This window comes from Bacillus sp. ABA4_010, assembly GCF_056159105.1.
In genome coordinates this window covers 1-230,686 of record NZ_JBSWUN010000004.1, presented here as the reverse complement: position 1 = coordinate 230,686, position 230,686 = coordinate 1, and the positions used below count along the sequence as shown (strand labels likewise).

Here is a 230,686-nt window from a genome sequence, read left to right as displayed (position 1 = left end):
GAGGTTATTATTTCAAAAGAAGGAAATATTTCTCTCTGTCTCCATTTTACCATTTAACTTCATGAAGGACAATTTGTTTTTTCTGTTTTCTTCTAAATAATTCACCGACTTGGCAATTTTCGATTTTGCTCGATACTTGTCGAAACAATCGCATACACGATCATAATTAAAAATACCAAATCTAGTAAACCAGTATGAATCGAAATCATGAAAATCGTCATAACGAAGCCATAAGCAATCGTTTGATATGATTTCGTACCCGTTGCCATCATACGGTTATAAAGCATCGTCAACACAGCTCCGTAAAAAGCTAAGCCGAGAATGACCGTAATATAGCCGCCTTCAATAAATAACTGCCCTAAAATAGTTGGTGTTGTTGTCCGCCCTGGACGTGTAATGTAGTTCCCGTCTTGAATCGCATACGAGTTCACCGCATCCGTAATCATCATCCGTGGTGAAATTTGTTCACCCGGCAACACCGTTGAGAAAATGCCTTTATGAAGTTCACCTTTTAAATAACCGTAATCTTCTGTGTACTCCATAATTTTACTCACAACGATACGCCCTGTTACCATCGTTTCCGTTAAGGCACGAATCGCTTTTGGCGTTTTGTTCACTTCGCGTCGAAGCTGAAGCATTCGATCTTCTTTTTCTTCTGTCAGCTCTACTTGCGGGCCTTCTCGATCATTGAATGGCTTAGATGTATCCTCTGTTAACACACGGAACAAACCAAACAACGAGAAGGAGACAAAAAGAACCGTCATAAACATAATGAGCCATGATGTGCTAATGCGGCGCACCATGTAGTGGAAAATGAGCATCGATGTAAAGAACATGATGGCAATCGCCGTACGATAGCCCATCAGCATGAACGCTCCAAAAATTAATAACAATAAAACAACATACGTTTTCTTAAATTCCCCTTCTTTAATGATACGGTAACTAATAATGAAAATAACCGAAAACCATAAAAAGGTGCTTAAGAAATTAAGTTTTGGATCTAAGTTGCGTCGAATCGACTCATCGGCAATTCCGATTTGGCCTGTAAACAACATAATTAAATAGCTGACAAGACCAATAAGTCCGAGCAAATATAAAAACCAAATTGTTTTTCCCTTTAAAAATCCTAATCCAAATGTCGGAAATGTCCAGCCAAGCTTCGTTACAATAAAGACGGCCGCATAATAAGCCGCTAAGCCGACGAGAATGACTGGGATGATGTTTTTCTTCGCATCAAACAGCTCAACACGGCCGAAATCAAATAAGCTGAAGAAAAAGTAAATCATCATAATGGATGGAAAGAAAATGTAGGGAGAAAATACATCATATTTATTAATCGCTTGAATGAGACGATTGTTTTTGAACATACAGGTGTTGTTACTAAAGTCGTTAGTAACACTTACCCCCCTTCACTTGCTTTACGTTTAAATTGTTTAATGTTGATGAGCTCTCTCATCGATTGAGAACGGAGTAGAAGCAGCGATACAAAGTAAACCGTTCCTCCTATGACTGCCATTGCAGCCACATATACATAAAGATTCCACGCATCAATGAAGTGCTGAACCACTAATAAAACAGCGATCATAACAGCAGTCGCCGTAAACACTTTCGCATATTCCTTTGCGACATAGCGTACATTAAAACCTTCTGCCATTTTATACAACGTACTGAACGTAATGACTGAATATACAAACCCGACGATCGAGAATGATAATGCCAGTCCTGGCGCTCCCATCGTTTGAACAAAAATCGCATTGAAAATAACGTTACATACAATGGAAATCAGCCCGATTCGAAGCATATAATGCCCTTTTTCAAGGGTATAAAACCCTTTGGCGATTACTGCTTGAATGCTGTAAAAGACGACAGAACCGACGTAATAGACTGCATATTCACTCGTCAGTGCCGTAGATGTTGCGTCAAACGCTCCACGCTGATAAAAAATTTGGACAAGCTCCTCCATCAGCAATACCATGCCTGTAACCGTCGGCGCGACGAACAGGAACATGAATGACAGGCCTTTTTCAATTCCTTGCTTGAATAAGCCCATCTTCTGCTCGTTTTTTGCCTGTGCGAGAAGTGGAAAGATAATGGTCGCAATCGTGACACCAAAAATCGCCTGCGGAATGTTCACTAGACGGAAGGCATAGTTCAAGTTCGCCACAACCCCCTCCTCTAATCGCGAGGAAAAGATCGTGTTAATTAACAAGTTCACTTGTCCTACCGCAATCGTCAATCCGACAGGAAGAAAAATCATATAAAAGGCTGATACTTCACGCTTGTCCATCGGCTGCTTCCAATCCATAAAGCGGTTCGGCTTCAAATAGATTAGTTTAATAAGCAGCGAAATGAGCGTACCAATAAAGTATCCAAGTGCAGCCGAGTAAATACCGAACCGGTCATGGAATACAATAATGGCTCCAATGGTTGCCAGCACAACACTTGTTTGAGAAAACGTCGAAAAAGAAAACTTTTTCTGCGCATCAAAATACCCTTCGTACACTGCATTAATCCCCACAGCGAATACGGAGGCAAAGTAAATGACCGCCGTCCAAATGGCGACATCCATCGCTTCCGGCTTCGGATACACCGCTGGGATGATAACAGGCGAAAGGGCCATCCCTGCCGCTGCCGCTGCAAGGGAAATCCAAAAGGTTCCTTTGACGATATTCGTCAAATGGGAAAATCCTCGCCCAAGTGCATCGTATTTATAATAGCTCGGCAAAAAAGCTTCCTTCATGCCTGTAAGCATAAATAAAATGAGTGTATTCGGGATAATCATAGCCGCCAAATACGCATCTGCCTCATGAGAGGAGCCAAAATAATTGGCAATAACCAGATCGCGCAGCATGCTTGAAAATTTCAGCACAAAGGTAGAGATGATTAACAAAATACTGGCTAGTCGCAGCTTTGACATACGAAATCCTTCTATCCTTTAATGACTTTAATCAAGAATTTAGGCAAAATTAATTGTCTTTTCCAACGCCACGGTTCCTTCAGTAAGCGGTAAAACCACTCTAATCCAAACTTTTGGAAGAAAGCAGGGGCACGGTTAAGACGGCCCGATACGACATCAAACGATCCGCCCACTCCTTGATACACATACGGAGCTAGCTTTTCTTTATGCTCAATAATCCAATTTTCCTGTGCTGGACTTCCAAGCGCCACAAAAATGATTTCCGCCCCGGAACGATTAATCGTATCTGCAATGACAGCTTCGTCTTTTTCGTAGCCATGAAGCGTACCCGTAATTTGAATACCTGGAAACATTTCCTCAAGCTTTACTTTCGCTTCATCTGCAATGCCTGGCTTCGCACCATAAAGGAAAATCTTTTTATGATGAATGGTCGCTTCTTTGCAAAGCTGCAGCATCATATCAATTCCTGTTACACGCTGACGGATGTTTCCGCCTTTTAGGATGGACGCAATAATGACTCCGATCCCATCTGGAATTTGATAGGTGGCGGAGTTCAACAACTGACGCAAGCTCTCATCTTGTTGGGCTTTCATAATTTTTTCAGGATTAATGGCAACGATAAAAGCGTTTCTTTTCTCCTCAATGTCGGCTAACAAACGAGAGGTTAGCTGTTCATACGTTTCACCGCAAACATCTATCCCTAAGATGTTTTCTTTCATTTAATCACCTATTCAAAAAAGTTATCACACCATTCACCTTTTCAAGTGAATGGTGTCCAAAAACGACGTTCTATCAAAGTCTTATTAAAAGGCAGAATACTTGGAATCACCTAATAAGAACACATCAAATCCGCCTTGCTCCCAATTGTTGCGGTCCACACAGTTTTTCGTATCCACGATAACCTTTGTGCGCATTGGCTCAGCAACAGCTCCTGGCTGAAGCGACTTGAACTCATTATGGTCAGTTAAAATTAAAATAGCATCCGCGTGCGCGACCGCTTCCTCAAGGTGCTGTGTTTGGCGCGCCAGCTTGTTCTCTTTAATATGCGGATCATAGGCTGTATAATCCAAGCCAAGCTGTTCTAAATGATGGATGACTTCTGTTGACGGACTTTCGCGCATATCGTCAATGTTTCCTTTAAACGCTAGTCCAAGTACAGCCACTCGTCCGTGCTGAATGCCTTTTTGCTCCAAAATGTTTTTCACTTTCAAAGCCGTATATTCCGGCATAGCATCATTCGTTTGACGAGATAGGGAAATAATTTTCGCCAACTCCGGCTGTAATTCGACGAGGAACCAAGGATCAACTGCGATACAGTGACCGCCAACTCCAGGTCCTGGTAAATGGATATTAACACGTGGGTGATAGTTCGCCAATTTAATGGCTTCCCATGCGTTAACTCCAATTTTTTCACAAATTTTCGCGAGTTCATTCGCAAACGCAATGTTCACATCACGATACGTATTTTCAATGACCTTCACCATTTCGGCTGTCGTCGCATCTGTCACGTGAATGTTGCCTTCAACAAATGTTTTATAAAGCTCGACCGTCAAACGGCTTGATTCTTCATTGATACCGCCGACGATGCGGTCATTTTGAACAAGCTCTTCAAACACACGTCCTGGAATGACACGCTCCGGTGAGTGAGAGATGAACAGTTCTGTTCCAAATTCTAAACCTGTTTCCTGTAAGACCGGCATCATCACATCTTCTACCGTACGCGGCGGAACTGTCGATTCTAAAATAATCAAGTTCCCTTTCTTCACATATGGCACGATTGATTTTGTCGCTTCACGTACATAGTTTAAATTTGCTGTTTTGTCTTCATTAATAGGGGACGGAACCGCAATGATGAACACATCTGCTTCTTCCGGTGTTGTCGCAACCGTAAAGTTCCCGCTGTCTACCGCCGAAGTTAGTCGTTCTTGTAAACCGTTTTCTTCTATATGAAGCTGTTTATTTCGGATCAGCTCTATCGCTTTTTCGTTAACGTCCACTCCATGGACGCGTAAGCCATGGTTTGCGAACATGACTGCTGTTGGTAACCCTATATATCCTAAGCCAACTACGCATAATTTCTTTGTCATTTCAAAAAATCTCCTTTGTATGACATCCCTAAGAATTTAAAACCTAAATGATATTATATCGAAAAATACAGAATCATGATAGCATTTATCTTAAATGATGAAAAGAAATTCCGCAAAGTCTCCCTTTATAGAACGGTGACTCTACACGTATTGTTCCTCTTTATAAGACAAAAGTTACATGTCCTTTCTTCCCATTACATAAACAAAAAGCGGCATGCACCGCTTTTCGTCCCGCTCTGTTCGTATCAAAATTATGAACAACTAAAGATGGTCGTTATGTTAGCTGATGAACTTCTTCCCGTCCAATTGATACATAAGTGAGCGGATAATTCTTCGCCTCATTTGGCTCATAGCAATTCCGCCCATCTAAAATGATCGGCGTTTTCATCTGTTCGACATAAACGGATAGTGGCAACGATTTAATTTCCGCCCATTCTGTTACGATAAAGGCAACCTCTGTATCTGTTAACGCTTCTTCTGGGGACGTCGCATACTGAAGACGCTCTCCATATAAACTTTTTACATGCTCTGCCGCAATCGGATCATACGCTTGAACAACTGCTCCCGCTTCCAACAATTTATCAATGAGCAACAAAGAAGCCGCTTCACGAATGTCGTCTGTATTTGGTTTAAAAGCAAGGCCGAGAACGGCCACTTTTTTGCCGTTTAGCGCACCTACTAAACGCTCCGCCTTCTCAAACAACACTGTTCGTTGCTGATTGTTTACTTCAATGACGGATTCAAGTAGGTTAAAACGATAATCAATTTGATCAGCAAGCTGCGCGAGTGCTTTCGTATCCTTTGGAAAACAGGAACCGCCATAACCGATGCCCGCATGCAAAAATTCTCGTCCAATCCGCTTGTCCATGCCGATGCCGTTGGCGACATCAGAAATATCTGCGCCAACACGTTCGCAAATATTGGCAATTTCGTTAATGAAACTAATCTTTGTTGCCAAAAAGGCATTGGCAGCATATTTAATCATTTCCGCACTTCGAATATTCGTCACGACAATCGGCAATCCAAACGGTTCATAAAGCTTTCTCATTTTCTCTCCTGCTTGCTCATCGTCTGTTCCGATGACAATCCGATCTCCGTTAAAAGTATCATGGATGGCCGAGCCTTCACGTAAAAACTCTGGATTGGAAACGACATCAATTTTAAGACTAGGCTTCTTGTTTTGCTCCATAATCTGTTGAATGTAATCATTCGTTCCTACAGGTACCGTACTTTTCGTAACAACAATAGCATCGCGGTTCACATGTTGAGCGATGGCTTCCGCTACCGCTTCGACATATTGAAGGTTCGCCGACCCATCTTTATTTTCCGGCGTCCCAACTGCTATATAAATAATGTCTTTATTTTGATACGCTTCTTCAGCTGAAGCCGTAAAAGTTAAGCGACCCGCTTCAATGTTTTTTTTCATCAGCTCATCAAGACCTGGTTCATAGATGGGGGATACCCCCGCTTTCATCCGCTGCACCTTTTGCTCATCGATGTCAAAGCATGTCACACGATACCCTATATCGGCTAGACATACTCCGGTCACAAGACCTACATAACCCGTTCCTGCGATTGAAATCTCCAAATCGTTCCCTCCAAACTGCCTTATTTCATATCTTTCCGTCGTACATGCTCTATTTTTAAAGGGCTAACTGGCAAGCCACGGTTTTCTTGCTTTTCTCGTAAAACTACTTGCACGTTTGCCCTTTCCGTTTCCTATTCATCTTAAAATTAACGGTGTGAGTTCATCATTTGGAAATATTGAAGCAAATCTTCTCGAAGGTCATCCCGTCTCAGTGCGAAGTCAATAGTCGCTTTAATAAACCCGAGCTTATCCCCGACATCATAGCGAACGCCCTCAAAATAATAAGCCATCACTGATTGAAATTGACTCAGTTGCATAATCGCATCCGTTAATTGGATTTCTCCGCCCGCTCCCGGTGGAAGTCCTTCCAGCACTTGAAAGATTTCCGGCGTCAATACATACCGCCCCATAATCGCATAGTTAGAGGGAGCGTCATGAAGAGCCGGCTTTTCAACAAGAGATTGAATTTCAAATACCCCTCGGTCTAACGGCTCGCCTTTTGGTGCGACAATCCCGTATTTCGATACATCCTCATCTGATACTTGCTGAACCCCGATCACCGAACAGCGCTGCTTTTCATATACATCCATGAGCTGACGCAAACATGGGGTTTCTGACTGGACAATGTCATCGCCAAGCATAACCGCAAACGGCTCGTCACCGATGAATGTTCGGGCACAATGAATGGCATCCCCTAAGCCTTTCGGTTCTTTTTGGCGAATATAATGGATATTCGCTAGATTTGAGATGGCTTGAATTTCCTCAAGTCGCTCCCATTTCTCTTTTTGGGCCAACGTTTCTTCAAGCTCATATGATTTATCAAAATGGTCTTCAATGGCGCGTTTGCCGCGGCCGCTAATAATCATAATATCTTCAATGCCCGAAGCAACCGCTTCTTCGACAATATATTGAATGGTCGGTTTATCTACAATCGGAAGCATTTCTTTTGGCTGGGCTTTTGTGGCCGGCAAAAAACGAGTCCCCAAGCCGGCTGCCGGAATAATCGCTTTGCGAATTGTCATCTCCTGACTCCCCCTATTTCCGCTTTCCTTCTATTTATCCCTATTATATTAAAGAAATTCCCCCCTCTATGCGAAGGGAATGTAAAGAACTTGTTAAATTCATCGTTCACACACGAACTTATCATACCAAAACCTTTTGTTGAATGCTATTTGAATCCTTTATAATGGAAAATACAATATAAACAAGCGGAGGCGTCCAACATGCAAGAACCTATTCTTCAAGCAGGAGAACAGTTAATCCGCCTTTTGGATTACCAAGATGAAGCGAATCGGCAGCGAATCAAAAAGGGCTTAGCTTTATACCGACAAGGCTATGTTTATAATTTAAAAGAACTCGAACATTACACCGGTGTGGTCGTTTATGACGAACAGGAGCAGATGGTACTACTGAACTTAAATGATTTATCACAAAGTGAATGTGGGTGCAACGCCCCTTTTTTCTGCATTCACCGCCTAGCAGGATTTTTTTATGCATACGCTACAAAAGGGCTTGTCGGCAATTTGCTTGATCAATGGAAACAGCAATCCGCCGCCACTCCTTCGTTAGCGGCTTTTCGTACACAGAAGGGATTCGCAAAGAAAGAAGCTTCTCTTGAGGATTGGCAGTCCCTCTTTGAGGAACACTATGAGCAATTTTCCAGAACGAGGCTTGCCCAAAGCATGTCAATTTATCAAGGATTTTATGAAACCTTCTTTAAAGGATTAAAAAAAGAAGCCCCTTCCCGCTCTCCGTATCGAGAGTTATTTATCATTCATGCAGGGATGGCCGCATGCATGAAAATATGTGATGAATTGAGCAAAAATACATTATCGAAACAGTCTTTTAACACCTTTGTCCGGACACCGCTTTCGCAAATTTTATATGATGTAGAGCAATGCATCCAGTTGATGAATCAAACAGCCATGCCTTTCTCTGCTGACCAATTGTTGGATGAAATAAAAGTTCAAGCCCGCCGCCTGCTCTTTTACTCCTCACTCATCCAATATGAACGAATTGATTTGTACCGGACGATTTGGTCCGAGCTGCTGAAGCGGCCGAAGTGGCTAAAAGAGGAGACAGAGAGGCTTGAAAACGAGGAGAAACTTTCTCTCGAACGAGATGTCGCCTGGGCTCATTTACTCGTTTTACAAGAACAAGACGAACAAGCGGTTGTTGTTGTAAAACAGGCAGATGAAGGGATTTTCCCTTACACTTTTAAATGGGCAAAAGAGCATATTTATCATAAAGATGAACAAAAAGCACAGCATTGGGTTACTTACATCCACGAAAAAATGAAGGCCTATGTTCAAACGATGCCGTCTTATCAGGCGAGCCGTACGATCGTTTCCATGTTGTTGTCTTTATTTGAAGATTACAGTGAACTGCGCCGTGAGCAAACGATTTACGAGCAAGCTTTGCGCCAGCTTTTGCCATATAGCTTCGTTGAATATAGCCACCATTTATACGAGCAAGGGCAGCTACAAACATGGTTGGAGCTTCAAGCCGCCTTCCGTTATGACATCTTAGAATATGACCGGAGCATCTTAAAAGACATTGAACGAGAAAACCCGCGCTGGCTGTTGCCGGTTTATCACCAATCGGTTCACCAGCTTATTGAGAAGAAAACCCGTGCGAGCTACGAAGAAGCCGTGCAGCACTTGAAGGAATTAAAACGCCTCTATCAAAAACTTGGAAACGAGGATGAGTTCACGCGGTATATGACCAAGCTCGTCCAATCGACGAAACGGTTGCGCGCTCTTCAAGAAGCATTACAGAAAGGAAAGCTGATTCATGATTGATTTATTTTCTATTACTCTACATGCTAAACAAACGGATGATGATTCCTTTTTTATTTACTTTACCGACTCCAAAAAGGAAAAAGTTCATCCAGACATGTGGAAACAAGCAGTCTTTTTTTGGCATGAGGCCTCCTTTTACGGCACTTTTCTCAAAACGATTAAACAAGATGGATATGACGGAATTCTATTATCTCCTTCATTTGCCCTTTCTTTTTTTGACGGCTTAACAACCGACCATGTCCTCGATTACAGCTTAAGCGAGGAGGCACGCCTTTATCTACAAAGTGCTGCCACCATTTCTGACTGCATTCAACAAGAATCATTCGAACCCGATTTTTCTGCTTGGAAGGACGGGAAAATGGCTTGGTCAGCTAATCATCTCAATTCGTTCGAACGCTCGTGGTTGTCCGCAGCCATTAATGAAACGATTGAAACAGACGAACTAACAGGAAAGGTGTGGAAGCAGTTGCTGGAAGCATACCCGCCTTTAAGCAAACCGCAACCTGTTTTCGATGAACAAGACTGGCTCGAAAAAATTGGACGCACAGGTCAAACCATTCCCTTTTCGTTTCAGCTTCGTCTTCAAGAGCCGCCAAATGGAGAAGAAGCTTGGCCATTAGACGTACTGCTTCGAGATGAAGAAACGAAGGAACTTTTCTCCTTTCCTGACGAGTTTCCTTCCTATTGGAAACCATATGAGTCCTTTATCGACCGGCAATTTCAAATGATTCAAGCGATGGTTCCCCCGTTAGCTGACAAAAGAACGGGACTGAAAGCAAGTTTGGCCGAAGAAGAAGTATGGGCCTTTCTAACTGAATGGAGCTTAACCTTATTGGAAACAGGGTTTCATATTCAACTTCCTTCATGGTGGCAAGCAGTTAAAGAGGCGCGCCTTTCTCTGAAAGCTTCCTTAAAAGACGCCGCTTCTCATGAACGCTCTGGCTTATTAGGCTGGCAGCCGTTGCTTGATTTCAATTGGAAAATCTCTACCGGTCATGTCGAGTTATCCGAAGAGCAGTTCCGGCAGCTTGTTGAAGAGAAGCGAAAACTTGTTCACATTGACGGGCAATGGATTCAATTAGATCCGCTCTTAGTCAAACATGTGCAGCGTCTTATGACAAAGGCGGAAAAAGAAGGACTCCGATTTTTTGATGTGCTCGAGCAAGAGCTGGCGACAGAAGAAAAGAATGAGCTTCTGCCGAATGAATTAGATGGCAAAAAACCGTTCTCCGCCATTGAAATTGAACTAAACGACACATTTACTTCTGTAGTAAAGCGCCTAACTCATTACACATCTATTCCTGAAAAAAAGGTGCCTGATTCGTTTTTAGGACAGTTGCGCCCTTATCAACAGCAAGGGGTCGATTGGCTGCTTTTTTACGAGAGATTGGGCTTGGGGGCTGTCTTGCCGATGATATGGGACTTGGAAAAACTGTACAGATTCTCGCCTATATGTCGTATGTACAGCAACACGAAAACACGGGGGCATTGTTAATTGTATGCCCGACGTCTGTTCTTGGAAATTGGCAAAAAGAAATAGAACGGTTCGCCCCTCACTTGAAGAGCTACACTCACTACGGACCGAAGAGAAAGCGAGAGGCAGATTTCCGTCAGGCTGCTCAACAGGCCGACATCGTCCTCACGTCTTATACCCTTTTGGCGATGGATTTAGAAGACCTTTCTAGCATTAAATGGGGAGCCGCCATCTTAGATGAAGCACAAAACATTAAAAATGCGCAAACGAAGCAGGCGAGAGCCGCACGTAAGCTGAAGGCAGACCATCATGTCGCCTTAACCGGAACCCCGCTGGAGAATCGATTAACTGAACTATGGTCACTGTTTGACTTTATGAACCCGGGATATTTAGGCAGCCTGAACCGTTTTAAAACACAGTTCGTCGTACCAATTGAAAAACAAGAGCAACCAGAAAAGATTGACCAACTACAAAGACTCGTCCGTCCATTCATGCTTAGACGAACCAAACAAGATAAGGAAGTCGCACTCAACCTTCCTCCGAAGCAAGAGCAAAAGGAATATGTCAGCTTAACACTTGAACAAGCTTCGTTATATGAACAGCTCGTAAAAGACACATTCGCTGATTTGCAAAAGCTGTCCGGGTTTGAACGGAAGGGGCGAATTTTGAAGCTGTTGACAAAGCTAAAGCAGCTATGTGACCATCCCGCTCTTTATTTAAAAGAAAAGCGCCCGAAACAACTGTTGCAACGCTCAGTCAAAATGGAAAAACTACTCGAACTTGTAGAGCATGTCCGACTGCAAAATGAAAGTTGCTTAATTTTTACTCAATATATTGAGATGGGTGAAATGATGAAAGAACTTCTAGAAAAAGCGATGGGAGAGGATGTGCTTTTCTTACATGGAGGGGTAACGAAAGACGGACGCGATCGGATGATCTCCGCTTTCCAAGAACGAAAGAACCACCTCTTTATCCTTTCTCTTCACGCAGGAGGAACGGGGCTAAATTTAACAGCCGCCAACCATGTCATCCATTTTGACCGATGGTGGAACCCAGCCGTGGAAAACCAAGCAACAGACCGTGCATACCGATATGGCCAAACACGCTTTGTCCATGTGCATAAACTCATTACGTTAGGAACCATTGAAGAAAAAATCGATCAAATCATCGAACGAAAATCGGCGTTAAACAATCAAATTATCCAAAGTGAAAACTGGGTCACCGAACTGTCAAACGAAGAACTAGAAGAACTATTTGCCTATCAATAACAGGGCTATAAAAGAAAGATACACCTTTAAGTAAGAGGACCTCCATCACACGTTCTTTACACCTGTCGAATGTGCCCTCACAAATCTAGAAGATTAACCATGTCCGTTCTTTGGTCATGGTCAATCTTCCAAGATCGATATAATAAAAAAAGGAGAATGAGATGAGTAACGAGAATAAAAAGAGAGAGAAAGAAACAAAAAAATCCATAAAAAAAGATGAAAAATGGCAAGAACTTTACCGATTATTAAAAGAGAGGCTAACAAAATGAAGGACCTGTCCTAATAAAAAGCTCGACACATGTCGACTTTTAGAGCTTTTCTAGTCAATGAGATTAATGTCTAACACTATATAATCTAGTCCACTTTTCTTAAGTCGAAGGGTTTCCAGCCTCTCATTTAACTCTTTACATTTAGGGGAATCCCTATCATAGTATATATACACATATATTACCATTCTTGGTTAAAAAAGAGTTTTATACTGTTAAGCGTATTCAACATTCGTTATTCGTACTAATTAGATGTAGAACATTGAGTATCTTCCACTCAAAAAATCGACACCATCGTTTAGTCGAAGAAAGTTCAAAATCAATTATTTAGACCCGTTAATATAATACTAGATTCATATACATTAAACTCGTTACAGGAGGATTTATCATGAAAAGGAAAGTTCTCTCCGCATCAACCTTTGCAGCCATAGGCGGCGTTGCGTTATTTCAAACTCCCGCCCACGCAGACTCAATTGAAGTCAAACCTGGCGATTCTCTTTGGTCGCTCTCAAAAGCCTACAATACAACAGTAGACGCACTGAAAGCATCGAACAATTTAACTTCTAACACCATTTACGTCGGACAAAAGCTAAAAATTGAGGATTTCGATCGTGTTGCTTCTTCTGTACAAGCTAAAGCGAAAACATCCGTTCCAGATGTGACAGAAGACACAAGTACATATACGGTGCAGCCAGGAGATTCTTTATCAAAAATTGCTCAACAGTTCCAAATGACTGTTACAGAGCTTAAAAACTTAAATTTACTTCGATCAGATACCATTTATGCTGGACAAACACTCAAGCTTATCAACGAAGAGTCCGAACAAAAGACTGTACAGACACCGACTTCTGTTTCAACAAGCACTAGTTCTGAAAAAGCAGAAACAACGGCTGATACGTATACAGTGAAATCTGGAGACACACTTTGGAAGATTGCACAGCGATTTGGAATGACGACTTCCGAATTAAAATCTTTAAACTTATTGCGCTCCGATACTGTGTATGTGAATCAAACGCTCAAGTTAAAAGCAGGGGCTGCTCCTTCTGACACAAAAGACGTCAAACCAGTGCAAACGACAGAACCAGCGTCCTCATCCGTGACGTTAAATATTACAAAGCTGATTACAGATGCAAAATCCGTTATTGGCACTCCATATCAATGGGGAGGAACGTCAACATCTGGATTTGATTGCAGTGGATTCATTCACTATGTACTTAATAAACAAACACCAAGCAAACGCTTGAACACAGCAGATTACTGGGGACTATCGACTACCGTTAAAGAACCAGCAATTGGGGATTTTGTATTCTTTAGCACTTACACATCTGGTCCATCCCATATGGGGATTTATGTCGGAAATCGCCAATTTATCCACGCAGGTAGTTCAACGGGTGTTACCATTTCAAGTATGGACAGCAGTTATTGGAAAGAGCGCTACTTAGGGGCAAAGCGATTCGGTCAGTAAACGCGAATCACCTTCACGTCCTTAGTCAGGGCCAACAAACCTAGTCATACTTTCACAACATACAAAGATGCGGAGCCGCTAATCGGCCCGCATCTTTGTTGTTTCTCTATAAGACAAAAAAAGCTCGATTAGCCACAAGCCAATCGAGCAATCATATGAGGCCACATACGAGGAGTAATTTTCTCTCTAAAGGAATGATGGATTGATTAAGAAAAGGCGGGGCTCCTTTTCTTCTTTCGAAAGGAACTTCTACATAAGTAGAAGTCAATAGGAGAGGAAAAAGAAAGCTGCTAAAGTAAAAAACCTCACCTCCCTTCAGGCACATATCCAGATTACGGCGTCTTTATTGATAGAAGGAATACGGTTACAACGCAGCGGAAACACTATACTTGAACAGGTACCGTTTGACTCAAAAATTTAATTCGTTCCGCCACTACTTCTGTTACATATATTTTTTGATTCGGTTCCTTCTCATAATTTCTCGTTTGAATTCTCCCTTTAATAGCGACCATAGTACCTTTTTGACAGCGCTGAGCGGTGCTTTCTGCACTTTTGCGCCATAACGTGACCGTGATAAAATCAGACTGCACTTCACCGTCTTGAGAACGAAAATCTCTAGGTACGGCAACTGTAATAAAACAGTAAGGAACACCATCCGCTGTGTAACGCAAATCCGGATCTTTCGTTAATCTTCCAACTAAAATGGCTTGATTCAACATAAATCTCCATCTCCTTACAAGAATAAACGTGTCATTTTTAGATCTCATTTCAAACATTTACCATCACTGTGTTATAATAGATGAGGAAGTCAAAATAACAGGGGGGATTAGATGAAAACCTTCAAGCTTGTTGCTTTGGAAGTCAAGCTGTCAGACGCTGCTCATGAGGTTTATCAACCTGTGGAACTGATAGATGGGTTAATTATTAATAAAGAAACAGAGGAAAATTGTTGGATTATTGAAGCATTGCTTCCGAATAAATTTCTTGCATATTTTGAAGAGCCGCTTCACCGAAATGAATCGTTCAAACTTCAAGCAACCATCTCGAATCCAAGCAACGACCCAGCAAACTTTACTGTCCACATTATCGGAATTACAAAGATGGAACACCAATTCAGCTTACTTTTAGAAGGAATGCTTACAGGAAAGCGGATGCTATCCCCTGAAATGATTTTGCAAAACCTTATCCAAAAGGGATTAAGTGGGGATATGCTACTGCAAGAATTCACTTACCAATTACACGAAAAACGCCAAACGCGTTCAGCATTTAAATAACCTCCTACTGTCTTTCCTCCCCTTTAAACACTTACACTTGTATGTCATCGGACGGGAAAGGCTCCTTCCTCAAGGCCTTTCTATTTTTTTATGGAATGCTTGATACTGCTGAAGCGGATCAAATACGCTTATTTGAATTTGCTTCCCAAGAATGAGATGGTCATAATTATAGCGTTTCTCCCTCTCTTCCACATCACGGAGAATAGGTCTTTTTAAGTAATATTTCACTGCTTATTCCTCCTTTTTTCATGATTTCTCTTTTATGATAATATATTTTCCTGAAATTTCAATATTATTTTTTGTAAAAAAAATCCTTTTCCTAAAATACCTTTTAATTCTCTATTTTACTCGTGTTATTTAAAGAAATAGAACATTGATTATCAATTATTTATAGCACTACTAAAACAATCCATTCTTTCTTTGAAAAAAACTCTTTCTACCACTATTTCTTATATTTAAGCATAATATCCACCTTCTATTTATTTACAATTAATTTACAAATATTTTACATTTAATATTTCAACCATAACTTCCTTCCAGTTGTTCTTTATTAGATATAACTATTTCTATATAAAGAACAAAGCGAGCGAGCGCTAGCCATCCTTCTTTTCTTCACCATTTATTTCCCTTCATCCTCCACTTAAATAAGGAACAAAGCTAACAACGCAACGTTCTGGTACCGAAAATGAACGCCTTACTACTGGAATAAAAAAAGACCAAATAAAAAAACGCAGATGTCCCGCGTTTTTTATTTAGCCGTTAATTTGTCAATCCAGTACTTTGCCTCTGCCTTACATGAATACGTAATATGTTTTTTTCCTTTTTCTTCTAAAAGGGTGTTCAATTGATTAATTTGCTCGCTTGTTGGTTCTTCATTTACAATCTTTTCAATCGTTCCGTTAATTTTATCTGCCAGCTCTTGGTGAAATAAAGGATTGGCCTTTTCTTCTTCACCTAACCGTTCAAACCATGAAGCATGTTCTTCTATATACTCTCTCCATGAGCGGATAAAATCTTCAGCGCTGTATCGATCCTCGTTCCATTCAATTTGGCTCATATATTGTTCAAATGACGTTTGAATGGAGCGTGTAATACTAATTTTTACACCTTGTGGCAAGTTTTTTAACATCGATGAAAAGTACCTCCAAACTATTATCTGACTAATTTATAATTTTAGCAGACTTTAAAGTCACTGTCATCATTGATCAATGGTTTCTGAAAAGAACGGCATTCGAACAGATAACCTAAAAAGCCGGTCCCGTGTTGATGGAACCGACCTTTTGCTTTTATTACTCGTCTTTGTTATCCGCATCATTCATATCTTCTACATCTTCTACTGCATCTTCTGGGTCCGGCTGCATATCATTTTCATCATCGTTATTCATCATGCCGTCCTCATCTACCCCTGGTGCCATGTCATTTTCAGGTGTGACATCACCATTCATATCTTCATCTAGGGGGGCTTGCTCCATGTTCGGTTCTTCCTCAGGAGGCGGCTCTTGATCGCCGTTACAACCTGCAAGCATCATAGCGGATAAAACTGTACCTGTTAATGTGAGAAACCATTTTTTATTCATGGTCATTCTCCTTTCAAAATTTGTGCATGACCTCTATCTTACGGTTCGGTCTTTGCTTATCTTGTCCGATATGAATCAGGTTATACCTTTTTATAAAAGAAAAAAGCTGCTTAAAAAGCAGCTCCCTTCTTTTAACATCTCTTTATTTCGCTTGTTTCTCTCCAAGCGCGAACATAATTTCCGCCTCGCATACAACTTCGCCGTCGACAGTAGCAATCGCCTTTCCTTTTCCAATCGAGCCACGTACACGTACCATTTCTACTTCTAATCGTAGCTGATCCCCTGGTTTGACCTGCTTTTTAAAACGACAGTTATCAATCCCTGTAAAGAACGCTAAACGCCCACGGTTTTCTTCTTTTTTCAGCATCGCTACGGCACCTACTTGAGCTAGTGCCTCAACGATTAACACGCCAGGCATAACAGGATAATCTGGGAAGTGCCCGTTAAAAAATTCTTCATTAACCGATACATTTTTAATTCCAACGGCTGATTTACCTTCTTCTACTTCTAAAATGCGATCAACAAGTAAAAAAGGATAGCGATGTGGAATAATCTCTTGGATTTCTTGGATATTCAACATATTGAATCAATTCCCTTCCTAAGTTATGAACGGAGGCCGTTTACAAGTCCCATCATTTGATCAGCAATCGAGATGGACTTCGAATTAAATTGATAAGCTCTTTGAGTAATCATTAATTCTGTCATCTCGGAAGCCATATTCACATTGGATTCCTCCAACGCGCCTTGAAGAACGTTTAAGTTAGCTCGTCCTTCACCTTCTACTTCCTCTAAGACATCTGGAATCGTTAAATTTAAAGCATTTAAATTAGGGAGCCCAAATAGGTTATTCCCCTTCCCCTGAAGCAAATGAGGTCTTTTCACTTCCACAACGCCTAACTCAAACGTTTGCTCCTCATTTTCTGAGATAGCCGTAAAATTCCCTTTTGAATCAATACGAACTTCTGTCACCGGTCCTTGCACAATAATAGGAGCTCCGTTCGGGTCCGCTACGGCATTTCCTTTTGAGTCGGCCAGCATCCATTGACCTTCATTAGTAGTCTGCGTTAGTTGAAATGACCCGTCTCTTGTATAACGTACAGTCGGCTGACCATTTTCATTCACTAACACCTTAAAAAATTGATTTTCCTGTGTTAAAGCTACATCCAGCAATCTTCCCGTTTGCTTAACTGCACCGGCATCCAGTTGAATACTCGTATGAGCGATTTTTGCTCCTGACCCTTGACGGATCCCCATTGGCGTACTTCTGCCCACTTCTACCGTTTCATTCGGCTGATTGTTGAACTGCTGATACAGCATCTCACTGAAGTTGGCTTCTTGACGTTTATATCCAGTTGTATTGACATTGGACATATTATGGCTGATTAAGTCTAGTTGCTGTTGCAGTTGAGTCATCGTATTTGAAGCAGTAATCATTGAGCGGTTCAATGTAAGTTCCCCCTGTTTTAGCTTTTCAACATTTCTTAACGAAGACGGCCGATTTCATTTGCCGCTTTCTCCATACTTCGGTCATAAGCTTGGATAATTTTCTGATTGGCTTCAAAGGCCCGGTAAGAGCTTAACAGTTCCGTCATCGTCTGTGTCGCATCCACATTCGAACCTTCTAGCATCCCTTGCTGCAAGTTAAAGCTCACGTCCGGATTCCCAAGAGCGGTTGGAAGGGCCGTGTTATCTTCCGTTCGATATAAGCCGCTTCCTTCCTTCATCATCACGTTTGCGTTAACAGCCTGCGCAATATTCAGTTGCCCTACAACTTGCCCATTTTCTGTTACAAGCCCTTGTGGACCAACCTGAAAATCGGTTCCTTGCAGTTGAATCGGCTCATTATTCTCATCCATGACATACAAACCTTCATTCGTCGTCAAAAAGCCTGCGGGATCCACCGTAAAATTTCCGTTTCTCGTATAGCGCAGTTCATTGTTTGCATCGCTGACTGTAAAGAAAAATGTCCCTTTATTACCGTCTTCATCAACAGGCACCACACCATCAATAATCGCTATATCCGTGTTCCGTCCCGTGTCTTTCAAGGAACCTTGTACAAAGGAAGGTGTTATGTCCTGCATATAAACGCCCGTATTTAGCGTCCCGATGCTCTCCCTCACTGTTCGTTCGGAGCGCTCACTCCCTGGAACCCCTGTACTTTCCATCTGTTGCAGAAGCATTTCTGGAAAAGCTCTTAAAGAGGACTGATCCGCCTTAAATCCTGGTGTATTCACATTAGCAAGATTATTTGTCAACATATCCGTTTTTCGTTGCTGAGACAGCATGCCTGTTGTCGCCGTATAAAAACCTTTAAACATTTTTCTTCACCCTTTGCAGAAAATAAACTTTTATCCATATGAACCGGAAGCAGAACCTAAAACAAGGAGCTACTCTCCGTCAACATCCGATTTATTAACAAGACATCTACCGATGACTAGAAAATTATTCTTATCTAATTAGTTTATCGTCACTTTAGGAGAAATTTAAATAAGTTGGCGACGTGGTAATTTATCCATATTATCCAACATGATCCCCGTCCCAATGGCTACACAATCCATCGGGTTTTCCGCAATAAGAACTGGGACTTTCAATTCTTCAGCCAATAGCTGATCGATGCCGTGAAGCAACGCTCCGCCCCCAGTTAAGATAACACCTCGGTCAATAATGTCTGCTGAAAGCTCTGGAGGAGTGCGTTCCAGTACGCTTTTAGACGCTTGGACAATGGAAGCCACCGATTCACGAAGAGCACCTTCTACTTCATGAGAACGAACCGTAATCGTGCGAGGAAGGCCGCTCACCATGTCTCTTCCGCGAATGTCAATTTCTTCGTCTCTAGAGCCTGGGAATACCGTTCCAATTTTCACTTTCACATCTTCCGCTGTACGTTCACCAATTAACAGCTTATATTCACGTTTGACGTAATTAAGAATTTCGTGGTCGAATTTATCTCCAGCTGTTTTAATTGACGAGGACGTAACGATGTCCCCCATAGACAGAACCGCGACATCGGTCGTACCACCGCCAATGTCCACTACCATATTACCGCTCGGCTGGAAAATGTCCATTCCTGCCCCAATTGCCGCAACTTTTGGTTCTTCTTCTAAATACACTTTCTTACCACCGCTTTTTTCCGCTGCTTCGCGAATTGCTTTTTGTTCAACCGATGTAATATTGGTTGGGCAGCAAATTAAAATACGCGGCTTTGATAAAAAGCCTTTTACATTCAATTTATTAATAAAATGCTTAAGCATTGCTTCTGTAATATCAAAGTCAGCAATGACACCATCCTTCAAAGGACGAATGGCAACAATATTGCCTGGTGTACGCCCAACCATCCGTCTGGCCTCTTCGCCCACCGCTAATACCTTCCCAGTGTTTTTATCAATTGCTACCACTGAAGGTTCATTTAATACAATTCCTTTTCCTTTAACATGAATTAATACGTTAGCTGTACCAAGGTCAATTCCAATATCTTTTGCTAACATTTTATATCCTCCTTCCATCCAACGAGTGCTTGTCCCGTCTAAAGAGCAGTTCATCCTCCACTCTTGAAGGAGGATAGCCGCCATCATTTTTACCTAATTAAATATTTTATCATAAATTAACCCTGAATGTTGAATTATTTCTGTCTATAACGTGTTCAACTGTTCAAAACCTTTTTTTACGATTTGTATGTACTTATCAAGCAGGGAAAATCCTGAAAGTTACAGGCATTCATTGAACAGGTCGTACATATAGTTTATATGTATGTTTGAACGAAAACGGACAAAGAATTCGAGGCATTTCCCCTAGAATCCTTTGTCCGCTCAAGCAGCAAAAAACTGGCTGCTTCCCTCGTTTTCGTTTCAACCGGTTTATTTGACCGTTTCCTCTTCCAACTCCTCCTTTTTGTATTTCAACTTTGTCGCTTCTCCCCCTCGAAGATGCCTGATGGATTTATGATAATCAAGAATTTCTTTCACTTCATTTGCTAGTTCGGGATTAATTTCTGGGAGTCTTTCTGTCAAATCTTTGTGAACCGTACTTTTAGAGACGCCAAATTCTTTTGCAATCACGCGTACTGTTTTCTTCGTCTCTACGATATACTTTCCAATCTTGATAGTTCTCTCTTTGATGTAATCGTGCACACCACTCGCCCTCCCTAGTTTGGATGTGAGAAGCTTGAAATGAGAATCCCCTGGCCAAACCTGAACACCCCATATATCAACATAATGAACTTTCTTCAATTCGTTCTCACCTCAACCATTCTCTTTGTTAGGTTTGTAACATTTTATTAGCTTGGGTAAAGATATATGCTAGAAAACTCAATAAGGACAAGGTTTTTATCAGACTTTTTTGAAAAAATGTTATTTGATTCATTTTTCGCCTCGACCGTCTTCTCATTTGCACACGGCGATTTCAAACAGATATTCACTATTCCTCGGGAAATCTGTCTTGTTGTTCCTCATCTTGTCGAATAAAAAAAGAAGGCATAGAAAAGGAAATTCCGTCTTTATAGCCTTTCCTTCATCCCCATTTTCCCTCTCCGCTCACTCAAAGCTTTAAGCTTGATAAATAAAAAGAACCTGTCATGAAGATTCAATGACAGGCTCTCTTTAAAACAATATGTTCACAGTCTGTTTAAAACTTATCAGCATGCTGTTTAATGAGCGTTTCTTTATGCGTTTTTATCCGCATCGGAAGAACTGGATTCTTCCTGTTTCTTGTTTTGTTCTGCATCTCGGCTGTTCTCTTCTGACGGTTGTTCTTCACGGTCGTCAGATGTTTTCTCGCCTTGTTCAGGTGTATCAGCCGCTTGCTCTTCTTTCTCAGAAGCAGCTTCAGTCGACTCATTTGCTGTTTGATCTTTTATCGTTGCAAGCGGTTTACCGACCACTGCTTGTGGATTAACAGGAACACCGTCTTGTCGAACTTCAAAATGAACGTGCATCTTTGCTTCTTGATTAAATAAGCTTTGTCCTGCTGTTGCAAGGACCTCTCCTTGTTTCACGAGATCCCCTGACTCCACTTCTACATTTGCCAAGGATTGATAATGGGTTACCAGTCCATCTTGGTGGTCCACTTCTACGACATATCCAAGGATGGGATCTTTTTCTGCCTTAATGACGGTACCACTTGCCGCAGCTACTACATCAAAAGATTGTCCATCTTCCATAGTAAGATCAATTCCTGTATTAGGATGGTACGTGTTATTGTAGAACACTAATGCGGCTTCTTGTTCTTCCTGCGTCGCCTGATCATCGTAATAGTTCGTTTGTACGACGATTGACTCTGGGTCTATGACCGGCATCTCTAAAATTTCAAGTTGCTTGCTCACTTCTACAGCCGGTTCTTCTCCACTGTAAGCTGTTCCTTCGGAGAATTCATCCGTTCCCTCTTCGACATTGGAATTGCCGGTTGATTGGAACCAGAGAACCGCTGTTAAAATAAGTGCTGCACAAACTAAATAGATAGCAGGAAATACCCAACGCTTTCGGAAAATTTTTTGGATTGCTGTTGACTGAGAAATACGTTTCTTTTCTTCCTCTCTCATGTTTATCACCTCAGCAACCATTTTGAACAGAACCGCCTTAATATATACACATAGAAAAAAATTTTTTAGATTATTTTTCGACAAAGTCCTTAAAACTATACTTAAAAGTTCTAAAAAATAGGTTTGTTCGACTTTCACAAAAAACGGACCGTTGACTAAAAACCCACGTATTTCTAGGCTTTCGCACGATCCATTTTATATAGACTTTCTCTTATTATTGTTTAGCGGTCAATTTTGTCAAAAAGGAATCGTAAGAAGAAACATTTGCACCTTGATAATAATACGTCACAATTTCTTCGTAATCTTTCCCTTCTGATGCCATCCCGTTGGCTCCGTACTGACTCATTCCAATCCCATGTCCATAGCCTTTTGTCGTAATGACAATTTGATTCCCTTTTCTTGTCCAGTTAAAATCCGTTGAACGTAATTCAAGCTTTTCCCTTATTTCTTTTCCGGTTAGCTTCTTCCCATTGATAGAAATGAGCTTAATTCGCTGTCCTGGTGTGCGCTCAATGATTTTGCCAAGTGTTCCGTCTGAGGATAGCTGAACACCCAGTTTCTTTTCGAATTCTGCCACCTCTACAACCATTTGATCGATAAATTTAGGCGATTCTTTATCCCACGGACTTTCTACACTTTTCAAATAAGGCATAGAATTAGACCAGTATTCTTCAGAATTTTCAGTATAACCATTACTTGTCGAAAAAAAGGCGGCCGTAATGGGAGAATCCTCGTACGTTAAAATTTTTCCGGATGTGGCAGCAACGGCTTGTTCCACCTTCTCCACTTTCCACTCATAATCCATGCCCCATAATTTTTGTAGCTCCTGGCGGTTATAATACACTTGATGAAGGACGGTGTCGGTTACATTCGCTCCATTCGGGACAGACGGATCTGTTGTACTGAGCATTTGTTTGACAATATACGTACGTGCTGCCAAACTTTGAGCCTTTAATGCTTCTAGTTCGAACTCTGCCGGCATCTCTGCCGCTACAACCCCCACCACATATTCTTCAAGTGGAACGTTTTCGATTTGTTCGGCCTTACTTCGGTACACCGCCACTTCAACAGAAGCGCTAGGTTGGTCTGGCACTTTCACTTGCTGTTTTTGAAGGTCCTCGGTTAATTGTCCGCTCGCTTTTTCTGAAAACGGCATGACCAATACTGTTGGAATTAATAAAATGATGATAAATAATACAGATACTAGTACAACAATCGGCTTTACATGTTTCATCCACCATTGATCCTCCATCTGCCTAATTTGAGGAACATCCCCATAATTCATACATATGGAGATGGACAACCATTTATGCCATCAGGTTTGCCAAAGGAGCATCCTGATGACATAACCTTTTAGGTCTATAAAATGCAATAAGCAGCATCGATGACTGAAAAAGGACAAACAAAAAAGGAGCCTGTCGGCTCCTTTTAATTATGCGTTCATATCAGATACTTGCTGAATGGTTTCCGTTTGTCCTGCTTCATCGTTGACACGCTCAATATCAGCGCCTAATGCGGCTAGTTTTTGGTGGAAATCAACATATCCGCGGTCTAAATGTTTTAATTCAGTGACACGAGTATAACCATCTGCTACAAGCCCCGCTAATGTCAAGGCAGCTGCAGCACGTAAATCTGTCGCGGCTACTTCCGCACCTTGAAGTTCGCTTGGACCATTAATAATAACAGAACGTCCTTCGATTTTAATATCCGCGTTCATTCGACGGAATTCTTCTACATGCATGAAACGATTCTCAAATACTGTTTCGGTAATCATACTTGTGCCTTTGGCTGCTAATAATAACGCCATCATTTGAGATTGCATATCCGTTGGGAAGCCAGGATGCGGCATTGTTTTAATGTCGACTGCTTTCAACTCTTCTGGACCGATAATACGTAGCCCATCTTGTTCCTCAATGATGGTAACACCCATTTCTTCCATTTTCGCTACAAGAGAGCTCAAATGTTCTGCTACGGCACCTTTTACTAAGACGTTTCCGCCTGTGATAGCAGCTGCGACCATAAATGTTCCTGCTTCAATACGATCAGGAATAATATGATGTGTCGCACCGTATAATTTAGAGACACCCTCAATACGAATTGTACCTGTTCCAGCACCTCGTACTTTCGCACCCATTGCGTTTAAGAAGTTGGCTAAGTCAACAATTTCTGGTTCCTTTGCCACGTTTTCAATAATGGTTGTGCCTTCTGCAAGTGTCGCCGCCATCATGATGTTTTCAGTTGCTCCCACGCTTGGGAAGTCCAAATAAATCTTCGCGCCGCGTAATTTTCCGTCTACTTCCGCATCAATGAATCCATTTCCTACCTTTACCTTGACACCCATTGCTTCAAAGCCTTTTAAATGCTGATCAATTGGTCGTGATCCAATTGCACAACCTCCAGGCAATGCTACACGAGCTTTACCTGTGCGGGCTAACAGTGAACCCATAACGAGTACAGATGCGCGCATTTTTCGAACATATTCAAAAGGTGCATCTGTCTTCAACTCCCGAGATGCATCTACAATAACACGATTTTGTTCAAAATCGACCTCCGCGTTAAGGTAACGTAGTACCTCGCCAATCGTAAATACATCGGAGAGAGCAGGTACATCATTTAGAACCACTTTTCCTTCACTAGCTAATAAGGTTGCAGCGATAATAGGCAAAACAGCATTTTTGGCACCTTCAACTTTTACAGTACCGCTCAGCCTTTTTCCGCCGCGGACGATGATTTTTTCCAAGGTATTCCCCTCCGCGTCCATTTTCTCTATATTAATATTCAGACGTGATAATAGGTGTGCCAACGATAAAGGTCGTCTCACCGCCCATTCCCATCTTTCTCATTCCTATTTGCAGATTCATTCTATGCTGTCCTATTGAAAGAGCTTCTTCCCACATTTCAGTATATGCGGACATAGAGACAAATGACTCCTCCACCAGAGCCTCTGTCGGTTCAGCCTGAAACTCTTTTAAGAGTTGTCTGACTTTTAATGACAAAACACTTTCAATCTTATCATTGAACTGTCCCTTCACACAAGAGAAAATTACGGGATTGGATGTGAAAAGTTTCTGATAACGACTATCGTATAAATTAAGGTACTTTTCACTCTCTTTCCAGTCCTTTCCCTTAGCACTATATAAAAGGTACGTATAAGTTCTTTCTTTTTTAGGGGTCCAAATCAATTGAATGGTTTCTTCTATCCCTATGTCTTCATGTTGAAAGGTTCCGATCGCTCTCCATGCTTCTCTTTCCCTTTCTTGACTCCAAGTGAAACCTTGAAATGTTTGTTTTAACTCCAATATTGTTCGGTCGAAATCGTTCTCTGTCATCACAGACGAAACAGGCTCCCGAGCGTACAACGACCACTCTTCCAGTTCGACCGGCTGCTCTTTTAGCACATTCATGATGGCCCCAAGTGCCGGCTCTTTCTGTTTTCCTGTACTTGCATAACTCTCATGATAAATGAACAATCCTATAAAAAAAATAGATAAAAAGACACTAATTTGTTTGTTCATACCGCCACTCCCTCTCCTTATTCATCATTTTCTCCCGAATAAAGAAAGGCATACATAAAAAAACTCGCCAGCATATGACATACATAGTAATGAGGAATGGTGCCATATTAAGTTTATAATGAAAAAAAGAAGAGGGTTCTGAAAACAAGAATGATTTCCTCTTTTCAAGAACCCTCAGCCTTCATTAACCATCTATGAAATTTTAGCAAATAAGACGTTTTGAACAACGACCTTTGCTGTATAAAAAGAACGTTACATATTTTTGGGACTTATTGGACAGCCCCTATGTACTTCACCCAATGTACCTCTTCAAAAACGAGGGATTAGTAAAAAAGAGCTGGAATTCTTTGAGACCAAAATAAATAGTCCAAAAAGAAGTTACTAACAGCTGACCCTACTGCAATCGTTAATAGTACCATTAAAAGTCGTGCTTGAATGACTTTATTTTTTTTTATCAATTTTTCCAATTGAAATCCTTGCAGCGCCCACCACGTAACAGTAATAAAAAATAAATGAGAGCACAGCGTCATAATAGCTTGCTGGCCTACTCCAACTAACATAGTCTACACTTCCTTTTATGCATCCAAACTACTTATGAAATCTGTAACCTGACATCACAAAGGTTACGTTACCAGTTTAACATAAGGAGATACGAAGGTGACACCCTTTTACATGAGCAGAAAAAGGCGTGGCCTCGCCCTTATGAAAAGAAATCCACCAGTGTTCCTAAATGCTCAAAGAAAAAGGAATAGGCAAGATTCGGGAAAATCCCGAGCAAAATGGTGCCACCTGCACAAAGCGTAAGGGGGATGATTAAAACACGCGGAAACCCGACACGCCCCTTCTCGCTCGCAGGTCGAAAGAACATTTGAACAAAAAGTCCGAAATAGTAATAGTACGATACAACAGTTGCGACGGCCATAATACCCGCTAGCACATAATGGGCTGGCTCTTTCACAAGGGCGCCCATAAAGATGTTCATTTTGCCAATAAATCCTGCCGTTCCAGGAATGCCCGCCAACGATAATAAAAAGATGGCCATCGTAATCGCCAGTACTGGAGACTGCCGATATAAACCGCTAAAGCTGCCGATATCCTCCGATTGCTTCTGAAGCGTTACAGATTGAATGACGGTAAAAGCACCAATATTCATAAAGACGTAAGCCATTAAATAAAACCACATCGCGTCTAACATAAAAGGAGATAGCGTAGCAAATGCGACAAGAATGTAGCCAGCTTGGGCGATGCTTGAGTAAGCAAACAGGCGCTTTACATTTTGCTGTTTCAACGCCACCGCGTTTCCAATGACCATCGTCAGCACCGCTAATATCACGATATAATCCTGCAAAGCTACTAACAGCGAGGTCTCTCCATTTTGTACCGGAACATTTGTAAATACGGTGAGAAACATTCGAAATAACATTACGAAACCAGCTGTTTTTGACACGACGCTTAAAAAAGCGGCGACTGGTATAGAAGCCCCTTCGTACACGTCTGGTGCCCACATATGAAACGGCGCAGATGCTAATTTAAATGATAACCCGACAAAAATCATGAGAAAGGCAATCGCTAATAGAAATTCATATTGAACAGGCATCGACTGGTTTAGGCGAACGGCAATCTCTAACAGACGTGTTGACCCCGTTAAACCGTATACATAGCTCATCCCAAACAAAATAAATGCCGTCGAAATTCCCCCGTTAATCATATACTTCATAGAAGATTCATTGGATTTTTGATTGTTTTTTTGGATCCCCGCTAAAATATAGGAAGAAAGAGACAAAAGTTCCAGTCCAATAAATAACGTAATTAAGTCCCCGCTCGACGCCATCATCATCGCACCTAGCAGCGCGGTGAGAAATAAATAGTAAAATTCTCCCCGATATAACATCGATTGCTTCTCTGCATAGGCCATGGCCAAAAATAGAACAAGTCCGGCACCCGTCAGCAAGACGAGCTTGAACAACTTAGCAAAAGCGTCTAGTCGAAATGTATCCTCTAATATTTGTCCAGATGGATCATCCAACAACAGAATTAATGCCCCTATCGCCGCTAACACACCAGCTGCTCCTATATACCCAAGGACCTTATGGTGAACTTTTTTCCCTCCGAAAAGATCGATTAGAGATAATAAGATAGACGTTCCTAAAATAATAAATTCCGGTGTCATTAACGTCCATTCGTAACTCATCAATGTTTCCATATCCACGCCGTTCACCCCCCGTTTCCTAAATTAATGGATTGAATGGATGGCTGAATTAATTCAGTCAAAATAGCCGGATAGATTCCAATTAATACGATAAATCCCAGCAAGACAGCAGCCGGTATGAGTTCGATTTTCTTTAAGTCTGTCACCTCTTCATAAGATGAGCGGCTATGACCAAATGTCATATTCAACACCGCTTTTAACACATACACAGCCGTCATAATAATCCCTAACGTCCCGACTGCTCCAAGGACCGGCATCGCTTTAAACAGCCCAAGAAAGGCCATAAACTCACTAATAAAACCAGACATACCCGGCAACCCAATTGAAGCAAGAGCACCAGCCAGCAAAAAGCCGGAGGCCGTTGGCATTACTTTCGCAAGACCTCCCAGTCGCGGAATCGCCGACGTGTGAACGCGCTCATAAAACACACCGACAAGGAAAAACAGCAAAGCAGATATAAAGCCATGTGACATTACTTGAAAGACAGCCCCCTGTACCCCAGCTTCATTTAAAGAACCTAATCCAATCAGCACGATCCCCATATGCGACACGCTCGAGTAAGCTAACACTTGCTTGAAATCCGTTTGAATGAAGGCAAGGAAAGCCCCGTACAGCAAATTCACAATGCCCAATATGATGACCATCCCCGCAATCGCTTGAAACTCTTGAGGAAACAGTCCTAATCCAAAGCGGATTAATCCGAACGCTCCAATTTTTAGAAGGACACCGGAATGAAGCATCACAATGGATGGAGGCGCTTGAACGTGTACATGGAGCATCCACGTATGAAGCGGAACAATCGGAAGCTTAATTCCAAATGCCACGAACAGGGCAAGCAACAAACCAAATCGCACAGACGATGATAAAGGTAGCAACGTTTGTCCCTCTGCCCCTGGCGCTAAAAGAACTGTCAGCATCGCAATGTTGGACGTCCCTGTTCTCGCAAGTAACGTCACAATCACCATTAATAAAAGAGCCGAACCGAGGCCGTTGTATAACAAAAAAGTATAGGCAGCCTTTTCCCGTTCAAAATAACCCCATTTTCCAATCAGAAAGAACATCGGAATGAGCGTTAGCTCAAAAAAGATAAAAAACAAAATCAAATTTTCAGCAGCAAAAACTCCTAGCATCCCTGTTTCTAATAAAAGAAACAGCATAAAGTAACCTTTCCACTCATGCTTAATGTACATAGAAGCAATGGCAGCCAGACTACATAATACGGCTGTTAACAAAATCATCGCCAAAGACAAGCCACTTATCCCTAGTTCATAGCGAACGGTAAAAGCTCCTTCTAGCATCGGAAAATTTCCAAATTGAAACCAGTTGTACACTTGGGTAAACTCGTCGTAAGTTGCCCCCGATTGAAGCCGACTATAAAGCCAAGACGCTAATATGAGTGGAATAAGTGTGGCAAGAACCCCAACCCGTTTAATGAGTACTTCCTTTGCCCTTGGGATAAAAAATAAAACCACTATACCGAGAAACGGGGAGAACACAAGCCATGATAAGAAATAAGATTCATTCAAATGAAATACCCCCCTGACAGTGCAAGTATAAGGACGAGTATAGCAAGACCGAGAAATGCAACCGTTCCGTAACGCTGAATCTGACCATTTTGAAGATGTGAACCACTCTTTCTCATTCCTTCTACAGTAGCTACAGCGAAGGCAATCAGCCCCTTCACTAAAAATTCCTCGATGAAGCGACAGAAAAGACTAATGAAGTGGACGAAACGAACAATGGTTGCCTCATATAGTTCATCCACATAATATTTGCTAGTTAACATCGCATACGTCATTGGAAGCGCCCCGCTCAGCCAATCTCTTGACCAATCCTTTCGACCGTACATTTTGTACGCAAGGAACATCCCGAGAAAAGATACCCCAGTTGTCAGCCACATGATCCACCCAGGTCCTTCTGTATGGCCGCTCCCTAGCTCTGGACGATGTTGTGTGAGCCAATCCCCAAGGAACGTGCCCGTCCAAGGTGTTTGAACGTATCCTGCACAAACAGCCAGAACGGCGAGCACCATCATCGGCCAAATCATCACAGTTGGTGATTCTTGAATGGTGTTCCCTTTCTGCGGATTCTCTCCCCAAAATACGAGAAAGAACAGACGGAACATGTAAAAGGAGGTCAGCAATGCAGCCAGAACGGCAAGAAGGAACAGAACATCATTCCCGTGGACCCAAGTTGCGATCAATATTTCTTCTTTGCTGAAAAAGCCTGAAAAGAAAGGTACGCCACTAATGGCTAATGTACCAGCAAGAAACAGAAGGCCCGTGAGGCGAGTGTGATGCCAAAGTCCGCCCATTTCTTCTATGTTCTGTGTATGTACAGCATGAATGACACTCCCTGCTGCGAGAAATAATAACGCCTTAAAAAACGCATGCGTCATCAAATGGAACACACCTGCTGTATAGCCTGCCGACCCGAGCGCCAGCATCATATACCCGAGCTGACTGACGGTTGAATAAGCTAAGATTCGTTTAATATCTGTTTGAACAAGACCAATGGATGCAGCAAACAGAGCCGTCACCGCTCCAACCGTTGCCACAACGGTCATCGCCGTTTCACTCGCAGAAAATAACGGAAACATCGTTGCCACTAAATACACACCCGCCGCCACCATCGTTGCCGCATGAATTAATGCTGATACAGGCGTCGGCCCTTCCATCGCATCCGGCAGCCATGTATGAAGCGGAAGCTGACCCGATTTCCCGACGGCGCCGACAAAGATTAATAGACTCGTCAACGTCAGCATTTCAGGAGAAATTTGACCTGTTTGAACCGCTTCAAAAATCACCACATATTCAAAGCTCCCAGTTTGCCAGAATAATAGAATCATACCGATAAAAAGACCTACATCCCCGATGCGCGTCATGACAAAAGCTTTTTTAGCTGCTGCTTTTGCTGCTTCTTTATGAAAATAAAACCCAATTAGAAGGAAAGAACCAACCCCGACAAGTTCCCAAAACATGTACAATTGAAGCAAGTTCGGAGATAAAACAAGTCCAAGCATGGCAAACGTAAATAAACTAAGATAGGCGTAAAATATATGAAAACGCCCGTCGCCATGCATGTATCCTTTGGAATATACTTGAACTAAAAAACTAACTAGAGAAACGATGACCACCATTAAGGTATTTAACGGATTGACTTCGAATCCCATCGTAATGGCAGTATCACCGATTTGGAACCATGTACCTTCTGCCTTATAAGTCGGCCCCTGCAATTGATTGATTAATACCAAAACAGAGAAGACAAAGGAAAGGAGTGTAAAAGCCATTCCGATGTAAGCACTATTTTCCTTCAGACGCTGACCAATGAGAAGAAGGAACAAAAACGAGATAAGCGGAAAAACCGGTATCAGCCAAGCATTCTCCATCATCGTATTCCCCATCCCCTTTTCTTTGTATAAAGCAACGGTTTGTACTACAAAATGATTATTTCTTCACCGCTGACATACTCTTTTTTTAATGTTTCATCGAATCCATTTCATCAATATGGATGGTCTTTTTATGACGATAAAGAGAGATTAATATCGCCAATCCTACTGCTGCCTCTGCGGCTGCAATCGTAATAGTAAACAGTGAAAAAATTTGACCGGTAATCCCCGGATTCGCTCCATGTCTACTAAACGCAACTAAATTTAAGTTCACGGCATTGAGCATTAATTCGATGGAGATTAACACAATGACTGTATTGCGCTTCGTCAGCGCGCCGTAAAGACCGATGCAAAATAAAATGACCGCTAAAACAAGATAGGCCGAAAGAGGAATAGTACTCATATTCACTCAGCCTCCTCTTCTTTTTTCGCTAAAATAATAGCACCAATTAAGGCCACGAGCAGAACCACAGATGTGAGTTCAAACGGGATAATGTATTTAGAATAAAGGGCGAGGCCAATTTGTTTTGTATTTTCTTCATGAAGGGTTGTCGCCTGTTCGCCAAACGATAAGCCTTGAACCCCTAAAAATAAGATAAGACCAAAGCTCAAAACCCCGATCAACACAGACGCCTTTCTTCTCCGACTGACATGGTTTTCTTCTTCATCTTCATGCTTTGTCAACATGATTCCAAAGAGCATGATAATGGTAATGGCCCCTGAGTAAATTAAAATTTGGACGACAGCAACGAATTCAGCGGACAGTAGCACGAATATGCCGGCGATACTAACAAATGTAAAGACAAGGGCGACCATCATATGAACCACTCTTGTCAGTTGAATCATAAGCATCGCCCCGATAATGGCCGTCAATGCTAGACCTACAAAAGCTAAAAACTCTCCGGACCACATCATACCTTGTTCTCCTTTCTTACATTTTGATCATTTTCATCCAGCCATTCCAAATTTTTAAATAACGCATCCCGGCTATATTCAGCGAGTTCAAAGTTATTCGTCATGACAATGGCTTCAGTCGGGCAAACTTCCGTACATAAATCACATAAAATACAAATCTCAAAATTGATGTCGTATGTGTCTATGACTTTTCCTTTTTTCGTTGGATCTGGGTGCTTTTTCCCCGTCAATTGAATGCAGTCAGTTGGACAAATATTGGCACACTGATTGCATACGATGCATTTTTCTGGATAAAATTTTTGAATGCCGCGAAAACGGTCCGGCAATGGCAGCGGCTCGTTCGGATAATCATACGTCACTTTCTTCTTCGTTAAGTTTTTTAACGTGTAAGCTAATCCCTTTGCTAATCCAAACATGTTCTCACCTCACTTAAAAAACAGTTCTTTGACAACAGCTGTGATAAAAATGTTTGCTAAGGCAACGGGCAATAACACCTTCCAACCAAACTCCATCAACTGATCTGCCCGTAAACGCGGAAACGTAATCCGAAACCAAATAAGCAAAAACACTACTGAACTGAACTTCAACGCAAACCAAACAGCGGACGGAATAAAATCTAAAAACCATACTGGGTGCCATCCCCCTAAAAACAGTACAGTCGTCAGTGCTGCCATCGCAAAGAAATATACGTATTCCGACAGCATAAAGAAAGCCCAGCGAAACCCTGAATACTCAACATGAAAGCCTGCCACCAGTTCTGATTCCGCTTCCGGCAAATCAAACGGGGTACGATTCAACTCTGCCACAGCGGCAATTAAAAAGACGAGAAAGGCAACCGGCTGTAAGAAAATAAACCAAACTTGTTCTTGCGCCGCCACAATATCATGTAAATTTAAGCTTCCTGTTAATAAAACAACGCCTAGCACTGACATAACGAGCGGTATTTCGTAGGAAATCATTTGGGCCGCCGCTCTCATCCCTCCAAGAAGCGCATATTTATTATTGGAAGCCCATGCCCCTGTTACCACCCCAACAGTTGATAATCCGGATATTGCAATGTAATAAAGCAATCCAACGCCAATGTCTGCAAATTGGACATGCTCTGTAAACGGGATAACCGCAAGCACCATAAAGGCCGGAGCGAAGGCAATTACTGGAGCTAAAATAAACAGCGGACGGTCAGCTAATTTCGGAATCGTGTCCTCTTTCAGTAAAAGCTTTAAGACGTCTGCCACCGTTTGGAGCAATCCCCATCTTCCTCCAACGTGATTCGGGCCGATACGCCCTTGCATGAACCCCATTACTTTTCGTTCAGCTAAAATGCCATATGTCACAAAGCCTAATACAGCCATTAATAGCGAAGCGCCTAATCCAAAAAAAATGAGGAAATTATTCCACCCAGGCGTTGACTGAAGAAGCTGTTCAACCATTAGCCATCAACCTCCCCAAGCACAATGTCAATGGCGCCTAGAATGGTAATTAGATTGGCCATGTTTTCTCCTTTCAGCAACTTCGGTAAAATCTGAAGGTTATAAAAAGAAGGGCGCCTAAACTTTAAACGATACGGTTCTTTTTTTCCTTCACTGGCAATATAACAACCTATCTCCCCCCGCGGTGATTCAATCCGAACAAATGTCTCGCCTTTTGGTGGTTTAATAATTTTAGGGACCTTGGCGATCACTGCTCCGCTCTCAGGAAACTGCTCAACTGCCTGCTCTACAATTTTTAATGATTCTTCTATCTCTTCCATCCGACATTCATATCTGGCAAAAGCATCTCCTTTTTCCCGTACAGGAACGTTAAACTCAAAACGATCGTAAATGGAATACGGTTCATCCTTCCGAAGGTCCCACTGGACCCCTGTACATCGTAAATTAGCCCCGCTTAACGAGTAATTGAGTGCTTCCTCTTTCGTATAAATACCTACCCCTTTCACACGATGAAGAAAGATTTCATTCCCCGTTACAAGATGGTGATAGCCCTGTAATTGTTCTCTCATGTAAGGAACAAATTCCCGAACCTTCTCAATCCATCCCTCCGGCGCATCCCATTTCACCCCGCCAACTCTCATATAGTTAAAGGTCAAACGCGCTCCGGATAGCTCGGTTAGAAGATTAATAATCATCTCTCGTTCCCGAAAAGCGTATAAAAACGGACTGACCGCCCCAATATCTAATAAATACGTTCCCCACCATACAAGGTGACTGGCAATGCGACCAAGTTCCATAGCAAGCACGCGCAAATACTCTGCCCGCTCCGGCACTTCAATGTCCATCATTGTTTCCACCGCATGACAGATGACATAATTATTAGTCATAGCCGATAAATAATCCATTCGGTCTGTATATGGGATGATTTGAGTATATTGAAGGTCTTCTGCTAACTTTTCTGTCCCGCGATGAAGGTACCCAATTACCGGTGTCGCTTCTTTAATAATCTCACCGTCAATTTTAAGGACAAGACGAAATACACCGTGTGTGCTCGGGTGCTGCGGACCAACATTTAACAGCATTTCTTCTGTTCGGATCATTTGTCATACCTCCACATCATACGGCTCATAATCTTTTCGTAAAGGATAACCTACCCAGTCATCAGGAAGCATAATCCGTTTCAAATTGGGGTGCCCTTCAAAGACCATACCTAACAAGTCGTACGTTTCCCGTTCCGGCCAATCTGCCCCCGCCCATAAGGGAGCGATAGACGCAACCGTTCCTTCTTGCCGATCTACCTTCGTTTTCAGCGCAACAGACTGCCTGCTCTTATAAGAATAAAGGTGAACATAAAGTTCAAAATGAGTTTGAAAATCGGTTCCATGAAGGTCAGACAAATAGTCAAAGTCTAGCTGTTCATGAGCTTTAAGGAGCTCTGCTACTTGAAAATATGCGTCCGCTTTCGCCACAAGAGTCGGAACATCTTTAGAAAGACGATTAATATAATAGTCTTCTAAAACTTCTGTTCCGAGATGATCTTGGATGACTTTTACATACTGATTTAGAAGTGGTTGGTGAGGGGATGGCTGTTGTTCTTGTTGAGGTTCTTCTGGAGCAGCCAAGCTGGCCGCTTTTGCTTTGGCAGCTGCGGCAGCTTTCGCCTTCGCTGCAGCAACAGCTTTTGCTTTTTCTCTTGCCAGTTCTTCTTCGCTTTTGTCAGTGGATTGAGCAGCTTTCTGTTTAGCTAAAGCTTGCGCCTTCGCTTTTGCCGCCGCTGCTGCTTTTTTCTTCGCTAGTTCAACAGCGTCTTCGCTTTCTTCTTTTGACTCTTCCTTTTCTTTTTGTTTCAACAACGCTTGCGCCTTTGCCTTTGCCGCCGCTGCTGCTTTTTTCTTCGCTAGTTCAACAGCGTCTTCGCTTTCTTCTTTTGACTCTTCTTTTTCTTTTTGCTTCAACAACGCTTGCGCCTTTGCCTTTGCCGCCGCTGCTGCTTTTTTCTTCGCTAGTTCAACAGCGTCTTCGCTTTCTTCTTTTGACTCTTCTTTTTCTTTTTGCTTCAACAACGCTTGCGCCTTTGCCTTTGCCGCCGCTGCTGCTTTTTTCTTCGCTAGTTCAACAGCGTCTTCGCTTTCTTCTTTTGACTCTTCTTTTTCTTTTTGTTTCAACAACGCTTGCGCCTTTGCCTTTGCCGCCGCTGCTGCTTCTTTTTGCTGCTCCAGCGATTTATGTTCACTCATTGATTACATCACCCGCTTTCCTGTTTTGGCTTCATAGCGTATTTTTTCTTTTAATTTATTAATACCGTATATTAAAGCAGCTGGATTAGGGGGACACCCTGGGATATAGACATCCACTGGTACAATTTGATCCACTCCTTTTACCACCGCATAAGACTTCACGTACGGACCCCCCGCAGTAGCACAGGACCCCATCGCAATAACCCACTTCGGTTCAGGCATTTGATCATACAGTCGCTTAACAATCGGAGCCATTTTCTTGGTAACGGTTCCAGAAACAATCATCACGTCAGATTGCCTTGGTGACGTTCTAAAAAAAGAACCGAAACGATCTAAATCATAATGGGAGGAACCAACCCCCATCATTTCAATGGCACAGCATGCCAGTCCAAACGTGAGCGGCCATAAAGAATTGCTTCTAGCCCATGCCTTCAACTGCTCCAACGTTGTTAAAAAGACGTTTCGTCGCATTTCTTCCAATTCTTCTTTTGACATCTGCTCTAAATTTAATTCCATTTCAGCACCTTCTTTTTCCAAGCATAGATTAATCCAATTAATAGCATAAAAACAAAGATGAGCATTTCAATTAAAGCAAACAGACCCAGTTCATCATAAGCAACTGCCCAAGGATACAAAAAAACCGTTTCCACATCAAAGATGACAAACATTAACGCAAATATATAATACCTGACGTTAAATTGGATCCTTGCTTCATGAAACGGTTCAATTCCACTTTCATATGTTGTTTGCTTAGCGGTAGTAGGTGCATGTGGTCTGAGAAGTTTCCCTGCTGTTAAAGCCACGACAGGAAGTAAAATTCCTAAGAGAAGGAAAACAAACACCATAGTATAGCTGTTTAAATATGTATTTAGGATGCTCATGAATATGCCTCCTTTCTAATTATCTAAAAATTGGGAAATATCTTGATACTATTATAACAAATCATCCTAAACGTGTCGACAGCGTATCGATTTCGATTGCCTCTCCTATCTTTATCACTCTTACATAATAGATATATTTGATTCTATTCGATATCATCCATTAAACATTTAGATTTAGATACATTCAAAAAAGCATCGTACATTATGTACGATGCTTTTTTGGTTAAAATTGACGTTGACCTACCTCAATACGGTTGATGGCACGCTTGAGTGAAAGTTCAGCACGCTTAAAATCAATATCATCCTGCTTGGATTGCAAACGTTGTTCGGCACGTTTTTTCGCTTCTTGTGCACGGTTGACATCAATTTTTTCTGCCCGTTCAGCAGACTGTGCTAAAATCGTCACTTTATCCGGTCTTACTTCAAGAAAGCCGCCGCTAACAGCTACAAGCTCAGTGCTGCTTCCTTTTTTCAAGCGAACAGCTCCGATTTGAAGTGGAGCCACTAATGGGATATGTCCTGGCAAAATTCCAAGCTCACCACTTTGAGCTTTTGTGCTTACCATTTCCACATCGGCTTCATAGACTGGGCCATCAGGAGTCACTACACTGACATTGATTGTCTTCATTTATTACCCTCCTATGTCCCTTATCTTAAGCTTCTACTCCCATTTTCTTTGCATTTTCAATAACTTCTTCAATGCGTCCAACTAGACGGAATGCATCTTCAGGAAGGTGGTCATACTTACCTGCAAGGATATCCTTGAAGCCTGCTACCGTTTCTTTAACCGGTACGTATGAACCTGGCTGACCTGTAAACTGCTCCGCTACGTGGAAGTTTTGTGATAAGAAGAATTGAACACGGCGAGCGCGGTGTACAACAAGCTTGTCTTCTTCAGAAAGCTCATCCATACCAAGAATCGCAATGATATCTTGAAGCTCTCTGTAGCGTTGAAGTGTTTGCTGTACGCTACGTGCCACTTTATAATGCTCTTCCCCAACGATTTCAGGCGATAATGCACGAGACGTTGATGCAAGAGGGTCTACGGCAGGGTAAATACCCATTTCCGTTAATTTACGCTCAAGGTTTGTTGTCGCATCTAAGTGAGCGAATGTTGTTGCTGGAGCTGGATCTGTATAGTCATCGGCAGGTACGTAAATCGCTTGAATCGATGTTACAGAACCTACGTTTGTTGATGTAATACGCTCTTGCAATTGACCCATTTCCGTTGCCAATGTCGGTTGGTAACCTACGGCAGATGGCATACGACCAAGTAGGGCTGATACTTCTGAACCAGCTTGTGTAAAGCGGAAAATGTTATCCATGAAGAATAATACGTCTTGACCTTGCTCATCACGGAAATATTCTGCCATTGTTAATCCTGTTAACGCAACACGCATACGCGCTCCAGGTGGCTCGTTCATTTGTCCGAATACCATTGCTGTTTTCTTAATAACACCAGAATCGCTCATTTCGTGGTAAAGGTCGTTTCCTTCACGAGTACGCTCACCAACACCTGCGAATACAGAGATACCGCCGTGTTCTTGAGCGATGTTGTTAATAAGCTCCTGAATTAATACCGTTTTACCTACACCGGCACCACCGAATAGACCGATTTTTCCACCTTTAATATATGGAGCAAGTAAGTCTACTACTTTAATACCTGTTTCCAGAATTTCTACTTGTGTAGAAAGCTGATCGAATTTTGGTGCTTCGCGGTGAATTGAATCACGACGAGCTGCAGCAGCGATTTCTTCGTCTAAATCGATTGTGTCTCCAAGTACGTTGAACACACGCCCTAACGTCACATCACCTACAGGTACAGAGATTGGTGCACCTGTATCTTCAACTTCTAATCCACGTACAAGACCGTCTGTAGAAGCCATTGCGATGGTACGAACTGAATCATCACCTAAGTGAAGGGCAACTTCTAAAGTTAAGTCGATATCGACTTCGTTTTCGCCGCGCGCTTTATGTTTAATTGTAAGAGCGTTATAAATAGCAGGAAGATGTCCGCTGTCAAACTTTACGTCTACAACAGGACCCATAATCTGAGTAACGCGTCCTTTCATCGTTTTCCCTCCTAACTTGCTAGTAACAAAACATTTATCATTTTTCCGTTCATCTCGCTCTAACTATCCATCAACCACAAAAGAGAATGGATGTTTTCACGTATTATTCAAGTGCAGAAGCTCCAGCCACGATTTCTGTAATTTCTTGCGTAATCGCTGCCTGACGGGCACGGTTGTAAGAAAGCGTAAGTGAGCGGATAAGCTCTTTCGCGTTGTCCGTTGCATTTTTCATTGCTGTCATACGGGCCGCGTGTTCACTCGCTTTCGAATCCAATAGTGCTCCATAAATGAGACTTTCTGCATATTGAGGTAAAAGAACTTCTAAAATCTCCTCTTGTGAAGGCTCAAATTCATAAGATGTTAACTTGTCAGAAGAAGCAATATCCGTTAAAGGAAGCAACTTTTTCTCTGTTACATCTTGCTGAATCGCACTCACAAAGTGGTTATAGAACATGTATAATTCATCAAATGTACCGTCTGCAAACATGCTAACAGTTTGTGACGCGATGTCTTTAATGTCCGCAAATGACGGTTGATCTGCTAATGCTGTAATTTCCAGCATAACGGGAATGCCGCGCTTTTTAAAGAAGTCACGTCCAATTCTTCCGACAGCGATTACCGCATACTCATCTGTGGAACGATGACGTTCTTGAATCGTATTATAAACCGTACGTAACACGTTGCTGTTAAAAGCACCTGCTAACCCGCGGTCAGATGTGATGACGAGATATCCCGTTTTCTTCACAGGGCGGGATAACAGCATTGGATGTGAAGCATCTTTACTCCCTAAGGCGATGCTCGCTACTACATCCTGAATTTTCTCCATGTATGGCACAAATGACTTTGCATTGTTTTCAGCACGATTTAATTTCGCCGCTGATACCATTTCCATGGCTTTTGTAATTTGGCTTGTTTTCTTTGTGGAAGTAATACGCGTTTTTATATCACGTAATGATGCCAAAGGTTCTCACCACCTTTAATAGACAAAATCGAGCCTCTTTACAGCCGGCAGCTCGCAGCAACAGAAGCGAAGCTGCCGCTGCCGATCTTTATTTATTCAGAAACAACGAAAACTTTTTTGAAGTCTTCAATTGCGCTATTGATATCTCCTTCAGCTGGAAGATCTCCAGTTGTACGGATGTGGTCTAACACTTCTTTACGGTTTTGCTCTAACCATGCTAAGAATTCTTCTTCAAAACGGTTGATATCTTCAACTGGAATGCTGTCTAAGAATCCGCGTGTTAATGCATAAAGAATCGCTACTTGTTTTTCAACAGCAAGCGGCTTGTTTAAACCTTGTTTTAATACTTCTACTGTACGAGCACCACGGTTCAATTTCGCTTGAGTTGCTTTATCTAAATCCGAACCGAATTGAGCGAATGCTTCAAGCTCACGATAAGAAGCTAAGTCAAGACGAAGTGTACCAGCTACCTTCTTCATCGCTTTAATTTGGGCAGATCCCCCAACGCGTGATACAGATAAACCGGCATTAATCGCAGGACGTACACCTGAGAAGAATAAGTCAGATTGCAAGAAGATCTGTCCATCCGTAATTGAGATTACGTTCGTTGGGATGTAAGCAGATACGTCACCCGCTTGTGTTTCAATGAACGGAAGCGCTGTGATTGAACCTGCACCTTTTGCATCTGATAATTTTGCTGCACGCTCTAATAAACGAGAATGCAAGTAGAATACGTCACCAGGATATGCTTCACGACCTGGAGGACGGCGTAATAATAGTGAAAGCTCACGATAAGCAGTCGCTTGTTTAGATAAATCATCATATACAACTAGTACGTGCTTACCGTTGTACATGAATTCTTCACCCATTGTTACCCCAGCATAAGGAGCTAAGAACAACATTGGAGCAGGCTGTGATGCAGAAGCGGTTACAACAATTGTATACTCTAATGCACCGTGCTTACGTAATGTTTCTACTACGTTACGTACTGTCGATTCCTTTTGACCAATCGCAACGTAAATACAAACCATACCGTTGCCTTTTTGGTTTAAGATTGTATCGATCGCAACAGATGTTTTACCTGTTTGGCGGTCACCGATGATTAACTCACGTTGTCCGCGCCCGATTGGCACTAATGCATCAATCGCTTTAATACCAGTTTGTAGCGGCTCGTGTACAGATTTACGATCCATTACACCAGGTGCTTGGCTTTCAATCGGGCGAGTTTTTGTTGTTTCAATTGGGCCTAATCCGTCAACTGGTTGACCAAGAGAGTTAACAACACGTCCGATTAACGCTTCCCCTACTGGTACTTCCATGATACGTCCTGTACGGCGAACTTCGTCACCTTCACGGATACCTGTGTAAGGACCTAGAATGATGATACCAACATTGTTTTCTTCAAGGTTTTGTGCCATACCCATGATACCGTTGGAAAATTCAACAAGCTCACCAGCCATGACGTTGTCGAGACCATGAACGCGTGCAACACCGTCACCAATTTGGATAACTGTACCTACATCGCTCACTTTAATTTCAGACTGATAATTTTCGATTTGCTTCTTTATCAGTGCACTAATTTCTTCAGCTTTGATGCTCATCAATTTCACCCCTATCTACGATCTGTTCGCAAGAAGCTCGCGTTGAATGCGTTCTAATTTCCCGCTCACGCTACCATCATAAATGCGATTGCCAATGCGGAGTTTAACGCCCCCGATTAAGCTCTTATCTACGATATTTTGGATTTTTAATGACTGTCTTCCAACCTTTTGAGCGAAAGTGCCGGACAATACTTGTCCTTCCTCTTCCGTCAATGGTCGAACAGAATATACTTTCGCTTCTGCTGTTCCTTTAAATTCGTTCGCAAGTTCAACAAACTCTGACACCATTTCCACTGTGATATCTGTACGATGACGGTCCAACAGTAAAGATAATGTGTGCTGAACTTGTGGAAGTAAAGCAGAGAACGCTTCTTTTAACAAAGTTTGCTTTTGTTCAAATGATACTTTCGGGTGCTTAAGCAAGACCGATAGCTCACGATTGTTTTCAAATACGTTCTTCACAACAAGTAGTTGTTCTTCAAACTCATTTACTAGGTTCTGTTCTTGTGCTAACTGAAAAAGAGCCAATGCATAGCGCTTTGCCACTAAGTGTTTGCTCATCGCGCCTCTCCTACCTCTTGTATGTACTCTTTAATGAGGTTTTCTTGGTCTTTTTCAGATAATTCTTTTTCAATTACCTTAGAAGCAATAAGAACAGATAAAGATGTTACTTGATCGCGTAAAGCAGCAACAGCTTGCTCTTTTTCGCGCTCGATTTCTTGTTTTGCAGCTTCTTTCATGCGCTCTGCTTCTGCACGTGCCGCTACAACGATTTCTTCTTTTTTCTCTTCTGCCGCTTTTTTAGCATTTTCAATCATGGTTTGAGACTCTTGGCGAGATTGTTTCAATAGCTCACGCTGTTCTTCTGCCAATTTTTTCGCCTCTTCATTGCTTTTTTCTGCCGCAGCAATCTCATTAGCGATGTGATCTTCACGCTGTTTCATCATGCCCATTAATGGACCGAAAGCAAATTTGCGAAGTAACGCCAAGAGAATAAGGAACATTACTAACTGGAATAACATATCTCCGCCGTTAAAGGTAAAAGTGCCGCCTTCGTGTGCAGTTGTTGCTCCTAATACAAACATTTTTGCATTGAATAAAGACACAGCCATGTTCACTCCTTTCAGAGGATCCCTGATACTTCGAAATAGTAAAATTTATCGATTGCTTCAATTATAGACATAAAGGAATGGCGAAGGTTCTTATCGAATGATCTTCGCCACTTTTGATTGTTGTTTAATTTCTAAATTAACGACCTTGAACCATGAACGCGATAACTACAGCGATGATTGGAATCGCCTCTACTAACGCTACCCCGATGAACATAGTTGTTGTTAATACACTACGAGCTTCTGGTTGGCGAGCAATCCCTTCAACTGTACGAGAAACGATTAAACCGTTACCGATACCAGCACCTAGTGCCGCTAAACCAATTGCAATTGCAGCTGCTAATAAACCCATTGTAAAAGTCCTCCTTTAAATAATCCTAAAATTTTATGAATAGTATAGTTTAATACTTGTTCAAAAATGGGTATGAGATTTGAACATGATTTATAAATTAATGGTCATGACTCACTTTGTGTGCCATATAAACCATCGTTAACATGGTAAAGATAAACGCTTGAATTGCACCTACGAAGATACTGAATCCTTGCCATACAAGCATCGGAACAACCGCTCCGACGGCACCAAGAACTCCGGTTGTTGCAAGACCTGCTAACAAGCCTAATAAAATTTCACCAGCATAGATATTACCGAAAAGACGAAGACCGAGAGTTAATGTATTGGCAAACTCTTCAATAATCTTCAGCGGAAATAAGAAAGGCATCGGTCTAAAAAAGTCTCGGCCGTATTCTGCTGCCCCTTTCATTTTGATGCCATAATAATGTGTTAACACTACTACCATCGCAGCAAGCGTTAACGTGATGGCTGGATCAGCAGTTGGTGACTTCCACCATAACTCATGATTTACAATGACCGAAAACGGTAATCCCAACATATTGGAAACGAAAATGTACATTAGAAGTGCTACTCCTAAAGTTAAAAAGCGGCCTCCTGTTTTCCAATCCATCGTACTGTTGATGAGACCTTTAACGAAATCCAAAACCCATTCCATAAAGTTTTGCATACCGGTAGGGTTCATCGCAAGACGACGAGTAGCAAAGACTGCGATAAGGAACACAATTAATGAAGCTACTGTAATCATTAACATGTTCGCAAGGTTAAATGTAAGACCTAAAAATTCTACAATTGGCGCTCCGTGACCCAACTGTTTTCACCTCTCTTCCTATCTATAACGGATGCTTTGGACTATGAAATCTATTATAACGACATAGTAAAATGTCATTAATCCCATGATAAATCCAACTAGATGAACCTGTTCGGGATATCGCATCGCAATGATAACCCCTAATGCTGCGGTAGCAAACCTTGTGAAAGTCCCTACTGATTTTACTTTCCGCCCTTGTTCAATTGCCTGTCCGAACTGTTTTTCTCTTCGAACGAGTGTCCATAAGTTATACAAACTGAAAACTGTACCTAATATAAGTCCTAAAAACACAGACTGATACCCGGTAAACCCCCACCCTAATACGAAAAGTGCGAGTAAAAAAAATATGTATGATCGAAGGCGCGGAAACATTTGCTGCAAATCTTGCATAGAAGTTATTCTCCCGAGAAAAATTGGTGGACTGAACGCAGCATGGCAAAAACCCCTGCTCCAAGTCCCATAAGAAGACCAATAATTAAAAAGAGTGGTTCAGTTCCAGTTTTACTATCCAGCCATTTTCCAAAGAATAAGCCGACTAAAATGGAACCTGCTAGTTGTGAAAGTATGATGGACATTAACGCCATAGAACGAAATGGATGGCGTGATTTTCGACTCATGGAAATCCCTCCGCTTTTCAAGGTATATAAGGAGTGTTTAACTGCTTTCTACTTTATGTATATGCATAGAAAGGCAAGCTGTTCCCACCTTAAAAAGGTCGATTTTTGTCGAAAAAAAAGGATATTTTTCAGTTGTTTCCTCGTTTGAAAACCTTACCATTTATATCCCCTGTTAGCATACAATAGGCTCTATGTAATGTCAATGCGTTACGTGGAAAACTTCACATTTTGTCAAGAAATGTACACATTTACAATGTGTACATAGTAAAAACTATAGTATGATAGCATTCAACATTTCCCCTAAAAAAAACACCCCTCAGATGAAACGCTTTTCGCCATCATGTGAGGGGTGTTTTCATTAAGATAATGGATTGAAGACTTCCGGACGTTCTTGTGTACGCTTAAAGTAAAAACTGATTGCATCAGCAATACGTTTAGAAGCGAGCCCGTCCCCATAAGGGTTGGATGCCTTCGCCATACGCTCGTAAGCGTCTTTGTCGGTTAACAATTCCTTCGCCAGCTTATAAATATGCTGCTCTTCCGTTCCTGCGAGCTTTAATGTTCCAGCCTCAATTCCTTCTGGGCGCTCTGTTGTATCACGCAGAACGAGCACCGGCACACCAAGCGAAGGAGCTTCTTCCTGTACACCACCGGAATCCGTTAAAATCAAGTAAGATCTTGAAGCAAAGTTATGAAAATCAATAACATCTAGTGGTTCAATCAAATGAATGCGACTGTCTTCGCCCAACACTTCATCTGCCAACTCTCGTACAACTGGATTCAAATGAACTGGATAAACAACTTGAACATCATCATGCTCTTCAACGATTCTCTTCACAGCCCGGAACATATTTCGCATAGGCTCACCAAGGTTTTCACGTCGATGTGCTGTCAGCAAAATTAAACGATCGTCTCCGACCTTCTCCAAAACGGGATGCGTATACTCTTCACGAACAGTTGTATTTAATGCATCAATTGCCGTGTTCCCCGTAATAAAGATCGCTTCTTCAGGTTTGTTTTCTTGCAGTAAGTTTCCTGCTGATTTTTCTGTTGGAGCAAAATGAAGATCTGCCATAACTCCTGTCAACTGACGGTTCATCTCTTCTGGATATGGGGAATACTTATTCCACGTACGCAGTCCCGCTTCTACATGCCCGACGACGATTTGATTGTACAGCGCCGCAAGACTTGCAATAAAAGTTGTCGTTGTATCGCCATGAACAAGGACGATATCCGGTTTGACTTCTTTCATTACCGTATCTAAACCTTGAAGACCTCTTGTTGTGACATCCATCAATGTTTGGCGGTCTTTCATAATATTTAAGTCATGGTCTGCCGTGATATCGAAAATCTCCATAACCTGGTCAAGCATCTGACGGTGCTGGGCTGTGACTGTTACAACCGCTTCAAATTCTTCCGGACGATTTTTCAACTCTAACACGAGCGGTGCCATTTTAATGGCTTCTGGGCGCGTGCCGAAAATCGTCATCACTTTAATTGGTTGATTCATTTCTATCACCTTTGCGTCGATTATTTTGTACCGAACAAGCGATCACCAGCATCGCCTAATCCAGGAACGATATAGCCGTGGTCATTTAAGTTTTCATCCAACGCTGCAATATAAATATCAACATCTGCATGGGCTTCTTTAATCGCTTCTACCCCTTCAGGTGCCGCAATTAAACACATGAATTTAATATTCTTTGCTCCGCGTTTTTTAAGAGAGTTAATCGCTTCTACAGCAGATCCACCCGTTGCAAGCATCGGATCGACGACGATGAAATCACGCTCTTCAATATCACTTGGAAGCTTTGCGTAATATTCAACCGGCATTAATGTTTCAGGATCACGATATAAACCAATATGACCAACTTTTGCAGCCGGAATCAGTTTTAAGATCCCATCTACCATTCCTAATCCTGCACGTAAAATCGGCACGATTCCTAACTTCTTACCAGAAAGCACTTTTGATTTCGTTTTGCATACAGGTGTTTCAATCTCTACTTCTTCAAGAGGTAAATCACGTGTAATTTCAAATGCCATTAAGCTAGCAACCTCATCAACAAGCTCACGAAATTCTTTCGTTCCTGTACGAACGTCACGTATGTACGTTAATTTATGCTGAATTAGCGGATGGTCGAATACATATACTTTGCCCATGTCTATCTCTCCTTTTTCTTCCATTACACATTGAAGTACCATTCTCACGAGAATGGTACTTAATGGCAGTTTGGTTTTCACTCGTTAAATTTTTGCATTGTGTCTATTTTACAGAAAAAGCAAAGCGCATTCAAGGTTGTTTGAGGAATTCTTGCGAATTGTTAGAAATACACGCCGCTTTCGTTTTTTCCAAAAATAAAGAAGCACCCTTTTCACTAGGTGCTTCTTACGACAATTATCCTTGACGAGAAGGATATAACTCGAATCGTTTTGTTAAGTTTTCTACTCGTTCACGCGCTTCGGCAAGCTTTTCTTCGTTATCGACATTTTTTAATGTCAACGCCATAATCGCCGCGATTTCATCCATATCTTCTAACCCGAACCCTCTGCTTGTCACAGCTGCCGTTCCAATACGGATACCACTTGTAACAAATGGGCTTTCTGGATCATAAGGAATAGTATTTTTATTCACTGTAATGCCAATTTCATCAAGAGCATGCTCAGCTACTTTACCTGTTAAGTTCATAGAGCGAACATCAATTAATACTAAATGATTATCTGTCCCATCAGAAACAAGCGTAAACCCTTCTCGCTTCAACGCTTCGGCAAGATGCTTCGCATTATTGATGATGTTTTGAGCATATACTTTGAACTCATCTTTTAACGCCTCTCCGAACGATACCGCCTTAGCCGCGATTACATGCATTAAAGGTCCACCTTGAATACCAGGGAAGATGGATTTATCAATTTGTTTCGCGAACTCTTCTTTACATAAAATCATACCGCCGCGAGGTCCGCGTAATGTTTTATGTGTTGTTGTTGTGACGAAGTCAGCATATGGAACTGGATTTGGATGAAGACCTGCCGCTACAAGACCCGCAATATGCGCCATATCCACCATCAAGTAAGCTCCTACTTCGTCTGCAATTTCACGGAATCGTTTAAAATCGATAACACGTGGATAAGCACTAGCCCCCGCTACAATTAGCTTCGGCTTATGTACTCTTGCCTTTTCCAGTACATCTTCATAATTGATAACATGAGTGTCTTTGTCCACTCCATACTCGACGAAGTTATATTGGACACCACTGAAGTTAACCGGACTTCCGTGCGTTAAATGGCCGCCGTGGGATAAGTTCATTCCGAGAACTGTATCGCCTTGGTTCAAGATGGTAAAATAAACAGCCATGTTCGCTTGTGCACCAGAGTGAGGCTGGACGTTAACATGCTCCGCACCAAATAATTCTTTCGCACGATCACGGGCTAAATCTTCTGCCACATCGACATGTTCGCAACCCCCGTAATAACGTTTCCCTGGGTATCCTTCTGCGTATTTGTTTGTTAAAACTGATCCTTGTGCTTCCATCACCGCTTCGCTTACAAAGTTCTCTGAAGCAATCAATTCAATTTTTGAACGCTGTCTCGTTAACTCTTCTTGGATTGCTTGAAAAAGCTGTGGATCTTGTTGTGCTAATTTTTCCATCTTAAAATCCTCCTCACGTACACTCTGTCAAAATTTTTATACAATTCGACTCCATTGTACCATGAACAGGGGGATGTTTAGAAGTTTTATTAACAAATCTTCTTTTTTTCTTAAAAAATCCGAAAATAACACTTTAAACACGAACATTTAAAAATGATTTTATTTTAAACGTTCACATTTTTATGAACAAACATCATTTTCACGTTCACGTTCATAGATTGCCCTAGCTCCCCCAATCAGCTTCGGTCTTGTCGTGGCCAACGTCACATGCGCACTCCCTACTTGCTTTACCGTACAACGAACAGGCACGACCACATGCTTTAAGTGCATCCCGATAAAGGTATCTCCGATATCGATGCCGGCGTCCGCTTGGATGAATTCCACCACAACCGGATCGTTTAATTGCTCATAAGCATAAGCCGCCATGGATCCGCCAGCCTTTGGAACAGGAATGACCGAAACGGCTTCCCATCCTTTTGCCTCAGCAGTTTCCTTTTCCACAACAAGGGCACGGTTAAGATGTTCACAGCATTGAAATGCAAGCTGTACACTATAGCGTAGTTGAAAGGTTTTAAGCACCTCGAAAATCATGCGCGCCACCTCAGAAGTGCCTGCAGTCCCAATTTTCTCCCCCATCACTTCACTCGTACTGCAACCTACAACAAATACGTGCTTGTTCGTTAAGGTCACCTGCTCGAAAAATTGCTCCAATATTGACTCAAGTTCTTTCTTCCAATTCACAACCATTGAATTCATCTTCCATACTCCCTTTCAAGACATCCCGGTGAATTAGACTTACCTAAAAAGGCACTCATTGTAAAGAATGTGACACAGGTAGGAAACAACCCGTGTCACATTCTTCCAAACATTATTCTACCCTTCATATTCCTTAATTTTGTTTATGCGATTCGAGTGGCGGCCTCCCTCAAATTCAGTCGTCAACCAAATTTTCGCGATTTCTCTTGCTAATCCTGGACCAATAACACGTTCGCCCATCGCTAAAATGTTACTGTCATTATGTTCACGTGTCGCTTGAGCGCTGAACATGTCATGCACAAGCGCACAGCGAACTCCTTTCACTTTATTGGCAGCAATACTCATGCCAATCCCCGTTCCACAAATTAAAATCCCGCGGTCGACCTCTCCACTCACGACTTTTTCCGCTACTGGAATAGCATAATCTGGATAGTCAACAGAGGTTTCACATTCACAACCTAAATCCTGATACTCGATACCCATCTCATCCATTAGCGCGACAATTTCCTTTCGGATATTAATGCCACCATGGTCAGAAGCAATTGCTACCTTCATTATTACATCCTCCTCTTTCCAACCCTTTACCGTTTCCAAAATTTTATTCTTTACGTTCCATTATAACGTAAAACGCTGAATTGTTAATTTTAATTGTTCCGCTTCATCCGACAACTGCTTAGCCGTATCACTTACTTGCTCCATTAACGCAGACTGTTCTTGGATAGAGGCATTAACCTCTTCCGCTCCTGCTGACGTCTCCTCGGCAATAGCTGCGACCTCTTGAGACTGGAGAGCTGTATGGCGGATGCTTTCCATCTGCTGTTTCACCAGTATGACAATCTGCTCAACCGTCTCAACTACTTGATGGACGGATTGTGTCATATCGCCAAGCTCTCTTGTTGTTTCATCCCCTTTATGAGCTTCTTCCTTAGCTACTTCTACTTGATGTTTAATTTGTCCAACAACATTTTGAACCTCTTTTTGAATATTTTTAATTAATTCTGTAATGCCTTGAACGGCTTTAGCGCTCTCATCAGCTAGCTTCCGAACTTCTTCTGCTACAACGGCAAACCCTTTCCCATGTTCACCAGCTCTCGCTGCTTCAATTGACGCATTTAAAGCGAGCAAATTCGTCTGCCCAGCAATGGCGCCAACTAGTCCGATAATGTTTTCAACTTGATTGGCATGTCCTTCCAAACGCTTTACCGCTTCCAACGATTGCTCATTATTGCCCATTAAATTTCGCATTCCACCAATGAGCGCATTCGTTGCATCTCGGCTTTTCTCTAAAGACGCGACCATTTCTTCTGAAAGTCTTTTCGATAAATCCGCTTTGCTCTGCACTTCTTCCGCCATTAAAATAACTTGGTCAACCGATTCTGATGTTTCTTGGATTGAGACAGCCGAACTTTCAGCTCCTCTCGAAATTTCATCAATGGTCCGGGCAATCCCGCTCATTTGTGAAGAGGCTTCATCGGAATGAGCAGAAATCGTTAACACTTTTTCATTAGTCTGCTCAAAATTTTGTTCAATATTTTTAATCATTTCTCTCAAGTTTTGCAGCATTTGATTAAATGCAATGCCCAATGAACGAATTTCGTCATCAGATTTTGAAAGCTCTACATTTTCATTCACAATTCCAGCTCGCAGCTTTTTCGCTACCTCTTCTAATCGTTGAAGTGGTTTAATTAGGAAGCCTGCTGCTAAATACGCTAAAAATCCCGACCAAAAAATTCCTGCCGAAAGAGTCAAAATGGTAAACGTAAACTCACTAAATCTTTCCGATACAAAAGGGTACAATACGTAAATAAAAAAAGCACTGGTAGAATACGTGATAATAGCTAAAACCGAAATGAACATGACGAGCTTTAATCGCAAACCAAACCGATAACGTGTTTTTTGATCCATTTTTTTGCCTCCGCTATTCTTATGTTAATCTCTCAACTAGTTTATCGACCAGTTCTTGTAATTCATTTACTGTTTTTCGATAGACATCAAGAGAACTTCCAAACGGATCTGATACGTCGCTGGCAGATTGAAGCGTAAATTCCTTGAAGGTATGCGTTTTGTGTGCAGCATGAGGAAGATTCCGTACAATTAATTGCTTATGCTGATTGGTCATCGTTAAAATCAACGTAGCCCACTCGACTAACTCATAATCTAATAAAGAAGCCTGATGCGAGTGGTCAATGCCTTTTTCCTTTAATGCTGATTTCGCATGCTCTGACGCATCACTTCCTGGAAAGGCATGAATTCCCGCCGACTTCACGTCCACCCCTGCAATTCCCTTCGCCTTTAATAACGCTTCCGCCATTGGACTTCTGCATGTATTTCCTGTACAAACAAATAAAACACGTTGCATAAGTATTCCCTCCATTTTTTCTTTTACTTTATGATAATCATTATACCGTTCCATTCGCAACCTGTTGCTCCTGACACTCCCTTATCCAAAAAGAGAAAAAGGTTGTCTGAAAAGGAGAAATCACCCTTTTTCAGACAACCTCCACCAAAGGACACCAACCCTCTGCGTTAGAAAGGAAGAAGAAGCTTAATGCCAAACGCTAGTAAAATACTCCCTCCAAGCGTCTCACTGTATCTTCCAATCCATCCTTGAACTCTTTTTCCTAAAACGAGGCCGATCCACGTTAGAATCATGCTAACGAAACCAAAAATGAGAATCGCCACGACGGTTCTCGCACCAAAAATCCCTAAGCTCAAACCAACAGAAAAACTATCGAGACTAACACTTAACGCAAATACTAACAAGCCGAATCCCATCGGCTTAATAAAACTCTCTTCTTTATGCTGAAAGGACGAAATCATCATTTGTATGCCCAATGCCATAAGCAGCACTCCGCCCGCATACGTCGCAATTTCGCCCATTTTATCCGATAACAGCTTGCCGATCATAATCCCTAAAAGCGGCATCCATATATGAAAAATACCAATCGTCAATCCTATGTAAAAAATTTGGCGCAAACGTAAGCGGATCATTCCCATACCCAACCCTACCGAAAAGGCATCCATCCCTAACGCCAATGCCATAACAGTTAACGTAATGAGTTCACCGACCATTGTAGATATATTCATTCTTCCCCCTCCTCGGACGTGCCTATTTCACCATATGCATGTACGAAAGGGTTTAGAATCCCGAATAAAAAGGCTGTCTGAAAAGGAAAAAAACCTCTTGATCAGACAGCCTCCCAAAACTAAATGGTTGCAAACAAAACTAGAACACCTAGCGTGTTGATGAACCATCCATTTCATATAAATTACTTCCCACCATTTCCGGGTTTAGCCATTAAACACTAGCCACTCCATACGTTTCACTCGGAAATGACTTGATGCCCTGCCGCCTTCATCAATCGGTTCATGATGGCTTGACCGACTCCTTCTTTGGGGAAGCTTTCACTTAAAATGATATCCACATCATATTCGTTAAAAGAACGCAAAACATCATAAAGCCGGGCTGCTACTGTGGATAATTCTCGGCGAGAGCCGCATACAAGAACAGTTGATCCACTATAAAAAGCTTCATTCTCTACCGTCGTTAAAATGCCGACTTTTTTACCTTGTTCTCTCCACTCGTCCACCTTTTGCTGAAGGAATTCCCGTCCTCCCTGTACGATATACAAAGGAGCGTCCGGCGCATAATGTGTATACTTCATCCCAGGCGATTTCGGTGCCTGTCCGCTAACAAGCAGTGCTTTATCCACCTCTACCTTTCCTACGGTAGCTTCTAATTGTTCCTGGGTCACTCCTCCCGGTCTTAAAATGACGGGAATCTCCTCTGTACAATCCAACACAGTCGATTCTACCCCTACTCCAGCCAAACCTCCATCAATCACACCACTTATTCTTCCATTAAGGTCCGCCAATACGTGCTTGGCGAGCGTTGGACTCGGTTTACCAGATAAGTTTGCACTTGGAGCAGCAATTGGTAAGCCAACCTTCTCCAGCAAGTTTAAGGCAACAGGATGAGATGGCATACGAACAGCTACCGTCTCTAATCCAGCTGTTACCTTTTCTGAAATACCAGGCTTCTTCTTTAACACTAACGTTAACGGGCCAGGCCAAAATTGTTCGATGAGCATCTCAGCCGAACGCGGGATGTCAGACGCAATATCTTCTAGTTGCTCCTTATACCCAATGTGGATAATCAAAGGATTATCGCTCGGTCTCCCTTTTGCTGCAAAAATTTTATCCACAGCTTCATCAGAGGTGGCATCAGCCCCCAGACCATAGACGGTTTCCGTAGGGAACGCCACCGTTTCGCCCCGTTTTAACAAAGCTGCTGCTTCTTCTAGTTGTGGATAAGCTTGGTTTCCGTCATTAGATTTATCCACAATCCATAATTTTGTTTCCAACTCTTCCAACTCCTGTTTCTACTTAATAACTTCTTTATTTTCATTATAACAGACACGGTTCTCTTCACATAAATAAAGAAAGTTGTGGAAAAAACCAAATTTTATCCACAAAATGTGGATAAAATTTGGTTTTATGTTGATAACTATGTGGATATTAACAATATTGAGCTAACCCTTTACCATTACAAGCACGATCAGCTTTACAATACATATTCCATAATGTGTACTCGCTTGTTATCCACACACTCTCTCACATGCTCATTTTCTCTCATTTCCGATGACAGTTCTTTATAGTTCACTTCATAAAAGTTCAACAGTTTAAAGAAAGGAATGGATGCTTGCTTATTACTCACTACATAAAGGCGCTTCATCCCTTTTTGTTCCGCAACTGCCATGATTGTATGGAACAATATAAAAAGATCACGTTCCTGCAAAGAAGGGACGATGACTAAAGAACGCAACAGTCCCTCTTCACCTGCAACTTGAAAGCCAATGGTAGCCAACAGCCTTTTCTCACTATCTCTCATCAGCACAAACGACTCCACAACCTCTTCCATCTTATCCACATAAATACCCGCTTGCTCCCAGAAGGCAATCATATCATTGACATCATGTTCCGTTGCTAATTGAATCGTTTTTCCCATCTTTTTATCACCCCATAGCGATTATCTATTATCCACTCTATGAAAGGTGATAAAAAAATAGACTACCTACCTTGTAAATTATACGTACACTTAGTTAAATAGTTTTGATAATAATTCTACAAGGAAAAACTTCACTTCTACTTGTTGATTTTCTTCAGGCTGCTTTTCTGTTTCTTTCTCATCTTTCACAGCTTCTCCGTTAGAAAAATCCAAAAAGCATAATGGAGGAAATAATACACACCACCAGTTGGCTCCTTCACCTTTTCCTAATGTAATTAAAATGGCTTCATACTCTCCTGCCGGGTATAAAAACTGGCCATATAGCTTAGTCGGGAAACGAACCGTACCAAAATCCACTTGCACATCTTGATTTAACTGCTTTTCCTCCATCACTTCTTCTGCTATTTCCTGAATGATAGACAAGCGACTTTGCATTAAATCACGTGCCGCTTCAATTGACGTTAAGTTTGCTACCCACTCATTAATTTCACTATTTACACGATCCCGAATTTCTCGCTTTAATGCTTGATCTTCGGAAGAATCACTGTTAGCCAAAATTCGCAGGCGTATAGCTTCATCCGGAATGACAACTGGCTCATTCGCTTCGGCAAAAGATTGACTATATAAAAGTTGGCCGTTAGCCCCTATCAATAAAAGAATAAAATAAATGATAACATATCGTTTCATGATTTTCCCCACCGTCCTCTCACTAAAACAGTATGGACAGACAGGCATTATCTTAAACTATTAAATTAATTGATTTAGAAAGTTTGAGGGGTTGAGTTAGAAACCATTGTAAACACCCCTTCATTAACTGAAGCTGCATCAAATTATAAAATGAAACACATATAGAACATTTGACATGACGACAAGTAATCATATCAAACGCTCTATACTTAAAGCGTAGCAAAAACCATTCGGTCTTTGCCGTTGATGTCGTAGACAACTTCTGTTTCTGCTTGTGGAAAAGTTTGTTTAAGCATAGAAGCAACAGTTACCGCTTGACCCACTCCTACTTCAAAGGCAACGATTCCCTTTTCTTTCATCACCAAAGGGAGCTCCTCCATAAAACGTCGATAAAAGTCCAGCCCGTCTTCTCCGCCAAAAAGAGCACGTGATGGTTCGTGTTCTTTAACAACTGGAGAAAGGATAGCAAGATCACCATCTGGAATATACGGAGGGTTAGACACCACGACGTCCACCTTTTTTCCTTCTTGAATAAGCGGCTGCAGTAAATCACCATAAATAAAGTCTACATCTGCCCCTAACGCGCGAGCATTCCGTTCTGCGACCTCTAAAGAAGGCTTGGCAATATCCACAGCACTCACCGTAGCATTTGGTAATTCAAGCGCTAACGTTACCGCAATAACTCCGCTCCCTGTTCCGATATCTACTAACTCCAATGACTTGTTTCCAAATTGCATTTTGACTCGTTGGACGACACCTTCAATTAATTCCTCTGTTTCCGGCCTCGGAATTAACACCTCTTGATTAACAAAAAAAGAACGGCCGTAAAACTCTTCCGAACCAATGAGGTACTGAACCGGAATACCTGAAGCATGTGCATACACATCTTCTATAAATTTTTTCTTTACTTCCTCATCCACTTGTTCCTGCATCGAAGTAAACAGCATGGAACGACTCATGTTTAAATGATGGCGCAGCAACAATTCACCCGCATTTTCATCGCGCTGTGCCTCTTTTAAAAAAGAAGAAGCCCATTTTAGGGCTTCATACACTTTCTGAAATAAGTCGGTCATCCGTTTGCCTGCTCCATTTTACGAGCTTGATCTTCCATGATAAGGGCTTCAATGACTTCTTCAAGCTTGCCTTCCATGATTTGATCAAGCTTTTGGATCGTTAGACCGATGCGATGATCCGTCACTCGATTTTGCGGGAAATTATAAGTGCGGATACGCTCAGAACGGTCTCCTGTTCCGACCGCCTGCTTACGATTTTGATCGTATTCAGCTTGCGCTTCTTGCTGGAATTTATCATAAACACGCGCACGCAATACCTTCATTGCTTTTTCTTTATTCTTGATTTGAGATTTTTCATCCTGACACGATACAACAGTTCCGGTTGGAATGTGAGTTAAACGAACAGCAGACATTGTCGTATTAACACTTTGTCCACCAGGTCCGCTAGAAGCAAACGTATCTACGCGAATATCCTTCTCATGAATATCTACCTCTACTTCTTCTGCTTCCGGTAAACATGCGACCGTTGCAGTTGACGTATGAATGCGTCCACCTGACTCTGTTTCAGGGACACGCTGTACACGGTGAGCTCCATTCTCAAATTTCATTTTGGAATAAGCTCCTTTACCGCTAATCATGAAAATAATTTCTTTGTAGCCGCCCACACCTGTTGTGTTCGCTTCCATCACTTCTGTCTTCCAACCTTGAGTCTCCGCATAACGGGAATACATGCGATATAAGTTAGCAGCAAACAATGCCGCCTCATCACCGCCTGCCGCACCTCGGATTTCCATAATAACGTTCTTATCGTCATTCGGATCTTTTGGCAATAACAAGATTTTCAAACGGCTTTCCAGTTCTTCTGCCTGGTCTTCCAGTTCTGAAATTTCTTCTTTCACCATTTCACGCATATCTGCGTCAAGCTTGTCATCCAGCATGACTTTCGCATCCGCTAACTGCGCTTTCACATCTTTATATTCTCTATAAGCTTCTACCGTTTCTTGGATATCCGCTTGTTCTTTCGAATACTCTCTTAATTTAGAGGGGGTATTTACGATTTCAGGGTCGCTAAGAAGTTCATTTAATTTTTCGTAGCGATCTTCTACCGCCTGTAAACGATCAAACACATCATTCACCTCATTTTTTATCCATAACATTCTAATTATAGTATAGGTGATAACCCCCGTCAAAATCAAATTCATATAATATATGATAAGCGCTGGTCCAACTCTTTCTTCATGCTGTTAACGTACAGCTTTTACATGAAAATGAAAACGCGGAACTCCTTCAAATAACTCACGCGCCACTACCTTTTGGACTTTTTCTTTCTCCTCACGATTCATCTCTTCTCCCGTATGAATGGTAACCCATGCATCGCGTCCATTAACCTTTAAATCCCCAAGGCGGTAGGGAGTTTTGACCTCTATGACTTCATTCATTTTTTCATAATCGTTAGACACCTTTGATCTGACTGGTGTCGTATTAAGGAAATTAGGGTTTTGATTCGTAAACTCCTCATAGCTTATTAATTCTTCCTCTAATTTCTTTTCATCTCGATAAGAGGTTAATCGTTTGCCATTCTCATCTTCTACACGCACATCTTGTGTGCTGTTATAACCTGAACAAGCGCCCATGAACAGAACACATAGCCACACGGCTAATTTTTTCATTATGACACCTCCTGCCCTTAGCTTTCCCCATTGCAGTCCATCCACTAAAGTAAAGTTCAGGAAACAGTCGCTCCATTTTCATTCAAACTTTTGAACCAAAACAAAAATGCCCGCACGGCAATAGCCATGCAGGCATTTCTTTACTGCTAATGTTCTCTACTTATTGATGAACTTTCCGAGGAACCGCATGACAGTGGCGGCATCTCGGTTCGTACGATTCTGATGCTCCAACTAAAATAACAGGATCATCGTAAGAAGCTGGCTCTCCATCAATTAAACGCTGTGTACGGCTTGCAGGTGAACCACAGGTTGCACAAACCGCTTGCAGCTTTGTTACCGACTCAGCAATAGCCATTAAAGCAGGGACTTGTCCAAACGGCTCTCCTCTGAAATCCTGGTCAAGTCCTGCTACAATCACCCGGTATCCTTTATTCGCAAGGATTTGAACCACTTCTAAAATCCCGTCATCAAAGAATTGAATTTCATCAATCGCTACGACATCTGTCTCTTCCATGACTTCTGTTAAAATTTGCACAGAATCACGAACAGGAACAGCAATAACAGATGATCCGTTATGCGACACGACCGATTCTTCACTATACCGATTATCAATAGCAGGCTTAAATACCTGTACTTGTTGTTTGGCAAATTGCGTTCGGCGAACACGGCGAATAAGTTCTTCTGATTTCCCAGAAAACATACTACCGCAAATCACTTCAATCCAACCGCTTTGCTTCATTACATACATGGCGCGGACTCTCCCTTCCGTGTCATTCCAATGAAGTGAAACGTTCTTCTACTTCTCTTTACCTAGATGAACCTTTGTCCACATAATGATCATCTATGTAGCTCATTTCTTGCCTATATGTTAACCCGTGCGGGAATCACTATTCACGTAAAAAACAGGCAAGAACTGAAAGTTGCTTGCCTGTCGAATTACATTATATGAATTACTTAAGACCGTATTTTTTGTTGAATCGATCAACACGACCATCCGCAGAAGCGAATTTTTGACGGCCAGTATAGAATGGATGGCATTCAGAACAAACCTCAATGCGAATCTCTTCTTTAACAGAACCCGTTTCAAATTCATTTCCACAAGCACATTTCACCATAACTTTTTTGTAGTTTGGATGAATTCCTGCTTTCATGCTTTTCATCTCCTTCCGCCCTGAATCATTCTGAAACAGAGTTATATAAACCAACGTGAAAAATCAGGCAGAAGCGACTACATCGCCTCTTAATGATATCACGCACTAAACACACATGATGAAATTATAACAAGGGTCAAGCAGTTTTGCAACTACCTGTTTTTGCAATTACGTTCCCTTTTTAGCACATTCGCCCATTGACATCACCTTAAAATTAAGAACGACTTACCCATTATAACATAGTTTAACGTTTTGTGCTTGAAGATGTCTTTCTTTCGTCCTCCAATATTTTGAAAAACTCTATATTGCTCTTTGAGTTTCGGAGGCGTCTCAAAAATCTTTCTGCAAAATCTGGAGAATCTGACAACGTTTTACGAATTGCCCATAGATGATCCAAATGCTCTTTCGGAATGAGTAACTCTTCTTTTCTTGTCCCAGAACGACGAATATCAATTGCAGGGAAAATACGTTTCTCTGCTAACGAACGGTCTAAGTGAAGCTCCATATTTCCTGTTCCCTTAAACTCTTCGTAAATGACATCATCCATTCTCGAACCAGTATCAATGAGAGCCGTTGCTAAAATCGTTAAACTACCGCCCTCTTCAATGTTGCGGGCTGCACCAAAGAAACGCTTCGGTCTGTGGAAAGCCGCTGGGTCAATTCCTCCAGACAACGTACGGCCGCTTGGCGGGATGACCAAGTTATAAGCACGAGCAAGACGCGTAATACTATCCATTAAGATGATAACATCTTTTTTATGCTCTACAAGACGCATCGCACGTTCTAACACTAGCTCTGCTACTTTAATATGATTCTCTGGAACCTCATCAAACGTAGAGCTCACTACATCTCCTGCAACAGAGCGCTCAATATCCGTTACTTCCTCTGGACGTTCATCAATTAATAACACAATGAGTTCCGCTTCCGGATGGTTTGTGGTGATGCTGTTAGCAATTTCTTTCAACAACATCGTTTTACCAGCTTTTGGAGGAGCTACAATTAACCCCCTCTGTCCAAAACCAATCGGAGCAATCAAATCAATGATTCGCGTCGAAAAATTGCGCGGCTCTGTTTCCAATACCATATGACGGTTTGGATAAATAGGCGTAAGCGCCGGGAAATGCACACGTTCTTTCGCTGATTCTGGATCATCTCCATTAACAGCTTCTACGTGCAGTAAGCCGTAATATCGTTCATTTTCCTTTGGAGGACGTACCTTCCCTGATACTTTGTCTCCGTTTCTTAAATCAAATCGGCGAATTTGAGAAGCCGATATGTAAATATCTTCCGAGCTTGCGGAATAGTTAATTGGGCGAAGGAAACCAAATCCCTCTGACTGAATGATTTCAAGTACGCCTTCCATAAATAGTAAACCATCTTGTTCTGCCTGAGCTTTCAAAATAGCAAAAATAAGTTCTTTTTTGGTTAGTTTACTGTAGTAGGAAATTTTATACGCACGAGCATGCTCATACAGCTCTTTTAATTTCATGTTTTCTAAACTAGATAATGTTAAATTCATTAAAACACCACGCTTTAATTAAATAATTTCCTATTTTCCCCCATATTGAAATCATATGTAAATATGAGAAAAGATCGGGATGGAATAAATGATGAAGATAAGGAAGGCAATCTTGAAGTAGATTTTAGTAGATTTAACTCCGCTTATCAGCGATGGACACCCTATTGCCAATAAGGGGCATTGCGCTGAATAGACGTAGCAATTTATATTCTACCCTCTTTATCTCTTTTTAATCAACATATTTTTCTGGACAATGTTTTCGGTTTTAAAAATACGCTCGTCATCGAAATTCCTCGAAAATACCGGTAAAAACCTTAAAACAATGAGCACCTTAAGGTGCTCATTGTTTTAAGGTTTGATCACTAGATTCGGTTTCTTTTTCAAACTATGTCTTCCGTCTACGAAACGAACCGTACCGGACTTCGCTCTCATAACCAATGACTGAGTCGTCCCAATTAATCCTTTAAATTGGACACCCTTTAACAACTCTCCATCTGTTACACCCGTTGCAGCAAAGATGGCATCGTCGCCCTTCACTAAATCTTCCATTCGGAGCACACGATTAATATCTTGTATTCCCATCTTTTGGCATCTTGCTAACTCTTCCTCACTTTGAGGCAATAATTTCCCCTGCAATTCTCCACCAAGGCATTTCAACGCTACAGCAGCAATAACCCCTTCTGGCGCTCCGCCCGATCCAAATAAAATATCGACACCCGTATGGTCAAATGCTGTATTAATCGCACCTGCTACATCTCCATCGTTGATGAGCTTAATTCGTGCACCTGCTTCTCTTAGCTCTTTAATAATTTGTTCATGTCTCGGACGATTTAATACGGTGGCGACAACATCTTCAATATCTTTATTTTTCGCTCTTGCCACTGCTCGTAAATTATCGATAATCGGAGCATTAATATCAATTTGACCGACGGCCTCTGGTCCTACCGCAATTTTCTCCATGTACATATCTGGTGCATGAAGTAAATTACCGTGATCCGCAACGGCTAGTACCGCTAAGCCATTCCAGCCACCAGACGCTACAATGTTTGTCCCTTCCAAAGGATCGACGGCAACATCGACTCTCGGACCATACCCCGTCCCAAGTTTTTCACCGATATACAGCATTGGCGCTTCATCCATCTCACCTTCGCCAATCACGACTGTACCTTTCATTGGAATAGTGTCAAACACATCACGCATAGCGGAAGTAGCTGCTTCGTCCGCCTCATCTTTTTTTCCTCTTCCCATCCATCTAGCAGACGCTAAAGCAGCCGCTTCAGTTACACGTACAAGCTCCATCGATAAACTTCTTTCCATCTTCCTTCTCCCCCGTTGTTCTTTAGATTCTACTACGCAAACGTTTCATGCTGATTCCCTTACCATGACAAGTTTCACGAAGCAACACATCAAAACGAACTCTCTATGAGTTGCCACGAACCCCCCCATTACATGACAACACTTTTCTTATGAACTTTGGAACTGCTCGATTTCTTGTTCGGTCATTCTTTCACGCCAGATGACGGCTCCAAGTCCGGCAAGCTTGTCTACGAGGTGACTATAACCTCTGTCAATATGCTCTAATCCGGTCACCTCGGTAATTCCCCTTGCCATTAATCCAGCTGTCACAAGCGCCGCTCCCGCACGCAAGTCAGATGCTTTTACTTTCGCTCCCTGTAATTGAGTTGGACCATTAATGATCGCAGAGCGTCCTTCAACTTTAATGACGGCATTCATTCTTCTCAACTCGTCAATATGCTTGAAACGCGCACTATAAATAGTGTCTGTTACTACACTTGTTCCTTCGGCTTTTGTGAGCAGCGATGTAAACGGCTGCTGCAGGTCCGTTGGAAATCCAGGATAAACAAGTGTTTTCACGTCCACTGCTTTCAAGCTGTGACCGCCTGTCACTAAAATTTGTTCCGGATTAGTTTCTACCCGTACACCCATTTCTCTCATTTTAGCGATTAAAGACTCCAAATGAAGTGGAATGACATTGTCAATCATGACTTCTTTCCCCATTGCCGCAGCCATAATCATGTACGTACCTGCTTCAATTCGATCTGGGATAATTGAGTGGCGGCACCCTTTAAGCTCGTCCACTCCATCAATACGGATTACATCCGTTCCGGCTCCTTTAATGCGCGCTCCCATATTTGTCAGCAAGGTAGCGACATCAATAATTTCAGGCTCTTTTGCTGCATTTTCAATAATGGTGCGCCCTTTAGCCCGCACCGCAGCCAGCATAATATTAATGGTCGCTCCTACACTTACAACGTCAAGGTAAATACGCGCTCCTCGTAATTCATCAGCCCGAAGATAAATAGCTCCTTGTTCATTGGTTACTTGAACACCAAGTGCTTCAAATCCTTTAATATGCTGATCAATTGGACGCGGCCCTAAGTGACAACCTCCAGGCAGCCCGATTACCGCCTTTTTAAAACGACCTAGCATCGCACCCATCAAGTAGTAAGAAGCACGCAATTTTTTCACCTTTCCATTTGGTAAAGGCATTGAAATCATATTGGAAGGATCCACAGTCAATTCATTGTTTTCATACATGACTTTCCCACCAATTTCTTCGAGTAAATCACCTAGAATGTTTACATCAGAAATATCAGGTAGTCCTTCTATTGTGACTGGTGACTCTGCTAAAATAGTCGCAGGAATAAGTGCAACCGCACTATTTTTAGCTCCACTAATCCTAACCGTACCATCTAATGTAAATCCACCTTGTATCTTTAGTTTTTCCACTTTAGGCTCCCTTCCAGTGAAGATGATGCCCCTTCACTTTCACTATAAGGTAATATTTACCAAAAATTTCAGCATGATTGTGGTTATTTTTCATATTACCTAATAGTTTACACGAAAAAAATTTTTTCATGTATATATTTATCATTTTTACAGAAAAATGGGCATTCACGGTGAATTTCTTGTGAATGCCAAAGGGATGTGTCTATTTTTTTCTTTACGACAGGCGGTTGTTCCAATCTTTTAAAAATTGTTCAATACCGCTGTCCGTTAAAGGATGCTTAAATAATTGCATTAATACTTTATACGGGATTGTAGCGATATGCGCCCCTTTTAATGCTGCTTCTGTCACATGCATCGGGTGACGAATCGAAGCCGCAATAATTTCTGTATCAATATCGTGAATGGCAAATATATCAGCAATTTGACCAATTAATTCTAGTCCATTATGCCCTAAATCATCCAATCTCCCTAAAAATGGAGAAACATATGTCGCTCCCGCTCTTGCAGCTAAAAGAGCTTGATTGGCTGAAAAGATTAACGTAACATTCGTTTTAATTCCTAACTCAGAAAACGCTTTAACGGCTTTTAAGCCATCTGGCGTCATTGGTACTTTAATGGTGATGTTCGGAGCAATTTTAGCTAGCTCTTTTCCTTCTTCAATCATACCTTCAGCATCTAAAGCAATAACCTCTGCACTAACAGATCCAGAAACTAGTGACGTAATTTCTTTCAGACGATCTTCAAACGTAACGTCTTCTTTCGCAACAAGACTAGGGTTTGTTGTAACCCCGGCTAAAACCCCTAATGAATACGCTTCCTTAATCTCTTTAATATTAGCAGTGTCAATGAAAAATTTCATAACTTTCCCCTCCCGCTTAATACAATACTATTTTGGTACAGACATTATCCCTAAAAGGAAACCGCCCTTAAGAGGCGGTTCCATTTCAGATATAGATCATTAAGCCTTGTTTGAAGAACCGAATTCGCGAATTTTGCCGATAACCGTTTGCTTGATTGCTTCACGGCCAGGGCCCATAAATTTACGTGGATCGTATGCTTCTTGATCGTTGTTTAATACTTCACGTACAACTTTTGTGAACGCGATTTGATTTTCTGTGTTGACATTGATTTTAGACGTTCCTAAAGAAATCGCTTTTTCAATGTCTTTTGTTGGGATACCAGTACCACCGTGTAATACTAATGGTACACCAGTGCGGTCACGGACTTCTTCCATTTCTTTGAAGCCTAGGTTTGGTTCACCTTTGTAAGGACCATGTACAGAACCTAAAGCTGGTGCTAAGCAATCAATGCCCGTTGCTTTAACAAGTTCTTCACACTCGTTTGGATCAGCATAGATAACGCCTTCTGCTACAACGTCATCTTCTTGTCCACCTACAACACCTAGCTCAGCTTCTACTGATACACCTTTTGAATGAGCATATTCTACAACTTTCTTCGTTGTTTCAATATTTTCTTCAAACGCATGGTGAGAAGCATCGATCATAACAGATGTGAATCCAGCGTCGATTGCCTCTTTACATTTTTCAAAGCTTGAACCGTGGTCTAAATGGATCGCAACAGGAACTGTGATGTTCATGTCTTGCATTAAACCTTTTACAATGCTTACCACTGTGTTGAAACCGCTCATATGACGAGCAGCACCTTCTGATACACCGAGGATCACTGGGGACTTCTCCTCTTCAGCAGCCGCTAAAATTGCTTGCGTCCACTCTAAGTTGTTCATGTTGAATTGACCAACTGCATACTTACCTTCTAATGCTTTGTTCAGCATTTCTGTCATTGAAACTAAAGGCATGTTAAAATCCTCCTTCACAATACACCATTGTCAGTACTATCCGAGAAGTTTCATTGGGATATTATGTACAATTTCAAACGTTTCATACATTTGTCTGAAATGTTGGCTTTTCGAATAGCTTAATACAGTACCTAGAATACCAACTTACACGACAATCAGCAACATATTTAGTCATTTAATGCAAAAAAAGAAGAGGCCTCTTCAGCAAACAAACAAGCTTTCAAGGCACTCATACACCGCTAACCCTCTCACAAACCTAGACAAGGCAAGGGATTGGTAGAATTATTCTCTTTATCCCATTATGTAAAAATTCTTAGTTTGAACCAACTGGTAAATATTGACGAACTGCTTGGCGAATTTCATCAATATCGAAAGGTTTAGCAAAATGTGTAAGAGCTCCCAAATCTTTCGCTTCTTGAATCATGTCTAACTCTCCATACGCTGTCATAATAATAACTTTAATGCTTTGATCGTATTCTTTGAGACGTTTTAAAATTTCAATGCCGTCCATCCCCGGAATTTTCATATCCAGTAAAACTAAATCCGGTGCATGCTTTTGCGCAATATCAATCGCTTGGTAACCATTAGCTGCTTGGAACGTTTGATATCCTTCTTTTTGCAATACTTCTGTTAATAAAATGCGAATACCAAATTGATCATCGACAATTAAAATTTTCTCGTTCAACATAATCCCTACCTTTATTATTATTCTATATATGTGATTTATAAAAGTTTCGACTTCTTCTATACAATTCCCTTCTTTTACTCTTTCATTTCTTTCCGCTATAATGACTACCAGACCGCTTGATAGAACTGAAAGAAGAAAGGTGACAGTCATGTTGAAAATTTTCACTACACAATTAACCGGCTATTTTAAGCGAATTCAAGAAAAAGAAGAATTTAACATAGAGGATGGAGCGAGGTTATTAGCTCAAGCCATTCTGGGAGACGGCCATGTATACATTTATGGAAAAGACGAAATGTACGCGATTGGATTGGAAGCTACTAAGAGTCAGGAACCCTTTCCGAAAGCTAAACTGCTGACAGCTGATGAGGATATCGCTACTCTCTCTCCTGCTGATCGCGTTTTGCTTGTCGCTCGTACTTCAACCGATTCCCATGTACTTGAAATAGCCCAGCGCCTACAAGACCTTGGCATCTTGACTGTTGGAATGTCCGCAATCGAAAAAGGAGATCACGCTGCCTCACTGGAGCATTTTACTGATGTTCACATTGACACTAAACTCCTTACCCCTCTGATTCCAGATGATGAGGGAAATCGCTATGGATTTCCAGCCATGATGACCACTCTTTACGCTTATTATGGACTTCATTTCACGGTAAAAGAAATTATTTCAGAATACGAATAAAGAGGGTGACATTAAAAGAATAGACAAAGCGTACTCCTTTTAATTCACCCTCCTCATAGAACCTGTCACGGAAATCGCTTCAAGCTAGCCATTTTCCGACAGGTTCTTTTTATTTATCAACATTCAAACCGTACGCTACTCTCCGCTTTGAACGCTTATTTCTGTTGCGAAAGTTCAAAAGATGCTCGAACGAACTCTTTGAACAATGGTTGCGGTCTTGTCGGACGTGATTTAAATTCCGGATGGAACTGGCAAGCTAAGAACCATGGGTGGTCCTTTAACTCCACGATTTCGACAAGTCGGCCGTCAGGACTTGTACCAGAGAAAATGAAACCTGCTTTTTCCATCGCTTGACGATATTCATTATTGAACTCGTAGCGGTGGCGGTGACGCTCATATACAACCTCATCTTGATATGCTTCATACGCCAATGTATCTTCAGAAAGCTTACAAGGGTATAATCCAAGACGAAGCGTTCCACCTAAGTCTTCTACATCCTTCTGCTCTGGAAGCAAGTCGATAATTGGATTCGATGTTGCTGGGTTAAGTTCGGCTGAATGTGCATCTTGTAAGCCAAGTACGTTTCGTGCAAATTCAACGGATGCTAACTGCATTCCTAAGCAAATTCCAAAGAACGGAATTTTGTTTTCACGGGCAAATTGCGTTGCCACAATCTTCCCTTCCACTCCGCGGTCTCCAAATCCACCTGGAACAAGGATACCGTCTACATCAGCTAACAATTCTTTCGCATTTTCTGCGTTTACATGCTCTGAATTGATCCATTTTACACTCACTTCTGCATCAAAGGCATAACCCGCATGACGAAGAGATTCAACAACAGAAATATACGCGTCCTGAAGTTCTACATATTTTCCGACAAGGGCGATTTTAACTGTATGTGAAAGTCCTTTTACTTTTTCTACTAACGCTTTCCACTCTGTCATGTCTGGCTCTTGGCAGTTCAACTTCAAGTGGTCACATGTAATTTGATCTAATTTTTGCTCTTGTAGTGCCAATGGAATCTCATACAATGTTTCAGCATCGCGGCACTCAATTACTGCTTTAGAATCGATATCACAGAAAAGGGCTAACTTCTCTTTCATATCGTCTGAAATTGGCTTTTCTGTACGTACGACGATAACATTTGGCTGAATACCAAGACTACGCAGTTCTTTTACGCTATGTTGCGTTGGTTTTGTTTTCATTTCACCTGCAGCTTTAATGTAAGGAACGAGCGTACAATGAATATACATCACATTGTCACGGCCGATATCGCTTTTAATTTGGCGAATCGCTTCTAAGAACGGCAATGACTCGATGTCTCCTACTGTTCCTCCGATTTCGGTAATAACAACATCCGCATTCGTTTCTTTTCCTGCACGGAAAACACGTTCTTTAATTTCATTTGTAATATGTGGAATAACTTGAACAGTACCGCCTAAATAATCACCGCGGCGTTCTTTTCTTAAAACAGTGGAATACACTTTCCCTGTCGTTACGTTGCTGTATTTATTTAAATTAATGTCAATAAAACGCTCATAGTGACCTAAATCTAAGTCTGTTTCCGCACCATCATCTGTTACAAACACTTCACCGTGCTGGTATGGGCTCATTGTCCCTGGATCGACATTAATATATGGATCAAATTTTTGAATCGTTACGTTTAATCCGCGATTTTTCAACAATCTTCCAAGTGAAGCAGCTGTAATTCCTTTTCCTAATGACGACACAACGCCGCCGGTTACAAAAATATACTTTGTCATGTTTTCCCCTCCAAATGATAACTGTGCTATTCAAAGTTTTTACTTACACGCTTGTCATTCATACATCTTGTTTCGCAAACTTTCCCGCTATGATTGAACATCCAAAAACAAACCGCCGTCTATGTAAGAATAGCTGCACTCGCTACTTGCGATGCCTTACAGGCCGGTATGCATTTAACGTTAATTTCCCACAAAATGAACGAACCTATTTAAGAGGGCTGAAAATAAAAAATGCCCCCAAACCAAATAAACGGTATGGGAGCATTGTTATCTTTTTTATAAAATATTCATTGCGTTCTTATTTAAAGAGCCCAAAAAAGATTCTACATATTCCAACAAAAAATGTCAAGCCTCAATATGAGATAAAGGAGAGGGATGTTTTACAGCTCCTCGTCTTCATCCTCTTTATCTTCATCATCTTCAAGTTCTTCTTCTTCTAAATCGTAATCATCGTCATCAATGACTTCATCATCGAATTCTTCTTCGTCTAGATCATCGAAGTCCTCGTCTTCTAATTCCTCGTCGCTGTCGTCACTGTCATCTTCTAAACTATCGAGATCTTCATACTCAAGTTCTTCTTCTTCCAAATCGTCAAAGTCCTCGAAATCTTCATCCACGACTTTCTTCGCTTTCTTCTTCTTCGGTTTCGCTACCGGAACGACCTCTTCATCGATTTGGTCATACGGGTACCAGCTTCGTAATCCCCACTGGTTTTCACCGACAGAGATGAAACGTCCATCAATATTTAAATCTGTATAAAATTGAGCGATTTTTCCTCGCACTTCTTCTTCGGATAAACCTAAAATAGAAATAATTTCATCTACTATTGCTTTAAACGGAACAGCTGAACGCTCAGATTTATTGGATAACAACAAATGTGCAAGCTCCAGCATGGACATCTCGCTTAATTGCTCTTTTGAGTATTGTGCAAGACTCAAATTCAGCACACCCTTTCTATGTATACCTATTATCTATATCATTTAATTTCATGTAAATCATTTGACGTGGATTGAAAGATCCACGTCAAATGATTTATGCAACAAATACGGACTCCGAAATCGTTCAAGGAAAATGGTTGACACATACAGATTCTCTTTGACGTTTCCGCTCCAATCCACTATTTGACAAGCTCTTAAATACATACCATTCATTATAAACAAATTCAATGCATTTATGCTAGTACCCCGCTAAATCTTTCTAAAAAAAACCGCACCTTTTTGAAGCATGAAGCTTCTTTCAAAAGCCTTTTATCTATAGTATCGACTGCTCTCTACATGTTCCGCCGATATTGTCCCCCGACCTCATATAAAGCATGTGTAATCTGCCCGAGGCTCGCCACTTGAACCGTCTCCATTAATTCAGCGAAAATGTTGCCGTTATTTCGGGCCGTTTCCTTCAATTTCTGTAACGCCATGTGCGCTTTCTCCTTATGCTGTTCTTGAAACAGTTCGAGCTGGCGAATTTGATGTTCCTTTTCTTCTCGAGCAGCGCGTGCTAACTGCATGCTGTTGACCAGGTCAATCTTATCCCCATGAGGATTTAAATACGTATTTACACCGATGATTGGCAAAGCACCGGTATGCTTCTTCATTTCGTATACCATAGATTCATCTTGAATTTTTCCTCGCTGATACTGCATCTCCATCGCTCCAAGCACACCACCACGCTGATTGATTCGTTCAAATTCCTGCAAAACCGCTTCTTCTACTAAATCTGTCAATTCTTCAATAATGAACGAACCTTGGAGCGGGTTTTCGTTCTTTGTTAAGCCATGTTCTTTCATAATAATCATCTGAATCGCCATCGCACGGCGAACAGATTCTTCTGTTGGGGTCGTAATGGCCTCATCATACGCATTCGTGTGAAGAGAATTGCAATTGTCATGCAAGGCCATCAAAGCCTGCAAAGTCGTACGAATGTCATTAAAATCGACTTCTTGAGCATGAAGAGACCTGCCGGATGTTTGAACATGATATTTGAGCTTTTGGCTTCGTTCATTTGCGCCATATTTCTCTTTCATGACAACAGCCCATATGCGCCTTGCCACTCGTCCGATTACCGTATACTCACAATCAAGCCCATTGCTAAAGAAAAAGGATAAATTAGGCGCAAACTCATCAATGTCCATCCCCCTGCTTAAGTAGTATTCAACATACGTAAATCCGTTAGCCAATGTAAAAGCGAGCTGAGAAATGGGGTTTGCCCCCGCTTCTGCGATATGGTAGCCCGAAATGGAAACCGAGTAATAGTTCCGAATGTCGTGATCAATGAAATATTGTTGAATATCTCCCATCATCTTCAAGGCAAATTCAGTCGAAAAGATGCATGTATTTTGTCCTTGGTCCTCTTTTAAAATATCGGCTTGCACTGTCCCTCTTACCGTTCTGAGCGTTTGTTCTTTCACTTGCTCATATTCTTGCTTCGTTAACGCTCTTCCAAGCCGCTGCACTTCTTGATCTATTTGCTGACTAATCGCTGTATTCATAAACATGGCTAACAGAATCGGCGCCGGACCGTTAATCGTCATCGAAACAGATGTAGAAGGCGCACATAAATCAAAACCCTCATAAAGCTTTTTCATATCATCAAGGGTACAAACACTGACCCCGCTTTCGCCAATCTTCCCGAAAATATCAGGACGAACGTGTGGGTCTTCCCCATATAAAGTCACAGAGTCAAAAGCGGTACTCAACCGCTTGGCATCATCATCTTTACATAAATAGTGAAACCTTTTATTTGTTCTTTCCGGTGTCCCCTCTCCGGCGAATTGACGCTTTGGGTCCTCTCCTTCACGTTTGAACGGAAAAACGCCTGCCGTGTAAGGAAACGACCCCGGCACATTTTCTTTATACAACCACCGCAGAATTTCGCCGTAATCTTGAAAGGAAGGCAGCATAATTTTCGGAATAGAAAGCCCTGACAACGTAACCGTTTTTAAGCTTGTTTCGATTTTTCTTCCCCGAATGGTCGCTATGAACGAGTCACCTTGATATCGTTCTTGAACTTCGGGCCACGTTTGCAAATGATGAATAGAATGGGGGGTTAAGTTCATACGAACCCGTTCAATGGCTCTTTGTACCGCTTCAATAACCGGATCATCTTGTTCATGTTCTTGGAGGATACGAAGGGACCCTTCTAATTGGTAAAGACGTCGAGCGGCTTCTGCTTGCTCCTTTGCTTGCTTATGATAAGAGCGCACATGTTCCACAATGTCTCGCAAATAGCTTTCCCGTTCAGGGGCGATAATCATTTGTCGAGCATTTCCTTGAACCTCCGGTAAGCGAGCTTGCCAGTTTACGTTTAGCTTTTTCGCCATCACTTCAATCAGTTTGACAAAAAAGAGATTCATCCCAGGGTCGTTGAACTGACTGGCAATGGTGCCATAGACCGGCATCATATCAAGCTCTTGATCAAATCGCATATGACTCCGCTGATACTGTCTGGAAACTTGACGCTTCGCATCCTCTGACCCTTTTTTCTCAAATTTATTAATTACAACGAAATCGGCATAATCGAGCATTTCAATTTTTTCAAGCTGCGACGGAGCCCCAAACTCGCTTGTCATTACATAAATAGCGATATCGCATATATCCTTAATTTGAGCATCTGCCTGACCAATACCGCTTGTTTCAACAATAATTAAGTCAAATCCAGCTGCTTGCACAATGCTAATCGCTTCTTTAATCGCACTAGATAGCTCAGAACCGGATTGGCGCGTGGCCAAACTGCGCATATACACTCTCGGAGAGGAAACAGCATTCATCCGAATTCGGTCGCCTAAAAGAGCGCCGCCTGTCTTCTGTTTCGTTGGATCAATGGACAGCACAGCGACAGAAAGGTTCGGAAACTCATTTAAAAAACGGAGCAAAAGTTCATCGGTCAACGAACTCTTCCCTGCTCCGCCTGTTCCGGTAATTCCAAGAACCGGCGCACGTTTTGCTTTCAACTGGTAACTGGTTGCTACGTCCTTGCCACCTGCTCTATTTTCAGCAACACTAATGAGCCGAGCGATTTGCTGATGAGCTGACGGAGTAAGAGTGCTTACTTCTTCTTCCACCTTCATGGCGACATCACATTCCTGAAGCATGATGTTGATCATACCTTGAAGCCCTAGCTTTCGGCCATCTTCAGGAGAAAAAATACGGGAAATCCCGTATTCGTGAAGTTCTTCAATTTCTTTCGGAATAATTACGCCTCCCCCTCCACCATATAGGCGAATATGAGAAGCACCTCTTTCCTTTAGCAAGTCATACATGTATTTAAAATATTCTAGATGCCCACCCTGATAAGAAGAAATCGCAATCCCTTGAACATCCTCTTGTATGGCAGCGCTTACAATTTCTTCAACCGAACGATTATGACCAAGATGAATAACCTCTGCTCCGCTTGCCTGCAACAGACGCCGCATGATGTTAATGGAAGCATCATGTCCATCAAATAAACTTGAGGCTGTAACAAATCGAACAGGGTTTGTTAACGAATAACGCTCCATTTTGTCCTCCTCGGCTTATTTATTTTCACTCGCTACATTATATAACAGAAATTTTATTTGCATGTCGGTATATTGCTCCAATGAGTACGCGCGATGTAACGCCCAGCGCCGAAATGCCCACATTTGACCTTGCACAAAAATATGATGGGACAACAGTTTGGCTTCCTCAGCCGTTAACTGAAAATACCCAGCTTTCCTGCAGCCTTCAATTACTTTTTCAAAAATAGATACCAGCTCTAATTCTTTTTTCAATACATAGGAAAGAGCATCTTTCGGCAACGATTTCACTTCTTGGTACATGACTAAAATCTCATCTTGCAATTCATCGACTACTTTAAAAAATTTACGGATGGTTCGCTCTAAACTTTCAATGGTTGGAGGTTCTTGCTGGACAATTTCCGCCAACCGATTGCTCACTTGGTCGTAAATACTGTCACACACTAGATACAGGACATCTTCTTTCGTTTGAATATATTCATACAGTGTGCCAATGCTGAATCCGGATGCCTTAGCAATCTCTCTCGTTGTCGTTCGGTGAAACCCTTTCTTTTTGAACAGGCTGACCGCTCCTTTGACCATCTGGTCCCGGCGCTTTTCAACGAGTCGTTCATCCTTGACAGAAGCAGGCACTTGACGCTTTCTTGTCATTCTCCTCACCCTATCGTTTATTTCGTTATATATCTAGAAATGACTAAACGTTGAATTTCCTGTGTTCCTTCATAAATTTGGGTAATTTTCGCATCACGCATAAAACGCTCGACCGGATAGTCTTTCGTATATCCATAGCCTCCAAAGACTTGAACGGCTTCAGTCGTCACCTTCATTGCCGTATCTCCTGCAAACAGCTTCGACATCGCTGACTCTTTTGCATATGGCAGCCCTTGCGATTCGAGCCATGCGGCCTGATAAGTTAACAAACGCGCAGCTTCGACACTCGTTGCCATATCCGCTAATTTAAAAGCAATGCCTTGCTGGGCCATTAACGGTTTGCCGAACTGATGACGCTCCTTCGCATAACGAACAGCAGCATCTAACGCCCCTTGGGCAATTCCTACCGCTTGAGCGGCAATACCGTTACGGCCTCCGTCCAATGTCATCATCGCAATTTTAAACCCCTCACCTTCATGTCCAAGGAGATTTTCTTTCGGCACACGGCAATCCTCGAAAATAATTTCGGTAGTTGGAGAAGAGCGAATCCCTAGTTTGTTTTCCTTTTTGCCAATAGAAAAACCCTTTCTATCTTTTTCGACAATAAAGGCACTTGTTCCTCTTTGCTTCTGATAAGGATCTGTTAACGCAAACACGATGTAATAATCTGCGATGCCGCCATTTGTGATGAAGATTTTAGAACCATTCAAAATATACGTATCACCGTCTTTTTGAGCAGTCGTCCTCATTCCGCCCGCATCCGACCCAGATCCAGGTTCGGTTAACCCGTATGCCCCGATGCTTTTTCCTTCTGCCATCGGCTTCAAATAGTTTTGTTTTTGCTCCTCCGTGCCAAATTTATAAATCGGCCAGCCTGCTAGTGATGTATGAGCAGATAAAGTGACACCTGTTGAGGCGCATACTCTCGATAGTTCTTCGACAGCAATGCAGTATGCCAAATAGTCACTGCCTGTTCCACCGTATTCTTCCGGCCATGGAATCCCCGTCAAACCAAGCTCTGCCATTTGGTCAAAAATAAGACGATCAAAGCGCTCTTCTTCATCCCGTTGGGCCGCTGTCGGCGCCACTTCATGTTCTGCAAAGTCTCGTACCATCGTTCGGATCATCTCATGCTCTCCTGATAGTTTAAAATACATGTGCCCCCATCCCCTTTTTACAGTTGTTTACTAATGACGATTCGCTGAATTTCACTTGTGCCCTCATAAATTTCACACACTTTAGCATCCCGAAAATAACGTTCTACAGCATAATCTTTTGTGTAGCCGTATCCTCCAAGCACCTGCACGGCTTCCGTCGCCACCTGAACAGCTGTACTTGAAGCAAACAGCTTTGCCATGGAAGCCTCTTTACGGCACGGCATATGTTGTGAGCGCAAAAAAGCGGCCTGATAGGTTAATAGCTTAGCTGCCTCTACATGTGTCGCCATCTCTGCTAATTTGAAGGCCATTCCTTGCTGGGAAGAAATTGGCTTGCCAAATTGGATTCTTGTTTGCCCATAAGAAACGGCTTCTTCAAGAGCTGCCTCTGCAATCCCAAGGGACTGTGCTGCAATCCCAATACGTCCGGCATCTAAGTTAGCCATCGCAATTTTAAACCCTTCACCTTCGATTCCAAGAAGATTTTCTGCAGGAACGAGACAATTTTCCAAACTGATTCCCGTCGTCCTCGATCCGTGTAAACCCATTTTATGTTCGTCCTTTCCTATAAGAAAACCCGGTGTGTCCTTTTCCACAATAAACGCAGAAATTCCTTTTGACCCTTGGGGCGGATGAGTCGACGCAAAAACGATATACGTATCCGCCTCGCCGCCATTTGTAATAAATACTTTAGAGCCATTGAGCACGTAATGATCCCCTTTACGCTCCGCTTTCGTCTTCAAGCTTGCTGCGTCAGATCCGGCATGCGGTTCCGTTAAACAAAAAGCCCCTAAATAAGAACCAGAGGCAAGTTTCGGAACGTACTTCTGCTTTTGCTCTTCTGTTCCAAAATATAAAATGGGATTTGTACCGACTGACGTATGAACAGATAAAATCACACCAACAGTGGCACTCGCCTTTGAAAGTTCATGAATGGCGATAATATAAGAAGTAAAATCTAATCCGCTCCCCCCATACAACTCAGGGATGGGAACGCCCATTAACCCAAGCTCTCCCATCTTCTCTAAAATGGGTCTCGGAAATTCACCTTGTTCCATCCTTTCCACAAACGGGACAATTTCTCGTTTCACAAATTCCCGCACCATCTTTTGAAGCATTTGCTGTTCTTCTGTAAAGGGAATCGTCATGATCAAGCCTCCTCACGTATACTCGTAAAAACCCCGACCTGCTTTTTTCCCGAGCCATCCTGCCTTCACATATTTGCGAAGAAGCGGACAAGGGCGATATTTATCATCTCCGAATCCTTCGTGAAGCGTTTCCATAATATAAAGACATGTATCCAACCCGATAAAATCAGCCAACTCTAAAGGTCCCATCGGATGATTCATACCAAGCTTCATCACTCCATCAATGGCTTCTCTTCCCGCCACCCCTTCGTAAAGTGTATAAACAGCTTCGTTAATCATCGGCATTAAAATACGATTCGAAACAAATCCTGGGAAGTCATTCACCTCCACAGGCACCTTCTCTAATTTTTCTGTAATGCGGTGAATAGCCTCATAGACATCATCGGCTGTCGCCAGTCCTCGAATGATTTCAACGAGCTTCATAACGGGAACTGGATTCATAAAATGCATGCCAATCACTTTTTGAGGACGCTTCGTGGCAGCCGCAAGTTCTGTAATAGGCAAAGAAGAGGTGTTCGTAGCAAAAATCGTGTGCGGAGGGGCTATTTCATCTAGTTGGGCAAAAATATTCTTTTTGATTTCCATATTTTCTGTTGCCGCTTCAATGACAAGGTCCACTTTCTTTACTTGCTGCAAATCCGTAGAAGGTTGAATTCGACTTACTGTTTGTTGCATGTCTTGTTCAGTCATTTTTCCCTTTGTCACCTGGCGCTTCAAGTTTCCTTCAATGACCTTCATCCCTCGGTTGACGAATTCTTCTTTTAAATCATGAAGAATAACAGTATATCCTGCCATTGCACATACTTGCGCGATACCAGACCCCATTTGACCTGCACCAATGACCATCATACGTTGAACTTCCATCTTTGCTCCCCTTCCCTTTTTATGATAGGCACAATGAACGTGCAGTTTAAACTGCACGCTCATTACTTGAGTCATTACACGATATTTGGCGATGAGTCAGAACCAAAAACGGCTTTTTCTAACAACTCTGCTACATCATATGTGCTGACAGTCTCATCCACTTCTTTTGCCTTCGTTCCGTCACTTAACATGGTTAAACAATATGGACACCCCGAACTAATCACTGTCGGTTGAAGAGTTAAAGCCTGCTCAGTTCGCGCAACATTAATCCGGCTTCCCGTCGTTTCTTCCATCCACATTAAACCGCCTCCAGCCCCGCAGCACATTCCTGTCTCACGATTGCGTTCCATCTCGACAAGCTTCACTCCTGCAATCGATGTTAAAATAGCTCGTGGCGGGTCATACACTTCGTTATAGCGTCCTAAATAACAGGAGTCATGGAAAGTAATCGTCTCGTTGACTTCATAAGACGGTTTAAGTTTCCCTTCCTTCACCAGCTTTGCCAACAGTTCAATATGATGGTACACTTCTGCTTCTAGGCCAAAATCCGGGTATTCATTTTTAAAAATGTTGTACGCATGAGGATCAATCGTCACAATTTTGGTAACCCCATTTTTCGCAAATTCCTCAATATTTTTAGAAGCAAGTTCTTGGAATAAAAACTCATTCCCTAAGCGCCGGCGTATCGCCGGAATTCTTTTCTTTATTCCCTAAAATAGCAAAAGTGACTCCCGCCTCATTTAACAACCGAGCAAAGGATAGAGCAATTTTTTGGCTTCGATTATCATATGACCCCATCGACCCGACCCAAAACAAATATTCAAACTCTTTTCCTTCTTTACTCAACTCTTTCACCGTTGGAATGACGACATCTTCACCTGCTTCTCTCCAGCTCTCCCGTTCTTTTCGGTTTAAGCCCCAAGGGTTTCCTTGGCGTTCAATATTCGTCATGGCACGTTGTGCTTCGGCATCCATCTTTCCTTCCGTCAAGACAAGATAACGTCGTAAATCAATAATTTTATCCACATGCTCATTCATCACTGGACATTGATCTTCACAGTTCCGGCACGTTGTACACGCCCAAATTTCTTCTTCTGTAATCACATCTCCTATTAAAGAAGGATTGTACTCCACCGCCGCAGCAGACTCTGTCACACCGCCTCCTGCGGCCATCATCGCCAACTGATTGCCTGTTGTGTGAGAAAATGCGGGAGCAGGAACCCAAGGTGCTCTTGAGGTAATCGCCGCCCCTTTATCCGTTAAATGATCTCGAAGCTTTAAAATCAAGTCCATCGGGGAAAGAATTTTCCCTGTACCCGTCGCTGGGCACATATTCGTACATCGGCCACACTCAACACATGCGTACAAATCGATAAGCTGATATTGAGAAAAATCCTCAATTTTGCCCACACCGAAAGTTTCTTGTGTTTCATCCTCAAAATCAATTTTTTCCAGTTTACCTGGATTAGAAAGGCGATGAAAAAAGACATTAGCAGGCCCGGCAATTAAGTGAGCATGCTTGGATTGCGGAACGTACACAAGAAAGGTGAGCAAGAATAGAAGGTGAATCCACCAGGCTACATAGAAAACGACAATTGCCGCTGTTTGATTTAATCCTCCAAAAATGAAGGCAATGGAGGAGGCCACAGGCTCTGCTAGTGACAAGTCATGGGCATGCCAGATGAGTGCCATACCATTTCCAACTAATACGGACAACATTAATCCTCCGATAAAAAGCAATACAAGACCAGACTTAAATCCTCGCTTTAAGCGAACAAGTTTTTCAATGTAACGACGGTGAAAAGCCCAAACAACGGCTACTAAAATCAGCAGGGTGACCACTTCTTGGAAGAATGTAAACGCGGGGTACAGCGGACCTAAAGGTAAATGCTTCCCTGGCACTAGCCCTTTTATAATAAAATCAATGGCGCCAAACTGAACGAGAATAAAACCGTAGAAAAATAAAACATGGATGATTCCACTCTTTTTATCTTTCAACAATTTTTTCTGTCCGAACACATTGACCCATATTTTATCGAGCCTTTCTTTAACTTTCTGATCAAACTCTACTTTCTTTCCTAACTGAATATACGCCATACGTGTGCGAATTAAATACACAAACAACGAAACAGCGTAAGCGGTTACAATTAAAAACAAAATAGCGTTAAGCCACAGCAATAAATCCATCTTCATCCTCTCCTTCCTTTTTTCCTTGTTACATGTTCATATTCCTGCTCAACTGGCGAGCAAAAACGAAGATTCTCCTCTAAGAGAGCCCCTTACGTGAAACAGATACCGATAAGTAGTTATACTTTTTTAAATTTTATGATTTATTTATCATTTTAATTTATGAATGAGCATTCAGTCAATGTTTTTCTTCTATAGTGAAATCAGTCAAATAATATGACCGTAACTGGGTGACACTACTTTTAATACTGAACAGGAGGGATATTCGTGTTTGTCACTGTTTTTCTTTCTCTTATCATTTGGATTGTGATGGATTATTCGCTCGGAAAACGCAAACACCAAAAAGATTTACCTCCCCCTCTTTATCCATTGCGTCAAGGAGAGCTCACGCTATTTTCTGATGGTCACGATCTGTACAAAGATTTGTTTCAAGAAATGAAAGAAGCGACAAGTGAGCTTCATGTTTTGTTTTATATTGTAAAAAACGATACCATTAGCCAAGAATTTTTAAATATTTTAGGGCAAAAAGCGAAACAAGGCGTCACTGTTCGTCTGCTGTTAGATTGGATAGGAAGTTTTCAACTCCCTCGCCGTACTATTCAACAACTTAAACAAGATGGGGTTCAATTTGTCTATTGCAACAAGCCGAAGCTTCCGTTTTTATTTTTTACATTAAACCGTCGAAACCACCGGAAAATTACCATTATTGATGACCAAATTGGCTATTTAGGGGGTTTTAATATCGGACAGGAGTATCTTGGATTAGATCCTGCCCTTGGCATCTGGAAAGACTACCACTTGAAAATAAAAGGGGAAGGAATTATGGATTTACAGCAACAATTTCTTACAGATTGGAATGAAACAACAAAAAACGCGCTCACCAACCATATAAAAGGGCCTTTCCCAACCCTTTCAAAAGCAAGTATCTTTCGATTTGTAGCAACAGAAGGTCCGCAGCTGGAAGAACAGTTTCTTTCACTTATTAAACAAGCCAAACAGGAAATTTGGATTGGAAGTCCTTATTTTATTCCAAGCCGACCAATTATGGACGCTCTTTTGGAAGCTCTTGATAACGGCATTTCCGTCACCATTTTAGTGCCAATGAAGGCAGATCATCCGCTCGTGAAAGATGCCGCCTTTTCGTATTTCCCTTCCCTTCTTCGGGCAGGGGCTCGTATTTTTCGTTACTATTACGGCTTCTATCATTCTAAAACCATTATTATCGACGAGACGATGTGTGACATTGGGACAGCGAATTTTGATAAACGAAGCTTATTTTTAAATGAGGAGATTAATTGCTACATTTATGATCAAACCTTCATCCAACAACTTCGACAAACATTCGCAAGAGACATTGAGCAGGCAGAAGAGCTTTTATTAGAAGATTTGGTAGGACGCACCTTGTTCGATTACAGTAAGCAAGGAATAGCAAAACTGTTGGATGCCTTTCTTTAACCATCTAGGTTTAACGATGCCAAAAAAAACGGTTATGTACTAAAGAAAAAAGGAGAAGGAAAATGGAAATTCGATTTGGCTACGTGTCACATGCTCTTTCACTATGGGACTGCTCTCCTGCCAAAACATTAACTTATACAAGATGGAAAGCGATGAGCTCAGACGAACAAATGGAAAACTTATTGAAGGTGACAAAGCAAAACTTACGGAATACGTTAAGAGCAGTGCACTACAATATCGCCCAACAAATCCCGCTTTATCGCTTCTCCTCTTCCATCGTTCCGCTTGCGACTCATCCAGAGGCCACATGGGATTTTGTGTCTTTCTTTCAAAAAGAGTTTGAAGAAATTGGTTCTTCTGTTCGATCATCCGGTATGAGAGTCAGTTTCCACCCGAATCAGTTCACTTTGTTTACAAGTGATAAACCTCATATTACAAAAAATGCAGTGACTGATATGGAATACCATTACCGAATGCTTGAAGCAATGGGACTGGCAAATGAAGCGCTTATCAACATTCATGTCGGCGGCGCATATGGGGATAAGGAAAAGGCCGTTTCCCGATTTCATGAAAATCTATTAACGCTCCCTTCTCCTGTTAAAAAACGGATGACATTAGAAAACGATGATAAAACGTATACAGCGGATGAAACGCTTGTAATTTGTGAAAAAGAAGCCATTCCGCTCATATTGGATTACCATCATCATAAAGCAAATGAAGGCAGCATGACCTTAGAAGAACTGTGGCCGCGAATGTTTCAAACGTGGGAGGCGATTCAATTAAAACCAAAGGTTCACTTGTCTTCTCCTAAATCTGAAAAAGAGTTTCGCAGCCATGCTGATTATGTTAGTCCAGACTTTATTCTTCCGTTTTTAAAGATGGCGCGCGAATATAATCAAGACTTTGATGTCATGATTGAAGCGAAACAAAAAGATAAAGCATTGCTCCAGTTGGTCGAAGAACTCTCAAAAATACGTGGAGTCAAACGGGTTGGAGGCGCTACTATCGTATGGAAGTGACGAGAAAAGGGTAGTTTCACTATAAAAAAGCGTGTTTGTCTAAAAAGAGGAAAACCCTCTCTTTTCAGACAAACACGCAAAATGGACCGTTACGAAAACCCAAAATATTAAGGGTTTTCATAGACGGTCCATTCTGTATGAAATAAACAACAGCTATTTTTTAAGAGGTTTGGAACGCATTGGACATCCCTATTTCATTACATTTTTTCTGGAGCAGAAACCCCAATTAAACGAAGGGCATTTTGAAGCGTCAATTGAACGGCTTTTACTAGAGCAATACGAGCCTTCGTTTTCTCCATATTGTCGCTGTCTAATACCTTCTCTGCATTGTAGAAGCTGTGGAACGTGGACGCTAATTCATACACATAGTTCGTAATACGATGTGGAATGCGTTTTTGAGCCGCTTCTGCCACTGCCTCTGGGAATTCTCCGACCTTTTTCAGCAAGTCGAATTCTTTTTCCGATTGAATCTGTTCAAGTGCAACACTCTCTCCCGCTTCTACTCCCAGTTCATCTCCTTGACGCAAAATGCTGCAAATACGAGCATGAGCGTATTGTGCATAGTAAACCGGGTTTTCATTCGATTGAGATACCGCTAAATCTAAATCAAAGTCTAAGTGCGTATCACCGCTGCGCATTGCAAAGAAATAACGAGTCGCATCTAGTCCTACTTCCTCGATTAGATCGCGCATCGTCACAGCTTTCCCTGTACGTTTACTCATTTTCATTTTTTCACCGTTTTGGTAAAGTTGTACCATTTGAATAATCTCTACCTCTAACGTATCACGCTCGTAACCAAGAGCTTCAATTGCTGCTTTCATACGTGGAATATAACCGTGGTGGTCAGCACCCCAAATATTAATCAGTTTATCAAAACCGCGTTTAATTTTATCTTGGTGATAAGCGATATCTGGCGTCAAATAAGTGAAAGATCCGTCTTGTTTTACTAACACGCGGTCTTTATCATCACCAAATGTCGTAGAACGGAACCATGTTGCCCCTTCTTCTTCATAAATATGGCCGTTCTCTTTTAACGCAGCTAAAGCCTCTTCAATTTTTCCATTGCTGTAAAGAGACGTTTCTGAATACCATACGTCAAATTTTACGCGGAACTCTTCAAGGTCGCGCTGAAGCTTCGCCAATTCGTATTTCAATCCGTAATCACGGAAAAACGCAAGACGCTCTTGGGCATCCATTTGAATGTATTTATCGCCATGCTCTTCCACTAGCTTTTTCCCAATTTGAATAATGTCTTCACCATGGTAGCCATCTGCTGGCATTTCGGTCTCTTTCCCAAGTGCCTGCATGTAACGAGCTTCTACCGATAAGGCTAAGTTATTGATTTGATTTCCTGCATCATTGATATAGTATTCGCGTGAAACATCATATCCTGCTTTCGCTAACACATTACATAAAGAGTCCCCTACCGCTGCACCACGGGCATGTCCTAAATGTAAATCTCCCGTCGGATTCGCTGATACAAATTCCACTTGAACTTTTTGTCCTTGACCGACATTTGTTTCCCCGTAAGCAGCACCTGCTTTTAAAACCGTTGGGATTAAGTCTGTTAAATAGGAATTATTCATGTAAAAGTTAATAAAGCCAGGTCCAGCAATTTCTACTTTTTCAATGGATGCTTTCGTTTTATCGAAGTTTGCGACAAGTTCTTCTGCAATGGCTCGCGGCGCTTTTTTAGCCACACGTGCCAACTGCATCGCCATATTCGTCGAGTAATCACCGTGGGCCTTGTCTTTTGGCAATTCTAATACTACATCCGGAATTTGCTCTTCTCCTGCTAAGCCTGCTTTTAGCACAGCTTGTTTAATTTCATCTTTTAAGCGGTCTTTTACTTGTTCGACAATGTTCATTCTGCCGGTTCCTCCTTAAAACTAATTGTTAAAGCATACTTTCCTGCTTGTTCGCCTTGCAAATGCAAATCATATGTAACAAAGAGAGTCCCTTTTGCTCTTGATTGCTTATACTCAAAGTTATGGGTAAAGGTCTCCATCTGTAAAGGGCCGTACGGGCTCGTATATGAAGTATGCGTTCGTTCTTTTTTCCGAAATTGCTGCTTCATTTTGACTGCTCCGGATCGTGTGACCGCCACTTCTTCCTGCCCAATCTTTACAATGGTATGAATCTCGCCCATCTCTTGTTGTTCCTTATACGTAATATACATCGCATGTTCCTTCTCATAATACATACCTTTGGCTGTAAAGGAATTCGTTTCCTTGCGATGTCCGTCCCGAATGTCTGTCACAACTTTGACGAAAATCGGTTTTCCTGTTGATGAAGTTATACTCACAGCATTGACACTTCCTCATCATTTTATCATCTCTATAACTTCAATAGTATAATGATTCTTAACCGATAAAACAAGGGGGGCTTGCAGGAGCCCCCCTTGTTTTATCGGCCTTCCTTTACAAAGGAAGAAACCGTTGTTCATCCCGTCACAAGTTACACTTGAATATAGCTCGTGACGGCCTTATAGCATTCATGGATTGTTCAACAAATGGAGTCAACATCCATTGTTAAGTAGTTTCTTTATTTCACCCAGCCTAAAATCATTTCACGGATTAACTTGCTTGCCGTGTTCGCTGTTTGCTCCGAATGATCATAGATTGGGGCTACTTCTACTAAGTCTCCTCCCACAACCTTTACGTCTGAGTTAGCAATAGCATGAATGGAAGCAAGAAGCTCCTTCGATGTAATTCCGCCAGCATCAACCGTTCCTGTACCTGGTGCATGAGCAGGGTCTAACACATCGATATCAATCGTAACATAAACCGGACGTCCTGCTAATTTCGGCAGAATTTCTTTTAACGGTTCCAACACTTCAAATTTTGAAATGTGCATTCCGACTTCTTTTGCCCATTGGAATTCTTCCTTCATTCCAGAACGGATTCCAAATGAAAAGACATTTTCCGGTCCAATCAAGTTTGCTGCTTTACGGATTGGTGTGGAATGAGACAACGGCTCCCCTTCATAATGCTCTCGTAAATCTGTATGAGCATCCATGTGGATAATCGCCAAGTCTGGATATTTTTTGTACACAGCTTGAATAACAGGCCATGATACTAAGTGCTCGCCGCCCATTCCTAGTGGGAATTTATCAGCGTCCAGTAATTTCCCGACAAACTCTTGGATCATGTCTAAGCTTTTTTGCGGGTTTCCAAACGGAAGTGGAATATCTCCTGCATCGAAATATTTCACATCGTTCAACTCACGATCTAAATACGGACTATATTCCTCTAAACCAATCGACACTTCGCGGATACGAGTCGGGCCGAAACGGGAACCAGGACGATAGCTAACGGTCCAATCCATTGGCATTCCGTAAAGAACCGCTTTGCTTTCTTCAAAATCAGGATGGCTGCTAATAAAAACATTACCTGAATAAGCTTCATCAAAACGCATGCTTGTTTCCTCCTCTTTGCTTTATTTCTACTTCGTCTAACACAGTTGGTAATATGGGTCTCTTATTTCACTAAATCCGCAACGAATTTTGGTAAAACAAACGCAGCTTTATGAAGCTCTTTCGTATAATATTTCGTGTCGATATCATGGAAACGCTCTTCGCTTACTTCAAGCGGATCGTGCTTTTTCGAACCGATTGTGAACGTCCACATGCCACTTGGGTATGTTGGAATGTTCGCAATGTAAAGACGTGTAATTGGGAAGATTTCCTTCACATCTCGTTGTACATTTGTAATTAATTCTGGAGTAAACCAAGGGTTGTCCGTTTGTGCAACGAAAATACCATCTTCCTTCAGCGCTTTTGAAATCCCTGCATAGAAGCCTTTTGTGAAGAGGTTTACAGCTGGTCCAACGGGCTCTGTCGAGTCAACCATAATAACATCGTACTCGTTTTCGCTTTCTGCAATATGCATGAAACCGTCGCCTACTTTTACTTCAACACGTGCATCTTCTAATTTACCTGCAATTTCAGGTAAGTATTTTTTCGAATACTCAATTACTTTGCCGTCAATTTCAACAAGCGTCGCCTTTTTCACGCTTGGATGTTTCAACACTTCACGGATAACACCTCCGTCACCGCCGCCTACTACTAATACGTTCTCAGGATTAGGATGCGTAAAGAGCGGAACGTGTGCCACCATCTCATGATATACCCACTCGTCTTTTTGAGTCGTCATAACCATGCCATCCAAAATTAGCATGTTGCCAAACTCTTCTGTTTCTACCATATCTAGCTTTTGAAATTCCGTTTGTTCTGTATGTAAAGTACGTTTAATCTTCGCTGTAATACCGAAATTTTCCGTTTGTTTTTCTGTAAACCATAATTCCATGTTTGTGTCTTCCTTTCTTTATTCGAATTTATGAGACTCATGCATAGATTACCCTAACACAATTGATACAAACACGAAAAGTATAGATGAATCTAGCACAAATGTAAACATAAATCATGGGCAACAAAAAAGAACAAAAAAATAGAAGACGTTCAACCTTGATTTTAGAGAGGAAAACTTAAGAGATACTTTGCGGACCCATGTTTAAAATCTTCTATTATTCTCAATACTGATGAATAGAGGGAAAGGAGATGAGATACGTGGAAGTGATTCTCATAGATAAGTTACGAAAAGCGAAAAAATACATTCGTGCAGTTTTGCTCATCGGCCTATTTGCATCAGGTCTTTTTGTTTTGACGGTCATTGGTGTGTTAGCATGGGCGAAAATGCAAGGACCTCCTCCTTTAGCTGTACCTCAATCTGCTATTTTTTATGCAAATGACGGAAGTATCGTCGGTGAAGTACATCATGGAGAAAAGCGGTATTGGGTTCCGCTTGAACATATATCCCCTATTTTAATTGACGCCACATTGTCGATTGAAGATAAACGCTTTTACGATCATCACGGCTTTGATGGCAAGCGGATTATTGGAGCCGCCATTGCAGATTTGAAAGCGATGGCAAAAGTACAGGGGGCCAGTACCATTACCCAGCAGTATGCCAGAAATCTCTTTTTAGCACACGAAAAAACATGGACAAGGAAACTTCACGAAGCCTGGTATACGCTCCGGCTAGAGATGAACTATGATAAACAACAAATACTTGAAGGATATTTAAATACGATTTATTACGGACATGGTACTTACGGAATCGAAGCGGCTTCCCGCTATTACTTTGGCAAACATGCCAATGAACTAACGTTAAGCGAGGCGTCTATTTTAGCCGGGATTCCGAAGTGGCCGAGCCGTTACTCCCCGCACTCCAATTTTGAAGCGGCTAAAGAGCGGCAAAGTGTTCTTTTAGCCTCAATGGAAAAAGACGGAATAATCACTGAACAGGAAGCGAAGGAGGCCTATGCAGCTCCACTATCCGTTCAAAAGCGAGTCAGTACAGAACAAGGAAACGGGATTTCCTACTTCTTTGATGCCGCAAAAGCCGAACTGAAAAAAGAACTAAATTTGTCAGATGAACAAATTCAGTTGTCTGGGTTACGGGTCTACACCTCTCTTGACCCTTCCCTTCAAAAAATCGCAGAGGAAACGATACAAGAGGTCATCGATCCTAAAACAGAACTTCAAACGGCATTTGTAGCAATCGATCAAAAAAGCGGATTTGTACAGGCGCTTGTAGGAGGGCGGGATTATGAGAAGAGTCCATTTAACCGGGCGACTCAAGCCTTTCGCCAACCAGGTTCCACGATTAAGCCCTTTTTATATTATGCGGCCTTAGAGAATGGATTCACGCCTTCTACCCAAATGCGCAGTGAATATACGACGTTCTCCTTGAGTGATGGCGTTTCGACTTATACACCAAGCAATTACAACCATTACTACGCAAATGATTCCATCACTTTGCAGCAAGCAATCGCTCTATCGGATAACGTATACGCTGTCAAAACGCATTTATTTCTCGGGCAAGATAAGTTAGTCGACATCGCCAAAAAGGTCGGCATCAGCAATCCATTAAAAAAAGTGCCGTCCCTTGCTTTAGGGACTTCCCCTGTAAAATTAATTGAAATGACCAACGGCTATGCCATATTGGCAAACGGAGGCTGGCAAGTTACACCGTCTTTTATCCAAAAAGTTGAAACATATGACGGCGAAGTCATTTATGAAGCGTCTGCTGAGCGAACGAGAATTTTGGATAAAGAAACCGCCTTTTTGACGACTCATTTAATGACCGGTATGTTTGATGCTAGACTCAACGACTACACAACTGTCACAGGTACTCCGATTTCTAACTACCTTTCTCGGACCTATGCTGGGAAATCTGGAACAACGAGCGCAGATAGCTGGATGATTGGTTATTCTCCTGAGCTGACAGCTGGAGTTTGGACAGGGTATGACCGTGACAAAACAATGGATATTGTGCAAGAGCGCGGATACGCCAAGAAGATATGGGCATTATTTATGGAAAAAGCATTAAAAGGAGAACCGCCCTCTACATTTTCGCCTCCAAAAGGCGTGACAGGCGTATCGATTGATCCTCAAAGCGGAAAATTGGCATCCTCTGACTGTCCGATCACCAAATTGACATACTATAAAAAAGGAACGGAACCGACTGAATACTGTACAGATCATTTATTTGAAGAAGAGAAAGAAGTCAAACCTAAAACAGAAGAAAAAGCAGCGCCTTCATGGTATGAAAAGTTGTTTCAATGGTTTCAATAGAAAAGCCCGGAGAGAATCCTCCGGGCTTTTCTATGTCCTAGCTTTATAAAACATCCATATTACCTTTAATTGTAATAATTTTCTTACAAAACCTCAAGTGCGACTTGAAAATGTCACACTTTAGACAAAAAATGGCCACATTTACAATTTTTCGTGCGAAACAGATTATTCCTCTAAAGGAGATAAATCACGTTTTAGCTGCTCGTCAGACAAGTTCCACATTTCTTCATTATGATTTTTTAAGAAATCGCGAAGCAACTGCTTTGAGCGATCATCCATACCGTCCACCATAATATGGCGTTTCAGCGATTTATCCATTTTATTCACATGCTCAGGCAATGATTTATAGCCTCGGCGAATGTCACGGTCGACTGTCATTTCGCAAGCTGTCACCCCTGCATAGTAAGGACCAGCTTCTTTTCGGTCAATCGTGACCCAGACAAGCCAGTAAAGCTTTCCGTTTGGCACGTCTTCTTTATTTGGAAGGAATTTAATGCCCTTCTCTACTGTACTCCGCGCATGCATCGCTCCGATGTCTACAAAAGCTTCCCCTTCTTCTGGATCGACAAACACCGGTGAAATGTTATTTAAACTTAAGGCACCAACACCATATCCTCCGTGCCCGTCTGTGGAATCATTTTTAATAATGTTAAATCCAATCTTTTTCTTTTTTTGTTCTTCCACTGTTTTCCCTCCTATCAATTCGTTACAAAATAAGCGGTGCTAAAATCGCATCAATCAATCCCATGAAAAAAGGAATACCAATATTAAAAACTGGATGAATAATATATGCATCTAAAGGAGTGATGACCATCACCAAGAAAATGAAAATTCCCCACGATTCATATTGAGTCATTTTCGCCCGAATAGACGGCGGTGCTAGGTCTTCAATGATGCGATAACCATCTAGCGGCGGAAATGGAAGCAAATTGAATAAAAAAAGCAGTAAGTTCAACATAATAAACGTATTGAAAAACTGGAATAACACTTCTCCGCCTATCCCCTGCATGTTAAAACGCAGCAAAACGTACCAAATAATCGCTCCGACAAAACTCAGAATTAAGTTGCTCAATGGACCTGCGACAGAAACGAGCACGCCCGCAAGTCTCGGATTTTTAAAAAAGTAACGGTTAACAGGAACCGGTTTCGCCCACCCAAATCCTGCAATAATTAACAGCAATGTACCGAATGGGTCCAAATGAGCTAATGGCGATAGTGTAAGACGGCCTTGATTTTTGGCTGTAGGATCTCCAAATTTGTATGCTACATAAGCATGGGCAAACTCATGAATCGTAAAAGCCACCACTAAACTGATGACAACAAACGGAATTTGTTCCATTGGAAAAGCTAAAAAATTTTCCACATTCTTTCTCCTCTATTTTGGTTTCAAATGTATTACAAGTATACTAAGGTTCCAAAGAAAAGCGCAAGCCGCCTGTTCTAGTCTGACAAAGGACGACAGTGTTCATCAAAATGGAAAAGAAAGCGTGTAAGCATTTCCTTCTAACGCAAAAAGAAGTAAACTAGATAAGAACTACATACCTTCTAAAGGAGAGATGCTATCATGCCTTACGTTACCGTCAAAATGCTCGAAGGACGCACAGAAGAACAAAAACGTGCGCTTGCAGAAAAAGTCACTGCAGCTGTTTCCGAAACAACAGGTGCACCTGCAGAAAAGATTGTTGTCTTCATTGAAGAAATGTCTAAAAATCATTATGCGGTCGGCGGAAAACGCTTAAGCGACGAAGCTTAATTCTCTAAAAGAAAAGCCCTTTTCCGCTAACGAAAAGGGCTTCTAGTGCAGTTTATTTCTTAATTGCTCAATATATGTGTAAGCCTCTTCTACTTCTTCTTCTGTATACCGCTGCTTGCTTTTTAATGTAAATACCTTTTCCTTTACTTCATGTTTTTCTAAATTCTCGAAGTAAAGAACAGTCGAAACAAGTTCTAAAAAGCGGGAGCTCTTCTCATTCATATCCGTCATACACGATTGCAAAGCCGGGAAATCAAAATCATAATGACCGAGAAATTCTTCCCCTTCAGCAGATAAGCGATACCGATATTGGATGTACCCACCCTTTTTCTCTTTAACTTCAGTCAAAAAGCCTAAATTGCATAGCTCTTCCATTCTTAATGTTAATTCTTCGGAATACGGACCATAAAAATGGAAGTTATATCGTTCATAAAACGGAAAATCCAGCTTCTTCGCAATAAAAATCATTTTCTGCAGCTTTTTTCGTCCAATAACCTCCCCAGCCACGGCCAGCGCATGAACAATTTTTGCATGATCCTTTAACAAAGCCCCTTCAACTCCTAATACTTAAAATAAACTTCATCCACCCCAATTATTGACTCTTCCCGATATTGAGTAGCTCCATAATTTGTTCTCTCACTTTTCTCTTTGGAGAAAGTCCTTCTACGAGATCTTGCGGAAAATAAAGCTTATGGTCTGTTCTCTTTTTACCCGAAATAGCTTCAACAATTTCCGATTCTCTTGAAAGTTCTCTAATTTCATTATTCGGCATAAGAAGATGGATTGGCAGTCGTTCTTCTTCCTCGCCTGGACGATAAAAATCGTAAGGCAAATCACTAGATGAATCAACGACAAGATAATAATCGGGATTAATTCCGGCTTTTTTAAACAATTGATTTAACTCCATCCACATCTTCATTTGAGAGTTTGGATTAAATTCAATATATTGAAATAATCGACGGTTTAGAAAACGGCGGCATAAATCAGCTAAGATGGCATCCTCTTCTTCCTGCCAAGCCTGGAAGTAATAAAGAATAACCGATTCATCCAATCGTAAATAATCCTCTAATGTGAGCTCGTCCTCAAATAAAGAATAAAAATGAACCGGCTGATGTTTGAAGGCATAGTACTCTTGATGAAGCTGCTTTGCGCGATGCAAAATTTTCGTCAAAATCACTTCTGCACTTCTCGTCACGGGATGAAAATAGACTTGCCAATACATTTGATAGCGGCTCATAATGTAATCTTCCACCGCATGCATCCCGCTAGCTTTAATTACCACTTGATCTTCCTTCGGTCTCATTACCCGCAAAATTCGTTCCATATCAAAATGTCCGTAGCTGACCCCTGTATAGTAAGCATCACGTTGTAAATAATCCATGCGATCGGCATCAATTTGACTGGAAATTAAGCTAACAACCAGCTTATTTTCATACGTTTTTCCAATGACTTCTGCTACTTTTTTCGGAAAATCTTCACCCATCCTGCATAAAACCGCATTTACCTCTGTAGAACCAAGGAGGATTTCCTGCGTGAAATGTTCATGATCCAGATGAAATACTTTTTCAAATGAATGAGAAAAAGGTCCATGTCCCAAATCGTGCAGCAACGCAGCGCATAGACATAAAAGACGCTCGTCGTTATTCCAATGCTCCCGATCGTGAAACACATCATCCACAATTCGGCGGATAATCTCATAAACTCCCAATGAATGGTTGAATCGGCTATGTTCAGCTCCATGGAAAGTTAAATAAGTCGTTCCTAGCTGACGGATTCGGCGCAACCGCTGGAACTCGGACGTTCCAATCAAATCCCAAATGAGCTTATCACGAACATGAACATAACGATGAACAGGGTCTTTAAATACTTTTTCTTCGCTTAATTTGCTGTTAGAGTCGGTCATGTGCATACCTCACTGTCTCATTTTGTTCTATCCCCTTATATTCGACATACGAGCATAAGTTTCCTAGTATTCTGAGCTAAGAACGAAAAAATCACCTTTCGTGAAAGCAAAGGCGATTTTTTATTTGTTTAGCTTCTTTTCAATTTTCTCAATCAGTTCATCCTCTGTCGGAGCTGCAACCGGACGATTATTCACAAACGCAAACGACTTTTTGCGCCCAGGTCCGCAGTACGATTGACAACCAATTTGAATCTCTGCACACTCATCTATTTTTTGAAGGCGAGGCACGAGCGTTTTAATATTCGTCGCCTGGCAGTCATCACATATTCTAAATTCATTTGCCATATTGATACAATCCTTTCAAAATTCATTCGACTATCACTTTGGCCTAAGGGGTATTTTACCGCTTATTATTCTCTATTGCAAGCTGGATTATCTATCCTTCTCCAAAGAGCAACCCATCTATCGAACTCTATCATACTTTTAAGATTTTGGTATAAACTTCGCCTCTTTTGCCCATCATGATAGTAACTAACTATTCCAAACTATACCTTTTAGGAGTGAACAATGAAAATGAAAGAAAGACAAGATGCTTGGACAGAAGAAAATGATTTACTGTTAGCTGAAACTGTATTGCGTCACGTACGAGAAGGAAGCACTCAGTTAAATGCTTTCGAAGAAGTTGGCGATCAACTAAATCGTACTTCAGCAGCCTGCGGCTTCCGCTGGAACGCGGTGGTAAGACACTCATATGAAAAAGCCCTTCAATTAGCCAAGAAACAACGAAAGCAACGAATGCGTGCGCTCGGACAAACTCAAAACGCCAAAAAACGTCTGCTTTACAATCCTCCTTCCCCGTCACTAGAGGAATTTGGAACAGATATTACGGAAATCGCTGATTCACCTGCGGTTGCTTCTGAACTTCCTGCACCGCTTCCCGTTACTCAAAGCGCTTTAACATTGGAACACGTTATTTCTTTTTTACAATCAATGGGCTCTCAAACACATGACCATAAGCTGTTAAAAGATGAAAATAGAAATTTAGTAAAAGAAAATCATGAATTAAAAACTAAGAATGCGGAATTAGAGAAGCAAGTCGCCCAATTAGAGCAAAACTCCACTACTATTCAAGAAGATTACGAAACACTTATGAAAATCATGAATCGGGCTAGAAAATTCGTCTTGCTTGAAGATGACGAACGCCCATCGACTAAATTTAAAATGGACCGAAACGGCAATTTAGAAAAGTTAGCAGAATGAAAAAGTAACGGTAACAACCTTTCTGAACATGCTTCCTTACACCCTATCCTATATTCTTATCATAAACAGCCTAGCGGCGGCAGTAGAGAAGAGTATTGATTCCTCTCTACTGCCGCTTTTTACATCAGGGAAGCCGATTCATCGTCTTCATGTTGTGCTATAATAATACCGTTTCATACTAAAAATAAATAATATCAAACGATGACCCGCTGCCCGTACAACAGCTCGTTCTGACGGTGTGATGGCATAATTGAAGGAGTTTTTATATGAAAGAAAACGGTTCATCTTTACTTACACAAACCGAATGGAGAATTATTGATCAAACAAGCTTAGGACCTACTTTTGATGCGATGCATTCATTTGCAATCGATGATACGCTTTGTACATCTGTCGGGTCAGGCGATTCAGCTGCGACCATGCGTGCATGGGTTCACCATGACACCATTGTTCTCGGGATTCAAGATACTCGCCTTCCGTATTTAGAAGACGGCATTGAATCTTTACAAACAAAAGGCTATCGAGCCATTGTTCGAAATTCAGGTGGCTTAGCTGTCGTCTTGGATGAAGGCGTGTTAAACATTTCGCTTATCTTCCCCGATGCCGAAAAAGGGATTGATATCAACCGCGGCTATAATGCCATGTACGAACTCATCCAACAAATGCTTGCGCCTTATCATACAACAATTGAAGCAAAAGAAATTGTCGGTTCCTACTGTCCTGGAAGCTATGATTTAAGCATTAGAAATCAAAAATTTGCTGGCATTTCCCAGCGTAGAATCCGCGGGGGCATTGCCGTTCAAATTTATTTATGTGTCTCTGGAAGTGGCTCTGAGCGAGCGAAAATCATTCAAGAGTTTTATCATCAAGGGTTAAAAGGAACAGAAACGAAATTCTCCTACCCAATCATCATCCCTCATACAATGGCTTCGTTATCCGAATTGCTTCAGACAGATATTACCGTATCGGATATGATGGTGTCCTTGCTGCAAACATTGAAATCTACAGGTGCCAACCTTTCTGCTGTGCCATTATCCAGCGAAGAGATGCAATTGTTTGATCATCATCTACAACGCATGCACATGCGCAATGAAAAAGCTCTTTCCCTCTAAAGGGAAAGAGCTTTTCTGTTACAGTGCTTGAGCTGCTGTAATTAATGCTAATTTATATACATCTTCTTCGTTGCATCCGCGAGAAAGGTCATTTACTGGTTTGTTCAATCCTTGAAGAATTGGACCAACTGCTTCAAAGTTCCCTAAACGTTGAGCAATTTTGTAACCGATGTTACCAGCCTCTAAACTAGGGAATACAAATACGTTTGCATCTCCTTGAATAACAGAGCCTGGCGCTTTGCTTTTCGCAACAGATGGCACAAATGCTGCATCAAATTGGAATTCGCCATCCAATGTCAGCTCAGGAGCCATTTCTTTTGCGATTTGCACAGCATTCGCTACTTTTTCTGTTTCTGGAGATTTAGCAGAACCTTTTGTTGAAAAGCTTAGCATGGCTACACGAGGATCTACATCGAACATGCTTGCTGTACGTGCACTTTCAATAGCAATTTCAGCTAAATCTTGGCTGTCTGGAGCGATGTTAATTGCACAATCGGCAAATACATATTTTTCATCGCCGCGTACCATGATGAACACACCAGATGTCTTTTTCACGCCTTCTTTTGTTTTAATAATTTGTAGTGCCGGACGAACTGTGTCCGCTGTTGAATGAGCGGCTCCACTTACAAGGCCGTCTGCTTTGCCCATATGAACAAGCATTGTTCCAAAATAGTTCTCATCTAAGAGCACTTTGCGTGCATCTTCTTCTGATACTTTCCCTTTACGGCGCTCAACAAATGACGCAACCATTGCATCGAACTCTTCATATTGAGCTGGATCGTGAACAATGACATTCTCCAGAGATATGTTCAATTGTTCCGCTTTTTCTGCCACAGCTTCCTTATTTCCTACTACGATTGGTGTAAGTAAGTTTTCATTAGCTAAACGACCAACCGCTCCTAAAATACGCTCATCTAACCCTTCTGGGAAAACAATCTTAATTTCTTTATCAGCTACTTTATCTTTTAAAGCTGTAAATAAATCACTCACTGTAAATCCTCCTTAACTATACATAACAATTTTCTTTTATTAGCATACTCCACTTCTGCCTAAAATCAAAGAATACCACGTAAAGAATTTATCCAAACAAAAAATTTCTTTTATTTTAAAATTTTAGATATTTTAACTTTCCTTTTATTCTCTTTCTTAATATGATTCAACATTCATCATTTAATCACATTCCAAAGGGTTTTCGTTCCGTTCCACAGGATAAACTATGTTATAGTAAAATTAGATTTTTACAATGAAATAATAATAGGAGTTGAAACAAATGTCAGAAGCAGCTCAAACATTAGACGGTTGGTATAGCCTACATGACTTTCGGGCAATAGACTGGACGTCATGGAAGCGCTTATCAAGTGATGAAAGACAAGCAGCTATTCATGAATTTTTAAGTTTAATGGAAAAATGGAAAAAAACCGAACAAACAAATGAAGGCAGCCAAGCTCTTTATACCATTGTCGGACAAAAAGCAGACGTTATGATGATGTTTGTACGTCCAACGATGGAAGAGCTCAACGAAATCGAAACAGAGTTTAATAAAACGAAATTAGCTGAATATACGATTCCTACATATTCATATGTGTCTGTAGTTGAACTAAGCAACTACTTACCTGCTGGAGAAGATCCTTACGCAAATCCTGAAATTCGTGCACGCCTTTATCCAATGTTGCCTAAAGCGAAGCATATTTGCTTTTATCCAATGGATAAGCGCCGCCAAGGAAATGATAACTGGTACATGCTCCCAATGGAGGACCGTCGTAGCTTAATGCGCAGTCACGGGATGATTGGACGTCAATATGCAGGAAAAGTCAAACAAATCATTACCGGCTCTGTAGGTTTTGACGATTATGAATGGGGAGTAACCCTTTTCGCTGAAGATGTTCTGCAGTTCAAAAAGCTTATCTATGAAATGCGCTTTGATGAGGTTAGTGCACGCTACGGTGAATTCGGAACGTTCTTCGTCGGAAACATTTTAACAGAAGACCGGATTCCTCAATTTCTATACGTGTAATTAACATCTCAATCAATCCTCTTTACAACTACACAAGAGGCAGAGGGTGGCTAAAAAGAAGAAGTTTTATTCTTTTAGCCGCCCTCATTTTTTTGCCTCACTTCCATTGTCTCTTCTCTTTCGCTTTCCGTCAGCGCATTGAAAACTTTACGAATTTGAACACATACAAACCTTTCCTAAGTAATCCCGGTGGTGAAAAAGAACGCATACTTTCATTTTGTGTCTCATATGTATCACTAGTGAGTATGTGAGGTGAGAACATGGGTGTGATTCCTTACAACGAAGAAGATGTAAAACTGCTGGCACGTCTTATACGGGCTGAAGCAGAAGGGGAAGGAAAATTAGGAATGCTGATGGTTGGAAACGTGGGGGTAAACCGGGCTAAGTCTGCTTGTTTAGACTTTAAAGACATCACCTCTATCCAAAAAATGGTCTATCAAAGCCCCGGTGGCTTCGAAGCTACCCAAAAAGGTTATTTTTATCAGCGAGCTAGACCTTCTGAGATTGAATTAGCAAGAAAAGCACTTAAAGGAGGACGCTATCATCCCGCTTCCTATTCACTCTGGTTTTTCAAACCCGGCGGCAGTTGTCCTGCGCAATGGTACAACCAAAATAATGCAGGACGCTTCAAGTCTCACTGTTTTTATATCCCTACTCAATCCAATTGTCCTGATGTGTACAGATAACATGCTATGAGCAGTTATTGTTTAAAGGAGGATATGTGTATGAAAAACCAAAAAACAACAAGCCAAAATCCATATATGCAAATGCCCTATGGGGGCTACGGATATGGCTACCCGTCTTACCAGCAACCTTCAGGAGCCTATCAAGTTCCTCCCCAAATTCCAGCTGGAGGAACAGGCGTGCCTCAAGCACCAGGTGGAATGCTCCCAATTGAAGAGTCCTATATTGAAAACATTTTACGATTAAATAAAGGGAAAGTTGCCACTGTTTATATGACGTTTGAAGGAAATAACCAAAAAGTATTCAAGGGGATTGTCGAAGCTGCAGGACGCGATCACATCATCTTAAGTGATCCACAGACAGGAAAGCGTTACGTGTTACTGATGGTGTATCTCGATTATATTACGTTCGATGAGGAAATCGAATACACATATCCATTCAACACGGGAGGCCAACAACCACTCAGCAGTTATTCTCCAAGATAAAAAGGAGTGCGATTCGCACTCCTTTTTTAGCTTATATTTACAGTAATCTTATAGCGGCAATCACCATTAAAATCCATCCGACAATAAAGGCCACACCACCAAGTGGCGTAATCGCTCCTAACACTTTAATACCAGACGTACTTAATACATACAAGCTTCCGGAAAATAAAATGATTCCGATAAACATTGACCAGCCTGATGCGCTAATGAGGGAGGAATGTGGAAAGCGGCTTGCCAAAAAGGCAACCACAAACAAACCAGCCGCATGAAACATTTGATACGTCACACCCGTTTTCCATACCTCTAAATACTTCGCGGAAATTTTGCCTTCTAAACCGTGCGCTCCAAATGCTCCGAGCGCTACTGCAAGCATGGCATTAATGGCTCCTAATATCAAAAAGATTTTCATTATGTTCTCCTCTTTTCTAAGCATGGTACAACATACATGTTTTTATCGATTGATTATGTAGCTAGTGAGATCTTAATTTTTCATTTACTCCTGAAATATTCAATCACTGTTGAATAGGGCCCAGGTGTTGACTTTAAAAATCAAAAAGACTGTCTCCGTTCGCTCCATCCGATACTACGGTTTGTTTGCCCACTGTTACCGGAGTTGGAGAAGACACGACCATCCTTCTTGGTTCCGAGGAAACTGGAATTGACTCTTGAAAAGTATGAGAAGAACCTTCTTGCTCGTCCATCGCCAACTCACAAAGCGCTTTAATCGCCGCGAGTCGGTCACGTACATTACGTCCTTGCTGAGTAGAAGCTTCTGTCATCGCTTGATTCAATTCTTCGTTCATTTTTTCTAAAAGCTTCTGCATCGAAATATTCATAACACCCCTCCTTTTCTCTAATCCAAGTACGGCAGCCTAGCAGTTTATCTCCTGACTACAGCATTGACATCGTATAACCTATTCCATTCTTTCGATCATTTCCCTACACCTATGTGCTGTTTAAACATTTTCCTTCTATAATAAAGGTGCGGCAAATTATCTAAAAAAATTTTTTCTCTCTACTTCTTCCACGACTCCTATTTTACCAAAAGGACTTCATCCCATCTATCTCTTCTCGATGATGTCTTGTTCGAACCTTATAGATTTTCGATTTGCCAATCAACCGGCGTTTGCCCACATTCCTGCAAAAAGTGGTTCGCCTTTGAAAAAGGGCGGCTCCCAAAAAATCCACGGTTTGCAGAAAAAGGACTTGGATGCGGACTCTCCACAATGAAATGATGGGTGGCATGAATGAGTTTTTTCTTTTCTTGAGCATGTTTTCCCCACAATAAAAACACAACAGGCTCCTTTCGCTGTGCTAGCAGTTCAATCACCCGATCAGTGAAAATTTCCCACCCCTTTCCTTTATGGGAATTGGCCTCTCCTTTCCTGACTGTCAATACAGTGTTAAGTAACAGAACTCCTTGTTGCGCCCACTTTACTAAATAGCCGTTATTTGGAATGTCACAGCCTACGTCTGCAGAAAGTTCTTTATATATATTGGCAAGCGAAGGAGGGGGTTTAACCCCTGGTTTCACCGAAAAACTCAAACCATGAGCCTGTCCCGTTCCATGATAAGGGTCTTGCCCTAATATGACGACTTTTGTGTCATGATAGCTAGTGAGATGTAAAGCATTGAAAATATCATGTTTATCAGGAAAAATCGTTTGCGTATTGTACTCATTTACTAAAAATTCTCGCAGCACTTGATAATACGGCTGCTGAAATTGATCTTCTAACAGAGGGGCCCAATCGTTCTTTAAAATCGTCATCTGCCCATCCCCTTTCTCAACACAAGATTTTCTATGATTAGCCTACCTTATTTCCTTCATATGAATCAACTGATTTCATGCTCACATTCACGAATTAACTTCTCCCCCAAGAAGAGCTTGAGCAATAGCACATTCATGAAAATTTCAATTCATGTTCCCATGCTCTTTCGTATAAAATGTAAAGATTGGAAATTGCAAAAGGAGGGATGGACATGACAAAATTGAATCCCGACAAGCTGCAAACTGAATATCGACTAGGTGCAACTCCCACCTATCCTGTAATTGGCAGAAAATACACACTGACGCATTCAGACAAAACTGCAGAACTCTTTTTAACCATTGCCTTAGAATATGCTTACGATAAAATCGGACCTGCACGTGATGAAGTGTTAGCAGAGTTCAAGTTCTCCCAATGTCACAACGTCTTTCAAGTGTATTGCTATGTAGGAGATATGCCAGACTATGAGCTAGCTCTTATGCGTTATTGTGTATTTAAAAAGGAACTGCCTCTTGCTCTGGAAGCTATACGTTACGGAGATGCTGCTTTTTTTGAACATCATTCTTTTTTAAATTTTTGTCCCGTCTATGTTTATTTTGATTCCATTTATCCAAATTTAAATAAAATTGAGCCATTTGGAACTCTTGCACAATATCAATATGTATAATGGCAATTCTCCTTCAATGTTTCACATGAAACATTGAAGGTTTTTTTGAGAAAAACAAGGATAGCTCCATTCTTACTTACACAACGAGACCGACCTTTTACTCGTAAAGAAGATAAAAAAAGTTGGTTCTTTCAACAGAGATATGTTATTATGCTGACATATTTTTCTGAAAAATGAAAACGGTATCACACAAATATATATTAAGAGTACACCTTTCTGTCAATTTACATAAAAAGTGACTAAATATTTGCTTTAAACCGTTAAAACAGATACAATTTTATAACTGAATAGGATACATAATCAAGTGAAGGTTCAACCAGTGTAATTTCTTCATTCGCACTGGATTTCAAGAAATATTATCAAGTTCTCAAACACAGTTTACCGCTTTGGCACTCAACATGAAGATACCATGTATCTCGCTGTCTCTATTGCCTCATGTATACCTTATAAGCCAAAATCGGACTGTTGATTGGAGCAAGATAAAATTGAACGCATTTAGAATAAAGTGAGGTTCTTTGAAGTGATGACAACGAACAAACCAAAATCCATTATTGTTATTTTCGGTGCAACAGGCGATTTAGCGAAACGTAAGCTTTTCCCTTCTATTTTTCGGTTATACCGAAGCGGCAAGCTCTCAGAAGATTTTGCGGTAGTCGGGGTTGCGAGAAGACCCTTATCTAACGAAGAATTCCGTGAAAATGTAAAGAGCTCCATTAGCAATTTGCAAGAAGGAGCTGTAAGCTCTGAGACGTTCGCTTCACATTTTTACTACCACCCATTTGATGTAACGGATGTTGCTTCTTATCAAGAGCTCAACAGCTTGCTTGGACGCTTAGATGAAGAATATCACACCGATGGGAATCGTATCTTCTACTTAGCGATGGCACCTGAATTTTTCGGTACCATTGGCGACAACTTAAAATCAGAAGGCTTAACATCCACAAAAGGCTGGAGCCGATTAGTGATTGAAAAACCATTCGGACATGACTTTGAATCTGCTAAAGCGTTAAATGATCAAATTCGACATGTGTTTACAGAAGACCAAATTTATCGTATTGACCATTATCTTGGAAAAGAAATGGTTCAAAACATTGAAGTAATTCGTTTTGCCAACCCTATTTTTGAATCGCTTTGGAACAACCAATATATCTCCAACATCCAAATCACATCAAGTGAAACGCTTGGGGTAGAAGATCGCGGACGCTATTATGAGTCATCAGGCGCGCTGCGTGACATGGTTCAAAATCACATGTTGCAAATGGTCGCTCTTCTTGCGATGGAACCGCCGATTAAGCTCACAACAGAAGAAATTCGAAGTGAAAAAGTCAAAGTTCTTCGTGCTTTACGCACGATGACAGAAGAACAGGTGGACGATTACTTTGTACGCGGACAATATGGACGCGGATTAGTCGACGGTACACCAGTACCCGCTTATCGCGAAGAGAATTCGGTTGATCCGGAATCTGGAACAGAAACGTTTGTATCTGGCAAACTGATGATCGATAACTTTAGATGGGCAGGCGTTCCTTTCTACATTCGTACTGGAAAGCGCATGACTCAAAAATCAACAGAAATCGTTATTCAGTTTAAAGATTTACCGATGAACTTATATGTAGACAAGGACAAAACCATCCATCCAAATTTACTTGTCATCCACATTCAACCAGATGAAGGAATTACCCTTCACCTGAATGCGCAAAAAGGAGACGGCGGTACAACATCTACGCCAATTCAATTAGATTACTGCAATAATTGCGGAGATAAAATGAACACACCTGAAGCTTATGAGCGCCTCTTATATGACTGCATGCGCGGAGACGCGACAAACTTTACTCACTGGGATGAAGTAGCTTTATCATGGAAGTTTGTTGATACTATCTCCAAAGCATGGACGAATCACAAACCAGAAAACTTCCCGAACTATGAATCTGGTTCAATGGGTCCGAAAGAGTCTGACGCATTATTAGCCGAGAATGGCTTCCATTGGTGGGAGATTGGTTCAAATACAAACATGAACGGTAAATAAACATGATACAGGCTATTTACCTCTAGATCAAAAAAAGAAGGATCCGTAAAAGGACCCTTCTTTTTTATTGTATTTGACTATTTTCGGAAGCACCGGGAAATAGTCAAATACACAGTTATTTATTTTGAGAACCATTCTGTATGGAACGTTCCTTCTTTGTCCACACGTTGGTACGTATGGGCACCAAAGTAATCACGTTGAGCCTGTAAAAGATTGGCAGGCAACGTCTCTGTACGATAGCTATCATAATACGCTAGTGCGCTTGAGAAAGAAGGTACTGGAATGCCTCGCTCAATGGCTACCGCTAATACTTGACGAAGGGCAGATTGATAGTTTTCTACGATATCTTTAAAGTATGGATCTAACAATAAGTTCGCCAAATCTGATTCACGGTCGTAAGCTTCTTTAATTTTTTGAAGGAATTGAGCACGGATAATGCATCCACCACGGAAAATCATTGCAATATCTCCGTAGCGAAGATTCCAGTCATACTCTTCCGATGCAGCGCGCATTTGAGCAAATCCTTGTGCATACGAACAAATTTTACTCATGTATAACGCTTTTCTCACAGCTTCAATCAATTCTTCTTTATTGCCTTCAAATGCTTTCACTTCAGGACCTGAGAGCATTTTGCTCGCCTTCACCCGCTCTTCTTTCATTGCTGAAATAAAACGAGCAAATACCGATTCTGTAATGATTGGAAGCGGAACACCTAAATCAAGAGCACTTTGGCTCGTCCATTTACCTGTTCCCTTTTGTCCAGCCGTATCTAAAATAACATCTACAAGCGGTTTACCTGTCTCTTCATCTACTTTCGTGAAAATATCGGCTGTAATCTCGATTAGATAGCTATCAAGTTCTCCTTTATTCCACTCAGCAAAGACTTCATGCAGTTCTTCTGCACTCAGACCAAGTACATGCTTCATAATGAAATAAGCTTCCGAAATAAGCTGCATGTCGCCATACTCAATTCCGTTATGCACCATTTTCACGTAATGACCTGCGCCGTTCGGGCCGATGTACGTGCAGCAAGGGTCTTCATCCACTTTTGCTGAAATAGCCTTTAAAATCGGCTCTACAAGCTCGTAAGCTTCTTTTTGTCCACCAGGCATGATAGATGGTCCTTTTAATGCTCCTTCTTCTCCACCTGACACTCCTGTGCCAATAAAGTGAATGCCTGCTTCTTCAAGCTCTTTGTTACGTCTAATCGTATCCTGGAAGAAAGTATTACCGCCGTCAATTAAGATATCTCCTTTTTCAAGGTGCGGTTTTAATGCGTCAATCGTTGCATCTGTAGGGCCGCCCGCTTTAACCATTAATAAAATTTTGCGAGGCGCCTCTAGCGATTGGACAAACTCTTCAATACTGTATGTACCCTTAAAGTTTTTTCCTTCTGCTTCGTTCTTTAAAAATTCTTCTGTTTTATCAGATGAACGATTGTATACGGAAACCGAATATCCTCTGCTTTCAATGTTCAATGCAAGGTTTTTACCCATCACGGCTAAACCAATTACACCAATTTGCTGTTTTGACATGCTAACTTCTTCCTCTCTTTACTAGATTATGCCCCACTAGGGAGTAATTGTGGTGTTGCTGCGTTGAAATGCTGGAGACTATTAGAAAGTAATCAGCTTGGACCTTTCCTTCCTAAACTCCCCTTCATATATGTTTCCAAATCTATCTTGTTTGAAAATACCATATTGCCTCTAAACTTTTCAAGTTAGATGCCATCACCTTTTAAAGTTCCTCCCCCTACTTCTAAGCAAGTTATATCATTCTAAAATAACAATCCGACAGGAAAAATATACAAAAAATCAGAAAAAATGTTTTAGCTTTATGGAGACGGGCTATATATAAACCAAGAAACAGCTGCAGCTGCTAGTTCCATTCAAATTTATGTTTTGAGATTAAAAGCAATCATCATTCAGGAGGTTATGTAACATGTTAAATGTAAAAGTAGTAGAAAATGGAGTTCAAGCAAAGGATACTATTGAACAATTCCTACGCCAAGGATTTACAAAAGATGACATTTACTTATTTGCACACGACAAAACCCGTTCTACTCACTTAACAGATGCAACTGATACTAATAATGTCGGAATGAGTGAACAAGGCTTTTTCGATCAATTATCAAACGTCTTCCGTTCCCGCGGAGATGAACTTCGTTCGAAAATGCGGTCAGTTGGCTTATCCGAAACAGAAGCTGACCAATATGAAGAAGAATTAGACCGCGGTCGTGTGGTTGTTGTTGCTACAAAAGCTGCCTAACAAAAGGATTATGATAGAGATGAATTTAAAAAAGTGAGGCTCAAATCCGATTAGATTTGAGCCTCACTTTTTTAGCTTGCTTTTTTTATACTTTTTTCAGATGCTTTATAGTGGTTTTCAAAATAGTCGTTTGTTTCGCTTACAATCACTTTGTAAAGAAGAATAAGCGCCACTAAGTTTGGAATCATCATCAAGGCATTGGCCATATCAGCGAAGGCCCAAACTACTGCTAAGTTGGCAACAGCTCCTAAGCCTGTCGCGAAAACATAGACGGCACGATAAGCCATGATGCCCTTTGTTCCAACAAGATACTCGAAACACTTCTCTCCGTATACATACCAGCCAACGATGGTTGAAAATCCGAAGAAAATAACGGAAAATGCAACGATATACTCCCCGACTTTTCCTAGTACCGAAGCGAAAGCAGCAGACGTTAAAGCGCCTCCTTCTAGTCCAGGGTCGTGAGCGACACCAGAAAGAATACCACCTGTTGGGTCCCAAAAACCTGTCATCATTAACACTAAACCTGTCATTGTACAAACGACAATCGTTACAATAAACGTTCCTGTCATTGCTACCAACGCTTGTTTAACTGGATGATCAGCACGTGCATTCCCTGCAATTAATGCTGCCGTACCTAAACCAGCTTCATTAGAAAAGATTCCTCGTGAAACCCCACTACGAATCGCTTCTGTTACGACAATCCCCGCAAAACCACCTGTCGCTGCGATTGGTGAGAAAGCATATTGGAAAATTAATTTAAAAGAAGGAATAATTTGATCTGCATTTAAGATAATAATGACAATTGCGCCACCAATATAGAGAAAGGCCATCATCGGAACGAAAAACCCTGCTACTGTACTAATACGCTGAATCCCGCCAAAAACAATTAAGAATGTTAATACAGCTAACACAATACCAGTCGTCAATCCACTAACTCCAAAACTTTGGTCCATAACACTTGCAATTGTATTAGATTGAACACTGTTTCCAATTCCTAAAGCAGCAAACGCACCAAATAGAGCAAAGGCTACCGCTAACCATTTCCATTTTTTACCCAAACCGCGTTCCACATAATACATCGGACCGCCTGAATATTCACCATTAGCATTTTTCACACGATATTTCATCGCTAATAATGCCTCTGCATACTTTGTTGCCATCCCTAGAAGACCGACAATCCACATCCAGAAAATCGCACCAGGTCCACCAATCGTAATCGCTGTTGCTACTCCGGCAATATTACCGTTACCGATTGTAGCTGCAAGCGCTGTCATTAGTGCTTTAAAATTACTTACATCACCTTCTGCTTTAGCGTCATCTTCTTTTTCTCTAGAAAAACCAAGCTTAAACGCATAAGCTAACCGACGGAACTGTAACCCTCTTAACATAACTGTCAAGAATAGACCGGTTCCGAATAGAAGAATCAAACTTGGAGTTCCCCATAACACTCCATTGATTTTTCCCATGATATCTAAGATTCCCATATCTTTTCTCCCCTTTAACTCTTGTTAACGCTTACATTTAGTAAACTAGAGCTAAGAATTTCAAAAAACTTCTGTGACATAATTCTAACATTTTTGTGAACGAATTTTTATTGTGTAAATCACAAAAAATTAAGGTATAATTTTGTTGTTTTAAACAAATCACCTGTTCACAACTTTATAAGAATAGCAGAAAAAGTGACATAAATCAAACTATATTAGAATAAAAGGAGTGAGCGGAAACTACTATGAAAAATGATCCTTTCAAAGCTAATTTTGACACGTTAGAAGAGTTTGCTGATGTGGTCAGCGAGGTCCTTCATTGTCCGATTACCATTGAAGATGCCAATCATCGCCTTCTCGCCTACAGCACACATGATGAACGAACAGATTCAGCGAGAATCTCGACCATCATTGGGCGAAGAGTACCAGAAAAAGTCATTAATAATCTTTGGAAAGAAGGCGTTATCCCCTCTCTTCTAAACAGCCGAGAGCCCATTCGTATTAAAAGTATGGATGAGATAGGGCTTGGAGACCGTGTTGCAGTGTCCATTTGGAAACAAGATGAGGTACTTGGGTTTATTTGGGCTTTAGAAATTGATAAATCGTTAAATGAGCACGATTTCTCTCTTTTAGTGAAAGCAGCCGAAGCCGCCAAAAACAAACTTTTACAGTTTCAAGCTCGCAAAAATAAAAAAGAAGAGCGATTTCAAGAATTTTTTTGGAAGTTATTAACAGGTCATATTCATTCAAATGAAGAAATTAAAAATCACTTCCATCTTCTCCAAATTCAACCACCTTCCCTATTTGCGGTAGCCGTTTTTCAGTTTCAGGAAGATGTGACAACCGAAGGGGAAAAACAAATTTCTTATTTACTTACTACTAATCAGCGGTTAAAAATTATGCTTCATACAGTAGATCATCATCAGCTCATTTTACTCATCTCACTCGATAAAATGGAGCATCCGTTAACTGAATTAAATCAATTTGTTGAAGCATTTGTTCATAAAATGGAAGAGCGTTTTGGCGTAGAAGCCATCCTCCCTTCCTTCAGCAGTGTATACGGAGATTATCAAAAAATTGAACAGGCATACCGTGAAGCGTTGACTGTTTTATCTATGAAAGAGAAATTTCCTTCCGAGATAAAAGAGATTCACAGTTATCAGAACTTGGGTGTATACCAATTTATTGATGTACTTTTAGAGAAACGAACAAAAGACGGATATGAAAATCACGCACTCATCAAATTACAACAATATGATGAAAAACATAAAAGTGACTTAGTTGAAACGTTAGAAGTCTTTTTAAATAAAGATAACAATGTCAACGAAGCCGCAAAAGCGCTCAACGTTCATACAAACACACTTAACTACCGGCTAAAGCGCATTAGTGACATCGGGGAAATCAATTTGAAAGATCCGAACCAAAAAATGACCCTCTATCTCGACTTGAAACTAGAAAAATTCAAGTGATTGTGAACCTTTTGTGAAAAATAACAAAAAGTCGTGAAATCTTTCTCCTTTATCAACAAAGAAAAATTGGTGTAAACGTTTTATACTGAAGTCACAACAAAACAAACGAAAGTTGTTAAGGGAGGAAATCACGATATGATTATCGGTGTACCTGGAGAAATTAAAAATAACGAAAACCGCGTTGCGCTTACTCCTGCTGGAGTAGTATCATTCTTAAACGCTGGACATAAAGTTTTAGTAGAAAAAGACGCTGGTATTGGAAGCGGTTTCACAAATGAAGACTATATCGCAGCAGGCGCAGAAATCATCGAAAACGCTGCAGACGTTTGGGCTCAAGCAGAAATGGTGATGAAAGTAAAAGAGCCTCTTGAGAGCGAATATCAATACTTCCGTCCTGGCTTAATTTTATTCACTTACTTACACTTAGCAGCTGAGCCTTCTTTAGCTCAAGCACTTAAAGATTCTGGCGTGATTGCGATCGCTTACGAAACAGTATCTGTTAACCGTACGCTTCCGCTTCTTACACCAATGAGTGAAGTGGCTGGTCGTATGGCTGCTCAAATCGGTGCGCAGTTCTTACAAAAAACAAACGGCGGCCAAGGAATCCTTCTTGCAGGTGTTCCAGGTGTAAACCGCGGGAAAGTAACAATCATCGGCGGTGGTATCGTCGGAACAAACGCTGCGAAAATGGCAATCGGTTTAGGTGCTGATGTAACAATTATCGATTTAAGCGCGGATCGCCTACGTCAGTTAGATGATATTTTCGGCAACCAAATTAAAACATTAATGTCAAACCCACTCAATATTGCTGAAGCAGTAAAAGAAGCGGATCTTTTAATCGGTGCCGTATTAATTCCAGGTGCAAAAGCGCCTAAGCTTGTGACAGAAGAAATGGTAAAAACAATGAAGCCTGGCTCTGTTATCGTAGACGTTGCAATTGACCAAGGCGGTGTTGTGGAAACATGCGACCATGTGACCACTCATGACAACCCAACATTCGAAAAACACGGCGTTCTCCACTACTCTGTTGCAAACATGCCTGGTGCGGTTCCAAGAACATCTACACTTGCGTTAACAAACGTAACAGTTCCTTACGCATTACAAATCGCTAACAAAGGTGCTTTCAAAGCGATCGCTGAAAATGAAGCATTAAAGCTTGGCGTGAACGTAGCAAACGGTGAAATTACGTATGAAGCTGTTGCAAGAGACCTTGGCTATGATTATGTCACTGTTGAAAAAGCTCTTGAAAAAGAATTAACAACAAACTAATCTACCACGTATTCGACCACAATATGCCTCCCCTCAAGAGCAACTCTTGAGGGGTTTTTTACAACGTACATCAAGGGGGATGGAACAATGAAGCAGCATAGTTACCGAGATACTTGGGCGGAAGTTTCACTGGAAGCCGTTCAGCATAATGTTCAGCAATTCAGAAGATATATTAGCCGTTCAACGAAGCTTATGGCCGTTGTCAAAGCAGACGGCTACGGGCACGGAGCCGTCGAAATTGCCAAAGCTGCCCTTTTATCAGGTGCGGATTACTTAGCAGTTGCCTTGCTCGATGAAGCACTAGAATTAAGAGAAGCCGGTATTGAAGAGCCGATCCTCGTTCTCGGCTATACATCAGCGTCATCCGTCAAAAAAGCCATCGCAGAAAACATTTCATTAACCATTTTCTCCGAAGACGTTTTACATGAAATCATTTATCAAGCTGAGCACTTGAAACAATCTGCCTCAGTACATATTAAAATAGACAGCGGTATGTCAAGAATTGGCATTACCTCAAAGGAAGAGGCATTAACATTAGCAAAGAAAGCGACAAGTACCCCTTTCGTTCACTTAGAAGGTGTTTTTACGCACTTTGCGAATGCTGACAGCGAAGACCCCTCTTATACACACAAACAATTTACGCAATTTATGAATATCGTTCACGCCATAGAAAACGAAAATATTTCTATTCCGATTAAGCATTGCTGCAACAGTGCAGCGACCATGAACTTTCCAGATATGCACCTCGACATGGTCCGTGTCGGCATTGCACTATACGGGCTGTACCCGGATGATTCGTTGAAAAAGCATCCTATACAGTTGGAACAAGCGATGAGTTTCAAAACCAAAATCGCAGCCTTAAAAACCGTTCCAGCCTCACAGCCCGTCAGTTATGGTTGTACATTCATCCCTTCTACCGATTGCGTAATTGCTACGCTACCTGTCGGATATGCAGATGGTGTCTCTCGCCTCCTCTCGAACAAAGGAGTCACATTTGTCCGCGGCGACAGCCGCTCGTATAGCGGGGCGCGTATGTATGGATCAAATGATGATTGATGTCACCGCTATTCCCTCGGTCTCAGTGGGAGATGTAGTAACCATCTTTGGATATAGCCACGAAGCCTTTCAATCTGTGGACACGATTGCGTCTCTCATGGGGACGATTAACTATGAAGTCGTATGCTTAATCGGCAAGCGAGTCCCACGTGTATACATGAAAGGAGCACCTCTCGTCTTGCCAGACATGACAAAAGAAGCCATTACGCTCTAACATCAAAAACGCCCTTTAGAACGCAACAGCTGTTCCTAAAGGGCGTTTTTGTCCAAGCTCTATCTAGAGCAAAGACTTCCTACAATATTTTATCCCGCATGACCGGGAAGGAAAGCTTCATCGATGGAAGTTTTCTTTATAAAATTTCATGCAAAGCTTCTGCGAATGCTTTCATGGCTTCCTCTGTTCCAATGGATACACGTAAAGAAGTCGGCAAACCATAGCCTTTGAGTACTCGAACAACAATTCCTTTTTGAGCCAATTGATCAAACAAGGATTCTCCGTCCATTTTCGTATCTACATAAACGAAGTTCCCATTCGATGGGATATAATCCCACCCTAATTGCTCAAATGTTTCATAAAGAAGCTGCTTCCCGCGTTCATTCAGCTGTTGAGATGCCTGAACATGCTCGACATCCGTTAAACTAGCAAGGGCTCCAGCTTGGGCAATACCGTTGACATTGAACGGAGGGCGCACATGGTGAATAGCTTGCATCAACGCGATGCTTCCCATTCCATATCCAATGCGGATTGAGGCAAGTGAATATATTTTTGAAAATGTGCGAACGACGAGAAGATTTTCATAATCGGCAATATATTTGACCGAAGTTGAAAACTTTGGATCTTGTGCATATTCATAATACGCCTCATCGATCACCACAATAATATTTTTTGGAACACGCTTTAAAAAATCCCGGATTTGTTCATCTGGAATAATAGCTCCTGTTGGATTGTTTGGATTACAAAGACAAATCATCTTTGTTTTTGGTGTGATAGCCTCGATAATTCCATCTAAATCCGTATCCATTTGTCCCGACATTGGAACTTTAACCGGAATGGCCCCCATCAAATGAGCAGCTGCTTCATATTGAACAAAGGTAACAGCCGGCATCACTACTTCATCTTCTGCTTCTAAAAAGGTTTGAGCAGCCAAGTTAATCATTTCATCGGCCCCATTGGATAATAAAACTTGATCGCGTTGTATACCTTCCTTAGCTGCAATAGCCATTTGAAGCTCTTCTACGCGGGAGCTCGGGTATAAGTTTGTCATTCGAATGGCTTGTTCCATCGCTTCAATCGCTTTAGCAGAAGGACCCAGTGGATTTTCATTAAACGAAAGTTTGTACACCTTCTCTTTTTGAAGCGCTTCTTTCAGCTCTTCGATTGGATAGTCCGCCAGCTTACATATATAAGGCGTTAAATTTGGATATACTTTGCGAACGACCGTTTCAATTTTCATCTTTATTCCTCATTTCATGGATATTTTTAAAAAGGATCGACCGATTTCGTCTGCTCGGCGAACCGCTTCTACAACCATTTCCGATGTCACCTCAAACGGCATGTTGCTCATGTCTTCGATCGCAACCGTTACATCCCCTAATTCTTTCCACTGTTCTGAAGTCAATTCACCAACACTCATCTGACTGAGTGTAAACGGTAATCCGACTTCTTCGTAATAATGAATTAAATCATGGATTTCACTTACCTCTGCATCTTCCAGGCAGAGCTGGGCTAATATACCGAACGCCACAATTTCTCCATGATACGTGTCATGAATGTCTGGAAAAATGGTCAAACCTGAGTAAATCGCATGTGCAGCTGCAGTTCGGCAGTCATCGCCGCCATACCCGCTGACACTTCCACTCACTAAAATAATGGCATCAATAGCGTCTTCGACCTCACGCGTTAATATCCCACTCTCAGCACCTTTTACCGCCTTTTCCCCAATGTTTCGAAGCGTTTTGTACAGTTGAGAAGCAATGGCGACAGCCGTTTGATTAGACGCAGTAGGAATCGCCTTTTTCACCGACACCCTTGTTTCAAACCATTTAGCAAGCGTATCTCCTATCCCTGCTGCTAAGAAGCGAACTGGGGCTTGAAGAATAATGGAAGAGTCCACTAACACCAAATCCGGCGCTTTTGATTCACGACTTATTCCGATAAATTCTCCTTCATCATTATATAAAATGGTAAGTGGTGTCGCCGCCGCACAAGTTGCGGCAATGGTTGGAATAACAACAAGCGGCTTATTAGCATAATAGGCAACAGCTTTCACTGTATCAATTGCTTTACCTCCTCCTACTCCAACTACAACGTCCACTTTCCGTGCCTTTACCTCTTCTACTAATTTTTCAATATTTTTTTGAGAAGCCTCTCCTCCATACCAAATAAAGCCCTCACAAGAAACAGTATGGTCAGTAAAGCTTTGCTGTAAATCTTGCTCGACTATGTTTAAGCTTTTCTGGCCCCCAATGACCACAACCTTTCTTCCAAATTTCCCCATATACTCTCCTGCTTCTTTTACCACATCGTGTTTTCTCACATATTGAGCCGGACCAACAATGATTTTCATTTGCACACACCTTTTCTGAATTAATAGAAAATTCACCTTTTGCTTATAAATATAAATACAAATATATGGTATGTCAATATAATGTTAGGAAAACGAAATATCATTAAGAATAATTATAAGATATCAAAAATATTTATAAATTTCTACCACGAGCGTTTATTTTCTTTGTATAATTTCTAAAATATATTACTCTTTGGATTCAGTTAGAACAAATGAAATAATTTTCTGTCGAAAGAGCTGCGAAAAAGCTTTAAAATTCATTTACAAGGTTCCAAAGAGGCGCTACCATTATGACTAAGCAAGAAGATCTTCATCACGCTTTTTTAGGAAAAACATTTCAACAGATTCACTACTACATATCACTACTGTTGCTTAATCAAAAAGCAGCATCGGGAGGATTTTTTATGACTATGTATAAAGCACTTACCATCGCAGGCTCTGATAGCAGCGGAGGCGCAGGCATTCAAGCAGACTTAAAGACATTCCAAGAAAGAGGCGTTTACGGTATGACGGCTCTTACAACGATCGTAGCTATGGACCCATCAAACGGATGGTCACATAGTGTATTTCCGATTGAACTTGACACATTACGCGCTCAGTTGAAAACCATTGTGGAAGGTGTTGGCATTCAAGCCTTAAAAACAGGAATGCTCGGCTCTGTTGAAATTATTGAATTAGCTGCACAAACGATTGATCAACATCATCTTCAAAATGTTGTAGTCGATCCGGTGATGATTTGTAAAGGAGAAGACGAAGTTCTGCATCCAGAGACAGCCGAAAGCCTTCGAGACGTTCTTGTTCCAAGAGCGACCGTCGTTACACCTAATTTATTTGAGGCAGGGCAACTGAGCGGCATCGGAGCAATTCATACAGTTGAACAAATGAAAGAAGCTGCTGAAAAAATTCACCAGCTAGGAGCGAAATACGTCCTCGTTAAAGGCGGAGGAAAATTGCAACATGAAAAAGCAGTTGACGTCTTGTATGATGGAACGACGTTCGATCTATTAGAGTCCGACCGTATTGATACGACATGGACTCATGGAGCAGGATGCACGTACTCAGCTGCCATTACAGCCGAACTTGCTAAAGGCAAGCCGGTAAAAGAGGCGATTTTAACAGCGAAAGCCTTTATTACAGAAGCGATTCGCCACTCTTTCCCACTAAATGAGTACGTTGGACCAACCAATCACGGCGCTTACCGAAACTATGTGGAGACAAAAGAACAAGCAACGATCCAAAATTAAATGCTCCATTTGATATGAGAACCCCCTAGAAACATGCACATACGTTTCTAGGGGGTTCGTTTTCTACTCCATAAAGGCTTCTGCTTGCGTCCATGCTTATAGCATTTCATTCAGTGCTTGTATAATTGCTTTTTCAACCCCATTTTCTTTCTCATCGTTTGTTGCCGTAACCATATGACATCTGTTTTGAATATCTGATGGGGCATTTCCCATCGCGACCGCTCTTCCTACTAGCTCAAACATGGAAATATCATTATAACTATCTCCAATGGCCATCGTTTCCCACAAAGAAATGCCTCTTTTTTCAACAAATTGAGCTAAAGCTTTACCTTTTTGAGCGTCCACATGCGTAATTTCCAAGTTTTCAAAGCCAGAAGAACTAACGGCAATTCGACCACTTTCAAGCAAGATTTGCTCCGCTTTTTCCAGTCTTTCTGCGTCAAAAGAAAAAGCTAATAGCTTATAAACTTCCACCTCTTCGTCATCAAATAATGGTGTATAGCTATCAATCAAGTGGACTCTTCCTTTTTCAAAACGCTCTTTTGCTCCCTCCAGCGCTTCTTCGTAATTCTGTTGTTTATTGGCACTCATAAAAATATCTAACACGACGGATAATGCTTTTTCATAATCCTCTGAATACGTGCCTTTATTTGTATAAACCTCAAAGTAAATATTTAAATCCTTTAGCAATGACGCGATATGTTTCGCTTTATCATTTCCTAATGGGACCGAATAGACCCTTTCTCCTTCTGATGAACGTACTTCCGCTCCATTCACACAAATAATCGGACAAACAATCCCTGCTTCCTCTAATACAAATCGTGCCTCTTCATAGGATCGGCCTGTCGCAATGACTACCTCTACCCCTTTAGATTGTGCTTGGCGAATCGCGTCTGCATTCTCCACACTTATCGTATGCCGGGTATTGACAAGCGTTCCATCCATATCGCTTGCGATGCATTTAATCATCTTTTATCCCCTCTTTCTGCTCTAACTATCATGGTCATTTGCTTTTGTTCGTATGTATGTTTATTTTAGAAAAGAAATTTCTAATTCCTTTATTTTACTATTATAGCATCTTTGCCTCGTTATGGTTGAGGCGGAATAAAGAAAAGCACCACTCTTCTCGTTTACCTATTACGAAACGAGAGAACCGTGATGCTTCTCTTTTTATAGGTTGAATGACAAAGCTTTTCTTACTTTTCCTCGACTAAACGAACAAGCATATGAGCAAGCATATGTTGCTGTTCTTCATTCCCAACTTGCCATAATTCTTGCAGCAACTTCTCTTCGCGGTTTTTCGGTTCTGCATTAGAAGCTAAGTAACCGGCAATTTTTTCTGCTGCTTTCGCCAATTGTTCTTCGCTCAACCCGAGCTTTTTCCCTAGTTCAACCTTGCCGTTTAAATAGCTTTTAAATGAATCAAAATTAGCGGTGATGTCCTCGATTCTTTCATCATCCATACGTTGAATAACCTTGTCCACCTGGTTTGTATCCACGCTTCCATTTTGCTCAACTACATGTTGCTTTTCCATTTCAATCGCTCCTCATCCACTAGTTTTTTCTTTGCTACACTAATGGAATAACCGCTTTTTTGAATGATTAAACATCAATTCCATTGAAAGGAAATTCTTTTAATCGTAAATCGATACAGAATCGTCATCTCCACTTCACAACTGACCATCTATTGGAATCCAAATTTCAAAAGAAGTTTTTCCATCTGATGAATGAAGGGAAATCGTACCTTTATATTTCGCCACCGTTTCCTGTACAATGAATAGCCCTTGCCCTCTTATCTTCCCTGCTTTTTCTGCTTTCGTAGAATACCCCGATTTGAAAATCTCTTCTTGTATTGCCTTTGGGATGACCGGTCCGGAATTCTCTACTTTAAAGACGTAATGACTCGGTTTTCGTTTGCAGGAAATGTCTACCGTTCGATGCCCCTCTTCCATCTGAAGGGCAGCTTCAATTGCGTTATCAATTAGATTCGATAACACTTTAATTAAATCTGTCGTTTTCATCTTTTCAAACGGATCTTTGTCTATATCCAATTCCACTGATACTTTATTTGTCTGCCCGAGCACCTTTTTCGCTTGAAACAGCACTAATAACGCTGGATGATCTACTTCCATCGGCACCGCATCAAAGACCCTTGCTTCCTTCACTAAAGAATCCATATACTCTTTCGCCATTTCATACTTCCCAATCTTCAACAATCCGTGAAGCACTTGAATGTGATTCAAATAATCGTGACGAATGGAACGAAGAGCATCAAACAGTGAATGTAGCTCCTCTTGATACGTCGCCTCTGTATCCCCCACCTCTTTATTCAGCTCTTTTCCATACCATTTTTGCAAAGAGTAAAAAGCCATGAGAAGAATGATAACAAAAACAATACTAAATAAAAAAGAAGCAGCGTTATGTTGGAACACTTTCCGCTCAATTTCTTTCAATACTTGGACGTCCATATCAATTCCTACATAGCCAATAATGGTGCCATCCGTATCTTTAATTGGGGCGCCTGCCGAGATATACGTTCCATACCTTTTATCTTCAATAACCGACGTAAAATAGGTGTTCCCATTCAATGCCTGTCTTAATTGTCCTTCAGGAATGGTGCAAGGTATTCCAATGTCATACTGCACATCATCCTCAAATCCTGTGACAATAAGAGAATAAGCCTGTTTAGGGTCCTTAATTTCAAAAGTATACAGGTAAAGAGCTCCCGTTTTTTCTCTCGTATCATTTAAATACGATGTTAACTCCCAAAAGTCCTTATCTCGTGTTCGATGTTCCAAGAAACGCTTATATTGTTCAACATCAATCGAATCCGCTGTCTGCTTTGCCACTCTCACACTTTGACTGGCAATGGATAATTCTACATTTTTTTTAACACTGATATACGATGCGACTACGTTTACAGCTACAAGACCCGTCAACATTAAAACCGCTACAATCACAATGACCTTTAATTTTTTATTTTTAGTATCATTCATAAAACTCTCCATTATTTTCCCATTCAGCAAAGTAAGGTAAAATTTTTACATACCTTCACGCTATTTCTCTTTTGTCTTGCTAGTCCCTTACTTTAGCTAGTACATCTTTTCCTCCTGTTACCGAAATAACAGCACCTGTAATAAAATCTGACTGTTCTTCACATAAAAACGAAATCATTCTAGCAATATCTTCCCCTGTTCCTGCCCGTTGCACAGGTGTGGCGGCATCCAATTGCTCTTTGGCTTGATTAATATCCGCCTCTTTCCATTCCCCAACAATATCTCCTGGACATACCATATTAACCGTTACTTTATGTTTTGCCTCTTCTATCGCGAGCGTTTTGGTTAAAGAGACAAGCCCTGCTTTTGAAGCCGCAAAAGCGGAACGGTATTTCCATCCCGGAGCCGTTTCGGCCCGATCAAAGCCAATGTTAATGATTCTGCCTCCCCCCTGTTGACGCATCGAAGGAAGAATCAGTTTACAAAGGTAAAAGACGCTATTTAAATTGCCGTTAATCATATAATTCCATTCATCAATTTCATACTCTGCCATTTTTTTGCGTTCAAATACATATGGTCCCGCATTGTTAACTAAAACATCAATTCGGCCAAAATGCGCCATCGCTTCCGTTACCATTGCTTGACAATCTTCAAACCGAGAAACATCACCTTTCACTACCAACACACGGATTCCATACGTTTGTTCTAAGGACTGCGCCAGTTCCCTTGTTCTTTGTTCGCTCTTGACATAATTCAACACAAGATGAAACCCTTTAGCTGCCAGTTCCATCGCTGTCCGTTTTCCAAGCCCTGTTCCGCTTCCTGTAATCAAAGATACTTTCGTTGATACCAATTGTTTCCACCCTCTACTTATACAGTTTTGGCGATATTGAGATAAATGTTTTCACTTAATCTCATTATATCGAGCCTAGAGAATAGAAGAAAGTTTTAGCTTTTGCTTCAGCACACTGTAGATTACCTTTCTAGCAATCAAAAATCGTGACTTTTCTCCTATATAATCGTTTAAATTTAGTTAAAAAGCAACTTTATTCTTTTATAAATACGTTTTTTAAAAGGGAATGTTCCATATAAAATCGAAAGCTTAATAAAATCATGAAACGTGGGGTCTTTTTTAGATTGCTATTTAAAAGAGGTTTCCATGAAGCAAAGGAGCTTTAAGTATGTTAGATTGCCGCGAAGATGTTTTATCTTTTACGAAGCAGCTTGTCAACATTGAAAGCATCGTGAATACAGATGGAGAAAAAGTCATGGCTCAAGCCCTCTTTACGCTCATTTCTTCTTTTCCTTATTTTTCAGAAAATCCTTCTCATATAATGAAAGCTCAAACGGTCAACGATGACCGTGAACGTTATAATGTCTTAGCTTTTATAAAAGGAACGAAAAAGGCAAGTAACAAAACTGTCATTTTAATGGGGCATATAGATACGGTCGGAATCGATGATTTCAATCAACTTCAGTCACAAGCGTGTCATCCAGATCAGCTTATGGAAGCATTAAAGCACGAAGCTCTCCCCCCTAGTATTCAAGAGCATCTCCATTCTGGCGATTGGCTATTTGGTCGAGGCACACTTGACATGAAAAGTGGGGTAGCCAGTCACCTTTATCTGTTAAAATACTATTCAGAACATCCTGAAGAGCTGGAGGGCAATCTTGTCCTCGTGGCCGAATGCGATGAAGAAGATAGCTCACATGGCATTCTCTCTGCTATTAAAGTTCTAAAGGAATGGAAGCAACAACACCAGTTCGACTATGTAGCCGCTATTAATGCTGATTTTGTCTCGCCACGATTTGAAGGAGACCCGAATCGCTATATTTATAAAGGAACAGTCGGAAAGCTCCTTCCTTCCTTTTTTATTACAGGAGCAGAAACTCATGTAGGCTCTTGTTTTGAAGGGCTCGATCCAAATCTTATTGCCGCTGAATTAACGAAACAAATCAATTATAATCCCGAGTTATGCAATGAAGCTTACGGCGAAGTGACGGTTCCTCCTGTTTCTTTAAAGCAAACCGATTTAAAGCCTTCTTATACGGTACAGACGGCGTTATCAGCTTACGTCTACTATAACTTTTTCATTTACTCATGGACCCCAAGAGAAGTACTAGAGAAATTAAAAAGACAAGCTGAAATCGCTTTTGATCACGCCCTTTCTTTGTTTGCGAAACGAGCGAAAGGATATAGTGAATTAAGCGGTGAGCCGTACAATCCGGCTCCATGGCGTTCCCGTGTGATGACGTATGAGGAAATGCATCAACAGCTCGTCGACGAACATGGTTATTTATATGAAGAGCATATAGACAAGTTTAAAGAAGAGCTACTGTTAGATTCAACGTTAGATACCCGTATGTTTGCAGCGCGAGTGGTAGAAGAGGCATGGAAATGGATGAGAGATAAACATCCAGCCATCATTCTGTTCTACTCATCCCTTTATTCACCAAGAATTGAGATGACGGGGGAAACAGAAAAGGAACGAAACTTAACGAAAGCATTGGAAGAGGCTGTCACTGAAATTCAACCATTCTATCACTCTCCTATTACAACACGGCATTTCTTCCCTTATATTTCAGATATGAGCTTTGTCGCTTTAAGTGACGATGAAGCATCCATCGAAGCCGTTACACGTAATAATCCTGGATGGGGAACAAAGCACTACGTTCATTATCAAGACATCCGAGACATTAACGTGCCTGTCATTAACATTGGTCCTTACGGATTAGATGCCCATAAAAAATTTGAGCGAATGGAAATGGCTTACTCCTTAGAAATTGTCCCAAATTTAACTCATCGCGTAATCCAAAATCTTTTAACCTAACCATCCCCTCTTCGAAAAGAACTCATATTCTTTTTGAAGAGGGTTTTATGTATTGATGGATACAAATTTCACTTAATCGTTTCAAACTGCTTGATTTAAGGGAAAAGTGTCCACAAAAGGTTCTTTATCCCTCCTGAATAATCATTTAAAGGTTCACCTAAGCAGATGACCGCTCTTTGGTCATACTAAATTTGCTAGATTGATTTATATGGTAAAAGAAATTATTTCCTACTTTTCTATTGCAATATGAAAAAGTTTTGATTAAAATAAATGAGTGCAAGCGATTGCACTATATTTTCATAAAAGATGAATCGTTCAAATTGAATTCATCATAATTTTACACCTTTTATTTTCACTATAAAGAAAACGTATACATAAGGAGGAGTTTAAGATGAAATTTGCTTCTTTTGATTTTTGGCAAAAGTTTGGTAAAGCGTTACTAGTAGTTGTAGCGGTTATGCCAGCTGCAGGAATTATGATTTCCCTTGGCAAATTAATTGGCATGTCTACTGGTGATATTGCATTTTTGCAAACGATTGCACGTGTGATGGAAGACATCGGTTGGGGAATTATCGTCAACTTGCATGTACTGTTTGCAGTCGCCATTGGTGGATCATGGGCAAAAGAACGAGCTGGCGGAGCATTTGCCGCATTAATTGCGTTTATATTAATTAACCGAATCACAGGTGCGATTTTCGGTGTAAACGGTGCCATGCTGGCCGATCCTGAAGCAACCGTCACATCATTAATCGGCAGTGAGTTAGTTGTAAAAGATTACTTTACATCAATTTTAGGGGCACCTGCATTGAATATGGGTGTATTCGTAGGGATTATTTCTGGATTTTTGGGCGCTAACCTTTTTAATAAATACTATAACTATGACAAATTACCACAATCTCTTTCTTTCTTTAACGGAAAACGATTTGTACCATTCGTGGTCATTGTAGGTTCTGTTGTAACCGCTATCGTATTAGCTCTATTATGGCCTTTCGTTCAAGGTTTATTAAATGATTTCGGACGTTGGATTGCTTCTTCTCGTGATACGGCTCCAATCATTGCTCCATTTATCTTTGGTGCATTAGAGCGTTTATTATTGCCATTCGGACTTCACCATATGCTGACAGTTCCGATGAATTACACAGAGCTTGGAGGCACTTATACGATCTTAACAGGTTCAAGCGCAGGGCAAACGGTTGCAGGACAAGACCCATTATGGCTTGCTTGGATTGCTGATTTAAACAACTTTTTGGCAGCAGGTGACACAGCCAGCTACAATCAGTTATTAAACGACGTAACACCTGCACGTTTTAAAGTAGGACAAATGATTCTTTCTTGTGCAGCCTTACTCGGTATTGCGTTCGCGATGTACCGCAATGTTGACAAAGAAAAACGTTCAAAATATAAATCAATGTTTCTCTCTGCAGGATTAGCTGTATTCTTAACAGGCGTAACTGAACCAATTGAATTTATGTTCATGTTCGCAGCACCTATTCTTTATGTGGCTTATGCTATTATGACAGGCTTCGCTTTCGCAATCGTTGACATTATTGATATTCGTGTCCATTCGTTTGGAATCATCGAGTTATTAACACGGACACCAATGATTGTTAAAGCCGGTCTTTGGGTTGATCTTGTGAATTTTGTGATTGCTTCCCTTGTCTTCTTTGGATTAAACTTTGCCGTAGCAAACGTGTTAATCAAAAAGTTCAATTTCCCAACACCAGGGCGTGCGGGTAACTACATTGAAGAAGAAACAACTCCAGCAGCACAAAACAGTGAGACAGGCAAAACGAATGATCAATCACTTGCTTCTACTATCATTGGTTTATTAGGCGGACATGACAATATTGAAGATGTTGATGCCTGCATGACTCGCCTTCGCGTCACCGTAAAAGATGCCAATGTCGTTGCGGGAGAACAGCAATGGAAGCAAAATGGCGCACTTGGATTAATCGTCAAGGATAAGGGCGTCCAAGCAATTTACGGTCCAAAAGCAGACGTATTAAAGTCCGATATTCAAGACCGTTTAGGGGCTTAATGCCATGAAACTTTTGACGCTGAACTGCCATGCTTGGCAAGAAGAACAGCAATGGGAAAAAATTAAACATTTGGCGGAAACCATTAAAGAAAAATCATATGATGTCATTGCACTCCAAGAAGTCAGTCAGTCCATCAATGCCCCTGTTATTTCCGGGATATTAAAAGAAGATAACTTCGCGGTCGTCCTGCTGGAAGAACTGCGAACACTTGGAGTAACTGACTATGAACTCGTTTGGGACTTTGCCCATATTGGCTATGAGGTATATGAAGAAGGATTGGCGATTTTAACGAAGCATCCCATCGTACAAGATTATTCCTTCTTCATCTCTAAAAGCGAAGATACGAACTACTGGAAAACACGGAAAATCGTTGGGGTCCAAATAGATTATCATCAGCAGCCAATAACCTTTTATTCCTGCCATCTTGGCTGGTGGGAAGATGAAGAAGAACCGTTCCAACAGCAAGTAGACGCCTTAATGCAACAAACGAAACAAGAGATGCTTACGTTTTGGATGGGCGATTTTAATAATAATGCCTTTATTCGCGGAGAAGGGTATGACTATACCGTCAAACAAGGCGTATATGATACCTACCACTTAGCGGAAGAAACAGACAGCGGTATTACCGTCAAAGGTAACATTGCCGGTTGGGATAAAAATAAGCAAGATTTGCGCATTGATTTAATCTTAACGAATCAGCCGATCCCTGTTTTATCTTCTCAAGTGATCTTTAATGGCCTCAATAAATCAATCGTATCCGACCATTTCGGGGTAGAAGTTCAGGTGAAATAATCAAAAAGAGGCGGATGAAACCGCCTCTTTTTGATTATTATTTGTTTTCTGCGATTTGCTCAATTTGTCGTTGAAGATCCTCACATATTTGATTAACCACATTAAAATCCATTGCTTCAATATAAATCGCTTCTAATTCATCCCGTAAAGACTTCACACCCGCCAAATACGAAATCGCTTCTTTCATCTTGGAGGCATACTGACTCGAAATTTCGGCAAGTTGATCGGCGTATTTCTCATCGGTCCCTGCTGTAATAATAGCTTCATACATATCAATAATCTCATCTGAATCTCGCTCAGGAAAGTATTCATGAGGAGCGGTGCTATCAAAGATTGCAAAGTCTAACTCCCTCACAATGACCATATCCAAGCTTTTCGGATCAAACCCGCAATGATAAATTTCCACATCAAATCCACTTTGTTCAGCCGTTGCTGCAATCTTTTTCAACATCGTTGATTTACCTGAGCCGGGTCGTCCTTTAATAAAATAACGCTTCGCTACACCTTCCGTTAAATTAGGAACAAAATCAACTGCTCCTTTCGGTGTAGCCGCTCCAAGAAAGCGATGGCGAACATCTGCTTTTTTCTCGGCTGTCTGTTGGCCAACTAAACGTTGAATTACTTGTTCTGTCAAAGCATTGGCTTTTGAAAAATTCATGTTTTTAATGTAAATTTTCTCCCAATCATCATGGATACGCAATGCCTCAGCAAAGCAACCGTATGCCTGCTGAAAAGCTGCACGAATTTTTTCTGTGTATTGGATAATCTGTTCCTTCTGCGCCATCAATTTGCTTGAATCCCATGCCAATCCGAGGTTGACATACTCTTCCACGGCACCAGGATATTTCGGTTCAATGATATGAGGAGCGGTACCGTCTACAACGGCCACTTTCAGTTGTTCAATAATAACACCATCAATGGATTGATTATCAGAGGAGCAATGCAAATATTGAATATCATATCCTTGCTCGTTCCAATCTTCCCCGATTTGTTTCATGAGAGTGGATTTCCCTGTACCAGGTCCACCTTTTAAAATGAACAGTCGATCCATGTTTTCCAGGTTCGATTCATACAAACTGTAAAACCCTCGTGCTGTATTACCGCCAGCATAATAATTGATGATATTCCCCTTCATTCAAACCGCTCCTTTTTCATGAAAGTCAAAATGTATTGTCACATAGGCTAACATATGAACGGAGCGGTTAATAGGTGAACGCCTAAGAAAAAGGAGGACCTGCTGGCCCTCCTTTCATTCATTTATTCTTTTAATTTTAATTTAGCTAAGGCTTCTGCAAACGGATTGTTCAACGGCTCTTCTTGATCTTGATTTTTTAAATATTTATTAATGTCTTTTCGAGATACTTTCCCGTTCTTCTCTTTTTTCTTACGCTCGTTGAAGGTTGACAATTTTTCACGATGACCGCAGCTACAAGCAAATACTTGCCCCTCTCCTTCACCTCGAAGTTCAAGACGTTTATGACAATTCGGGCATCTTGCGTTCGTTTGCTTGGAAATGTTTTTACGATGACCGCACTCACGATCCTGACAAACGAGCATCTTTCCTTTTTTTCCGTTTACTTCTAGCATCAATTTGCCACAATCCGGGCATCGGCTGCCAGTTAAATTATCATGTTTAAATTTCTTTTCATTGTTTTTAATTTGATTCACTGCCGTTTTGGCGTAGTCTTTCATTTCTTTAATGAATGCTTGTTTTTTCATGGAACCTTTCGCAATGGCTCCTAGTTTTTGTTCCCATTGAGCGGTCAAATCTGGTGATTTTAACTCATCCGGTACCAACTCTAAAAGTTGCTTCCCTTTTGATGTAATAACTAAATCTTTTCCTTTCTTTTCAATTAAAAAGCTATTAAATAACTTTTCAATAATATCTGCTCTTGTCGCAACCGTTCCAAGTCCACCCGTTTCCCCAAGCGTCTTTTTCAACTCTTTGCTTTCGTTTTCCATATATCTCACTGGATTTTCCATAGCCGAAAGCAACGTGCCTTCATTAAAGCGTTCAGGTGGTCTTGTCTCTCCTTTTGTTTCATGCAAGGATAGAACGTCCAATACATCACCCTTTTTTAACGGAGGCAGGGTTTGCTCAGCAATGTCATCATTTGCGGCATCATCATCGTAGCGATTTTCATATACCTCTTTCCATCCTTGTGAACGAACCACTTTGCCTTTTGCTCGAAAGGACGCTTCGCCGATTTTAGCCTTAATGGTTGTTTGCTCATATTCAAATGGCGGGAAAAGAACTGCTAAAAAGCGCTTGACGACTAAATCATAAATCTTTCGTTCTTTATCACTTAAAGAGCTTAACAGTACCGATTGCTCCGTTGGAATAATCGCATGATGATCCGATACTTTGCTGTCATCGACAAATGATTTGTTACCTTTGATTGGCTGTTTTAGCAATTTGAATGCAAGCTGGTTGTAAGGCTTCATACTGCAAGCTTCCACACGTTCTTTCAATGTTTCAACCATATCTGTTGATAAATAGCGAGAATCTGTCCTTGGATAAGTGACAATTTTATGATGCTCGTAAAGCTTTTGTAAAATAGAAAGTGTCTCTTTTGCAGAATAATTGAATTTTTTATGTGCCTCTCGCTGAAGTTCAGTTAAATCATATAGTTGCGGGGCATAACTCTTTTTATATGATTTTTCAACTTCCATAATATCAGCCTTTTTCCCTTTAAGACTGGCAAGGAGCTGATCGGCTTTTTCTTTCGAGAATGTTTTAATATCGTTCGTTTTTTCATCTTGCCATGTTAGCTTTACATGTTCTGTGACTGCCTGAATGCCATAAAACGTTCTTGGTTTAAACTGTTTAATCTCTTCTTCCCGCTTGGCAATCATCGCCAATGTCGGTGTTTGCACACGACCGCAAGAAAGCTGAGCATTATACTTTGACGTCAAGGCACGAGTTGCATTAATTCCGACCACCCAATCCGCTTCTGCACGAGCCACAGCCGAATCGTATAAATGCTCATATTCTTTCCCGTCCTTCAAACGGCGAAACCCTTCTTTAATGGCTTTATCTGTAACTGATGAGATCCATAACCGTTTGAGGGGCTTTTGAATACGCGCCTTTTCAATAATCCAGCGTGCCACAAGCTCTCCTTCACGCCCCGCATCAGTCGCGATGACAATCTCTTTCACATCTTTGCGATTCATTTGAGCTTTAACCGCTTGGAATTGCTTGCCGGTTTTCTTAATGACCACCAATTTTAGTTGAGAAGGAAGCATCGGCAAATCTTCCAAATTCCATGATTTATATTTATCATCGTAAGCTTCTGGGTCTGCCAATGTCACTAAATGACCTAACGCCCACGTTACGATGTATTGACTTCCTTCCAAAAAACCGTTTCCTTTTTTCGTGCAGTTTAATACACGTGCCAAATCTCGTCCTACCGAAGGTTTCTCTGCTAATACTAATGTTTTACTCATCTAAACATCCTTTCAATATGGATCCATTCATGGAAATTTATCTCCAATGATTTTTCTCTTTTCCTATTGTAACATGTATATTCTTTCTCTATCAGCTGACTGCCCGCTAACATTCAACCGCGCTCATCTTGTTAAAAAGCCGTACAAGTAAAAAGACCATTATTTTATCAGATTCATTATCAAGGCAGATGTTACTGCCTGTAAGTCAATCGTTTTCATTTCCACTTGAATGCCGATTTTCCCGCCGCTTACAACTATTCCCTCTAAGGATAGAGCGCTTTCATCAAGAAATGTCGGATAAGATTTTTTCATTCCAACAGGTGAGCAGCCCCCTCTCACATATCCGGTCCATGTTTGAATCTCTTTTACTGGAAGCATCTCTATTTTCTTTTCGTTTGCTGCTTTTGCTGCTTTCTTTAAATCTAGTTCTTCTGCTACCGGTATGACAAATACATACAATTGGCGATTGCTTCCTTTTGCAACAAGTGTTTTATAAACGAGCGACACATCTTTGCCTATTTTTTGCGCAACGGAAAGACCATCAATTTGCCCATCCTTGTTGTCATAAGTCATGACACGATAGCTTATTTTTTGTGCATCCAGTATGCGCATCGCATTCGTTTTTGTTTGCTTCATCATTCGCCTCTCCTACTTTTTATTTTATACAAGTTTCATAATAGTCGAAAACCCGTCAGGAAAAGGATCGTGTCCATGACGGGTCATGCAAGTCGTTCAACCAACTTTCTACTTTCTTGCTCGTCTCATATACGCTTGCTTCGGATGGTTTGGTCGCTTTGGATATTGCAATTGGATGCGCCCTTCATTCACTAGTTTCCCCAAGTAGTTATTTCTCAAGCCGTCAGGCGTTCTTTCTAATAAGGAAGCAAGCTCTTTTAACATGAGTGGTCTCTTCGCCACAAGTTCGATAATAATCGCTTCCATTTGCGCAGGACTTAATCGCTTCTTTCTTCTAGCAATCTCGGAAATTTCCCATAATTGACGCTCCGTTTCCTCACGCCCCCCATTTTCCTCTCGTTCTTCAATAGAGAAGGTATCTTCTTGCTCTATCTGAGTCAGTGCTGTCTCCTCTTGTTCGTTAGACCCATCATTATCAACGCTCCAGTCATCCTCATGATGGGCCCACTCTTCTATTTTATTAGAGGAGTTCCCTTCTTTATTAAATGAGTTGGCAGATTTATTAAAGGAGTTAATCCTGTTATTCAAGGAGTCATCCCCTTTAATATAGGAGTTTTGACCATTATTGTATGAGTTAAAATCTTTATTGTAGAAGTTATACCCTTTAATATAGGAGTCTTTTTCTTTATTCAAGGAGTTTGATGAGTCCGTGATTTCTGGAGTTTTTTCATTATTTCCCAAAAATCCATCACCTCTTTTTTGTCCGATCCCCTGGTCCCATTTCTCATTATTTCCCATAGAAGATGTTTGTAGATGACATGTAAGAATGACTCGTTTTGTTTGGACATTTTGAACGATCTCCAGCCCTTCATCATACAAGTGACGCCATGCTAAATCAGCACTTTTTAAACCCGATCCCGCTCGCTTGCATAAATCAATAAGAATAAACATCTTGAATAAAGTGGGATTCAATAGCTGGGTTATGCCTCCTTGTATAGCTTGTTCAGGGGGCATTCGCAGCATTCCAGGGTTAGAAAATTGAACAAAATCCCCTTCTTTTTCAACAATAATTCCTCCTTCACCATGATAATCCGTATGCACAATCGCATTGATTAAAATTTCATGAAAAGAGGACGCCAACAATTGGCGATTTTCTTCTTGCGCCAACTTCTCTGACCGTCCAGTCATCCAGTTTCCTGTTAACTGCTCCATTACCTTAAAATAAAAATCATGAAGATTACCCGACCACGTTCCATCTTGAGATGTAAACCGTGTTGACCAATCACCACTTATTATATCAGTCAAATTTTCACGGTATTCTAAAAAGTATTGGGGCAAAACCTCTGTAATAATTCGTTCTTCACTAAACATTAATAAGCCAGCTAGCGTTAATCCTTCTGTGCTCGCATTTCTTTGTTTTCCCCAAGCCCCAATTTTATAAAGAAAATCTTTTGTCTCAAGACCGTTCCAGGGATGAAGGGGCTTGATTGACAAAAAACGTTGGCGATAGCTTTTAACAGATTCAAAATTTAATTCATTCAGCCCGTAATGCTCTAAAATGATAGTATCTTGCGAAACCGCTGAAGCGCCTGTCAAATGATTAACATGTTTATTCACTTCTGTTCTCCCTCTTTACTAAAGTTAATTCTGCTCCCTCATGTAAACAATTGCTTTTTCCATTTTAACATCTTTTATCTATCGTCTCCTTACCTTCCCTTGAAAATGCACGTTTTCTCCTCACCCTCGGTGTCACCTGTTTCACCACTTTTTATTATATTAAAATAAAAAAGCCGCCTCCTATTCGAAGCGGCTTTACTTATGCACTCTTTTTAGCGATGTGTTTGTTTTGACACAAATCTTGGAGCGATCGGTGCATCCTTTTTTAAATTAATCTTGCGGTAACGAATGTTATTTGGATCAAATCCATGTCCGAGTGAACCATACACATGCCCTGCATGAGGGTCGATCAAGTCTTTTTCTTGATAATAAATTCTCGGTGTTTTCCAAAGAGCTTTAAGAGCTTGTCCCATTGGCATCTCATGATAACGATCCGGCCACATCCGTTTAATTTGCTCTTTCACTAAAGGATAGTATTTTGAGCTTATTCCTGGGAATAAATGATGCTCTGTATGATAAGAGAAATTAAAATGTAGCACATCTACCCACTTTGGTACTGTAACTGATAAACTGTTTGCCAACGGATCATTAACAGGTACAAGTGGATTTAAACGGTGATTCGTTGAAATATAGGCCATTACAATAAAATTTCCGATGAAAAGCGGCAATAAGAAAGCAAAAAACCACTTTTGAGGTCCCATAATAAAGAGCAAGCTAATCCACGTAACCCAAGGCAGCAACAATTGCAGCCAAACAGTTGGTTTGGTCTTTGGGTTAAATTGCTTAATAAAATGTACGAACATTCTTGTAGAGTGAAGTGTAAATTCAATCATTAAAAAACTAAACTCTGCAAAGGAACGCACAAATAAAGGTAGACGGTAAACCCAGCGTAAAAAGCGGCTTTTGAGCATCTTTTCTAACGTCGGCCATGAATCAGGATCTTTTTCATCATTCTGTGTATGAATATGGTGTGTCATGTTATGCCATTTTCTCCACAGTTTTGGACCAGTCGTTAACGGAAAGAATGCAATTGCCCCGCAAAGGTCTCTCAACCACGGCTTCCTTACAACGGTTCCGTGTAAAATTTCATGCCCTAGTAGTCCCATTCCAGCAAAACATAAGCCTAATACGATTGCAATCGGTAAATAAATCCAAGCGCTTAAATCAAATAAACCAATCGTCAGAAAACCTGCCACAATGACTAATAAATAGGCCAGCCCACCAAACAGTCGGGACGGAACAGGTTGAAACGCTTCCTTTGGTAAATGTGGAGATATACGCGCAGCATACCATCCAAATGTATGAAGCTCCTTCATCTTTAGACCCCTTTCCTTTTAGGCCCTTCGTCTGACAAAGCATGGAGTGATATCTTAATTGATGTTCGTCAAACACAAAAAGATGACGCTACATTCACTATCACATACAAAAACGATGATCCATTACTTAGACAAAGGATTAAATGTCAATTTTATACAGTATGTAGGATACAAAACTCAGGATGAACCAATCGTTCTTTCTCCTTTTTTATACTAAAAATGGAAACGGATTCTTTTCCGTTGATTTTTGAATAAATACCTACAGACTTCATCCTACCAATTCATTTTCATACTTGTCAATCAATTTTTATTACTTGGTACTAATCTCTAGTTATATTTACTGGTAATGATTTAGAGATTTCATTATTTTCAAGAGAAGATATGTAGAGAAAAAAACCTTCAATCTATCATCACTTACTAAAAAAACAGTCCTATCGCAACACCCTTTTTATTATATTAGTAAATTAATTTTTGCCTTTTTCTCTCTGTAGCATCAACAGTAGAAACTGTCTCTTTTTATTCAAGATATAGAGAGACTTCTTGATAAAAGCTTTCACCATTTCATTTACTTTTAAGCACACCTTTTTCTATAATGATTCTATTGTCTTTCGTTTAAAGAACGACCATTGTCTTTTCGGATGGATTCTGTTCAACTATGAGCTTTTGTATCGTCTAGAAACCATGATGAAAGAGGAGTTGCCAACTTGCTGTTTAATTCATTTGAATTTATTTTTTTGTTTTTTCCTATTATGTTTCTGTTCTATTTTTTCTTGCTTAAGCTTAAGTTCTCCACTATAGCGAAGCTATATCTCATTGCAGGCTCTTTATTTTTTTACGGCTGGTGGAACGTCCGTTACGTGCCGTTAATTTTAGCTTCTATTTGTATTAACTACGCCATCGGTCATCTATTAATAAAGAAAACCAGCACGTTCTCCCGTCAGTTTTTCCTGACAGCGGGGATTTTGTTTAATGTCGGATTGCTGTTTTATTTTAAATACGCCGATTTCTTTATCGAAAATATAAATGCCCTTTTTCATACTCAATATGACCTTTGGAAGTTGGCGTTACCTTTAGGAATTAGTTTTTTTACCTTTCAACAAATTGCTTACTTAGTCGATACGTATCGAAGAGAAACAAAGAAAACCGGATTTTTCGACTATATGTTATTTGTTAGCTTTTTCCCGCAGCTTATTGCAGGTCCCATCGTTCATCATCAGTCGATGATTCCGCAATTTTCAAAAACGGAAAATAAACGACTACGCTTTGACAATGTGGCCGCAGGGTTATTTATCTTTTCTATCGGTCTGTTTAAAAAAGTTGGCATCGCCGATCAATTCGCCGCTCTTGCTAGCCAAGGATTTGGACAAACAGCTGCTTTAACGCTCATTGAAGCATGGACCGTCTCACTTAGCTATACGTTTCAACTCTATTTTGATTTTAGCGGTTACAGTGATATGGCTATCGGTCTTGCTCTTTTATTTAACATTCATCTTCCAAAGAATTTTCATTCGCCCTATAAGGCCTTAAATATTCAAGATTTTTGGAGAAGATGGCATATTACATTAAGTGAATTCTTAACTAAATATATTTATATCCCGCTTGGAGGAAATCGAAACGGAGAAACAAGAACACTCCTTAATATCTTTCTTGTTTTTTTCATTAGCGGCTTTTGGCATGGTGCAGGGTGGACCTTCATTGTGTGGGGGATGATGCATGGAGGAGCATCCATCATTTATCGCCTTTGGAAGAAAACAGGGTGGACACTCAGCACGTGGGCTGCTTGGCTCCTTACGTTTAACTTTGTTAATGCGGCTTGGGTTTTCTTTCGTGCAGAGTCGATGAATGATGCCATCAACGTATTAAAAGCTATGATTGGGTTAAACGGCATTTCTCTTGCAAGTAATGTCTTTCCGACTTCCTTTTTACAGCTAATGGAACGCTTCTCTATCTCTGCTGTTCCGCAATACGGCACAATGGTCGATATCACGGCCATCATGAGTCTTATCCTAGCCTTCATAGCTGTTCTGTTCTTCAAAAGCTCCATCGAGTTAACAGACAGAATAAAATACGATATGAAAACCGCTCTTTTAGCTGCATTTTTATTCGGTTATGCAGCCCTTAATTTATCGAGAGTAAGTGAATTTATTTATTTCAATTTTTAGGTGGGGTTCTATGGAAGATAAACAGTCTAAAAAGTGGGTCGCCGCGTTCAGTTGTGCTCTCTTGCTTATACTGGGCAGTGTCGGGTTCGTGAATTACCTCGTGGACCCTCTCTGGTTTTATGATCATAAGCTGGGCATTAACGATATTCAAAAGCCATTTAATGAACGCCAACAAAAAACGAATCATTTAGCTTTCAGTGATAAAACATATGATACGCTCATTCTCGGAAGCAGTCGTATGACTTATGTAAACCAGTATGACTTCGTCGGGCACAATGCTTTTAACTATGCTGTCGCGATGGGCTCTACAAAAGAATTTCAAAAGATGATTGACTATGCTGAAGCAGCCAATGGAAAACCGTTTCAAACTATTGTCATTGGTCTTGATTTTTTTGATACAAATATACATGTACAGGGGAGACCAGCTCCCATTGACCGTTATATAGAAGAAGTCGATGAACCCTTTTACCGACTGAAGAACTTACTGTCATGGGATACATTCAAAATTTCAATGGAAAACATTACGCATTCCTATTCTGGTGAACATTACCCCGATCGCAGTTATAATCGCGATAATGTTGTCGATGTGGAAAAACGAGAATTAAAAGCCACCGAAAAAAGAATTTATGATGTATTATCGCGATACGAAAACTTACACTATGAATATGATGAAACATATAAAGAAACCATTGAACAGATTGTAGCGCAAAATCCCAATTCTCATATTATCGCACTCACAACTCCCATCACGGCCGTCCGCTTTAAAACAGAGCTCGATAGCCCGGTTGTAAGGGCTGGCTATGAACGATGGCTTCGAGAAAGTGTCGATGTATTTGGAGAAGTTTATCACTTCAATGACATCAACAGTATTACAAACGACTTACGTCATTATTTTGATACAAATCATTTTTACCCTCATGTAGGCCGCCTTGTCGCACATCGAGTGATCGACTACCCAAACCTTGATATCCCAGATGATTTTGGCAAACGGCTGACGAAGCAAAACATTGAAACCTATTTAATAAACAGTCCATTAGGGGGCACACTTTCTTCCTCTTTGGAAAAATAAGATGCATGAAGAGCCAATGTTTCTTTCAAAAGAGCAAGCAAAGGATTGCGATTAGGCCCGTTCTTCTCGACTAAAATTCTGTTGTTTATTGTGTTACAATAGGCTCTAGCGGATATAATGCTTAATGGAAAAATCATTCTATATATGTTATATATAAAGGTAAATTAAGCTAGCAAAACAAGAATCCCATCACTATGAGGAAGGTTGAAAACTGTGGAACATAACTCGTCGAATTTTATTAGAAATATCATAAAAGAAGACTTGGAAACTGGTAAACGTGATCATGTCATTACTCGTTTCCCTCCAGAGCCGAATGGTTATTTACATATTGGGCATGCCAAGTCGATTGTGCTGAATTTTGATTTGGCAGACGAATTTGGAGGAAAAACCAACCTCCGTTTCGATGACACAAACCCGTTAAAGGAAGATACAGAGTTTGTAGAAGCTATTAAAGAGGACGTTAAATGGCTCGGATATGATTGGGAAGGCTTATTTTTCGCTTCTGATTATTTTGAAGAGATGTATGAAAAAGCGGTTTTGCTGATTAAAAAAGGAAAAGCCTATGTCGATGACCTGTCTGCTGACGAAATTCGTGAATACCGCGGCACTTTAACTGCACCAGGGAAAGAAAGTCCATACCGGAACCGCTCTGTCGAAGAAAATTTAGACTTATTTGAGCGCATGCGCAAAGGTGAATTCGGTAACGGCGAAAAAGTATTGCGAGCAAAGATTGATATGAGCTCTCCGAACATCAATCTTCGTGACCCGGTCATCTATCGTATTTCTCATGCAACACATCACAACACAGGCGATACATGGTGCATTTATCCAATGTATAGCTTTGCACATCCGCTTGAAGATGCTATTGAAGGTGTAACACATTCCATTTGTACGCTTGAATTCGAAGACCAGCGTCCATTGTATAACTGGGTTGTGGAAGAATGCGAAATGCAAACAAAGCCACAGCAAATTGAATTCAACCGCTTAAACTTAACAAATACGGTTATGAGTAAACGAAAACTGAAACAGCTTGTCGATGAAGGCTATGTAGACGGCTGGGACGACCCTCGTATCCCGACCATTTCTGGTTTAAGAAGAAGAGGTTATACACCTGAATCCATTCGAGCATTTTGCCGGGAACTTGGTGTATCAAAAGTGTTCAGTACGGTTGATTCGCAAATGCTCGATCACTTTGTAAGAGAAGACTTAAAGATGAAGGCGCCTCGTACGATGGGGGTTCTACGCCCGCTTAAAGTCGTAATTACAAACTACCCTGAAGGTCAAATTGAAATGCTAGAAGCGGAAATTAACCCGGAAAATCCAGAGATGGGAACAAGACAAATCCCGTTTTCAAGAGAAATTTACATTGAGCAAGAGGATTTCATGGAAAATCCTCCAAAGAAATATTTCCGCTTATTCCCTGGGAATGAAGTTCGTCTCAAGCATGCTTACTTCATTAAATGTGAAGAAGTCATTAAAGACGAAGACGGAAACGTAATTGAGGTCCGTTGTACGTACGACCCAGAAACAAAGAGTGGCACTGGCTTTACTGGTCGTAAAGTAAAAGGAACGCTTCACTGGGTGGAAGCGACTCAAGCCATTCCTGCCGAATTCCGTTTATATGAGCCGCTCATTTTAGACGAAAACGAGGAAGAAAAGGAAGCGGGCGAGACAGAAAAAACGTTCTTGGACCATGTAAATCCAAACTCCTTGCAAGTGGTCAACGGCTTTATTGAGCCAAACATGAAAGACATTCAAGCACAAGATAAATTCCAATTCTTTAGACACGGGTATTTTAATGTAGATCCAAAGCACACGACGGAAGAACGTCCTGTATTTAATCTCATCGTGTCACTAAAAAGCTCGTTTAAACTGTAAGGACTAGCTTCTTTAGACAAAAGGGAGTAGCGAAAAAGGAGGTCTTTTCCTTTTTTGTTACCCCTTCTTTTTATATTCCATAATTCAAACTAGAAGTAAGATGCCTATGAATGGAGTGGAAAACATGAAAAAAGAAATCATCGACCGATTCACTACTTATGTCCGAATGGATACACAATCAAATGCCGAAAGTGATACATGTCCATCTACACCGGGACAACTTGCATTAGGCAATTTGTTAGTCGAAGAACTAACAGCGATCGGCATGGAAGATGTCACAATGGATGAAAATGGATATGTGATGGCTACTTTACCTGCTAATACCGACAAGCCTATTCCAACAGTTGGCTTTTTAGCTCACTTAGATACCGCCACTGATTTCACAGGTGCCAATGTAAAGCCACAAATTGTGGAAGGGTATGATGGTCATGATATTGTGTTAAATGATGAGCTCGAGGTCATTTTGTCGCCTGAACAATTTCCTGAGCTTAAACAATATAAAGGTCATACGCTCATCACAACAGATGGAACCACGTTGCTTGGAGCCGACAATAAAGCCGGTATTGCCGAAATTATGACCGCAATGAATTACCTCATTCAGCATCCTGAAATGAAGCACGGAAAAGTCCGGGTCGCTTTCACTCCTGATGAAGAAATTGGAAGAGGCCCTCACCAATTCGACGTAGCTGCGTTTGGAGCCGATTTCGCGTATACGATTGACGGCGGACCGCTTGGGGAGCTTCAATATGAAAGTTTTAACGCAGCTGGTGCAAAGGTCACGATACATGGAAAAAATGTTCACCCCGGAACAGCGAAAGGCAAAATGATTCATTCTGCTAAAATTGCAATGGAGTTCCAACGAAGACTTCCAGCAAATGAAGCACCGGAACATACAGAAGGATATGAAGGCTTTTATCATTTGCTTTCCATCGAAGGCGATGTGGAGCAAACCGTTCTTCATTACATCATTCGAGACTTTGACCGTACTTCTTTCCAAGCACGAAAAGATTTTCTTCTGAAGGTGGCAGATGAACTGAAAGAAGAATATGGACAAGAGCGTGTGATGGTGGAGATGAACGACCAATATTACAATATGAGAGAGAAAATTGAACCGAAGAAAGAAATTGTCGATACGGCTTATGAGGCTATGACCAATTTACATATTGAACCGATTGTCCAGCCTATTCGAGGCGGAACAGACGGATCTCAATTATCGTATATGGGCTTACCTACTCCTAATATCTTTACAGGGGGCGAAAATTTCCACGGACGGTTTGAATACATCTCGGTTGATAACATGATTCAAGCAACGAATGTCATCATTGAGATTATTAAACTTCTTGAACAAAAGTCCGACAGATAATGTTTTAGAGTGCTCAATCAAAAGGGTAAAAGGAAGACCGAAACCTATCTAGTTTCGGTACTTTCCTTTCACCCTTTTATGCTTTCCAACGAAACCATTCGAACGGTTTTCTCTTGTAAAAATAGAAGTCGTACAAGTCATCTAGGTGAATACAATAGTACAAGTACCCTTAATTTATGTAGGAGGTAGAACATGAATGCATTTTTAAGTTACTTGCTATTGGGAATTTCATTATCAGCGCCCATCGGTCCCATTAATGCGGCTCAGTTAAACAAAGGGATTCATAACGGATTTTTTCACGCTTGGCTAATTGGAATCGGTGCTATGTTTGCCGATGTTCTTTTTATGTTGCTCATTTATTTTGGGGTAGCCCAATTTTTAACTACTCCTTTTATGAAATCCTTTCTATGGCTATTTGGTTTTTTCATTTTAGTTTACACAGGAATTGAAAGCATTATCACATCGAAACAACCGATTCAAGCGAATACCTCCACCCATGAATCTCCCAGTAAATCCTTTCGCTCTGGCTTTTTCATGGCCATCTCTAACCCTCTCAACATTTTATTTTGGCTTGGCATTTACGGCTCAGTGCTCGCCAAAACAAGCAGTACATACAGTCATACCGAATTGTTTTTATACAGCGGAGGAATTTTTCTTGGCATTTTTATTTGGGATGTCTTCATGGCAGGAATTGCAAGCGGGTTTAAACGATTTATGAGCTCAAGGGCATTGCAGTGGATTTCGATCGGTGCAGGTTTATGTCTCATCGGGTTTGGACTCTATTTTGGATATGAAGCGTTCATCCTTATTTTCAACTAATCCAACCGAGACAGTCACCCATTTACGTCTTCCTTAATAGTGTAATGGTGTAATGAAGGAGGAGACGTAAATGGGAACTATTTTGGATAAAGTTTGGATTGAAGAGCACTTCAGCACACTTGACCGATGGCAGCAATCCGCGTACGAGGCTTTCTCTGCAACCATCGGAGATAAGGAAAATACGTATCCATGTATTCCAGGAAGACAAGGCTTCCTCACGAATAATCTACGTTTCAGCTTTGTAGGAGACCCGCGCAAGTCCGAGTCGTTACAAGAGCTCGCCCATGCCTTAAGAGCGTACGGCTTATGTTCGCGAGACACAGGAAAATATGCGTCATTGGTTGTCTTTTTTGAAACGCCGGAAGAAGTTCTTCACCAATACAATGTGGAAGATTACCGAGAGTTATTTTGGACCGTATTAAATGGTGTTACCGCATTCGATGAGAAAGAGTGGCCGGAACATATCCCGACAGATCCCGCTGACCACCAATGGGAATTTTGTTTTGACGGCGAGCCGTATTTTGGTTTTTGCGCTACCCCGGCTCATGAAATACGAAAAAGCCGGCACTTCCCATGTTTTTTAATGGCCTTCCAGCCACGATGGGTCTTTGAGGAAATTAATGATTCTACCGTATTTGGACGCAAAATGAAAAAAGCAATTCGAAATCGTCTTGTTGATTATGACGGCATTCCAGCCCATCCTGATTTAAAATGGTACGGACAAGAAGACAATCATGAATGGAAGCAATACTTTTTAAGCGATGACGAGACGACCCCTTCCAAATGTCCATTTATGCGCATGAAAAGCAAACTATCCGCTTTTCTTTCAAATAAATGATACTGTTGTTAAGAAAGGCTGTCCGCTTCTCTCCACCTTTTTCTCATTATGATGGTCGCCAAACCGATCATTAACAAGAACAGCAGACTCACATACAAGCCGGGTCTGCTTATTTGTTCACCTGCTGTTCCTAAGACAGCCGCTACAATAAGAAACATGCCCACTAGATTCTTCCCCCGCCTCCATCCGGACAATCTCATCAGTTTCCAATGGGTGCATAAAATAAAAAGCCAATTATATAAGAGCATGAGACCGGCGGCGGTGGTAATGTATTCGAAAATTTTTCCCGGCAATAAGAGCGCGATAATCACCGACACAAGCAAACCTCCTGCTGTAAACAAGAATGTAGGAATCGGCACTTTCCACTTCCCTTTTTTATTTAAAAAAGTGGGAGCATCTTGATCATTCGCTAATGTTATGAGCATCGTAATGACAGCATAAAGGGCCGCTACCATCGTAGAAAAGCCGGCAATAATAAGAATGCCGTTTAATACATCGGCGACGTACGGCAAGTCATACGGTTTGAGTGCGGTAATAAAAGGACTTTCTTTCGTATGGAATTTCTCCCATGATATAAGGGATAAGGCTAAGGCAAGAGAGCCGACATAGATGACCGTCAGCACAATAATCATCACCCTGCCTGAGCGCGGGGCTTCTGCTGGATTTTTTAAATCAATAGCTAACAGCCCCATCACTTCAATGCCTCCATATGCATAAAACGCATAAAGGAGCGCAAGCCACATCCCTTTAATACCTTCTGAAAAAAAATCTTCGTAATTTTGAGTCAATGCGTCTTCTGTTCCCGCTTCGCCTCCACCTTGCCACATCACAATGGCCGCCACGATAATGAACATGAAAATCGCAGCTGTTTTGACGACACCAAAGATATTTTCAATCCGTTCAAAACCATGCATCCCGGTTAATAACACAAGAAGGCCGAGAACGGCATAAATGGCAGCAAATATCCATAGCGGAATGTCCGGAAACCAAAATTGTGTGAAAATGGCTAACGCAATGAGCTGACTCCCCATAATAAGCACTTCGGATATCCAATACATCCAGCCATTGCTAAATCCTGCCCACCTTCCAAACGCTTCTTTCGCATAGGAACGAAAAGAGCCTTCTACCGGATGGTCAGCAGACATTTCAGCCAAGGCATCATATACAATATATGTTCCGATGGCCGCTAATATAAAAGGAATCAATATCGCCGGCCCGCTTTTTTCGATGGAAAGGCTGGAACCAAGAAAAAAGCCGGTCCCAATTGTACATCCCACCCCAAGAAGGGATAATTGCCACCATGTCATGCTTCCTTTCTCTCTGCTTGATGATCCCAAAAGGCTTCCTCCTTTAGCTCAACGATTTACGGCGAAACGGCAATGTCATGCAGCGGATGCCGCCCCCTCCCTTCTCTAGTTCATTCACGTTCACTTCAATCAACTTCTTCTTCATCAATTTTGGGTGCTGCTTTAACATTTGCTTATGAGCATTTTTACTAATTAGTAAAGTTTCCGGGTCGATATTAAGAAAATTAATATCTGGAATCGTTTCGTATTCATCCACCCAGTACACTTCAAATCCATGACGCTTCAAGAATGTCTCTGGCATATCGTAACGAGACAGATCTTTTGTTAAAACATTGACCGGGAAATAGCGTAAATAACTCTTAGAGATGACTAAGTCTGCATTCGCGACGTTACAATTCATATCTAAATGAAGTGTATCTGAACGGCGTGGTAAATCTATGACACCAATTTCTGAGAAACCGGCCTCAAAAATTCGATCCTTCACCTTTTCTACACTTTCTACACTTGTCCGCATCCCAATATTGATAAAAACCGCATCTCGGTTCAAAATGAGCACATCGCCAAATTCCAACGCTTTGACATCATTATTTTCCCCTAATAAAAAAGCGTCCGGAAACCACTTTTTCATGAGTAAGTGGGCCTGTACATACTCGGGTTTCCTCATGGAGATACCTGCTTCCCCAGGCAGTACAACATTCCCGAATACACACGCAAGATCACGAACAAAAAAACGATTAATGAGCTGTTCACTTAATGCTTGGTCTTCTTTTGACAGTTCTTTACCGTAATCGATGACCTGAACACCTGCATGTTCTAAAGCAGCTCGAAGCTCTGCATGGTTTTCCCATGCTTGTTCCTGGTTAACCGGAGCACTCCATTGCACATCCTCAGCTGTCTTCAAATCCGGCACATCTAATTTTGAAGGAGAACAAAGCATGACCACTTCTAGTTCCCCATGTTCTGACCAGCAGTTTGGTTGAAAAGATACCATATGTGATACCGCCCTTCCCTTAAAATATATCTTCCTTATCGTTACCAGTTTAGGTTGAATCATGTAAAAGAAAGACAGCACATATCGTCTTTTTCTACCTGTAATAGTTCATCATAATCCTTTACAATAATAGAGCCTCTTATTTTTAGAGAGACGAAATAAAAAGAATGCGAGGCTTATTCACATGTGGACAAATAAAAACGTATGGATTTTACTCACAGGGGAATTTATCGCAGGTTTAGGATTGTGGCTTGGCATTATCGGAAACCTTGAATTCATGCAAGACAAAGTGCCGTCAGATTTTTTAAAGTCCGTCATTTTAGCTGCTGGACTCCTTGCAGGGATTGCTTTTGGTCCACTTGCCGGCAGACTCACAGACCAAATCAGCAAAAAAACCGTTATGCTTGTTGCTGGATTTGTTCGAACTGTCAGTGTCGTCTTTATGCTCGTGGCGATTGAAACAGGTTCTGTTTGGTGGATGGTTGTCTTTCTAATTTTCATCCAAACATCTGCCGCTTTTTATTTTCCTGCTTTACAAGCCGTCATTCCTCTTATTGTTGAAGAAAAGGATTTACTGCAATTGAATGGGATTCATATGAATGTCTCCACCCTATCCCGTATTATTGGAACTGCTGCTGCCGGTATTTTACTTGTGATTATGCCACTTTCCATGTTGTACGTTTTATCACTAATTGCTTATTTCGGACTCTTTATTCTCACGTGGTTTTTTCGCTTCGATGAATCTACCACTTCATTACCGAAAGAGCAAAAATCAGCTTCAGCGGGGGGAGGCTTTCAAGATGTATTCCCTGTCATTCAGCAACTGCCAATTGTGTTCATGACCCTTTTATTGACACTTGTTCCCCTTCTATTTATTGGTGGCTTTAACTTAATGGTCATCAACATTAGCGAACTTCAAAACAGTTCTGCCATTAAAGGCTGGATTTACACTACAGAAGGGATTGCTTTTATGCTCGGTGCTTTTTTCGTCAAAAAAATTGGGCATAGCTTTTCACCATATAAAGTCCTGTTTTTCTTTTCCTTCATGATTGGTTTGTCTCAATCATTGCTTTACTTTGCTCATATTCCTTTTATCTCGGTTTTCGCCTTTCTTTTATTCGGCTTTGCTGTAGGGTGTTTTTTTCCGACTGCCTCTATGATTTTTCAAACAAAAGTTCCAAAAGAGTTCCACGGAAGGTTCTTTTCTTTCCGTAACATGCTGGACCGTTTAAGCTTCCAAGTCGTTCTTTTATTAACAGGTTTCATGTTAGACGCCATCGGCCTGCCGTACATGACGCTTATCTTCGGGATAAGTTCTCTTCTCATGACCGCTGTCTTTTACAGTCGTTTTCGAAAACTGAGGGAAATAGGTGAGCTGGAAGAAAAAGCAGGATAAAACAAAGAAAAGGACCTGTCATCATCGACAAGTCCTTTTCCTTATGTGTACAAATACACGTTATTTAGCTAATACAGGCTGCGCGGACAAAAATCTTTTCTCTTCTGGCTTTAGCTTGCCTTCTTTCGTTAATACTTGAATAAAAGCATTGGCAATAGCTGGATCAAATTGTGTTCCACTATGCCGTCTTAATTCATCCACAGCTGTTTCAATTGATAATTTCTGTCGATAAGAACGATTCGTCGTCATTGCATCAAAGGAATCTGCGACACTTAATATACGAGCTCCTAGCGGAATCTCCTCCCCTTTCAAACCAAGAGGATAGCCTCGACCATCCGGACGTTCATGATGAAAGCGAACCATATCTGAAATGCCTAGTTCTTCAAACCTTTTAATACCCTTTACGATTTGGAACCCATCTTCCGGATGTTTTTTTATAATCTCATACTCTTCATCCGTTAGCCTGCTCTCTTTTTGCAAAATAGCATCTGGTGTTCCAACTTTGCCGATATCATGGATCAGTCCTGCTAAGTAAATCGCATCTACTTCCGTTTGCGGCAGTTTTAATTGTTTCGCTATATTACGGGCATATTCGGCCACATTACTTGAATGAAAAGCGGTATACGCATCACGCGTATCAATGGTTTTGGCTAACGTCAAAACCGTATTTAATAGCGTTTCCTCTTGATCCTTTTTCCCACGATAGTTATGTAATGACACTGTCACCACTCGTTTGACAATCAGCATTAATAAAATTAACGCTACTACTACAAGCATCATGATTGGATCAGGCGATTTGAAAAGAAATAGTGACCCAAGCAATAAAAAATTCAGGAAAAAAACCTTTGGGAGCGATGGTGTAAATATAGATATAAATACGACTGGGTAGGCATATAAACTAAGCAAAAGAGGCGAGTCAAAAAACCAATTTAACATAATCACGGCTAAAACTGATACTAAAAACAGTATTTTAAAAGTACGACTATATTTCGGAAGAGAGATTGGACAAAAAGCTCCCTTTTCCATGCATCGTTTTAATTCTTCCATTCTATTCACCTTCTTCTTAACTATATTTCCCCGCCCTTATGCCCTCCCTACCCGAGCAACTAAATGACAAAAGAACCATAAAATATTCTACGGAATGATTATATAATACTAGACTTACTTTAGGGAAATTATATATATCCGTCTCATCAATAAAGAAATCATCCATCGTTAGAGGTCATCTGCTTATGTCTAGAAAATTCGGCATGACGCTGTTTGATCATGCCGAATTTTTTAAATCGATTCATCTAAAATCCTCTAACAGAAGCAACCATTCAGAAGGTCTTGTACTACTGAACCTCTATTTTCTTTTTTCTACGAAAAACATCGAAATCGCTCCCAATCCAACATGGGTGCCGACAGCTACTCCCATCTGCATCATATAAATATCGCCTGAAAAATCAGTTTCCGTTTGAATTTTCATCTTTAAACTTTCCGCCACTTTTTGGTCTGATGTATAGCCGATGATAATAAATTCCGTCAATTCCTTATCATTTCGTTTGCAGAACTCGCTGACATAATGCTGAAGAACCTTTTTCGTTCCTCGTTCCTTTGCCACAATTGCTCCTTTTCCAGCCTTCATGGTCATAATCGGCTTTAACATTAAAATTTTCCCGATAAATGCGCTTGCATTTGTCAGTCTGCCGCTTTTAATCAAATGATTTAAATCATCGACCGAAAGAAAGTGTTTCACATTCCTTTTATACATTTCATTGAAATTCACAATTTCTTCAAAGGAAGCTCCTTGCTCCCTCATAATGGCGCTCTTTAACACTAGCCAACCGCTTCCATGACTCATACAGGTTGAATCCACTACATGGATTTTAATTGATGAATGAGGGGTTTGCTCATAAAAATACCCTTTTGCGATAACAGCTGATTGATACGCTCCGCTCGTTCCGCTAGACATGCAAATACACAATATTTCCTTATATCCGTCTTGAACCGCCTTGTTCATGATGTGTAAATATTCTGCTGGACTCGGCATACCGGTTGTCGGAAACTCGTCTAACTGATTCATAATTTGATAAAAGTCATCTGGTTTTATCTCTACTCGATCTTTATAGACATTCCCATTCATATTAATGGTCAGCGGGGCCAAGCTTATATTGTACCGTTCCAGTACTTCGTCGCATAAATCACATGTTGAATCAGCCATTATCTTTATCATCTATATCCTCCAATAAGCCACTCTCTGCTGTTAGCTTAAATTAATCGTAACATTGTATGTTTCGGACTTTTTTTAATGTTTGTTTAGCATGGTGAAAAAAATGCTTTTAAAACCCGTCAATCCAACTAGTATACCTTATTAAATCCACTTCGGAACAGCCCCTAAAAGAACCCATTAGAATGCCCCATAAGGCTTTGATTCACTCTCAAAAATAAGGTATAGTTAGATATCAACTAAAACCACCCTCCATTTAAGGATGTGTTACTATGCGTATTAATAAATATATTAGCGAGGCTGGAAAAGCATCTCGACGTGGTGCAGATAAACTTGTGGAAGAAGGAAGAGTCACCATCAACGGAAAACCAGCCAAAATCGGCAGCCAAGTACAGCCGGGCGATGATGTGCGCGTAAACGGCTCTCCTGTAAGGCTTGCACGAAACAATGTGTACATCGCTCTCAATAAACCTGTCGGCATTACAAGTACGACAGAAAAAGGAGTCAAAGGAAACATTATCGATTTAGTGAACCACCCGTTAAGAATTTTCAACATTGGACGACTGGACAAAGATTCAGACGGATTAATCCTTTTAACGAACGATGGCGACATTGTAAATGAAATTTTACGTGTGGAAAATAAGCATGAAAAAGAGTACATCGTATCTGTGGACAAACCCATTACCCCGGAATTTGTGAAAAAAATGTCCGAAGGGGTTAAAATATTAAATACGGTTACATTACCTTGTAAAGTTGAAGCATTATCGAAATTCGATTTTCGCATCACACTAACACAAGGACTTAATCGTCAAATTCGCCGCATGTGCGCCGAGTTAGGATATGAAGTGTACCGACTGCAACGAGTTCGAATTATGAACATTCATCTAGGCAATCTTCCCCCAGGACAATGGAGAGATTTGTCTAAAAAAGAGCGGACTCAGTTATTTAGAGAACTGAATTATGAACCGAAGGAATGGTAATCAGGAAAGTGTTGGACTCTCCTTCACTTGAATGTCTATTTCTATACATTAAAAAGCTGACTCTATAACACACAGAGTCAGCTTTTTAAAATTGTACCATTGAATCATCTATAAACCTTCAACCACTTCCTGATCCATACGACTATGCCGAGAGCGTTTAAACCAAAAGAACGCACCCACTAATAGTACTAAAAACATTCCTACCGTAAGAAACGCTACACGATTCTTCTCCCACACACTTTGCTCGGATACTTGAACATCTAAGCCGAGAGAAGAAAGCACTTCCTCTGCAGGTACATACACTTGTCCTTCTTGCTCATAAGGAGCCGCAGAAAAATGAGGGGCGGGTGTAAGTTCATTCTTATCACTCGGTGCACCACTTCCGCTCACTTTGGCTTCTTCTTGATAGCGCTCCATATTGCGACGATAAGCCGTCTCTCCTACCGTGAAATTCAAGGTTTGACCATTGCTAATGATGGTCCAGTAATCTGCAGGTCCTTTAGGATCACTATCGTAAAGATGGACAGGATACACGTTCAAACGTGATTCATATAGACTCTCCAAGTCTTGGATTGAAATCATCGTCGTTTCATCTACAGTATGCACAGGAAATGCAAGTTTGGTCTTTTCCTCATCAAGACGGGCACTATTACTATTTTTGTAGAGATACAAGGTCTCGAATGGTTTTTCTGATGGTACAGATGCAAGTTGGGCTTCAAAGAAATCAAATATGGCACCAAGCACAGCCGCGTAAGAATACGTATGATCTCCCCGTTCAACCGTAATATATTGTGCATTTTGCAGTTTTGGCATGACAGCTGACACAATGGACCCTGGTTTTTCTTCGCTACCAATTTGTACTTTAAACGAGGTAGTCGTATCAGCTGTCCCTTGTACAACGAAAGCAGGAAGGTGTTTCACCGCACTTAAATCATAGTCTGTTCCTTCAATATTTACTACCGTGCCTCCACCTTCCGCTCTATCCGTAATTTTCGGAGCTGTTGGAGCCATAGCGCGGAATCGGTCTGGAAAGCGGGCAGCAAGCTCAAGCGTCCCTCTGCCTCCAAGGGAATTCCCTGTAATGAATACACGCTCACGGTCTACCGTGAATTCTTTTAGCGTTTGTTCAAACGATTGCTCAAACGAATAAAGTGCCTGATTTTGTCTCCATACCGGGTCTTGTGTCCATCCGTTAGGGGAAAGTAAGATGTAATTATATTCTTCAGCATATTGTTCAAGCGGTAAATCATGTTGCATCAGTCGATAGGTCGGGGTATGTTCGTTCCCTGTACCTCCATGAAGCATATATGTAAGTCTTGTTTCATTCGCATCGTAATTAGTGGGAATATACAAAGAGAATGGAACGATGCGATTCGCCTCAAGAGTTACTGTATTTCCGTTTTCATCCTTAAACCCATCTCCTGATGCCATATAGAACGACTTCCATAACCATCCTGTCCGGCGCTTTCCATCCGCTACATCATTCATGTAGTCTGCCCATGTATAGTCAGGTTCGACTTCTTCCCATAACCCTCCATGCCATGGATTAGAAGGCTTCGGAACCACGACGTCACTCACCTCTATGTCTTCATCTGAACGGTCCACAGCCTTTGTGACATCCGCCATTTCTTTTGCTTGAACAGTCAAATACCCTTCTTCCTGAAAGCTCACTTTTCCCATCAGTTCCATAACTTCTGCAAGCGGAACATAATAGTCGCCATCCTTTATCTCAACAGCTCCTTTAGAAAAAGTAAAAGGCTGATTTTCTATGCTGCGCTCTTTGTTTATATCAACGGGATTGATCGCAGATTTATTTCTTCCACCCTGAACAGGCAAGTACTCACGGAAATCATACACACCAGCGTTCATTTTACCATCTGCTTTCCTATTTAGGTAAAGCTCCCACACCTTCTTCGTATATTCAATTGTTGTGGCCCTCTCCCCAAATCCTGCTGTCACTAGCTTGTCATAAACCGTATGACGAATGTGCAACTCACCTTCAGATACTTCATAATCAAAGTAGGGAGCGTATAATTTCTTTACATCCTCAAGATGAATCATAAGAGCCCCATCTTGTCCCACGTAATACGTGTGATCCAATTCATACATTGTTAACGGGTCATAGACACCGACTTTTACCGTTGGGTCGAAGGGAGAGAAAAAATCAAAGAAAGCTACATTATTCTTTCCCCCGTCTATTCGGAAAAACCATGTTGAACGGTCACTTGAAAAATCTATATATGGTTGCTCGGATAATTCTTTTGCTGCTTCTGTTTCATGGACCGTCAAATGACTAAATCCGAAAAAACATACAATCACCATCATATGTTTCACTAATTTGTTAATCATTGATATCTCCTTCCATACTACATTAATTGATATTGATTATCATTATTAGGTAATTAGAAGGATTTTGCAATACTTTTATAGAATGAGCAGGAAAAAGCTTTTCAATCTTTTAATGTATTTAAAATATGCACCAACTCTCTTTTCATCGTGCAAACATCCAGTCGGTACTTATTTTCTCGTTTAAATGTATCCACTATAGTATTTGAAAAACAGTTCCTCACTACGGTTAAAAATACTTATTAATTGAGAACCAATCCTATTAATTGAAAACCTCAAAGTACTCTTCCTACATAAAATAGTTGCCCCATTTTTCAACTAAAACGATTTTTTTGTAATGATACTCTAGAAAATATTAAAAATTTATCCTTGACAAAACACCAAGATTTATACAATAATTATTTTTGAATTAGAATTATTTTAGATAACGAATTATGATTAAAAGCGAATGATAATTTGTTATCTACGATCTGGACAACTTGTCCCACATTTACTATTTATAAATTTTAAAACACACTAGGAGGAAATAATTATGTCTTTAATCGGAACTGAAGTAAAACCATTCAAAGCATCAGCTTACCACAACGGAGAGTTTATCGAAGTTACAGAAGAAAACTTAAAAGGTAAGTGGAGCGTTATTTGCTTCTACCCTGCAGATTTCACATTCGTGTGTCCTACTGAACTTGAAGATTTACAAAACCAATATGCTACATTAAAAGAAATGGGAGCGGAAGTATACTCTGTTTCTACTGATACACACTTCACACATAAAGCATGGCACGATCATTCAGAAGCGATTGGTAAAATCGAGTATGTAATGATTGGTGACCCATCCCAAAAAATTTCTCGCAACTTTGATGTATTAAACGAAGAAGAAGGCCTTGCTGATCGTGGTACATTCATCATCGATCCAGACGGCATCATCCAAACAGTTGAAATCAATGCAGGCGGCATCGGTCGTGATGCAAGCGCAGTTGTGAGCAAACTTAAAGCTGCTCAATATGTTCGCAACAACCCAGGTGAAGTTTGCCCAGCAAAATGGCAAGAAGGCGCTCAAACACTTAAGCCAAGCCTTGATCTTGTAGGAAAAATTTAAGGAGTGTCCTCCATGTTATTAGATGCAACAATTAAAGCACAATTAGCCCAATATCTTCAAATGATGGAGGGCGATGTGCTGCTTAAAGTTAGCGCAGGGGCTGATGATGTTTCCCGCGACATGCTGGCTCTAGTAGACGAATTAGCCACTATGTCACCGAACATTAAAGTTGAGAAAACACAATTAGAGAGAACACCTAGCTTTAGTGTCAACCGTATCGGCGAAGACACTGGAGTCACTTTTGCAGGTATTCCTCTTGGACATGAGTTTACTTCATTAGTATTGGCTCTACTTCAAGTAAGCGGAAGAGCTCCAAAAGTTGAGCAAAAAGTCATTGACCAAATTAAAAACATTAAGGGCGAGTACCACTTTGAGTCTTACATCAGTTTAAGTTGTCACAACTGCCCTGATGTAGTTCAAGCACTGAACTTAATGAGCATTTTAAATCCTGGCATTACCCATACGATGATTGATGGGGCCGCATTTAAAGAAGAAGTAGAAAGCAAAAATATTATGGCTGTACCAACTGTGTTCCTAAATGGTGAATCTTTCGGTAGTGGCCGTATGTCAGTGGAAGAAATCCTTGCTAAAGTAGGCAGCACACCAGATGCATCCGAATTTAATGATAAAGAGCCATTTGATGTTCTTGTTGTTGGAGGCGGACCAGCAGGTGCAAGTGCCGCTATCTACGCAGCACGTAAAGGAATTCGCACAGGTATTGTAGCTGAGCGCTTCGGCGGTCAAGTGATGGATACAGTCGGTATTGAGAACTTCATCAGTGTTAAATACACAGAAGGTCCTAAGCTCGCAGCAAGCCTTGAAGAGCATGTGAAAGAGTACAACGTTGATGTCATGAATCTACAACGTGCAAAACGTTTAGAAAAGAAAGACCTTGTTGAGATTGAATTGGAAAACGGTGCTGTTCTGAAAAGTAAGACCGTTATCCTTTCAACAGGGGCTCGTTGGCGCAATGTTGGCGTTCCTGGCGAAGCAGAATTTAAAAATAAAGGCGTAGCATATTGCCCTCATTGCGATGGTCCATTGTTTACAGGAAAACATGTCGCAGTTATTGGCGGCGGAAACTCTGGTGTTGAAGCAGCCATTGACCTGGCAGGAATCGTAAAACATGTAACCGTTCTTGAGTTTATGCCAGAGTTAAAAGCTGATTCTGTCCTGCAAGAACGTCTATACAGCTTGCCAAATGTAACAGTTCTAAAAAATGTTCAAACAAAAGAAATTACTGGAACTGATAAAGTAAACGGGATTAGCTACATTGAGCGCGATACAGGAGAAGTTCGTCATATTGAATTATCCGGCGTCTTTGTTCAAATTGGCTTAGTACCAAATACAGATTGGCTAGGTGACACAATCGAACGTAATAAAATGGGTGAGATTGTTGTCGATAATCATGGCGCAACAAACATTCCTGGCGTGTTTGCTGCAGGGGATTGTACGAACAACCCTTATAAACAAATCATTATTTCAATGGGATCTGGCGCAAACGCATCTCTTGGTGCATTTGACTACCTCATTCGAAATTAATCGATAGAGTGATTGAAAGCCCGTGCACGATTTAAAATGTGCACGGGCTTTTAGTCATTTTATACTGAATTAAAAAATTTATTTACTGAATCATACAGTTTTTTTCTACTTAACTAAACTGCAGATACAGCATTTGCATATGCCTCTGCTTCTTTAGATACATTACAATTCTCATAAATTTGAAACTCCATACAAAGCACAGCAAAATGATTGAATAGTGGGAGTAAGTCATTTTCTTTTAGGAGATTCAAAAATTCCAGATTTCAAAATACAGCATATTAAGATTTTTGGTAGCTCCCCTTATTAGAAGGAACAATGATTCGAAGCACCTTGACAAGTATAAAACTGAAGATAATCCGATGAGCTAATAGTGCGGTTCACCTTAATATCTTTAAAGAAAGTATTTATTTTACTAATGTCTTTCATAGATTAAAGTTGATGGATACTATATGGAAAAAGGTAGGCTACTGTAAGATGTTTGTCTTGGATTGATAAACGATTCAACTTAAAAAAAACGCCGAATTCTAGTCTATTTCACCAGAATCCGGCGTTAATTCATCGACCAATTCGACGAATAATCGTGATTACAATAACTGTCATTCCTAACAAGGCAAGAAGAAGATAAACATCTGCTTTCGTATATTCTCCAGTTGATTCTTCGCTTCCTGACTCCTTCGCTTCATTGTTCATCATTGGTTGGTTTCGATCTTTTCTATTATCGTTGCCATCACCTGTAGCTGGTGTTCCACCCATACCTTCCATATTTTCAATCAGATAAGATTTTTGTTCTTCCATTGTCATGGAATCAAAATCTTCTGGTAATGAAATAGGCGGATTTCCTGATTGAATTCGCTCTAAAAATTGAGCAAATTCTTCCTCTGTCATGGAATTAATGTCAAGTCCACCCCACATCCCTTCATTCATTTGTGGGGGAGCACCGTTCTGAGGTTGTTCCCTATTACTATTTCGCCCTTCCATCTCTGACATGTTAGTAGTCGTCTCGTCTGCTTCCACAACAAGTTCTCCTGATAATTGGGCTAAAATCGATTCACTTCGCTGTTTGGCAAACTCAGGTAAACTGTTATCACCACTCACACCTTCTAAAAACTCTTCAGTAGTGAAAAACTTAGATGGATCACTCTCAATATAGGGCTCTAACAGTTCTCCTAGCTTCGTTGTGATTGCTGCTACATTTTCTTCTGTTAAAACTTCTGTTGCGATTTGTTCTACATACGTTTCATACTGTGCAAACAGCGTTTCATCGCTTAATAATACGTTTAGTAACGGACGTTCTGATAAGGAAGTACCTGAAACCGGCTGGTAAATACTAAAATTAATGGTATCTTCGCTCAATAAATCTCCTGCAGGCATCATGCCTCCACCACGTTGATTGCCTTCTTGTGGCATCATTGCTGGGTTGCTTTGACCATTCCCTTGTTCCTGCCTTCCATCAACTTGAGGACGCTCTGGCATTGGAGTTGGATCAACATTCTCCGCTTGAGGTGTCGTATTCTGTGCAGGTTCTGATCCATCTGGGGCATTTTCATTAACATTCATAGGGGGGCCTCCTCTTCCTCCCCTATTAAACCCACCAAATGACATATTATAATCCCAAGGCAGAATTGAAAATTTACCATTTTCATCTTCATATAAATAATAATTATGCTTTAACTGTCCTTGATAGCTATCAAGACTAACGAGGGCTGTATTCATGGCAAAATAACGAAGCATTTCATCTGTATTTAAGTACTCGTTATACCCTTCACCATCATTTATTGCTTTGATCATGGAAATTAGTTCCGAATCTTCGACCGTTTCCTCATTCATTTTCACTTCAATTCCTTCGTAGTCTTCAAGAGAATCACTGATATAAACGAGGTCACTTCCGGTACCATCTGGCTTGTACAAATATCCTTGTGTCGTACCATAATTTGCAGCAATAAATGTTTCATCAATTGCTTCTATTCCAAGCATGAGGCCATAATACTCTCCATTGACCATGACCTTCATATAAGAGTGAACAGGTGCTGTAATTCCCATTTGCTCCATTAATTCATAAGAGACAAACTCTTTCATCTGGGTCGTATCACTAAAGTTATTATTTAAGTTCAGCTTCGTTAAACCGTAATAGCTTTGGGTAGAATTATAGTAATTAAAATCTATTTTTAAACTATACCGCTCTGATTCTTCATCCCTCGCTACGGAACTTAAGGAAGAGTTCCCTTTTGTTCGAATGGCTATATTAGAGACTTCTTCACCGTTAATCGTAACTGAAGCCTCCTTATATTCCTCATCCAACGGATTAGCTAATATATCCTCCCAATCATCCTCATCGATGGTGATTTCAATTGTGGAAACAGCCTCTTCATCAAATAACTTTTCTTTATAGGAATAAGGTGAATCTACACTTTCAAGTTCAAATTTTTGAACGAAGTAGATCGACCCTATAGCAAATAAAATCGCAGCAAACATGATGGAAAGAATCCATCTCGTTTTAATAGGCATCATCACACCTCCATTACATTTGTTCACCTAGCGTTTAAGGAAACAAACTTTTTGTTGTTCTTTTTCCTTTTTTATACGTCAGGTTCATTTTTACTACGTTGCTCCTTTTCAGAGAAAAAAAGGCCTAGTTGATTAATAATGGCGGCAAGATCCCCTGCCGCCATAAAATGAATCTCCATTTGATTAAGCAGTAAAATTGCCATCATAGCTGATCATAACTGCCGATTGCACGCCTTTCATATCTGAAAGATTCGTAAGGAATCCCAGATTATCATCCTTTATACGTATCTCATACGTAATCTCATAATGGTTGCCTGGCAAGACAGACTTCGATTTGATTGTATGTTTTTTCGCATGACGTGAGACAATATGCTCTACGGATTCTTCAACTGAATTTTCATCATATTTAATAACTAATAAAAATGGATTTTCAATTTTTATTTTGTTCACAAATAAAACTAACACTAAACCAATTAGAATGGAGCCCAGAACAGCTAATGGAATAAAGCCTGCTCCACATAAAATTCCAACTACAATTGCCCAAAAAAGGTACACAATGTCCATCGGATCTTTAATCGGTGTTCTGAAACGGACAATGGACAATGCACCAACCATACCAAGTGATAATAAAACGTTAGAAGAGATTCCCATAATAATGAGGGCTGTTGCCATCGTCATAATCATGAGGGAGATATTAAAGGTATGTGAATAAATCACACCTGAAAATGTCTTTTTATAGACTGTATAGATTAATAAACCTAAAATAAACGCTGCCACTAACCCAACCATAGAATCAACAATCGAAAAGCTCGTTGTTTTTTCTAAAATGTTCGATTTAAAAATATCATTAAAGCTTAAACTTTCCATTTCTATTCCTCCAAGTCATCGATTATAAGGTGGGTAAACATTACCCATACATTCTACTTATCTGATATTTTGAATATGTTCCTTTTCGCCTATCCCCAATTTGAAGAAGCTTTTTGATGACATCTGGCAAAAACTCATCATATTTAACTTCAAGAACAACGATATCAGGGTTTGTTTCAATCATCGGTAAATCAACGTTCAACACATCATTGTTTCGAAAGCTAGTTTTAATATCACTATCAAAGGTGACCCTTACGTTTCCATAATGATAAATAAAAACTTCCCTCTCATAATCAACCACCGTTACCGGCTTTAGGTGATACAACTTCATTTCAATATATAATTCTCGTATCAGGGATCGTTCATCGTACTCCATCCAGTCAATGTCTCCGACCCTCATTCGTTCATATTCATCAGCCGTTATTCGACATTTCTGCTTGTACGTTAAATTGTTACGTTTACTCTTCTTTTCAAGATTAAGAAGGCTTGTGTTATAGTCATATAACCGAACTCGAAATTTATCACGTTCGTAATAACCTTCCTTTTTCTGTGTGAGTGCTTTATTATCAAAATTATCGAAGTATACACTTCTAATGAGATATTTACCATCTTTATTCGCATAAGGATCGATTTCCATCACATGCTTCAATCGATTACGAAGCAAGTAGCAATCCATTTTTGATAATTCATGTTTGAGTTCCGTACGACCTTGTACTCCATTCAATGTCATTGCTTTCATATCTTCGATGCTCCTTTCTATTAATTTGTCCATGGTTACATTATTAGGCATGAACCTTAAAAAACGCTTAAAAAAACTTCACAAACTTTTTACAATAGAACAAGCACCTTCATCGAGACAAAGACTGTAAAATAAAAAAGAGACCACATATTTGTGATCTCTTATCTCGGTAATTTCACTTGAAAAATAGTTCCTTTATTTCCATTATTATCTAGAACTTTAATCGTACCCTGATGACTTGATACAATCCAATGCGCGATAGCTAGTCCTAGACCTGTCCCGCCTTTTTCTCTTGATCTCGCTTTATTCTCTCTAAAAAAGCGTTCAAAAATCCGTTCTTTATTTTCCTCACTAATTCCAATCCCTGTATCACTTACTTCCAAAACGACCTTATTGCCTTCCAGGTAGGTTTTGATTCCAATACTTTCATTCTCCGTTGTGAACTTTAAAGCATTATCCAGAAGAATAACTAATAGTTGGTGAATTCTGCTTTTATCTGCCGCAATTTGAATCTTCGTATTTAAATGCAGCCATACTTTTTTATCATCCATTTCCGCAATCTCAATATAAGGCTGACACACATTATAAATGAAGTCATCCACATCAAAGGTCTCGATGTTCAATTGAGATTCTAATGAGTCCGCACGAGCAAGTGTAAGTAGGTCTGATGTTAATTGAGACAGTCTTCTTGTTTCAGACAAACTAAGGGCAATACTTTCAAAAGTGTCTACAACTTTGTTATTTGGTTTTGTCAGCATTAGCTCAAGTTTATTTTGAATAATGGTTAACGGAGTCCTTAACTCATGTGAGGCATTTTCAACAAATTCTGCCTGACGATCCCATGACTTAATAATGGGTTTCATTGTTTTTTTAGATAGAAGATAGCTTGTTGTAATGGAAAGAAAAATACTCACAACAGAGCATAACAGTAAAATCCATCCAAAATTCTCGATTAAGTTTCGCTCTGCATCAATACTAATCAGTAGCTGAGTATACTGAACATCATGGTTCTCCTCATTTTTATAGGACAACGACCGAAATGTATATTGATCATTCAGGCTAATACTAGTGATTTCATCCAGCGGTTCCAGACTGAATTCTATCTCCTGTAAATACCCTTGATAGAAATGGGTACCGATTTGTTCTTGATTAACAATTTCACCCTCACTATTCCAATCAAGCACAATAATCCTTGGATTCAAAGGCGGATTATCTTGATCTCGATTTACACGGTCAGACGGAGGATTGGGTGGTAATCCTCGATATGGTTCCTCTACTATTTTTTGTTTGAAAAATAAAAGCTCTTCATCTGCTTTCGTATAGAGAGTGCTTTGAACAAGACTGAAAATAATCACACCAAATATCGCAAAAATAGCTGTAAAAGCAACAAAATTGAAAAGCATAAATGTAAACTGCTGCTTCGCCAATATTTTTTTCTTACTCATTTTCATGACCTTCTTCAGTCAACATATAACCTAGTCCCCGAAATGTTTTTACATATTGATCATAGTTAAACGGTTTAAGCTTTTTTCGAATATGACTTGTGTACACTTCCACCACCGTATTCGTCGTATCCGATTGAAATCCCCAAATCCGATCAAAAATCTGTTCCTTTGTCAGAATGGTTTCTTTGTTATTAATTAAATACTCCAGTAAATCAAATTGCTTGCCATTAAGCTTGATTGGTTCTTCACCTATCATAGCTGTTTTCGTTTTAATATTTAGTTTAAGGTCTTTGAATACAACACTATTTTCCTTGAATTCCCCAATCGTTCGTCTAACAATGGCTTCTAATCTAAGTAAAAGTTCTTCCCGATGGAACGGTTTCACTAAATAATCATCTGCCCCTAAACGGAGACCTTGGATTTTATCATCAATACCATCCTTTGCCGTTAAAAAGATAACGGGTGTCATAATCCCTTTCGCTCTCAATTCCTTAAGAACCTCATAGCCGTTCATATTGGGCAGCATTACATCCAAGATTATAATGTCATAAATATTTTGCTCTGCTAAATAGAGCCCTTCTTCTCCATCAAACGATTGAACCGTTTCATATAATAACTTAGTCGATTCAACAATGGTCTCTGAAAGAATCGGATCATCTTCAACGATTAATATTTTCATGGTACCCTCACTTCTTCATAAACTTTTCTTTATCTTATCAGTATACTTGCTTTACCTTAAGGTATTCTTAAAAATTGTTCTTCACTTGAACAATTGAGAGAAGGGTCTACTCGATCTTAAAAATGGCAACGCATTAGGTCAACTTGTTGTAATAGTATAAAAAAGCTTACCCTCAAAAAAATTAGTAGTTTCTTTGAGGGTAAGCTTTTTATTGTTTGAGAAAATATACACCTGTAAGTTTTTTAAAGCCCAGTTGAGTGTAAAGACGAATCAAGTCTTTACGTCATTCTTTATTTATCTAAAGGCACATTCAAATGTATGAATTGAGCAATCATCACAAAAATACTATGCTCAAAAATTATGAGGAAGATTCTCTTTAATTGGATTGAATCATTAAGAGCAGTCGTTACTTATGATACGGTTCACCGTAGTTATTTAAGAGGCAAAAACAAGTCATTGGTACATATAAAGTTCCAATGACTTGTTCCAATCTAATTTCACTTAATAATAAATCTCTATTTCTACTTCAGGGATATTTTGATTAATTTAAATAATATTCTCCCTAAGAATAAAACTTATTGTAGAACCCTTTTCTATAAGGAAATTTAGTATAACTAGAATTTTCTGTTTTAAGCGCTTATTCTTCTTAATCTTTTCTCGCTCTTCATAAACAAACTTTCTCACCAAGTTTTCTAAATAGTAAGAAGTATTCCTTTCAAGTTTCATGGTGTAATATTCTGAATGCCTTGATAACATATTTGATATCCATATCAATCCATCAGCATAAAATGAACTACCGATATCATTCAATAGTTTAGAAATTGAATATAATACTGACGGATGCTGCCCCATATGCTCAGATACATCCTTAATCAATCTCATGTTAGTTACTTTTAATGAATCCCACTCTTTTGTAGAATCATTCCATTGTGTTTGTGCAAATAAGTAACTCTTAATAATTTTATCTACATACCAGCTTCCGTCATTAGTCAATTCAACCATTTTATCTTTGAATTGATTCCACACAAACCAAAAATTATCATAACTATGCATTCTATCTTCAGCAAAAATAAATTTTTGAAACATTTCGGCTATTGGTTCTGTTGAGCTGAAATTATCGATAAATGGTTGAATCAATTGTGGCACGTCTTTAATTTCTGAATTCAGAACTAGATAAGCATATCTTTCCAAAAATTCTTGACGAACCATATATTCAACTTTATCACCATCTCTACCTTTTGTTAGCTCTCTGGCGAATTTGGCAATTATTTCATGAGCAATAGCAATATGTTCTTTAGAATGTAGTTTTATAGGCATCATTTTTAGAGCATTTGATAATATAAACAACTCTAGCTCTTGAATATTACCTAAATCTGAAATTGAAAACTCGTTATCAACCATCTTATTCAGGTTCATCTCATTCTCAATTAAAAACCTATTCAATAGTTCTCCTAAATCAAATTCGTATATACCATCTTCAAAGCTCTTTTTGCGACTTTCGTCTATTAATTCATTATATTTTGGCTTTAATACTAGATAACCCAATAGCAAGGAATGAGCATTATCAAATTCTTTTTCCCACATCTTATGAATTGCTACCATAGAGAAAATATTGAATCTTTCAGTTGACATTATTCCCCCAACAGATTCATCCTTTAACAGTATTAGTAAAAGCAATAATTTTATCGTTTGTCTTTCTTCAGGAAATAAATCCATCAGTTTTGGTAATGAAGCAATTGTTTCCTGCAAACCATCCCCTACTTGGTAAACATAATTTGGTTGTACACAGGATGCCACTTTAGCAATAATAGTGTCCTTACAAAACTCTCTTTCTTCATCATCCAATTTATCTATATAATGCTCAACTAATACCGCACATACACATGATGGTATTTGATTATTAAATAAATGAAATAACTCATTTTCAGCATATGTTTCTTGAGATAGATCCGTGTTGTAATGCTCGTTAAGTTTTTCTAATATTTCTTTTGCATCCTCTAAAGCATTTTTAGGGTTACTTTCATATCTCTCATATTCCTTAGATTTGTCATCGTTTTTAGATTTGAAATCAGCCCACAACTTCAAAGAAACATATCTCATATGTTCGTTATACGCATTTTGAGTTTCCTCTCTAAATGCATCGATTTCTGGGTCAACTTCAGGTTTGAACTCTATCGATATGCCTTCATCAATCTCTTCAGTACTAATACTCATTTTTCGCCTATCCATTCTCGCTAAAAATAATCTCCACGTCTTATCAGCTTCATTTTGTTCAGGATCTGGTGGGAGTTTACTATAATAATCATCAAGGATATTCCATAGAATTTCCTGACGTTTCTTCGCTTCTTCCTCTCCAGATTCATGCGTTGAAAATACTTGATAGTTTAGACATAGACTTTCTAAGGTCCACTTACGATGCTTATTTTCACAAGTTTCTAGCCTTTCATTATCATATATATTATTTTTACTAGAACCCATGTTTTGTCCTATCGAATATAGTGTTTTAGCACCTCGTTCTGAAACCAATCTATGAGTGTCGTGAATAATAAATTCTCTAGTTCTAAATAAAATTTTTGCAATATCAAATGTTTTTTCTGGATATGCTAACACGACACTCGTCACTACAGATGAAATCGAAGCGCTATCAGAAATCCTAAGTAGATAATTCAACCAACTCACTAACACTTCTGCACCTGTTTTTTCAGCTAGTTCTAGAAGAAACTTTTCTAGGGCCATGTGTAAAGATTGCAATAAATTAGGACTTACTGGAGAACTTGTGCCTCTGTAAATCTCCCACAAGCACTGACTAACGTACTGCTTTTTCTGTCTACCATCACTTAACTTAACTTCAACTTCTGTTATAGTATCGAGTCTAGAGGCTAAATCTGAATAAATATATTTCTTTACAGATTTATTCGTGAAATTTACTATGAAGTCCATAGTTGCTTTAGGTTTAATATGGAGCAACCAATAAATAGGACTCTGATAAGCACTAGCAGGAAAATATTCTATACCGTCTTTCTCTAAACCATAGTGATGTTCAACTTCATCTCTCCAGCTCGAGAACATATGGTTTTCTTTTGGTTTATAAGTCCAATAAAAATCAGCTAACTCTAAAATCTCTTCAGGTATTACGCTACAGACAGGTAAACCATCAACCTTTGTCAAGATGAACTTTGCTAAATCATAATAAGGGTCTCTATGATTCTTCCATTGATTACTTATTATTTTGGTGATAATATCTCTCAATTCCGTGCTTAATTCATATGAGCCATTTATAATTGTTTTAATAATGGTTTCTAGTTTTTCATCTCGTCGATAGTAAAGATCCCTACGAATAGCATCTTGATAAAACTTCAGAGCAATAAGGCCAGCAAATCTAGTAGTATTTCCTTTTCTGAATTTTTCATTCCAATCATTAATTATAGGCAAAACAAAATTAATATTTTCAGTTCCTATTATTTCTAAGTTATCGAAAACAAACTCGATTAATGCCTCCCATCCGACTCCTTTTGGCTTCGTTAGAATGTTTTCCAGAGTAAAAAGATTTATATCTTCAATGCCTAATTGCTTAAAGAGTTCCTCATCTACTTCTTTACAAACAATCCTTAATATAAACGTTAATCTTTTTAATAGGCTACAATCATTTGACAATAACTCATTCTTAAATACATCGAAAAAATTTCTTGAATAGTTTGAAAGCAGAATTGAGGCAAATAATTCATCTTTCCAGAAAGAATCAATTTCATTATTTTTAATAGTTTCTTCAATAAATTCTACAATTTCATAGTCCTCAAGTAATAGTTTTTCAGATATCCAGTTTCTTAAACATCTTCTTATAGGCAAGGATTCACCAATTGATACAAAAAAATCGTATTCATCAGACCTATTAGTGAATTCTTTATTTATAATTTTCTCTAATGCCCATTCTTCATAAATATCATGAGTTATGAAATAACCCACGTCTTCATATCCCAACATTCCGTCTTTCATTAATTCATCACATTGTTTGCCTTGATCAGCTGTTACATCAACAAAAAATTGACCTGTATTTGCCCTTTGTGCTGCAATCTCTAGGAAACACTTTTCTCTTTCTGGTTTACTCTTTTTTATTCTTTGCTCCCATAACTCAGATTTGAATTCAACATAATTAATTTCATCAATATCCTTATAAAATTTCAAATATTCATTAAGATAGAAGGGATTCCTTATCAATTCTAGTAACTTCTTATCTTTCGGCAGAGTAAAAGCATTCTCATTAGATATAGTGATTAGTTCTTCCTGTTCCAAAGGGTCTATCCCGATATTTAATGGAGCAATTTTATATATCTCGAAAAATTGATAGTTAAGATCTTTAAGATAGGTATCTCTAGTTGTAAAAATAACTTTCCAGTTATCTTCAACTATTGCTGATAATAATTCTTTGAATGGGTCTGTATTCTTCAGATCTAATAATTTTTCAGCTGAATCAATTACTATTGTTTTACGCTCCATATCTTTATGAACACCAAGAAAATCTCTCAGGCCGAATTCACCAAATATATCATTAATATTTCTTACCTCAAACTCTGTAGCTTTAAAGATATAGAATGGAACATCTTCTTCATAACTTTCATAAATTTTCTTTACTAGAGAAGTTTTTCCGACCCCTCCTGCACCACTGATAATACATACTTGATTAGAATCATCAATGAGCAGTTTCAGTTCTGTCTCTCGCTTGATTTCAAATTTTTTATCATTAAAGGCAATCTCAGTATTTATGTACTTTAATAAATTCTCACTATGTTTTTGCATATCTTCTAGTGCTGAATACATACTTTTTTCTAATGTAAAAAAGTGTTTCGCTAAAATATCATTTTTTACAGCGACAAAATCAGATTCAAAAAAACTGGCTAATTTCCACTCTAAACTTATCTCTAATGTTTTTGCTAACTTTTCAATCTCCTTTAACCCTTGAGGCATCTGTCCTTTGTTTTGTCCCCACTCTTGATTAGAGTAGACATACAACTTATTCACATTAGGGTAGTCCCTTTTTAATTTATTTAATGTATCCTCTAATTCTTTCTTATGATTGGAAAGTGGAGTTTCATAGAATTTTGCTTGCCACGCAACTATTTCATCATCATTAACCTTAATAGGATTTGTTTCTATTGCTGACTGATTCTTATATCTAAATATCCCATACTCCAAATTAAATTCTTTACAGAATAGCAAGTAACTAAACCATTCAAAGTTATTCTGTGGATTTTCACTAAATTTCGCCTTAAAAATATCCCAATTTGGTTTTATCATAGATATCACCCCTTCTATTTTCATCAAGTTCGTGCAAATATAGGCTCTTTAAATTGCTAGTATGTTGAACTTCAGGCCCGGCAGAGAAATGATAATATTCTCTAATCCATTCTTTATTACACGTTTGAAATATCTTCTTTATTTTTTTATTCTCCATATTCCTACAGCTCTATTTTATTTTACCAATAATTTTATTTAAACAAATATTTTGCTACTGAATAAGAATAGCAAAATTATAAGATAAAATAATTCTTGCATTTACTGATAGAAAAAAATACTCACTGCACTAAATAGTTATTTAATGAAGTGAGTCCTTTTCTCTAGATATTTCTGGATTAATAAATTTATGAAAACATACAATCTATTCGTTATGTAAAAGGTAAAGAAAGACGGCAGATTCATTTCTTATCTGTCGACTGTATCTTCTCTACGATTTTTTGGGAGCTATCTTCCCATAGCTAAACTCTATTACAGTTTGGTATATTTCCCTCTCTCCATGAGCCAGTTATTACTCCTTTTAACAGCCCACCAGATAGATTTTTGTATTGCCGTCTTATAATAAGACTGAACCGCCTCGTTGTAGAAAGAGGACGATTCAAACAGCTTTACCAATTCCTTATTTGTAAAAACTCTACCCTTTTCAACTTTCTTTTCAAAATCAAGTATAAAATTTAACGTTTCTTCATTAAGGTTAAACTTTTCAACCATCACCAATGGAATTTCTCCTTTTCAAATTAATAACAGTACCCGAAGAGATAACTTGTTGCTGCTCAACACGGTATTTTATATTTACTAAGTAATTGGAAGAATACTTGGATGCTCAAACGTGCCAATGGTACAGTCAAAGGCAACATAATAAAAGCATAAATGGTTCCCCAAACTAAGACACCCTCTACATTAACGCCAGTAAAACCACCCGCTGTATAAGTTCTAAGGCTTCCTCCCCTGACAAGATACTCACCAAATAAAGCCCCAATAGTTCCACTATAGAGGGTTATAAACAATGCCGATATTAGACTCAATAACCAAAGTTTTTTGTTTGATACATTTTCTCGTTTTGCAAAGTAAGATCCTAATATTGAAAAGGTTAATACAAAGGGAATAAACGTTGCGTAGTATAACCATCTCTCTCCAAATAAAGATGTAAAGCCACCTGCTAATCCTTGTGCAACTACCATAAATATAAATGAAATACAGAACGATAAAATTAAACCGAAAATAATTCCAATAATAATTCCCTTTGTAATTTTCATTACGATGGTTCCCCCTTAATATATGAAATTGATTTTCAACCTAATTTTTTATAAATATCCCTTTTTATTTTAACAGAAATATCCAATTGATTTTACAATTTTTCTTGTAGAATCATACACACAAGTAAAATTAATTATCCACCAATATATTGGTAAAAATAGGGGTATTCTTAATGAACCTAAAAGAGGCTGGGACATAACTAGCCAAAAATAATGAAAAAGGGTTCTCATCATCGCACATTGATGATGAGAACCCTTTTTTTGTTGATTCGTTAGATTGGTCCATGGAGAATTCGATCTAGAGGCGATGTACTTTCGTACATTCACCGCCATGAATGCAAACCCTAATTCGTTTTTTTACGTTGTCTTTGCCCCTTACGGACATTCGAGTGAAACGCAAATTAGCCTTCAGATATCCAAAAACTGGTTCTACGTCAATCTTCCGTTTTCCGTAAATTTCACCCGTTTTTTCTTCTGAAAGCAGCTCTTGAATCATCTTCTTTTGTTGTTCCCACTTTTCGTTATAATGGATTCTGCGGTTATTACCTTCCTTCGCTTTCGTACATTGTGAACGAAAAGGACAACCTGAACAGTCCTCACATTCGTACACATTGAATGACCTTGTAAATCCGTAACGGTCTGTGCGATGAGACTCGTAACGAAACGTCAACTTATTCCCGTTGGGACAGGTAAAGGAATGATCTTCTTCATGATAATCCCAATTCGCTGTCCGAAATGGATCATTCTTAAAGCGTTTTTTCTTCTCTTTCCGATACATACTATGTGTGATAAGAGGCGTACGGTTTCTGTTCTGCACATCGAGGTAGTTCTCTTCACTTCCATATCCCGCATCTGCGACAATATAGTCTGGGAGTTCAAAGTAGTGATGTTCAATTGCGTCAAGAAACGGACGAAGTGTTCGTGTGTCCGTTGGATTTGAAAACACATCGTAAGCAAGTGTGTATTGACCTTCTGTCGCAATTTGTACATTATACCCCGCCTTTAGTTGACCATTCTTCATGTAGTCATCCTTCATACGCATAAACGTGGCATCATAATCTGTTTTTGAATAACTATTCCGTTCGTTAAAAATCTCCAGGTCTTTCTCATACTTACACTTACGTTTCACAAAGTCTTGAAATTGCTTATACGCTTTCTTCGGCTCTTTTCTGCTTGATCGAAGTTGTTTTCGTTCATTGGCATCTTCACTTGCTTCAATTTCTTTTGTCAACTCTTCAACCTTTTCTTCTAGTTTTTCAGTGATTAGAGATAATTCTTCAACAGAAAGTTCGTCCGAACTTTCTCGTTCGATCTGTGGAATAATTTCTCTTTCTACTAGTTCGTCATACAGCTGGGTTGATTTCTCCAAGAGACCCGCATGATACTTTTCGATTGATTTGCGCCAGACAAATGTGAACTTATTGGCATTCGCTTCAATCTTCGTTCCATCAATAAAGATTGCTTCATTATCAATCTCGTTCTCTTCGACAAGTTGACATCGAAACTGGACAAAGCACTCACGAAGAAGCACTTGAACTTCTGGGTGAACACGAAATCGATTGATTGTACGATAGCTTGGCTCGTAACCTTGAGCTAGCCACATCATACGTACACTATCTTTGAGAAGCGCTTCAATTTTTCTTCCTGAAAAAACGGACTGTGTGTAGGCACATAAAATGACTTTCATCATCATGCGTGGATGGTAAGCAGGACACCCCGTTTTCTGTAAGAAGCCGGCAAAGGCTTCATCTGGAATCTGTTCAACGAGATGGTGAACGGCGAAGGCAATATCATTTTCTTGCAATTTTATTTCTAGATCTAAAGGCAAAACCACTTGATTCATGTTATAATCTTTAAACATAAGGACCCTTCTTTCCGATGAAATTTGGTGTGGTAACTTTATTTTATCAGAAGTGGTCCTTATTTTAATCTAAAAATAAACAAAGCCGGTGAAATTTTACTCGTTGTAAAATTTTACCGGCTTTTTCATATCAGAGGAGGGTTTTGTCCCAGCCTCATTGCTTTTAAATAAGTTAAGAAAATTAGAGTTTTTGTTATATAACTACTAAAACGAATATAGCTTACAGTTCAGGTTTGACTAATATTATTTCATTAGGTTTAAGGCCCGTCCGAGTGTATAACTCAGGTATTTTTTCTCCTTCTAGCCCCGCTAAAATTAAAGCAAGCTTCCCTTGTTCAAAGGCATTTTGTACGGATTTTCCGAAGGCAATAGCAGAATAAAACTGTGCAGCGAATTCTCTTGCAGCATCATCGTAGACGGCTTCATTCATACCTATTGCACAGTCAATGTGTTCCGTTACAGCTTCTGCTTGTCCACTTGAAAAACAGTTATTAAAAATAACGAGTTTAATTGAATCAGACATTGTCTTCATTAATAGGGTAACCGCCTCTTTAGATAGAAGACTTGTAGACCCTTCCGTCGTTTCTAGTACAATATCATGGTCTGGAGAACCGTGACCACTAAAATGAATTATATGGGGTTTGACTTCGTTTATAGCTTGTAAAATATCATTGGAACGTACTGCCCATCGAGATTGTAAATTGATTGAATCCCGGTGTTCAGAAGCACGAATCTTTTCGTGTATGAGACGAATTTCTTGATCTAATCTTAATGAACTTTGGTCAATAGGATTGGATGCTAAAAATAGAACGTTTATTTTTTCTGGAAGTGATTCGAAGTTAATTGATATGGGATTGGCTGATATTTCTTGGCTAATTCTTTGTTGTTTTTTTAACTCATCTGTAATAGCTTTTGTATGTCTTAACTCAGCAGTTTTATTCTTCTTTAATTCTCTATCTTCTGAGCGCCGTAATTGATCTAACGCTTGATTTAAAGATTTAATTTTATTAGCTTTTTTTCCTTTAAGGTCACCTATTTTTTTTTGAGTATTAATCAGTTCTCTTTGTTTAGAATTAAGAGTCGAGGTACTTTTTGTACTCTGTATAGTTTTTAATGCCTTTGCCAACTTTTCTTGCTCTTTACCTATATCCTTTTCAATATTAGCAATTTCCTTTTCTAACCCTTGAACTTTGTTCCGATACATTGTAGCACTCATAATAGCCACCCCATTACTTTGATTTTGAACATAAGTCTTCCATCTTTAGGACAAATATATTTAAAGCAATCGCCTTTTTTGAACCGTATTTTAAATGATAAAAGAAACTACCGAAATAAATCGATAGACCAAAAAAGTTTAATATTAATAGAATCGGTATTTGTACTGTCCACCATGGACAATAAGATACCACCTTCCAGCTCCTTCGACAGAAATATTTACAGGCGTGCGAGTGTAGTGGCCGCCATAATACTTGAATTTCCGTCCAGCTTTATAGTGTTGGAAGTTGATACTATCCACCAGAAACACATCAGCAGCATGTTTCAATTGGACTTCAACTGACAAGGAATTGTTAGTGTCAGCAAATGGAATTTGAGCCAAGATAACCACCCCCTCAAAGAAAATTTTATCATAAATTGGAAATTCAAGGGGTATTTTGTATTATGTCGTTCAATTAAATTAAAGACTAATTCTTTGTTAAAGAGAAGGGAGTAGAAACTGTTACACTTAAAAATATGGGCGTTCTAATGTTAAGCACGTTGACATTAAGTAGTATTCTTATAAAAATTCGCAAAGAATATGATGAAGCTATTTCAGAACCTTATTTCTCCTATCTAATATTTCATTGTAAAATCAACTTGAAGGAGGTAATGAGATGGATATAAAAAAAGTAGCTATTTATGTAAGGGTAAGTACTGAAGAACAAGCCTCGGAAGGCTATAGTATTAGCGCTCAATTACAAACCCTACGACAATATGCACAACTTTATAATTGGGAAATCGTCGACGAGTATGTGGATGAAGGGATCTCCGGAAAGAATATCACCGGCCGCCCTGCTATGCAAAAACTTGTAGCAGATGTTGAACAGGAAAAATTTCAGGCGGTACTTGTATGGAAAATCTCACGTTTATCGCGGAATATGTTAGATACTCTTACTTTGTTAGACAAATTTGAAGATTACGGAGTAAAGTTTATCTCTTATTCCGAGAACTTTGATACCAGTAGTCCAATAGGCCGTCTAGTCGTTCAGCTAATGGCTTCTATTGCCGAAATGGAACGAAATACATTGTCTGAGAACGTTAAACTTGGTATGAAACAACGAGCCTTAGAAGGTTCATGGAATGGCGGTGTTATATTTGGTTATGATTCTATTGAAAAAGAGCTCGTAATTAATAAAGAGGAAGCTGAAGTAGTAAGAATGATATTCACTCTTTATTCACAAGGTAAGGGCTTAAAAGCCATAGCAAATCAGCTTAATAAAAATGGGTATCGAACCAAACGTGATCGTCATTTTTCTATAAATGGAGTGGCAACTATTTTAGACAACCCGGTCTATAACGGAAAAATTAGTTGGTTAAAGGTTGAAAACTGGGATAAGAAGAGAAGAAGAGGCAGAAATGATAATCCTATTTTAGTAGAAGGTCAGCATGAAGCGATTATCAATGATGAACTTTGGAGTCTTGTTCAATCTCGTAGGAAAAGTAAATCGTTCAAGCAAAGACAATCCAACGAACCGTTTCTATTGAGCAGTATCTTACGCTGTCCTGATTGCGGACAAGGGATGGTACCTTCAATTACTACTTACACTTTAAGTGACGGAACCAAAAGAAAGCACAGATATTATGTTTGCAGTGATTTTCACAACAAAGGATCAGCAGCCTGTAAAGCCAATTCAGTTAAAGCCTATGATGCTGAAAATGCTCTGTTCCAACGTATAGAGAGCTTTTTATCCAATAAACAAAAGTTTGATGAAACTATTAACTCACTAACAAAAACCTCAATTGAATCCATAAAAAAATTAAAAAAAGAACTGGAAGAAACTGATTCGAAGTTAGAGGAAACACTAGCACTTCAGAATAGATATTTAGAAGCTTTTGAACAAAATCTTTTTCCTGTTACGATTTTGCAAGAACGATTACAGCAAGTGGCTATTGAAAAGAGTAAAATTGAACAAAAAAGGAATAACTTAATAACGGAAATAAGTAAATCTGATACAAAAATTATTCCTCCAGAATTGGTACATCTTCTATTAGGAAAATTTGTAGAAGTCTATAAGTCCTCTACTAGAGATAAACAAAAGCAATTGCTACAGCTGTTGGTTAAACAGATCACTGTTGGACGAACAAATGATCAGCTACGTCAAATTGATAAGGTTGAGCTTGAATTTGATTTTACGGAAGTTAACCTTTCAAACACATTTACACTTATCCATATGCTATATTTAGAAACAGAAAAAGAAGGCTTATCAACACCTTCTATTTCTGAATCAAATGGAAAATATCCACCTTATCTTCAACTTTTTTTGCCTCTATTTGTGGTACGGTTCATTCCGATTAATCCGAAACGCCCGGTAGATCTGCTCCAACAAAATTAAGCGCATCAGTTGATGAGGAAAAGTCATTTTAGAAAACGACAATGTGCCGTTTGCTCGTTTCATGACATCGTCGCTTAATCCGAGCGATCCGCCGATGACAAAGGCGATTTTACTTTTTCCGTATGTCGCCAATTGATCTATATCTTTAGCAAGTTCCTCAGAAGATTTCATTTTCCCTTCAATTGCGAGAGCGATGACATGCGTATCTTCTGAAATTTTCGCTAAAATACGCTCGCCTTCTTTTCCTTTCACTTGCTCCATTTCAGATTCACTTAAATTTTCTGGTGCTTTCTCGTCCGGCAATTCAATGATTTCCACCTTTGCATATGTGGATAACCTTTTTAAATATTCATCAATTCCTTGCTTCAAATACTTTTCTTTCAGTTTTCCGATCGTTACAATCGAGATATTCACAATCTATCCCCGCCTTACAAACATCTTTTCCACAGTTTTTATCCACATATCCACAATGCTCATCCACATCTTGTATGGGAATATCAGTTCTCTACTACATATAACGCCTCGTTTTGACAATATCCACAAGTAATCGACTCTTCTCTTCCGTCCATTTCATTAAGGACAGGCAACATTTCTGTTTCATCTACAATAATATCAAGCGCTAATTCCACATGTTCCTTACAGCAAAAAATTTTCATCATGCCCTCCAAAGTTATCCACACTTTATACACAACAATCTTTTTTTGGTACTTTTAAACATCATCACAAAAGCAAACCTAAGCAGCTGATTCTATTGTTTTAAACAGAAACAGCAGCTACTTAGGTTCCAACTTCACAACTTTTAACCGTTAAAACGTTTCCTCTGTCAACTTAAGATTGACCGTTTGTTTTTTACCTTGACGATAAAAGGTCACCTGCATCGTGTCACCAATATTTTTTTCTGTATACAGATGTTTTCGTAAAGCAATAACATCTTGAATTTCTTTGCCGTCTAGTTCCACAATTACATCAAATTCAGTTAAACCAGCTTGCGCAGCAGGTGATAAAGGTTCAACACCGAGAATGGCGACACCTGTCACAACCTCTTTCGGTAACTTTAACGTTTCTCGCAGATGATAGCCGGAAATTTCACTAATTGACTGCAAACTTACTCCCATATATGGTCGTTGCACTTCGCCAAATGTTTCTAAATCCTCAATAATCGGTCGTGCGATGTTCGTTGGAATCGCTAATCCAATTCCTTCGACCTCTTGCTGGGCAATTTTCATAGAGTTAATCCCAATTAATTTCCCTGCAATGTTTACAAGCGCTCCGCCGCTGTTTCCAGGGTTAATAGCCGCATCTGTTTGAATAACTTCTGATTGCCAATCCGCAATCCCATCTCCATTTAAATCTTGGGGAATCACACGATTTGTTCCAGAAATAATTCCTTGTGTCACAGAACCAGAAAACTGCAGCCCCAGTGGACTTCCAATCGCAATTACTGGCTCTCCTGGTTTCAATGTATCTGAGTCTCCGAATTCCGCCACCTTTGAAACATGCTCGCTTTCAATTTCCAATACGGCCAAATCCGTCAGCACATCACTGCCAAGCAGACGTGCAGGAACACGAGAGCCATCTGTCATGCTAACCTCAATTTGATTCGCGCCATCGATAACATGATGATTCGTTACAACAAATGCACGATCCCCTGCTTTTTTATAAATTACACCTGAGCCTGTACCGGCATCTGCTTGTTCTTCATTCCAAAAGTTCGACTGCTGAATGTTGACGACTCCAACGACCGCATCTGATACGATGTCTACCGCTTTCGTCACATCTGTTGTGACGTCTACGGCCACAGTTTGCTGAATGGAAGAGTTAAGGTCTGAACGGTTGCTTTGCTCGTTAACCGTTGTTTGGTAAGGGAGAATGTTCAGCTTAGATAAAGTTGGAATCGAGAATAAAATGATAAGAGCACCTATCATCGCTCCTCCTAAGGCAGATAAAAATAAACCGCCACGGCTTCTTTTTGCTCTCCCTTCGCGTCTTTCATATCCTTCATCATAATATCCCACTCTGTTCACCTTTCCTTTCACTATACGTGATATCAACATATTTCCAAGCTCATGACACCTTCATTAGGAACTATTGCCCATTTTGATGGGTTACCCCTACACTTAAAACTACAAATAAACAAGTTCGGTCGGCTTTTTAGGATCGGTATCATATAAACGAAATTGATGACCTACTTCATACCCTTTTGATTCTAATACTTGTGTCACCGACATTCGGGCGATTTCCTTCATGTTGTTATCTTGACTTAAATGAGCTAAATAAATGCGCTTTGTTTGATCACCGATGACCTCTGCCATCGCTAATGCCGCATCTTCATTGGAAACATGGCCTACATCACTTAAAATACGGCGTTTTACACTCCAAGGATAACGTCCCATCCGGAGCATGTCGACATCATGATTGCTTTCAAACACAAAAGCATCGCTATTTTTAATAATGCCCTTCATACGGTCACTCACATACCCTGTATCGGTAATCACCGTCAATTTTTTATTCCCTTGATGGAAAACAAAAAACATTGGCTCTGCCGCATCATGAGAGACACCAAAAGATTCGACTTGTATCCCTCCGAATGATTTTACTTCTCCAATCTTAAAGGTAAAGCGCTGGTCTAACGGTATGTTGCCTATTAGGCCTTCCATCGCTCCCCACGTTTTTTCATTCGCATAGATGGGAAGCTTATACTTTCTCGCCAATACGCCGATCCCTTTAATGTGATCACTATGTTCATGCGTCACTAAAATACCTGAAAGCTGTTTAATATCTCGATTTACCTCTTGAAAGAGAGTTTCCATTTGTTTGCCACTTAATCCGGCATCGACTAACAGTGATTGCTCTCCATCGCTGACAAAAATCGCATTTCCTGTACTTCCGCTTGCAAGTACACTAAAATGCATCTCCATACTCTTTCACTCCAATATTTACGAATTCCCTTTTTTAATGATTTGCCCTTCAAATGCATTAACAAAGTAATCTGTTTTATCGTCCACCACAATATGCCATGTCGGTGTTAATACTTGCGAACTTGATAAAGGGGCAAACGTATAATAACCTAGTTCCACCTTCGTCACACGGCTTCCCGATGTTAACTCATTTTTTTGAAATAAATTTTCGATCGCCTTGATAGGTGGTAATATTTCCTGACTATCGTCCATTTTTTCAAGATTGGAAAGCAGTGACTGTTCGTAAGAAATCATCTCATTTTGTTCATTTAAATGAATGACTAGCATCGCACTTCCACTTGAATTATCATAAATCACTTTTCCTTTATATTGTTGATAAAAAGTGATGGTTTTATTTTCTTTATCAATATCCCACAGCTCATATGAATCGCCGTAAAGGATATTTTCCTTCAAAAATTGGCTTAAACGGAAGGTCACATTGGAATCTGGCAGCACGACTGGTTCTGAAAATGTTCCTTGTAAAACATAGTCATTTAATCTCGTGACGTCCTGCTTCTTAATTTTCTTTATTTCTTCATCTGTAAACACTTTACTTTTCGCATTAAAATACGTCTCTTTAGCGGGTGTTTTCGGGAGATTAATATACGTAATTTTCTCTTCTGCCAATTGCTCTTCAATGCTGATTTCCGCAATCATATCCAACTGACCTTCATTACGCTTTTCTAAAAACTGATAGGCCAAAAACAAGTCTAAAATTAAGAAGGTAATAATAAAAATTGTTTTTGTTTTACTCCAATCCATTTATATCCCCTCCCTCTCCCGGCTGTTTTACCTCATACCACGTTTGATTATAGAGATAGAACCATGCTGGTTCAAGGGACACTACTTTAGAGGCAGGATCTTCCCGAATCAGTTTATAGCCAACGACCACATCTTTTAATAAAAGAGGGTTAAACTTAGACTTTTGCTCAATTTGTTCCATAATTTCATTACCTGGTGTTAGCTTGACAGGATAGCTATCCAACGGCAGTTTAATAAAGCGATAAATTGGACGCGAGTACCGAATAATCTCCGTACTTCCCCATCGCTGATAAATCTCGGTCATTCCTTGAGCATTAAAAACAGGATGATTGTCTTCATATAATCGATAAACAACCTCTTGTTTATCGCGATCCCAGCTTGCAAATCGATACGTATCCGTCCATCCTCCATGATCATTCACAAAACTGAAGCTTCGTTTTAATAATTGTGAGCTCTCCATATTATCATTTTGAATGTTAATTGGATTCACATAGACCATCACATTAATCGTAGAATCTACTTCTAATAGACGCGACCCATCTGTGTAAAGGTCTTCGTAAGCTAATGACTCTTTTCTCACATAGCTTGGGTCACTAAATAACGCATCTCGAAATTTCTCTGTTTCAATTTTATCAGTGTAATATTGAATACGGTTAATTTCAACCGGTCCTTTTGGAAGAAAAATGGCTCGTACATCATTAATCTTGTAAGCAAGATATGGTTCATATTCATCCTCAAACCTTTTATTAATCCGCTCTAAATCTTCCTTCATAACATTTTCAATGGATGCTTCGTAAATTTTCCTGCGTTCGTAGTCAACAAAGTACGCAGAAACTTCCTCGTCTTGTCCTTCTTTAAACTTCAACACAACATGGTCAAAATAAATAGAAGGTAACGATTTCTCATTCACTTGAAACATAAGCTGGAATGTTTGGATCGCAATGGTATCTGGATAAACTAACTCAATAGAATCCTCTTCATGCATAAAGGACAAAAATTCGTCTTTCGACACCGTGGCGGAAATATTTTGGAAATCATAAAAACTTCCTTTCTTCATTTCCGTCATCCATTTGACAATATGCTCTTCCTTCGTCGACCCATAATGTCCTTTTTCTTCATGATAAAACACTTTCGTCGGACGCAGATGATCTTCCAGTTCCCTTTTCGGACTAATCATAATATCCTGCTGAATATACTCTGTATTTTCAATTTCATCATAAGCAGGTTGATACGTCCATAAGTTCCAGGTTAATACTCCGCTAATAATAATTAGTAAAGACAACAAAATGGTTTTCACTAACTCGTACTTTCTCATACCCATTCATCCTCATTTTCTCTTTCAATCGGAAGAGTAAAATAGATGGTTGTTCCAACGCCTTCTTTACTTTTAGCCCATATATTTCCGTCATGCGCCAACACCATTTCTTTTGCAATAGCAAGGCCCAGTCCTGTCCCACCTAAATTACGGGAACGTGCTTTATCCACTCGATAAAAACGATCAAAGATTTTATTGACATTATCCGATGGAATTCCTACTCCCTCATCCTTTACACTCACGACAATTTGTTCCTCTCGCTGTTCGAGTGAAAAAGTAATCGTGCCTCCTTCAGGAGAGTATTTAATGGCATTGGAAATGATATTATCCAGCACTTGTGTAATCTTATCTGGGTCAATGTAGACATAAATAGACTCGCTTGGAAGCTTTCGTATAAACGAAATGCCTTGCTCTTTCGCCATTTCAAATCGGTCAATAATATGCTGATAAAACTCGGTGAAATTCACGACATCTTTTGAAAAACGATAATCATGGCTATCAAGCTTGGACAATTGCAATAAATCATTCACGAGTCGAATCATTCGTTCTGTTTCCGTTTGGGTGACATTTAAAAACTTAGGTGCAATATCTTCATCTTGCCATGCTCCATCAGCTAAAGCTTCCAAATAGCTTCGCATCGTTGTTAACGGAGTTCTCAGCTCATGCGAGACGTTGGCTACAAATTCTCTTCGTTCTTGATCAATTTTTTCTTGTTCTGTAATATCATGCAGCACCGTAATAATTCCATTAATAAGCCCGGTTTCTTTTTGAATCGTCGATATCGTTGCTCGTAAAATGAATGGCTTTTGATACACACTAAAATCAAGAATTAAAGAATCTTTATCTAGAAGCTGCTCAAATGTATATTCTTCCGAAAGCCCTAACAGCTCTACAATTGGTTCTGATAACACTGTTTCACGTGAAACATTCAACATATTGGCTGCTGGATCATTAATGAGAATGATTCGTCCCTTTCGATCGGTCGCAATCACTCCATCAGTCATATGGGCCAGGACAGAGCTTAGCTTTCTTCTTTCTCCCTCAGTAGTTGCCTGAGCTTCCTGTAACTTTCTTGTTAAATTATTGAAGGTTAAAGCAAGCTGACCAATTTCATCATAGCCATAAACTTTGGCTTTTCTTGAGAAATTTCCTTTTGCCATCTCTAAAGCTTGTCTTCTCATCTCTGACATAGGTCTTGTAATCGTTTGGGCTAGAAGAACACCCAATATTGCTGTAATCCCTACCGCAATAATCGTCCCCTGAGCAAAAATATTATTAATTCCCTTCATTTGATTGTACACATGTTCCATCGTTGCCATAATATACACGGCCCCAATAATTTCATTCTGTGCTGAACGGACAGGAATCGTCAATACACGGATTCGATGACCATTTTTAGGGTCAATAACAATTTTTTCTGAAGTTGTTCCTGCCAATAAAGCCCGTTTGACAGCAAAATCAGATGTTTTTTTCCCGACGACGCTTTGCGGATAAGGATCGGACGTTCCGACAATTCTTCTATTTTGATCAATAAATTGTACTTCGTTAATATCTTTAGACGCAAAATCTTGCAATACAGCTTGAACGTCTTCTTCCAATGTAGGAGAAGCCTCGTCTCTTTTTTTCTTCGTTTCTTGTTCCAAATTATAGGCAAGCAAATTGACTCTCTCCTCAATGGAATGAGAAAAATTCGTCACAAGTTGCCTTTCCAGCTGATTGACAAAATAAGCCCCGATAATTTGAATGGCAATGGCAATAAGCAGTACATAAATCAACACAAATTTTAACTGAATGGATTGGTAAAATCGTACTTTCTTCATGCCTTTACTCCTGCTCAGGATTGCGCAAATAATACCCTACTCCTCTTCTTGTTACAATCCATGTAGGATGGCTTGGATTATCTTCAATCTTCTCCCGAAGTCTTCTTACCGTTACATCCACTGTGCGCACATCCCCAAAGTAGTCATAGCCCCAAACTGTTTGCAAAAGATGCTCACGTGTCATCACTTGTCCAATGTGCTTAGCTAAATAATGAAGCAGCTCAAACTCACGATGAGTCAGTTCAATCGTTTCTCCCCGCTTAGAAACAATGTACGCATCAGGATGGATCACTAGTGAACTAATATGAATCTCATTCGTTTCACTTTCTTCTTCTGCCACCGGTGTTTGTTGATGACGTCTTAAGTTCGCTTTCACACGTGCTAGCAGCTCTCTCGTACTAAAAGGTTTCGTTACATAATCGTCTGCCCCAAGCTCCAGACCAAGTACTTTATCAATTTCCGAGTCTTTAGCTGTTAGCATAATAATCGGCATGTCATATTTTTTCCGTACTTCACGGCAAACTTCCATCCCATCTTTTTGAGGAAGCATAATGTCAAGTAAAATCAACTCAGGCTGAACCTCTTCTACCTTCTCCAATGCCTCAATCCCATCATAAGCACAATGAACCTCATATCCTTCTTTTTGGAGATTAAACTTTAAAATATCTGCAATTGGTTTTTCATCATCTACTACTAAAATACGTTTATCCATAACGATCGTTCTCCTTCGCTTCAATTAAAGAATCATGTAATCGCTTCGTAATTATCTATCATTTTTTCAAATCCACTTTCTTATTATACTTAATCCTCTTACAAACGTCATATCATGCTCTCTCCTTGTTTAAAATAGGAGAAAAAGACCTATTCATATATATCCATTGTATTAATCATCATTTTTTCAAATCCTCTGTCATCACAGCGATAGATAGAGGAAAACCTCTAGCTTTGCTAGAGGTTCATCTATCATCCATTTTTAAACTAAAAAGAATAGTCGATTATAAAACGAATCGACTTCATCATATATACAGCGCTTTGATATTTTACACCAAGAGTACTTTCACTATAAGTGCTTCTTTGATAAAAGTCGAATAAAAAGAAAAAAAGCATGATAAAATATCATGCTTTTTAAGGATGGCTCGGGACGGAATCGAACCGCCGACACAAGGATTTTCAGTCCTTTGCTCTACCAACTGAGCTACCGAGCCATATGTTATTATGCGCTTTAAGATAAAATGGCGGTCCCGACGGGAATCGAACCCGCGATCTCCTGCGTGACAGGCAGGCATGTTAACCGCTACACCACGGGACCAAAATTTATACACTTTTATTTTAATTAAGAAAGATGACCCGTACGGGATTCGAACCCGTGTTACCGCCGTGAAAGGGCGGTGTCTTAACCGCTTGACCAACGGGCCACAGTTATCATGATTAATTATAAAAGTGAGCCATGAAGGACTCGAACCTTCGACCCTCTGATTAAAAGTCAGATGCTCTACCGACTGAGCTAATGGCTCATATTATCTCGGCGACGTCTTTTATAATAACACCATTTGAATACACATGCAATACTTTTTCATAAAAAAATATTAAAAAGCCTTCTCCTCCAAAAAGGAAGCAGCAAATGGACTACTAGAAAGATGCGCGATGAGATGCAAACCTGATTCATTTTAGCATACCTTCATACAAAAGAGAACCTTCAAAGGAAAAGCATACTTTCCCCTGAAGGTTCCATTTAAGCAAGCGATTAACGCCTGACTCAATGTATTAATTGTATAAGCTGCGAATCACATTCGTTTGATTACGATCTGGTCCGACAGAGAATGTGCAAAGAGGAATCCCTGTTAATTCTGATACACGCTCCACATAACGACGTGCATTCTCTGGAAGTTCATCCAATGTTTTTACGCTTGTAATATCTTCTGTCCAACCAGGTAGTTCTTCATACACAGGCTCACATTTTGATAAAATTTTAAGGCTTGCTGGATACTCATCAATGATTTCGCCATTGTAACGGTAAGCAACACAAATTTTTAAAGTTTCAATGCCTGTTAATACATCAATAGAATTCAAACATAAATCTGTCAATCCACTTACACGACGCGCATGGCGGACCACTACACTGTCAAACCAGCCAACACGGCGAGGTCTTCCTGTTGTTGTACCATATTCGCGTCCAACTTCACGAATTTGATGTCCGATTTCATCATGTAATTCAGTCGGGAATGGGCCGTCTCCTACACGAGATGTATAAGCTTTCGAAACACCGACTACATGTTTAATTTTATTCGGGCCGACACCTGTTCCAATTGTAACACCGCCAGCTACTGGGTTAGAAGACGTAACGAATGGGTATGTACCTTGATCAATATCAAGCATAACCCCTTGTGCACCTTCAAATAGAACACGCTTGTCTGAATCTAATGCATCATTTAACACAACAGATGTATCACAAACATATTGCGCAATTTGTTGACCGTACTCATAGTACTCATCCAAAATATCTTCTACTTTGAACCCTTCAACTTCGTACATTTTCTCAAATAGGCGATTTTTTTCTTCTAGGTTACGTATTAATTTCTCTTCAAACGTTTCACGATCTAATAAATCCGCCATGCGAATTCCGATACGTGCCGCTTTATCCATATAAGCAGGGCCAATCCCTTTTTTCGTTGTCCCAATTTTATTATCGCCTTTTCGTGCTTCTTCCACTTCATCCAACTTTAAATGGTAAGGCAAGATAACATGGGCACGATTACTGATACGTAAGTTATCTGTTGTCACTCCACGCTCATGTAAGCCCTTCAATTCTTTCACAAGTGCTTTTGGATCAACAACCATTCCATTTCCAATTACACAAATCTTATCCTTATAAAAAATACCAGATGGAATTAAATGTAATTTATATGTTTCACCATTGAATTTAATTGTATGACCTGCATTGTTACCACCTTGATAGCGTGCAATCACTTCTGCATTTTCTGAAAGGAAATCGGTAATCTTCCCTTTTCCTTCATCTCCCCATTGTGTTCCCACAACAACAACAGATGACATATTCCAGCACCTCCGCTTAATCAACACGACTTTTCTTAACTTCATTTAACGTTAATAAGTGTATCAATTCAACGTAGTAAAGTCAATTAAAATCCGAACAATTAATCTATATATCTATCTATATGTTCGTTATATAAATCCATCTAGAAAATTTAACATGATTAAAAGGGAAAAAATCAAGTTGTTTTAATCAAAAATTGTAATGCTTCTCCATCGAATGAAGCTTTGCCGAATGATTAATTGAAAAATATAAATTAGTGGTGCATTGATGAAAAAAATGTTGAGTGATGAAATAGTATATTTATATACCGGTCAAAAACAGCTCAAAAAGAAGAGACAGAAGGAACAATCCCTCTGTCTCTTTTGATTTAAGCGCCTGGTGGAATGCCAGAATCATCGAAGCGGCGCTCAAGGTTCACGAATTTATTATACTCTTTGACAAACGCTAATTGAACAGTGCCAACAGGTCCATTACGCTGTTTGGCGATGATGATTTCAATGATGTTTTTATTTTCACTTTCTCGGTCGTAGTAGTCATCACGATACAAGAAGGCTACAATATCCGCATCCTGCTCAATACTCCCCGATTCACGAATATCCGACATCATCGGACGCTTATCTTGTCTTTGCTCTACACCACGGGAAAGCTGTGACAGCGCAATAACCGGTACTTTGAGCTCACGAGCTAATGCTTTTAAGGAGCGAGAAATTTCCGATACTTCCTGCTGACGGTTTTCACCGCCACCTCTTCCGCTTCCTTGAATCAATTGAAGATAGTCAATTAAAATCATGCCAAGTCCGTTTTCCTGCTTTAAGCGCCGACATTTAGCCCGAATTTCACTTACTCGAATTCCTGGCGTATCGTCAATAAAAATACCCGCATTGGATAGAGACCCCATGGCCATCGTTAATTTTCCCCAGTCTTCCGACGTCAAGGAACCTGTTCGTAAGTTTTGTGCATTAATATTTCCCTCTGCACAAAGCATCCTCATGACAAGCTGATCGGCCCCCATCTCCAAACTGAAAATCGCGACATTTTCATCTGTCTTAGTCGCAACATTTTGCGCAATATTCAAGGCAAAAGCAGTCTTACCAACAGACGGGCGTGCTGCGACAATGATTAAATCATTGCGCTGAAATCCTGCCGTCATTCGATCGAGCTCAGCGAATCCAGTCGGAATCCCCGTAATATCTCCCTTCCGAGTATGAAGAAGTTCAATATTATCATAGGTTTGAACGAGAACATCTTTGATATTTTGGAAAGCCCCTGTATTTTTTCGTTGTGATACCTCTAAAATATTTTTTTCTGCTTCATTTAAAAGCCCTTCTACATCCTCTTCCCGCGCATATCCTTCAGAGGCAATGTGAGTGGCCGTTCGAATCAATCGCCGTAAAATCGATTTTTCTTCTACTATTTTGGCATAATATTCGATGTTGGCTGCGGTTGGAACCGAATTTGCCAAATCACTTAAATAAGAAACTCCACCGATTTCTTCTAAAATCTTTTGGTCAGCTAAATCCGCTGTAACCGTGACTAAATCAATGGGCTCCCCTCTGTCCGAAAGATTCAACATACAGTTAAAAATCTTTTGGTGAGCAGCACGATAAAAATCTTCTGGAATCAATAATTCCGAAGCCAATGTTAAAGAGGAAGGCTCTAAAAATACAGCTCCTAAAACCGCTTGCTCTGCCTCAATATTTTGAGGCGGGAGACGGTCGGCAAAAAGATCACTCATATTATTTAATCGCCCCTCTTTTCAACAAATTTATTGTTCTGATACATGTACTTTTAATGTAGCTGTTACTTCAGGGTGAAGCTTCACCGTCACATTCGTATACCCAAGGGCACGAATCGCATCATCCATTTCCATTTTGCGCTTATCCACTTTAATGTTGTGGTTCTTTTGTAATGCTTCAGCAATTTGTTTACTTGTAATGGAACCGAATAAACGTCCGCCTTCTCCTGATTTTGCTTTTAATTCAACCGTTAATTTCTCTAATACTTCTTTTAATTCTTTAGAGCTTTGCAGCTCTTCTGCCGCTTCTTTCTTTTCCTTATTCTTCTGTCCTTCTAATGCTTTCAAACTGGCATTTGTTGCCTCAACGGCCAGTCCTTGCTTAATCAAAAAGTTTTGAGCGTATCCATCAGCTACATTTTTGACTTCACCTTTTTTTCCTCTTCCTTTTACATCTTGTAGAAAAATGACTTTCATTCTTTTTTTCCTCCTTCTAAATACTCATCAATGACTTGTTTCAATTTTTCTTCTGCTTCACTTAGCGTAATATTTTGAAGTTGGGTAGCCGCATTGGTCAAATGTCCTCCACCTTGTAAGCCTTCCATAATCACTTGCACATTAATTCCACCAAGTGACCTGGCACTAATGCCAACTAGTTGATCTTTTCTTCGGGAAATGACAAAAGATGCGACGACACCATTAATAGAAAGCAGTGTATCAGCTGCTTGGGCGATCAGTACTTGATCGAAGTTTTCGTCCTCTGTGCCTTTTGAAATGGCAATCCCAGCCTTATAAATTTCTGCATTTTTAATGAGCTTTGCTCGTTTTACATATTGATCCATGTCTTCTTTTAAAAACTTCTGCACAAGTACCGTGTCAGCACCGTTAGATCTTAAAAACGACGCTGCATCAAAAGTTCGCGAGCCTGTCCGGAGCGTGAAACTTTTCGTATCCACAATAATACCGGCAAGTAAAGCAGTAGATTCTAATATGTTAATTTTAAAACGCTTTGGCTGATATTCCAACAGCTCTGTCACTAACTCGGCTGTTGACGACGCATACGGCTCCATATAGACGAGCAGTGGGTCTTCAATAAACTCCTCACCGCGTCGATGATGGTCGATCACTACTACGTGTTCCATTTTATTTAATAGCCTTTCTTCAATTACTAAAGATGGCTTATGAGTGTCTACAATGACAAGTAACGTATCCTCCGTGGCAATGTTTAACGCTTCTTCAGGTGTAATGAAGCGTGACCAAAGATCTGGTTGCTTCTTAATTTCTTCTAAAAGTCTTTGAACGCCTGAATCAATTTGATTTGGATCAAGAACAATGAAACCTTCTTTTTGGTTCACTTGTGCGACCTTTAAAATGCCGATAGCGGAGCCAACTGCATCCATATCAGGGTATTTGTGACCCATTATAATGACTTTTTCGCTTTCCGTCACTAATTCTTTTAACGCGTGAGAGATGACACGGGCACGTACACGGGTTCGTTTTTCCATCGGATTCGTCTTGCCCCCGTAGAATTTCACTTTCCCATTTGGCTGCTTAATGGCGACCTGATCGCCTCCCCTGCCTAGAGCTAAATCAAGGCTTGATTGGGCAAGCGCTCCTAATTCCGGCAAAACCGATGCCCCTACTCCAATTCCTACGCTTAACGTTAACGGTGCATTTTGCTTCGCTGTTTTTTCCCTTACATCATCTAAGATAGAGAATTTGTTCTTTTCCAAGTTCATCAAAATTTGTTCGTTCATGACAATTAGAAAACGATCAGAGGAAGTTCGTTTAATAAAAATGTCTGTTTCATGCGCCCACTGATTAATAAGGGATGTCACTTGACTATTCAAATTGCTTTTTACCTGGTCGTCCATTGCTTGTGTCACTTCATCATAATTGTCTAAAAAGATGATACCTAAAACAGTTCGTTCCGCTTCATACAATTTTTCAATTTCTGCTTGTTCAGTGACATCAAAGAAATAAAGCAGTCGTTCATCTCGTTTGATGACGACTTTAAATTTTCGTTCATTCAACGTAACGGTTTCTGTTTCCACCTCTTGTTTAATCAAAGGCACAATGCTTTCTGCTACATCATACAAAGATCTTCCTACTAATGTATCTTCATTAAAGCATGAAGCAAGAAACGGATTTGTCCACTCCACTTGGTAATCATCATTAAAAAGCATAATTCCAATGGGCATTTCCATTAATGCCTCTTCCCCTACTTTTTTTAAGCGGTGAGAAAGCATGGACACATACGATTCAAATTCATTGAACAACATTCGTTCCATTTTAATAAAAATCACTAGTACCGACAATAAGCATAAAAACCCAATTGCTCCTATCAGCCAATGCTTATACATGACAAAACCGAATAAGATTAAAGCAAGGCTATATAGCAAGTAAAAGGGAAAACGAATGATGTTCTTTTTATCAAAGACAGGCATCCATTTCAGCTCCCAATCTTTAATTTCCTAATTTCATGACTGCTTGTTTTTTTGTTTACGCAAATCAAATCCTAAATCAATTATACCTAAGATTCGAATAAATTGAAGGAAAAAAGGAACGATTACAGTCAAGACAACAATCATGACAGGAACCCATTTTCCCACTGATTTTTGATGAAAGTAGTAAAAAAGGAAAGCATACCCTTGCACAACCATCAGTAATTGTAAAATTTGAGCCACATTAAGCACGCTAATATAAAGGAAAGATCCTTTTTCCATTTCTAAAAAGGATAACACCAATACAATCAAATAATACCAAAGCAAACTTTTAGGAAGTTTAAAACTTCTGAGTGGCGGAAACTTTTCAATAGAGTAACCCATCTTTTTTAGAATTGGAACGGACGCCCACTGTGTTAAAAAGGCTAAAATAAAACCTAAGATAACAAAAAAGGAGGGCAGTAAATATCGAAGAGTTTCAAACGATTGCTCCAGCAGTTCCATTTGCTGCTCACTTGTCTCTTGTCCGAGTGAACCAAGCATTTCTTCCGTTGTTTGCATCGATTCCTCAAAAGCTGTCTCAAGTTCCGTTAGCATATTTATATTAGCAAAAACACTCGTCATGACAAATAACAAGACTAAACTCACACTAAACATGACCGTTCCACCCATTAAGATGGAGTAGCGGCTTTTTTCTCTTTTATATAATTCTCCAATGAGCGTTCCACTCAAGCCAAAGGCAAGCGTTAAAGGAACTAAAAAAACAGTTCCAAACAAACCTGTTAAAATGAGCGAACCAATAAAGAATGGCACTACATTTTTCCAACCGTGGCGAGCTGTAAATATTACAAAAGGGATCCCTAGCAATAACGAAAAAAGGCCGCCTAGTAATGGTATGTACAGGGAAATAAACAGCATGGCCGTAAATAAAGCTAGTAAAACGGCTCCTTCCGTTAAGTAACGTGTATTTTTCACAATTCCACCTCAAACTTCTATTGAACTCTTCCCTATTTTATCGATTTGGCGTGCGGTACGCAAACGTTAGGAGTCACTTTCTCTCTCATCCGAAAATGGAACCTTTGTTTATATACCATCTCTCTCATTAGAAAGAGGCTGTGCGACTCATTATGAACTATGTATAGCTTTTAGATTCTGTTTAACTCATACTCATTTTACGAAAAAAAGACAGTAAGAATGTGTTCTTACTGTCTCTTTTCATCTTATTTATTATTCGCCTGATACATATGGAAGTAATGCCATTTGACGAGCGCGTTTGATCGCAATTGTTAATTTGCGTTGGTATTTAGCGCTTGTACCAGTTACACGACGAGGTAAGATTTTACCACGCTCAGAGATGAACTTTTTAAGCATATCCACTTCTTTGTAATCGATATGAGTGATTCCGTTTGCTGTAAAGAAGCAAACTTTACGGCGTCTGTTGCGTCCGCCTTTACGTCCTCCTGCCATTGAATTGTCCTCCTTCCTTGTTATGCGTTACGTTCACACAAGCTGATTTCCTCTAACTGAACTTAGAACGGCAAATCATCATCTGAGATATCGATCGTTTCTCCGCTGTTTGCGAATGGATCATCATCTACTCTTGTGTATCCGGATTGTTGAGAATTACGGTTCTGATCTTGACCGAATGGAGAGCCTTGTCCAGAACCACCTGCAAAGCCGCCTTGGCCACCGAAGCCACCGCCGCTGCTTCCTTTCGGTTCTAAAAATTGCACACTTTCTGCCATCACTTCTGTTACATATACACGTTTGCCGTCTTGACCTTCATAGTTTCGAGTCTGGATACGACCGTCAACTCCAGCCAAACTTCCTTTTTTCAAAAAGTTAGCGACATTTTCAGCAGGACGACGCCATACAACGCAGTTAATGAAATCTGCTTCACGTTCGCCTTGCTGGTTGGTAAATGCACGATTGACTGCTAACGTGAAAGTTGCAACCGCTACTCCGTTTGGGGTGTAACGCAATTCTGGATCTTTCGTTAGACGTCCCACGAGAATTACGCGATTCATCATCAGAACCACTCCTTCAGGATTTCAAAAAATTTATTTAAAATAAACGATTATTTTTCTTCTTCTTTAATTACGATATGACGGATAATGTCTTCGCTGATTTTAGCAAGACGATCAAATTCTTGAACTGCTGCTGTTTCAGCTTTTGCATTAACGATCATGTAGTAACCGTCACGGAAGTCGTTGATTTCGTAAGCTAAGCGGCGTTTGCCCCACTCTTTTACGTTTTCGATTTCAGCACCATTTTCAGTTAAAATGCCGTTGAAACGCTCAACTAAAGCTTTTTTCGCTTCATCTTCAATGTTTGGACGGATGATATACATAACTTCGTACTTTCTCATCACTGTCACCTCCTTTTGGTCTAACGGCCCTTAAAAAGGGCAAGGAGCAATAAAATTATTACTCACAATAGTAGATTATAGCACATCATTTTTTAACAATCAACATGAACTCAATAAATTCACTTTTCATTCATCGATTCCATTCAACAGCATCCTTTCGGAAGCTCACCTCGTTCTTACACGTTGAATCTAAAATGCATGACGTCGCCATCTTGCACGATGTACTCTTTTCCTTCAAGACGAACTTTTCCAGCTTCACGCGCTGCTCCCATCGTGCCTGCTTCTAATAAATCTTCATAAGCAACTGTTTCCGCTCGAATGAAGCCGCGCTCAAAATCAGTATGAATAACACCGGCACATTGAGGAGCTTTCATTCCTTTTCTAAATGTCCAAGCACGCACCTCTTGTTCTCCAGCTGTAAAGTACGTCGCTAAACCTAATAGGTGGTAAGCTGCTCGAATAAGTTGATCCAATCCAGACTCTTCAATTCCAAGCTCTTGAAGGAACATGTCTTTTTCTTCGCCTTCTAGCTCTGCAATTTCAGACTCAATTTTTGCACAAATAACGATTACTTCCGCATTTTCACCTGCTGCAAATTCTCTTACTTGCTGAACGTACGGATTTTCAGAAGCATCTGCTACCTCATCTTCTCCTACGTTTGCTACATATAAAACCGGTTTAATCGTTAACAAATGAAGGCCTTTTACGATACGCATCTGCTCGTCTGTAAACTCCACTGCACGCGCAGGCTTCTCTTGTTCAAAAGCTTCTTTCAACTTTACAAGGATTTCATGCTCATAAACTGCTTCTTTATCTTTTTGTTTAGCTAATTTTGCTACACGATCCAAACGCTTATCTACGCTTTCCATGTCCGCTAAAATAAGCTCTAAATTAATCGTTTCAATATCAGAGATTGGGTCTACTTTTCCTGCTACGTGTGTAATATTGTCATCAGCAAAACAGCGAACAACATGACAAATAGCATCCACTTGACGAATATGGGATAAAAATTTATTCCCTAACCCTTCCCCTTTACTTGCTCCTTTAACAATGCCGGCAATATCTGTAAATTCAAACGCCGTCGGTACTGTTTTTTTCGGTTTGACTAGCTCTGTCAATCTTTGCAAACGATGGTCTGGAACTTCTACAATTCCAACGTTAGGGTCAATGGTACAGAACGGGTAGTTTGCGGATTCTGCACCCGCTTGTGTAATTGCATTAAATAATGTAGACTTCCCAACATTCGGAAGGCCGACAATACCTGCTGTTAATGCCATCTTTCTTCCACTCCTCTTTTTCGAATAATCAAGTCAATTTGCCACTTGATTAATATAAATACAACTAAGTAATTCTAAATTTCTAAAGGCTTTATCCTAACCGGTTTTTCTTGAACCGAAAACAAATTAGTCTTTCACAATTATAGTGAGTCGAATGTAAAAAAACAAGTTGCAACCTTAGGTGTTCACTCGTTCATGGCATCACTTTTTCCAGGCAATAAATAGCCTCTTCCATTCCCTATGCTAGGAACCCGTTTTCACGCTTCCTGATTTACACTCACTTTTTCGATATCTACTAAACAATCATAGAGGACACTGCCAAGCCGGTTATCGGATTCCCCGTTCGGTGTTAGTAAATTGACACTTCCTCCGAACCGTCCCCATTGCCCTTCGTCGATATTAATCGTTTTAGGGTGGGCCTGTTTCATAATTTTCACGACTCCCTCTAATTCTCCTCGTCCGTTAAACACACGAACACGATCATCTTCAAGAAGATTTTTCTCCTCCGCTATATCCTTGGATACTTCAATTTTAACTACTTGCATATTTGAAATAAACGGATAATGCTGAGAATGGTTCGACCTCATCGGGTGAATGGATAACAAGGTGTATGGGTGGCTTTCCGCTAATTGCGGATTACTAATAGACGATTCCTTGGGAAATAATTTTTTTAGTTTCCCATCTAACCCTTTTTGTACGGCCGTAAGTGATGTGAATTCGTATTTTCCTGTCGGTGTTTCAAAAACCCGCTCTTGCCACGGCACGTCTGCGACCGGCAGCAACAAATGCTTTTCCTTTTTTAAACGCTCCAAGGTGTAACCTTTTTTCTCTAAATCTCCAAGTCCTATACGCAAAAATTCATCAATGGAATAGTCAAAATACTCCCCAAACCCTAATCTTTTCGCTAATTGTGTCCAAATCCACAAATCAGACTTAGCTTCTCCTGGGGGCGATACGACTGCTTCACTGTAGTTCATATACGCATGATACATAGAAGAATAGTAAATATCTGTTTCCTCAAAGACCGTCGTAGAAGGCAACACATAGTCAGCTGCTTCCGCTGTATCGGTCATGACATGATCAATAACAACGACAGTATCAACAGATTGAAATGCCTTTTTCACTACATTCGTGTCTGGTACTTGCGTGAGTGGATTGCCACATGTGACAACAATCATCTGAATGCGAGGATTAACAGCTTCTAAAATCCCCTCTGCCTGCTTCATCATGGAAAAAGAACGCGTTTCTTTTTTCAGATGAGGTAAAGCTAAAGCTGTAGTATCAAAGCTTCGTCCCACTTGTAAATTTCCAAAATTCGCTCCGCCTCCGGGAATGCCAATGTTGCCGCTCACCGCTACTAGTGCATCAACTAAACGAATCGTATTCCCTCCATTTTGATAACGCTGCATCCCTAACCCTAGATAAGTCGTAGTGGGACCGTCTCCATATACATGAGCCAATTTCGTAAAAATCTCCCGCTCCACTTCAGTCGCATGGATAATTTCATCCCATTCGGTCTGTTGAATTAACTCGTAAAGATCTTCATAACCATGTGTATATTTTTCAATAAAGGAACGGTCTTCCATCCCGAGAGCAAGAAGTTCTTTCATTACACCTAAAGCAACGAGACCATCCATTCCCGGCTTTACTGATATATACTCATTGGCAATTTTAGCCGTTGCATTAAAAATAGGATCGATAACAGTAATTGTGGCTCCCTTTTTCTTAGCCTGTTGCAAATGCTGAAATAGATGCATATTCGTTCTAGCTACATTTCTTCCCCACACAACAATATGCTTGCTATTGTAAACATCTTCAGGAGAGTGACCGTAAGAATTTCCAAAATCCCAGGTTTGCGCTTCAATCCCAGCTCCCCAACAAATACTTCCTGTCAGCTCCGTTACGCCGCCAAAACAGTTAAAAAAACGTTGGTCTAGATTTTTCAAAAGGCCACTGTTGGCATAGTCATGGCTATGCAACACCGCTGTTGAGCCGTACTCAGCTTTAATCGCTTGCATTTTTTCCGAAATTTCCTCTAATGCCTGTTCCCATGAAATTTGAATAAATTGTCCGTCCACTTTTTTCAAAGGATAAAGGAGACGATTTGGAGAATTTGTCTTTGTCTCCAACATCCTTCCTCTCCCACATATTTTCCCTTGTGTTATTGGATGCAAAGCATCTCCTTCCACCTTGGTCACTTTATCATCCTCAACAGTTACTTTAAACCCACAGCTGTCCCAACAATTCAGTGGACAAGCGGATATTTGTTCTTTCGCCACTCTTCTCCCTCTCTTCTGTTCATCCATTTTACAATTAATGTTTCCTTAGTATAAAACAGGGCGAAAAAAAAAGCATGAGTTTATTCCTCATGCTTCACTAACACTTTTTTCATTTTTCTTGCAAATTCTCTTCTAGGCAACATGACACTGTGATCACAGCCTTCACATTTGATTCGTACATCCATCCCCATTCGAATTACTTTCCAGCGATTCACTCCACATGGATGTGCCTTTTTCATCTCTACTACGTCATAAAGTCCAAATTCTTTTTCCATTACGATGTTTCCCCTTTCTCTTGCTCTCCTCATCCTTAAAGAGATGATTCATGTTTGGCTTTTATCGGTTCTTCCATCCGGTTATACATCACCATGCGCGGAAATGGAATTTCAATTCCGTGTTCGTCAAATCTAGTTTTCACTTCTTTCCGAATCATTCTAGCAATATGCCATTGTTTCATCGGCTTGACTTCACATGTAATACGCAAGACCACTTCAGATGCTCCTAAATTTTGGACACCTAACAACTCAGGTGGCTTTATCATCTCTTCATATCGGTTTGGCAACTCTTGTAGTAATTCAGCCATAATATGTTCAGCTTTTGCAATGTCTTCCTCGTAAGCAATGCTAACATCAACAAATGCGATACTATTATGAATCGAGAAATTGGTTACTTCTACAATACTTCCGTTTGGAAGAATATTCAATTCACCTGTCCAGCTTTTTATTTTAGTTGTACGCAACCCGATTTCCTCTACAGTTCCTTCAAAGGTCCCAATTCGAACATAATCACCTACTGAAAACTGATCTTCAAAAATGATGAAAAAACCGGTAATCACATCCCGAACAAGATTTTGGGCTCCGAACCCTACAGCAAGGCCTACAATGCCCGCTCCTGCTAACAATGCTTTCACATCAATCGTCATCGCTTCCAAAATCATCATAAACGCCACAAAATAGACGACATATGTCCATATATTTTGCAACAGCCTCATCAATGTAGCTTCACGTCGTTCAGAAATTTTAAGCGGACTTTTCTTTCTTACTTCAAATACTTTATTCAAAGCAGCCTTGCCGAGCTTAATAAAAAAGGCAGCTAACACGAAAATTAGAATACATTTAACCATGCCTTCTCCAACTTGAGTCCATAGCTCTTCATTGGCTAGGCGTTTTAATAGTGACTCCCACACTGTCGATAATGACCACACCATAACTACCTTCCTTCGTTCCTTTAGTACGAACTTATTTATTGTAGCAAGTTTTGATTATGATTTGTAGCGGTTCATAAAGGGATAAAGAAGAATAGCCGTCAGCAAATACAGATTTAACAACCCATAAATGGGGTATAAAATAGCAATAAGCTTCGAGAATCCGATGTATGTAAAAGGAATCATCAGTAATAACGTAAAGCCAGCTGTTATCCAAATAGGAATACGCTCGTTTTGATGTAACCTTGTGATAATTCCCAAAATCCCTGAAACCGCTGTCGTATAAATTGCAACTAACAGCAAGAGTGTCATAAAAATAAGCATACCATAAGGAAAATATTTCAATATGGCAAACAAGGGGATTTCATATAGAGCCAGTTCATTTGCTACTTGCATCAATGATTCATTATACACGAAAGAAATCGCCCCGAGCAGCAGTCCGCTCCCTAAGCTGGCAATGACAATTTCCCGTTTACTTTTAATTTCTCTCCCTACTGCAGCCATGACCGCGACGAGCGGTAAAATATTTAAAGCGGTAAATGTAAAGCCAGCTGGCCAATTCGCTTGAGATGTCCACGTTAAAGCCCACGGGTTTCCATTTCGAAACATAAACATGAGCAAAACGGCAATGAGTCCTATAATTAACACTGGAATCACAAGAGAATTTACACGAATCATCCCTTTAATGCCTTTTGTAAAAATTAGAGCAACTAAAGCCGCGAACAAAAGAATCCCTAAACTGAAAGGAATTTGGAAGGTTTGCAAAGTTGCCCCACCGCCTGCAATCATTACAACTGTTGTCGTAAATAAATAAAACAAGATTAAAATATCGTAGACCACTGACCATTTCGGTCCGACTAAGGCGTGTAAAACCGGTTGAAAATGTTCGCTTTTCTGCTCATAACTGATCACCATCACGACATAGCAGGAAACGGAAAAGATAATGGTAAACAACAAGATGGCCAGTCCACTTTCTTCCCCAAAAAATTGCCATAGCTCTCTTCCGGAAGCATAGCCTGCTCCAATCATTGTCCCCATAATTAAAAACATCCATTTTAACCCAGATCCCCACATTTCCGTTCCTCCCATCTTTTTTTCGCAATGACGTATAGAAACCATAGAATGTTCGTATACTGTTACTACTATGTAAAAGAGGTGAAATCTATGAATCTAAAACCTTCTGTTTTAGACAGTCAAAAACAAGGAATACGGGTCTCCCCTGAGGATGAACAAGCATCTTATCAATTAAGCCGTCATTTACTCTCTCTTTTGCCTTCTTCTTCCCACAGACCGATTGTCATCGTCTGTATCGGTACAGACCGCTCTACTGGTGATTCTCTCGGCCCTTTAGTTGGAACCAAACTAGCCGGTCGGAACCTCTCTCCTTTTCACGTGTACGGAACATTAGAAGAGCCGGTTCACGCCATGAATCTAACAGATACCCTTAAGCAAATTAATCGTTTCCACAGTAATCCGTTCGTTATCGGAATTGATGCCTGCTTAGGAAAGATGAAAAATATTGGTACAGTTTCTATTGCGGCAGGTCCTGTCAAACCAGGAGCCGGTGTAAACAAAGATTTGCCTCCTGTTGGGGATATTCATATGACGGGGATTGTCAATGTTAGCGGATTTATGGAATTTTTCGTTCTTCAAAATACTCGCCTCTATTTGGTCATGAAACTAGCCGACCTTATCTCAGACAGTATTATTAAAGCTAGCTATCAGTTCCCATTAAATGAAAAATCATCTCCGTTTCTTCAACGTTTTGGCAGATATAAAGCATAAAAAAATCTCTTTACAAATTGCAAAGAGATTTTCTTCTTACTGTTCTTTCGATGAAATCATCTGAAACATTTCAATTAAACGTTCTAAATCATCTTTAGAAAAGAATTCGATTTCAATTTTCCCTTTAGATTTATTTTGCTTAATAGTTACAGACGTACCTAGACTCTCACGTAAAACCGCTTCTGTTTCTTTAATAAAAATATCTTTTTTTGGTTTTGCTTTTGTTTCACGTGAAACATTTTCATTTAATTGTGTAATGTAATGCTCTAATTGCCGAACGTTCCAGCTTTCTTTTATGGCTTTATGAGCAACGGTCTCAATGTTTTCTTTGTTTTTTAAACTCAATAACGCTCTGCCATGTCCCATTGATAATTGGCCGTGTGAAATCAAGTTTTGAATATTTTCTGGAAGATTGAGCAAACGTAGCTGATTAGCGATATGAGGGCGGCTCTTCCCTAAACGGGAAGCTAACTGCTCTTGAGTAACATTTAACTGTTTCATAAGCATTTGGTAGGCTAAAGCCTCTTCGATAGGGGTCAAGTCTTCTCTTTGAAGGTTTTCGAGTAAAGCAAGCTCCATCATTTGCTTTTCTGACAACTCTCTTACAATGACAGGCACTGTGGTCAAGTCTGCTTCTTTTGCTGCACGGAACCTTCTTTCCCCTACAACAATTTCATATCCTTTAATACTTTTTCTAACGACTATAGGTTGTAAAATGCCATGCTGCAGAATCGATTCTTTCAATTCTTCAATGGCTTCTTTCTTAAACACTTTACGAGGTTGATAAGGATTAGGCCTTAACTCTCGAATATCCATTTCTTGGACTGATTCTTCTGTTTGAAGCTCTAATCCTGCGAATAGAGCATTAATGCCCTTCCCTAATCCTTTCGCCACTATACATCACTTCCTTTGCAAGCTCCGTATATACTTCAGCTCCGCGAGATTTTGCATCATATAAAATAACAGGTTCTCCATGACTAGGTGCTTCACTTAAACGAACATTTCTTGGAATAATGGTTTGGTATACTCGATCTTGAAAATACTTTTTTACTTCTTGTGTCACTTGAAGACCTAAGTTCGTTCTCGCATCTAACATGGTCAGTAGTACACCTTCAATGCGCAGATTAGAATTCAAATGCTTTTGGACAAGACGAATCGTATTTAATAACTGACTTAATCCTTCTAACGCATAATACTCACACTGCACTGGGATTAAAACAGAATCTGAGGCAGTTAGAGCATTAATTGTCAAAAGTCCTAAAGATGGAGGGCAGTCAATCACAATGTAATCAAACTGCTCTCGAACGGATTCTAACGCTCTTTTTAATCGTACCTCTCGAGACATTGTAGACACTAGTTCAATTTCGGCTCCTGCTAATTGAATCGTAGCAGGAATAATCCCTAATCTTTCAACAGAAGTAGGATACACCACATCCTTTGCATTCATGTCCTCTACAATCACATTGTAAATACAAAACTCTACATCTGATTTAGAAATGCCTACACCACTTGTTGCGTTTCCTTGCGGATCCGCATCTACTAATAACACCTTTTTCCCATGATACGCTAAACATGCACCCAAGTTCACCGCCGTGGTAGTTTTTCCGACTCCACCCTTTTGGTTGGCGATTGCAATGATTTGACCCACGGTGTCACCTACCCTCATTTTACATGAAATCGATCTATCTCCATTTTACCATTAATTTTCAGAATTTTTATCATATGATAAAAAACCTCACCCTATTGTCAGATGAGGATGAAGCTGCTTACTATGTTTTTTTAGGAACTTTAATTGTAATTTGATAATATTCTTCAAATTCTTCTTCTGTCGAATCAATGGAAATTCCGCTATCCGTTACCATAGATAAAGACTGACGAATGGTGTTAAGGGCGATTCTTGTATCTTTACTAAGAGATTTTCTCCTCGCCTTTACTTTTGTCGTCTTATCTTCTAGCAGTTTCACAACTCTTTCCTCTGTTTGCTTTACATTTAGTTGCTTCTCCAGAATCTCCTGCAAAACGGTCAACTGCTTTTCTTCACTTTTTAAAGGGATTAAGGCACGTGCATGCCGCTCAGTAATCTTCTTCTGCTTAATAGCGTCTTGAACGAGCTCCGGCAACTTTAATAAACGGAGTTTATTGGCAACTGTGGATTGCCCTTTTCCTAACCGCTGTGCTAAAGCCTCTTGTGTTAAACTATGTAATTCAATGAGCTTAGCATAGGCTAAAGCCTCTTCAATTGCCGTCAGTTCTTCACGCTGCAGGTTTTCAATTAACGCCACCGAAGCCGTTTCCGTGTCATTCAATTGCTTTACGATAGCAGGGATCGTCTCCCAATTTAAACTTTGAACAGCCCGCCATCTTCTTTCTCCAGCAATTAGCTCGTATAAGTCGCCCTCTATTTCTCTAACGACAATCGGTTGAATAATCCCGTGTGTTCGGATTGTCAGGGCTAATTCTTCAATTTTATGCTCATTAAATACAGTACGCGGCTGATAACGATTCGGTATAATATTCAAAACCGGTATTTGCTTAATCTCTTCCTTATGGACAAGTTCTTCCTCTAACAATTCTTCATCTTGTTCTACTTCATTTTTTTCCTTTAAGTTAAAAAAGCGAGAGAAAGCAGATTTCATAGTCCTACACCACCTTCAGGAAAATCCCACTTAAGATTTCGATATTTACACTTTATTTCCTGCTTTTTATCTAAAGAAAATAGAAAGGCGACACCAATGTTTCATATGAAACATTGGTGCAAACCTATTCTGATGTTATTCAATTGGCGTTTTTAGAGGGGTACCAGGCTTTCTCGGATACTTTTTAGGTGTTTTTTGCACTTTTTTAATCCCGATAATATGTCGCTCACTTTTTTCAAATGGCAAATAAAGCTGCTCAACCCATTGAAGCTCCCCGCCTAATACTTTCATCGATTTCTTCCCTTTTTCCATTTCCTCTAAGGCTGTAGCGCCCTTCATAGCCACAAACATTCCTTTTTCCTTCACAAGAGGCAAACAAAACTCGTTCAATACAGAGATTCTTGCTACAGCCCTTGCTGTCACTAAATCAAACGTTTCGCGATGGGAAGGGTTTTGACCGAACGTTTCAGCGCGATCATGATACAAATGCACATTGTCTAATCCAAGTTTTTCCGTCAGATGAGACAAAAAAGTAATCCTTTTTTGCAGCGAATCCACAATGGTTACGTGAAGATGAGGAAAACAAATCTTTAACGGAATGCTTGGAAAACCAGCACCTGCTCCGACATCACATACATGCTGAACCTGTTTAAGATCAAAAGTAAAGGCAAGAGAAACAGAATCAAAGAAATGCTTCTCTAATACATCTTCATAATCTGTGATGGCCGTCAAATTCATTTTTTCGTTCCACTCTACTAACGTTTCATAATACACATCAAACTGTGTCAGCTGTTCTGGTGACAGTTCAATTCCTTTAGCATGAAGAAGCTGCGTAAATTGTTCTTTATTCATCGGAAATTCCTTTCATCGTTTCATGACTTTTTAGTACATTAACCTGAAATTTTAGCAATGCGTCCTTGTTCGATGTAAACAAGTAAGATTGAGACATCGGCCGGGTTAACACCTGAAATCCGTGAAGCTTGTGCGACTGTCAGAGGACGTACTTGTTTCAGCTTTTGCTTCGCTTCTGTCGCTAAACCGTTAATTGCTTCATAATCAATGTCTTCTGGAATTTTTTTATCTTCCAGTTTCTTCAGACGTTCCACTTGCTGAAGTGACTTCTGAATGTACCCCTCATATTTCACCTGAATCTCCACTTGTTCTGCTACTTCGTCAGAAATAGGTGCTTCTGCTGGAATGATTTGATGAATATGCTGATACGTCATTTCAGGACGCTTTAATAAATCGATTGCTCGAATACCATCTTTTAGCTCACTGCCTCCTGCTTCTCGAATCATCTGTTGCACTTCGGCAGTTGGCTTAATAATGATGGACTGCAATCGTTCTTTTTCTTGTTCAATTTGCTCTTTTTTCGCTAAAAATTGGCTATAACGTTCATCTGAAATTAACCCAATTTCATGACCAATATCTGTTAAACGTAAGTCCGCATTATCATGACGTAATAATAAACGATACTCGGCTCTTGATGTTAATAGACGGTAAGGCTCACTTGTTCCTTTCGTTACTAAATCATCAATTAAAACACCCATATAGGCATCAGAACGGCTTAAAATTACCTCTTCTTTTCCAAGTGCATTACGAGCGGCGTTAATTCCAGCCATTAATCCTTGACCAGCCGCTTCTTCATAACCTGATGTCCCGTTAATTTGACCAGCTGTGTACAGATTTTTTACCACTTTTGTTTCTAATGTTGGCCATAATTGCGTAGGAACCACAGCATCATACTCAATTGCATAGCCAGCCCGCATCATTTGAACATTTTCAAGACCTGGAATGGTTGAAAGAATTTGACGTTGTACATGTTCTGGTAAGCTTGTAGACAGCCCTTGTACATAGACCTCTTCTGTATTTCTCCCTTCTGGCTCAAGGAAAATTTGATGGCGCGGCTTATCGTTAAAACGGACTACTTTATCTTCAATTGACGGACAGTAGCGCGGTCCTGTTCCTTTAATCATCCCCGAATACATCGGAGAAAGGTGAAGATTTTCATCAATAATTTGATGAGTTTTTTCACTTGTATATGTTAACCAGCAAGGAAGCTGATCGGTAATGTATTTAGTTGTTTCATATGAAAAAGCACGTGGAACTTCGTCTCCAGGCTGAATTTCCGTCTTGCTGTAATCAATCGTATGACTATTGACACGAGGAGGTGTTCCTGTTTTGAAACGGACTAAATCAAAGCCAAGTTCCTGCAAATGTTCAGAAAGCTTGATAGACGGCTGTTGATTGTTCGGTCCGCTTGAATACTTCAATTGACCTAAAATAATTTCACCACGCAGGAACGTTCCTGTTGTAATGACCACTGTTTTCGCTGTATATTTAGCCCCCGTTTGTGTAATAACGCCTTTACACACACCGTCCTCTACGACGAGGTGCTCAACCATTCCTTGCATTAAAGTTAAATTTTCTTCATGTTCAAGCGTCTTTTTCATTTCATGCTGATAAGAAAATTTATCCGCTTGTGCACGAAGAGCACGAACAGCAGGACCTTTTCCTGTATTTAACATTCTCATTTGAATATGAGTTTTATCGATATTTTTACCCATTTCTCCGCCAAGAGCGTCAATTTCGCGTACGACAATTCCCTTCGCAGGCCCTCCGACCGAAGGGTTACATGGCATAAATGCAACCATATCTAAATTGATTGTTAAAACTAACGTTTTCGCTCCCATTCTAGCGGAAGCAAGCGCAGCTTCACAACCTGCATGGCCAGCACCGACAACGATGACATCATAATGGCCTCCATCATATTGATAATTCATGGATATACCTCCTTTTATTTTCCTAAACAAAATTGAGAAAACAGTTGATCAATTAAACTTTCGTGAACCGCTTCCCCAATGACTTCTCCTAACAATTCCCACGTTCTCGTTAAATCGATTTGTACGATATCAATTGGAACCCCTTGCTCAACACCTGATAACGCTTCTTCAATCGCGTTTTTCGCTTGCGTTAATAAGGCAATATGACGGGTATTTGATACGTACGTTAAATCATGAGCTTCAACTGAACCTTCAAAGAATAAGGAAGAGATGGCTTCCTCTAATTCATCGATGCCCTTTTCTTCTAATAAGGATGTTGTGACGATTGGATGATTTTCTGCTAGCTGCTTCACTTTTTCCATATCAATTTTCGGAGAAAGATCCGTTTTATTTACAATGACAATGAAATTCATCCCTTGCACCGCTTCAAACAATTGTTCATCTTCTTTTGTTAAAACATCATGATAGTTGAGTACAAGTAAAATTAAATCAGCCTTCTTCAAGTATTGACGGGATCGTTCTACCCCAATACGTTCAACAATGTCTTCCGTTTCTCTAATCCCTGCCGTATCCACTAATCGAAGCGGCACACCTCGAACATTGACATACTCTTCAATGACATCACGTGTTGTACCTGGTATATCGGTTACAATGGCTTTTGTATCATGAACAAGGCTATTCAAGAGCGAAGATTTCCCTACATTAGGACGCCCTACAATAACCGTCGATAAGCCTTCACGTAAAATCTTTCCTTGCTGGGACGTTTGAAGTAAACGTTCAATTTCATTCTTCACTTTTCGAGCTTTTTCAACTAAAACGGTATGAGTCATTTCTTCTACATCATCATATTCAGGATAATCAATGTTCACTTCTACGTGAGCCAGTGTTTCTAAAATCTCTTGTCTCAATCGACGAATCAAATTCGATAAGCGCCCTTCCATTTGGCCAAGAGCCACATTCATCGCCTTATCTGTTTTCGCACGAATCAAATCCATAACAGCCTCTGCCTGAGACAAGTCAATTCTCCCATTCAAAAAGGCCCGCTTTGTAAACTCACCAGGTTCCGCTAAGCGAGCTCCATTGGCAAGGATAAGCTGTAAAACACGATTTACGGATACAAGCCCACCGTGACAGTTAATTTCCACTACATCCTCGCGTGTAAAGGTTTTAGGTCCTCTCATTAAAGAAAGCATGACTTCTTCAATTTTCTGATTGGATTGAGGATCTATAATATGACCATAATGAATTGTATGAGATGGAACTTCTAACAGATTTTTACCAGATACACTCTGAAAAATGCGATCTGCAATTTGGATTGCTTCATCGCCACTTAACCGAACAATCGCAATGGCGCCTTCTCCCATTGGTGTGGAAATGGCGGCAATCGTATCAAAATCTAACATCTCTTCTTCACCCCTTTTCTTTACTATTAAATCATCTATTAAAACGATAACGTCTCTTGATAGCTTTCCCTTATTATTATCGTTCACATTTTTGCAGAAATGAAAACAAAAAATATATGCTATTCCTAACTTCCTAGCATACCATACTTCATATTCAAACAGAAGAAACCGAACTGGGCACTATTTGCGTCACAAGAACCACTTATGCACAACTCCTCCACAAAATAGCACTCATTATTGTAACTTATCAACATGTGAATAACAATTATATTCTTTCCGCTTCCAATAGAACTTTCTTGCCCTTCAAACAAAAAGAGCCCCCAGCAGTCTCTGGAGGCTCTTTCTCATTTATTTGGTTCAATTAAAATTCTTCGTCTTGCTCCTTCCTCAATAGAAAGAGTCTTAACTGAAGGATGTTTTTTTAACGTTTGATGAATAATTTTCCGTTCATGAGCCGGCATCGGTTCAAGCTTCACGCTTTGAGAGGTCTTAGATACTTGAGTTGCTAATTTTTTAGCCAAGTTCTCTAACGTTTGCTTTCGTCGATCATGATATCCTTCCGCGTCTAATGTAACTGTCAAATACTCAGTAGAATAACGATTAATCACAAGCTGTGTTAACAGTTGAAGCGAATGAATGGTTTGTCCTCTTTTTCCAATGAGAACTCCGATGTCGTCACTTTTTAAGCTAAAACTGCAGCGCTTCCCATTCTGATAACCGTGAATCTCGGCTGTTACCCCCATCTCGGCTGTAACAGCTTTTAAAAATTCAGTAGCTTCTTCTATCGGATTTATTACCCGCTCAATTTCAACAATCGCTGGCTTCGACTTAAAGAAGCGAAAAAACCCTTTTCTTCCTTCGTCTATCACGCGAATCACTGCTTTTTCACGGGAAATATTCAGTTTGAGCAACCCATTTTCAACAGCTTCCTCTACAGTTCGACCTTGAGCGGTTACTTTATTCACTTTTTCACTCCGCTTGCTTCCCGAACTGAAGCTTTTAGTTCAGGTCCTTTAATAAAGTACGTTTGGACAATCATAAAAATATTTCCAACTACCCAGTATAATGATAAAGCCGCAGGGAAATTAATCGCAAAAATAATAATCATAATTGGCATTAACCATAACATCATTGCCATTTGAGGATTTTGGTTTTCAGTTCCTGCCATCATCATTTTTTGTTGAATAAAAGTTGTAGCCCCAGCCACAAGTGGCAAAATGAAAAATGGATCTGCTTCTCCTAAGTCAAACCAAAGAAAATTATGGCTCGCAATTTCTCCAGTACGAGTAATTGCATGGAAAAACCCAATTAGAATAGGCATTTGAACAAATAACGGTAAACATCCAGCAAGAGGATTCACCCCATGTTGCTGAAACAACTGCATCGTTTCTTGCTGAAGTTTCTGTTGTGTTTTTGCATCTTTAGAACTGTATTTCTCTTTTAATTTTTGCATCTCTGGTTGAAGCGCTTGCATCGCCTTGGAACTTTTCGTTTGTTTAATCATCAGTGGTAAAAGAATTAAACGAATAATAATAGTTACAGCAATAATTGATAACCCATAACTGTTTCCAAATAGTTCAGCAAAATAAATGATAGTCATTGAAAGAGGATATACGACGTATTCATTCCAGAATCCCTTACTATCAGGGGTGATCGGTTCATTAACCTCTGTACAACCGGCCATGAATGATACTAGAAGCATCAATAACAGGCCCAATAACAGCTTCTTTTTCATGTGAACGCTCCTTTTTCCCTTAAAAATTGAGGATTACCTTATTTACAACTACATTATATAAGGATTAAACCTAAAAACAATATGAATCCACAAATTCATAAGCTCTCAGGTTGATCCATTGACCTCTTTTTCAGTACTTTTGCTCTTCTCAATACATGAGCTAGACTCTTCTTTACTTCTTCATAAGTCATATCAGCTGCTGGCATACGGGCAATAATAACATAGTCTTTATGTTGATCTAGATCTGGAGAAAATTCAAACACAACCTGACGAAGCAAACGTTTTACACGGTTTCTAGTCACAGCATTTCCAATTTTCTTTCCGACAGACAACCCTACCCGAAAATGAAGATGAGTAGGTTGATTCATTGCATATACAACAAACTGCCGATTAGCAAAGGATTGTCCCTGCTTAAATACAGCTTGAAATTCCTTATTTTTCTTGATGCGATATTCTTTCTTCATTAGCAACATCTCCTGTTCTTTTTCAGCTCTCATCGAACAAAGCCACATAATTAGGAGGTGAATCAATACATATAGAGTTAGAAGGTCGAAAAAAAGACCACTGACGTTTCAGTGGCCTACGCTGATAATACTTTTCTTCCTTTACGACGACGACGTGCTAAAACTTTACGTCCATTTGCAGAGCTCATACGGCTACGGAAACCGTGTACTTTGCTGCGCTTACGTTTATTTGGTTGATAAGTGCGTTTCATCTATAAACACCTCCCTGAGGAATATCTGAAAAAGACAGTCTTGAAAATTATAATGAAAAATACCTTGATATGTCAATCTCCAATAACAAAAAAAGGCCAAATAAATATTGAACCCATGTTACAGAATAGCAGAATTGCTGCCATTTTTCAAATGCTTTTTCCAATTTTATTTTTTTATTACCTTTGATCCCGCTTTTCATTGCTGCTTCTTTACTTAAAATGACCACTTTATTAAGAAAACATCCGCACACTTTACCATTATCAATTATTTTCATGCTTCTACAAAAGTTAACAAAAGCATCTTTTTTCTAATAGTAAGCACCAAAAACCTCATTGTGGATAAGTTTTTTCGACATTTTTTACAATCCACAACAATTACTGACAACTGGTACACATTATATGGTGTTGTGGAAAACTTTTCTCCACAATGTGTAGTGCTTGTGGATAAGTTTTTAAAATTCATTGCAACTATTGGTTTTCTTTGATATTATATTTTTGTTTTCACTCTTAACAACTTTTCCACATAAATACTTTATCCACAAACTGTGGATAAGATGTGGACATTATATTCACGCTGTTAATAAATGCAAGCTTTAAAAATGTGGATACTGTCGAATAGTCAACTTTCTTCTATATTATATATTTATTCACATTTATACAAGATAAAAACTCCCACAATATTATTTATCGATAATTAAGCATTGTACAAAGGTTGTACAAATTGAAATAGATATGGGGACGTAAGGAGGGAACGCATTGGAGAACATTTCAGATTTATGGGATAAAGCCTTGGGGGAAATTGAAAAAAAATTAAGTAAACCCAGCTTCGAAACATGGCTTAAATCAACAAAAGCCCATTCTCTTCAAGGAGATATGCTCGTCATTACCGCACCGAACGACTTTGCTCGAGATTGGCTGGAATCTAGATATTCAAATCTGATTGCAGAAACTTTATATGATTTAACCGGTGAAGAATTGACCATCCGATTTATTATTCCGCAAAATCAGGAAGAAGAAGAACTAGATATTCAACCTCCTAGAAAAAAGGTTAAAAAAGAAGAAGTACATGAACTTCCCCAAAGTATGCTGAACTCAAAATACACTTTTGATACATTTGTCATTGGCTCTGGGAATCGTTTTGCTCATGCTGCTTCCTTAGCTGTTGCGGAAGCACCAGCCAAAGCCTATAACCCTTTATTTATCTATGGTGGTGTCGGGTTAGGTAAAACACACTTGATGCATGCTATTGGCCACTATGTTTTGGATCATAATCCTTCTGCCAAAGTGGTCTATCTTTCTTCAGAAAAGTTTACAAACGAATTTATTAATTCCATTCGGGACAATAAAGCCGTTGAATTTAGAAATAAATATCGAAATGTAGATGTTCTTCTTATTGATGATATTCAGTTTCTGGCCGGTAAAGAACAAACCCAGGAAGAATTTTTCCACACATTTAATACACTCCATGAGGAAAGTAAGCAAATTGTCATCTCTAGTGATCGGCCGCCAAAAGAAATTCCAACACTAGAAGATCGACTAAGATCTCGATTCGAGTGGGGCTTAATTACGGATATTACTCCTCCTGATTTGGAAACTCGTATTGCAATCTTAAGAAAAAAGGCAAAGGCTGATGGGCTTGTTATTCCAAATGAAGTAATGCTTTATATTGCGAATCAAATTGATTCAAATATTCGAGAGCTGGAAGGAGCTCTTATTCGTGTTGTAGCTTATTCTTCGCTCATTAACAAAGATATTAATGCTGACTTGGCAGCCGAAGCTTTAAAAGATATTATTCCAAGCTCCAAACCGAGAGTCATTACCATTCAAGAAATCCAACGAGTAGTTGGACAACATTTCAGTGTAAAACTGGAAGACTTTAAAGCGAAAAAACGGACAAAAACCGTTGCGTTCCCACGCCAAATTGCCATGTATTTATCCCGTGAGCTCACAGATTTTTCTCTTCCTAAGATTGGCGAAGAATTTGGAGGCAGGGATCACACAACCGTTATTCATGCTCATGAGAAAATTTCGAAACTGATTCAAACAGATAGTCAGCTACAACAGCAAATTAAAGAGATTACCGAATCCCTTCAATAGTTATTCATTAATATTTTAGGGAAAGTGTGAATAAAAAAATCTTTTTATACACAGTCTGTCCACAGGTGGATAGACTGTGTTTTCAACTAAAAAATCCAGTTATCCACATTTCCACAGGTATTATTACTACTAATACTATCTTTTATTATAAAAAAATATATAGTGTCTCTCATTTTGATTTTGACATTAGGGAGGAACTTTCATGAAATTTACGATTCAAAAAGATTATTTAGTTCAAGGTGTTCAAGATGTAATGAAAGCTGTATCATCAAGAACAACTATTCCTATTTTGACAGGGATTAAAATGGTCGCATCTGAAGAAGGTGTAACGTTAACTGGTAGCGACTCAGATATTTCTATCGAATCATTCATTCCAGGTGAAGATGATGGAAAAGAAATTATTTCGCTAGAAAGAAGCGGAAGTATTGTACTTCCAGCTCGTTTTTTTAGTGAAATTGTTAAAAAGCTACCAAGAGAAATTGTTCAGATCGAGGTCGAAAATCATTTTTCAACTGTTATTCGTTCAGGTAAGGCAGAGTTCAACATAAATGGTTTAGATGCAGAAGAATATCCACATTTACCTCAAATTGAAGAGGAGAACGTTTTTAAAATTCCAGCTGACTTACTAAAGAATATGATTCGACAAACTGTCTTTGCTGTGTCCACCTCAGAAACACGGCCGATCTTAACAGGTGTAAACTGGAAGGTTGATGGACGTCAATTAACCTGTATTGCAACAGATAGTCATCGTCTTGCATTAAGAAAAGCAACCATTGATTCTGAAAACGATGCGCAATATAACGTAGTTATTCCAGGAAAAAGTTTAAGTGAGTTCAGTAAAATATTAGATGACTCGAATGATTTAGTAGATATCGTTATTACGGAAAATCAAGTTCTGTTTAAAACCAAACACCTTTTATTCTTTTCCCGTTTATTGGATGGGAATTACCCAGATACATCTCGCTTAATTCCGACTGAAAGCAAAACGACAGTCACTTTAAACGTAAAAGAATTTCTTCAATCGATTGATCGTGCCTCGTTGTTAGCTCGGGAAGGGCGCAATAATGTCGTAAAGCTCTCTACATTGACAGAGGGAGTGATTGAAATTTCTTCTAATTCTCCAGAAATCGGGAAAGTCATTGAGGAAGTGCAAAGTACATCGGTTGAAGGGGAAGAACTGAAAATTTCTTTTAGTGCAAAATATATGTTAGATGCATTAAAAGCATTAGAAGGCTCAGAAATTCATATCAACTTTACAGGGGCAATGCGTCCATTCGTTATCCGAACAATTGAAGACGACTCGATGCTGCAACTAATTTTACCTGTAAGAACATATTGAGGAATGAATAAGAAAGCTACTAGCAAAGGGTTCTAGTGGCTTTCTTTTCTTTCTCCGTTTTATTTAGTAAAATATATAAGATACACGATTTGAAAGTGAGAGAAGGACATGACAAAACAAATCCGTATTTCGACTGAATTTATTACATTAGGGCAATTTTTAAAGTTGGCTGATGTAATCCAAACAGGCGGCATGGCAAAATGGTTCTTAAGTGAGCATGAAGTATATGTAAATGGGGAACTAGATAATCGCCGAGGGAGAAAGTTAAGAACGAATGATGAAGTAGTAATCCCCAATATCGGGTCATTTATTGTGGTAGACTGAAGTTGGTGACAGTTTGTATATAAAAAATCTTGAATTACGTAACTATCGAAACTATCTCAATGCAGATATTACTTTTGAGAATAAAGTAAATGTCATCTTGGGTGAAAATGCTCAAGGTAAGACTAATGTGATGGAATCTATTTTTGTCTTATCTATGGCTAAGTCTCATCGAACTGCAAATGATAAGGAACTGATTAAGTGGGATGAGGAATATGCCAAGATTACAGGGAGTTTGGAACGGAACAGCGGTCCGTTTACGCTCGAACTGACAATTTCCAAAAAAGGCAAAAAGGCTAAGCATAATTACATCGAACAGCAAAAATTAAGCCAGTATATAGGGGCTATGAATACGGTAATGTTTGCCCCTGAAGATTTAAACTTGGTAAAAGGCAATCCGCAAGTTAGGAGACGGTTCATTGATATGGAGATTGGGCAAGTTTCTCCTGTGTATATGCACGATTTGACCCGATACCAAAAGATTTTGCAGCAACGCAATCAATATTTAAAACAGCTTCAAATCAAAAAGCAATCTGATCAAGCGCTTTTGGACGTTCTTACGATGCAGTTAAGTGAAGCGGCCGCTAGAATTTTAAAAAAGCGATTTGAGTTCCTGCAATTGCTTCAAAAATGGGCAGAACCAATCCACAAAGGGATTAGTAGAGGACTTGAAACATTAAAAATTGAGTATAAAAACTCGATTGATGTATCAGAAAATGAAGATTTGTCGAAAATGATAGAAGCATATCTCGAAAAATTTGATAAAATTAAGAATAGAGAAATTGATCGAGGCGTAACCCTTGCAGGTCCGCATCGCGATGATTTGCTGTTTTATGTAAACGAGAAAGATGTGCAAACATTCGGCTCCCAAGGACAACAGCGTACAACAGCGTTATCGCTGAAGTTGGCTGAAATCGAGTTGATTCATTCAGAAATCGGCGAATATCCTATTTTGCTGCTGGATGATGTCTTATCGGAACTAGATGACTACCGTCAATCTCATTTGCTGAACACAATTCAAGGTAAAGTCCAAACGTTTGTGACAACAACGAGCATCGATGGTATTGACCATGATACATTAAAGCAGGCAGCCACTTACAAAGTGGTCTCAGGAGAAATTAAAAAGGTTAAATGAGGTGGAACTGTGCTGATTTATATTGGGGAAGATGTTGTTGTCAAGGGGAAGGATATCGTTGCTATTCTAGATAAAGATGTCCTTTTAACACCTGCTGAAAATCAATCCTCCTTTTCCCTATCAAAAGATACAGATGTTGATCATATCAAATCATTTGTAGTCACAAACCATACAATTTACTCTTCTCCTCTTGCTTCACAGACGTTAAAAAAGAGATTAGATACATTTCAGAAAAGATAATCACTGTTTAAGTAGTTTTTAATAAAAAGTGTAGGTGATACGGGTGGCAATGGACCAAAAAGAAATACAGAATCCATCTTATGAAGCGGATCAAATTCAAGTATTAGAAGGCTTAGAAGCAGTCCGGAAACGTCCTGGTATGTACATTGGTTCAACCAGTTCAAAAGGTTTGCATCATCTAGTGTGGGAAATTGTTGATAATAGTATTGACGAAGCATTGGCTGGTTACTGCGATGAAATTAACGTAACGGTTGAGGAAGATAACAGCATTACGGTAAGGGATAACGGTCGCGGTATTCCTGTAGGTATACACGAAAAAATGGGACGACCTGCGGTAGAAGTTATCATGACTGTTCTTCATGCGGGCGGTAAATTTGGTGGAGGCGGTTATAAAGTCTCCGGAGGATTGCACGGAGTAGGTGCTTCCGTTGTAAACGCATTGTCGACCTTCTTAGAAGTATACGTTGAGCGAGATGGCCACCTTCATTATCAGAAGTTTGAACGTGGTGTTCCTTGCGAAGATTTAAAAATTATTGGCGAAACAGAAAAAACTGGAACAAGAGTTCATTTTAAGCCAGATAGCGAAATTTTTACTGAAACATTAGAGTATGAATATGATATTTTGGCAAATCGCTTGCGAGAATTAGCCTTTTTGAATAAAGGCATTAAAATTTCGATTGAAGATAAGCGAGTAGAAGATAAGAGAAATGAGTATTATTACGAAGGCGGTATTAAATCTTATGTTGAGCATTTAAACCGCTCTAAAGAAGTCGTGCACGAAGAGCCGATTTATATGGAGGGGGAAAAGGATCATATTTCTGTAGAAATTTCCCTCCAATATAACGACAGCTACACAAGTAATATTTACTCTTTTGCTAATAACATTCATACGTATGAAGGCGGAACTCATGAAGCAGGGTTTAAAACGGCTTTGACGCGTGTAATCAATGATTATGCCCGTAAGCATAATATATTCAAAGAAAATGATGCGAATTTGACAGGAGAAGATGTGCGCGAAGGATTAACAGCCATTATCTCTATCAAACATCCAGACCCTCAATTTGAAGGGCAAACAAAAACGAAATTAGGAAATAGTGAAGCAAGAACGATTACTGATTCAGTATTTGCTGAGAAGTTCGAACAATTCTTGTTAGAGAACCCTTCAGTAGCAAGAAAAATCATTGACAAGGGAACTATGGCAGCAAGAGCTAGGATGGCCGCTAAAAAAGCGAGGGAACTAACTCGTCGTAAAAGCGCGCTGGAAATCTCTAATTTACCTGGTAAGTTAGCCGACTGTTCCTCGAAAGATCCTTCTATCAGTGAATTGTATGTAGTAGAGGGAGACTCTGCCGGTGGTTCTGCTAAACAGGGACGTGATCGTCACTTTCAGGCAATCCTTCCTCTTCGCGGAAAAATTATTAACGTAGAAAAGGCGAGATTGGATAAGATTCTCTCTAACAATGAGGTGCGTGCTATTATTACAGCACTTGGTACGGGGATTGGTGAGGACTTTGATATTAGTAAAGCTCGCTATCATAAAGTTGTTATTATGACAGATGCAGACGTAGATGGCGCCCATATTCGTACGTTGCTACTCACGTTCTTCTACCGCTATATGAGAGAGATTATCGAGCATGGCTATATTTATATTGCACAGCCTCCGTTATATAAAATCTCCCAAGGTAAGCGAGTAGAGTATGCTTATAATGACCGCCAATTAGAAGAAATCTTAAAGAGTTTTGGAGATAATCCGAAACCTGGTATTCAGCGTTACAAAGGTCTAGGGGAAATGAACCCTGGGCAGTTATGGGAAACAACAATGGATCCCGAGACGCGTACATTGCTTCAAGTCAATTTACAAGATGCCATTGAAGCGGATGAAACATTTGAGATTTTGATGGGCGATAAAGTGGAACCAAGAAGAAACTTCATTGAAGAAAATGCGAAGTATGTAAAAAATCTAGATATTTAAGATAAATGCAGGATAGAAAAACTCTATCCTGTCTTTACATATATGAGTTCATCATCGGTTATTTAACCTATTCTAAAATGAACTTCGTAAAGGAGGTTCTCCCATATGGAAGAAAAAAACAATTCTCAAATCAAAGAGATTAACATTAGTCAGGAAATGAAGTCCTCATTTTTAGATTATGCAATGAGTGTTATTGTTTCGAGGGCTTTACCGGATGTACGCGATGGGTTGAAACCAGTACACCGACGTATTTTATATGCAATGAACGACCTTGGAATGACTGCGGATAAACCATATAAAAAATCAGCCCGTATCGTTGGGGAAGTTATCGGTAAGTACCATCCGCATGGAGATTCAGCTGTTTACGATACGATGGTACGGATGGCACAAGATTTCAGTTATCGCAATATGCTCGTAGACGGGCATGGGAATTTTGGTTCTGTGGACGGAGATGCAGCAGCAGCAATGCGTTACACAGAGGCTAGAATGTCTAAAATTTCAATGGAAATTTTGCGTGACATTAATAAAGATACGATTGACTATCAAGATAACTATGATGGATCCGAGAAGGAACCTGTTGTCCTTCCAGCGAGATTCCCTAATTTACTTGTAAACGGTTCTTCTGGAATTGCGGTAGGGATGGCGACCAATATTCCTCCTCATCAATTGGGAGAGGTTATTGACGGGGTATTGGCACTTAGTCACAATCCAGATTTAACGATTGCTGAGCTCATGGAATACATTCCAGGTCCTGATTTCCCGACAGCGGGACAAATTCTCGGTAGAAGCGGAATTCGAAAAGCCTATGAAACGGGAAGAGGCTCTATTACGTTAAGAGCAAAAGTTGAAATTGAAGAGAAGAGCAATGGAAAACAAGTTATTCTTGTTAAAGAACTCCCTTATCAAGTCAACAAGGCGAAATTAATCGAAAAGATTGCCGAACTTGTACGTGATAAGAAAATTGATGGAATTACCGATTTACGTGATGAATCTGATCGTAATGGGATGAGAATCGTTATTGAAGTTCGACGTGATGCGAATGCCAATGTCTTGCTTAATAACCTTTATAAGCAGACAGCTCTTCAAACAAGCTTTGGGATTAACATGTTGGCACTTGTAGAAGGGCAGCCAAAAGTGTTGAACTTGAAGGAATGTTTAAAATATTACTTAGATCACCAGATTATTGTTATTCGTAGACGAACAGAATTTGAGTTAAGAAAAGCTGAGGCAAGAGCGCATATTTTAGAAGGGTTGCGCATTGCATTGGATCATCTTGACGAAGTTATTTCCTTAATTCGCAGCTCGCAAACGACAGAGATAGCAAAAGAAGGATTAATGACGCAGTTCTCTCTATCCGAAAAACAAGCCCAGGCGATTTTAGATATGCGACTTCAACGTTTAACGGGATTAGAACGTGAGAAGATTGAGGGTGAGTATCAATCCTTACTGGCACTAATTTCTGAGTTAAAGGCGATTTTGGCTGATCAAGAAAAAGTATTAGAAATCATTCGTCAGGAATTACAAGAAGTGAAAGAGCGATTCAATGACGAAAGAAGAACAGAAATCGTTCTTGGTGGAATAGAGACGATCGAAGACGAAGACTTAATTCCTCGTCAAAATATTGTCATTACGTTGACACATAACGGGTATATTAAACGTCTGCCTGTATCGACTTACCGTAATCAAAAACGCGGTGGAAGAGGAATACAGGGGATGAATATGAATGAAGATGACTTTGTCGAACATTTATTGACAACTTCCACGCATGATACAATTCTATTCTTTACGAATAAAGGGAAAGTATACCGTACAAAAGGATACGAAATCCCAGAGTATAGCCGAACAGCTAAAGGACTTCCTATTGTTAACTTGCTTGGGGTCGAAAAAGGCGAGTGGGTTAATGCGATTATACCGGTTGAAGTGTTTGATGAAGAATCGTATCTGTTCTTTACGACTAAAAAAGGTATCTCAAAAAGAACGACCTTATCTTCGTTTGAAAATATCCGTACAAGTGGCCTTATTGCAGTTGGGTTAAAAGAAGATGATGAACTCATCTCTGTTCGAATGACAGATGGAACGAAAGATGTCATTATCGGTACGCAACAAGGAATGCTTATTCGATTTGCTGAAACGGATGTGCGTGCGATGGGACGTACGGCGACAGGGGTTAAAGGAATTACCCTTGATGATGATGATGAAGTTATCGGTATGGAAATTTCAGAAGAACAAGAAGATATTTTAATTGTGACAAGAAATGGATACGGAAAACGGACACCAACAACTGAGTACCGTTTGCAGTCTCGAGGAGGTAAAGGGCTGAAAACGTGTAATATCACTGAAAAGAACGGAACGGTAGTAGCATTAAAATCTGTTACGCTAGAAGATGATATTATGGTGATTACAGTGGACGGAGTACTGATTCGAATTTCTTCGCAAGATATCTCTCAAATGGGACGTAACACGCAAGGTGTTAAGGTTATTCGATTAGGAGATAATGAATATGTATCGACCGTGACAAAAGTACAGCCAGAAGATTTAGAAGATGGCGATGAATTGGAAGCGGAAGAGAACGAAACAGAAGATGTAACAGAAGAGTAAAAGCGACATCATTAGCTGAGAACATGGTTTTCTATAAAGCCCTGTCATGTTTATCCTGTGAAACTGCAGAATGACGTGATAGGGTTTTTTTGCTGTAATTAGTAGGAAAACTCATTACATGTAGACGAAAAAAATGAATTAGCGTTCTACAAGACCCTTTGGTAAAATAAAACAAAGGACTAATGTCATAAATTTCACTTTTGGAGGACTAGCATTGAAGGTGCCAGTGAATCAACTACATGAAGGATATAGATTGCTAGAAGATGTGATTGTGAATCACGACCAGGTTATTATCCGCAGAAACAGTATGCTGACTGGTGAACTAATTAGAGTATTACAGGCTTATCTCATAAATGATGTCAAAGTACAAGTGAATCTAAATCCTGAGGAAGAAAGCAGCAATGCATTTCAGAGAGAGTCTGCATTAGAAGTGGAAAAGGGATCGTCCTTCACTTCCTTTTATTTAGAGGCAATTCAAGAATATAAGAAGATGTATTTAAATTGGGAGCGGGGATCTGTTGTTCAGATTAATGAAGTTCGTGAATTACTACTTCCACTTTTAGAGCTTGTGAATGAAAATCCTCAGCATATATTTATGCTTCATCACTTTAGTACAAAAGAAGAGTATATGTACCAACATCCGGTAGCTGTCAGTTTAATTGCCCATTTTATTGGCAAGCAAGTGGGGTTGCCTAAAGGTGATTGTATCCAATTAGCTATAGCTGGTTTTTTAATCGATAGCGGGATGAGTAAAATTAATCCTAGTATCATTTTAAAGAAAGGGACGCTTCTTCCAGAGGAATATGAGGAAATTAAGCGACATCCTATTTATAGCTATCAAATGATTAAAAATGTTTCAACTTTAAACCCCGAAAGCAAACTAGCTGTTTTACAGCACCATGAACGCTTAGATGGAAGTGGTTATCCTTTAGGGAGTGACCAAACAAAAATTCATAGCTTCAGTCAAATTATAGCCGTCTCTGATGTTTATCATGCGATGACTTCTGAACGGGTATATCGAAGAAAGCAATCACCATTCAAGGTATTGGAAGAAATGATTCAAGAGAGCTTTGGGAAATTTGATATTAAATATATAGATACACTAGTTCAAGCAATAAGTAATTTTTCTGTTGGAACTAAGGTAAGGTTAACAAATAATAAAACGGGTGAGATTGTTTTTATTAATCCTCAAAATCCAATTAGACCTTTAGTTAGAATGGAAGAAGATAATGAGTTTATTAACTTATCTCAGCATGTAGATTTATATATTGATGAAGTATTATAAAAAAACCATGATTTTTTCATGGTTTTTTTTAATGAAAAAATCATTGCAATCTATTTCAAGCTATGATAAGATATTAAAAGTTCACAGCTGACACACACATAACATTCTAACGAGAATAAAAAAAGTGTTGACAGTGAAAAGGTGATTATGATATTATGTAATAGTTACTTTTGAGAGAATAAAAGTTCTTTGAAAACTGAACAAAACAATAAAACGTCAACGTTTAATTTTTATTTTATGAGCAAGTCAAACATTTCTTCGGAGAGTTTGATCCTGGCTCAGGACGAACGCTGGCGGCGTGCCTAATACATGCAAGTCGAGCGGACAGATGGGAGCTTGCTCCCTGAAGTCAGCGGCGGACGGGTGAGTAACACGTGGGCAACCTGCCTGTAAGACTGGGATAACTTCGGGAAACCGGAGCTAATACCGGATAACACCGAGGACCACATGGTCCTTGGTTGAAAGATGGTTTCGGCTATCACTTACAGATGGGCCCGCGGCGCATTAGCTAGTTGGTGAGGTAACGGCTCACCAAGGCGACGATGCGTAGCCGACCTGAGAGGGTGATCGGCCACACTGGGACTGAGACACGGCCCAGACTCCTACGGGAGGCAGCAGTAGGGAATCTTCCGCAATGGACGAAAGTCTGACGGAGCAACGCCGCGTGAGCGATGAAGGCCTTCGGGTCGTAAAGCTCTGTTGTTAGGGAAGAACAAGTACCAGAGTAACTGCTGGTACCTTGACGGTACCTAACCAGAAAGCCACGGCTAACTACGTGCCAGCAGCCGCGGTAATACGTAGGTGGCAAGCGTTGTCCGGAATTATTGGGCGTAAAGCGCGCGCAGGCGGTTCCTTAAGTCTGATGTGAAAGCCCACGGCTCAACCGTGGAGGGTCATTGGAAACTGGGGAACTTGAGTGCAGAAGAGGAAAGCGGAATTCCACGTGTAGCGGTGAAATGCGTAGAGATGTGGAGGAACACCAGTGGCGAAGGCGGCTTTCTGGTCTGTAACTGACGCTGAGGCGCGAAAGCGTGGGGAGCAAACAGGATTAGATACCCTGGTAGTCCACGCCGTAAACGATGAGTGCTAAGTGTTAGGGGGTTTCCGCCCCTTAGTGCTGCAGCTAACGCATTAAGCACTCCGCCTGGGGAGTACGGCCGCAAGGCTGAAACTCAAAGGAATTGACGGGGGCCCGCACAAGCGGTGGAGCATGTGGTTTAATTCGAAGCAACGCGAAGAACCTTACCAGGTCTTGACATCCTCTGACAACTCTAGAGATAGAGCGTTCCCCTTCGGGGGACAGAGTGACAGGTGGTGCATGGTTGTCGTCAGCTCGTGTCGTGAGATGTTGGGTTAAGTCCCGCAACGAGCGCAACCCTTGATCTTAGTTGCCAGCATTCAGTTGGGCACTCTAAGGTGACTGCCGGTGACAAACCGGAGGAAGGTGGGGATGACGTCAAATCATCATGCCCCTTATGACCTGGGCTACACACGTGCTACAATGGACGGTACAAAGAGTCGCGAGACCGCGAGGTGGAGCTAATCTCATAAAACCGTTCTCAGTTCGGATTGCAGGCTGCAACTCGCCTGCATGAAGCCGGAATCGCTAGTAATCGCGGATCAGCATGCCGCGGTGAATACGTTCCCGGGCCTTGTACACACCGCCCGTCACACCACGAGAGTTTGCAACACCCGAAGTCGGTGAGGTAACCGTAAGGAGCCAGCCGCCTAAGGTGGGGTAGATGATTGGGGTGAAGTCGTAACAAGGTAGCCGTATCGGAAGGTGCGGCTGGATCACCTCCTTTCTAAGGATTTTTACAAGAATCGTTGACGAAAAACGTTTTGTTCAGTTTTGAGAGAATTTCATTCTCTTTTCTTATGGTATGGGCCTATAGCTCAGCTGGTTAGAGCGCACGCCTGATAAGCGTGAGGTCGATGGTTCGAGTCCATTTAGGCCCACCATACCACTTTTATATTGGGGCCTTAGCTCAGCTGGGAGAGCGCCTGCCTTGCACGCAGGAGGTCAGCGGTTCGATCCCGCTAGGCTCCACCAATGATTGTTCTTTGAAAACTAGATAACAGTAATAGCTGAGGAAAGTGAAAGCTTTTCTAATGTAAGAAACATGTAGCCGTAAGGCGAATGGTTAAGTTAGAAAGGGCGCACGGTGAATGCCTTGGCACTAGGAGCCGATGAAGGACGGGACTAACACCGATATGCTTCGGGGAGCTGTAAGTGAGCTTTGATCCGGAGATTTCCGAATGGGGAAACCCACTGTTCGTAATGGAACAGTATCTTTACCTGAATACATAGGGTATGGAAGGCAGACCCGGGGAACTGAAACATCTAAGTACCCGGAGGAAGAGAAAGCAATTGCGATTTCCTGAGTAGCGGCGAGCGAAACGGAATTAGCCCAAACCAAGAGGCTTGCCTCTTGGGGTTGTAGGACACTCTATACGGAGTTACAAAGGAACGAAGTAGATGAAGAGGCCTGGAAAGGCCCGTCGAAGAAGGTAACAACCCTGTAGTTGAAACTTCGTTCCCTCTTGAGTGGATCCTGAGTACGGCGGGACACGAGAAATCCCGTCGGAAGCTGGGAGGACCATCTCCCAAGGCTAAATACTCCCTAGTGACCGATAGTGAACCAGTACCGTGAGGGAAAGGTGAAAAGCACCCCGGAAGGGGAGTGAAAGAGATCCTGAAACCGTGTGCCTACAAGTAGTCAGAGCCCGTTAACGGGTGATGGCGTGCCTTTTGTAGAATGAACCGGCGAGTTACGATCCCATGCAAGGTTAAGTTGAAGAGACGGAGCCGCAGCGAAAGCGAGTCTGAATAGGGCGAATGAGTATGTGGTCGTAGACCCGAAACCAGGTGATCTACCCATGTCCAGGGTGAAGTTCAGGTAACACTGAATGGAGGCCCGAACCCACGCACGTTGAAAAGTGCGGGGATGAGGTGTGGGTAGCGGAGAAATTCCAATCGAACCTGGAGATAGCTGGTTCTCTCCGAAATAGCTTTAGGGCTAGCCTCAAGATAAGAGTCTCGGAGGTAGAGCACTGATTGGACTAGGGGCCCCCAACGGGTTACCGAATTCAGTCAAACTCCGAATGCCGAAGACTTATTCTTGGGAGTCAGACTGCGAGTGATAAGATCCGTAGTCAAGAGGGAAACAGCCCAGACCACCAGCTAAGGTCCCAAAGTATACGTTAAGTGGAAAAGGATGTGGAGTTGCTTAGACAACCAGGATGTTGGCTTAGAAGCAGCCACCATTTAAAGAGTGCGTAATAGCTCACTGGTCGAGTGACTCTGCGCCGAAAATGTACCGGGGCTAAACGTATCACCGAAGCTGTGGATGGACATCTACGATGTCCGTGGTAGGAGAGCGTTCTAAGGGCGGTGAAGTCAGACCGGAAGGACTGGTGGAGCGCTTAGAAGTGAGAATGCCGGTATGAGTAGCGAAAGATGGGTGAGAATCCCATCCACCGTATGCCTAAGGTTTCCTGAGGAAGGCTCGTCCGCTCAGGGTTAGTCGGGACCTAAGCCGAGGCCGAAAGGCGTAGGCGATGGATAACAGGTTGATATTCCTGTACTACCTCCCCACCGTTTGAGCAATGGGGGGACGCAGAAGGATAGGGTAAGCGCGCTGTTGGATATGCGCGTCCAAGCAGTAAGGCTGAGAAGTAGGCAAATCCGCTTCTCGTAAGGTTGAGCTGTGATGGCGAGGGAAATAAAGTACCGAAGTTCCTGATTTCACGCTGCCAAGAAAAGCCTCTAGCGAGGTGGGAGGTACCCGTACCGCAAACCGACACAGGTAGGCGAGGAGAGAATCCTAAGGTGTTCGAGAGAACTCTCGTTAAGGAACTCGGCAAAATGACCCCGTAACTTCGGGAGAAGGGGTGCTCTGATAGGGTGCAAGCCCGAGAGAGCCGCAGTGAATAGGCCCAGGCGACTGTTTAGCAAAAACACAGGTCTCTGCGAAGCCGTAAGGCGAAGTATAGGGGCTGACACCTGCCCGGTGCTGGAAGGTTAAGGGGAGAGGTTAGCGCAAGCGAAGCTTTGAACCGAAGCCCCAGTAAACGGCGGCCGTAACTATAACGGTCCTAAGGTAGCGAAATTCCTTGTCGGGTAAGTTCCGACCCGCACGAAAGGTGTAACGATCTGGGCACTGTCTCAACGAGAGACTCGGTGAAATTATAGTACCTGTGAAGATGCAGGTTACCCGCGACAGGACGGAAAGACCCCGTGGAGCTTTACTGTAGCCTGATATTGCATTTTGGTACAGCTTGTACAGGATAGGTAGGAGCCTTGGAAGCCGGAGCGCCAGCTTCGGTGGAGGCATCGGTGGGATACTACCCTGGCTGTATTGAAATTCTAACCCGCACCCCTCATCGGGGTGGGAGACAGTGTCAGGTGGGCAGTTTGACTGGGGCGGTCGCCTCCTAAAATGTAACGGAGGCGCCCAAAGGTTCCCTCAGAATGGTTGGAAATCATTCGTAGAGTGTAAAGGCACAAGGGAGCTTGACTGCGAGACCTACAAGTCGAGCAGGGACGAAAGTCGGGCTTAGTGATCCGGTGGTTCCGCATGGAAGGGCCATCGCTCAACGGATAAAAGCTACCCCGGGGATAACAGGCTTATCTCCCCCAAGAGTCCACATCGACGGGGAGGTTTGGCACCTCGATGTCGGCTCATCGCATCCTGGGGCTGTAGTCGGTCCCAAGGGTTGGGCTGTTCGCCCATTAAAGCGGTACGCGAGCTGGGTTCAGAACGTCGTGAGACAGTTCGGTCCCTATCCGTCGCGGGCGCAGGAAATTTGAGAGGAGCTGTCCTTAGTACGAGAGGACCGGGATGGACGCACCGCTGGTGTACCAGTTGTCTTGCCAAAGGCATCGCTGGGTAGCTATGTGCGGACGGGATAAGTGCTGAAAGCATCTAAGCATGAAGCCCCCCTCAAGATGAGATTTCCCATAGCGTCAAGCTAGTAAGATCCCTGAAAGATGATCAGGTTGATAGGTCAGAGGTGGAAGCACGGCGACGTGTGGAGCTGACTGATACTAATCGATCGAGGACTTAACCAATTTTAAAGCACAACGTGCTTTTCTCAGCTGCAGTTATCTAGTTTTGAAGGAATAACCTTCATATTGTCTGGTGATGATGGCGAAGAGGTCACACCCGTTCCCATGCCGAACACGGAAGTTAAGCTCTTCAGCGCCGATGGTAGTTGGGGGTCTCCCCCTGTGAGAGTAGGACATTGCCAGGCAACGCGAAAGGCTAGTCGATTGACTAGCCTTTTTTGTATTGTAAAAAACTATAAACAAGAAAAGGGATTTTCTCTGCAGAAACGGAAAGAAAGTTGGAAATAAAGGAAAAATCATTGGAAGAATACGTGTGTAAAAGTTCATACCACCATTCAGTTTCATAACGAGAAATCATACTTAAATTATATAAGAGAAGATAGTGACTTAAAATTTCAGGAAAAAAATGATTATGTTCTCTTTCAAGTGGAAAAAAGAACTCCTTGGAATAAAAATTAAACATTAACGGTGAACAACATGTGATGTTTATCTTTTGTTGTAATTGAAAAACGAGCGAATTATCTGTCATGCCTTGATAATGGAAAGGTAGCTTTGTTTTCTCTAATAAATAAGTACAAAACCGCTCCTGACCCATATGATACCGATCTAACAGGAGAGAAGGAAACTGAAAAGTATCATCGTTTGTAGTGCTGATTTTGACACAGGTGGGTGAGGCTATACACTCCTGAAATAAAGAGGAAAGTTCAGGGATGAGACTTAACAGATAAACCATGGAGTATTTATTCCCTTCAGATTGTTCCACGTGAAACATAATATTGCTAATATGTGAAAATAATCCATGCTTTTGAATTTTTACTTCATCATCTAGAAATTCGTAACTTTGTTTCTTCCGTTTACGAGTAGATACCCCATGTGCAAGAACAGATGTGCTGTGTGGATACTCAGGGTCTACGGTCAATAAACAAGCTTTTAGTAATTGAGTCATGCCGTAAAATAGCAACATTGGTTTAATAGAAAAAGGGGCTTGAGACGCTACTTTGTAATAATTTTGACTGTGCTCTAAATAATAGATAAAGGGGTAACAATTCTCAAAACTTTTTCGTTCTGCTTCGTGTATAGAGCGGTATTTATAACAAGAGTATAAATATTTCTGTGTATAGGGAGCAGAATAAAAAATTGAGAAACGGTCTTTTGTTTCACCAAAATTAAACAAATAAATACACCTCTTTGTTTTTTGAATTATCTAAATTATTGAAGGTTTATTGACATACAGATAGCTCAATTGTTAATCTACTAATAATATTTTGTCGCCTAGAGGAGGATTATATGATGTGGGAAAGTAAATTTGTAAAAGAAGGTTTAACATTTGATGATGTATTGTTAGTTCCTGCTAAATCAGAAGTATTGCCAAAGGATGTTGATTTAAGCGTTCGTTTGACAGAAACACTTAAATTAAATGTCCCATTAATTAGTGCAGGGATGGATACGGTCACTGAAGCTGAAATGGCAATTTCAATGGCGAGACAAGGTGGACTAGGTATTATTCATAAGAATATGTCCATTGAACAGCAAGTAGAGCAAGTAGACAAGGTAAAGCGCTCAGAAAGCGGCGTTATTACAGATCCTTTCTTTTTAACTCCTCAACATCAAGTGTTTGATGCAGAGCATCTTATGGGTAAGTATCGTATTTCAGGTGTGCCGATTGTAAACAATGAACAAGAACAGAAGCTAGTCGGCATTTTAACCAATCGCGATTTGCGTTTTGTGCAAGACTATTCAATTCTTATTTCAGATGTTATGACGAAAGAACATCTTGTTACAGCACCTGTTGGTACAACTTTAGATGAAGCTGAAAAAATCCTCCAAAAACATAAAATCGAAAAGCTTCCATTAGTCGATGAGCAAGGGGTTCTAAAAGGATTAATTACAATTAAAGACATTGAAAAAGTCATTGAGTTCCCTCACTCTGCTAAAGACAAGCAAGGTCGTCTTTTAGTCGGGGCGGCAGTAGGCGTTACGAAGGATACATTAGTTCGAACAGAAAAGCTAGTCAATGCCGGTGTAGATGTAATTGTTATTGATACAGCGCATGGCCATTCTCAAGGTGTGCTAGATGCGGTTCGCAATATTCGTGACCTATACCCTAACTTAAACATTATTGCAGGGAATGTAGCGACGGGTGAAGGGACAAAGGCTTTAATCGAAGCTGGTGCTAATGTGGTCAAGGTTGGAATTGGACCTGGATCAATTTGTACAACTCGTGTTGTAGCAGGAGTGGGAGTTCCTCAAATTACAGCCATTTACGATTGTGCGACAGAAGCAAGAAAACACGGTGTTCCTATTATTGCGGATGGTGGAATTAAATACTCAGGCGATATCGTAAAGGCATTGGCAGCAGGTGGTCATGTGGTCATGTTAGGAAGTTTACTTGCTGGTACAACAGAAAGCCCAGGTGAAACAGAAATTTTCCAAGGAAGACGTTTTAAAGTTTATCGAGGAATGGGTTCTGTCGGAGCAATGGAACAAGGAAGTAAAGATCGTTATTTCCAAGAAGATAATAAGAAGTTTGTCCCAGAAGGGATTGAAGGTCGTGTCCCTTACAAAGGTCCTTTAGTTGATACGATTTATCAATTAATTGGCGGTTTAAAGTCAGGAATGGGTTACTGCGGTACACGTAATTTAAACGAGTTAAGAGAACATGCTCAATTCATTCGTATGACCGGTGCAGGATTAAGAGAAAGCCATCCGCACGATGTACAAATTACGAAAGAATCACCAAACTATTCTATGAGCTAAGATTTAATAAAGAGCACCTTTATACTATTGCCTATGTATAGAGGTGCTTTTTTATTTGATTTACGTGAATTTGTACTAGTTAGCAAGCTGTTTTATTGAGTGTTTTGCAAATAGGAACAATACTTATTTATCTATTTTTTTAGATGGCTATATGTTAAAATAGCCTTTATGTGAGTCTAATTGTGGAGGGTTTAGGAGTGAAGAATCAGTTACGTAAACTTTTGGTCTTTAGTGTCTTATCAACAATTCTGTTTATGAGTTTGTTGACTAGCGCTTCGCATGCACAGGCCGAGGAAAATTTCTTAAATATTGAATCAGACGCTGCTATATTAGTAGAGGCGACAACAGGAAAAATTATTTTTGAGAAAAATGCGGATACCGTTTTAGGAATTGCCAGCATGACAAAAATGATGACCGAATACCTCTTGTTAGAAGCCATTAGTGAAAAAAGAGTAAGTTGGGACCAAGAACATACGATTAGTGATTACGTATACCAAATTTCTCAAGATCGAAGTTTATCTAATGTTCCACTCTTAAAAGATGGAAAATACAATGTAAAAGAGCTTTATGAGGCGATGGCAATTTATTCGGCAAACGGTGCTACAATTGCAATTGCCGAAGTGTTAGCAGGTTCTGAATCAAACTTTGTTAAAATGATGAACCAAAAAGCAGAAGAGCTTGGGTTAGAAGATTATCAATTTGTGAACTCTACAGGGTTAACGAATACTTTATTAAAAGGGATGCATCCAAACGGAACAGATGCTAATGCGGAGAACTTATTATCCGCTAGAGCTACGGCTACGTTAGCTTACCATTTAGTTAACGATTTCCCGGAAGTGCTGGAAACCGCTAAAATTCCAAAAAAGGTGTTCAGAGAAGGAACGGATCATGAGATTCAAATGGACAACTGGAACTGGATGCTTCCAGGACTCGTATTTGGTTACGAGGGAGTAGATGGACTTAAGACAGGCCATACAGATTTTGCTGGATATTGTTTTACCGGAACGGCTGAACGAAATGGAGTCCGTTATATTACCGTTGTCATGAATGCTAAATCAAACGGTGTTAAATCGTTTAAAGCACGATTTGAAGAAACAAGAAAATTATTGGATTATGCTTTCAGTAATTACACAGTAGAAGAAATTTTACCTGCTCATCATACATTTAAGAAGCAGAGCGATCTTTCCGTTGTAAAAGGGAAAGAAAAAGAGGTAGAAGTTTATACAGATAAACCGCTAGAAGTACTAGTAAAGCGCGGGGAACAAAAAGAGTATAGTCCTTATATTGAGTTGAACGAGAAATCACTTGATGAAAAAGGAAGGCTGGCTGCACCTGTAAAAGAAGGACAAAAAGTAGGGGTAGTAGGTGTTACGTATAAAGGTGACGATCAGCTCGGCTTTTTAACAAAAGAAGGAGAAAAAGCAGCTACAGTCAATCTTGTAACAAAAGACGCGGTTGAAAAAGCAAACTGGTTTATTCTTTCTTTACGTGGCATCGGTGGATTCTTTGGGGATATTTGGACAAGTGCAGCGGACACAGTTAAAGGCTGGTTTTAAAATATTTTAGATTGAGTAAAGAAAACGAGTAGGTATGCGGATTTTTTCTTGTGGCATGATCACTGGAAAAATAGATGAAAAGACTAAACCAACAACAAATTGGTTTAGTCTTTTTTTAATATTTTTCTTAGAAAAAGAATATAAAAAACGAGATTAAACAAGATAAGAGTAAATTGAACATATGAAAACGATTTTTTATATGCTTTATTCTGAAAAATAAGGTAAAATAAAAAAATGGAAACATAATAGAGTGAAATATTCACTCATGTAATACACATCAATGGGGGGAGTACAAGAATGAATACAGGTACTGATCGTGTTAAACGTGGAATGGCGGAAATGCAAAAGGGCGGCGTCATCATGGATGTTGTAAATGCAGAGCAAGCGAAAATTGCAGAAGAAGCGGGCGCAGTTGCAGTTATGGCATTAGAGCGTGTTCCTGCTGATATTCGTGCAGCAGGTGGCGTTGCGCGCATGGCAGATCCAACAATTGTGGAAGAGGTAATGAACGCGGTTTCGATTCCAGTTATGGCTAAAGCGCGTATTGGACATATTGTGGAAGCACGTGTGTTAGAAGCACTTGGTGTGGATTATATTGATGAGAGTGAAGTATTAACGCCAGCTGATGAAGAATATCACTTAAACAAAAATGCTTTCACTGTACCGTTTGTGTGCGGATGCCGTGATTTAGGCGAAGCAGCACGTCGTATCGGAGAAGGTGCATCAATGCTTCGTACAAAAGGTGAGCCTGGAACAGGGAATATCGTAGAAGCTGTTCGACACATGCGCAAAGTGAACGCTCAAGTACGCAAGTTGATTAACATGAGTGAAGATGAAATCATGACGGAAGCAAAATTGTTAGGGGCTCCTTATGAAATTTTATTGCAAATTAAACGTGAAGGTCGTTTGCCAGTTGTAAACTTTGCAGCAGGCGGTGTGGCAACACCAGCAGATGCTGCTTTAATGATGCAATTAGGAGCTGACGGAGTATTCGTAGGTTCTGGTATCTTTAAATCAGAAAACCCTGCTAAATTTGCCCGTGCAATTGTAGAAGCAACAACACATTATGAAGATTACCAATTAATTGCTCAGCTTTCTAAAGGATTAGGAACAGCGATGAAAGGAATCGAAATTTCAACGTTACTTCCAGAAAACCGTATGCAAGAGCGCGGCTGGTAATTGAGAGGGTTGTACACATGGTGAAGGTAGGAGTTCTTGGATTACAAGGTGCTGTCCGTGAACATGTACAGGCTATAGAAGCTTCAGGGGCAGAGGCTGTTATTATTAAAAAGGTAGAGCAGTTAGAGGAGATTGACGGCTTAATTCTACCAGGTGGAGAAAGCACAACAATGCGCCGCCTTATTGATAAGTACCATTTCATGCAGCCATTGCGTGATTTTGCTGCTTCTGGAAAGCCAATGTTCGGAACATGTGCAGGTCTTATTTTATTAGCTAATCATATTGTCGGATATGAAGAACCCCATTTAGGTGTGATGGATATTACGGTAGAACGGAATTCCTTTGGGCGTCAACGAGAAAGTTTTGAAGCAAAGCTCTCTATTACTGGAGTCGCAGAGGATTTTATTGGCGTGTTTATACGTGCGCCTCATATCGTAAGTGTCGGTGAAGATGTAGAGGTTCTATCAGAACATAATGGCCGTATTGTCGCAGCAAGACAAGGTCAGTTCTTAGGTTGTTCCTTCCATCCTGAACTAACAGAAGACCATCGAATGGCTCAATATTTTGTTCATATGATTAAAGAGACTCAGGCATAAAACGTTTGCATCTTGTAAAAACTTATAGTAAATTATGTATGATTGAACTATATACAAAGCGATGAGAGGAACTAGTAACAAGAAACCTTTCCTTTAGAGAGTCGATGGTTGGTGGGAATCGACGGTGAGGACTTGTGAATCCATCCTCGAGCAAGTTGCTGAATAACTAATATTGTTTAGTAGGCAATTTCGGTGGACAACCGTTATCATGATAAGCTGGGAAGCAATCTATGATTGCTTTCAAGTAGGGTGGCAACGCGGGTAAACTCTCGTCCCTATTTTATAGGGATGAGGGTTTTTTTATTTGCCCTTACAATATATTTAAGGAGGTATGAGCACATGTTAGATTTAAAATTTTTACGTGCTAATTTTACTGAAGTAAAGGAAAAGATGAAGTTTAGAGGAGAAGATTTAGCTGATTTAGATCAATTTGAAGAACTGGATCTAAAACGAAGAGAGCTTATTGCTCAAACAGAAGAATTAAAAAGCAAACGAAATGAAGTGTCTCAACAAGTAGCGGTATTAAAACGAGAAAAACAGGATGCTGATCATCTCATTACAGAAATGAGAGAAGTAGGCGACCGAATTAAAGTATTAGATGAAGAATTAAGAACGGTAGAAGAGGCACTAGAAAATCTTTTATTATCTATTCCAAATATCCCTCATGAAAGTGTACCAGTTGGGGAAAGTGAAGATGATAATGTAGAGGTTCGTCAGTGGGGAGAAGTTCGTCAATTTGATTTTGAACCAAAACCTCACTGGGATATTGCAACAGAATTAGATATTTTAGATTTTGAGCGCGCGGGAAAAGTAACAGGGAGTCGTTTTGTATTTTACAAAGGTCTAGGGGCAAGGTTAGAGCGAGCGCTTATTAACTTCATGTTAGATTTGCATGTAGAAGAGCATGAATATGAAGAAGTATTACCGCCTTATATCGTGAATCGCACAAGCATGACTGGAACAGGTCAATTGCCAAAGTTTGAAGAAGATGCTTTCCGCATTGAATCAGAAGACTATTTTTTAATTCCAACAGCAGAGGTACCTGTAACGAATTTGCATCGTGATGAAATTTTAAGTGGAGACCAACTTCCAATCGCGTATGCTGCTTACAGTTCTTGCTTCCGTTCAGAGGCAGGATCAGCAGGGCGTGATACAAGAGGACTAATCCGTCAGCATCAATTCAACAAAGTGGAACTCGTTCGATTTGTTAAGCCTGAAGAGTCTTATAATGAATTAGAGAAGCTAACTGGACATGCAGAAAAAGTATTGCAGTTATTGGGCCTTCCTTATCGTGTAATGAGCATGTGTACAGGAGACTTAGGTTTTACCGCTGCTAAAAAATATGACATTGAAGTATGGATTCCGAGCTATGATACATATCGTGAAATTTCATCTTGCTCAAACTTCGAAGGTTTCCAAGCTCGTCGTGCTAACATTCGCTTCAGACGAGAATTAAATGCGAAGCCTGAACATGTGCATACATTAAACGGTTCTGGTCTTGCAATCGGCCGTACAGTTGCCGCTATTTTAGAAAATTACCAGCAAGCAGATGGATCAGTAATTGTGCCAGAAGTACTTCGGCCATACATGGGAAATAAGGAAGTTATTAAGAGTAAATAATAAAAGGGTCCTCGTGACCCTTTTATTATGTTAGAGCAAAGGTCGAGAATTGTGCTGTGTGAAGCAGTTCTTAATGTTGAAATAAAAATAAAAAAAATTGACATATCATTTGTTTTTTAGTATATTTATATTCGTCGATACGGAGGAATACCCAAGTCCGGCTGAAGGGATCGGTCTTGAAAACCGACAGGGGTGTAACAGCCCGCGGGGGTTCGAATCCCTCTTCCTCCGCCATAATAATGACATTAATGAACTTAGCGCAGATAAAATTGGAGATTGGAAAATCGTTACTGTTTAGTAACGATTTTTTTTTATTTATATAAGAAGTTGTTAACCACTAAACCTGAAAACTTTTTGGAGAAGAATAGAGTTTTTTTATGCAAAATGAACCGTTTATCAAAGGTTTTGATAAACGGTTCATTTTGCTAAGGGGAGTTGAAAAGGTTTGAATCCCGCTTTTTCAACTTCTCTTTTTTACATTTTTCTTTTTAATTTTTCACTATGATGTAAGAAACGAGAAATTTTTTCAACAATTGGTTCAATGGAAGATTCATTTTCCATGATATCATATTCATTAATATTTAAGCGTAAGACTGGGCAAGCATTAAAGTTGTTAATCCAGTTTTCATATCGTTCGTGCATCTCTTTCCAATACTCGATTGGCGTCTGCTGTTCCATAGGTCTGCCGCGTTCACGAATGCGATCTAAAATATCATCAAAGCTTCCTTCTAAGTAAATAAGTAAATCTGGATGTGGGAAGTAAGGAGTCATGACCATGGCTTGAAATAAACCTGTATAGGTTTCATAATCAACTTTTGACATTGTTCCTTTTTCAAAGTGCATTTTTGCAAAAATGCCTGTATCTTCGTAAATGGAACGATCTTGTACAAATCCGCCACCATACTCAAAAATCTTTTTCTGTTCTTTAAAGCGTTCTGCTAAGAAGTATACTTGAAGGTGGAAACTCCAACGTTCAAAGTCAGCATAGAAGCGATCTAAATATGGATTTGTATCTACTTTTTCAAAAGAGGTTCTAAATCCGAGTGCTTGTGCCAAAGCGGATGTCATTGTTGATTTTCCGACCCCAACTGTTCCCGCAATTGTAAGAACTGCATCACTTGGAATGTTATATTTTTTGCGTAAATCCATTGCTTTTATCTCCTTTTTTAAGGGTATCCTGTACTTTATTTAAAATAAAATCCATGTGATCTGGATTTTGGACAAAATCAAGTTCGTCCCCGTTGAAACGTAGTACCGTTACATCTGGATGCATCTTTTCAAATCGATCCATTGCCACTTCGTAATCTTGTTTTAATTGAAGCAAATAAGAAGGATCCATATTCTTTTCAATTTCTCGTCCGCGCAGCTGGATTCGTTTTAACAGAGTGTCAAGGCTCGCATTCAAATAGATAATCAAATTCGGCACAGGCATATCTTCAGTTAAAATATGATAGATTTTCACATATTTTTCGTACTGCTCACTTTTTAATGTACGCTCTGCAAAAATCATGTTCTTCATAATATGATAATCAGCAATTACAGGCTGTTGTTGACTTAGGTGGAGGCGTTGAATGTCTTCTAATTGTTTAAATCGATTGCATAAAAAGAACATTTCCGTTTGGAAGCTCCACTCATCAATATCTTTATAAAATTTACCTAAAAATGGGTTTTCGTCAACAATTTCTTTTAGTAAATTGAATTGAAAATACGAAGAAATCGCTTTGGACAGCGAGGTTTTTCCAACACCAATCGGTCCTTCTACCGCGATAAAGGGCGTTTCTCCCACTTTGCGTTCCTCCTCTATAGACACATTTCACGTCCCAAAACAGACAGAGTTTATTTTAACATACCGAAGAGAAGAAGAGGGAGAGATTCATGAAAAAAAGAAATATGTATATATTGGGTTTAAATGGAAAAAGAGGCGCCCTTCAGAAGGCTACCTCTTTTTGATTACATTAAAATTTTCCTCAATTAATAGCCAGTTTTGTGGAAAAGGAAGACCGAGTTTCCAATAAGCCATTCCCCTTAAATTAAGTTCTTTTAGCAAGTTGAATTTTGCTTGAATGGAACGAGCATCTTCAAACCAAACGGTATGTTGCTTGTTGTTTTCATCTTGATAATTGAAGTGAGGAGCTTGCGCATTGGTATCGTATTGAATAGGAACGTTATATTGATAAGCCACTTCAATTGCGCGCTGGGGGCTGAGCGCTTTAGCATATTGTCCCCCTTTAACAAAAGGCAATGTCCAATCATAGCCATAAAGGTTTTGGCCCATCATCACTTTGTTAGGGGGAATCTCTGTGATGGCATATTCTAATACTTCCCGCACGGGTCCAATCGGAGAAACAGCCATTGGAGGCCCGCCACTGTATCCCCATTCATAGGTCATAATGACAACGAAATCTGCAATTTCCCCAATACTTTTATAATCATGAGCTTCGTACCATTTTCCTTTTTGGTCTCTACTTTTTTTGGGAGCTAACGCTACAGACATAATATAGTCTTCTTGTTTGAGTCGAGATTTGGCCCGTTTCAAAAAGCGGAGGTAGGCATCTTTATCTTCTGGACGTAAATATTCAAAATCAAATGCAACCTCCGTAAAATTATACTTTTTAGCAGTTGCCATAATATTATTTAACAGGTTTGTTTCAATCGCTGGTTCGTTCAGGATAATACGTCCTAATTCATCGCTAAATGACCCATCTTCAATATTTGTTACAACCATGGAATAGCTCACTTGATTTTCTACAGCAATAGCTCCTAAGTTATTAAGATTAGGTTCTTTCAAGGAACCATCTCGTCTTACTTCAAAGTTGGCCGCTCCTAAATATGTTAAGTATTTGGCGTTTGCCCGAATGAGGTTTTCGACAGGGCGGTCAATGGTTCGGCCGCTCGCTTCTACATACCCGTAAAATTCTCCATTTCGTTTGGGGCGTGGGGGAATATATAGTCGCATTCCTGTCATCAATGGCTGATTGACCGAGATGTTATTAACCGTTGCTAGTTTTTGATAGCTTACATTTAATGTTCGACCTATATCCCAGAGTGTATCTCCTGGCTGTACCCAGTAGTAGGACCCCTGAATTGGGATAATGAGTGCTTGACCAATTACCAGTCGATCCGGGATGGGTAATTCATTTGCTTGTGAAATGGCTTGAGGCGAAGTTCCGTATGCTTGAGCAATACCATAGATGCTTTGCCCGGCTCTTACTACATGTATTTGCATCGCGATTTGTCCTCCTCTCATGAAAATCAATCATCTTTATCATGTTATGATGAGGAGGAGCATTGAATGAATTTATTTATTGAAAAAGAAGTATCTATTGGAGTAAGCGATTTTTGAGACAAGATGTATAATCTGAAGTGTCAGCTTTCAGGACGCTCTTCATCATTTTTAGCGCAAAATCATTATCCTCTTTTATATTGGAGGCGACACAATCAGATGGAATAATCAGGTCATATTCTCTCATATAAGCATCATTCGCGGAAAAAAGCACACAAATATTTCCGGCAACTCCTGTTAAAATAAGTGTAGTCACTTGTAATTTTTTTAATAGCATATTAAGGGCTGTTCCGTAAAAGATGGAATGTTTAGGTTTGATAAGGAAATAATCACGCTCTTCAGGCGTTAATAAAGATAAGATAGGCTGACTTAAAGAGTTGGTGCACGTTTCTAAAATTTTCTGCAGGTTCGCTTGCCAAAGCTGATAATGATCATTCACGTAAATGACCGGGTACTGATGATGATGCATCAATTGTTTTAGATGATGAATATTGGGAGCGATACTAGCTGTTTGTCGGCTTAATTCTTTTCCGTATTCAAATTGAAAATCATTGATGATATCAATTATGATTAAAGCAGGTTTATTTTTATCCATATACATTCTCTCCTTTCTTTATATATTGTGTAAGTTGAAAAGAGAATATTTTTGAATAGGCAGGGTTGAAGATCGATGATAGAACAAGATGACTACTATATGAGAGCAGCAATAGAAGAAGCGAAAAAAGCAGAAGCCATTATGGAAGTGCCTATTGGGGCAGTGATTGTAAAAGATGGCGAAATTGTCGCAAGAGGGCATAATTTAAGGGAGACCGAACAAAGAGCGGTGGCACATGCTGAATTACTAGCAATTGATGAAGCATGTAAAGCACTAGGAACGTGGCGTCTAGAAGATACGACTTTATATGTAACGTTGGAGCCGTGCCCGATGTGTGCAGGTGCGATAGTGCTATCAAGGGTGAAACGAGTGGTGTTCGGCGCTTATGATCCGAAAGGGGGATGTGCTGGAACCTTAATGAACTTATTAACGGAAGATAAGTTTAATCATCAAGCGGAGGTAGAAGGGGGGATTCTCGAGGAAGAGTGTGGCCAGCTTCTCACCCATTTTTTTAGGGAAATACGATTAGCTAAGAAAAAGAAAAAAGAAATTTAAGCGATTTTGAAACAATTAACAATGGATAGTCGTTGCATTTTAAGATAAAAACCCTTATACTTGAAAATGCATCAAGTAGATGCCTTTAAATTAGGTTTCAATTTTGCCGTGCTAAGCGGGGAGGTAGCGGTGCCCTGTACTCGCAATCCGCTCTAGCGAGGCCGAATCCCTTCCAGAGGTTAGTATATTTTAGGGTCTGACTCAAGTAAGTGGTGTTGACGTCTGGGTCCTGCGCAATGGGAATCTGTGAACCCTGTCAGGTCCGGAAGGAAGCAGCAGTAAGCAGAAGCTCTCATGTGCCGCAGGGTAGCCTGGACCGAGCTAACTGCTTGAGTAACGCCTAGGGTTGCTAATCGAAGGAAGGTGCACGGCAGTTTATACATATGCTTATTTTAAACCTGCTCAAAAGAGTAGGTTTTTTCTTTAGATTCTTATAGCCATTTTGGAAAACAACTATTATTTGAGCTATAATAGGAATGTTACGTGATGGAGAGTGAGGAGGGGTAGGATGGCTTATCAAGCCTTGTACCGCGTTTATCGACCTCAAAAATTCGAGGATGTAGTAGGACAGCTTCATATCATTAAGACTTTGCAGAATGCTTTGCTGCAAGAGAAATTTTCGCACGCTTATTTATTCTCGGGACCAAGAGGAACAGGGAAAACAACAGCGGCTAAAATTTTATCTAAGGCGGTAAACTGTGAAACAGCCCCTACAGCTGAACCTTGCAATAATTGCTCTGCTTGTCGAGGGATTATGGATGGGTCAATCTCTGATGTAATAGAAATTGATGCGGCTTCTAACAACGGTGTAGATGAGATTCGTGATATAAGGGATAAAGTGAAGTATGCACCGAGTGCAGTAAAATATAAAGTGTATATTATCGATGAAGTTCATATGCTGTCAATTGGAGCTTTCAATGCCTTGTTAAAAACGTTAGAGGAGCCGCCGCCGCATGTTATTTTTATTTTGGCGACAACAGAACCTCATAAAATACCATTGACCATCATTTCTAGGTGTCAGCGCTTTGATTTTAAGCGAATTGCCCCTGAAGATATGGTTAGTCGTATGGAGGATATCCTCTCTTCTCAACAAGTGCAAACAGAGAAAGATGCGCTTTTTGCAGTAGCGAAGGCAGCAGAAGGTGGGATGAGGGACGCGTTAAGTCTTCTTGACCAAGCCATCTCTTATAGTGAAGACATTGTGACTTTAGACGATGTTTTATCCATTACAGGAGCTGTATCACAAGAGTTTTTGTTTGCGGCTGCTAAAGCCATTCATGAACGTGAAGTAGTTCAAGTGTTAGAGGCTGTAGATCAGCTCATGCGGAATGGGAAGGAACCTTTGCGCTTTGTCGAAGACTTAATCTTCTATTATAGGGATTTGCTTTTGTACCAATCTGGAGGAGAGAATCCCGATTTATTAGAACGCGCTGTTATTAATGAAGAATTTAAGAGGCTAAGTGAAAGTGTTTCGAGTGATTTTATCCATGAGGTGATTCGAAAACTGAATGCTGCCCAGCAGGAAATGAAGTGGACAAACCATCCGAGAGTATTGCTGGAAGTGGCTTTAGTGAAGCTCTGTCAAAATGTATCTTCTGCACCGGATGGGAACCTTACTTCTTTAATGCAGAAAATCTCTGAATTACAGATGGAGATTCAACGGATGAAAGAAAATGGGATGCAGGTGCAAAGAAGCGGAGAAAGCGAATCTTCCGCATCAGAACGAAAAGCTTCTAGACAAGTGAGAAGCACTTACAAAGTACCGACTGGTAAGATACAAGAAGTACTAAAGGCAGCGACCCGAAAAAATTTAGAAGTGCTAAAAAAAGCGTGGCCGGAGGTTTTGGAAACATTAAAACAGCAAAACAAAGCTTCGCACGCCGCCTTATTATTGAATAGTGAACCGGTTGCTTCTTCAGACAATGATTTCGTTTTAAAATTTAAATATGAGATTCATTGCAAGATGGCCGCAGAAAATAATAATAATGTACGTGATAACTTAGAAAATATTTTATATACTTTAACTGGTAAGCGACTCGAGATGACTGCTATCCCCGACAGTGAGTGGGAACAAGTAAGAGAAGCGTTTCTGCGAGGACAGCGAGGAGATGAAGCTGAACAGGAAGAAGAAGAACCGCTCATTGCAGAGGCTAAAAAACTGTTTGGTGAAGAACTCATCGAAATAAAAGAATAATGAGATTAGGGAGGAAACAATAATGATGCGTGGAATGGGAAATATGCAAAAAATGATGAAACAAATGCAAAAAATGCAAAAAGATATGCAAAAGGCTCAGGAAGAATTAGTGGAAAAGACAGCTGAAGGTACAGCTGGCGGCGGTATGGTGACTGTTTTAGTAAATGGTAATAAAGAAGTGCTAGAAGTGAAGATTAAAGAAGAAGTTGTTGATCCAGAAGATATTGAAATGCTTCAAGATTTAGTCTTGGCTGCAACTAATGATGCTCTAAAACAAATGGATGAAATTACAAACTCTACAATGGGTAAATTTACTCAAGGGTTGAATATTCCAGGCCTCTAAGTAGGAGAGATGAAAAATGCGATACCCAGAGCCCATATCTAAATTGATTGAAAGTTTCATGAAATTGCCAGGAATTGGTCCTAAGACGGCCGTTCGTCTGGCTTTTTTTGTATTAACAATGAAAGAAGATACTGTACTTGATTTTGCCAAAGCTCTTGTAAATGCTAAGCGAAACTTAATGTATTGTTCGGTATGTGGTCATATTACAGATCAAGATCCTTGTTATATTTGTGAAGATCCTCGTCGAGATCGGAGTGTCATTTGTGTACTGCAAGATCCGAAAGATGTTATCGCGATGGAAAAAATGAAGGAATACAATGGTTTGTATCATGTGTTACACGGTGCTATTTCTCCAATGGATGGAATAGGGCCAGAAGACATTAAGATACCAGATCTGTTGAAACGTCTGCAGGATGATACAGTTCAAGAAGTCATACTAGCTACTAACCCAAATATCGAAGGGGAAGCTACCGCGATGTATATCTCTCGGTTGTTGAAACCTACAGGAATTACAATTACAAGAATTGCCCATGGTCTTCCGGTTGGAGGAGATTTAGAGTACGCGGATGAAGTGACCCTCTCTAAAGCTATCGAAGGAAGAAGGCAATTGTAAAGGTGGGATAGCAGGCTTATGTTCTTTAAAAGAAAAGGACGGCTGAAGAGCGAGTTTGATGAGAAGTTGCTCGAGACATTCGTTCAGGCAAAAAATAGTTGGTTAAAACAAACAGATATGATTGAAAAAAGTGTAGACCCTTCTGATGATGTATTATTGAGTGCAAAAATCACTCGAGCGAAATATTTATATCTGTTAAGAGAAGCAAAAAAACGGAATATCTCTATTAGTAAGATGTAAAAGGTTTTTAAGGAGAGAAGATGCATTGAATGCGTCTTCTCTCCTTTTTTTGTTCTTTAAAGAAGCGAGAAGCATAAAATAGTATTACCTAAGGAGAAAAGTGGGGGAGAAAACGTGGAACCTACATTTGTAGTCTTATTGTTGAGCGGCTTAATAGTTCTTTTACTATTAGCTGGCGGAACAGGCATATTTCGTTTTTTAGGACAAGGATTAATTAAGTTCGCAATCGGGGCGCTCATCTTGTTTTTTGTGAATGCGTTTGGAGGGCAATTAGATATTCATGTACCTATTAACATGGTAACGGCTGGAATCTCCGGATTTCTAGGAATATTCGGAGTAGTAGCCCTTGTCGTAATCGAGCTGTTCATCTTATAAGTTGTATAGATTCCTGTGCTTTCTAGGATAAATGATGTCTCAATAAAATGAGTAATTAAGGCAGTTATGGAAGAAGAGGAAGGGAAGGACTTTACAAGCCTTTCCTTCCTCTTCTTTTTGCCTGATCGTTCAAGTTGATTAGAGAGGGATAAATAGAGCATGCTAAATGAATAATCGTCCAATCTTCTTAATGAATAGTGAAAGCGGAGAGAAGGTTTACTTTTAGAGAAAATGAATTAAAATAATGAAAGAGATTAAAGTAAGTAAATTTTTTTCTCTTTTTTTTAGAAAAGTTATTGACCAATAAATGTACAGATGGTATATTAATATTCGTCGCTGAGACAACAATAACTTAAATAAAAAAGTTGTTGACAAGTAAAAAGAAACTTGATAAGATAAAAAAGTCGCTTAAAGACAAAAAGTTC

Annotated in this window: 203 protein-coding genes, 7 tRNA genes, 3 rRNA genes, 1 other RNA gene, 3 pseudogenes and 1 other annotated feature; of the genes and pseudogenes, 63 read left to right on the top strand and 154 right to left on the bottom strand. The window is 40.2% G+C overall.

What is annotated here, in order from left to right; translation table 11 throughout:
- Positions 1-101 precede the first annotated feature (101 nt).
- The 6 genes from ACXAEO_RS20760 to galU form a co-directional block, all read right to left on the bottom strand.
- Positions 102-1,367 carry an oligosaccharide repeat unit polymerase gene (locus ACXAEO_RS20760; RefSeq protein WP_474884649.1) on the bottom strand — a complete coding sequence of 422 codons (1,266 nt, stop codon included), beginning with the start codon at positions 1,365-1,367 and terminating at the stop codon, positions 102-104.
- Between the two features lie 32 nt (positions 1,368-1,399).
- Entirely contained in the window at positions 1,400-2,917 is a 1,518-nt protein-coding gene (murJ, locus tag ACXAEO_RS20755; protein ID WP_474884648.1) for a murein biosynthesis integral membrane protein MurJ, read from the bottom strand.
- Positions 2,918-2,928: 11 nt separating this feature from the next.
- Positions 2,929-3,636, bottom strand: coding sequence for a WecB/TagA/CpsF family glycosyltransferase (locus ACXAEO_RS20750; RefSeq protein ID WP_474884646.1), 708 nt, complete (start codon positions 3,634-3,636; stop codon positions 2,929-2,931).
- A gap of 84 nt (positions 3,637-3,720) precedes the next feature.
- Entirely contained in the window at positions 3,721-5,004 is a 1,284-nt protein-coding gene (locus tag ACXAEO_RS20745) for a nucleotide sugar dehydrogenase (RefSeq protein WP_474884644.1), read from the bottom strand.
- Between the two features lie 274 nt (positions 5,005-5,278).
- Positions 5,279-6,592: a UDP-glucose dehydrogenase family protein gene (locus tag ACXAEO_RS20740; RefSeq protein ID WP_474884642.1), complete on the bottom strand. Its 1,314-nt coding sequence runs from the start codon at positions 6,590-6,592 to the stop codon at positions 5,279-5,281.
- A 146-nt stretch (positions 6,593-6,738) separates the two neighbouring features.
- Positions 6,739-7,614: a UTP--glucose-1-phosphate uridylyltransferase GalU gene (gene galU, locus ACXAEO_RS20735; protein ID WP_474884640.1), complete on the bottom strand. Its 876-nt coding sequence runs from the start codon at positions 7,612-7,614 to the stop codon at positions 6,739-6,741.
- 201 nt (positions 7,615-7,815) lie between these two features.
- Here galU and ACXAEO_RS20730 point away from each other — a divergent pair, with 201 nt between their 5' ends.
- From ACXAEO_RS20730 to ACXAEO_RS20720, 3 genes and pseudogenes are all read left to right on the top strand, one after another.
- On the top strand, positions 7,816-9,393 hold the full coding sequence (locus ACXAEO_RS20730; RefSeq protein ID WP_474884638.1) for a hypothetical protein: 1,578 nt from the start codon (positions 7,816-7,818) through the stop codon (positions 9,391-9,393).
- Positions 9,386-12,135 (top strand): annotated as a pseudogene (locus ACXAEO_RS20725) (DEAD/DEAH box helicase). Before ACXAEO_RS20730 ends, ACXAEO_RS20725 begins: the two are co-directional and overlap by 8 nt.
- A 654-nt stretch (positions 12,136-12,789) precedes the next feature.
- A complete protein-coding gene (locus ACXAEO_RS20720) occupies positions 12,790-13,866 on the top strand; it encodes a C40 family peptidase (protein ID WP_474884636.1) in 1,077 nt (358 codons plus the stop codon).
- 383 nt (positions 13,867-14,249) lie between these two features.
- Here the strand turns inward: ACXAEO_RS20720 and ACXAEO_RS20715 are convergent, their stop codons facing one another.
- Positions 14,250-14,585, bottom strand: coding sequence for a single-stranded DNA-binding protein (locus tag ACXAEO_RS20715; protein WP_474884634.1), 336 nt, complete (start codon positions 14,583-14,585; stop codon positions 14,250-14,252).
- A 111-nt stretch (positions 14,586-14,696) separates the two neighbouring features.
- Between ACXAEO_RS20715 and ACXAEO_RS20710 the strand changes: the two genes are divergently transcribed.
- Entirely contained in the window at positions 14,697-15,140 is a 444-nt protein-coding gene (locus tag ACXAEO_RS20710) for a YwpF family protein (RefSeq protein WP_474884633.1), read from the top strand.
- Positions 15,141-15,209: 69 nt separating this feature from the next.
- Here ACXAEO_RS20710 and ACXAEO_RS20705 read toward each other — a convergent pair whose 3' ends face one another.
- The 56 genes from ACXAEO_RS20705 to ACXAEO_RS20430 form a co-directional block, all read right to left on the bottom strand.
- Complete coding sequence (locus ACXAEO_RS20705) at positions 15,210-15,368, bottom strand: hypothetical protein (RefSeq protein WP_474884631.1); 159 nt, start codon at positions 15,366-15,368, stop codon at positions 15,210-15,212.
- Positions 15,369-15,888: 520 nt separating this feature from the next.
- Positions 15,889-16,269, bottom strand: coding sequence for a hypothetical protein (locus ACXAEO_RS20700; protein ID WP_474884629.1), 381 nt, complete (start codon positions 16,267-16,269; stop codon positions 15,889-15,891).
- A gap of 160 nt (positions 16,270-16,429) precedes the next feature.
- On the bottom strand, positions 16,430-16,717 hold the full coding sequence (locus ACXAEO_RS20695; RefSeq protein ID WP_474884628.1) for a hypothetical protein: 288 nt from the start codon (positions 16,715-16,717) through the stop codon (positions 16,430-16,432).
- Positions 16,718-16,859: 142 nt separating this feature from the next.
- Positions 16,860-17,297, bottom strand: coding sequence for a 3-hydroxyacyl-ACP dehydratase FabZ (gene fabZ / locus ACXAEO_RS20690; protein ID WP_474884626.1), 438 nt, complete (start codon positions 17,295-17,297; stop codon positions 16,860-16,862).
- 23 nt (positions 17,298-17,320) lie between these two features.
- Entirely contained in the window at positions 17,321-18,163 is an 843-nt protein-coding gene (locus ACXAEO_RS20685; protein ID WP_474884624.1) for a flagellar hook-basal body protein, read from the bottom strand.
- 35 nt (positions 18,164-18,198) lie between these two features.
- Positions 18,199-19,035 carry a flagellar hook-basal body protein gene (locus tag ACXAEO_RS20680; RefSeq protein WP_474884622.1) on the bottom strand — a complete coding sequence of 279 codons (837 nt, stop codon included), beginning with the start codon at positions 19,033-19,035 and terminating at the stop codon, positions 18,199-18,201.
- 165 nt (positions 19,036-19,200) lie between these two features.
- On the bottom strand, positions 19,201-20,202 hold the full coding sequence (gene mreB, locus ACXAEO_RS20675) for a rod shape-determining protein MreB (protein ID WP_474884620.1): 1,002 nt from the start codon (positions 20,200-20,202) through the stop codon (positions 19,201-19,203).
- A gap of 369 nt (positions 20,203-20,571) precedes the next feature.
- Positions 20,572-20,844: a sporulation transcriptional regulator SpoIIID gene (gene spoIIID / locus ACXAEO_RS20670; protein WP_474884619.1), complete on the bottom strand. Its 273-nt coding sequence runs from the start codon at positions 20,842-20,844 to the stop codon at positions 20,572-20,574.
- A 530-nt stretch (positions 20,845-21,374) separates the two neighbouring features.
- Positions 21,375-22,250 (bottom strand): peptidoglycan DD-metalloendopeptidase family protein, encoded by an 876-nt coding sequence (locus ACXAEO_RS20665; RefSeq protein WP_474884618.1) that lies wholly within the window; start codon positions 22,248-22,250, stop codon positions 21,375-21,377.
- Positions 22,251-22,464: 214 nt separating this feature from the next.
- Complete coding sequence (spoIID, locus tag ACXAEO_RS20660) at positions 22,465-23,484, bottom strand: stage II sporulation protein D (RefSeq protein ID WP_474884616.1); 1,020 nt, start codon at positions 23,482-23,484, stop codon at positions 22,465-22,467.
- A 198-nt stretch (positions 23,485-23,682) separates the two neighbouring features.
- Positions 23,683-24,990 carry a UDP-N-acetylglucosamine 1-carboxyvinyltransferase gene (gene murA / locus ACXAEO_RS20655; protein ID WP_474884615.1) on the bottom strand — a complete coding sequence of 436 codons (1,308 nt, stop codon included), beginning with the start codon at positions 24,988-24,990 and terminating at the stop codon, positions 23,683-23,685.
- Positions 24,991-25,021: 31 nt separating this feature from the next.
- Complete coding sequence (locus tag ACXAEO_RS20650; protein ID WP_474884614.1) at positions 25,022-25,765, bottom strand: YwmB family TATA-box binding protein; 744 nt, start codon at positions 25,763-25,765, stop codon at positions 25,022-25,024.
- A gap of 323 nt (positions 25,766-26,088) precedes the next feature.
- Complete coding sequence (locus tag ACXAEO_RS20645) at positions 26,089-26,325, bottom strand: DUF1146 family protein (RefSeq protein ID WP_474884613.1); 237 nt, start codon at positions 26,323-26,325, stop codon at positions 26,089-26,091.
- 140 nt (positions 26,326-26,465) lie between these two features.
- Positions 26,466-27,974 carry an NADH-quinone oxidoreductase subunit NuoN gene (nuoN, locus tag ACXAEO_RS20640; RefSeq protein WP_474884612.1) on the bottom strand — a complete coding sequence of 503 codons (1,509 nt, stop codon included), beginning with the start codon at positions 27,972-27,974 and terminating at the stop codon, positions 26,466-26,468.
- 5 nt (positions 27,975-27,979) lie between these two features.
- Entirely contained in the window at positions 27,980-29,500 is a 1,521-nt protein-coding gene (locus ACXAEO_RS20635; RefSeq protein ID WP_474884610.1) for an NADH-quinone oxidoreductase subunit M, read from the bottom strand.
- Entirely contained in the window at positions 29,497-31,365 is a 1,869-nt protein-coding gene (gene nuoL / locus ACXAEO_RS20630; RefSeq protein WP_474884608.1) for an NADH-quinone oxidoreductase subunit L, read from the bottom strand. Before nuoL ends, ACXAEO_RS20635 begins: the two co-directional genes overlap by 4 nt.
- An 85-nt stretch (positions 31,366-31,450) precedes the next feature.
- A complete protein-coding gene (nuoK, locus tag ACXAEO_RS20625) occupies positions 31,451-31,765 on the bottom strand; it encodes an NADH-quinone oxidoreductase subunit NuoK (protein ID WP_474884607.1) in 315 nt (104 codons plus the stop codon).
- 2 nt (positions 31,766-31,767) lie between these two features.
- A complete protein-coding gene (locus ACXAEO_RS20620; RefSeq protein WP_474884605.1) occupies positions 31,768-32,277 on the bottom strand; it encodes an NADH-quinone oxidoreductase subunit J in 510 nt (169 codons plus the stop codon).
- On the bottom strand, positions 32,274-32,693 hold the full coding sequence (gene nuoI / locus ACXAEO_RS20615) for an NADH-quinone oxidoreductase subunit NuoI (RefSeq protein ID WP_474884603.1): 420 nt from the start codon (positions 32,691-32,693) through the stop codon (positions 32,274-32,276). The genes ACXAEO_RS20620 and nuoI overlap by 4 nt, the downstream gene beginning before the upstream one ends.
- A gap of 9 nt (positions 32,694-32,702) precedes the next feature.
- A complete protein-coding gene (gene nuoH, locus ACXAEO_RS20610) occupies positions 32,703-33,707 on the bottom strand; it encodes an NADH-quinone oxidoreductase subunit NuoH (protein ID WP_474884601.1) in 1,005 nt (334 codons plus the stop codon).
- A complete protein-coding gene (locus ACXAEO_RS20605; protein WP_474884600.1) occupies positions 33,707-34,807 on the bottom strand; it encodes an NADH-quinone oxidoreductase subunit D in 1,101 nt (366 codons plus the stop codon). The genes nuoH and ACXAEO_RS20605 overlap by 1 nt, the downstream gene beginning before the upstream one ends.
- Positions 34,808-34,810: 3 nt before the next feature.
- The gene (locus tag ACXAEO_RS20600; protein WP_474884598.1) at positions 34,811-35,944 is read right to left on the bottom strand and encodes an NADH-quinone oxidoreductase subunit C; all 1,134 of its coding nucleotides are present in this window, start codon (positions 35,942-35,944) and stop codon (positions 34,811-34,813) included.
- Between the two features lie 3 nt (positions 35,945-35,947).
- Positions 35,948-36,460: a NuoB/complex I 20 kDa subunit family protein gene (locus tag ACXAEO_RS20595; RefSeq protein WP_474884596.1), complete on the bottom strand. Its 513-nt coding sequence runs from the start codon at positions 36,458-36,460 to the stop codon at positions 35,948-35,950.
- Positions 36,451-36,825: an NADH-quinone oxidoreductase subunit A gene (locus ACXAEO_RS20590; RefSeq protein WP_474884594.1), complete on the bottom strand. Its 375-nt coding sequence runs from the start codon at positions 36,823-36,825 to the stop codon at positions 36,451-36,453. Before ACXAEO_RS20590 ends, ACXAEO_RS20595 begins: the two co-directional genes overlap by 10 nt.
- Positions 36,826-37,048: 223 nt before the next feature.
- On the bottom strand, positions 37,049-37,453 hold the full coding sequence (locus ACXAEO_RS20585; protein ID WP_474884592.1) for a F0F1 ATP synthase subunit epsilon: 405 nt from the start codon (positions 37,451-37,453) through the stop codon (positions 37,049-37,051).
- Positions 37,454-37,478: 25 nt separating this feature from the next.
- A complete protein-coding gene (atpD, locus tag ACXAEO_RS20580; RefSeq protein ID WP_474884591.1) occupies positions 37,479-38,897 on the bottom strand; it encodes a F0F1 ATP synthase subunit beta in 1,419 nt (472 codons plus the stop codon).
- A gap of 103 nt (positions 38,898-39,000) precedes the next feature.
- A complete protein-coding gene (locus tag ACXAEO_RS20575; protein WP_474884589.1) occupies positions 39,001-39,858 on the bottom strand; it encodes a F0F1 ATP synthase subunit gamma in 858 nt (285 codons plus the stop codon).
- A gap of 92 nt (positions 39,859-39,950) precedes the next feature.
- Positions 39,951-41,459, bottom strand: a complete 1,509-nt coding sequence (atpA, locus tag ACXAEO_RS20570; RefSeq protein ID WP_474884587.1) for a F0F1 ATP synthase subunit alpha — start codon at positions 41,457-41,459, stop codon at positions 39,951-39,953.
- A gap of 15 nt (positions 41,460-41,474) precedes the next feature.
- Positions 41,475-42,020 carry a F0F1 ATP synthase subunit delta gene (locus ACXAEO_RS20565; protein WP_474884586.1) on the bottom strand — a complete coding sequence of 182 codons (546 nt, stop codon included), beginning with the start codon at positions 42,018-42,020 and terminating at the stop codon, positions 41,475-41,477.
- Positions 42,017-42,571 (bottom strand): F0F1 ATP synthase subunit B, encoded by a 555-nt coding sequence (gene atpF, locus ACXAEO_RS20560; protein ID WP_474884584.1) that lies wholly within the window; start codon positions 42,569-42,571, stop codon positions 42,017-42,019. Before atpF ends, ACXAEO_RS20565 begins: the two co-directional genes overlap by 4 nt.
- Before the next feature lie 136 nt (positions 42,572-42,707).
- A complete protein-coding gene (gene atpE / locus ACXAEO_RS20555; RefSeq protein WP_474884583.1) occupies positions 42,708-42,920 on the bottom strand; it encodes a F0F1 ATP synthase subunit C in 213 nt (70 codons plus the stop codon).
- A 97-nt stretch (positions 42,921-43,017) separates the two neighbouring features.
- Positions 43,018-43,728, bottom strand: a complete 711-nt coding sequence (atpB, locus tag ACXAEO_RS20550; RefSeq protein WP_474884582.1) for a F0F1 ATP synthase subunit A — start codon at positions 43,726-43,728, stop codon at positions 43,018-43,020.
- Positions 43,729-43,746: 18 nt separating this feature from the next.
- Complete coding sequence (locus ACXAEO_RS20545; protein ID WP_474884580.1) at positions 43,747-44,118, bottom strand: ATP synthase subunit I; 372 nt, start codon at positions 44,116-44,118, stop codon at positions 43,747-43,749.
- A 5-nt stretch (positions 44,119-44,123) separates the two neighbouring features.
- Positions 44,124-44,345, bottom strand: a complete 222-nt coding sequence (locus ACXAEO_RS20540) for an AtpZ/AtpI family protein (protein WP_474884577.1) — start codon at positions 44,343-44,345, stop codon at positions 44,124-44,126.
- 358 nt (positions 44,346-44,703) lie between these two features.
- On the bottom strand, positions 44,704-45,855 hold the full coding sequence (wecB, locus tag ACXAEO_RS20535; protein ID WP_474884575.1) for a non-hydrolyzing UDP-N-acetylglucosamine 2-epimerase: 1,152 nt from the start codon (positions 45,853-45,855) through the stop codon (positions 44,704-44,706).
- A 20-nt stretch (positions 45,856-45,875) separates the two neighbouring features.
- On the bottom strand, positions 45,876-46,505 hold the full coding sequence (upp, locus tag ACXAEO_RS20530) for a uracil phosphoribosyltransferase (RefSeq protein ID WP_474884574.1): 630 nt from the start codon (positions 46,503-46,505) through the stop codon (positions 45,876-45,878).
- A 235-nt stretch (positions 46,506-46,740) separates the two neighbouring features.
- Positions 46,741-47,988 carry a serine hydroxymethyltransferase gene (gene glyA / locus ACXAEO_RS20525; RefSeq protein ID WP_474884571.1) on the bottom strand — a complete coding sequence of 416 codons (1,248 nt, stop codon included), beginning with the start codon at positions 47,986-47,988 and terminating at the stop codon, positions 46,741-46,743.
- A gap of 180 nt (positions 47,989-48,168) precedes the next feature.
- Positions 48,169-48,744 (bottom strand): TIGR01440 family protein, encoded by a 576-nt coding sequence (locus ACXAEO_RS20520; RefSeq protein WP_474884569.1) that lies wholly within the window; start codon positions 48,742-48,744, stop codon positions 48,169-48,171.
- Between the two features lie 117 nt (positions 48,745-48,861).
- Positions 48,862-49,299, bottom strand: coding sequence for a ribose 5-phosphate isomerase B (gene rpiB / locus ACXAEO_RS20515; RefSeq protein WP_474884567.1), 438 nt, complete (start codon positions 49,297-49,299; stop codon positions 48,862-48,864).
- Between the two features lie 60 nt (positions 49,300-49,359).
- Positions 49,360-50,649: a methyl-accepting chemotaxis protein gene (locus tag ACXAEO_RS20510; RefSeq protein WP_474884564.1), complete on the bottom strand. Its 1,290-nt coding sequence runs from the start codon at positions 50,647-50,649 to the stop codon at positions 49,360-49,362.
- 19 nt (positions 50,650-50,668) lie between these two features.
- Positions 50,669-51,103: a low molecular weight protein arginine phosphatase gene (locus tag ACXAEO_RS20505; RefSeq protein ID WP_474884563.1), complete on the bottom strand. Its 435-nt coding sequence runs from the start codon at positions 51,101-51,103 to the stop codon at positions 50,669-50,671.
- Between the two features lie 167 nt (positions 51,104-51,270).
- Positions 51,271-51,831, bottom strand: coding sequence for a manganese efflux pump MntP (locus ACXAEO_RS20500; protein ID WP_474884560.1), 561 nt, complete (start codon positions 51,829-51,831; stop codon positions 51,271-51,273).
- 236 nt (positions 51,832-52,067) lie between these two features.
- The gene (locus tag ACXAEO_RS20495) at positions 52,068-53,108 is read right to left on the bottom strand and encodes an L-threonylcarbamoyladenylate synthase (protein ID WP_474884559.1); all 1,041 of its coding nucleotides are present in this window, start codon (positions 53,106-53,108) and stop codon (positions 52,068-52,070) included.
- Positions 53,109-53,308: 200 nt separating this feature from the next.
- A complete protein-coding gene (locus ACXAEO_RS20490) occupies positions 53,309-53,752 on the bottom strand; it encodes a hypothetical protein (protein WP_474884557.1) in 444 nt (147 codons plus the stop codon).
- Between the two features lie 90 nt (positions 53,753-53,842).
- Positions 53,843-54,439 carry a stage II sporulation protein R gene (gene spoIIR, locus ACXAEO_RS20485; RefSeq protein ID WP_474884555.1) on the bottom strand — a complete coding sequence of 199 codons (597 nt, stop codon included), beginning with the start codon at positions 54,437-54,439 and terminating at the stop codon, positions 53,843-53,845.
- A 209-nt stretch (positions 54,440-54,648) separates the two neighbouring features.
- A complete protein-coding gene (gene prmC / locus ACXAEO_RS20480) occupies positions 54,649-55,512 on the bottom strand; it encodes a peptide chain release factor N(5)-glutamine methyltransferase (protein WP_474884553.1) in 864 nt (287 codons plus the stop codon).
- On the bottom strand, positions 55,509-56,579 hold the full coding sequence (prfA, locus tag ACXAEO_RS20475) for a peptide chain release factor 1 (protein WP_474884552.1): 1,071 nt from the start codon (positions 56,577-56,579) through the stop codon (positions 55,509-55,511). The genes prmC and prfA overlap by 4 nt, the downstream gene beginning before the upstream one ends.
- A 117-nt stretch (positions 56,580-56,696) precedes the next feature.
- A complete protein-coding gene (locus ACXAEO_RS20470; RefSeq protein WP_474884551.1) occupies positions 56,697-57,122 on the bottom strand; it encodes a hypothetical protein in 426 nt (141 codons plus the stop codon).
- Positions 57,123-57,282: 160 nt separating this feature from the next.
- Positions 57,283-57,870, bottom strand: coding sequence for a thymidine kinase (locus ACXAEO_RS20465; RefSeq protein ID WP_474884549.1), 588 nt, complete (start codon positions 57,868-57,870; stop codon positions 57,283-57,285).
- Positions 57,871-58,072: 202 nt separating this feature from the next.
- On the bottom strand, positions 58,073-58,273 hold the full coding sequence (rpmE, locus tag ACXAEO_RS20460) for a 50S ribosomal protein L31 (RefSeq protein ID WP_474884547.1): 201 nt from the start codon (positions 58,271-58,273) through the stop codon (positions 58,073-58,075).
- 244 nt (positions 58,274-58,517) lie between these two features.
- A complete protein-coding gene (gene rho, locus ACXAEO_RS20455) occupies positions 58,518-59,792 on the bottom strand; it encodes a transcription termination factor Rho (RefSeq protein ID WP_474884545.1) in 1,275 nt (424 codons plus the stop codon).
- A gap of 348 nt (positions 59,793-60,140) precedes the next feature.
- Entirely contained in the window at positions 60,141-61,109 is a 969-nt protein-coding gene (gene glpX, locus ACXAEO_RS20450) for a class II fructose-bisphosphatase (RefSeq protein WP_474884543.1), read from the bottom strand.
- A gap of 147 nt (positions 61,110-61,256) precedes the next feature.
- Positions 61,257-62,543 carry a UDP-N-acetylglucosamine 1-carboxyvinyltransferase gene (locus tag ACXAEO_RS20445; RefSeq protein ID WP_474884542.1) on the bottom strand — a complete coding sequence of 429 codons (1,287 nt, stop codon included), beginning with the start codon at positions 62,541-62,543 and terminating at the stop codon, positions 61,257-61,259.
- Positions 62,544-62,757: 214 nt separating this feature from the next.
- Positions 62,758-63,402: a fructose-6-phosphate aldolase gene (fsa, locus tag ACXAEO_RS20440; RefSeq protein WP_474884540.1), complete on the bottom strand. Its 645-nt coding sequence runs from the start codon at positions 63,400-63,402 to the stop codon at positions 62,758-62,760.
- Between the two features lie 99 nt (positions 63,403-63,501).
- A complete protein-coding gene (locus ACXAEO_RS20435; RefSeq protein ID WP_474884539.1) occupies positions 63,502-64,359 on the bottom strand; it encodes a class II fructose-bisphosphate aldolase in 858 nt (285 codons plus the stop codon).
- A 313-nt stretch (positions 64,360-64,672) separates the two neighbouring features.
- The gene (locus ACXAEO_RS20430; protein ID WP_474884537.1) at positions 64,673-65,047 is read right to left on the bottom strand and encodes a response regulator; all 375 of its coding nucleotides are present in this window, start codon (positions 65,045-65,047) and stop codon (positions 64,673-64,675) included.
- A 148-nt stretch (positions 65,048-65,195) separates the two neighbouring features.
- On the opposite strand from ACXAEO_RS20430, the gene ACXAEO_RS20425 reads away from it, so the two are divergent.
- On the top strand, positions 65,196-65,729 hold the full coding sequence (locus tag ACXAEO_RS20425; RefSeq protein WP_474884535.1) for a DUF2529 domain-containing protein: 534 nt from the start codon (positions 65,196-65,198) through the stop codon (positions 65,727-65,729).
- 155 nt (positions 65,730-65,884) lie between these two features.
- On the opposite strand, the gene ACXAEO_RS20420 is transcribed toward ACXAEO_RS20425, so the two are convergent.
- The 8 genes and pseudogenes from ACXAEO_RS20420 to ACXAEO_RS20385 all read right to left on the bottom strand — a co-directional run bounded on the left by ACXAEO_RS20420 (position 65,885) and on the right by ACXAEO_RS20385 (position 77,988).
- The gene (locus tag ACXAEO_RS20420; RefSeq protein WP_474884533.1) at positions 65,885-67,492 is read right to left on the bottom strand and encodes a CTP synthase; all 1,608 of its coding nucleotides are present in this window, start codon (positions 67,490-67,492) and stop codon (positions 65,885-65,887) included.
- A gap of 380 nt (positions 67,493-67,872) precedes the next feature.
- A complete protein-coding gene (gene rpoE / locus ACXAEO_RS20415; RefSeq protein WP_474884531.1) occupies positions 67,873-68,430 on the bottom strand; it encodes a DNA-directed RNA polymerase subunit delta in 558 nt (185 codons plus the stop codon).
- Between the two features lie 332 nt (positions 68,431-68,762).
- On the bottom strand, positions 68,763-71,984 hold the full coding sequence (icmF, locus tag ACXAEO_RS20410; protein WP_474884529.1) for a fused isobutyryl-CoA mutase/GTPase IcmF: 3,222 nt from the start codon (positions 71,982-71,984) through the stop codon (positions 68,763-68,765).
- Positions 71,985-71,999: 15 nt separating this feature from the next.
- On the bottom strand, positions 72,000-72,632 hold the full coding sequence (locus ACXAEO_RS20405; protein WP_474884528.1) for a TetR/AcrR family transcriptional regulator: 633 nt from the start codon (positions 72,630-72,632) through the stop codon (positions 72,000-72,002).
- Between the two features lie 17 nt (positions 72,633-72,649).
- Positions 72,650-73,789, bottom strand: a complete 1,140-nt coding sequence (locus ACXAEO_RS20400) for an acyl-CoA dehydrogenase (RefSeq protein WP_474884526.1) — start codon at positions 73,787-73,789, stop codon at positions 72,650-72,652.
- A 17-nt stretch (positions 73,790-73,806) separates the two neighbouring features.
- Positions 73,807-74,937, bottom strand: coding sequence for an acyl-CoA dehydrogenase (locus ACXAEO_RS20395; protein WP_474884524.1), 1,131 nt, complete (start codon positions 74,935-74,937; stop codon positions 73,807-73,809).
- 12 nt (positions 74,938-74,949) lie between these two features.
- Positions 74,950-75,801, bottom strand: coding sequence for a 3-hydroxybutyryl-CoA dehydrogenase (locus ACXAEO_RS20390; protein WP_474884522.1), 852 nt, complete (start codon positions 75,799-75,801; stop codon positions 74,950-74,952).
- Positions 75,802-75,875: 74 nt separating this feature from the next.
- Positions 75,876-77,988: pseudogene (locus tag ACXAEO_RS20385) on the bottom strand ((Fe-S)-binding protein).
- A 309-nt stretch (positions 77,989-78,297) separates the two neighbouring features.
- Between ACXAEO_RS20385 and cls the strand changes: the two are divergent.
- The gene (gene cls / locus ACXAEO_RS20380; RefSeq protein ID WP_474885113.1) at positions 78,298-79,443 is read left to right on the top strand and encodes a cardiolipin synthase; all 1,146 of its coding nucleotides are present in this window, start codon (positions 78,298-78,300) and stop codon (positions 79,441-79,443) included.
- A gap of 62 nt (positions 79,444-79,505) precedes the next feature.
- The gene (gene uvsE, locus ACXAEO_RS20375) at positions 79,506-80,462 is read left to right on the top strand and encodes a UV DNA damage repair endonuclease UvsE (RefSeq protein ID WP_474884520.1); all 957 of its coding nucleotides are present in this window, start codon (positions 79,506-79,508) and stop codon (positions 80,460-80,462) included.
- Positions 80,463-80,659: 197 nt separating this feature from the next.
- Here the strand turns inward: uvsE and argS are convergent, their stop codons facing one another.
- The 4 genes from argS to speE all read right to left on the bottom strand — a co-directional run bounded on the left by argS (position 80,660) and on the right by speE (position 84,769).
- The gene (argS, locus tag ACXAEO_RS20370; protein WP_474884518.1) at positions 80,660-82,330 is read right to left on the bottom strand and encodes an arginine--tRNA ligase; all 1,671 of its coding nucleotides are present in this window, start codon (positions 82,328-82,330) and stop codon (positions 80,660-80,662) included.
- Entirely contained in the window at positions 82,327-82,767 is a 441-nt protein-coding gene (locus ACXAEO_RS20365; protein WP_474884516.1) for a YwiB family protein, read from the bottom strand. Before ACXAEO_RS20365 ends, argS begins: the two co-directional genes overlap by 4 nt.
- Positions 82,768-83,006: 239 nt before the next feature.
- A complete protein-coding gene (gene speB, locus ACXAEO_RS20360) occupies positions 83,007-83,879 on the bottom strand; it encodes an agmatinase (protein ID WP_474884514.1) in 873 nt (290 codons plus the stop codon).
- 62 nt (positions 83,880-83,941) lie between these two features.
- Complete coding sequence (gene speE, locus ACXAEO_RS20355; RefSeq protein WP_474884512.1) at positions 83,942-84,769, bottom strand: spermidine synthase; 828 nt, start codon at positions 84,767-84,769, stop codon at positions 83,942-83,944.
- 260 nt (positions 84,770-85,029) lie between these two features.
- Between speE and ACXAEO_RS20350 the strand changes: the two genes are divergently transcribed.
- Positions 85,030-87,099, top strand: a complete 2,070-nt coding sequence (locus ACXAEO_RS20350; protein ID WP_474884510.1) for a transglycosylase domain-containing protein — start codon at positions 85,030-85,032, stop codon at positions 87,097-87,099.
- Between the two features lie 165 nt (positions 87,100-87,264).
- Here ACXAEO_RS20350 and ACXAEO_RS20345 read toward each other — a convergent pair whose 3' ends face one another.
- Together ACXAEO_RS20345 and ACXAEO_RS20340 are read right to left on the bottom strand one after the other, a co-directional pair.
- On the bottom strand, positions 87,265-87,783 hold the full coding sequence (locus tag ACXAEO_RS20345; RefSeq protein ID WP_474884508.1) for a YwhD family protein: 519 nt from the start codon (positions 87,781-87,783) through the stop codon (positions 87,265-87,267).
- A 22-nt stretch (positions 87,784-87,805) separates the two neighbouring features.
- The gene (locus ACXAEO_RS20340; RefSeq protein ID WP_474884507.1) at positions 87,806-88,462 is read right to left on the bottom strand and encodes a site-2 protease family protein; all 657 of its coding nucleotides are present in this window, start codon (positions 88,460-88,462) and stop codon (positions 87,806-87,808) included.
- A gap of 201 nt (positions 88,463-88,663) precedes the next feature.
- Here ACXAEO_RS20340 and ACXAEO_RS20335 point away from each other — a divergent pair, with 201 nt between their 5' ends.
- Positions 88,664-88,852, top strand: coding sequence for a 2-hydroxymuconate tautomerase (locus ACXAEO_RS20335; RefSeq protein WP_474884504.1), 189 nt, complete (start codon positions 88,664-88,666; stop codon positions 88,850-88,852).
- A gap of 42 nt (positions 88,853-88,894) precedes the next feature.
- Here the strand turns inward: ACXAEO_RS20335 and ACXAEO_RS20330 are convergent, their stop codons facing one another.
- From ACXAEO_RS20330 to ACXAEO_RS20320, 3 genes are all read right to left on the bottom strand, one after another.
- Positions 88,895-89,398 (bottom strand): YwgA family protein, encoded by a 504-nt coding sequence (locus ACXAEO_RS20330; RefSeq protein ID WP_474884502.1) that lies wholly within the window; start codon positions 89,396-89,398, stop codon positions 88,895-88,897.
- Positions 89,399-89,444: 46 nt separating this feature from the next.
- Complete coding sequence (locus ACXAEO_RS20325; protein WP_474884500.1) at positions 89,445-90,755, bottom strand: HD domain-containing protein; 1,311 nt, start codon at positions 90,753-90,755, stop codon at positions 89,445-89,447.
- 120 nt (positions 90,756-90,875) lie between these two features.
- Positions 90,876-91,100, bottom strand: a complete 225-nt coding sequence (locus tag ACXAEO_RS20320) for a YuzB family protein (RefSeq protein ID WP_474884498.1) — start codon at positions 91,098-91,100, stop codon at positions 90,876-90,878.
- A gap of 228 nt (positions 91,101-91,328) precedes the next feature.
- Between ACXAEO_RS20320 and ACXAEO_RS20315 the strand changes: the two genes are divergently transcribed.
- Together ACXAEO_RS20315 and lipL are read left to right on the top strand one after the other, a co-directional pair.
- Positions 91,329-92,015, top strand: a complete 687-nt coding sequence (locus tag ACXAEO_RS20315) for an RsfA family transcriptional regulator (protein WP_474885111.1) — start codon at positions 91,329-91,331, stop codon at positions 92,013-92,015.
- 266 nt (positions 92,016-92,281) lie between these two features.
- Positions 92,282-93,124: an octanoyl-[GcvH]:protein N-octanoyltransferase gene (gene lipL / locus ACXAEO_RS20310; RefSeq protein WP_474884496.1), complete on the top strand. Its 843-nt coding sequence runs from the start codon at positions 92,282-92,284 to the stop codon at positions 93,122-93,124.
- 18 nt (positions 93,125-93,142) lie between these two features.
- Here the strand turns inward: lipL and pta are convergent, their stop codons facing one another.
- Positions 93,143-94,114 (bottom strand): phosphate acetyltransferase, encoded by a 972-nt coding sequence (pta, locus tag ACXAEO_RS20305; protein WP_474884495.1) that lies wholly within the window; start codon positions 94,112-94,114, stop codon positions 93,143-93,145.
- Positions 94,115-94,394: 280 nt separating this feature from the next.
- Here pta and hemQ point away from each other — a divergent pair, with 280 nt between their 5' ends.
- The 3 genes from hemQ (at position 94,395) to gerQ (ending at position 96,307) form a co-directional block, all read left to right on the top strand.
- Positions 94,395-95,138, top strand: coding sequence for a hydrogen peroxide-dependent heme synthase (hemQ, locus tag ACXAEO_RS20300; protein ID WP_474884493.1), 744 nt, complete (start codon positions 94,395-94,397; stop codon positions 95,136-95,138).
- A 260-nt stretch (positions 95,139-95,398) separates the two neighbouring features.
- Complete coding sequence (locus ACXAEO_RS20295) at positions 95,399-95,824, top strand: cell wall hydrolase (protein ID WP_474884492.1); 426 nt, start codon at positions 95,399-95,401, stop codon at positions 95,822-95,824.
- Positions 95,825-95,863: 39 nt separating this feature from the next.
- Positions 95,864-96,307, top strand: a complete 444-nt coding sequence (gene gerQ / locus ACXAEO_RS20290; protein ID WP_474884490.1) for a spore coat protein GerQ — start codon at positions 95,864-95,866, stop codon at positions 96,305-96,307.
- Positions 96,308-96,344: 37 nt separating this feature from the next.
- On the opposite strand, the gene ACXAEO_RS20285 is transcribed toward gerQ, so the two are convergent.
- The 3 genes from ACXAEO_RS20285 to ACXAEO_RS20275 all read right to left on the bottom strand — a co-directional run bounded on the left by ACXAEO_RS20285 (position 96,345) and on the right by ACXAEO_RS20275 (position 98,075).
- Entirely contained in the window at positions 96,345-96,716 is a 372-nt protein-coding gene (locus ACXAEO_RS20285; protein WP_474884489.1) for a DUF423 domain-containing protein, read from the bottom strand.
- A gap of 133 nt (positions 96,717-96,849) precedes the next feature.
- Positions 96,850-97,143 carry a YwdI family protein gene (locus tag ACXAEO_RS20280; RefSeq protein WP_474884487.1) on the bottom strand — a complete coding sequence of 98 codons (294 nt, stop codon included), beginning with the start codon at positions 97,141-97,143 and terminating at the stop codon, positions 96,850-96,852.
- Between the two features lie 257 nt (positions 97,144-97,400).
- Positions 97,401-98,075: a uracil-DNA glycosylase gene (locus ACXAEO_RS20275; RefSeq protein ID WP_474884485.1), complete on the bottom strand. Its 675-nt coding sequence runs from the start codon at positions 98,073-98,075 to the stop codon at positions 97,401-97,403.
- Between the two features lie 212 nt (positions 98,076-98,287).
- Here ACXAEO_RS20275 and ACXAEO_RS20270 point away from each other — a divergent pair, with 212 nt between their 5' ends.
- Positions 98,288-98,740 carry a staygreen family protein gene (locus tag ACXAEO_RS20270; protein ID WP_474884484.1) on the top strand — a complete coding sequence of 151 codons (453 nt, stop codon included), beginning with the start codon at positions 98,288-98,290 and terminating at the stop codon, positions 98,738-98,740.
- Between the two features lie 523 nt (positions 98,741-99,263).
- The gene (gene zwf, locus ACXAEO_RS20265; RefSeq protein WP_474885109.1) at positions 99,264-100,766 is read left to right on the top strand and encodes a glucose-6-phosphate dehydrogenase; all 1,503 of its coding nucleotides are present in this window, start codon (positions 99,264-99,266) and stop codon (positions 100,764-100,766) included.
- 119 nt (positions 100,767-100,885) lie between these two features.
- On the opposite strand, the gene gndA is transcribed toward zwf, so the two are convergent.
- On the bottom strand, positions 100,886-102,301 hold the full coding sequence (gene gndA / locus ACXAEO_RS20260; protein ID WP_474884483.1) for an NADP-dependent phosphogluconate dehydrogenase: 1,416 nt from the start codon (positions 102,299-102,301) through the stop codon (positions 100,886-100,888).
- Positions 102,302-102,707: 406 nt separating this feature from the next.
- Between gndA and ACXAEO_RS20255 the strand changes: the two genes are divergently transcribed.
- Complete coding sequence (locus ACXAEO_RS20255) at positions 102,708-103,034, top strand: YflT domain-containing protein (RefSeq protein ID WP_474884480.1); 327 nt, start codon at positions 102,708-102,710, stop codon at positions 103,032-103,034.
- A gap of 71 nt (positions 103,035-103,105) precedes the next feature.
- On the opposite strand, the gene ACXAEO_RS20250 is transcribed toward ACXAEO_RS20255, so the two are convergent.
- Positions 103,106-104,521: an alanine/glycine:cation symporter family protein gene (locus ACXAEO_RS20250; RefSeq protein ID WP_474884478.1), complete on the bottom strand. Its 1,416-nt coding sequence runs from the start codon at positions 104,519-104,521 to the stop codon at positions 103,106-103,108.
- Between the two features lie 245 nt (positions 104,522-104,766).
- Between ACXAEO_RS20250 and ACXAEO_RS20245 the strand changes: the two genes are divergently transcribed.
- From ACXAEO_RS20245 to ACXAEO_RS20230, 4 genes are all read left to right on the top strand, one after another.
- Entirely contained in the window at positions 104,767-105,990 is a 1,224-nt protein-coding gene (locus tag ACXAEO_RS20245; protein ID WP_474884476.1) for a PucR family transcriptional regulator, read from the top strand.
- Between the two features lie 135 nt (positions 105,991-106,125).
- Complete coding sequence (gene ald / locus ACXAEO_RS20240; RefSeq protein ID WP_474884474.1) at positions 106,126-107,259, top strand: alanine dehydrogenase; 1,134 nt, start codon at positions 106,126-106,128, stop codon at positions 107,257-107,259.
- Positions 107,260-107,346: 87 nt separating this feature from the next.
- A complete protein-coding gene (gene alr, locus ACXAEO_RS20235; protein WP_474884473.1) occupies positions 107,347-108,315 on the top strand; it encodes an alanine racemase in 969 nt (322 codons plus the stop codon).
- The gene (locus tag ACXAEO_RS20230; protein WP_474884472.1) at positions 108,296-108,529 is read left to right on the top strand and encodes an alanine racemase C-terminal domain-containing protein; all 234 of its coding nucleotides are present in this window, start codon (positions 108,296-108,298) and stop codon (positions 108,527-108,529) included. The genes alr and ACXAEO_RS20230 overlap by 20 nt, the downstream gene beginning before the upstream one ends.
- A 136-nt stretch (positions 108,530-108,665) precedes the next feature.
- On the opposite strand, the gene hisC is transcribed toward ACXAEO_RS20230, so the two are convergent.
- Positions 108,666-109,769: a histidinol-phosphate transaminase gene (gene hisC, locus ACXAEO_RS20225; RefSeq protein ID WP_474884471.1), complete on the bottom strand. Its 1,104-nt coding sequence runs from the start codon at positions 109,767-109,769 to the stop codon at positions 108,666-108,668.
- A gap of 9 nt (positions 109,770-109,778) precedes the next feature.
- Positions 109,779-110,882 carry an iron-containing alcohol dehydrogenase family protein gene (locus ACXAEO_RS20220; protein WP_474884469.1) on the bottom strand — a complete coding sequence of 368 codons (1,104 nt, stop codon included), beginning with the start codon at positions 110,880-110,882 and terminating at the stop codon, positions 109,779-109,781.
- A 404-nt stretch (positions 110,883-111,286) separates the two neighbouring features.
- On the opposite strand from ACXAEO_RS20220, the gene pdxK reads away from it, so the two are divergent.
- The gene (pdxK, locus tag ACXAEO_RS20215) at positions 111,287-112,126 is read left to right on the top strand and encodes a pyridoxine/pyridoxal/pyridoxamine kinase (protein WP_474885107.1); all 840 of its coding nucleotides are present in this window, start codon (positions 111,287-111,289) and stop codon (positions 112,124-112,126) included.
- Between the two features lie 96 nt (positions 112,127-112,222).
- On the opposite strand, the gene ACXAEO_RS20210 is transcribed toward pdxK, so the two are convergent.
- The 4 genes from ACXAEO_RS20210 to ACXAEO_RS20195 form a co-directional block, all read right to left on the bottom strand.
- The gene (locus ACXAEO_RS20210) at positions 112,223-113,095 is read right to left on the bottom strand and encodes a Cof-type HAD-IIB family hydrolase (protein ID WP_474884467.1); all 873 of its coding nucleotides are present in this window, start codon (positions 113,093-113,095) and stop codon (positions 112,223-112,225) included.
- Between the two features lie 227 nt (positions 113,096-113,322).
- Complete coding sequence (locus ACXAEO_RS20205) at positions 113,323-113,661, bottom strand: DUF3243 domain-containing protein (RefSeq protein WP_474884465.1); 339 nt, start codon at positions 113,659-113,661, stop codon at positions 113,323-113,325.
- Positions 113,662-113,796: 135 nt separating this feature from the next.
- Positions 113,797-115,122 (bottom strand): ATP-binding protein, encoded by a 1,326-nt coding sequence (locus ACXAEO_RS20200; RefSeq protein ID WP_474884464.1) that lies wholly within the window; start codon positions 115,120-115,122, stop codon positions 113,797-113,799.
- A gap of 79 nt (positions 115,123-115,201) precedes the next feature.
- A complete protein-coding gene (locus ACXAEO_RS20195; protein ID WP_474884463.1) occupies positions 115,202-115,975 on the bottom strand; it encodes an SDR family oxidoreductase in 774 nt (257 codons plus the stop codon).
- Between the two features lie 328 nt (positions 115,976-116,303).
- On the opposite strand from ACXAEO_RS20195, the gene ACXAEO_RS20190 reads away from it, so the two are divergent.
- The 3 genes from ACXAEO_RS20190 to ACXAEO_RS20180 all read left to right on the top strand — a co-directional run bounded on the left by ACXAEO_RS20190 (position 116,304) and on the right by ACXAEO_RS20180 (position 120,784).
- Positions 116,304-117,953 (top strand): M20/M25/M40 family metallo-hydrolase, encoded by a 1,650-nt coding sequence (locus tag ACXAEO_RS20190; protein ID WP_474884462.1) that lies wholly within the window; start codon positions 116,304-116,306, stop codon positions 117,951-117,953.
- A 391-nt stretch (positions 117,954-118,344) separates the two neighbouring features.
- Positions 118,345-119,991 carry a PTS transporter subunit IIBC gene (locus ACXAEO_RS20185; RefSeq protein ID WP_474884461.1) on the top strand — a complete coding sequence of 549 codons (1,647 nt, stop codon included), beginning with the start codon at positions 118,345-118,347 and terminating at the stop codon, positions 119,989-119,991.
- 4 nt (positions 119,992-119,995) lie between these two features.
- Positions 119,996-120,784: an endonuclease/exonuclease/phosphatase family protein gene (locus ACXAEO_RS20180; protein ID WP_474884459.1), complete on the top strand. Its 789-nt coding sequence runs from the start codon at positions 119,996-119,998 to the stop codon at positions 120,782-120,784.
- A 37-nt stretch (positions 120,785-120,821) separates the two neighbouring features.
- Here the strand turns inward: ACXAEO_RS20180 and ACXAEO_RS20175 are convergent, their stop codons facing one another.
- From ACXAEO_RS20175 to desB, 5 genes are all read right to left on the bottom strand, one after another.
- Positions 120,822-121,919 carry a PRK06851 family protein gene (locus tag ACXAEO_RS20175; RefSeq protein ID WP_474884457.1) on the bottom strand — a complete coding sequence of 366 codons (1,098 nt, stop codon included), beginning with the start codon at positions 121,917-121,919 and terminating at the stop codon, positions 120,822-120,824.
- A 122-nt stretch (positions 121,920-122,041) separates the two neighbouring features.
- A complete protein-coding gene (locus ACXAEO_RS20170; RefSeq protein ID WP_474884455.1) occupies positions 122,042-124,231 on the bottom strand; it encodes a DNA topoisomerase III in 2,190 nt (729 codons plus the stop codon).
- A 159-nt stretch (positions 124,232-124,390) separates the two neighbouring features.
- Positions 124,391-124,867 (bottom strand): Cys-tRNA(Pro) deacylase, encoded by a 477-nt coding sequence (gene ybaK, locus ACXAEO_RS20165; protein ID WP_474885104.1) that lies wholly within the window; start codon positions 124,865-124,867, stop codon positions 124,391-124,393.
- A 108-nt stretch (positions 124,868-124,975) separates the two neighbouring features.
- Complete coding sequence (locus ACXAEO_RS20160; protein ID WP_474884454.1) at positions 124,976-126,484, bottom strand: transcriptional regulator; 1,509 nt, start codon at positions 126,482-126,484, stop codon at positions 124,976-124,978.
- A gap of 212 nt (positions 126,485-126,696) precedes the next feature.
- A complete protein-coding gene (gene desB, locus ACXAEO_RS20155; RefSeq protein ID WP_474884452.1) occupies positions 126,697-127,800 on the bottom strand; it encodes a Delta(10) desaturase DesB in 1,104 nt (367 codons plus the stop codon).
- A 704-nt stretch (positions 127,801-128,504) separates the two neighbouring features.
- Here desB and ACXAEO_RS20150 point away from each other — a divergent pair.
- The 6 genes from ACXAEO_RS20150 (at position 128,505) to ACXAEO_RS20125 (ending at position 135,929) form a co-directional block, all read left to right on the top strand.
- Positions 128,505-129,962, top strand: a complete 1,458-nt coding sequence (locus tag ACXAEO_RS20150; RefSeq protein WP_474884451.1) for an MBOAT family O-acyltransferase — start codon at positions 128,505-128,507, stop codon at positions 129,960-129,962.
- Positions 129,963-129,972: 10 nt separating this feature from the next.
- Positions 129,973-131,031 (top strand): hypothetical protein, encoded by a 1,059-nt coding sequence (locus tag ACXAEO_RS20145; protein ID WP_474884449.1) that lies wholly within the window; start codon positions 129,973-129,975, stop codon positions 131,029-131,031.
- 213 nt (positions 131,032-131,244) lie between these two features.
- Entirely contained in the window at positions 131,245-132,909 is a 1,665-nt protein-coding gene (locus ACXAEO_RS20140) for a glutamine--tRNA ligase/YqeY domain fusion protein (RefSeq protein ID WP_474884448.1), read from the top strand.
- 124 nt (positions 132,910-133,033) lie between these two features.
- Positions 133,034-134,272 carry a peptidase T gene (pepT, locus tag ACXAEO_RS20135; RefSeq protein WP_474884447.1) on the top strand — a complete coding sequence of 413 codons (1,239 nt, stop codon included), beginning with the start codon at positions 133,034-133,036 and terminating at the stop codon, positions 134,270-134,272.
- A gap of 192 nt (positions 134,273-134,464) precedes the next feature.
- A complete protein-coding gene (locus ACXAEO_RS20130) occupies positions 134,465-135,091 on the top strand; it encodes a LysE family transporter (protein ID WP_474884445.1) in 627 nt (208 codons plus the stop codon).
- 70 nt (positions 135,092-135,161) lie between these two features.
- Positions 135,162-135,929, top strand: a complete 768-nt coding sequence (locus ACXAEO_RS20125) for a YqcI/YcgG family protein (protein WP_474884443.1) — start codon at positions 135,162-135,164, stop codon at positions 135,927-135,929.
- 8 nt (positions 135,930-135,937) lie between these two features.
- Here the strand turns inward: ACXAEO_RS20125 and ACXAEO_RS20120 are convergent, their stop codons facing one another.
- Positions 135,938-137,236 (bottom strand): amino acid permease, encoded by a 1,299-nt coding sequence (locus ACXAEO_RS20120; RefSeq protein WP_474885102.1) that lies wholly within the window; start codon positions 137,234-137,236, stop codon positions 135,938-135,940.
- 43 nt (positions 137,237-137,279) lie between these two features.
- Entirely contained in the window at positions 137,280-138,227 is a 948-nt protein-coding gene (locus tag ACXAEO_RS20115; protein ID WP_474884442.1) for an arginine deiminase family protein, read from the bottom strand.
- 184 nt (positions 138,228-138,411) lie between these two features.
- Here ACXAEO_RS20115 and ACXAEO_RS20110 point away from each other — a divergent pair, with 184 nt between their 5' ends.
- Positions 138,412-139,623: an MFS transporter gene (locus tag ACXAEO_RS20110; RefSeq protein WP_474884440.1), complete on the top strand. Its 1,212-nt coding sequence runs from the start codon at positions 138,412-138,414 to the stop codon at positions 139,621-139,623.
- A 60-nt stretch (positions 139,624-139,683) separates the two neighbouring features.
- Here ACXAEO_RS20110 and ACXAEO_RS20105 read toward each other — a convergent pair whose 3' ends face one another.
- Complete coding sequence (locus ACXAEO_RS20105; protein WP_474884439.1) at positions 139,684-140,670, bottom strand: HD-GYP domain-containing protein; 987 nt, start codon at positions 140,668-140,670, stop codon at positions 139,684-139,686.
- Positions 140,671-140,968: 298 nt separating this feature from the next.
- Positions 140,969-141,838: a DegV family protein gene (locus tag ACXAEO_RS20100; RefSeq protein WP_474884438.1), complete on the bottom strand. Its 870-nt coding sequence runs from the start codon at positions 141,836-141,838 to the stop codon at positions 140,969-140,971.
- A 266-nt stretch (positions 141,839-142,104) separates the two neighbouring features.
- On the opposite strand from ACXAEO_RS20100, the gene rluF reads away from it, so the two are divergent.
- Positions 142,105-142,812 (top strand): 23S rRNA pseudouridine(2604) synthase RluF, encoded by a 708-nt coding sequence (gene rluF / locus ACXAEO_RS20095; protein WP_474884436.1) that lies wholly within the window; start codon positions 142,105-142,107, stop codon positions 142,810-142,812.
- Positions 142,813-142,920: 108 nt separating this feature from the next.
- Here rluF and ACXAEO_RS20090 read toward each other — a convergent pair whose 3' ends face one another.
- A complete protein-coding gene (locus tag ACXAEO_RS20090) occupies positions 142,921-145,161 on the bottom strand; it encodes a hypothetical protein (protein WP_474884434.1) in 2,241 nt (746 codons plus the stop codon).
- Positions 145,162-145,690: 529 nt separating this feature from the next.
- Between ACXAEO_RS20090 and ahpC the strand changes: the two genes are divergently transcribed.
- The gene (ahpC, locus tag ACXAEO_RS20085; RefSeq protein ID WP_474884432.1) at positions 145,691-146,254 is read left to right on the top strand and encodes an alkyl hydroperoxide reductase subunit C; all 564 of its coding nucleotides are present in this window, start codon (positions 145,691-145,693) and stop codon (positions 146,252-146,254) included.
- A gap of 12 nt (positions 146,255-146,266) precedes the next feature.
- Positions 146,267-147,796, top strand: coding sequence for an alkyl hydroperoxide reductase subunit F (ahpF, locus tag ACXAEO_RS20080; RefSeq protein ID WP_474884430.1), 1,530 nt, complete (start codon positions 146,267-146,269; stop codon positions 147,794-147,796).
- A gap of 555 nt (positions 147,797-148,351) precedes the next feature.
- Here ahpF and ACXAEO_RS20075 read toward each other — a convergent pair.
- The 11 genes and pseudogenes from ACXAEO_RS20075 to ACXAEO_RS20025 form a co-directional block, all read right to left on the bottom strand.
- The gene (locus ACXAEO_RS20075) at positions 148,352-150,304 is read right to left on the bottom strand and encodes a CotH kinase family protein (protein WP_474884428.1); all 1,953 of its coding nucleotides are present in this window, start codon (positions 150,302-150,304) and stop codon (positions 148,352-148,354) included.
- A 180-nt stretch (positions 150,305-150,484) separates the two neighbouring features.
- Positions 150,485-151,168: a DUF4956 domain-containing protein gene (locus ACXAEO_RS20070; protein WP_474884427.1), complete on the bottom strand. Its 684-nt coding sequence runs from the start codon at positions 151,166-151,168 to the stop codon at positions 150,485-150,487.
- Positions 151,169-151,208: 40 nt separating this feature from the next.
- Positions 151,209-151,907, bottom strand: coding sequence for a polyphosphate polymerase domain-containing protein (locus tag ACXAEO_RS20065; RefSeq protein WP_474884425.1), 699 nt, complete (start codon positions 151,905-151,907; stop codon positions 151,209-151,211).
- Positions 151,908-152,068: 161 nt separating this feature from the next.
- Positions 152,069-153,352, bottom strand: a complete 1,284-nt coding sequence (locus tag ACXAEO_RS20060) for a sensor histidine kinase (RefSeq protein ID WP_474884422.1) — start codon at positions 153,350-153,352, stop codon at positions 152,069-152,071.
- Positions 153,345-154,031 (bottom strand): response regulator transcription factor, encoded by a 687-nt coding sequence (locus ACXAEO_RS20055; RefSeq protein ID WP_474884419.1) that lies wholly within the window; start codon positions 154,029-154,031, stop codon positions 153,345-153,347. The genes ACXAEO_RS20060 and ACXAEO_RS20055 overlap by 8 nt, the downstream gene beginning before the upstream one ends.
- Before the next feature lie 546 nt (positions 154,032-154,577).
- Positions 154,578-159,323, bottom strand: a complete 4,746-nt coding sequence (gene avs4, locus ACXAEO_RS20050; protein WP_474884417.1) for an AVAST type 4 anti-phage nuclease Avs4 — start codon at positions 159,321-159,323, stop codon at positions 154,578-154,580.
- Between the two features lie 468 nt (positions 159,324-159,791).
- Positions 159,792-160,031: a hypothetical protein gene (locus ACXAEO_RS20045; RefSeq protein ID WP_474885099.1), complete on the bottom strand. Its 240-nt coding sequence runs from the start codon at positions 160,029-160,031 to the stop codon at positions 159,792-159,794.
- 62 nt (positions 160,032-160,093) lie between these two features.
- A complete protein-coding gene (locus ACXAEO_RS20040) occupies positions 160,094-160,576 on the bottom strand; it encodes a hypothetical protein (RefSeq protein ID WP_136831123.1) in 483 nt (160 codons plus the stop codon).
- A 69-nt stretch (positions 160,577-160,645) separates the two neighbouring features.
- Positions 160,646-162,437 (bottom strand): annotated as a pseudogene (locus ACXAEO_RS20035) (IS1182 family transposase).
- A gap of 220 nt (positions 162,438-162,657) precedes the next feature.
- Positions 162,658-163,653 carry a CHAT domain-containing protein gene (locus ACXAEO_RS20030; protein WP_474884414.1) on the bottom strand — a complete coding sequence of 332 codons (996 nt, stop codon included), beginning with the start codon at positions 163,651-163,653 and terminating at the stop codon, positions 162,658-162,660.
- Between the two features lie 144 nt (positions 163,654-163,797).
- Positions 163,798-164,034, bottom strand: a complete 237-nt coding sequence (locus ACXAEO_RS20025) for a DUF1883 domain-containing protein (protein WP_474884412.1) — start codon at positions 164,032-164,034, stop codon at positions 163,798-163,800.
- Positions 164,035-164,308: 274 nt separating this feature from the next.
- Between ACXAEO_RS20025 and ACXAEO_RS20020 the strand changes: the two genes are divergently transcribed.
- Positions 164,309-166,027, top strand: coding sequence for a recombinase family protein (locus ACXAEO_RS20020; protein ID WP_474884410.1), 1,719 nt, complete (start codon positions 164,309-164,311; stop codon positions 166,025-166,027).
- On the opposite strand, the gene rlmH is transcribed toward ACXAEO_RS20020, so the two are convergent.
- The 25 genes from rlmH to ACXAEO_RS19895 all read right to left on the bottom strand — a co-directional run bounded on the left by rlmH (position 165,962) and on the right by ACXAEO_RS19895 (position 188,314).
- Positions 165,962-166,441: a 23S rRNA (pseudouridine(1915)-N(3))-methyltransferase RlmH gene (rlmH, locus tag ACXAEO_RS20015; protein WP_474884408.1), complete on the bottom strand. Its 480-nt coding sequence runs from the start codon at positions 166,439-166,441 to the stop codon at positions 165,962-165,964. The genes ACXAEO_RS20020 and rlmH overlap by 66 nt on opposite strands.
- A gap of 83 nt (positions 166,442-166,524) precedes the next feature.
- Positions 166,525-166,683 carry a CxxH/CxxC protein gene (locus ACXAEO_RS20010; RefSeq protein ID WP_474885097.1) on the bottom strand — a complete coding sequence of 53 codons (159 nt, stop codon included), beginning with the start codon at positions 166,681-166,683 and terminating at the stop codon, positions 166,525-166,527.
- 150 nt (positions 166,684-166,833) lie between these two features.
- The gene (locus ACXAEO_RS20005) at positions 166,834-168,042 is read right to left on the bottom strand and encodes a S1C family serine protease (RefSeq protein ID WP_474884406.1); all 1,209 of its coding nucleotides are present in this window, start codon (positions 168,040-168,042) and stop codon (positions 166,834-166,836) included.
- A gap of 108 nt (positions 168,043-168,150) precedes the next feature.
- Positions 168,151-168,945 carry an MBL fold metallo-hydrolase gene (locus tag ACXAEO_RS20000; RefSeq protein ID WP_474884404.1) on the bottom strand — a complete coding sequence of 265 codons (795 nt, stop codon included), beginning with the start codon at positions 168,943-168,945 and terminating at the stop codon, positions 168,151-168,153.
- Between the two features lie 18 nt (positions 168,946-168,963).
- Positions 168,964-169,746 (bottom strand): two-component system regulatory protein YycI, encoded by a 783-nt coding sequence (locus ACXAEO_RS19995; RefSeq protein ID WP_474884402.1) that lies wholly within the window; start codon positions 169,744-169,746, stop codon positions 168,964-168,966.
- Entirely contained in the window at positions 169,733-171,061 is a 1,329-nt protein-coding gene (locus ACXAEO_RS19990) for a YycH family regulatory protein (protein ID WP_474884400.1), read from the bottom strand. The genes ACXAEO_RS19995 and ACXAEO_RS19990 overlap by 14 nt, the downstream gene beginning before the upstream one ends.
- Positions 171,058-172,881, bottom strand: a complete 1,824-nt coding sequence (gene walK / locus ACXAEO_RS19985) for a cell wall metabolism sensor histidine kinase WalK (protein ID WP_474884398.1) — start codon at positions 172,879-172,881, stop codon at positions 171,058-171,060. Before walK ends, ACXAEO_RS19990 begins: the two co-directional genes overlap by 4 nt.
- Before the next feature lie 4 nt (positions 172,882-172,885).
- Positions 172,886-173,593 (bottom strand): response regulator YycF, encoded by a 708-nt coding sequence (gene yycF, locus ACXAEO_RS19980; RefSeq protein ID WP_474884396.1) that lies wholly within the window; start codon positions 173,591-173,593, stop codon positions 172,886-172,888.
- A 420-nt stretch (positions 173,594-174,013) separates the two neighbouring features.
- Positions 174,014-174,086 (bottom strand) — tRNA-Phe (locus tag ACXAEO_RS19975).
- Positions 174,087-174,114: 28 nt separating this feature from the next.
- Positions 174,115-174,190 (bottom strand) — tRNA-Asp (locus ACXAEO_RS19970).
- A gap of 34 nt (positions 174,191-174,224) precedes the next feature.
- Positions 174,225-174,296: transfer RNA gene (locus tag ACXAEO_RS19965), tRNA-Glu, on the bottom strand.
- 26 nt (positions 174,297-174,322) lie between these two features.
- Positions 174,323-174,395 (bottom strand) — tRNA-Lys (locus ACXAEO_RS19960).
- A 250-nt stretch (positions 174,396-174,645) separates the two neighbouring features.
- Positions 174,646-175,932: an adenylosuccinate synthase gene (locus tag ACXAEO_RS19955; protein WP_474884394.1), complete on the bottom strand. Its 1,287-nt coding sequence runs from the start codon at positions 175,930-175,932 to the stop codon at positions 174,646-174,648.
- A 368-nt stretch (positions 175,933-176,300) separates the two neighbouring features.
- Positions 176,301-177,668 carry a replicative DNA helicase gene (dnaB, locus tag ACXAEO_RS19950; protein WP_474884392.1) on the bottom strand — a complete coding sequence of 456 codons (1,368 nt, stop codon included), beginning with the start codon at positions 177,666-177,668 and terminating at the stop codon, positions 176,301-176,303.
- Between the two features lie 30 nt (positions 177,669-177,698).
- Entirely contained in the window at positions 177,699-178,145 is a 447-nt protein-coding gene (gene rplI / locus ACXAEO_RS19945) for a 50S ribosomal protein L9 (RefSeq protein ID WP_474884390.1), read from the bottom strand.
- The gene (locus tag ACXAEO_RS19940; protein WP_474884388.1) at positions 178,142-180,115 is read right to left on the bottom strand and encodes a DHH family phosphoesterase; all 1,974 of its coding nucleotides are present in this window, start codon (positions 180,113-180,115) and stop codon (positions 178,142-178,144) included. The genes rplI and ACXAEO_RS19940 overlap by 4 nt, the downstream gene beginning before the upstream one ends.
- Positions 180,116-180,148: 33 nt before the next feature.
- Entirely contained in the window at positions 180,149-181,087 is a 939-nt protein-coding gene (locus tag ACXAEO_RS19935) for a YybS family protein (RefSeq protein WP_474884386.1), read from the bottom strand.
- Positions 181,088-181,339: 252 nt separating this feature from the next.
- Positions 181,340-181,579: a 30S ribosomal protein S18 gene (gene rpsR, locus ACXAEO_RS19930; RefSeq protein WP_474884384.1), complete on the bottom strand. Its 240-nt coding sequence runs from the start codon at positions 181,577-181,579 to the stop codon at positions 181,340-181,342.
- A gap of 62 nt (positions 181,580-181,641) precedes the next feature.
- Positions 181,642-182,142: a single-stranded DNA-binding protein gene (ssb, locus tag ACXAEO_RS19925; RefSeq protein ID WP_474884382.1), complete on the bottom strand. Its 501-nt coding sequence runs from the start codon at positions 182,140-182,142 to the stop codon at positions 181,642-181,644.
- A gap of 47 nt (positions 182,143-182,189) precedes the next feature.
- Positions 182,190-182,480 (bottom strand): 30S ribosomal protein S6, encoded by a 291-nt coding sequence (gene rpsF, locus ACXAEO_RS19920; RefSeq protein ID WP_474884380.1) that lies wholly within the window; start codon positions 182,478-182,480, stop codon positions 182,190-182,192.
- A gap of 176 nt (positions 182,481-182,656) precedes the next feature.
- A complete protein-coding gene (gene ychF / locus ACXAEO_RS19915) occupies positions 182,657-183,757 on the bottom strand; it encodes a redox-regulated ATPase YchF (protein ID WP_474884379.1) in 1,101 nt (366 codons plus the stop codon).
- A gap of 257 nt (positions 183,758-184,014) precedes the next feature.
- Positions 184,015-186,063 carry a molybdopterin-dependent oxidoreductase gene (locus ACXAEO_RS19910; RefSeq protein ID WP_474884377.1) on the bottom strand — a complete coding sequence of 683 codons (2,049 nt, stop codon included), beginning with the start codon at positions 186,061-186,063 and terminating at the stop codon, positions 184,015-184,017.
- Positions 186,064-186,116: 53 nt separating this feature from the next.
- Positions 186,117-186,311, bottom strand: coding sequence for a DUF951 domain-containing protein (locus tag ACXAEO_RS19905; RefSeq protein ID WP_474884375.1), 195 nt, complete (start codon positions 186,309-186,311; stop codon positions 186,117-186,119).
- Between the two features lie 35 nt (positions 186,312-186,346).
- Positions 186,347-187,240 (bottom strand): mechanosensitive ion channel family protein, encoded by an 894-nt coding sequence (locus tag ACXAEO_RS19900; protein ID WP_474885095.1) that lies wholly within the window; start codon positions 187,238-187,240, stop codon positions 186,347-186,349.
- Positions 187,241-187,297: 57 nt separating this feature from the next.
- Positions 187,298-188,314 (bottom strand): YkvI family membrane protein, encoded by a 1,017-nt coding sequence (locus tag ACXAEO_RS19895; protein WP_474884374.1) that lies wholly within the window; start codon positions 188,312-188,314, stop codon positions 187,298-187,300.
- A gap of 90 nt (positions 188,315-188,404) precedes the next feature.
- On the opposite strand from ACXAEO_RS19895, the gene yyaC reads away from it, so the two are divergent.
- A complete protein-coding gene (gene yyaC / locus ACXAEO_RS19890) occupies positions 188,405-189,025 on the top strand; it encodes a spore protease YyaC (RefSeq protein WP_474884372.1) in 621 nt (206 codons plus the stop codon).
- Between the two features lie 36 nt (positions 189,026-189,061).
- Here yyaC and ACXAEO_RS19885 read toward each other — a convergent pair whose 3' ends face one another.
- From ACXAEO_RS19885 to ACXAEO_RS19835, 11 genes are all read right to left on the bottom strand, one after another.
- Positions 189,062-189,919: a ParB/RepB/Spo0J family partition protein gene (locus tag ACXAEO_RS19885; RefSeq protein WP_474884370.1), complete on the bottom strand. Its 858-nt coding sequence runs from the start codon at positions 189,917-189,919 to the stop codon at positions 189,062-189,064.
- A complete protein-coding gene (locus tag ACXAEO_RS19880; protein WP_474884368.1) occupies positions 189,891-190,673 on the bottom strand; it encodes a ParA family protein in 783 nt (260 codons plus the stop codon). Before ACXAEO_RS19880 ends, ACXAEO_RS19885 begins: the two co-directional genes overlap by 29 nt.
- A 121-nt stretch (positions 190,674-190,794) precedes the next feature.
- Complete coding sequence (gene noc, locus ACXAEO_RS19875) at positions 190,795-191,661, bottom strand: nucleoid occlusion protein (RefSeq protein WP_474884366.1); 867 nt, start codon at positions 191,659-191,661, stop codon at positions 190,795-190,797.
- Between the two features lie 135 nt (positions 191,662-191,796).
- Complete coding sequence (gene rsmG / locus ACXAEO_RS19870; RefSeq protein WP_474884365.1) at positions 191,797-192,513, bottom strand: 16S rRNA (guanine(527)-N(7))-methyltransferase RsmG; 717 nt, start codon at positions 192,511-192,513, stop codon at positions 191,797-191,799.
- Positions 192,514-192,551: 38 nt separating this feature from the next.
- On the bottom strand, positions 192,552-194,444 hold the full coding sequence (gene mnmG / locus ACXAEO_RS19865) for a tRNA uridine-5-carboxymethylaminomethyl(34) synthesis enzyme MnmG (RefSeq protein WP_474884364.1): 1,893 nt from the start codon (positions 194,442-194,444) through the stop codon (positions 192,552-192,554).
- Positions 194,445-194,458: 14 nt separating this feature from the next.
- A complete protein-coding gene (gene mnmE, locus ACXAEO_RS19860; RefSeq protein ID WP_474884362.1) occupies positions 194,459-195,847 on the bottom strand; it encodes a tRNA uridine-5-carboxymethylaminomethyl(34) synthesis GTPase MnmE in 1,389 nt (462 codons plus the stop codon).
- A 344-nt stretch (positions 195,848-196,191) separates the two neighbouring features.
- Complete coding sequence (gene jag / locus ACXAEO_RS19855; RefSeq protein ID WP_474884360.1) at positions 196,192-196,812, bottom strand: RNA-binding cell elongation regulator Jag/EloR; 621 nt, start codon at positions 196,810-196,812, stop codon at positions 196,192-196,194.
- Complete coding sequence (spoIIIJ, locus tag ACXAEO_RS19850; protein WP_474884358.1) at positions 196,809-197,582, bottom strand: YidC family membrane integrase SpoIIIJ; 774 nt, start codon at positions 197,580-197,582, stop codon at positions 196,809-196,811. Before spoIIIJ ends, jag begins: the two co-directional genes overlap by 4 nt.
- A gap of 95 nt (positions 197,583-197,677) precedes the next feature.
- Complete coding sequence (gene rnpA, locus ACXAEO_RS19845) at positions 197,678-198,046, bottom strand: ribonuclease P protein component (protein ID WP_474884356.1); 369 nt, start codon at positions 198,044-198,046, stop codon at positions 197,678-197,680.
- A gap of 116 nt (positions 198,047-198,162) precedes the next feature.
- Positions 198,163-198,297, bottom strand: coding sequence for a 50S ribosomal protein L34 (rpmH, locus tag ACXAEO_RS19840; RefSeq protein ID WP_053401789.1), 135 nt, complete (start codon positions 198,295-198,297; stop codon positions 198,163-198,165).
- A gap of 47 nt (positions 198,298-198,344) precedes the next feature.
- Positions 198,345-198,572 (bottom strand): hypothetical protein, encoded by a 228-nt coding sequence (locus tag ACXAEO_RS19835; protein WP_474884354.1) that lies wholly within the window; start codon positions 198,570-198,572, stop codon positions 198,345-198,347.
- Positions 198,573-199,053: 481 nt separating this feature from the next.
- On the opposite strand from ACXAEO_RS19835, the gene dnaA reads away from it, so the two are divergent.
- The 13 genes from dnaA to rrf all read left to right on the top strand — a co-directional run bounded on the left by dnaA (position 199,054) and on the right by rrf (position 214,540).
- The gene (gene dnaA, locus ACXAEO_RS19830) at positions 199,054-200,394 is read left to right on the top strand and encodes a chromosomal replication initiator protein DnaA (protein WP_474884352.1); all 1,341 of its coding nucleotides are present in this window, start codon (positions 199,054-199,056) and stop codon (positions 200,392-200,394) included.
- A 202-nt stretch (positions 200,395-200,596) separates the two neighbouring features.
- A complete protein-coding gene (dnaN, locus tag ACXAEO_RS19825; protein ID WP_474884351.1) occupies positions 200,597-201,733 on the top strand; it encodes a DNA polymerase III subunit beta in 1,137 nt (378 codons plus the stop codon).
- 108 nt (positions 201,734-201,841) lie between these two features.
- Positions 201,842-202,057, top strand: a complete 216-nt coding sequence (yaaA, locus tag ACXAEO_RS19820; protein WP_474884350.1) for a S4 domain-containing protein YaaA — start codon at positions 201,842-201,844, stop codon at positions 202,055-202,057.
- 13 nt (positions 202,058-202,070) lie between these two features.
- Positions 202,071-203,189 (top strand): DNA replication/repair protein RecF, encoded by a 1,119-nt coding sequence (gene recF, locus ACXAEO_RS19815; RefSeq protein ID WP_474884349.1) that lies wholly within the window; start codon positions 202,071-202,073, stop codon positions 203,187-203,189.
- Positions 203,190-203,198: 9 nt separating this feature from the next.
- Positions 203,199-203,429 carry an extracellular matrix regulator RemB gene (gene remB, locus ACXAEO_RS19810; protein WP_474884346.1) on the top strand — a complete coding sequence of 77 codons (231 nt, stop codon included), beginning with the start codon at positions 203,199-203,201 and terminating at the stop codon, positions 203,427-203,429.
- A 49-nt stretch (positions 203,430-203,478) separates the two neighbouring features.
- Positions 203,479-205,401 carry a DNA topoisomerase (ATP-hydrolyzing) subunit B gene (gene gyrB / locus ACXAEO_RS19805; protein ID WP_474885093.1) on the top strand — a complete coding sequence of 641 codons (1,923 nt, stop codon included), beginning with the start codon at positions 203,479-203,481 and terminating at the stop codon, positions 205,399-205,401.
- A gap of 105 nt (positions 205,402-205,506) precedes the next feature.
- Positions 205,507-207,999, top strand: coding sequence for a DNA gyrase subunit A (gene gyrA, locus ACXAEO_RS19800; RefSeq protein ID WP_474884344.1), 2,493 nt, complete (start codon positions 205,507-205,509; stop codon positions 207,997-207,999).
- Positions 208,000-208,219: 220 nt separating this feature from the next.
- On the top strand, positions 208,220-209,284 hold the full coding sequence (locus ACXAEO_RS19795; RefSeq protein WP_474885091.1) for an HD-GYP domain-containing protein: 1,065 nt from the start codon (positions 208,220-208,222) through the stop codon (positions 209,282-209,284).
- Positions 209,285-209,539: 255 nt separating this feature from the next.
- A 16S ribosomal RNA gene (locus ACXAEO_RS19790) occupies positions 209,540-211,089 on the top strand.
- 80 nt (positions 211,090-211,169) lie between these two features.
- A tRNA-Ile gene (locus tag ACXAEO_RS19785) sits at positions 211,170-211,246 on the top strand.
- Between the two features lie 15 nt (positions 211,247-211,261).
- Positions 211,262-211,337, top strand: a tRNA-Ala gene (locus ACXAEO_RS19780).
- Positions 211,338-211,426: 89 nt separating this feature from the next.
- Positions 211,427-214,358 (top strand): 23S ribosomal RNA (locus tag ACXAEO_RS19775).
- 66 nt (positions 214,359-214,424) lie between these two features.
- Positions 214,425-214,540: ribosomal RNA gene (rrf, locus tag ACXAEO_RS19770) — 5S ribosomal RNA — on the top strand.
- Together the 16S, 23S and 5S rRNA genes with 2 tRNA genes alongside form the textbook arrangement of a ribosomal RNA operon.
- Positions 214,541-214,563: 23 nt before the next feature.
- Here rrf and ACXAEO_RS19765 read toward each other — a convergent pair.
- Positions 214,564-215,529, bottom strand: coding sequence for a YaaC family protein (locus ACXAEO_RS19765; protein ID WP_474884343.1), 966 nt, complete (start codon positions 215,527-215,529; stop codon positions 214,564-214,566).
- Between the two features lie 116 nt (positions 215,530-215,645).
- Here ACXAEO_RS19765 and guaB point away from each other — a divergent pair, with 116 nt between their 5' ends.
- From guaB to ACXAEO_RS19735, 6 genes are all read left to right on the top strand, one after another.
- Positions 215,646-217,112 carry an IMP dehydrogenase gene (guaB, locus tag ACXAEO_RS19760; RefSeq protein WP_474885090.1) on the top strand — a complete coding sequence of 489 codons (1,467 nt, stop codon included), beginning with the start codon at positions 215,646-215,648 and terminating at the stop codon, positions 217,110-217,112.
- Positions 217,113-217,366: 254 nt separating this feature from the next.
- Positions 217,367-218,668 (top strand): serine hydrolase, encoded by a 1,302-nt coding sequence (locus tag ACXAEO_RS19755; protein WP_474885088.1) that lies wholly within the window; start codon positions 217,367-217,369, stop codon positions 218,666-218,668.
- Between the two features lie 297 nt (positions 218,669-218,965).
- Complete coding sequence (pdxS, locus tag ACXAEO_RS19750; protein WP_474884341.1) at positions 218,966-219,847, top strand: pyridoxal 5'-phosphate synthase lyase subunit PdxS; 882 nt, start codon at positions 218,966-218,968, stop codon at positions 219,845-219,847.
- Between the two features lie 17 nt (positions 219,848-219,864).
- Positions 219,865-220,443: a pyridoxal 5'-phosphate synthase glutaminase subunit PdxT gene (gene pdxT, locus ACXAEO_RS19745; protein WP_474884340.1), complete on the top strand. Its 579-nt coding sequence runs from the start codon at positions 219,865-219,867 to the stop codon at positions 220,441-220,443.
- Positions 220,444-220,495: 52 nt separating this feature from the next.
- Positions 220,496-220,723, top strand: a binding site (T-box leader).
- A gap of 59 nt (positions 220,724-220,782) precedes the next feature.
- Positions 220,783-222,063 carry a serine--tRNA ligase gene (gene serS / locus ACXAEO_RS19740; RefSeq protein ID WP_474884338.1) on the top strand — a complete coding sequence of 427 codons (1,281 nt, stop codon included), beginning with the start codon at positions 220,783-220,785 and terminating at the stop codon, positions 222,061-222,063.
- A gap of 141 nt (positions 222,064-222,204) precedes the next feature.
- Positions 222,205-222,297: transfer RNA gene (locus tag ACXAEO_RS19735), tRNA-Ser, on the top strand.
- Positions 222,298-222,537: 240 nt separating this feature from the next.
- On the opposite strand, the gene ACXAEO_RS19730 is transcribed toward ACXAEO_RS19735, so the two are convergent.
- The 4 genes from ACXAEO_RS19730 to ACXAEO_RS19715 all read right to left on the bottom strand — a co-directional run bounded on the left by ACXAEO_RS19730 (position 222,538) and on the right by ACXAEO_RS19715 (position 225,941).
- Positions 222,538-223,212, bottom strand: a complete 675-nt coding sequence (locus ACXAEO_RS19730; RefSeq protein ID WP_474884336.1) for a deoxynucleoside kinase — start codon at positions 223,210-223,212, stop codon at positions 222,538-222,540.
- Complete coding sequence (locus ACXAEO_RS19725; protein WP_474884335.1) at positions 223,190-223,849, bottom strand: deoxynucleoside kinase; 660 nt, start codon at positions 223,847-223,849, stop codon at positions 223,190-223,192. Before ACXAEO_RS19725 ends, ACXAEO_RS19730 begins: the two co-directional genes overlap by 23 nt.
- Positions 223,850-223,999: 150 nt before the next feature.
- The gene (locus ACXAEO_RS19720; RefSeq protein WP_474884333.1) at positions 224,000-225,289 is read right to left on the bottom strand and encodes a glycoside hydrolase family 18 protein; all 1,290 of its coding nucleotides are present in this window, start codon (positions 225,287-225,289) and stop codon (positions 224,000-224,002) included.
- A gap of 94 nt (positions 225,290-225,383) precedes the next feature.
- Positions 225,384-225,941 (bottom strand): cysteine hydrolase family protein, encoded by a 558-nt coding sequence (locus ACXAEO_RS19715; RefSeq protein WP_474884331.1) that lies wholly within the window; start codon positions 225,939-225,941, stop codon positions 225,384-225,386.
- Between the two features lie 75 nt (positions 225,942-226,016).
- On the opposite strand from ACXAEO_RS19715, the gene tadA reads away from it, so the two are divergent.
- The 7 genes from tadA to ACXAEO_RS19680 all read left to right on the top strand — a co-directional run bounded on the left by tadA (position 226,017) and on the right by ACXAEO_RS19680 (position 230,261).
- The gene (tadA, locus tag ACXAEO_RS19710) at positions 226,017-226,496 is read left to right on the top strand and encodes a tRNA adenosine(34) deaminase TadA (RefSeq protein ID WP_474884329.1); all 480 of its coding nucleotides are present in this window, start codon (positions 226,017-226,019) and stop codon (positions 226,494-226,496) included.
- A gap of 106 nt (positions 226,497-226,602) precedes the next feature.
- Positions 226,603-226,867, top strand: an RNA gene (gene ffs / locus ACXAEO_RS19705) — signal recognition particle sRNA large type.
- Between the two features lie 137 nt (positions 226,868-227,004).
- Positions 227,005-228,690, top strand: a complete 1,686-nt coding sequence (gene dnaX, locus ACXAEO_RS19700) for a DNA polymerase III subunit gamma/tau (protein WP_474884327.1) — start codon at positions 227,005-227,007, stop codon at positions 228,688-228,690.
- Positions 228,691-228,712: 22 nt separating this feature from the next.
- Positions 228,713-229,033, top strand: coding sequence for a YbaB/EbfC family nucleoid-associated protein (locus ACXAEO_RS19695; RefSeq protein WP_474884326.1), 321 nt, complete (start codon positions 228,713-228,715; stop codon positions 229,031-229,033).
- 16 nt (positions 229,034-229,049) lie between these two features.
- The gene (gene recR / locus ACXAEO_RS19690; protein WP_474884323.1) at positions 229,050-229,646 is read left to right on the top strand and encodes a recombination mediator RecR; all 597 of its coding nucleotides are present in this window, start codon (positions 229,050-229,052) and stop codon (positions 229,644-229,646) included.
- Between the two features lie 18 nt (positions 229,647-229,664).
- Positions 229,665-229,886: a YaaL family protein gene (locus ACXAEO_RS19685; protein ID WP_474884321.1), complete on the top strand. Its 222-nt coding sequence runs from the start codon at positions 229,665-229,667 to the stop codon at positions 229,884-229,886.
- A gap of 114 nt (positions 229,887-230,000) precedes the next feature.
- Positions 230,001-230,261 carry a pro-sigmaK processing inhibitor BofA family protein gene (locus tag ACXAEO_RS19680; RefSeq protein ID WP_474884320.1) on the top strand — a complete coding sequence of 87 codons (261 nt, stop codon included), beginning with the start codon at positions 230,001-230,003 and terminating at the stop codon, positions 230,259-230,261.
- Positions 230,262-230,686: the final 425 nt, after the last annotated feature.

What these genes read in the sequence shown, in the direction of transcription:
- ACXAEO_RS20760 (WP_474884649.1), bottom strand. Translation starts at nt 1,367, where the DNA reads ATGTTCAAAAACAATCGTCTCATTCAAGCGATTAATAAATATGATGTA.
- murJ (WP_474884648.1), bottom strand. Translation starts at nt 2,917, where the DNA reads ATGTCAAAGCTGCGACTAGCCAGTATTTTGTTAATCATCTCTACCTTT.
- ACXAEO_RS20750 (WP_474884646.1), bottom strand. Translation starts at nt 3,636, where the DNA reads ATGAAAGAAAACATCTTAGGGATAGATGTTTGCGGTGAAACGTATGAA.
- ACXAEO_RS20745 (WP_474884644.1), bottom strand. Translation starts at nt 5,004, where the DNA reads ATGACAAAGAAATTATGCGTAGTTGGCTTAGGATATATAGGGTTACCA.
- galU (WP_474884640.1), bottom strand. Translation starts at nt 7,614, where the DNA reads ATGACAATTCGCAAAGCGATTATTCCGGCAGCCGGCTTGGGGACTCGT.
- ACXAEO_RS20730 (WP_474884638.1), top strand. Translation starts at nt 7,816, where the DNA reads ATGCAAGAACCTATTCTTCAAGCAGGAGAACAGTTAATCCGCCTTTTG.
- ACXAEO_RS20720 (WP_474884636.1), top strand. Translation starts at nt 12,790, where the DNA reads ATGAAAAGGAAAGTTCTCTCCGCATCAACCTTTGCAGCCATAGGCGGC.
- ACXAEO_RS20715 (WP_474884634.1), bottom strand. Translation starts at nt 14,585, where the DNA reads ATGTTGAATCAAGCCATTTTAGTTGGAAGATTAACGAAAGATCCGGAT.
- ACXAEO_RS20710 (WP_474884633.1), top strand. Translation starts at nt 14,697, where the DNA reads ATGAAAACCTTCAAGCTTGTTGCTTTGGAAGTCAAGCTGTCAGACGCT.
- ACXAEO_RS20700 (WP_474884629.1), bottom strand. Translation starts at nt 16,269, where the DNA reads ATGTTAAAAAACTTGCCACAAGGTGTAAAAATTAGTATTACACGCTCC.
- ACXAEO_RS20695 (WP_474884628.1), bottom strand. Translation starts at nt 16,717, where the DNA reads ATGAATAAAAAATGGTTTCTCACATTAACAGGTACAGTTTTATCCGCT.
- fabZ (WP_474884626.1), bottom strand. Translation starts at nt 17,297, where the DNA reads ATGTTGAATATCCAAGAAATCCAAGAGATTATTCCACATCGCTATCCT.
- ACXAEO_RS20680 (WP_474884622.1), bottom strand. Translation starts at nt 19,035, where the DNA reads ATGTTTAAAGGTTTTTATACGGCGACAACAGGCATGCTGTCTCAGCAA.
- mreB (WP_474884620.1), bottom strand. Translation starts at nt 20,202, where the DNA reads ATGTTAGCAAAAGATATTGGAATTGACCTTGGTACAGCTAACGTATTA.
- ACXAEO_RS20665 (WP_474884618.1), bottom strand. Translation starts at nt 22,250, where the DNA reads ATGAGAGAGGAAGAAAAGAAACGTATTTCTCAGTCAACAGCAATCCAA.
- spoIID (WP_474884616.1), bottom strand. Translation starts at nt 23,484, where the DNA reads ATGAAACATGTAAAGCCGATTGTTGTACTAGTATCTGTATTATTTATC.
- ACXAEO_RS20650 (WP_474884614.1), bottom strand. Translation starts at nt 25,765, where the DNA reads ATGAACAAACAAATTAGTGTCTTTTTATCTATTTTTTTTATAGGATTG.
- ACXAEO_RS20645 (WP_474884613.1), bottom strand. Translation starts at nt 26,325, where the DNA reads ATGTTAGTTGGAGTAGGCCAGCAAGCTATTATGACGCTGTGCTCTCAT.
- nuoL (WP_474884608.1), bottom strand. Translation starts at nt 31,365, where the DNA reads ATGATGGAGAATGCTTGGCTGATACCGGTTTTTCCGCTTATCTCGTTT.
- nuoK (WP_474884607.1), bottom strand. Translation starts at nt 31,765, where the DNA reads ATGAGTACTATTCCTCTTTCGGCCTATCTTGTTTTAGCGGTCATTTTA.
- ACXAEO_RS20620 (WP_474884605.1), bottom strand. Translation starts at nt 32,277, where the DNA reads ATGATGTGGTCCGGAGAGTTTTTAGCTTTTGTAGGTCTAGCATTGACG.
- nuoI (WP_474884603.1), bottom strand. Translation starts at nt 32,693, where the DNA reads ATGTTTGGATTAGCAAAGGGATTAGCTTACACGTTAAAAAACTTAACG.
- nuoH (WP_474884601.1), bottom strand. Translation starts at nt 33,707, where the DNA reads ATGGTTGAACAGCTTCTTCAGTCAACGCCTGGGTGGAATAATTTCCTC.
- ACXAEO_RS20605 (WP_474884600.1), bottom strand. Translation starts at nt 34,807, where the DNA reads ATGATCCGAACAGAAGAAATGCTGTTAAATGTTGGTCCGCAGCACCCG.
- ACXAEO_RS20600 (WP_474884598.1), bottom strand. Translation starts at nt 35,944, where the DNA reads ATGAGTGAACATAAATCGCTGGAGCAGCAAAAAGAAGCAGCAGCGGCG.
- ACXAEO_RS20595 (WP_474884596.1), bottom strand. Translation starts at nt 36,460, where the DNA reads ATGGAATTAAATTTAGAGCAGATGTCAAAAGAAGAATTGGAAGAAATG.
- ACXAEO_RS20590 (WP_474884594.1), bottom strand. Translation starts at nt 36,825, where the DNA reads ATGAGCATCCTAAATACATATTTAAACAGCTATACTATGGTGTTTGTT.
- ACXAEO_RS20585 (WP_474884592.1), bottom strand. Translation starts at nt 37,453, where the DNA reads ATGAAGACAATCAATGTCAGTGTAGTGACTCCTGATGGCCCAGTCTAT.
- atpD (WP_474884591.1), bottom strand. Translation starts at nt 38,897, where the DNA reads ATGAAAGGACGCGTTACTCAGATTATGGGTCCTGTTGTAGACGTAAAG.
- atpA (WP_474884587.1), bottom strand. Translation starts at nt 41,459, where the DNA reads ATGAGCATCAAAGCTGAAGAAATTAGTGCACTGATAAAGAAGCAAATC.
- ACXAEO_RS20565 (WP_474884586.1), bottom strand. Translation starts at nt 42,020, where the DNA reads ATGAGCAAACACTTAGTGGCAAAGCGCTATGCATTGGCTCTTTTTCAG.
- atpF (WP_474884584.1), bottom strand. Translation starts at nt 42,571, where the DNA reads ATGGCTGTGTCTTTATTCAATGCAAAAATGTTTGTATTAGGAGCAACA.
- atpE (WP_474884583.1), bottom strand. Translation starts at nt 42,920, where the DNA reads ATGGGTTTATTAGCAGCTGCAATTGCAATTGGTTTAGCGGCACTAGGT.
- ACXAEO_RS20545 (WP_474884580.1), bottom strand. Translation starts at nt 44,118, where the DNA reads ATGCAAGATTTGCAGCAAATGTTTCCGCGCCTTCGATCATACATATTT.
- ACXAEO_RS20540 (WP_474884577.1), bottom strand. Translation starts at nt 44,345, where the DNA reads ATGAGTCGAAAATCACGCCATCCATTTCGTTCTATGGCGTTAATGTCC.
- wecB (WP_474884575.1), bottom strand. Translation starts at nt 45,855, where the DNA reads ATGAATCAACCAATTAAAGTGATGACGATTTTCGGCACGCGCCCAGAA.
- upp (WP_474884574.1), bottom strand. Translation starts at nt 46,505, where the DNA reads ATGGGCAAAGTATATGTATTCGACCATCCGCTAATTCAGCATAAATTA.
- glyA (WP_474884571.1), bottom strand. Translation starts at nt 47,988, where the DNA reads ATGGAAAAATTAGCACAACAAGATCCACAGCTTTTTCAAGCAATCCAA.
- ACXAEO_RS20520 (WP_474884569.1), bottom strand. Translation starts at nt 48,744, where the DNA reads ATGAATTCAATGGTTGTGAATTGGAAGAAAGAACTTGAGTCAATATTG.
- rpiB (WP_474884567.1), bottom strand. Translation starts at nt 49,299, where the DNA reads ATGAAGGTAGCAATTGCTTCTGACCATGGTGGCATTAATATCCGAAAG.
- ACXAEO_RS20510 (WP_474884564.1), bottom strand. Translation starts at nt 50,649, where the DNA reads ATGGATCAAAAAACACGTTATCGGTTTGGTTTGCGATTAAAGCTCGTC.
- ACXAEO_RS20505 (WP_474884563.1), bottom strand. Translation starts at nt 51,103, where the DNA reads ATGCAACGTGTTTTATTTGTTTGTACAGGAAATACATGCAGAAGTCCA.
- ACXAEO_RS20500 (WP_474884560.1), bottom strand. Translation starts at nt 51,831, where the DNA reads ATGAATATATCTACAATGGTCGGTGAACTCATTACGTTAACTGTTATG.
- ACXAEO_RS20490 (WP_474884557.1), bottom strand. Translation starts at nt 53,752, where the DNA reads ATGGGAAAAACGATTCAATTAGCAACGGAACATGATGTCAATGATATG.
- spoIIR (WP_474884555.1), bottom strand. Translation starts at nt 54,439, where the DNA reads ATGAAACGATATGTTATCATTTATTTTATTCTTTTATTGATAGGGGCT.
- prmC (WP_474884553.1), bottom strand. Translation starts at nt 55,512, where the DNA reads ATGACCGACTTATTTCAGAAAGTGTATGAAGCCCTAAAATGGGCTTCT.
- ACXAEO_RS20470 (WP_474884551.1), bottom strand. Translation starts at nt 57,122, where the DNA reads ATGAAAAAATTAGCCGTGTGGCTATGTGTTCTGTTCATGGGCGCTTGT.
- ACXAEO_RS20465 (WP_474884549.1), bottom strand. Translation starts at nt 57,870, where the DNA reads ATGTATGTAATGAAGCAAAGCGGTTGGATTGAAGTGATTTGCGGTAGT.
- rpmE (WP_474884547.1), bottom strand. Translation starts at nt 58,273, where the DNA reads ATGAAAGCAGGAATTCATCCAAACTACAAAAAAGTTATGGTGAAATGT.
- rho (WP_474884545.1), bottom strand. Translation starts at nt 59,792, where the DNA reads ATGAATTTAACATTATCTAGTTTAGAAAACATGAAATTAAAAGAGCTG.
- glpX (WP_474884543.1), bottom strand. Translation starts at nt 61,109, where the DNA reads ATGGAAAGAAGTTTATCGATGGAGCTTGTACGTGTAACTGAAGCGGCT.
- fsa (WP_474884540.1), bottom strand. Translation starts at nt 63,402, where the DNA reads ATGAAATTTTTCATTGACACTGCTAATATTAAAGAGATTAAGGAAGCG.
- ACXAEO_RS20435 (WP_474884539.1), bottom strand. Translation starts at nt 64,359, where the DNA reads ATGCCTTTAGTTTCAATGACAGAAATGCTGAACAAAGCATTAGAAGGT.
- ACXAEO_RS20430 (WP_474884537.1), bottom strand. Translation starts at nt 65,047, where the DNA reads ATGTTGAACGAGAAAATTTTAATTGTCGATGATCAATTTGGTATTCGC.
- ACXAEO_RS20425 (WP_474884535.1), top strand. Translation starts at nt 65,196, where the DNA reads ATGTTGAAAATTTTCACTACACAATTAACCGGCTATTTTAAGCGAATT.
- ACXAEO_RS20420 (WP_474884533.1), bottom strand. Translation starts at nt 67,492, where the DNA reads ATGACAAAGTATATTTTTGTAACCGGCGGCGTTGTGTCGTCATTAGGA.
- icmF (WP_474884529.1), bottom strand. Translation starts at nt 71,984, where the DNA reads ATGGAGCGTTATTCGTTAACAAACCCTGTTCGATTTGTTACAGCCTCA.
- ACXAEO_RS20405 (WP_474884528.1), bottom strand. Translation starts at nt 72,632, where the DNA reads ATGACAAGAAAGCGTCAAGTGCCTGCTTCTGTCAAGGATGAACGACTC.
- ACXAEO_RS20400 (WP_474884526.1), bottom strand. Translation starts at nt 73,789, where the DNA reads ATGTATTTTAAACTATCAGGAGAGCATGAGATGATCCGAACGATGGTA.
- ACXAEO_RS20395 (WP_474884524.1), bottom strand. Translation starts at nt 74,937, where the DNA reads ATGACGATTCCCTTTACAGAAGAACAGCAAATGCTTCAAAAGATGGTG.
- ACXAEO_RS20390 (WP_474884522.1), bottom strand. Translation starts at nt 75,801, where the DNA reads ATGGAAGTTCAACGTATGATGGTCATTGGTGCAGGTCAAATGGGGTCT.
- cls (WP_474885113.1), top strand. Translation starts at nt 78,298, where the DNA reads ATGGATTATTCGCTCGGAAAACGCAAACACCAAAAAGATTTACCTCCC.
- uvsE (WP_474884520.1), top strand. Translation starts at nt 79,506, where the DNA reads ATGGAAATTCGATTTGGCTACGTGTCACATGCTCTTTCACTATGGGAC.
- argS (WP_474884518.1), bottom strand. Translation starts at nt 82,330, where the DNA reads ATGAACATTGTCGAACAAGTAAAAGACCGCTTAAAAGATGAAATTAAA.
- speB (WP_474884514.1), bottom strand. Translation starts at nt 83,879, where the DNA reads ATGCGTTTTGATGAAGCTTATTCAGGTAATGTTTTTATTAGCAGCCAT.
- speE (WP_474884512.1), bottom strand. Translation starts at nt 84,769, where the DNA reads ATGGAATTATGGTTTACAGAAAAACAAACGGAAAATTTCGGTATTACA.
- ACXAEO_RS20335 (WP_474884504.1), top strand. Translation starts at nt 88,664, where the DNA reads ATGCCTTACGTTACCGTCAAAATGCTCGAAGGACGCACAGAAGAACAA.
- ACXAEO_RS20325 (WP_474884500.1), bottom strand. Translation starts at nt 90,755, where the DNA reads ATGACCGACTCTAACAGCAAATTAAGCGAAGAAAAAGTATTTAAAGAC.
- ACXAEO_RS20320 (WP_474884498.1), bottom strand. Translation starts at nt 91,100, where the DNA reads ATGGCAAATGAATTTAGAATATGTGATGACTGCCAGGCGACGAATATT.
- ACXAEO_RS20315 (WP_474885111.1), top strand. Translation starts at nt 91,329, where the DNA reads ATGAAAGAAAGACAAGATGCTTGGACAGAAGAAAATGATTTACTGTTA.
- lipL (WP_474884496.1), top strand. Translation starts at nt 92,282, where the DNA reads ATGAAAGAAAACGGTTCATCTTTACTTACACAAACCGAATGGAGAATT.
- hemQ (WP_474884493.1), top strand. Translation starts at nt 94,395, where the DNA reads ATGTCAGAAGCAGCTCAAACATTAGACGGTTGGTATAGCCTACATGAC.
- ACXAEO_RS20295 (WP_474884492.1), top strand. Translation starts at nt 95,399, where the DNA reads ATGGGTGTGATTCCTTACAACGAAGAAGATGTAAAACTGCTGGCACGT.
- gerQ (WP_474884490.1), top strand. Translation starts at nt 95,864, where the DNA reads ATGAAAAACCAAAAAACAACAAGCCAAAATCCATATATGCAAATGCCC.
- ACXAEO_RS20285 (WP_474884489.1), bottom strand. Translation starts at nt 96,716, where the DNA reads ATGAAAATCTTTTTGATATTAGGAGCCATTAATGCCATGCTTGCAGTA.
- ACXAEO_RS20280 (WP_474884487.1), bottom strand. Translation starts at nt 97,143, where the DNA reads ATGAATATTTCGATGCAGAAGCTTTTAGAAAAAATGAACGAAGAATTG.
- ACXAEO_RS20275 (WP_474884485.1), bottom strand. Translation starts at nt 98,075, where the DNA reads ATGACGATTTTAAAGAACGATTGGGCCCCTCTGTTAGAAGATCAATTT.
- ACXAEO_RS20270 (WP_474884484.1), top strand. Translation starts at nt 98,288, where the DNA reads ATGACAAAATTGAATCCCGACAAGCTGCAAACTGAATATCGACTAGGT.
- zwf (WP_474885109.1), top strand. Translation starts at nt 99,264, where the DNA reads ATGACAACGAACAAACCAAAATCCATTATTGTTATTTTCGGTGCAACA.
- gndA (WP_474884483.1), bottom strand. Translation starts at nt 102,301, where the DNA reads ATGTCAAAACAGCAAATTGGTGTAATTGGTTTAGCCGTGATGGGTAAA.
- ACXAEO_RS20255 (WP_474884480.1), top strand. Translation starts at nt 102,708, where the DNA reads ATGTTAAATGTAAAAGTAGTAGAAAATGGAGTTCAAGCAAAGGATACT.
- ACXAEO_RS20250 (WP_474884478.1), bottom strand. Translation starts at nt 104,521, where the DNA reads ATGGGAATCTTAGATATCATGGGAAAAATCAATGGAGTGTTATGGGGA.
- ACXAEO_RS20245 (WP_474884476.1), top strand. Translation starts at nt 104,767, where the DNA reads ATGAAAAATGATCCTTTCAAAGCTAATTTTGACACGTTAGAAGAGTTT.
- ald (WP_474884474.1), top strand. Translation starts at nt 106,126, where the DNA reads ATGATTATCGGTGTACCTGGAGAAATTAAAAATAACGAAAACCGCGTT.
- alr (WP_474884473.1), top strand. Translation starts at nt 107,347, where the DNA reads ATGAAGCAGCATAGTTACCGAGATACTTGGGCGGAAGTTTCACTGGAA.
- ACXAEO_RS20230 (WP_474884472.1), top strand. Translation starts at nt 108,296, where the DNA reads ATGGATCAAATGATGATTGATGTCACCGCTATTCCCTCGGTCTCAGTG.
- hisC (WP_474884471.1), bottom strand. Translation starts at nt 109,769, where the DNA reads ATGAAAATTGAAACGGTCGTTCGCAAAGTATATCCAAATTTAACGCCT.
- ACXAEO_RS20220 (WP_474884469.1), bottom strand. Translation starts at nt 110,882, where the DNA reads ATGAAAATCATTGTTGGTCCGGCTCAATATGTGAGAAAACACGATGTG.
- pdxK (WP_474885107.1), top strand. Translation starts at nt 111,287, where the DNA reads ATGACTATGTATAAAGCACTTACCATCGCAGGCTCTGATAGCAGCGGA.
- ACXAEO_RS20210 (WP_474884467.1), bottom strand. Translation starts at nt 113,095, where the DNA reads ATGATTAAATGCATCGCAAGCGATATGGATGGAACGCTTGTCAATACC.
- ACXAEO_RS20205 (WP_474884465.1), bottom strand. Translation starts at nt 113,661, where the DNA reads ATGGAAAAGCAACATGTAGTTGAGCAAAATGGAAGCGTGGATACAAAC.
- ACXAEO_RS20200 (WP_474884464.1), bottom strand. Translation starts at nt 115,122, where the DNA reads ATGAATGATACTAAAAATAAAAAATTAAAGGTCATTGTGATTGTAGCG.
- ACXAEO_RS20190 (WP_474884462.1), top strand. Translation starts at nt 116,304, where the DNA reads ATGTTAGATTGCCGCGAAGATGTTTTATCTTTTACGAAGCAGCTTGTC.
- ACXAEO_RS20185 (WP_474884461.1), top strand. Translation starts at nt 118,345, where the DNA reads ATGAAATTTGCTTCTTTTGATTTTTGGCAAAAGTTTGGTAAAGCGTTA.
- ACXAEO_RS20180 (WP_474884459.1), top strand. Translation starts at nt 119,996, where the DNA reads ATGAAACTTTTGACGCTGAACTGCCATGCTTGGCAAGAAGAACAGCAA.
- ACXAEO_RS20175 (WP_474884457.1), bottom strand. Translation starts at nt 121,919, where the DNA reads ATGAAGGGGAATATCATCAATTATTATGCTGGCGGTAATACAGCACGA.
- ACXAEO_RS20170 (WP_474884455.1), bottom strand. Translation starts at nt 124,231, where the DNA reads ATGAGTAAAACATTAGTATTAGCAGAGAAACCTTCGGTAGGACGAGAT.
- ybaK (WP_474885104.1), bottom strand. Translation starts at nt 124,867, where the DNA reads ATGAAGCAAACAAAAACGAATGCGATGCGCATACTGGATGCACAAAAA.
- desB (WP_474884452.1), bottom strand. Translation starts at nt 127,800, where the DNA reads ATGAAGGAGCTTCATACATTTGGATGGTATGCTGCGCGTATATCTCCA.
- ACXAEO_RS20145 (WP_474884449.1), top strand. Translation starts at nt 129,973, where the DNA reads ATGGAAGATAAACAGTCTAAAAAGTGGGTCGCCGCGTTCAGTTGTGCT.
- pepT (WP_474884447.1), top strand. Translation starts at nt 133,034, where the DNA reads ATGAAAAAAGAAATCATCGACCGATTCACTACTTATGTCCGAATGGAT.
- ACXAEO_RS20130 (WP_474884445.1), top strand. Translation starts at nt 134,465, where the DNA reads ATGAATGCATTTTTAAGTTACTTGCTATTGGGAATTTCATTATCAGCG.
- ACXAEO_RS20125 (WP_474884443.1), top strand. Translation starts at nt 135,162, where the DNA reads ATGGGAACTATTTTGGATAAAGTTTGGATTGAAGAGCACTTCAGCACA.
- ACXAEO_RS20120 (WP_474885102.1), bottom strand. Translation starts at nt 137,236, where the DNA reads ATGACATGGTGGCAATTATCCCTTCTTGGGGTGGGATGTACAATTGGG.
- ACXAEO_RS20115 (WP_474884442.1), bottom strand. Translation starts at nt 138,227, where the DNA reads ATGGTATCTTTTCAACCAAACTGCTGGTCAGAACATGGGGAACTAGAA.
- ACXAEO_RS20110 (WP_474884440.1), top strand. Translation starts at nt 138,412, where the DNA reads ATGTGGACAAATAAAAACGTATGGATTTTACTCACAGGGGAATTTATC.
- ACXAEO_RS20105 (WP_474884439.1), bottom strand. Translation starts at nt 140,670, where the DNA reads ATGGAAGAATTAAAACGATGCATGGAAAAGGGAGCTTTTTGTCCAATC.
- ACXAEO_RS20100 (WP_474884438.1), bottom strand. Translation starts at nt 141,838, where the DNA reads ATGATAAAGATAATGGCTGATTCAACATGTGATTTATGCGACGAAGTA.
- rluF (WP_474884436.1), top strand. Translation starts at nt 142,105, where the DNA reads ATGCGTATTAATAAATATATTAGCGAGGCTGGAAAAGCATCTCGACGT.
- ACXAEO_RS20090 (WP_474884434.1), bottom strand. Translation starts at nt 145,161, where the DNA reads ATGATTAACAAATTAGTGAAACATATGATGGTGATTGTATGTTTTTTC.
- ahpC (WP_474884432.1), top strand. Translation starts at nt 145,691, where the DNA reads ATGTCTTTAATCGGAACTGAAGTAAAACCATTCAAAGCATCAGCTTAC.
- ahpF (WP_474884430.1), top strand. Translation starts at nt 146,267, where the DNA reads ATGTTATTAGATGCAACAATTAAAGCACAATTAGCCCAATATCTTCAA.
- ACXAEO_RS20075 (WP_474884428.1), bottom strand. Translation starts at nt 150,304, where the DNA reads ATGATGCCTATTAAAACGAGATGGATTCTTTCCATCATGTTTGCTGCG.
- ACXAEO_RS20070 (WP_474884427.1), bottom strand. Translation starts at nt 151,168, where the DNA reads ATGGAAAGTTTAAGCTTTAATGATATTTTTAAATCGAACATTTTAGAA.
- ACXAEO_RS20065 (WP_474884425.1), bottom strand. Translation starts at nt 151,907, where the DNA reads ATGAAAGCAATGACATTGAATGGAGTACAAGGTCGTACGGAACTCAAA.
- ACXAEO_RS20060 (WP_474884422.1), bottom strand. Translation starts at nt 153,352, where the DNA reads ATGAGTAAGAAAAAAATATTGGCGAAGCAGCAGTTTACATTTATGCTT.
- ACXAEO_RS20055 (WP_474884419.1), bottom strand. Translation starts at nt 154,031, where the DNA reads ATGAAAATATTAATCGTTGAAGATGATCCGATTCTTTCAGAGACCATT.
- avs4 (WP_474884417.1), bottom strand. Translation starts at nt 159,323, where the DNA reads ATGATAAAACCAAATTGGGATATTTTTAAGGCGAAATTTAGTGAAAAT.
- ACXAEO_RS20045 (WP_474885099.1), bottom strand. Translation starts at nt 160,031, where the DNA reads ATGGTTGAAAAGTTTAACCTTAATGAAGAAACGTTAAATTTTATACTT.
- ACXAEO_RS20040 (WP_136831123.1), bottom strand. Translation starts at nt 160,576, where the DNA reads ATGAAAATTACAAAGGGAATTATTATTGGAATTATTTTCGGTTTAATT.
- ACXAEO_RS20030 (WP_474884414.1), bottom strand. Translation starts at nt 163,653, where the DNA reads ATGAGTGCTACAATGTATCGGAACAAAGTTCAAGGGTTAGAAAAGGAA.
- ACXAEO_RS20020 (WP_474884410.1), top strand. Translation starts at nt 164,309, where the DNA reads ATGGATATAAAAAAAGTAGCTATTTATGTAAGGGTAAGTACTGAAGAA.
- ACXAEO_RS20010 (WP_474885097.1), bottom strand. Translation starts at nt 166,683, where the DNA reads ATGAAAATTTTTTGCTGTAAGGAACATGTGGAATTAGCGCTTGATATT.
- ACXAEO_RS20000 (WP_474884404.1), bottom strand. Translation starts at nt 168,945, where the DNA reads ATGGAGATGCATTTTAGTGTACTTGCAAGCGGAAGTACAGGAAATGCG.
- ACXAEO_RS19995 (WP_474884402.1), bottom strand. Translation starts at nt 169,746, where the DNA reads ATGGATTGGAGTAAAACAAAAACAATTTTTATTATTACCTTCTTAATT.
- ACXAEO_RS19990 (WP_474884400.1), bottom strand. Translation starts at nt 171,061, where the DNA reads ATGAGAAAGTACGAGTTAGTGAAAACCATTTTGTTGTCTTTACTAATT.
- walK (WP_474884398.1), bottom strand. Translation starts at nt 172,881, where the DNA reads ATGAAGAAAGTACGATTTTACCAATCCATTCAGTTAAAATTTGTGTTG.
- yycF (WP_474884396.1), bottom strand. Translation starts at nt 173,593, where the DNA reads ATGGATAAACGTATTTTAGTAGTAGATGATGAAAAACCAATTGCAGAT.
- ACXAEO_RS19955 (WP_474884394.1), bottom strand. Translation starts at nt 175,932, where the DNA reads ATGTCATCTGTTGTTGTTGTGGGAACACAATGGGGAGATGAAGGAAAA.
- dnaB (WP_474884392.1), bottom strand. Translation starts at nt 177,668, where the DNA reads ATGAGTGATCTTTTTGCCGACCGTCTCCCGCCTCAAAATATTGAGGCA.
- rplI (WP_474884390.1), bottom strand. Translation starts at nt 178,145, where the DNA reads ATGAAAGTCATTTTTCTACAAGATGTAAAAGGAAGAGGAAAAAAAGGT.
- ACXAEO_RS19940 (WP_474884388.1), bottom strand. Translation starts at nt 180,115, where the DNA reads ATGCCTGTCTTTGATAAAAAGAACATCATTCGTTTTCCCTTTTACTTG.
- rpsR (WP_474884384.1), bottom strand. Translation starts at nt 181,579, where the DNA reads ATGGCAGGAGGACGTAAAGGCGGACGCAACAGACGCCGTAAAGTTTGC.
- ssb (WP_474884382.1), bottom strand. Translation starts at nt 182,142, where the DNA reads ATGATGAATCGCGTAATTCTCGTGGGACGTCTAACGAAAGATCCAGAA.
- rpsF (WP_474884380.1), bottom strand. Translation starts at nt 182,480, where the DNA reads ATGAGAAAGTACGAAGTTATGTATATCATCCGTCCAAACATTGAAGAT.
- ychF (WP_474884379.1), bottom strand. Translation starts at nt 183,757, where the DNA reads ATGGCATTAACAGCAGGTATTGTCGGCCTTCCGAATGTTGGGAAGTCT.
- ACXAEO_RS19910 (WP_474884377.1), bottom strand. Translation starts at nt 186,063, where the DNA reads ATGGATGAACAGAAGAGAGGGAGAAGAGTGGCGAAAGAACAAATATCC.
- ACXAEO_RS19905 (WP_474884375.1), bottom strand. Translation starts at nt 186,311, where the DNA reads ATGGAAAAAGAATTTGGACTTTATGACGTAGTAGAGATGAAAAAGGCA.
- ACXAEO_RS19895 (WP_474884374.1), bottom strand. Translation starts at nt 188,314, where the DNA reads ATGTGGGGATCTGGGTTAAAATGGATGTTTTTAATTATGGGGACAATG.
- yyaC (WP_474884372.1), top strand. Translation starts at nt 188,405, where the DNA reads ATGAATCTAAAACCTTCTGTTTTAGACAGTCAAAAACAAGGAATACGG.
- noc (WP_474884366.1), bottom strand. Translation starts at nt 191,661, where the DNA reads ATGAAATCTGCTTTCTCTCGCTTTTTTAACTTAAAGGAAAAAAATGAA.
- rsmG (WP_474884365.1), bottom strand. Translation starts at nt 192,513, where the DNA reads ATGAATAAAGAACAATTTACGCAGCTTCTTCATGCTAAAGGAATTGAA.
- mnmG (WP_474884364.1), bottom strand. Translation starts at nt 194,444, where the DNA reads ATGAATTATCAATATGATGGAGGCCATTATGATGTCATCGTTGTCGGT.
- mnmE (WP_474884362.1), bottom strand. Translation starts at nt 195,847, where the DNA reads ATGTTAGATTTTGATACGATTGCCGCCATTTCCACACCAATGGGAGAA.
- spoIIIJ (WP_474884358.1), bottom strand. Translation starts at nt 197,582, where the DNA reads ATGAAAAAGAAGCTGTTATTGGGCCTGTTATTGATGCTTCTAGTATCA.
- rnpA (WP_474884356.1), bottom strand. Translation starts at nt 198,046, where the DNA reads ATGAAGAAAGAATATCGCATCAAGAAAAATAAGGAATTTCAAGCTGTA.
- rpmH (WP_053401789.1), bottom strand. Translation starts at nt 198,297, where the DNA reads ATGAAACGCACTTATCAACCAAATAAACGTAAGCGCAGCAAAGTACAC.
- ACXAEO_RS19835 (WP_474884354.1), bottom strand. Translation starts at nt 198,572, where the DNA reads ATGAAAATAATTGATAATGGTAAAGTGTGCGGATGTTTTCTTAATAAA.
- dnaN (WP_474884351.1), top strand. Translation starts at nt 200,597, where the DNA reads ATGAAATTTACGATTCAAAAAGATTATTTAGTTCAAGGTGTTCAAGAT.
- yaaA (WP_474884350.1), top strand. Translation starts at nt 201,842, where the DNA reads ATGACAAAACAAATCCGTATTTCGACTGAATTTATTACATTAGGGCAA.
- gyrB (WP_474885093.1), top strand. Translation starts at nt 203,479, where the DNA reads ATGGACCAAAAAGAAATACAGAATCCATCTTATGAAGCGGATCAAATT.
- gyrA (WP_474884344.1), top strand. Translation starts at nt 205,507, where the DNA reads ATGGAAGAAAAAAACAATTCTCAAATCAAAGAGATTAACATTAGTCAG.
- guaB (WP_474885090.1), top strand. Translation starts at nt 215,646, where the DNA reads ATGTGGGAAAGTAAATTTGTAAAAGAAGGTTTAACATTTGATGATGTA.
- ACXAEO_RS19755 (WP_474885088.1), top strand. Translation starts at nt 217,367, where the DNA reads ATGAGTTTGTTGACTAGCGCTTCGCATGCACAGGCCGAGGAAAATTTC.
- pdxS (WP_474884341.1), top strand. Translation starts at nt 218,966, where the DNA reads ATGAATACAGGTACTGATCGTGTTAAACGTGGAATGGCGGAAATGCAA.
- pdxT (WP_474884340.1), top strand. Translation starts at nt 219,865, where the DNA reads ATGGTGAAGGTAGGAGTTCTTGGATTACAAGGTGCTGTCCGTGAACAT.
- serS (WP_474884338.1), top strand. Translation starts at nt 220,783, where the DNA reads ATGTTAGATTTAAAATTTTTACGTGCTAATTTTACTGAAGTAAAGGAA.
- ACXAEO_RS19730 (WP_474884336.1), bottom strand. Translation starts at nt 223,212, where the DNA reads ATGGATTTACGCAAAAAATATAACATTCCAAGTGATGCAGTTCTTACA.
- ACXAEO_RS19720 (WP_474884333.1), bottom strand. Translation starts at nt 225,289, where the DNA reads ATGCAAATACATGTAGTAAGAGCCGGGCAAAGCATCTATGGTATTGCT.
- ACXAEO_RS19715 (WP_474884331.1), bottom strand. Translation starts at nt 225,941, where the DNA reads ATGGATAAAAATAAACCTGCTTTAATCATAATTGATATCATCAATGAT.
- tadA (WP_474884329.1), top strand. Translation starts at nt 226,017, where the DNA reads ATGATAGAACAAGATGACTACTATATGAGAGCAGCAATAGAAGAAGCG.
- dnaX (WP_474884327.1), top strand. Translation starts at nt 227,005, where the DNA reads ATGGCTTATCAAGCCTTGTACCGCGTTTATCGACCTCAAAAATTCGAG.
- ACXAEO_RS19695 (WP_474884326.1), top strand. Translation starts at nt 228,713, where the DNA reads ATGATGCGTGGAATGGGAAATATGCAAAAAATGATGAAACAAATGCAA.
- recR (WP_474884323.1), top strand. Translation starts at nt 229,050, where the DNA reads ATGCGATACCCAGAGCCCATATCTAAATTGATTGAAAGTTTCATGAAA.
- ACXAEO_RS19685 (WP_474884321.1), top strand. Translation starts at nt 229,665, where the DNA reads ATGTTCTTTAAAAGAAAAGGACGGCTGAAGAGCGAGTTTGATGAGAAG.